Here is a 225,739-nt window from a genome sequence, read left to right on the forward strand (position 1 = left end):
AGGGGTGGAGTTGACCGGTACTAATAGGCCGAGGGCTTGTCCTCAGTTGCTCGCGTCCACTGTGTTGTTCTGAAACAACGACCCGCCCGAATCTTGTCGGGTGTGCGGTTGACAGTTTCATAGTGTTTCGGTGGTCATAGCGTGAGGGAAACGCCCGGTTACATTCCGAACCCGGAAGCTAAGCCTTACAGCGCCGATGGTACTGCAGGGGGGACCCTGTGGGAGAGTAGGACGCCGCCGAACAATTCTTCTAGAGAAGCCCCCGCCGGGTGAACCGGTCGGGGGCTTCTCTGTTGTAGGGTCAACATGCAATTGTCGTCACACGGGACAGGAGGCCCCCCGGGTGGAGGTCCAGGAGACGCGGGTCCAGACCGATCGCGTCCTCACCATCCCCAATATGCTGAGCATGGGCCGGCTGGTCGGTGTTCCGCTCTTCCTCTGGCTCATCCTGTGGCCGGTCTTCGACGGGCCCAACAATGACGGTTGGGCACTGCTGATCCTGATGTTGAGCGGGATCAGCGACTACCTGGACGGGAAGCTCGCCCGCCGGTGGGGGCAGATCAGCCGGGTGGGGCAGCTGCTCGATCCGCTGGCCGACCGGCTGTACGTGCTGTCCACGCTGGTCGGGTTGACGTGGCGTGGGATTCTGCCGTGGTGGCTCACCGCGATCCTGTTGGCCCGTGAGGCATTCATCGCCGGCCTGCTGCCGATTCTGGCCCGGCGCGGTTACGGACCGCTCCAGACGAGTTTTCTGGGGAAGGCCGCGACCTTCAATCTGATGTACGCGTTTCCGCTTCTGCTGCTCGGCAGTGTCGACAGCTGGATCGCCCGGCCGGCCGAGGTGGTGAGCTGGGCGTTCATCTGGTGGGGGACGACCTTGTACTGGTGGGCCGCGATTCTTTACGCGGTCCAGGCGCGGCAGATCGTCCGGGGGAGCACCGCGGGCCCGGCGTCCACAGTCTGAGACGTGATCTGAGAGAAGCCCCACGCCTCCTCGGTGCGTCGGACGATACCTTCCGGGTAGAGAACCTTCTGGAACGCTTTGATGGACCTGCCGGTCCACCACCGCGAAGGAGGACGCACCCGTAATGAAAGCCGTTGTAATGGCAGGGGGCGAGGGCACCCGACTCCGCCCGATGACCTCCAGCATGCCGAAGCCGCTGCTTCCGGTCGCCAATAGGCCGATCATGGAGCACGTGCTTCGGCTGCTGAAGCGGCACGGCCTCTCCGACACCGTCGTCACCGTGCAGTTCCTGGCGTCGCTGGTCAAGAACTATTTCGGTGACGGCGAAGAGCTGGGCATGCATCTGACCTATGCCCACGAGGAGACGCCACTGGGCACTGCGGGGAGTGTCAAGAACGCCGAGGACGCGCTCAAGGACGATTCCTTTCTGGTGATCTCCGGTGACGCGTTGACCGACTTCAATCTCTCGGAATTGATCGACTTTCACCGCAGTAAGAACGCTCTGGTCACCGTCTGTCTCACGAGGGTGCCGAATCCACTGGAGTTCGGCATCACGATCACGGACGAGGAGGGGAGGGTCGAGCGGTTCCTGGAGAAGCCGACCTGGGGGCAGGTCTTCTCCGACACGGTGAACACCGGTATCTATGTGATGGAACCCGAGGTCTTCGACTACGTCGCGGCGGGCGAGTCCGTCGACTGGTCGAGTGACGTCTTCCCCCAGCTCCTGAAGGAGGGCAAGCGGGTCTACGGGTACGTCGCCGAGGGCTACTGGGAGGACGTGGGCACCCACGAGAGCTACGGCAAGGCCCAGGCGGACGTCCTGGAGGGCAAGGTCGACGTCGAGCTCGACGGGTTCGAGATCTCCCCGGGGGTCTGGGTCGCCGAGGGCGCCGAGGTGGACCCGGAGGCGGTGCTGCGCGGGCCGCTGTACATCGGGGACTACGCCAAGGTCGAGGCCGGCGTGGAGATCCGCGAGCACACCGTGCTGGGCAGCAACGTGGTCGTCAAGCGCGGCGCGTTCCTGCACAGGGCGGTGGTGCACGACAACGTGTACGTCGGGCCGCAGAGCAACCTGCGGGGCTGCGTGGTCGGCAAGAACACCGACGTGATGCGGGCCGCGCGGATCGAGGACGGCGCGGTGATCGGGGACGAGTGCCTGGTCGGCGAGGAGTCGATCATCGGGGCGAACGTCCGGGTCTACCCGTTCAAGACCATCGAGGCCGGCGCCGTCGTCAACACCTCGGTGATCTGGGAGTCGCGCGGCCAGGAGCACCTGTTCGGGGTCCGCGGCGTCTCGGGCATCCTGAACGTCGAGATCACCCCGGAGCTGGCCGTCCGGCTGGCGGGGGCGTACGCGACGACGCTGAAGAAGGGTGCCACCGTCACCATCGCGCGTGACCACTCGCGTGGTGCGCGTGCGCTCAAACGGGCGATGATCTCGGCGCTCCAGACCTCCGCGATCGACGTCCGCGACCTCGAGAACGTGCCCATGCCGGTGGCCCGGCAGCACACGGCGCGGGGGAGCGCGGGCGGGATCTTCCTGCGGACCACGCCGGGTGTGCCGGACTCGCTGGACATCCTCTTCTTCGACGAGCGCGGGGCGGACCTCTCGCAGGCCGGCCAGCGCAAGCTCGACCGCGTCTACGCGCGCCAGGAGTTCCGGCGGGCCTTCCCCGGTGAGATCGGGGACCTGACCTTCCCCTCCAGCGTCTTCGACTCCTACGCGGGAAACCTGCTGCGGACGGTGGACACGACCGGAGTCCGGGAGGCCGGGCTGAAGGTGGTCGTGGACACCGCGCACGGCAGCGCGGGCCTCGTCCTGCCGAGCATCCTGGGCCGACTCGGCGTCGAGGCGCTCACCGTCTCCAGCGGGCTGGACGAGGCGCGGCCGACCGAGGACGCGGAAACGCGGCGGGCCGGCCTGGCCAGGCTCGGTGAGCTGGTCGCCTCCTCGCGGGCGGCCTTCGGGGTGCGGTTCGATCCGGTGGGCGAGCGCGTCGCGTTCGTGGACGAGCTCGGGCGGGTGATCGACGACGACCGAGCCCTGCTGGTGCTGCTGGACCTGGTCGCCGCCGAGCGGCGCAGCGGGCAGGTGGCACTGCCGGTGACCACCACCCGGATCGCCGAGCAGGTCGCCGCGTACCACGGCACCCAGGTCATCTGGACCACGACGACGCCGGACGACCTCGCGAAGGCGGCCTCCGCCGAGGGCACGGTGTTCGGCGGGGACGGGCGCGGCGGCTTCGTGGTGCCCGAGTTCAGCGGGGTGCTGGACGGTGCCGCGGCGTTCGTCCGGCTGGTCGGCCTGGTGGCGCGGACCCAGCTCACGCTGAGCCAGATCGACGCCCGGATCCCGCAGGCGCACATCCGGCGCCGGGACATCGCGACGCCGTGGGCCGCCAAGGGCATGGTCATGCGCTCGGTGGTGGAGGCGGCCGGCAGCCGTCGGCTGGACACCACCGACGGCGTCCGGGTGGTCGAGGCGGACGGGCGCTGGACGCTGGTGCTCCCGGACCCGGCCGAGGCGGTCACCCACCTCTGGGCGGAGGGCCCCGATGACGAGGCCACCGAGGCGCTGCTGGACGAGTGGGCGGCCGTGGTCGACGGGGCGGGACGGTGACGAACCGGGACTGAGCAGGATCAGGAGCTGAGCTCGGAACCGCCTCGGACGGCGGGGCGCGCGGTGTGACCCGCGCGCCCCTCTGTCCGTTTTCACATCATTCGGAATACTCCGTCACATTCCGTCATGTGTGCAGCGTGTGTGCAGCTCAGGGGCCGTGCACGGGCCTCCTCGACGACATGGGACGATGGTCTCCATGCCAGCGACGCCGACGCCGAGTGCCCCGAACGGACGGTACAACCGCCCGGACGCCTCGATGTCCTTGCTGACCAACGTGATGGACCACAGCCTGGACGAGGGCTACGCGGAGGCGGCCGCCGCGCGCGGCGGTGCCCGCGACAGCCGGATACCCGGGACCCTGCCGGGGCTGCTGACGCTCGGGGCGGGGCTGGCGCTGGTCGGCGCGGTGGTGACGGTGGGCGCGGTGAACGCGCACAAGGCCGAGCCCTCGCTGGCCAAGGAACGGGACGCGCTGATCCACCGGATCAACGACAGCAACACCTCGGCCGACCGGTTGCAGAAGCAGGTGCAGGAGCTGCGGCTCAAGGTCGACAGCACGCAGCAGCAGGCGCTCGCCTCGGGCGACGCCGATCCCGGCGGGGTGAGCGGGGCCGTGGGCCTGGGCCAGGTCACCGGGCCGGGCGTGAAGCTGGTCCTGGAGGACGCCGCGGGCACGGGCAGCGGCGGCAACGTCGACCCGAGGGCCGGGCAGGGCTTCTCCAACAGCGGCCGGCTGCGGGACCGCGACCTGCAGCTGGTGGTGAACGGCCTCTGGGGATCCGGGGCCGAGGCGATCGCGATCAATGGCCAGCGGCTGACCGCGCTGTCCGCGATCCGGGCCGCGGGCGAGGCGGTGCTGGTGGACAACCGGCCGCTGGTGCCGCCGTACAACATCCAGGCGATCGGGGACGGCTCGAAGCTCCTCACCGCCTTCGAGAAGGACATGGCCGGGCAGTACCTGCGGCTGCTCCAGGAGCAGTACGGCATCAAGTCGACGCTCTCCGTGCAGAAGAACCTGACGCTGCCGGCGGCGGTGGGGGTGACGCTGCGGACCGCGCAGCCGGTGACGCCCGAGGCCTCGCCCCCGGCGACCGCGGGCGCAACGCCGCCGGCCGGAGCCGGAACCCAGGAGAGCCCCGGCGCGTCCGTCTCACCGTCGGCCTCGCCTTCCGCTTCCGCCTCGTCGGCCCCGACCAGCGGTGCTTCCACCGCCAAGCGGCGTCCGCCGACCGGAACCACCAAGACCACGACAGGGACAGGAGCAGCCAGACCGTGATTGCCGTACTGGGTCTTGTGATCGGGGTGGTCGTCGGCCTCTTCGTCCAACCCGAGGTGCCGGACGCCGTCGTGCCCTACCTGCCGATCGCGGTGGTGGCGGCGCTGGACGCCGTGTTCGGCGGCGTCCGGGCGATGCTCGACGGGATCTTCAACGACAAGGTGTTCATCGTCTCGTTCCTGTCGAACGTGGTGGTCGCGGCACTGATCGTCTTCCTCGGTGACCAGCTGGGCGTCGGCTCGCAGCTGTCCACCGGCGTGGTCGTCGTCCTCGGCATCCGCATCTTCTCCAACGCGGCCGCGATCCGGCGCCATGTCTTCCGTGCCTGAGCCGGGCCGCGAGCCCGCGGCGGAGGACGGGCGGGAGGCGGCGGTGGCCGGGCCGGCCGCCGGGAAACCGGCTGGAGAGCCGGGCGGGAAAGCGATCGAGAAGGCGGTTTCAAAGCCCGTCCGGGAGGTCGTGGACGCACCTCGGACGGACGGTGCGGCGGACGCGGACGAGGCTGCCGGGACGGCCGGGGAGACCGCCGAGGCCGTGGAGCCCGTCGTTGCCTCGGAGGAGAAGTCTGACGCTAAGGCTGAGCTTCAGGCCGGTTCGGTGCCCGAGCCGACGCTGCGGCTCACGAAGGTCACCGCGCCGGCCCCCGGGGCCGAGCCGAAGACCGAGCCGAAGACCGGGGCGAAGCCGGAGTCCGCGCCTGCCGCTGAGCCCGAGCCCACGCCCGAGCCCGTGCCGGCCCCGGAGCCCGCGGCGGAAGCGGAGTCCGAGCCGGAACCCGAGCCCGAGCCCGTCGCGGACCGGAGTGCCGGCCGGCGGCGCCTGAAGGCGGCGCTCTGGCCGCCGCGGCTGTCGCGCGGCCAGCTGGTGGTGGCGCTGCTGCTGTTCTCGCTCGGCCTGGGGCTGGCGATCCAGGTGCGGTCGACCAACGACCACCACAGTCAGCTCCGCGGGGCCCGCCAGGAGGACCTGGTGCGGATCCTCGATGAACTGGACAGCCGTCAGCAACGTCTTCAGCAGGAGAAGGCGGAGTTGGAGCAGTCCCTGGCGAAGTTGGAGAACAGCTCCAACCAGGCCAAGGAGGCCCAGGAGCAGACCAGGAAGAAGGCGACGGAGCTCGGCGTGCTCGCCGGTACCGTCAAAGCCACTGGTCCGGGCATCGTACTCACGGTCGATGATCCCCAAGGGCAGGTGAAGGCAGATATGCTGCTGGACACCCTGCAAGAACTTCGAGCGGCGGGGGCGGAGGCGATTCAGATCAACGATGTGCGCGTGGTGGTCAACACCTACTTCACCGACCTGTCGGCCGGTGGGGTGCAGATCGACGGGAAGAAGGTCTCGCAGCCCTACCGCTTCACGGTCGTGGGGAACCCGCAGGATCTGACACCCGCGCTGAACATCCCGGGAGGTGTCGTCCGCACGCTGGAGAGCCACCAGGCGCGGGCGACGATCGCCCAGCAGCAGAAGGTGGTCGTCGACGCCCTCGTGGACCCGAAGTCGCCGCAGTACGCCAAGCCGGCTTCGAAGTGACGGGGCGCCCGGCGAACGGCCCGTCAAGGGCGGGCGGCACCCGCTGCGGGGCGCCGCCGTCACATGGGCGAGACTGGTTCGCACCAGTACGCTCCGGAGCAACAACCGCAGTACCAACCGCCGGAGTACCACTCCAGCGGGCCCGAGCCGCAACGACCGGGCCCGCAGCATGTCCGAGGTTCTCACCCTGCCCCGCGGGCGGGTCTGTCACACGCAAGGGGATTCGCCCGTGAGTTTCTTCTCGAAGTTGTTCGGTCGTAACAAGGGCCGTGACGCCGCCGCCGTCGAGGCGCCCACCGCGCGTCACCGCCGACCGGAGGACGAGCCCGCAGTGCCGGGCATGCGTCCGGCCCCCGAGGCCGCGCCGTACGCAGGTCAGCAGCTGTACCGGGACGGCGGCGCCGCCCAGTACGCGGGGAATCAGGCGGGCTACGGCGCGTCGGTTGACCCCTCCGGCGAGCCGCGCATAGGTTTCCCGTCAGGACCCTCAACCTCTGGTGGAGGGTTTGCCCCGGATCCGTACGCCGGGCACAACCCGTCGGGTGTGCCGCGCCAGGAGGCTGTGAACATGGCTGGCCCCACTCCGTGCCCCAGGTGCGGCAACCGGAACCCGGCCGCGGCCCGGTTCTGTTCCAACTGCGGCACGGCGCTGCGCGGCGGCCTGCTCCCGGAGGGGGCGGCGGAGACCACGTCGACCATCTCCATCTCCGGCCTGGAGTCGTACGACCCCACCACCACGACCGGCACCGGCGCCACGCCGGCCCTGTCGGCCGAGGTGCTGTCGGCGATCGACGCGCTGCCGCCGGGCTCGGCCCTGCTGATCGTGCAGCGCGGTCCGAACTCCGGCAGCCGGTTCCTGCTGGACTCGGACGTCACCACGGCGGGTCGCCACCCGCAGGGTGACATCTTCCTCGACGACGTCACGGTCTCGCGCCGCCACGTGGAGTTCCGCCGCACCCCGGCCGGCTTCAGCGTCGCGGACGTGGGCAGCCTCAACGGCACCTACGTGAACCGGGAGCGGATCGACGAGGTGCCGCTGAACAACGGCGACGAGGTGCAGATCGGGAAGTACCGGCTGGTGTTCTTCGCCGGCCACAACCGGGGGTACTGAAAACGACGTCGGCAGGAGCCCGAGTGAATACGAATACCCCTTCCTCTTCTCTCGGGGCGGCCACCCCAACCCCGTCCGGTCCGCAGGCGGACCGCGGCGGGCGCGGGGTGGTCGCGGGCCCGCGGCAGCCGGTCCGGGCCGAGCGGCCCGCCGGCCGCCGGCGCGGCGGTGACGAGCTGCTGAGCATCGGCGCGGTGCTGGCCTTCCTGCGCGACGACTTCCCCGAGGTCACCATCTCCAAGATCCGCTTCCTGGAGGCGGAGGGACTGGTCGAGCCGCAGCGCACGCCCTCGGGGTACCGCAAGTTCAGCCCGGCCGACGTCGAGCGGCTGGCCTACGTCCTGCGCATGCAGCGGGACCACTACCTGCCGTTGCGGGTGATCCGGGAGCACCTGGACGCCATCGAGCGCGGTGAGAACCCGCCCGCGCTGCCCTCCGCCGCCGACACCCGGCCCGGGCCGCTGGAGGAGGCGGACCGGGAGCTGGTGGCCGGCGGAGAGGTGCCCTCCGGCGTCCGGCTGGGGCGCGCCGAACTGCTCGCGGCGGCCGAGGCCGGGGAGCCGGAGCTGGCCGAGTGGGAGTCCTACGGGCTCGTCGCCCCGGGACCGGACGGCGGCTACGACGGTGAGGCGCTCCAGGTGGCCCGGCTGGTCGCGGAGCTCGGCCGGTACGGGCTGGAGCCACGGCACCTGCGCGCCATGAAGGCCGCGGCGGACCGCGAGATCGCGCTGGTGGAACAGGTGGTGGCGCCGTTGCGCCGGCACCGGAACCCGCAGACCAGGGCGCACGCGGAGGCCACCGCCCGGGAGCTCGCGACGCTGTCCGTACGGCTGCACGCGGCCATGGTCCAGGCCGGGATGCGGACGCGCGGATAGCGCGTGCCGCCCGCGGCGCGCCCTGGCCGCACCGCGCTGACCAGCGGCGTCGGCCCTGCGCTTTCATATCCGGGAGCGGAGCCATAGGGTTGCCTGTGTGAATGAGCTCGACGTCGTGGGTGTCCGAGTGGAGATGCCTTCCAACCAGCCGATCGTGCTGCTGCGGGAGGTCGGGGGAGATCGCTATCTGCCGATCTGGATCGGCCCCGGCGAGGCGACCGCGATCGCCTTCGCCCAGCAGGGCATGACGCCGGTGCGCCCGCTGACGCACGACCTCTTCAAGGACGTCCTGGAGGCGCTCGGCCAGCAGCTCACCGAGGTCCGGATCACCGACCTGCGGGAGGGCGTGTTCTACGCCGAGCTGGTGTTCGCCGGCGGGGTCGAGGTGAGCGCGCGGCCGTCCGACGCCATAGCGCTGGCGCTGCGCACCGGCACGCCGATCTACGGGAGCGAGGAGGTGCTCGCCGAGGCGGGCATCGCGATCCCGGACGAGCAGGAGGACGAGGTCGAGAAGTTCCGCGAGTTCCTCGACCAGGTGTCGCCCGAGGACTTCGGCGGCAGCGGCCCGCAGTAGCGGGGCCCGACCGTGCGGCCTTTCGGCCCATCGTTTTGCCAAAATCCGTCCATCTACCCACACTAGGGGCACGAAAAACCACTCTCCTGAGTGATGTGGTTTGTCTGGCCCGGCGTGGCGATCGTTGACGGGTCATAGGGGACTGCCTACCGTCAGGAGTGGCTGTCCGGGTGGCCGATGCCCGCAGTCGGGTTGCCCGCAGCACAAGTGGACGGAGGCAGGCATGAGCAGCACCGGCGATGACGCGGCCGTGGGAGGCCGGTGCGCCGTGCACATGCCGCGCACCGCTCGCACCGTCACGGATTTCCCCCGGGTCGGCAGGTTCCCGGCCGTACAGGCGGGCCAGCCGGCCATCGAACGGCTGGCCCCGACGTCCGACCTGCTCGGCTTCCGGGGCCCGACGGCCTGCGCGGCGGCCGGCATCACCTACCGTCAGCTGGACTACTGGGCCCGCACCGGACTGCTGGAGCCCAGCGTCCGCACCGCGTACCCGTCGACCAGCCAGCGGCTCTACAGCTTCCGCGACATCCTGCTGCTGAAGATCGTGAAGCGGCTGCTCGACGCGGGTGTCTCGCTGCAGAACATCCGGGTGGCGGTCGCCCACCTCCAGGCCGCCGACCAGGCCGACCTGGCGGGGATGACGCTGATGTGCGACGGCGCGACGGTGTACGAGTGCACGACGCCGCAGCAGGTGGTCGATCTGCTGAAGGGCGGTCAGGGGGTCTTCGGCATCGCGGTCGGAGCGGTCTGGCAGGAGCTGGAGCTCACCCTCGGGCGGCTGCACGCCGAGCGCACCGACACCGGCGAGACGATGGTCGGGCACGACCCGGCCGACGAGCTGGCCCAGCGGCGCAACCGGGCGGTCTGAGCAGGCGTTCGACGGGGCCGCGGGCCCGGACGGGGAACCGTTCGGACCCGCGGCCCCGTCGTGTTCCCCGGTTGACGTGATCGAGGGAGGGCACGTGGGAGTCGGTACCGGTATATCGGGGCTGCTGCGGCGCAGGGCCGGACTGCTGGGGGCCCGGCTGCGGCAGCGGCGGACGCAGCGCAGGGTGTTCCAGGTCGGAACGGTGCTCTGCTCGCTGGCGCTGGCGCCGAGCGCCTGGGTGTGGTTCGCCGCGGGGGACCGGGTGGGCACCGTGGAGAGCGCGCCCGCCGCGCCGGTCGCGGTGGTCTTCGGGGCCGGTCTGTACCAGGGCAAGCCCTCCCCGTACCTGGAGCACCGGCTGGTCGCGGCGGTGGACCTGTACCGGGAGGGGAAGGTGCGGGCGATCCTGGTGACCGGGGACAACGGGCGGGTCGAGTACTCCGAGCCCGACGCGATGTACGACTACCTGACCCGGAACGGCGTTCCCGAGGACCGGGTGGTGCGGGACTACGCGGGCTTCGACACCTGGGACTCCTGCACCCGGGCGCGCCGGATCTTCGGGGTGGACCATGCGGTGCTGGTCAGCCAGGACTTCCACGTCCGCCGGGCGCTGGCGCTGTGCGAGGCGGCGGGGATCCGCTCGTACGCGGTCGGGGTGCCGGAACTGCACGACGCGACCTGGCTGTACGGCGGGCTGCGGGAGGTCGCCGGGGCGGGCAAGGCGGCGGCCAACGCCTGGCTGCGGCCGGACCCGGTGTTCCTCGGGCCCCGGGAGGACGGCATTCCGAAGGCGCTGGCGGAGGCCGCGAAGCAGTAGCGACGGGGGCCGGGAGCGGGGCCTCCGGCCCGGTTCGTACGCACTGTCGGACCCGTACGCGATGATCGGCGGGTGCGATCTCTGCCGAGCATCATCCACCTCGACATGGACGCCTTCTTCGCGGCGGTGGAGCAGGCGGCCAAGCCCAGCCTGCGCGGCAAGCCGGTGGTCGTCGGCGGGCTCGGCGGACGCGGGGTGGTCTCCACGGCCTCGTACGAGGCGCGCAGGTTCGGGGTGCACTCGGCGATGCCGATGGCGCAGGCGCGCCGGCTCTGCCCCAACGCGGCCTTCCTGGCGGGGCGGTTCGAGGCCTACCGGCAGAACAGCGAGATCGTGATGGGGCTGCTGCGGCAGCTGTCCCCGCTGGTGCAGCCGCTCAGCCTGGACGAGGCCTTCGTGGACCTGGAGGCAGGCCCGTACGGACCGGCACTGCTGGAGGCGGACCACGAGACCGGCGAACGGCTGGTCCTCGCGCTCGCGGAGGACCTGCGGGCGGACATCCAGCGGGCGACCGGGCTGACCGGCTCGGTCGGGGCGGCCGGGTCCAAGCTGATGGCCAAGATCGCCTCCGAGCAGGCCAAGCCGGACGGACTGGTCATGATCGAGCCCGGGCAGGAGCGGGCCGTGCTCGGCCCGATGCCGGTGCGGGCGCTGCCCGGGATCGGGCCGGCCACCGAACAGGTGCTGCGCCGGGCCGGGCTGAGCACGGTGGCCGACCTCGCGGAGGCGGGGGAGGCGGAGCTGGTGCAGCTGGTCGGGCGGGCGCACGGCGCCGGGATCTTCCAGATGTCCATAGGGCTGGACGAGCGGCCGGTGATCGCCGACCAGGACGCCAAGTCCGTGTCGGTGGAGGACACCTACGAGGTGGACCTGGCCGACCGGGAACGGGTGCTGCGCGAGGTGGAGGCCCTGGCCGGCCGGTGCGTACGGCGGCTGCGGGCGGCCGGGCGCTCGGGGCGGACGGTGGTGCTCAAGGTCCGGCGGTTCGACTTCTCGACGCTGACCCGCTCGGAGACGCTCGGCGGGCCCACCGACGACGAGGCGGTGATCACCGCGACCGCGCGCCGGCTGGCCGAGCAGGTGGAGATCACCGGCGGGGTCCGGCTGCTCGGCGTGGGCGTCGCCCAACTCGCCGACTACACCCAGGAGGACCTGTTCGCCCAGGCGCTGCGGGAGGAGGCCGCGGAGCACGCGGAGGCGGCGGCCGAGGCCGAGGAGGCCGAGGCGGAGCCGGAGGCCGTCGTGGTGCGGCGGTGGGTGCCCGGACAGGACGTCCGGCACGAGGAGTTCGGTCCGGGCTGGGTACAGGGCAGTGGCGTCGGGAGGGTCACCGTACGGTTCGAGACGCCGTGGGACGGGCCGGGGCGGGTACGGACCTTCGCGGTGGACGACCCGGCGCTCGAACCGTCCCGGCCGCTGCCGCTGCGCCGGGACGCGGGTGCGGACGAGGGGCCGGACGGTGCGTCGGAGGGGAACGGCGGGCCGGGGGAAGGAGCCTGAAACGCGAAGCGGCCCCACCCGGTGGGGGAGTACCGGGTGGGGCCGATCACCGTGCCGGACCCCGTGCGTTCGTGATGCCCTCACGATGTACGGGGACCGGGCCCCGCGCCCTGTCCCTGAGCGCGGGGGCCGGACGCCTCGTCAGGCGTCGGTCTTGACCAGCTCGGGGCTGGAGTCCTGCTGGGCCGAGCCGCCGACGACCGTCGCGGTGGCGGCCGACTTGGTGCCGCGGATCAGGAACGGGACGATGCCGGCGACGACGCAGACCACGGCCGCGGTCCAGAACGCGTGCTTGTAGGCGTCCAGGGTGGGCAGCGACAGCGGGATCTGCGGCGGCAGCTTCATGGTGTCGCCGGTCAGGATGGCGGCCATGACGGCGGTGCCGATCGCGCCACCGACCGTGCGCAGCACGGAGTTCATGCCGTTGGCGATACCGCTCTGCTCGACCGGGACGGCGCCGTTGATGTAGGCCGGCATCGCGGCGAAGGCGAGGCCGACACCGAGGCCGAAGATCGCCGAGGCGGTGTAGATGTCGCCCTCGTGCCCGTGGCGCACGGCCAGGTAGGCCATCGCGATGGCGCCGAGGACGCCACCGAGGACCAGCGGCAGGCGCGGGCCGCGACGGGCGATCAGCAGGGCGCCGACCGGGGCGGCGACCATCGAGCCGATCGCGGACGGCAGCAGCAGGAGGCCGGCGTGCAGCACGCTGGCGGTGAAGCCGTAGTGGGTCAGCTTCTCCGGGGTCTGGGCGAAGTTGCTGATGACCATGAAGGAGCCGTACATGCCGAAGCCGATGAGCAGGCCGGCCACGTTGGTGAAGGCGACGGCCGGACGGGCCATCATCTTCATGTCCACCAGCGGGTGCGCGACCTTGGTCTCGATGATCCCCCAGATCAGGGCGACCACGGCGGCGACGGCGAACAGGCCGAGCGTCTTGTTGGAGGTCCAGCCCCAGTGGTTGCCCTGGCTGACCGCGACCAGCAGCGCGGAGAGCCAGCCGGCCAGGGTGAGGGCACCCAGCGGGTCGGCGCCGCCCTCCTTGTCGGTCACCGGGTCGGTCGGGACGCGGAAGGCGACCAGGGCGATCGCGATCAGGCCGAAGACCAGGCCCATCCAGAAGATCGACTTGTAGTTCCAGTGCTCCAGCAGGAGACCGGTCGCGACCAGGCCGAGGCCGGAGCCGACGCCCATCGAGGCGCTGATGGCGGCGACGCCGCCGGTCACCTTCTGCTTGGGCAGCTCGTCACGGACGATGCTGATCGCCAGCGGCAGGACACCACCGCCGGCGCCCTGGAGGACACGGGCGACGACCAGCCAGGTGAAGGAGTGGGTGCTGACCGCCAGCGCCGAACCGGCGACCAGGCCGGCCAGCGAGATCAGCAGCATCGGCTTGCGGCCCCGGAGGTCGCCGAAGCGGCCCAGGAGGGGAGTCAGCACGGCTGCGGAGAGCAGGTTGGCGGTCATCAGCCAGGTGACGCTGGACGCGGAGACGTGCAGTTCCTTGGCCAGCGAGGGCAGGATCGGGACGACCGCGGTCTGCACCACGCTGAACGACAGCATCGCCAGGATGAGGGCCGGCAGGACCCGGGCGCTGCTCTGCTTCTCGGCCGCGGTGGTGGGCTGTGGTGCCTCACTCACGGTTGCTTCCTCCCGTACATAGTGAATGAACTGAAGTAACCATGCAGGGAGATACTTCAGAGTGTCAAATATCGAGTGGTTAAGTTTTGGCAAAGGTGAACGGTCGGGTACGTGACAAGGGCTGTGGCGGGGGGTGGGCGCAGGGAGGGGCGCCTGTGGTGGGTGTGCGAGAGGGGCCCCGGACGGTGTCCGGGGCCCCTCTTCGCGGGTGGTGTCAGACGAGCGGGCGCAGTGCGGCCGGGCGGGGTGAGTCGGCGGCGGGGGGTGAGGCGGGGGGCGGGGTCGAGCCGGCCGGGGAGGTGTTCTGGGTGGCGGTGGTGTCGTGGACCTCGACGTGCTCGCGGCGGAGCTCCTCCCGGACCACCTCCTCCGTCGTGTAGCGCTCGACGACCAGGCGGACCCGCTCGACGGGCGCGAGGTACTTGCGGACCACCGCGCGCTCCTCGCGGAGGGTGACCTCCTCGACGGCCTCGGCGATGTCCTTCTCGCTGAGCGTGGCGCGCTCGGCGTCGCTGACCGGCATCCGCTCGACCCGGACGCGCTCGTGGACCACGGGGATGCGGCGCTCGACCTGTTCGGTCGTCACGTACTTGCGCAGCTTCGCGGTGCCGAGGGTGTGCCACTCGGTGGTGACCTCCAGCCGCTCCTCGCGGCAGGTGATCTCGACCGGGCCGCTGGGGGCGGACGGGGCGCCGTCGGCGTGCGCGGCGCCGACGGTCGCCGCTGGGGCGGGCGTAGACGCGGGGGCGGGGGCGGGCTGCGACTGCGGCCTCGGCTCCACGGTGGGTGCGACGGGGGCGGCCGCCGGGGTGGCGGTGGTGGCCTCGGGGGTGCTGAGCATCCGCATGTCGGCCTCCGGGGCGGTTCTGGTGCTGTCGGCGACCGCGGCGGTGACGGCGGCGGTGGGCGGGGCGGTGGCGACGGGGGCTCTGGCCGGGGCGGGCTCGGGAACGGGCTCGGGGGAGCGCTCGGGGGTGTGGAAGGTGAGCGACTTCGCCGGGGCCGCCGCGGTCGTCGTGGCGGCGGCGGCCGCCGCCGTGGTGCCGAAGTCGAGGTCGGCCTGCTTGGGCCGGCTCCCGTTCTCGTGGCTCGGGCGGCCGTCCATCGGGGTGTCGAGCCCGTAGTAGCGGTACAGCTGGAGCTCCTGGGCGGGGGACAGGTGCTGGCCGACGCCGAAGTCCGGCGACTCCTTCACCAGCGACTTGTCGTACGGCACCCGGAGCTCGTCGCCGGCGAACTCGCTCGTGGTCAGCGGGACGAAGGCGTCCCGGCCGAAGATGCCGGTCCGGACCGCGGCCCACTCGGGCCGGCCGGTGGCGTCGTCCAGGTAGACCTCGTCGACCGTGCCGATCTTGTCTCCGTTGCGGTCGACGGCCTTGTGACCGATGAGGTCCCGGGGGTCGATGTCGGTCTGCACTCTTTCCTCCCGTGCGCTGAGCTTGCGGAACTCCCGCAGGAAGGCGGCCGGAGCACCCGTTCCGTCCGCCACTTCACACCAAAAGCCATGAATCGGACGGACGCGAGCGGGGTGCGCCGGACGGGCTGCGCGCTGGACCGTCCGGGGGACGCGCGTAGACCCCGAACGACCTGACGCACCCGTGATCGGGGGGCCTCCCGCTGGTACCCTGGGCGACGACCGCAGAGCCCGCTCGGGAGAGTCTCCGACTGCGAAAGCCGCTGGTCGGAGCGCCGAAGGAGCAACTCCTCCCCGGAATCTCTCAGGCATCCGTACCGTGTGGGGTAGGTCACTCTGGAAAGCAGGGCAGGAGCGTCGGCGCGGAAGCCGGCGATCACCACCCTCACCGACGGTGCAAGCCGACGGAGCGCCCACAGCGCCCCGTGCGGGTGAAGCTCTCAGGTCCCGATGACAGAGGGGGAGGCCTGTCGGGTCCGCCCGCCCAGGTTCGTCCGCTGTCCGCAGCGGCGAGGCCGGCCGGCGTGCGTACCCCCGCCGGTCCGTGACCAGGAGGCCTCGACCACCATGAACGCCCAGCCGAACGCGGGACGCCCCACCGGCGCCTCGACCCTCACCGAGCTTGAGCTGGCCAGCCCCTTCGAGAACCGCCACATCGGCCCCGACGCCGCCGCGCAGGAGAAGATGCTGGCGTCCGTCGGCTACGGCTCGCTGGACGAGCTCGCCGCCACCGCGGTGCCCGAGGCGATCCGCTCCATCACCGCCCTGGACCTGCCCGCGGGCCGGACCGAGGCCCAGGTCCTCGCCGAGCTGCGCGAGCTGGCCGGCCGCAACCAGGTGCTCCAGCCGATGATCGGCCTGGGCTACTACGGCACCTTCACCCCGCCGGTGATCCTGCGCAACGTCATGGAGAACCCGGCCTGGTACACCGCCTACACCCCGTACCAGCCGGAGATCTCGCAGGGCCGCCTGGAGGCGCTGCTCAACTTCCAGACCCTGGTCTCCGACCTGACCGGCCTGCCGACCTCCGGCTCCTCGCTGCTGGACGAGGGCACCGCGGCCGCCGAGGCGATGGCGCTGGCCCGCCGCGTCACCAAGGTCAAGGGCGGCGTCTTCCTGGTCGACGCCGAGACCCTGCCGCAGACCGTCGCGGTGATCAACACCCGTGCCGTGCCGACCGGTGTCGAGGTCGTCGTCGCCGACCTGTCCGAGGGCATCCCGGCCGAGATCGTCGAGCGCGGCGTCTTCGGTGTGCTGCTCCAGTACCCGGGCGCCACCGGTGTGGTCCGCGACCTCACCGCGGTGATCGAGCAGGCGCACGGCCTGGGCGCGATCGTCGCCGTCGCCGCCGACCTGCTCGCGCTGACCCTGCTCAAGTCCCCGGGTTCGCTGGGCGCCGACATCGCCTGCGGCACCTCGCAGCGCTTCGGCGTGCCGATGGGCTTCGGCGGTCCGCACGCCGGCTATCTGTCGGTGCGCGCCGAGTTCGCCCGCTCGCTGCCCGGCCGCCTGGTCGGCGTCTCCGTCGACGTCGACGGCAACCGCGCCTACCGCCTGGCGCTGCAGACCCGCGAGCAGCACATCCGCCGCGAGAAGGCCACCAGCAACATCTGCACCGCCCAGGTGCTGCTCGCCGTGATGGCCTCGATGTACGCCGTCTACCACGGCCCCGACGGCCTGGCCGACATCGCCCGCCGCACCCACCGCTACGCCGCCGCCCTCGCCGAGGGCCTGCGGGCCGGCGGCGTCGAGCTGCTGCACGGCGAGTTCTTCGACACCGTCACCGCCGTCGTCCCGGGCCGCGCCGCGGAGATCGCCGCCGCCGCCCGCGCCAACGGCATCAACGTCCACCAGGACGGCGCGGACCGGATCTCCGTCTCCACCGACGAGACCACCACCCGCGAGCACCTGGCCGGCGTCTGGGCCGCGTTCGGCGTCCCCGCCGTCGAGGTCGCCGAGGCCGCCGACGCGCTGCCCGCCGCGCTGCTGCGCGAGGACGAGTACCTGACCCACCCGGTCTTCCACAGCCACCGCTCGGAGACCGCCATGCTGCGCTACCTGCGCCGCCTGTCGGACCGGGACTACGCGCTGGACCGCGGCATGATCCCGCTGGGCTCCTGCACCATGAAGCTCAACGCGACCACCGAGATGGAGGCGGTGACCTGGCCGGAGTTCGGCCAGCTGCACCCCTTCGCGCCGATCGACCAGGCCCAGGGCTTCCTGACCCTGATCCGCCAGCTGGAGCAGCAGCTGGTCGAGGTGACCGGCTACGACGCCGTGTCGATCCAGCCGAACGCGGGCTCGCAGGGCGAGCTGGCCGGTCTGCTGGCCGTGCGCGCCTACCACCACGCCAACGGCGACACCCAGCGCGACGTCTGCCTGATCCCGTCCTCGGCGCACGGCACCAACGCGGCCTCCGCGGTGATGGCCGGCATGCGCGTGGTCGTGGTGAAGACCCTGGTCGACGGCGACGTGGACGTCGAGGACCTGAAGGCGAAGATCGAGCAGCACCGCGACAACCTCGCCGTGCTGATGGTCACCTACCCGTCCACCCACGGCGTGTACGAGACCCAGATCACCGACATCTGCGCCCTGGTGCACGAGGCCGGCGGCCAGGTGTACGTGGACGGCGCCAACCTGAACGCCCTGGTCGGCCTGGCCAAGCCGGGCAAGTTCGGCGCGGACGTCTCGCACCTGAACCTGCACAAGACCTTCTGCATCCCGCACGGCGGTGGCGGCCCGGGCGTCGGCCCGGTCGCGGTGCGCGCCCACCTGGCGCCGTACCTGCCGAACCACCCGCTGCAGCCGGAGGCCGGCCCGGCCACCGGCGTGGGCCCGATCTCGGCCGCGCCGTGGGGCTCGGCGGCCATCCTGCCGATCTCCTGGGCGTACGTCCGGCTGATGGGCGGCGAGGGCCTCAAGCACGCGACCCAGGTCGCGGTGCTGAACGCCAACTACATCGCCAAGCGCCTGGCGCCGCACTTCCCGGTGCTCTACACCGGCCCGGGCGGGCTGGTCGCGCACGAGTGCATCATCGACCTGCGCCCGCTGACCAAGGAGACGGGCGTGACGGTGGACGACATCGCCAAGCGCCTGATCGACTACGGCTTCCACGCGCCGACGATGTCCTTCCCGGTGGCCGGCACGCTGATGATCGAGCCGACCGAGTCCGAGGACCTGCACGAGATCGACCGCTTCTGCGACGCGATGATCACCATCCGGGCCGAGGTCGACAAGGTCGGCTCGGGCGAGTGGGCGGCCGACGACAACCCGCTGCGCAACGCCCCGCACACCGCCGCCACGCTGGCCGGCGACTGGGCGCACGGCTACTCGCGGCAGGAGGCGGTCTTCCCGGCGGGCGTGAACCCGGCGGACAAGTACTGGCCGCCGGTGAGCCGGATCGACGGCGCGTACGGCGACCGCAACCTGGTCTGCTCCTGCCCGCCGCTGGACGAGTACGGCGTCTGACCCGACCGGGCCCAGGTGGTCCGGGTCGGACGGCAGGGCCCCGGCGGAGTTCTCCGCCGGGGCCCTGCCCGTCTGCGCTGGTCGGCGGCTGCCCCCGCCGTACGGTCGGACCGGGTGGTCAGGCCGCGTGGGCGACGGGGCGGCGCGGGGCGATCACCCGGCCGTCGGGCAGCAGTTCGCCGGTGTCCTCGAACAGGACGACGCCGTTGCAGAGCAGGCTCCAGCCCTGCTCCGGGTGACGGGCCACCGATACGGCCGCCTCGCGGTCCTCGGACTCGGCCGTCGGGCACTCAGGACGGTGCTGGCACATGCGTACCCTCGCTTCGCTCTGCGATCCTCCCCGTGGTGCGGTCGCCGGAGGTGGTGCCGTCCGGGGCCGCCGCGGTGGTCGGATCCTGTCCGCGCGCCGGCCAAGTGTGGGCCGGCGCCCAAGTGGGTAGGACAGGGGGTCCTTCCACGCTGGTTCCCAGTGTCGGCATCCCGGGAGCCGCGCGCAGGGATTTCGTGACATGCGCCACAACTCCCGGGTAGAGATCACCCGTTCAGGTGGGGCCGACGGGAAAAGGCGCACCGGTGGGTCAGTCGGGACATGGCCCGTTGGGGCCATGCCGAATGGCCCGGACGGGTGGTCACCGTTCGGGTGAGGGTTTGGGAGCGGGCGCGCGGGCGCGGTCGAGGGCCGCCGGGCGGGTGGGCCCGGCGGCCCGTGGGGCGTCGGCGGGTCAGGAGGTGCCGAGCAGCAGCGGCCCGGCGAGCGGGGCGCGGGCGAGCAGCGGCAGCAGTTCGGCGGCGGGCCGGGCGCGGTGCGCGGCGACGCCGAGCGGGGCCGGGGCCAGGGGGATCAGCAGGTCGCCGTCCGGGTCGGCGTCGGGGTTGTGCAGCCAGAGCGCCGTGGCGTACTGGCCGGGGAAGGTCAGCAGCCGGGGCTGCCGGCGGGTCCGGGAGCCCTGGGCGAGCTGCCAGGCCTCGCGCAGCGCCCGGACCGTCGAGTCGAGGTAGGGGCCGGCGGTGAAGTGGGAGAAGCTGTGGCCCTCGGCGCTCTGCACCACCTCGGCGGCGGCGGCCACCTCGGCGCCGTCCTTGATCAGGAAGCGCCAGCCGGTGCGGCGGGCGGCCGGCAGCTCCGGGCGCGGGCCGTTCAGGACGTGCACCGCGAGCGGGTGGGCGGGGAGCAGTGGGCCGGTCGGATGGCGCAGTGCTGCGGCGGCGGGCTGGCGCAGCGCGGTCTCCGAGTCGAGCGCGCCCAGGACGGCGCGCAGGGCGCTCGGCGGGGGCTGGGGGGTTTGCAGAGTCATGGCGGGGTCCGCCTCTCCAAGCGAGATCGGCGTGCGAGTGCGGCATACCGGCGTGGCGGGGCGACGCGTCGTCGGTGACGGGGCCGGGCCGTGTCCGGTTGTGCAGGATCGCGGTGCCGGCGCGGTCGCCGCCTCGACGAGGGCTTTCGGGGCGAGGCGGACCGGCCGGAGCGCTGTGCGAATTCGAACAGGTGCGCAGGGTGATCTGTTTATCACAGGCTGTGGTGTCGGGCAAGTCCACAGTTCGTCTGATTTTCCGTCAGATGCCTTGCATTGCAAGCCAGTACGCACGTTCGGGTATCGATCTTCGCGGTGGGCATCATGCTTGCACGGTCGGTCGACCGGGTGCTCGACGGGGTGGCTCTGGAGGAGGGGACCGTGGGCGAGAAGGTCGTGGCGACTCGGGCGGAACTGGCGGACCGGCAGCTCTACCGGCGCAAGCTCCACACGTGTCTGGACGTGCTCGGACGGATGATCCGGGAGGACCGCTTCGACCGGCCGCGGGCGGTGATGGGCCTGGAGATCGAGCTCAACCTGGCCGACGAGCAGGGCCTGCCGGCCATGAACAACGCGCAGGTGCTGAGCGCGATCGGCTCCAGCGACTTCCAGACCGAACTGGGCCGCTTCAACATCGAGGTCAACATCACGCCGCACCGGCTCTGCGGGCACGTGTTCGAGGAGCTGCGCGAGGAGATCGACACCGGGCTGCGCTACGCCGACCGGCAGGCGGCCGAGGCGGGCGCCCGGATCGTCATGGTGGGCATCCTGCCGACGCTGGAGCACGCCCACACCGGGCTGGACGCGATGAGCCACAACCAGCGGTACAGCCTGCTCAGCGACCAGATCCTGGCCGCCCGCGGGGAGGACATCGCGCTGGACATCGAGGGCGTCGAGCACCTCCAGCTGGAGTCGATCACCATGGTGGCCGAGGCCGCCGCCACCTCGCTCCAACTGCACCTCCAGGTGACCCCGCAGCGGTTCTCCTCGGTGTGGAACGCGGCCCAGGCGATCTGCGGGCCGCAGCTCGCGCTCGGCGCCAACTCGCCCTTCCTGTTCGGGCGGGAGCTGTGGCGGGAGACCCGTCCGGTGCTCTTCCAACAGGCCTGTGACACCCGTACGGCGGAGCTCAAGGCCCAGGGCGTGCGCCCGATCACCTGGTTCGGCGAGCGCTGGGTGGACTCGGCGTACGACCTGTTCGAGGAGAACCTGCGGTACTTCCCCGCGCTGCTGCCGATCTGTGACGACGAGGACCCGATGAAGGTGCTGGCCTCCGGCGGCGCGCCCAGGCTCGCCGAGATGCGGCTGCACAACGGCACCATCTACCGCTGGAACCGCCCGGTGTACGACATCGCGGGCGGGGTGGCGCACCTGAGGGTGGAGAACCGGGCGCTGCCGGCCGGGCCGACGGTTGCCGACACGCTCGCCAACGCCGCCTTCTACTACGGACTGGTGCGGGTGCTGGCCGAGCAGCCCCGGCCGATCTGGACCCGGCTGCCGTTCGAGCGGGCGGACGAGAACTTCCAGCAGGGCGCCCGGTACGGCATCGACGCGGTGTTCCAGTGGCCGCGCTCGGGGCGGGCCGGGCGCGGCGGCGGGCTGCAGACCGTGTCCGCGGTCGACCTGGTGCTCAACGAGCTGCTGCCGATGGCCTACCAGGGGCTGGACGAGTGGGGCGTGGAGCCCGCCGACCGGGACCGCTACCTGGGCATCATCGAGCAGCGCTGCCTGCGCCGCACCAACGGCGCGTCCTGGCAGACCGCCACCTTCCACCGGCTGCGCGAGCAGTACGGGATGGACCGGCCGGCCGCGCTCGCGGCGATGACCAGGCGCTACGCCGAACTCATGCGCGGCGGCGAGCCGGTGCACACCTGGCCGGTGGGCTGAGCCCTCCCCGTCGGGGCGGTCCGGCGGCTGTGTCAGGATGATCGCTCCGGCGGTCGGCCGACGGCCGGAGCGACCGCCCGTCCGCTGGAGCCCCCGTGACCACCGTCCCGACCGCGCCGGAGACCGCGAAGCCCACCCGTCGGCTGTTCGGCGCGGAACTGCTGATCGTCCTCGGCCTCTCCCTCGGGGCCAGCGGGATCAGCGCGCTGATCAGCTTCACCGGCTCGCTCACCGAACCGCTCAAGCTCGGCCAGCAGGTCGCCACGCTGAACGGCTCGCGGGCGCCCGGGCGGCCCTGGCTGGACCTGGTGTGGCAGCTGTACTACATCGGGCGCGGGCTGATGCCGGTGGTGCTGGTCGGGTACCTGCTGGTGCGCGAGGGCGTCGCGCTGCGGGTACTGGGCTTCGACCTCGGGCAGAAGCTGCGCGACCTGGGCCGGGGCGCCGCCGTCGCGGCCGCGATCGGCGGGTCGGGGCTGGCGCTCTACCTGGCCTCGCAGGCGGCCGGGTACAACCTGACGGTGGCGCCGTCCGGGCTGCCGGACGTGTGGTGGCGGGTGCCGGTGCTGCTGCTGTCGGCCTGGCAGAACGCGATCCTGGAGGAGGTCGTCGTCCTCGGCTACCTGCTGCGCCGGGTGGGGCAGGTCGGGTGGTCCTGGCCGGCGGCGGTGGCCGCGAGTTCGGTGCTGCGCGGCTCGTACCACCTCTACCAGGGGGTCGGCGGGCTGGTCGGCAACATGGTGATGGGCGCGGTGTTCTGCCTGCTGTACCGGCGCTGGGGGCGGGTGATGCCGCTGGTGGTGGCGCACGCGCTGATCGACACGGTGGCCTTTGTCGGGTACGCGCTGCTGGCCGGGCACGTCAGCTGGCTGCCGACCCCTTGAGCGACCGCGCCCGGCCGCGCGGCGGACGGGCGAGCAGCCGGTCGACGTGCCGGCGCTCCAGGCCCTCGCCGGGGTCGACGGGCAGCAGCAGGCGGTCCCGGCGCAACTGGGAGCGGCGGACCAGCCGCGGCGGGATGACGTCGTCCACCCAGGCGAACGGCCGGCCGGCGGCGTAGCGCAGCAGCGGGGCCCACTTGGCGGCGGAGAACAGCTCCATCAGCGGGACGCGCGGGTCGCCGGGCTGCGGGACGTAGCCGGTGAAGGTGACCACCGGGAGCGGGTCCAGGCCGATCGCCGGGGCGATGTGGGTGTTCGCGTTCTCCTCCCACGTCGTCGCCCAGACCAGGTCGTACGTTCCGGCGAGCTCGCGCAGCCAGGCGCCGTGCCGGGCGGACAGCAGGACGGTGTAGCCGAAGAGGGTGTGGGTGTCGAACCCGGCGTCCGGGTGGGGGCGGACCGGGTTGAGGACGCCGTCGACGTCCAGGAACAGCAGTGGCTTCGGCACCGGTGGCCCCTCGGAGACGGTGGTGTTTCCTGACACTTCGGACGTCACCCGCGCACCGGCGGTTGCCCACGGGCGGGCGCACGCGGGGCGCACAGGGGGCTCACGGAGCGGGCGCGGGCTCGCTGACGGGCACCGGTGCGTCCGTCGTGCCCCGACGGCTCAGCCGGCGCACCTGCGGGTCCAGCAGGACGACCGCGCTGAGCACCAGACAGGCGGCGGCGCACGCCCAGAGCGCGCCCGACAGGCCGAGCGCCACGGCGGCGGGGCCGGCCAGCGCGGTGCCGACCGGGGCCAGCGAGTAGGAGCCGAGCTCGTCGTACGCGGTGACCCGGGAGAACATCTCCTCGGGTATCTCCTGCTGGAGCGCGACCATCCAGTTGACGCCGAAGACGGTGACGCCGACGCCGGACAGGAACATCGCGACGACCAGCAGTGGCAGCGGCACCTCGGCGGCGAGGGCCAGGGCGGGCACGCCGAACAGGAAGACCCCCCAGTTGCCGACCAGCAGGATCCGGCGCGGCCGCCAGCGCGTCATCAGCACGCCGGTGGCCACCAGGCCGACGCCGTAGGCGGCCATCGCCAGGCCCCAGGCGCCCGCCCCGCCGAGCCGCTCCTTGGCGGCGGTCGGCCCGTACACCGACTCCACCGCGTTGATGCAGGCGACCAGCACCGAGAACTGGAGCACGATCACCCAGAGCCAGCGGCGGGAGGCGAACTCCCGCCAGCCCTCGCGCAGGTCGCGCAGCATGCTGCTGCCGGAGGACGCGGGGGCCTTCTCCGGCTCCAGGAAGAAGCGGAGGGCGGCGGCGACCAGGAAGCACAGGGCGTCCAGCGCGAGCACCCAGCCCGGGCCGACGAGGGCGGTGAGCGCCCCGCCGAGGGCGGCGCCGCCGATCTGGGAGGCGTTGAGGCCCATCCGGAAGACCGCGAAGGCGCGGGCGGCGTGCTCCTGGGGGACGGCCTGCATGATCATGCCGCCGGAGGCGGGGGAGTAGAGGGCGTAGCCGGCCCCGCCGGCCGCGGAGAGCGCCAGCATCTGCCAGAGCCGGACGTCACCGGTCAGCACCAGGGCGGCCAGGACGGCCTGGGAGACCCCGCTGAACACGTTGGCGGCGACCATGATCAGGTGGCGCGGCAGCCGGTCGGCGAGGGTGCCGCCGACCACCATCAGCAGGACGGTGGGCACCAGCCGGGCGGCGGTGACGTAGCCGACCTCTGTCGTGGTGCCGCCGGTGCCGAGCACGGCGAAGGCGGTGGCGATGGGGGCGCCGGCGTTGCCGAGGCCGCTGACCACGGTGGCGGCGGTCTGGATGCGGAAGTTGCGGCTCGCCCAGGCGAAGCGGCGTGAGGGTGGGGTCGGCACCCGGAGACTATGCCGTGGGGGCGTACGGGTGTCCATCCGGTTGTCGTACCGGGGCGTCGGAAGGGTGGGGTTTCAGCCGAGCTAGCCCCGTCGGCCGAGTCCGCCCCGTCGGCCGAGATGGCCCCGAACGTCGAGGGCTGCCCCGCCGGCCGTTCCGGCCCCGTCAGCCGAGGTGGCCCCAGAGGAAGGTGACGGTGCGGCGCCAGGCGATCCGGGCCTGGAGCGGGTCGTAGGTGCCGATCAGGTTCTCGTCGTTCATGAAGGCGTGCCCGGCCGGGTAGAAGTGGATCTCCGGGCGGACGTCGGTGGCCTCGCCGATCCGGATCGCCGCCTCGTCCACGGCGGCCATCGGGATCGAGCCGTCCAGCTCGCCGAAGTGGCCGAGCACGTGGGCGGTCAGGCCGCGGTAGTCGAAGTCCGGGTCGGGCGGCAGGCCGTAGAACGGGACCACGGCGGCCACCCTGTCGCCGGCCCGGGCGGCCAGCAGCAGGGCGAAGCCGCCGCCCATGCAGAAGCCGACCACGCCGACCGCGTCGCCGACCACGCCGTCCAGCGCGAGCAGGTGGTCGACCGCCCCGGCCAGGTCCTCCACCGCCCGGTCGACCGGCAGCTCGCGCCGGAAGCGGGCCGCCTCGGTGCCGTCGTGGGTGGTGGCGCCGCCGAACAGGTCGGGGGCGAGGACGGTGAAGCCCTCGGCGGCGAAGCGGTCGGCCATGTCGGCGATGTGCGAGGTCAGGCCCCACCACTCCTGCACCACCACCAGGCCCGGTCCGACGCCCTGCGGCGGGCGGGCCAGGTAGCCGTGCGCGGTACGGCCGTTGCTCGGGAAGGTGACGTTCTGCCGGGAGCCGCCCTGGTCAGGCATGGCTTCCTCTCGGTGGGTCGGGCCGCGAGCGGCGGGAGTTCGGCGGGGCGGTCCGGGTCAGCCCATCTCCTCCAGGGCGCGTCCCTTGGTCTCCTTGATGCAGAAGGCCACGAACGGGATGGAGAGCAGCGCGAAGGCCGCGTAGATGACGTACGTCGCGGAGAGGTTCCAGTCGGCGAGGTCCGGGAAGCTGACGGTGATCGCCCAGTTGGCGATCCACTGCGCCGAGGCGGCGACGGACAGCGCCAGCGCGCGGATCCGGTTGGGGAACATCTCGCCGAGCAGGACCCAGACCACCACGCCCCAGGAGAAGGCGAAGCAGAGCACGAAGACGTGCGCGGCGACCAGGGCGACGGTGGCGTGGGTGTTGTCCAGGGTGGCGGTGTCGCCGGTGCCCTCCCGGTAGGAGAACGCCCAGGCGGCGGTGCCCAGCGCGGCCGCCATGCCGATCGAGCCGGCCAGGGCGAGCGGCTTGCGGCCGATCCGGTCCACCAGGGCCATCGCGATCACCGTGCCGATCACGTTGATGATCGAGGTGGAGAGGCTGATCAGCAGCGAGTTGGACTCGTTGATGCCGACCGACTGCCACAGCAGGGACGAGTAGTAGAAGATCACGTTGATGCCGACGAACTGCTGGAACACCGAGGCGCCGATGCCGACCCAGACGATCGGCAGCAGGCCGAAGCGGCCGCCCATCAGGTCCTTCATCCGGGGCTTGTGGCTGGACTCCAGCACCGAGCGGATCTCCGCGACCCGGGCGTCCAGGTCCACGCCCTCGCCCTCGACCTCGACCAGCACCTTGCGGGCCTGCTCCTCGCGGTGGTCGGCGATCAGGAAGCGCGGCGACTCCGGGATGGCGAGCGCCATCAGCCCGTACACCAGGGCCGGGATGGCCTCGACGCCGAGCATCCACTGCCAGGCCTGGATGCCGCCGAGGTGGTTGGTGGACTCGCCGCCGGCGGCCTGGTTGAGGGCCCAGTTGGCGAGCTGGGAGACGGTGATGCCGAGCACGATCGCCATCTGCTGGAAGGAGGCGAGCCGGCCGCGGTACGCGGTCGGGGCGACCTCGGCGATGTAGGTCGGGGCGATCACCGAGGCGATGCCGATCGCGATGCCGCCGACCACGCGCCAGGTGGCGAGGGTCTCGATGTTCGGCGGGAACATCGAGCCGATGCCGCTGGCCGCGAACAGGGCGGCGGCCAGCAGCATCGTGCGGACCCGGCCGAGGCGGTCGGCGAGCCGGCCGGCGATCACCGCGCCCACCGCCGAGCCGAGCAGCGCGATCGCCACCACGAAGGCGGTGGTGCCGTGGCCGACCCCGAAGTGCTTCTGGATGCCCGTCACGGCGCCGTTGATCACCGCGCTGTCGTAGCCGAACAGGAAGCCGCCCATGGCGGCGGCCGCCGAGATGAACACCACGTGGCCGAGGTGGGCCTCGCCGGCCGCCCGTTGGCTGTTGACTGAGGACACGCGCGCTCCCGGGGGTGGACGGGCCCGCTCTGACGCCGAGTGGGCAGGGCTCGTCTCACATTCGAGCAGCGCGGCGGCCGACCTGCCCGAGGGGGCGGCCGACCGGGTGATCCGGGGTCAGTCGGCGGCGCGCGGCCGCTCGGTGCGCCGGTCGACGGTGCGCGGGAGGTCGGCGCGCGGGGCGTCGCCCACGGGGCCGGCGGCGCCCCGCGGCTCGGCGGTGCGCCGCCGGTGACGGCGGAGCAACTGGGCCCGGGCGGCGGCGTACTGGTCGCGGCCGCGCCCCCGGCCGTCGGCGCGTTCGGCGAGCCGGTCGGCGATCGCGTACTGCGCCTCGGCGGGCTTCTTGTCGTCGTACTTGAACTTGGCCCGCACCTCGTCGACGGTCAGCCGGAGCCCGCGCAGGCCGGGCAGCTGCCGGGCCAGCTCGCCCTCGCCGGGCACCACCCGGACCTCCGGCGTCTCGGGCTGGAAGTGCGCCAGCTGGCGGTTGAGGATCTCGGCCTTGCCGGCCGCAGACTCCACCACCTCGGCGGTGCAGTGGAAGTGGACGGAGGCGTAGTAGCTGGTGGGCGTGCCCGGTGCGCCGCGCCAGTGGCCCGGGGCGAAGGCGTAGCCGTCGGTGACCGCGAGGGTGACCTTCGGGTCGGCCCGGACGGCGGCCAGCAGCGGGTTGGGCGCGGCGAGGTGGAGCAGGATCTCGCCGCGGTCGGCGTCCAGCAGGAAGTGCGTCGGGACCAGCACCGGCCCCTCGCCGGGGCCGCCGTTGGCGGCGAGCAGGCCGAAGTCGCGGCCCTCGGCCAGCCAGGCGCGCCACTCGGCCTCGTCGCCGCGGTCCCAGGATCTGATCAGCACGGGTGGGCCTCCCGTCAGCGGGGGTAGCCGCGCAGGTGCGCGGGGAGCGGGACGGCGGTGCCGGGGTGCGGCTCGGGGGTGCCGTGCACGGTGGTGACCGGGATCAGCCCGGACCAGTACAGCAGGCCGGTGTCCTCCGGGTCGTCGGCGGCGCCGTCCTCCCGGGTCTTGGCCGAGACCTCGTCCAGCTCCAGCCGGACGACGGCGGTGGCGGCGAGCTCCTTGGCGTTGGCCGGACGGACCTCGGCGGAGCGCCCCGGTATCGCGTGGTCGACCAGGGCGGCGAGCGCGACGTCCAGCTCCTCGGGGTCGGTGACCTGGTGCGCGGTGCCGTGGGCGACCACCGAGCGGAAGTTCACCGAGTGGTTGAACGCGGACTTGGTGAGCACCAGCGCGTCGACCTGGGTGACGGTGACGCACACCGGCATGCCCTGCTCGCCGGAGGCGTTGCGCATCGGGCGGCTTCCGGTGGAGCCGTGGACGTAGAGCCGGCTGCCGACCCGGGCGAAGATCGTCGGCAGGACCACGGGGGCGCCGTCGACGACGAAGCCGAGGTGGCAGATGTAGGCGCTGTCGAGGATGGCGTGGATCGCCTCCTGCTCCCAGGTGGCCCGGTCCCGGTAGCGGGTGGGGGTGGTCCTGGGGGTGCGGGAGTAGCTGGGCGAGTCTTCCGGGTTGGCCGACATGACATCCTCTATGTACTAGTGCATACTTAGCTTTGTGCTAGGAGACTATCCGCTGAAAGGGCGACGCGCCAGCGAAATCGCGGCCCACGTCGAGCAGGGCGTGAGCAGCGGGCAGCTCGCCCCGGGAACCGCGCTGCCCCCGCTGCGCGACCTCGCCGCCGAACTGGGCGTCAACCCCAACACCGTCGCCGCCGCCTACCGGCTGCTGCGCGACCGCGGCGTGATCGAGACGGCCGGCCGCAAGGGCAGCCGCATCCTGCCCAGACCCGCGCTCACCCCGCGCGACCAGATCCGCATCCCCGTCCCGCCGCACGCCCGCGACCTGTCCACCGGCAACCCCGACCCGGCCCTGCTGCCCGACCTCGCCCAGGCCCTCGCGGCCGCCGCCGAGGCCGCGCGCACCGACCCCGTGCTGTACGGGCACGCCGGCGTCGACCCGCGGCTGCTCGCGCTCGCCCGCGCCTCCTTCGAGGCCGACGGCCTGCCCGGCGGCCCGATCGCCGTCGCCTCCGGCTCGCTGGACACCGTCGAACGGATCCTCGGCGCCCGGCTGCGCCCCGGCGACGCGGTGGCCGTCGAGGACCCGGGCTGGGGCAGCCTGCTCGACCTGCTGCCCGCGCTGGGGCTGAAGCAGGTGCCCGTCCGGCTGGACGACGAGGGCCCGCTGCCGGGGTCGCTGGCCGCCGCGCTGGCCGAGGGCGTCCGGGCCGTGGTGGTCACCAGCCGGGCGCAGAACCCGACCGGTGCGGCGCTCACCGCGCGGCGGGCCGAGGCGCTCAAGGCCGTCCTGGCCGAGCACCCCGGGGTGCTGCTGATCGAGGATGACCACGGGCACGGCATGGTCGACCAGCCGTACCACCCGCTGGTCGGGGCGGGCACCCGGCACTGGGCGGTGGTGCGCTCGGCGGCCAAGGCGTACGGGCCGGACCTGCGGGTCTCGGTGGCGGTCGGGGACGAGGAGACGATCGGACGGGTGACCGGCCGGCTGCGGCTGGGCGCCGGCTGGGTCAGCCACCTGCTGCAGCGCACCGTCGCGGAGCTGTGGAGCGGCGACGCCGCGCCGGCCGACCGGGTGGCCGCCGCGTACCGGGCCCGGCGGGACTCGCTGCTGGACGAGCTGTCGGCGCGCGGGATCGCGGCGCACGGACGGAGCGGACTGAACGTCTGGGTGCCGGTGCCGGACGAGACCTCGGTGCTGGCGGCGCTGGTGCAGCGCGGCTGGGTCGCGGCGCCCGGCGTGCGGTACCGGATCCAGTCGCCGCCCGGGCTGCGGTTCACCACGGCGCGGCTGGAGGCGGCCCACGCGCGGGAGCTGGCGGAGGACCTGGCGGCGGTGCTGGGGGCGGGCGGGGGCGGGTCGCGGCTGGTGTGAGTCGTGGTCGGGCCCTGGGGTGCGGGGCGGGTGGGGCAGGTGTGGCGGGTGTGAACCGCGGGCGGCGTCCGGGCGTCGCCCGCCCGGTTGGTCTGAACCCGGCGGTAACAAAAGCGGAAACCTCCCGCAGACGCCTAGCGGTGGTGGGCGCGCGCATGTCATCTTCATCGCGCCACCGGCCGGCGGCCCACCCTCACCCAGGCGTCCTCCCGTTCCCCGTTTCCCCGGGAGGACCGAGCCGCAGGAGTTCCGCAGTGCCCGAGAACTGTTCGAGCAGCGCCCGCAGCACCCGCAGTGCCCGAAGCAGCAGCAGCGCCCCTCGCCCCGGCCGACGGCTGCTCGCCGCGGCCCTGGCCCTCCCGATCGCCGTCGCGGGCCTGGCCGTCGCCTCGCCGGCCTCCGCCGCTCCGTCCGCCCCGGCCGCACCGGCTGTCGTGCCGTCCGGGCCCACCGCCAGCGTCACCCTCGGCGACAGCTACATCTCCGGCGAGGCCGGCCGCTGGAAGGGCAACGCGGCCGGCACCGGCGGCGGCCGCAACGGCACCGACCGGGCCTGGACCGGCAGTTCGTACGACCCCTCGCGGGTCTACGGCGCCACCGCCGCGAGCGGGTGCGACCGCTCGGACGTCGCCGAGGTGCTCAGCGCCTCGACCGGGGCCCAGAACGAGATCGACCTGGCCTGCTCCGGCGCCGTCAGCGCCAACGTCTTCCGTGCCGCCAACGGCGGGCAGTCGCTCAAGGGCGAGGCCCCACAGGCCGACCAACTCGCCACCGTGGCACGGCAGAACAACGTCAAGCTGATCACCCTGTCGATCGGCGGCAACGACCTGGGCTTCTCGGACGTCATCTCCACCTGCGTGCAGGACTACCTGATCTGGTACTCCTACTGCCACGACTCCGCGCAGTCCGGGATCGACGCCAAGATGCCCGCCGCGATGGCCGGGGTCGGCAAGGCGATCGACGAGATCCGCGCGGTGATGGCCGGCGCCGGCTACGCGCAGTCGGACTACCGCCTGGTGCTGCAGTCCTACCCGTCGCCGATCCCGCGCGGCGCCGAGATGCGGTACCCGGAGAGCGGCTGGACCCGCTCCAACACCGGCGGCTGCCCGTTCTGGGACGGCGACGCCGACTGGGCCCGCGACTCGATGGTGCCGCAGATCTCCCAGGCGCTGGCGGGCGTCGCCGCCGCCAAGGGCGCGCAGTTCCTGGACCTGTCGGACATGCTGCAGGGCCGCGAGGTCTGCTCGACGGCCACCCGGCAGCCGACCGCGAGCTCCGGCCCGTCCGCGACCACCAGCGAGTGGGCGCGCTTCCTGGACGGCGGCCTCAACTCCACGCAGGGCGTGCTGCAGGAGTCGATGCACCCCAACTACTACGGCCAGCAGGCGGTCGGGCGCTGCCTGACGCTGCTGTGGGCGCGCCCGAGCGGTGACTACGCGTGCCGCAACACGGCCGGGCAGGACGCGAGCGGGATGTACCTCACCGCACGGTGAGCACACGGTCGGCGCCCCCGCGGCCTCGGCCGTGGGGGCGCCGAACCGCCGTTCCGCCGTGCTCAGCCCTTGGCGAGCAGGGACTGGGCGTGCGCGATGACCTGATCCTTCGTCAGGTACGCGTCGGTGTACTCGAAGTCCTGCAGCCGGGCGGGCTGGCGGGCGAGGAAGCCGGTCCGGACGAAGTCGTCGCCGGCGGTCGCGTTGAGCAGCCAGTTGGCGCCCACCCGGAACTTGGCCGCGTTGGTGCGCATCGCCATCAGGTGGTAGCCGCGCGCCACCAGCTGGGCGGGCACCCCGCGCAGCTCGATGCCGAGCGGCTTGGAGACCGCGTCCTTGCCGCCGAGGTCGACCACCAGGCCCAAGTCCTTGTGGTAGTACGGCTCCAGGGGCTGGTTGCGGAGCGAGGCGATCACGTTGTTCGCGACCGCGCGGCCCTGGCGGGCGGAGTGCTGGGCGGTCGGCGGGCAGACCGCGCCGTCGCCCTTGGCGAGGTCGGGGACGGCGGCGGCGTCGCCGAGCGCGAACACGCCCTCGAACTGCGGCACCCGCATCTCCGCCGTCACGGCGAGCCGGCCGCGGACCGTCTCGGCGTCCAGGGTGCCGATCAGCGGGCTCGCGGCCACCCCGGCCGTCCAGATCAGGGTGCGGCAGGGGAGCACCCGGCCGTCGGTGAACTTGACCGTCTCGGCGCCGACTTCGGCCACCGAGACGCCCAGCGACACCTCGATGCCGCGGTCGCGCAGCACCTCCAGGGCGGCCTCGCCGAGCGGGTCGCCGAGCTCCGGCATCAGCTTCGGGGCGATGTCGATCAGGTGCCACTTGATCTGCCGGGCGTCCAGACGCGGGTAGCGGTGGGCGGCGGCGGTGGTCAGGCGCTGGAGGCAGGCGGCCGTCTCGGTGCCCGCGTAGCCGCCGCCGACCACCACGAACTGGAGCCGGGACTCGCGCTCCTTCTGGTCCAAGGTGGCCGAGGCGAGGTCGAGTTGGGCGATCACGTGGTCGCGGACGTAGGCCGCCTCGGCGAGCGTCTTCATGCCGCGGGCGTAGTCGGTGAGGCCGGGGATGTCGAAGGTGCGGGTGACGCTGCCGGGGGCGAGCACCAGGACGTCGTACTTCTGCGCCACCACCTCGTCGGTGATCTTGCGGACGACGCACACCTTGGAGGCCGGGTCCACACCGATGGCGCCGCCGGGGACGATGTGGGTGCGGCGCAGCGTACGGCGCAGCGAGACGGCCACGGACTGCGGGGTGAGGACGCCGGCCGCGACATGGGGGAGGAGGGGGAGGTAGAGCTGGTAGCTGAACGGCGTGACCAGCGAGATCTCGGCCTCCGACGGTGACAGCTTGTGTTCGAGGCGGCGGGCGCACTCCAGGCCGGCGAAGCCACCGCCCACGATCAGGATCCGAGGTCGTTCCATCGCTCATCCCTTTGCCGTGAAGGTCCCCATTACTGTCCGCCACACTCGCACGGAGCAGCGGGGGCTGCCACCGGGGTGGGGCCGTGGGGGTGGGGTGGAGGAGGGCGGGGAGAAAAGGGAGAAGAGGGAGAACGGGGTGGCGGCGGGAGGGGGAGAGAGGAAAGGGCGGCGACACCGATAGGCTGTCGGCCGTGCTACCCGAGGTGACGGCGATCCGGTACGTGACGCCACTGCGAGAAGGCGGCTCGATGCCGGGCCTGGTCGAGGCCGACGATCGGCGGCTGTACGCGCTGAAATGGGTCGGTGCGGCGCAGGGCCGCAAGGCGTTGGTCGCGGAGGTGCTGGCCGGGGAGCTCGGCCGGCGGCTCGGGCTGCCGGTGCCGGAGCTGGTGACGGTCGACCTGGACCCGGTGCTCGCGCGCAGCGAGCCGGACCACCAGATCCAGGACCAGATGAGGGCCAGTGGCGGGACCAACCTCGGGATGGCCTTCGTCAGCGGTGCGCTCAACTTCGACCCGCTCTGCTTCGAGGTGGATCCGGAGCTCGCCGGGCAGGTGCTCTGGTTCGACGCGCTGATCGGCAACGTCGACCGCTCCTGGCGCAACCCCAACCTGCTGGTGGCGACCGGCGGGCTGCGGCTGATCGACCACGGCGCGAGCCTGATCTTCCACCACAACTGGCCGGGTGCCGCCGCCTGGATCCGCCGTCCGTACGACGCCTCCGACCACGCGCTGCTGGGGGCCCGGCCGGATCTGGCGGCGGCCGACAAGGCGCTCGCGCCGCTCGCCGAGGCGGCGATCGAGGCCGCGGTGGCGCAGATCCCCGAGGTCTGGCTGGTGGACGAGTTCGGCTTCGACTCGCCCGACGAGGTGCGCGCCGCGTACCGGACCCAGCTGACCGAGCGACTGGCCGGTCCGCGCGACTGGCTGCCGGAGGTGCCCGCATGACCGAGTTCACGCTGTCCGTGCTGCCGGCCGCCGTCGAGCTGCACGACTACGAGTACGCCGTGATCCGCGCGGTGCCGAGGGTCGAGCGCGGCGAGTGCGTCAACGTCGGGGTGCTGCTGTACTGCCGACAGGAATCGCACCTGGCCGCCCGGACCCACCTGGACCAGGCCCGGCTGTTGGCGCTGGACCCGGTGGCGGACGTGCAGGGCGTGCGGCGGGCGCTGCAGGGGATCGAGGCGGTCTGCCACGGCGGCCCGCAGGCCGGTCCGGCGGCGGGGGACAGCGCCGGGCAGCGGTTCCGCTGGCTGACCGCGCCGCGCAGCGCGATCGTCCAGCCGGGGCCGGTGCACACCGGGCTGACCGCGGACCCGGAGGCGGAGCTCCGGCGGCTGTTCGACCAGTTGGTGCTCTGACACCGGAGGGTTCCGGGGCGGCTCGCGGACGGTTGCCGTGGTCAAAGCTTGAGTTACTGAAGCACCTGGTCGTACTCTGGCCCCATGGGTTCGACAGCGACGACGACCGTACCGACCAACGCCGAGTTGATGGAGGCGCTGGCCTCCGTCGGTGCCGCGTACTTCCAGGACTTCGCGGCCGCCGCGGCCCGGCACGGGCTCTCCTCCTCGCAGGCCAAGGCGCTGGGCGCGGTGCAGGAGCCGGTGCCGATGCGCGCGCTGGCCGGGAGGCTCGGCTGCGACGCCTCGAACGTCACCGGGATCGTGGACCGGCTGGAGTCGCTGGGCCTGGCCAACCGGGAGGCGGCGGCCGGTGACCGCCGGGTGAAGATCGTGGTGATCACGGCCGAGGGCCGGGAGATCCTGAACCGCATCCGCGGCGAGATGGCCCGGACCCACCAGGCCTTCGAGGCGATGACCGACGAGCAGCGGATCGCCCTGCACTCGATCTGCTCCCAGGTGCTGCCGGTGCTGGCCGGTCGTACGGGCGGCGCGCAGTAGGACCCCGCGCCGCCCGCGCGCCGCCCGTGCTTCGTCCCGGTCAGAGCAGCCCGGCGAGTTCCGGTGGCAGCGGCCGGTGGTGGAGCAGGGTGAGTGAGCGGGTGGTCCGGGTCAGGGCGACGTAGAGGTCGCGCGGGGCGAGCGCGGCCGGCTCGACCACCACGACCGCGTCGAATTCCAGCCCCTTGGCGTCCGCGACCGTGAGCGCGTCCAGCTCCGTAGCCAGGGCGTCCGGTGCGATCACGCCGAGGGTGCCCGGGCCGACGGGCAGCCGGGCGAGCGCGGCGGCGAAGCCGCCCGCCGGGACGCGGACCGCGCGGGGCCGCTCGGTGCCCGGGCGGATGGACTCGGGCGGCCGGTGGCCGGGCACGGCGGTGCGCAGCACGGCGGCGGCGAGGGCCATGACGGGCTCCGGCGTGCGGTAGTTGACGGTGAGCCGTTCCTCGCGCCAGCGGCCGGGCAGGTGCGGGTCGAGCGTCTCGGCCCAGCTGCGGGCGCCGGCGGGCGAGCCGGTCTGGGCGAGGTCGCCGACGATGGTGAGCGAGGTGGTCGGGACGCGCCGCAGGACGGCGCGCCAGGCCATCGCGGACAGCTCCTGCGCCTCGTCCACGACGACGTGGCCGTACGCCCAGGTGCGGTCGGCGGCGGCGCGCTCGGCGGTGGAGCGGTACGGGCCGTCGTCGCGGAAGCGCTCGGCCAGGGCGGCGGAGTCCAGCAGGGCGTCGTCGGTCTGCCCGGTGATGGTCAACACGCCCTGGGCGAAGGCCAGTTCGTCCGGGTCTTGACCGGTGGGGGCCAAGGGCCCCTCGGCGCCCAGGAGTTCGGCGGCCTCGTCGAGCAGCGGGACGTCCTCGGCCGTCCACTCGGAGCCGGGCGGGCGGAGCAGGGCGGTCGCGTGCTCGGGGGCCGCCCCGGCGAGCAACTCCCAGTCGGTGAGCAGGCGTTCGATCAGCTGCTGCGGGGTGAGCCGGGGCCAGAGCGGGTCGAGCGCGGCGCGGACGTCCGGCCGCTCCCACAGCTCGCGCGGGGCGTAGTGCGCCTCCTCGTCGTCGTACGGTCGGCCGAGGCTGAGCGCCTGGCCGATCGCGAGGGCGTCGAGCAGGGTGCCCAGATAGAAGGCGCGGGCCCGGTTGTGCGGCAGTCGCAGGCCGCGGGCGGCGTCCCGGGCCTCGGCGCAGGCCCGGGCGGAGACCCGCAGCCCCTCGCCGAGGTCCAGGCCCTCGACGGGGGCCGTCTGGTGGGCGGCCACGGCGGCGCGGAGCACCCCGGCCATCCAGGGGCCGCCCTTGGCGAAGGCGGCGGCGGGGTCGTCGGTGCCGGTGGCGGCGAGGCCGGGGAGGAGTTCGGCGACGGTGCGGAGCACCACCTCGGTCTCGCCGAGGGCGGGCAGCACCTCCTCGATGTACCGCAGGAAGCCGGGGTTGGGGCCGATCACCAGGACGCCCCGGCGCTCCAGCGCGGCGCGGTGGGTGAACAGCAGGTAGGCGGCGCGGTGCAGGGCGGCCAGCGTCTTCCCGGTGCCGGGGCCGCCCTGGACGACCAGGGCGCCGCGCAGCGGGGAGCGGATCACCCGGTCCTGCTCGGCCTGGATGGTGGCGACGGCGGTGCCCATCCGGCCGGTGCGCTCGCGGTCGAGGGCGGCGAGCAGGGCGGCTTCGCCGACCAGGGTGCCGCGGCCGGACTCGTCCAGCCCGGCGAGGTCGAGCGCCTCGTCGTCGAGGCCGGTGACGGTGCGGCCCCGGGTGTGCAGGTGGCGGCGGCGCACCACCGGGCCGGGGTGGACGGGGGTCGCGGTGTAGAAGGGGCGGGCGGCCGGCGCGCGCCAGTCGAGCAGCAGCGGTTCGTACGTCTCGTCGGTCAGGCCGGTACGGCCGATGTAGTGGACGGTGCCGTCGCGCTCGTCGAGCCGGCCGAAGCAGAGGCCGCGCTCGACCGCCTCCAGCCGGGCGGCGTGGCGGGCGGCTTCGCGGGAGCGCACCTCGCGCTCCAGCCGGGCCTGGTGGGTGCCACCGGATCCGGCGCCGTCGTGGGCGCCGTCGGCGGTGCGGCGGGCCCGTTCGCGCTCGGTGTCCAGCCGGGCGTAGAGCCGGGCGAGGTGGGCCTGCTCGGTGCGCAGGGCCGCGGCGAGGGCGCTGGAGTCCCGCGCGGTCACTGGCGGTTCGCTCATCGGTGTGGTATCCTTGCGGTGAGAAGGCTGCGGTGCGTCATCTGAAAGGCGCTCAATTGACCCAGCCTACCCCACTCCGCCGACGTCCGGCGTGACCTCGGCTGTTACTCTTGCGAAGCGTGAGCGCGAAGCCCCAGATCCCCAATGTCCTGGCCTCCCGGTACGCCTCGGCGACCCTGGCCCAGCTGTGGTCCCCCGAGCACAAGGTGGTCCTCGAGCGCCACCTGTGGCTCGCCGTCCTGAAGGCCCAGCAGGACCTCGGCGTCGAGGTTCCGGCGACCGCCGTCGCCGACTACGAGCGGGTGATCGACCAGGTCGACCTCGGCTCGATCGCCGCCCGTGAGCGGGTCACCCGCCACGACGTGAAGGCCCGGATCGAGGAGTTCAGCGAGCTCGCCGGGCACGAGCAGATCCACAAGGGAATGACCTCCCGGGACCTGACCGAGAACGTCGAGCAGCTGCAGATCCGCCAGTCCCTGGAGCACGTGCGGGACCGCACGGTGGCCGTGCTGGTGCGCCTGGCCAAGCTGTCCGCCCAGCACGCCGAGCTGGTCATGGCCGGCCGCTCGCACAACGTGGCCGCGCAGGCCACCACCCTGGGCAAGCGGTTCGCGTCGATCACCGACGAGCTGCTGGTCGCCTTCCGCCGCCTGGAGGAGCTGATCGCCCGCTACCCGCTGCGCGGGATCAAGGGCCCGGTCGGCACCGCCCAGGACATGCTCGACCTCCTCGGTGGCGACACCGACAAGCTGGCCGAGCTGGAGCGCCGGGTCGCCGGGCACCTCGGCTTCGAGAACGTGCTGACCAGCGTCGGCCAGGTCTACCCGCGCTCGCTGGACTTCGAGGTGCTCACCGCCCTCGTCCAGCTGGCCGCCGCGCCCTCCAGCCTGGCCAAGACCATCCGCCTGATGGCCGGCCACGAGCTGGTCACGGAGGGCTTCAAGGAGGGCCAGGTCGGCTCCTCCGCGATGCCCCACAAGATGAACACCCGCTCCTGCGAGCGCGTCAACGGCTTGGCCGTCATCCTGCGCGGCTACGCCTCGATGACCGGCGAGCTGGCCGGCGACCAGTGGAACGAGGGCGACGTCTCCTGCTCGGTGGTGCGCCGGGTCGCGCTGCCGGACGCGTTCTTCGCCTTCGACGGCCTGCTGGAGACCTTCCTGACCGTCCTCGACGAGTTCGGCGCCTTCCCCGCCGTGATCGAGGCCGAGCTGGACCGCTACCTGCCGTTCCTCGCCACCACCAAGGTGCTGATGGGCGCGGTGCGCGCGGGCGTCGGCCGGGAGACCGGGCACGAGGTCATCAAGGAGCACGCCGTCGCCTCCGCGCTGGCGATGCGCGCGGGCGCCCGGGAGAACGAGCTGCTGGACCGGCTGGCCGCCGACGAGCGGATCCCGCTGGACCGGGCCGCGCTGGACGCGCTGCTCGCCGACCGGCTGTCCTTCACCGGCGCGGCCGGCGCCCAGGTCGCCGAGGTGGTCCGCCAGGTGGAGGCCGTCGCGGCCGCCTACCCGGAGGCCGCCAAGTACGCGCCCGGCGACATCCTCTGACGTCTCGTCAGCCCTGAGCCGAGGGCCCCGCCGCCGGACCGGTGGCGGGGCCCTCGCGCGTCGTGGGGACGTGGCCCGGGTCCAGCGGCGGGGTGGTGGTGCCGCACGGCCAGTCGCAGTTCGGCTCGGCCACCTGCTGGTCGTCGGCGGCGAGCACGTTGCCCCGTACGGTCGCGAGGGCGATCAGCCCGCCGGCGGCCAGCAGGCCCGCGCAGATCAGCATCGCGGTGTGGAAGGCGGAGTCGACCGAGGAGGGCACCCGGTAGGCGTCGCCGCTCAGCCCGGCCAGCGCCGGCAGGGCGGCGACCGCGAGCAGGCCGGCCGCGCGGGCGGCGGCGTTGTTGACCCCGCTGGCGATGCCCGCGTGCCGGACCTCGACGGCGGCCAGCACGGTCGCCGTCAGCGGTGCGACCAGCAGCGTCATGCCGCAGCCCATCACCGTGACGGAGGGCAGCACGTCCACCCAGTAGGAGGAGTCCGGGCCGACGCGCAGCATCAGCAGCACCCCGGCGGCGCACAGCAGGGGGCCGACGGTCAGCGGGATGCGCGGGCCGATCCGCTTGCCGAGGCGCCCGGCGCGCGCGGACAGCAGCAGCATCAGCACGGTGATCGGCACCAGCGCGAAGCCCGAGAGCAGCGGCGAGAAGCCGGACACGATCTGGAGCTGCACCACCAGCAGGAAGAAGACGCCGCTGAACGCCGCGTACACGCACAGGGTGACCAGGTTCACGGCGGTGAACAGCCGGGAGGAGAACAGTCCGAGCGGCAGCATCGGATCGGGCGCGCGGCGCTCGACCGCCACGAAGGCGACGCCGAGCGCCACTCCGAGCACCCCGCTGACCCAGACGGCGGGGGACAGGCCCTCGCCGGCCGCCGTCAGCGCGTAGGTGATCGCGCCGAGGGCGAGGGCGGCGAGCACGGCGCCGAGGACGTCGAAGCGGCCGGAGGCGCCCTCGTCCCGGCTCTCCGGCACCGACCGGGTGGTGACCGCGATCACGGCGGCGGCGAGCGGCAGGTTCAGCAGGAAGATCCAGCGCCAGCCGGGGCCGTCCACCAGCCAGCCGCCGAGGAAGGGGCCGACCGCCGCCGACACCCCGCCGAGGCCGGACCAGAGCCCGACCGCCGCCGAGCGGTCGTCAGGGTGGAAGACGGCCTGGAGCATGGCGAGCGAGCCGGGGGTGAGCAGTGCCCCGCCGATGCCCTGGACGGCGCGGGCGGCGATCAGCACGTGGATGTTCGGCGCGGCGGCGCAGGCCGCGGAGGCGACGGCGAACCAGACCACGCCGATCAGGAAGACCTTGCGCCGCCCGTAGCGGTCGCCGAGCGCGCCGCCGAGCAGGATCAGGCCCGCCAGGGTGAGCAGATAGGCGTTCAGGGTCCATTGCAGGGACGCGAGGGAGGCGCCGAGGTCGGCGCCGATCCGGGGCAGCGCGACGTTCACCACGGTGCCGTCCAGCATCGCCATGCTGGAGCCGAGCACCGTCGCCATTAGTACCCAGCGACCCTGCGCGGTGCCCAGGCGCAGGGTGCCGGCCTCGGAGGTGGCCACGGGCGAATCCTGCGCTGCCGAGGCGCACGTGACAAGGGTCACCGGTGGGTGTGTTGGCGGCTGGCGGTGCGTGAGCGGACGGGTGCGCGGCGTGGCCGATCTCGGCGCAGGGTCGTGGATCAGTGGCGGGGGGTGAATGGGTTGTGTACGCACCGTGGGTCCGGGCCTGCGGAGGGTCACTGGGACAGGGGGGATCGTTGCCGTTTCAAGAGATCGACATTGCTTCACCCGAACGGATGGGTTTTAGTTCAGCGACCGCCCGGCCAGTCCGGACGGATCCGCCGGGTGGAACGCCGAGTCCTGCCGCTGCCCGGTGGTTCGAAACGAACTCTGTACGGCAGGAGCGGGGGACCCACAGGTAAGTCGCCGGACCGGAGTTCGCGCCTCAGGGCGCGGGCGTCCAGGACCGGCTTGGGGTGAAGCCGCGCAAGCGGCCGGGCAACTCCAGCCCGAACCCGACAGCTCACCTCGCAGGCGTCGGAGAGGAAAATTCCATGCCTGCACAGGCTCGTCGTATCGCCCTGCCCCGCGCCGCCCGCATCGGCATCGCCACCGCCGTCACCGGTGTGTCCTTCGCCCTCCCGCTCGTCACCGCGATGAGCGCCCAGGCCCACACCCCGGCCGCTCCGGCCGCCGCCTCCACCGAGGCCAAGCAGGCCGCGAAGGCCGCCGCTCCGGCCGCCCAGGCCACGCAGGAGAGCTACCGCGTCGTCAGCGGTGACACCCTGTCCAAGATCGCCGACGCCAAGAACGTCGAGGGCGGCTGGCGCGCGCTGTACGAGCAGAACCGCTCGGTCGTCGGCGCCAACCCGAACCTGATCTTCCCGGGCCAGCAGCTCGCGCTGTCCGGCCACGCCGCCGCGCCGGCCGCCGACGCCGCCCCGGCGAAGCCCGCCGCTCCGGCCAAGCCCGCCAAGCCGTCCGCTCCGGCGACCCAGGCCGCCAAGCCGCAGGCCCAGGTCCAGGTGCAGACCGAGGCCGCCAAGCCGTCCGCGCAGCTCGAGACCCAGCTCCAGGTCGCCGTTCCGGCCCAGGCCGTGACCGCCACTCCGGTCGCCGCCGCCACCTCCGGCTTCGTCGCCCCGCTGGCCGGCCCGCGGCTCGGCACCGCCTACGGCGTGGCCGGCTCGATGTGGGCTTCCGGTCACCACACCGGCCAGGACTTCGTCGCCTCCACCGGCACCCCGCTGCGCGCCGTCGCCAACGGTGTCGTGGTCAAGGCCGGCAACGGCGGCGCCTACGGCAACGAGGTCGAGATCAGGCTCGCCGACGGCCACTACGCCGAGTACGCGCACCTCTCCTCGATCGGTGTGAGGATCGGTCAGACCGTCACCGCCGGCCAGCAGATCGGCCTCTCCGGCGCCACCGGCAACGTGACCGGCCCGCACCTGCACTTCGAGATCCGCAACGGCTCGGAGTACGGCTCGGACATCAACCCGGTCGCCTACCTGCGCGCGCACGGCGTCGCGCTCTGATCCAGAGATTCCAGGAACCACCGCCGCTGCGGGCGAACCGATCGCCCGGGATGGTCATGTCGGGTGACCGCTCGACCGGGTGATCGCCGCACGGCGGACATGGGCGCGGGACACGCCCAGGCCGGCCCGGCCGCATGAGGACCTCCTCGTGCGGCCGGGCCGGCCGCTTTCGTTCCCGGGGCCGCCCGGGGTGTTCGAGCGATCGAACGAAGCGTCAACTCCGGTGTCCCGCAGGGCGGTCGCCGGGATCTCCGGGCGCCTCCGGGGCGCCATGCTGGCGGACGGTCAGCGCCCGGCCGGTCCGGCGGTCGGGCGGGGCCGGGAGGCGAGGAGGCCGGATGGCGGTCCGCAGCGGGGGCGTGGCGGGGGAGACGGCCGGGCGGGAGCGGCCCGGGGCGGGCGGGGTCGACCGGCTGAAGGCGGACTCGGTCGGCCTGGTCGGCGTGGTGTTCATGGCGCTCGCCACCGCCGCCCCGATCACCGCGATGACCGGCAACCTGCCGATCATCGTCGGTCAGGGCAACGGCGCGGGCGCGCCCGCCGCGTACATCGTGGCGACCGTGGTGCTGACGGTGTTCTCGGTCGGCTACGTGGCGATGGCCCGGCACATCACCGCGGCCGGCGCGTTCTACGGCTACGTCTCGCACGGGCTGGGGCGGGTGGCGGGGATGGCCTCGGGGCTGCTCGCGGTGCTCGCGTACGTCGTCACCGAGGCCGCGGCCCTCGGCTTCTTCGCGTACTCGCTGCGCGGGCTGGTCCGTTCGCAGCTGGGGGTGGACGTCGGCTGGGGCTGGTACGCGCTGTTCGGGGCGGCGGTGATCGGGGTGATGGGCTGGTTCGACCTGCATCTGACGGCCAGGGTGCTCGGGGTCGCGCTGGTGCTGGAGATCGGCGTCCTGTCGGCGGTCTCACTGGCGGTGCTGCTCTCCGGCGGCGGGCCGGACGGGCTCGCGGCCGGGACCCTGAACCCGCTGAACGCGCTGAAGGGGGTGGGGAGTTCGGGCACCTCGGCGGCCGGGCTCGGACTGTTCTTCGCGTTCTGGTCCTGGGTGGGCTTCGAGTCCACCGCGATGTACGGCGAGGAGTCCCGCGACCCGAAGCGGGTGGTGCCGCGGGCCACGCTGATCTCCGTGATCGGGGTCGGGCTGCTCTACGTCTTCGTGTCCTGGATGATCGTGTCCGGCAACGGGGTCGAGCGGGCGGTCGCGGTGGCGGGCGGCGCGGTGCCGGGCAAGGACGGCAACAGCCTGTTCTTCGACCAGCTCGCCGCGCACCTGGGGGCCTGGGCGGTGAAGGTCTTCCAATGGCTGGTCGTCACCGGCTCGTTCGCCTGCGCGATGGCCTTCCACCAGTGCGCGGCCCGGTACCTGTACGCGATCGGGCGGGAGGGGCTGCTGCACCCGGCGCTCGGCCGCACCCATCCGCGGCACGGCTCGCCGCACGTCGCCTCGGTGACGCAGTCGGTCATCGCGGTGGGGCTGGTGGCGGGGTTCCTGGCGGCCGGCATGGACCCCTACGCGCACCTGTACACGCTGCTGGCGCTGCTCGGGACGATGGCGATCCTGGTCGTGCAGACGCTCTGCTCCTTCGCCGTGGTCGGGTACTTCCACGTGCGCGGACGGCACCCGGAGACGGCGCACTGGTTCCGGACGCTGGCCGCGCCGCTGGCGGGCGGGGTGGCGATGGCCGGGGTGGTGGTGCTGCTGGTGCTCAACCGGGACGCCGCGGCGGGGGAGGCGGCGCACACGCTGCTGTTCCGGCTGATCCCGTACCTGGTGATCGGGGTGTTCGCGGGCGGGATCGGGCTGGCGCTCGCGGTGCGCCGGTGGCGGCCCGGGCTGTACGCGCGGATCGGGCGGGTGGTGCTGGAGGACGCGGTCGAGCGGTGACCGGGCCGGGCCGCGGTGGCCGGCGGGCCCGGGCGTTCGCGCCGGGCGGGCCCGGGTTCAGCGCCGGTGGACCGGCAGGCCGTACTGGGCGGCGGCCAGCAGCTCGTGCATCCGGTGGCCGAAGTCGTCGGTGTCCCGGGCGGGTTCGGGGAAGACCAGGCGGACGTCGCGGTGGCCGTGCGAGTGGTCCAGGCGCAGCACCAGGCCGTGGCGGTCCAGGGCGAGCGGGCGGACCTCCGGGGCGTGGGCGAGCACGGCCGGGTCGAGCAGCCGGGTGAGGACGTCGAGCGCCTCGGCGTGGTCGTCGGCGAGGTGGGTGAGCAGCATGGCCTCGTACCGGGCCAGCGGGTCGGGGGTGGCCAGGGCGAGGTCGGCGCCGGTGATCGCGCCGGTGGCGTACGGGGTGGCGAGGACGGCGTGGGCGACGTCCACTCGCAGGTGCACGCCGAGGCCGTCGTCGGTGAGGTGGGCCGGTCGCAGTCGGCCGGCCAGGGTGAGGCGGGCGCGGACGCGGTCGCGGACGGCGACGGGGGCGATGTCGGTGACGTCGAGGACGACGGCGAGGCCCTCGGCGGCGCCGACGGCGGCCGTGGTCAGCGGGTCGTCCAGGGCGGCGCGCAGCCGCAGCCGGGAGCCGTGCACGGAGACCTGGGTGTCCAGGTGGTGGTGCTCGCCCAGGGCGCGGACGGTGAGCGAGGAGGTCGTGCTGAGCAGGCTGTGGATCCGGTCGGCGGTGCTGGGCTCGGGGACCTCGGTGTCGCCGGTGGGCAGGCTCATGGACGGACCTCCAGTTAGTTAGGTGAGCCTAACCTAATGTGCGGCTGGGGGTGTGGCAAGCAGGCGGTGGGGTGAGCAGGCGGGCCCGGGCAGGCGGAAGGGCCCGGACGCGCGGGTGGCGTCCGGGCCCTTCCGTCGGGCGGGGCCGGGTCAGCCGATGACGGCCTGGGCGTCGATCTCGACCAGCATCGGCTCCTGCGGCAGCTCGACGAAGACGGTGGTGCGGCACGGCTTCACGCCGCCGGGCTTGATGTTCTCGTCGATGAACTCGGCGTAGACCTCGTTCATCAGCGGGAAGTCGGCGCGCTTGGTGAGGTAGACGCGGAACATCACCACGTCCTCGATGGTGGCGCCGCCGGCCTCGACGATGGCCTTGACGTTCTCCAGGGTGCGGCGGGTCTGCGCCTTCACGTCGCCGTGGTGCAGGTACTCGCCGGTGGCCGGGTCCTGCGGGCCCTGGCCGGAGACCTGGAGGAACGGGCCCTTGCGGACGCCCTGGGAGAACATCCAGGCGGGGGCGGGGGCGCCGTCGGTGCGGATCTCGGTCTTCTCGAAGGTCTGGGGGTGCTCGGCGGACATCGGGTTCCTTACGTTGTGTGACGGTTCGTCAGTTGTGGTCGGGGCGGCCGCAGTCGGCCGAGACGGCGCGGGTGGTGGCGAGCAGCTGCGGGAGCAGGTCCAGCACCTGCTCGTACGGCAGGACGACGTCCGGGACGGAGATCGAGGCGGCGGCGACCACTCGCCCGCTGGCGTCCCGGACGGGCGCGGCCACGCAGTTGATGAAGGACTCGTGCTCGGCGTGGTCCTGCGCCCAGCCCTGGGCGGCGACCCTCTCCAGCTCGGCGAGCAGCGCCTCGGGGGAGGTCAGGGTGCGTTCGGTGTGCCGGACGAAGTCGATCCCGGCCACCACCCGGCGCCGCTCCGGCAGCGGCAGGTCGGCCAGCAGCACCTTGGAGACGGCGGCGCTGTGCAGGGCGGCGCGCAGGCCGATCCGGGAGTACATCCGCACCGGGTGGCGGGAGTCGAACTTGTCGATGTAGACCACCTCGCCGCCCTCGTACGCGGCCAGGTGCACGGTCTGGCCGGTGGCGGCGTTCAGCTCGGCCAGGTGCGGGGCGGCGATCCGGCGCACGCCGCGCTGCTCCAGGGCCAGGCCGGAGAGCGCGAAGAGGCCGGCGCCCAGGTGGTAGCGGTAGGCCGCGTCGCGATAGACGAACCGTTCCTCTTCGAGGCTCTGCAGCAGTCGGAGCACGGTCGTCTTGTGGACGCCGAGCACCTCGGCGAGCTGGTCGAGGGAGCGCTCGCCCTCGCCGAGCTCGGCGAGGATGCGCAGGGCGCGGGTGACGGTCTGACTCATCCTGCTCCGCTTCGAGGGCTGGGGTTCCCGCTCATTGTGCCCGGGCCTGGTCGGCGGACGACGACCGGTCGGCGCACGGCGTCCGGTCGGTCGGGCGTGCGACGCCGGCGGGCAGGGACGGGCCGGTGATGCCCTCCGGGGTGACCCGGGTGCCGGCCCACTGGGCGGGGGAGGCGTCGAGCAGGGCGGCCACCACGGCGGCGTCCGGCAGCTCGGCCTGGTCGCCGGGGGCGGTCAGCGCGCAGGCGGCGCTCAGGTGGCCGAGCCGCAGCCGGCGCCGCTGGTCCAGGCCCCGGACGGTGCCGGCCAGGTAGCCGGCCGCGAAGGCGTCGCCGGCGCCGGTGGCCTCGACCACCTCGACCGCGAGGGCCGGCTCGGTGACCGCCGTACCGTCCTGCTCCAGGGCGGTGACCTGCCGGGCCGCGTCCTTGACCACGACGGTGGCCGGGGCGGGGAAGCGGCGGCGGAGCTCGGCCGGGTCGCCGGTGCCGAAGGCGGCCTCGGCCTCGTCGGCGCCGAGCAGCAGCAGGTCGGCGGCGTCCAGCAGCGGCGGCAGGACGGCCGGGTCGCGGTCGAGCCAGAGCGAGGGGCGCCAGTTGAGGTCGAAGCTGACCAGGCGGCCCGGACGGCGGTCGGCGAGCAGGGCGCGCAGCAGGGCCAGGCAGTCGTCGGAGAGCGCGGCGGTGATGCCGGACAGGTGCAGCAGCCGGGCGCCGGCCAGCAGCGCGGCGGCGGCCGGGTCGGCGAGCAGGCCGGGGGAGAGCGCGGCGGCCGCGGAGCCGCGCCGGTGGTAGTGCAGCCGGCTGCGGCCGGGGCCGAGGTCGTGGCGGTCGCCGGTGGTGCCGCCGACCTCCTTCAGGTAGAGCCCGGTCGGGCGGTGCGGGTCGACCGTGACCGCCGAGACGTCCACGCCGCGGGCGGCGACCTCGGCGAGCAGCCGGCGGCCGAAGCCGTCGTCGCCGACCCGGCTGATCCAGGCGGTCGGCACGCCGTGCGCGGCCAGCGCGCCCGCCACGTTGGACTCCGCGCCGCCGACCGAGAGCCGGAAGTTCTCCACCGACTCGAGCGGGCCCGGGCGGTCCGGCAGCAGGACGGCCATCGACTCGCCCACGCACACGGCCGTCGGGGGAGCGCCGGGGCGGGTCGGGCCCTGGGTGTCCTGTCGCGGCATGTGCGGGGCTCCTCGTCTGCGGCCGTTCCGTCGAGAGCGGGCCCACCGGGCCGACTCCGTGGCGCGTGAACGCCGCGTTCGTCCGTGAGCACCGCGTTCTCCGCGAGCACCGCACGTGAGCCGACCCCGTCGACCGGGAGCCCGGTCCGTTGACCGTGATCCGGCGCCGATGCTAGAACCGTGTTGCCAGCATGTGCAACCCTCGTTGCGCATGTTGCAACCTGTGCGGATGGAGGAACACGGTGGAGCAGACCTTCGCAAGCAGCGGTACCGGGCCGGGGATCGCCCGGGGAGCGGTGGCGGCCCTGGCCGACGAACCGCTCGACTGGCGGTTCAAAGCCGCTCCGCCGCAGTCGTGGGGCCGCAGCACGCGGGAGTGGCTCGCCACCGGCCCCACCCTCTCCTCGCTCGGCACCCCGCTGCTCACCCTCGACGGCGCCGCCCTCGACCACAACGTCCGCACCATGGCCGACTGGTGCGCCAAGGCGGGCGTCGCGCTCGCCCCGCACGGCAAGACCACCATGGCGCCCGCCCTCTGGCAGGCGCAGCTCGACGCCGGAAGCCACGGCATCACCCTCGCCAACCTGCCGCAGGTGCGGATCGCCCGGGCCTTCGGGGTCCAGCGCATCCTGCTCGCCAACGCCCTGCTCGACCCGGCCGGACTGGCCTGGCTCGCCGACGAACTCGCCGCCGACCCGGACTTCGCCTTCCTCTCCTGGGTCGACTCCGTCGAGAGCGTGCGGCTGATGGACGAGGCGCTGCGCGCCGCCGGGGCCGAACGGCCGGTCGAGGTGCTGGTCGAGCTCGGCGGCCCCGGCGGGCGGACCGGCGCCCGCGGTGCGGACGCCGCCGTCGAGGTCGCCGCCGCGGTGCTGCGCGCCCCCACCCTGCGGCTGGCGGGCATCGGCGGCTACGAGGGCGCGATCGCGCACGACGCCTCGACCGAGGGACTGGCCGCCGTCCGCGGCTACCTGCGGGAGCTCGGCGAGCTGCACGGCCGGCTGGCGAGCGCCTACCCGGACGGCACCCCGCCGGTGGTCTCGGCCGGCGGCAGCGCCTACTTCGACCTGGTGGTCGAGGAGTTGGCGAACCTGCCGGAGTCGTTCACGGTGCTGCGCTCGGGCGCGTACATCGCCCACGACGACGGCTTCTACCGGGGCATCTCGCCGCTGGCCCGGGACGGCGGGCGGACGCCGTTCCGCGGCGCGCTGCACGGCTGGGCCCGGGTCGTCTCCCGGCCCGAGCCGCAGCTCGCGCTGCTGGACGCCGGCAAGCGCGACCTGCCCTTCGACGAGGGCCTGCCGGAGCCGCAACGGGTGCGCGGCGGCGCCGAGTTGACCGGAACGGCGGCCCGGATCACGGCACTCAACGACCAGCACGCCTTCCTGCGGGACGCGGGCGACCTCGCGCCGATCGGCGCCGTGCTGCGGCTGGGCGTCTCGCACCCCTGCACCGCCTTCGACAAGTGGACGGCGATCCCGGTGCTGGACTCCGCGGACGCGGCCGAGCCGAAGGTCACCGGCCTGGTCAGGACGTTCTTCTGATGCCCGGGGAGAGAGCGGCCCGCGGGGGCGCGACGGTCTTCCGGGGCGCCACCGTGGTGGACGGCACCGGCGCGGAGCGCTACCGGGCGGACGTCCGGATCGCCGACGGCCTGATCGTCGAGATCGCCAGGACCGGCGAGTCCGGTGAGGGCGGCGGGACCGGCGGGATCGGCAAGGGCCCCGGCACGGCCGAGGTGGTGGACGCCGACGGGCTGGTACTGGCCCCCGGCTTCATCGACATGCACGCCCACTCCGACCTCGCCCTGCTGCGCGAACCCGAGCACCCGGCCAAGGTCACCCAGGGCGTCACCTGCGAGGTCCTCGGCCAGGACGGCCTGTCCTACGCCCCGGTCGACGATGCCACGCTGCCCGCGCTGCGCCGCCAACTCGCGGGCTGGAACGGCGATCCGGACGGCTTCGACTGGGACTGGCGGGACGTCGCCGGCTACCTCGACCGGATCGACCGCAGCGGCGTCGCCGTCAACGCCTGCTACCTCGTCCCGCACGGCACGCTGCGGATGCTCGTCATGGGCTGGGCCAACCGTCCGCCCACCCCCGGCGAACTCGACCGGATGCGGCAGGTGCTGGCGAAGAGCCTGCTGGACGGCGCGGTCGGCATGTCCAGCGGCCTCAGCTACACCCCCGGGATGTACGCGGACACCGCCGAGCTGGTCGAGCTGTGCACCGTCGTCGCGGCCTACGGCGGCTTCCACGCCCCGCACCAACGCTCTTACGGCGAAGGGGCGTTGGAGGGCTACGCGGAGATGGTGGAGATCGCCCGGCGGAGCGGCTGCGCGCTGCACCTGACCCACGCCACGATGAACTTCGGGGTCAACCGGGGCCGGGCCGGCGAGCTGCTGGAGCTCCTCGACCGGGCGCTCGCCGACGGCGTGGACCTCACCCTGGACAGCTACCCCTACCTGCCCGGCTCCACCACCCTGGCCGCCCTGCTGCCGAGTTGGGCCACCGAGGGCGGCCCGGCCGCGACGCTGGCGCGGCTCGACGACCCCGCGCAGTGCGCGAGGATCCGGTACGAGGTGGAGGAGAAGGGCAGCGACGGCTGCCACGGAGTGGTCACCGACTGGGCGACGATCCAGATCTCCGGCGTCGGCTCGGCCCCGCTCGCCGGGACGGTCGGCCGCACCGTCGCCGAACTGGCCGTCGAGGAGCGGCGGACCGGCACCGAGGTCTTCCTGGACCTGCTGCGCCGGGACGGGCTGGCCACCACCATCCTCCAGCACGTCGGGCACGAGGAGAACGTCCGGGCGATCATGCGCCACCGCGCGCACACCGTCGGCAGCGACGGACTGCTGGTCGGCGCCCGGCCGCACCCGCGCGCCTGGGGCACCTTCCCGCGCTACCTCGGCCACTACAGCCGGGAGTTGGGAGTTCTCACGCTGGAGGAGACGATCGCCCGGATGACCGGCCGCCCCGCCGCCCGGCTGGGACTGGACCGGCGGGGCCGGATCGCCCCCGGCCACCACGCCGACCTGGTGCTCCTCGACCCCGGGAAGGTCCGGGACGCCGCCACCTTCGAGGACCCCCGGCTGCCCGCCGAGGGCATCGAGTACGTGTACGTCAACGGCAGCGCCGTCGTCCGGGAGGGCCGCACCACCGGCGCCCGACCCGGGCGTGCCCTGCGCCGAACCGACCGAGGAACCCTGGCCATATGACCGAGCCGTCCGCCCCGACCGACCCCACCTCCGACCCCTCCGTTCCGACCGGGCTTTCCGTCCTGCGCGACGAACCGGTGATCGCGGTGGTCCGCGCACCCCGGATCCCGGACGCCGCCGCGCTCTGCGCCGCCCTCGCCGAGGGCGGCGTCAACCTGACCGAATTCACCTACACCACACCGGATGTGACGGACCATCTGTTCCGGGCCTCGAAGGCCGGCTGGCGGGTCGGCGTCGGAACGGTGCTGACCGCCGAGCAGGCTCGGCGCGGGGTCGAGGCGGGGGCGTCCTTCCTGGTCACCCCCGGCTGCCGCCCCGAGGTCGCCGAGGCGGCGGCCACCGCCGGGGTGCCGGTGGTGCTCGGGGCGCTCACCCCGACCGAGGTGGCGCACGCGGTGGACCTCGGGGCCGCCGCCGTCAAGATCTTCCCGGCCCGGGCGTTCGGCCCCGGCTACTTCAAGGACCTGCGCGGCCCGTACCCCGACGTGCCGCTGGTGGCCTCCGGCGGGGTGAACGCGGGCAACGCCGCCGCGTTCCTGGCGCACGGCGCGCTCGCGGTCTGCGCGGGGACGGACGTGGTGCCGCCGGACGTGGTCGCGGCGGGGGACTGGGCGGAGATCACCCGGCGGGCCCGGGCGTTCACGGCGGCCTGCGCCGGGGCGGCGGGGGCGTAGCGGGCCGTCGACATCTGCGGTGGGGGCGCAGTCGGGCCGTCGGTGTTCGCGGCGGGGCATCGGCGTCTGCGGCGGGGCGAGGCGGGCTGTCGGGACGGCCGGGATTGGACGAGAATCGGGGGCACCCGGCTCGGCCCCGGCCGAGCCCGTCCCGGCCCAGCCCCTCCCCGCCCGGCCAGCCCCGGGCCCCGGACCCGGCAGGAGGAACCGCCCATGACCTCGACCCGCCCCGGCCCCGACTGGCTCGCCGACGCCGTGCTGTACCAGATCTACCCCCAGAGCTTCGCCGACTCCGACGGCGACGGCATCGGCGACTTCGCCGGCATCGCCGAGCACCTGGACCACCTCGCCTGGCTCGGCGTCGACACCGTCTGGCTCAACCCCTGCTTCGCCTCGCCGTTCCGCGACGCCGGGTACGACGTCGCCGACTACCTCACCCCGGCCCCGCGCTACGGCAGCACCGAGGACCTGGCCGCCCTGGTGGAGGCCGCCCGCGGCAAGGGCATCCGGGTCCTGCTGGACCTGGTGGCCGGGCACACCTCCGACCGCCACCCCTGGTTCCTGGCCTCCGCCGAGGACCCGTCCGACCACCGGTACATCTGGTCCGACCGCCCGGTGGACGGCTTCGTCGCCTCGCCCGGCAGCCGCCCCGGCTGGTACCTGCCGAACTTCTTCGACTGTCAGCCCGCGCTCAACTTCGGCTACGCACGCGGCAGTTCCGAGGAACCCTGGCGGCAGTCGGTGGACGCGGACGGCCCGCGCGCCAACCGGGCGGCGCTGCGCGCGATCATGGCGCACTGGCTCGGCCTCGGGGTGTCCGGCTTCCGGGTGGACATGGCCTACTCGCTGGTCAAGGACGACCCCGGCAAGGTGGAGACCGCCAAGCTCTGGACCGAGCTGCGCGACTGGCTGGACCGCGCCCACCCCGAGGCCGTCCTGCTCGCCGAGTGGGGAGACCCGGCCGCCGCCGTCACGGCCGGCTTCCACGCCGACTTCTTCCTGCACTTCGGCGGCGCGGACCACGGCCTGCCGCTGCGCTCGCTCTGGAACAACAACGGCGGGACGGTCGAGGAGTTCTGGCACCAGGAGGCCTGCTACTTCGAGGCCGAGGGCCGGGGCACCCCGCAGTCCTTCCTGGACGCCTGGCGCTCCGCCGCCGAACTCACCGAGGGCGGCGGGCAGATCGTGCTGCCCACCGCCAACCACGACTTCTCCCGGCTGGCCACCGGCCCGCGCACCGCGGAGCAGCTCGCCCCCGCCTTCGCCTTCCTGCTCACCTGGCCCACCCTCCCGGCGGTCTACTACGGCGACGAGATCGGCATGCGCTACCTGCCGGGCCTGCCCGACACCGAGGGCAGCGTCCTCGGGCCGCGGTTCAACCGGGCCGGCTCGCGCACCCCGATGCAGTGGATGCCCGGCCCCACCGCCGGCTTCTCCAGCGCCCCGCCCGAGCGGCTGTACCTGCCGGTGGACCCGGACCCGCACCGCCCGGACGTGCTCTCCCAGCGTGCCGACCCGACCTCGCTGCTGCACACCGTCCGGCGGCTGATCGCGCTGCGCCGGGCGCACCCGGGGCTGGGCGCGGCCGGCGGGGTGGAGGTCCGGCACACCGGCTACCCGCTGGTGTACACCCGGGCCGGGCGGTACCTGGTGGCGGTCAATCCGCGCCGGGAGCCGGCGTCCGTCCGGCTGCCGGGCCTGCCGGAGGGCGTCCCGTCGGCGCCGGGCGTCCGGCCGCTGGAGGTGCAGGGCGTGCGGGTGGCGGACGGGGAGCTGCGGGCGGACGGGTTCTCGTACGGGGTGTTCGAGCTGGGCTGAGCGCGGGCGGGGCGGTCGGGCCGAATGCGGCTGCGGTAGCCGGGCCGAGTGCGGCGGGGAGCCGGGTCCTGTTCGGGGCCCGGCTTCCGATCGGTGTCGGATAGTTGTAAGCTACATCGATAGATGGTTGCATTTACCACCCTCATTGGTTGCATTTGCCACCTTCATGATCAAGCTGACAGACACGCCACCGGAGGACGGTACGAACGCCATGAGCACACCCCGGAACCCCGCCGCAGCGCCCACCCTGGGGCACTCGCTCAAGCACCTGGCCGTCCACCTGATCACCCCGCTGCTGATGTGCCTGGGCATGGCGCTCGCCTACCAGGGCGCCTTCCACCAGCCCGAGCCCCACCACCTCAAGGTGGCGGTGGTCGGCACCACGCCGCAGGCGCAGGGCCTGGCGCAGGCCATCCAGGGCAAGGCCGGGAACGCGCTCGACGTCCGCACCGTGGACGACCGGGCCGCCGCCGAGCAGCAGCTGCGCGACCGGGACCTGGTGGGCGCCTTCGTGCCGGACGCCAAGAGCCCCGAGCTGATCGTCGCCAAGGGGAACTCGGACACCTCGGTGGTGGCCGCCACGGCGGTGTTCACCAACGTCACCGACCGGCAGGGCGTGCCGCTGCACGTCACCGACCTGACCACCCCGGCCGCGGGCGACCCGACCGGACAGGGCCTGTTCTTCCTGCTGGTCGCACTGAGCATCGGCTCCTACGCCAGCGTCGCGGTGATCGGCGCCGCCGGCGCGGGGCTGAGCATGGCGGTCCGGGCGCTGGTCGGGGTGGCGGTCTCGCTGGCGGTCAGCGTGATCGGCATCGTCACCGCCGGGCCGGTCTTCCACGTGGTCGACCACGACTACGCGGCGATCTGGGCGCTGGGCTGGCTCTACTCGGCGGGCATCGTGCTGATCGGCATCGGCCTGCACAGCTTCCTGAAGAAGTGGACCACGCTGGCCCTGATGGTGCTGTTCGTGATGCTGAACTTCACCTCCTCCGGCGGCATCTACCGGCCCGAGCTGCAGAACGGGTTCTTCGGCGGCCTGCACGGCTTCTGGACCGGCGCCGGCTTCCTGGAGGGCGCGCGCAGCATCATGTACTTCGACGGCGGCGCGGGCCTCGGCGGGCACGTCGTGACCCTGCTGGTCTGGCTGCTGCTCGGCGGGGCGGCGCTGGTGGCCGCGGCGATGTACGAGGGCCGCGGGCGCCGTCCGGTGGAGACGCCGGCGGAGGCCGAGGAGGAGATGGAGGAGGCGGTCGCGGTCTGACCACGCCCCTCGGAAGGCTTCACCGGGTGCCGCGGGCATCGGCACCGGGTGGGGATCGGCGGCCCGCGCCCGGCCCTGGACAAGCCGGACGCGGGCCTCGGCGTCCCCCCGTACGTGCCTGGCGGTACGCCGCCTGCCCGATGAGGGCCTGGCCGACCACCAGGGTGTGGATCTCGCCGGTGCCCGTCGGGGTCACCCTGGCGTGCGGGTGCGGTGCGGGGTGCTCATGGGCGGTCCTCGGGGTCCTTGTCGTACGGGTCGGTCGGGTAGGTCGGGGCGTCCTGGTCGTGCGGGGCGTCCAGCCAGGCGGTGAGCTCGGCGGTGTGCTCGCCGAGCCGGGGCGGGGGCAGGTGGTAGCGGGGCGGGGTGCGGGAGAGGCCGATCGGGTTGGCGACCAGCTCCAGCGGGCGGCCGTTCGGGCCGGGCAGCGGCGCCCGCGGGTGCAGGCCGAGCGAGTCGGCGAGGGCGAAGGCCCCGGCCAGGTCGTTGACCGGTCCGCAGGGCACGCCGAGCGGGGTGAGGACCGCGAACCACTCGGCGGCGGTGCGGCGTTCGAGCCGGGCGGTGAGCTCGCGGGCCAGCGCGCCCACGTGCGCGACCCGGTCGGCGTTGGTGGCGAAGCGCGGGTCGGCGGCCAGCTCGGGGGCGCCCACGCCCCGGCAGAGCGCGGCGAACTGCCGGTCGTTGCCGACCGCGACGACCAGCGGGCGGTCGGCGGAGGCGAACACCTCGTACGGGGCGATGGAGGGGTGGCGGTTGCCGAGGATGCCGGGCACGGCGCCGGCCAGGGTGTAGCCGGCGGACTGGTTGACCAGGCCGGAGAGCAGGGTGGAGAGCAGGTTCAGCTCCACCAGCTGGCCCCGGCCGGTGGCCTCGCGCTCGCGCAGCGCGGCCAGCACGCCGACCGCCGCGTGCAGTCCGGTCAGGACGTCCACCAGTGCGACGCCGGTCTTCACCGGCTCGCCGGGGGCCGGGCCGGTGACGGACATCAGGCCGCCGACGGCCTGCACCAGCAGGTCGTAGCCGGGCAGTCCAGCGCCCTCGCCGGAGCCGAAGCCGGTGATCGAGCAGTAGACCAGCCGCGGGTTGAGCTCCTCGGCGCGGTCCGGGCCGAGGCCGTGGCGGGCCATCGTGCCGGGGCGGAAGTTCTCCACCAGTACGTCGGCGCGGCGGACGAGTTCGACGGCGCGGGCGTGGTCGGCCGGGTCGCGCAGGTCGAGGGTGAGGGAGCGCTTGTTGCGGTTGACGGAGAGGAAGTAGGTGGCCTCGCCCTGGGCGTGCGGCGGGCCCCAGGCGCGGGTGTCGTCGCCGGTGCCGGGCTGCTCGACCTTGATCACGTCGGCGCCGAGGTCGGCCAGCAGCATGGTCAGGTAGGGCGCGGCGAGGACCCGGCCGAAGTCGGCGACCAGGACGCCGTCCAGCGGGAGCCCGGTCACGACCGCCCCCTGGCCGCCCCGGCCGCGGCCGTCGCGCCGCCGGTCGCCGGGCCACCGGCCGTCGCGTCGCCCGAGGGGGCGTCGCCGCGCAGGTGCGGGCGGGCCAGCAGGAGGTAGAGGCCGCCGGCCGCGAGCACGACCACCGCCGAGAGCAGCACCAGGTAGTTGTCGTACCAGGCGGCGTCCGGGGTGCGGCCCCAGCAGATGTTGACGATCGCGGCGACGCCGTAGACCAGCGCGCCGATGTTCACCGCCAGGCCCCAGCGGCCGAGCCGGAAGTCCCCGCTCGGGCGCCAGCCGCGCAGCCGGGCCCGCAGGGCGGCCAGCACCACCATCTGGAAAGCCAGGTAGATGCCGATGCTGGAGAAGGAGATGATCTTCGTGAGGGCGCCCTCGGAGAGCGCCGAGGCGCCCACGATGATCACGCCGGGCAGCGCCGCGGCGAGCAGCAGCGCGTACGGCGGCACCCGCAGCCGGCCCGAGACGGTGGCCAGCAGCCGGCTGCCCGCGATCATCCGGTCCCGGGCGAAGGAGTACGCGAGCCGGCTCGCCGCCGCCTGGAGGCTCAGCACGCAGGACAGGAAGGAGATCAGCACCACGCCGATCACCACCCGGGCGCCGGCCGCGCCGAAGGCGTCGTGCAGCACCTTGGCCACCGGGTCCTTGTCGTCGCCGGATGCCACCGCGCCGATGTCCTGGATCGACATCACCAGGGCCAGGCTGACCCCGATCGCCGCCGCGCCGCCGACGTAGATGGTGCGCCGCATCGACTTGGGGATCTGGCGACCCGGGTCGGCCACCTCCTCGGCGACGTCGCCGCAGGCCTCGAAGCCGAAGAACAGGAAGACCGCGATCAACCCGGCGGCCAGGAAGGCGTCGGCGTAGTTCCCGTCGCCGCCCGCGCCGAAGCGGTCGAAGACCACGCCGAGGCCGTGGTAGCGGTGCGTCAGCAGCAGCCAGGCGCCGACGGCCAGGGCGCCGAGCAGCTCGGCGGCGAAGCCGAACATGGCCGCCGCCGACAGGACTCGGGTGCCGCCGAGGTTGATCACGGTGGCGAGCGCCAGCAGGCCGAGCGCGCACCAGACGGTCGTCGCGGTGCTCGGCTCGACGCCCAGGAGGGCGGCCACGTACGGACCGGCGCCGTAGGAGACGGCCGCGATGGTGGACATCAGCGCCAGCAGGTAGACCCAGCCGGTCAACCAGCCCCAGGTGCGGCCCCAGAGCCGGCGCGCCCACGGGTACACCCCGCCGGCCACCGGGAACTGGGCGACCACCTCGCTGAACACCAGGGCCACCAGCAGCTGGCCGAGGCCCGCGATCAGGAAGCTCCAGACCATCGGCGGCCCGGCGGTCTGGAGCGAGGTGGCGAAGAGTGTGTACACGCCGACCACGGGGGAGAGATAGGTGAAGCCGAGCGAGAAGTTCGCCCAGAGGCTCATGTCGCGCTTGAACTCGGAGGTGTAGCCGAGGGCGGCCAGCCGTTCGGCGTCCGGGTCGGGGGAGTGGGCGGTGGCACGGGCACTGGCATCGGTCATGACCTGCTCCTGGGAACGTGTCGTGATGCGTCGTCAGGACGCGTCGTCGTGATGCGTCGTCGTGATGCGTCGTCGTGACGCGTCGTCGTGATGCGTGGGGGAGTGCTGCGGGGTGCTGTTCGGGCCGAGGCTGCGGGAGAACATACGAGATTGAGTTTCTAGCGGCAAGGGTGCGCGCTCGACCGGGAGGTACCCTGCGGGAAACATCCGGTCGGACGGTGATCCGGAGACGGCGGTTCGGAGTCGGCGGTTCGGAGACGCTCAGACGGCGGCGGGTGATCCGGCGGCGGGCGACCCGGCGACGGTGATCGAGGAGGGGGCGGTGTGACGACCATCGGCAGTGCGACCCCGCTGCTCAGCGCCGTCCTCGCGCCGCTCGCCGACCTCGGGCGCGCCGACGCGGTGGCCCGCCGGATCACCGAGGCGATCGCCCTCGGGCTGGTCGCGGACGGGGACCAACTGCCCAGCGAGAACGACCTCGCCGACCAGCTCGGCGTCGCCAACGGCACCGTCCGCGAGGCCCTCGCCCTGCTCCGCGAGGCCGGGCTGATCGAGACCCGGCGCGGCCGCAACGGCGGCAGCTTCGTCCGCACCCCCGCCGAGGGCTCCCAACACCTCCAGCTCGCCCGGCTGCGCGACCTCGCCACCGTCGACCTGCGCGACCTCGGCGACGAGGAGCTGGCCGTCTTCGGCACCGCCGCCCGGCTCGCCGCCGAACGCGCCCCGGCCGACCTCGGCCCCAGGCTCACCCGGCTGGTGCACGACCTGCGCGACGCCGCCGGGCCCGCCGAGCGGTGCCGCGCCGACGCCCGCTTCCACATCGAACTCGCCGTCGCCGCCCAGTCGGTGCGGCTCACCCAGCTCGCCGTCCGGCTCCAGGCCGAACTCGGGCCGCTGCTCTGGCTGCCCGCCCCGCACGGGCCGGACCAGGAGCGCTTCGCCGAGCAGCACCGGGAGATCCTGGTCGCGGTGCTGGCCGGCGACGCGGTCGGCGCCCGGGCCGCGGCGGAGGCGCACGCGGTGGCCTGCGTCCACCATCTGGTCCGGCGGCACCTGGAGTTGGCGGACGACGGCTGAGCCGGCGCCGGTTGCTCCCGGAACCCGTTGTTCCCGGAGCCGCCCCTCGCCGGAAGTCCGTTCCCGGAGCCGTCCCTCGCCGGAAGTCCGTTGCCGGAAGCCCGTTGCCGCCGGAACCCTCCCTCGCCGCCGGAGCCGTCATGACCAGCGCGTCCAGCCCCGCCCTGCCCGTTGCCCGAGCCCGCGGCGGGCCCGCCGCCGTCGAGCGCTGCGCCCGACGGGTCGCCGCCGCCGTCGACGAGGTGCTCGCCGAACTGGACGGCCTGCGGGCGGCCGCGGCCGACTGTTGGACCCGGGCGGCCGCCGAGGGCCGCCGGCCCGGGGCCGCCGAACTCGCCGCGGTGCGCGGGGCGGTGGGCGAACTGCTGGCGCGGCCCGGCTCGCGCTGGTTCGGCTGCGGAGCGGTCGTGGCACCCGGCGCGCTCGCCGACGCGGACCTGCACGCGGAGTGGTGGTACCGCGGCGCGCGCGGGGCCGGGGAGCGGCGGCTGCGCCTCGTGCTCGACCCGGCGGACGCCGAGTTCTACGACTACCGGGTGCTGCCCTGGTTCGCCCGGCCCCGGGACGAGGGGCGGGCCGTGGTGGCCGGGCCGCAGGTCGACCTGCTCTGTGCCGACCGGTACGTGCTGTGCTGCGCCCGGCCGGTGGTCGTCCCGGGCGCCGGCTTCGTCGGGGTGGCGGCCGGGGACGTCCCGCTGGCCGCGCTGGAACGGCTGCTGGTGCCGCCGCTGCGGGAGCTGGCCGGCGAGGCCGCGCTGCTCGACGGCGAGGGGCGGGTGCTGGCCGCCACCACCCCGGCCCTGCCGGTGGGTTCGCTGGCGCGCGGGCTGCTCGCGGACCCGGCGGCCGGGCGGGCCGGGGTGCCGTCGGCGGCGGTGGACTGGACGGTGGTGCGCGGCTGACGGGTGACCGGACGGTGCCGGCAAGCCGATATGACCTTCATTTGTGAAGGTATTAGCCGTTCCGCTTCCCGCGGCCGGGCGGCGTGCTGAAGCAGCAGTCCCCGCAGAGACCGGCGCCCGGGCCCAGCCGGTAGTAGAGGCAGCAGCTGTTCCGGCGGAACGCCGTACCGCGCGGCCCGGTGCGCAGGGTGCCCGACCCGGCCAGCGGCGGACGGTCCAGCAGCTCCGCCACCAACGCCCGTGCGGCGACCGGCGCATGGGCGTCCAGGATCCGCAGCGTCCCGGCCAGCGCGGAGGCGGCGTTGCCGAGCAGCAGGCGGCGGGAGAGCGGGGCGGCCGCCCGGACGGCCGTCGCCAGCGGCTCCAACTGGCCCAGCAGGACGGCCTCGTGCAACTGGTCGGCGAGCGACCCGGCGGCCTTCCCGGCGGTCGGCCCGGCGGCTGTCCCGGAGGACGGAACGGCGGGCGGCCGGACGGGCTCCGGCGGGGTCCACAGGTCGAGCGGGCCCTGGTCCGGGATCCGCACCCAGGCGTGTTCCAGGGTCGGGACCGTCCCCAGCAGGACGGCCGAGCCCAGGCCCACCGACCAGAAGCGGGCGGCCAGTCCCAGGTGCAGGATCGAGGCGGCGACCCGGGGCTCGTCGGTGCCGAGCCGCCGCGCCACCACCCGCAGCCGCGCCGCCAACGGCGCGTCCGGCCCGGTGCCGTACAGCTCGGCCAGCGGCCGGAAGCCCTCGGGCGGACGGTCGGCCGGTGCGGTGTCCAGCGCGAAGTACGGCCCGACGGCGGCGAGTCGGGCGTAGTCCGGCGGCCGAAGGCCGGGTGCGGGGTTCAACGGCCGTCCCCTGTGCGGTCGTTGAACCCCGCACCCGCCCGCGGCGGGGTGGTCGGATGGTCGAGGGGCATCGGGGCCTCCAGGTCTGTGGGTGCTCGGGCGACCATGCGCGTCGCCCCGGTCGGACCCGAGCGGCCCGGGCAGGCCTGGTCGGCCGGGTGTCAGCCGCGCACGGAGAAGTCACCACTGGTCGTGCGGATGAACGGTACCGTGCCCTGGCAGTCCGAGACCGGCTGGCCGAAGACGCCCCAGACCCAGCCCATCCGGTCCCCGCGCCGCCCGTTGTCCTCCACCGAGAGCGCGACCTTCTGACCGGTCAGCTCCAGGCCCGGGAACCACGGCGCCTCGCTCTTGGTGATCACCCCGGTGGCGATCGCCTCCCGGCCGCCGACGGCCAGGCAGGTGATGTCGCCCTCGAAGTCGGCGACCAGCCGGCCGTCGGTGTGCACGTGACGGACGTGGAAGTGGCCCGCGGTGCCGCGCGGATCGGTGTTGGTGGAAGTGCGGGCGTCCACCGAGATCTGCACCGGGTCGCCCTCGAAGCCCTGGAAGGCCGTGGTGAGGACGGTGTTGCCGGTGCCGCGCACGCTCACCGGTCCGAAGCCGCCCGCGGGGTCGGCCGGTTCCGTGGCGGACGCCTGTGCTGCGGACGCCTGTGCGGCGGGGAGCGGTGCGACGGTGGTGGTCGGTGCGGCGACGGCGGCCGGTGCGGCGGTGGCGGCCGTCGCGGTCAGCAGGAGGAGCGAGACGGCGGCGGTGGCGAGGCGGCGGTTCATGGGGGTGGGTTCTCCTTCGGGCTCGGTCGTTCCGGTGCCACTCAGCATGCTTCCGCCCGGCCGCGCGGGCCTCCCGCTGCGGAGGGGAGTTGACGGTGGGCCGCTCCTCCCCGGGAAGGAACCGGCCTCCCCCGGGAGAGCTGCCCCCTAGGCTCGGTGGGTGCGCACCGAAGCCCGAACCAGCTCCGCCCGACCCCGCTCCGCCCGGATCCGGCGGCCGCTCGCCGCCGTCTCCGCGCTCGCCCTGCTGGCGCCCGTCCTGCTGGCGCAACCGGACGCCCGGGCGGCGGCCGCGCTGCTCGCCCTGACGGCGGCGTTCGCCGCGGTGGTGGCGCTGCTGCCCTGGCCCGCCGGGCGGATCACGCTCGGTGCGGCGGTCGGGGCGGTGGCCGGGGCCTCGCTGCTGGTCGACCTGGTCTACCCGGGGCCGTACCGGCTGCCCGCGTTCTGGCTGCCGTTCGAGTGGCTCGCCCTGCTCGGGCTGCTCTTCCGGGCCGTCCGCGGGCTGTCCGACCGCCGGGTCGGCCCGGTCGGCGGGCTGCTCGGGCTCGCGGCGGTGCTGCTGCCGCTGCGGTTCTCCCTGCGGACGCCGCAGGGCGGTGCGGCCTGGTCGGTGGTCGGGGTGCTGCTCTCGCTGCTGCCGCTGCTCGGTGTCGCGGGGGCGGCCCTCTACCTGCGGGTCCTGGACGCCCGACGGGAGCGGGCGGTCGCCCGGGCCCGGCGCGAACAGCGGCTGGAGGTGGCCCGGGGGCTGCACGACTTCGTCGCCCACGAGATCACCGGCATCGTGCTGGAGGCCCAGGCCGGTCAACTCCCGGACCAGGAGCCGGGGGAGACCGCCGCACTGCTGCGGCGCCTGGAGGAGGCCGGGCTGCGGGCGCTGGACTCGATGGACGAGATGGTCGGCGCCCTGCGCGAGCCGGGCGGTGAGGGCGGCCGGGACGGCCGGTCCGATCCGCCGGGCCGGGAGGAGCGGGCCGACGGGGCGACCACGCGCCGGCTGGGCCTGGCCGACCTCCCCGAACTGGTCACCCGCTTCGGCGCCACCGGTGCCGGCGGCACCACCGGTGCCCCGCGCGCCACCGCCGAGCTGGCGCCCGAGACCGCCGGCCGGCTCTCCGCCGAGGCCGAGGCGACCGCGTACGCCGTCGTCCTGGAGGCCCTCACCAACATCCGTCGGCACGCGCCGCAGGCCACCGAGGTCACCGTCCGGGTGGCCCCTGGCACGGACGGCACGGTCGAGCTGACCGTCACCGACGACGGCGGCCCGTCCCGCAGGCCGCTGCTGCGCCGCCGCCCCGGCGCCGGCGGCACCGGCCTGGCCGGGCTCACCGCCCGCGCCGCCGCCCACGGGGGCTCGCTGACAGCCGGCCCGGGCACGCCCGGGGGCTGGCGGGTCAGCTGCTCCCTGCCGGGGCGCTGAGGCACGCGTCCTGCGGCGTCGGCCGGCGCCGTAGGGCTGCCCCCGCTTCCGGGTGCGTCGCGCTCAGTGGCCCCGGCCGCCGCCCCGGGTGCCGCGCGGGCGGGTCAGGGTGAAGCGGTCGACCGGGACGAGGTCCCCGTACGGCCCGCTGACGGAGTAGTAGGTGACGCCGATCGTGGTCTGCCCGTTGCGCCCGCCCGGGTCGACGTCGAAGGAGGCGAAGCCGTACGGGTTGTCGGCGTCCCGGAAGGCGGACCAGGGGGCGTCCTCGATCACGTACACCGGCGGGCGCTTGCCGGTGGCCGGGTCGACGGCGCCGACGCCGGTGATCACCCGGGCCTTGGCGGGGCTGAAGAAGAGCTGGTTGGACGGAGCCGAGGTGCCGCCGCCGCCGATGACCATGTGGACGGTGCCCTTGGTGGTGTCGATGGTCTCGGTACCGGTGGAGACCGGGATCGGCGTGCGGGTGTCGGTCGGCTGCTGGCCGCGGATCGGGTGCGAGCGCTCGTAGTGGTGCTCGTGGCCGCAGACCACCAGGTCCACGCCGTACTTGTCGAACAGCGGCACCCAGGCCTCGCGGACGCCGAGGTCGGCGCCGTTGAACTTGTCGGCGGTGGAGATCACCACCTGGTGCATGCAGACCACGATCCAGTCGATCCCCGGGTCCGCGTTGGCCGCGATCAACTCCCGTTCCAGCCAGCGCTGCTGGGCGCCGCCGGAGTAGCCGTGGACGTAGCTGCTGCCGCCGTCCTGGTAGGCCACGTCGTCGTTGTTGAGGCTGATCACCCGCACCGAGCCGGCCGTGAACGAGTACCACAGGCCGCGCGTCTCCGCGTCGGAGCGGGCGTCCGGCAGCTCGAAGTACGCCTGGTAGGCGCCGTAGCCGATCGGGCCGTTGCCCTTCTCGTTCTCGTGGTTGCCGGCCGCGGGCATCCAGGGGCGGTGGCGGGCCGAGCGGGTGTTGTTCTCGAACCAGTCGGACCAGGTGCGGACCCGGTCGGTGGCGATGTTCGCGTAGCAGAGGTCGCCGTTGAGCAGGTGGAACAGCGGGGCGATCCGCTCGACCCCGGCGGTGGTGTCGCCGGCGGCGGGGCTGCCGAGGTTGTCGTTCACGTAGCCGTTGGCGGTCTTCTTGCCGAGGGTCGGGGTGCCCTGGTCGCCGAAGCTGGTGAAGGTGAAGGCGGACCGGCCGCGCGGGGCGGTGCGGACGGTGCCGAGTTCGGGGGTGGTGCCGTCGTGGACGGCGGCGTAGACGTAGTCCGTGTCGGCGCGCAGGCCGGTCAGCCGGGCGTGGTGCGTCTGGACCTCGGTGCCGGACGCGGCGTCCCGGTAGGTGCGGGTCGCGGCCTGGACCGTCCGGCCGAAGCCGCCGTTCGAAGTCCCGTACACCACCCGGGGGTTGCCGACGGACCGGGTGGTGTGCCAGGAGACCACCACCTCGCGGGAGGCGTCCGAGCCGAACTGGAGGTGGAGGCCGGCCACCCGCGGCGCGCCGGAGCGGTCCGGCCGCTGCCAGAGCACCGGGGAGGCGGCGGCGGGGGCGGCCGAGACGCCGGAGAGGGACACGGCACCGCCGAGGCCGACGCCGGTCGCCCCGGCCAGGAGCCCGCGCCTGCTGACGGGGAGACGTCCACTGGAATCGTTCATGGCGGCCAGCCCACCGGACGAAGGTGAACCGCGCCGGGTCCGCCGCGTGAACTTTCCCGTCCGTCACCCGTGCGTCACACTGCTGGGCGTGACGAGGACGAACGGCGACGGCCCGCGGGTGATCCGCACCCTGATCGCGGACGACCAGGAGGCCGTACGGCGCGGTGTGCGGCGGATCCTGACGGCCCAGCCGGACATCGAGGTGGTGGGCGAGGCGGCGGACGGGCTCGCCGCACTGGAGCTGGCGGCCGAACTGCGGCCGGACGTCGCGCTGGTGGACATCCGGATGCCGCGGATGGACGGACTGGAGCTGACCCGGCGGCTGGCCGGGCCGGGGGTGGCGGAGCCGGTGCGGGTCGTGGTGCTGACCACCTTCGACCTGGACGAGTACGTGTACCCGGCCCTGCGGCACGGGGCGTCCGGCTTCCTGCTGAAGCGTTCCGGCCCGTCCCTGCTGGCCGAGGCGGTGCGGGCGGCGGCGGACGGGGAGAGCCTGATCAGCCCGTCGGTCACCGTCCGGCTGCTGCGGCACGTGACGGCGCCGCGCCGCCCGGAGCGGCGGCGGCCGGCGCCGGTGGTGCCGCTGACCGAGCGGGAGGTGGAGATCGCCGGGCACGTCGCGGCGGGCCGCACCAACGCGGACATCGCCGCGGAGCTGTTCATCTCGCCGGGGACGGTGAAGACCCACGTCGCCAGCGTCCAGCGCAAGCTCGGGGTGGCGAACCGGGTCGGGATCGCGGTGCACGCCTGGGAGATGGGCTGGGCGGCGCAGGAGCGGTAGCGGCGGTGCCGCGGAGACGGGTGCGCGCCCACGGGGCCGAGGGGATGCTCCGTGGACGCGCGGAACCTACGAGGTGGGGGTGGCCTCCGGACGTGAGTCCTCCGGCCGGTAGTTCGATCGTCGACCGAGGTAGTCATCCAGCGTCGGACCCTGATCCGTCTCGATCCGTCGCCACTGCCTCCTGCGGTCGAACTCCTTCAGCTACCTCGCAGGTCCATCTCCCATCATGCGCCTCCTGCGGGCTGTGCACCAGGGGTGAACGGTATGAATCCAACCAATTTTCGCAACTCGGGCAATCCGGGGTGGATCGGCTTGCGGGGCTGCCGGGCGACGGGGCTGCCGGGCACTGGGACTGCCGGACGACGAGACCTCCGTCAGGAGCGCGGCCAGCCGTCCACGAAGGTCAGCGTCCGCTGGTACGGCCCGTCGGGCCCGGTGCTGCGGTACTCCTCCGTGCTGCCGCCGGTCCGGACGGTGCGGTCCCCGTCGTGCCGCCGGGCGGTGGGGCGCAGGGTGTGGTCGACGGTGGAGCGCTCGGTGACGTGGCCGCCGGTCGCCGCGGTGGCCTCGCGGTGGTAGCCGAGCTCCATGGCGGTGGTCTGGTCGGTGTTCCCGGCCGCGTCGCGGCTCACCCGGTAGCTGACGTCCAGCGGTTCGCCCTCGTGCACGGTGGTGGTGCGGTGCGGGCCGCCGCCCCAGGTCGCGGTGGTGCGGGTGAGGTCGGTGCCGTTGTGCAGCGTCACGTCGTTGCCGCCGTCGCGCAGCCGCTGGGCGGAGCGGAAGGCGAGCTCGTCGCGTACCTCGGTGGTGATCCGGCCGTGCGAGGTCTGCACCCAGCCCCGGGCGAGGTCGTCGCGGGCGGCGGTGACCGTCCAGTCGCCGCTGCCGCCGCCGTGGTCGGCGAGGTCGGTGGCGACGGTGGCCTCCGGGGCGACCCGGTGGTCGGTGAGCTGTCCGGTGGTGCGGGCGGCGCCGTGGTCGGTCTCGGCGAAGAGGTTGACCTGGCCGGTCCAGACGTCGTTGCTCTGCGCCTCGGCGGTGTTCACGGTGACGCCCACGCTGTGCGGCCGGCCGTCCAGCAGCAGTCCGACGTACGGGGTGAGGTCGAGCCGGTAGGCGGGCAGGTCGAAGGCGAAGACGCCGGGCACGGGCCGCCAGAGCAGCGGGTCCCAGCCGCCGGTGTAGATCACCGGGTACGGCCAGACCGCGCCGGCCACCCGGCTGTCCACGGTGAGCCGCAGTTCGCGGAACGGGCCCTTGCCGCAGATGCCGCTGCCGGGGTTGGCGGCGGCGAAGGCGTCCGGTGCGGAGGCGTAGGCGAACTCCTCGCAGGCGCCGCCGCCCCGGGCGTAGACCTCGGCGGTGAGGCGTTCGAGGTTCTGCGGGAAGACGAGGTCGCGCCCGGCGGCGGGGGCGGCCTGGGTGAGCCCGAACGGGCCGGTGGTGAGCAGCCGGTCGGCGGAGCGGGCGGCCGGCCAGTGCGCGTCCGCGGTGTAGAAGGTCAGCTTCGCGCTGATCGTGAAGACGCCGGTGTAGGTGGCGTCGGTGACGTTGGCGAGGTCGAAGGAGAACTCCTGCGGGCCGCCCGCGAAGAGCGGGGCGTAGCGGGTGACGTCGCGCTCGACGTTCCAGGCGATGCCGTCCTTGGACGGCTCCGGGGTGGAGGAGAGCAGCACCTGGACGCCGCCGACGCGGACGCTGAAGATCCGGTCGAACTGCCGCCCGGCGACCTGCCCGTGGAGGTCCATGACCACCGCGGACCAGGGGCCGGCGCAGTCGGCGGGCGGGGTGAGGGTGGCGTTGTACGGGGTGTCCGGCGGGTTGCCGTACCCGTTGCGGAACTCGCGCTCGTGCATCACCTCGACGGTGCAGGAGCGGGTGTCGGGGCGGGTGAGCGGCTTGGTGGCGGTGACCGGGTCGTGGTAGTCGGTGCCGAAGTCGGCGTGGGCCGGGGCGGCGGCGGTGAGGGTGCCGGCCAGGGTGAGGACGGCGGCGCCGATCAGACCGGCGGTGCGGCGGAGCAACGGGCGCAGGGCCAAGGCGGGTTCCCGGGGTCGGGCGGCCCGCGGGCGGGTGCCGCGGGCCGGTCGGATGATCCGGGAATCCTTTCGGGGGTGGCATGCCAGCGTCAAGGATTCGCGCCGACCGGATCCGGGCCGGCGGGTGGGTCGGGTCGCGCCGGTCAGGGAGTGGGTCGGGCCGGGCCGGTCACGGAGTGCGTCGGGTCAGCGGTCCTCCAACTCCGCGGCCTCCTGCCGGATCAGGTCCCGCAGCGAGGCCAGCCGGGGCCGCCGGTCGTCCGTCCGCCACTGCATCTCCAGCGGCAGCGCGGCCCGCCCCTCCAGCCGTACGGTGGCCACGTCCTCGGTGAGGTGGCCGGTCATCGAGCCGGGCACCAGCGAGAAGGCGCGGTTGCGGGCGAGCAGGTAGAGCCGGGAGCCGACGATCCGGGGCGGGCTGACCAGCACCGGCGGGTCCACGCCGTGCTCCGCGCAGAGGCCGAGCACGTGGTCGTAGTAGCGGGGGTGCTGCTCGCGCGGCCACAACAGCAGGGGCAGGTCGCGCAGTTCGGCCAGGCGCAGGCTGCTCCGGCGGGCCAGTGGGTGGTCCCGGCCGAGCGCGACCAGCACCGGTTCGTCGGCGATCCGCTCCAGCCGGTAGCCGTCCACCTCGTCCAGGAAGCGGCCGAGCCCGATGTCGGCCAGCTCGGCGGCCAGGGTGGCGGAGACCTGCCCGGTGTCCACGGCCAGTTCGGCGGTGTCGAGCGCGGGCAGCTCCTGCTCGGCCCGGCTGACCACGGCGGGCAGCAGGCGGTTCACCACGCTCGGCGAGGCGACGATCCGGGCGGTGCCCAGCCGGGACTCCTCGTGCAGCCGCACCCGGGTCAGCAGCGTCTCGGCCTGCCGGAGCAGCAGAGTGCTCTCGGCGGCCATCACCTCGCCGGCCTCGGTGAGCGCGACCGAGCGGCGGCTGCGGTCGAACAGCTCGACGCCGACGGTCCGCTCCAGCCGGGCGACCTCCTGACTGACCGTCGGCTGCGAGATGTGCAGCCGCTCGGCGGCCCGCCCGAAGTGCAGCGTCTCGGCGACGGTCAGGAAGACCTGGAGCTGGCGCAAGGTGAAACCCATGGGTGACAGGGTAGACGAACCAATAGGTGATGGCCTATCAGAAACCTCAGTACTCATTCTGGATTCCGATGTGAACCGTCCATACGCTGAGCAGCACGTTGCCCCACCGCAGCGGCAGCCTCACAGAGAGTTCGCATCATGACCGGACTTCTTCCCCCCGCCGCTCCCGCCGTCCAGGTCTCCGAGGAGGTCGCCCGGGCGCTCGCCGACGGCCGGCCGGTGGTCGCCCTGGAGTCGACCATCTTCACCCACGGCCTGCCGCGGCCGCGCAACCTGGCCGTCGCGCTGGAGGCGGAGCGGCAGCTGCGGGCGGCGGGCGTCGTGCCCGCCACGATCGGGGTGCACGCCGGGGTGCCCACGGTCGGGCTGAGCACCGGACAGATCACCGAACTGTCCGCCGCCGACGGCCTGGACAAGGTGAGCCTGCGCGACCTCCCGGTGGTCGCCGCGCTCAGCCGGCACGGCGGCACCACCGTCGCCGCCACCGCCTTCCTCGCCCACCGCGCCGGCATCCGGGTCTTCTCCACCGGCGGCCTCGGCGGCGTGCACTTCGGCGCCTCGGAGAGCTTCGACGAGTCGGCCGACCTGACCGCCCTGGCCGCCACCCCGGTCACCGTGGTCAGCGCGGGCGTGAAGTCCATCCTCGACATCCGGGCCACCCTGGAACGCTTCGAGACGTACAACATCCCGGTCATCGGCTACCGCACCCGCAGGTACCCCGGCTTCTACGTCACCGACTCCGGCCACGAGATCAACTTCAGCGTGGAGTCGCCCGAGCAGGCCGCCGGGGTGATCGAGGCCCGCGACCGGCTCGGCCTGCCGCAGGCCGTCCTGATCGCCAACCCGGTTGACCCGGCCAAGCAGCTGCCGCCGGAGGAACTGGACGGCATCCTGGCCCGCGCCTGGGCCGAGGCCGAGCGGCAGGGCGTCACCGGGAACGCCGCCACGCCGTTCCTGCTCGACTTCATCCAGCGGGACACCGGCGGGCGCAGCCTGGACGTCAACGTCGAGGTGTACCGGGGCAACGTCCGGCTCGGCGGGGAGATCGCGACGGCGCTCGCCGGTGGTGCCTCCGGTGCCTCCGGTGCTGCTGCGGCGGGTGCTGCGGCCTCGGCGGGCGCCGTCGAGACCGGGGCCTGAGCCGTGCTGGGGGTGCTCGGGGACCTCGTCGAGGACATCGTGGTCTGGGCCGACGGCCCGCTGCGGCACGGCACCGACTCCGGCGCCCGGGTCTTCCGGCGGCGCGGCGGCAGCGCGGCCAACGTCGCCTGCTTCGCCGCCGGGCAGTACCCGGCCCGCTTCCTCGGCTGCGTCGGCGAGGACGCGGTCGGGGACGGCGTCGTCGCCGAACTGACCGGCCACGGCGTCGACGTACGGGTCTCCCGGCGCGGCCGGACCGGCAGCGTCGTGGTGCTGATCGACCAGGGCGGCGAGCGGACCATGCTGCCCGACCGGGGCGCCGCCACGCTGCTGGAGCGGGTCCCGGACGCCTGGCTGGCCGGACTGACCCACCTGCACGTGCCGGCCTACTCCTTCGACGGCGAGCCGGTCGGCGGTACGGCGGTGGACGCGCTCGCCCGGGTCCGGCGGGCGGGCGGCACCACCTCGGTGGACGCCTCCTCGACCGGGATGCTGGAGCGCTTCGGCCGGGAGCGCTTCCTGGTCCTGCTGGCCGGGCTGGCGCCGACCTTCGTGTTCGCCGACCGCTCCGAGTCGGCGTTCCTCGGACTGCTGGTCGGCGGCCTGCCGGGGCCGGAGCGGGCCCGGCTGGCGGCCACCACGGTGGTCACCAAGGCGGGCGCCGAGGCGACCGCCGTCGACGTCCCGGGCGAGCCGCTGGTCATGGTGCCGGTGCCGCCGGTGGCGGAGGTGCGCGACCTCACCGGGGCCGGGGACGCCTTCGCGGCGGGGTTCCTGGCCGGCTTCCTGGACACCGGGGACCTCGGGCGCGCGGCCGGCCTCGGGCACCGCAGCGCGGCCCGGGTGCTGGCCTCGCCGGGGGCCTCCTTCGGCGGGGAGTGACGGTTCGGCGGGTGCCCTTCGGCGGCGGGCTTGCCCGGGGCTACCTGGGCACCGCGTCCTTGCGGAGGAAGTGCTTCAGCTTCTGCCAGGTCCAGGTGTTGACCACGTCCTCGGCGGTGAGCCAGCCGCGCTGCGCCGTGCCGATGCCGTAGCGCGGGTAGCCGAGCTGGCCGGTGGCGTGCGCGTCGCTGTCGATCGCGAACCGCACGCCGTGCCGCCTCGCCCGCAGGACGTCCTCGTCGCGCAGGTCGAGCCGCTGCGGGGAGCTGTTGATCTCGATCGCGGTGCCGGTGCGCGCGGCGGCCTCGAACACGGCGTCCAGGTCGACGTCGATCGGTCCGCGCCGGCCGATCCGGCGGGTGGTGAGGTGTCCGATGACGTGCACGTACGGGTTCTCGCAGGCGCGGATCAGCCGACGGGTCTGGGCGGCCCGGTCCAGGGCGAAGTGCGAGTGCACGGAGGCCACGCAGACGTCGAAGCCGGCCAGGAACTCCGGTGGCCAGTCCACCCCGCCGTCCGGGCCGATGTTCAGCTCGGTGCCGTGCAGCAGGCGCAACTTCTTGTGCCGGTCGGCGAGTTGTCGCAGCTGTTCGCGCTGGGCGAGCATCTTCTCGTCCGTCATCCGCTGCATCACCAGGTCCGGGGCGTGGTCGGTGACGGCGAAGTAGGAGTAGCCGCGGGCGGCGGCGGTGTCGACCATCTCCTCCAGGGTGGCGAGCCCGTCGGTCAGGTCGGTGTGGGTGTGCAGGTCGCCGCGCAGGTCGGACTCCTGGACCAGGTCCGGGAGTCCGCCCTCCAGCGCGGCCTCGATCTCGCCCCGGTCCTCGCGCAGCGGCGGCGGGATCCACGGCAGGCCGAGCGCCGCGTACACCTCCTCCTCGGTCTCCGAGACCACCTTGGCGCCGCCGTCCACCTCGAACAGCCCGTACTCGGAGAGCTTCAGCCCGGCCCGGACGGCCATCGTGCGCAGCCGGATGTTGTGCGCCTTCGAGCCGGTGAAGTAGACCAGCGCCGCTCCCCAGTCCTCCTCCGGGAGGACCCGCAGGTCCACCTGTACGCCCTGGGTGGTACGGACCGAGGTCTTGGTGCCGCCGCTGCCGATCACCTCGGCGACGTAGGGGAGTTCGGTGAGCGCGGCCATCAGCGGGGCGGAGTCCGCCGCGGTCGCGAGCACGTCGATGTCGCCCACCGTCTCGCGCATCCGGCGCAGCGAGCCCGCGTACGCGCAGCGGGTGCAGCCGGGGACGGCGGAGAGCGCGGCGACCAGCTGCTCGGCCAGCTCGGTGGCGGTGTCCAGCAGGGTGCGGCCGCCGGACTGCCGCATCAGCTCGATGCCGTGCAGGATCCGCTCGCCGCTGCGCTCGCCGAAGCCGGGCAGGTCGGCGAGCCGCTCGGCCCGGGCGGCCGCGGCGAGTTCGTCCACCGAGGCGATCCCGAGGTCGCGGTAGAGGGCCAGGGCGCGCTTGGGCCCGACCCCGGGGACGGCCGTCATCTCCCGTACGCCGGACGGGACCTCGGCGCGCAGCGCCTCCAGGGCGGGGATGGTCCCGGTGGCGAGGTACCCGGCGATCTTCTCGGCGGTGGACCTGCCGACGCCGGGGATCTGCTGCAGGCCCTTGACGTCCAGGCCGGCCAGGTCCTCGGGGTGGCCGCCGACCGCGCGGGCGGCCTTCTCGTAGGCGCGGGCCCGGAAGGCGTCCCCGCCGGTGATGTTGATCAGGACGGCGTACTCCTGGAGCAGCTCCCTGACCTGGTCGTTGAGCCGGGGCATGGGGCAAGTCTAGGGTCGGTGGGGCGGGGGCGCCGGGTGTACTTCCTCGTGTACTCCGTCAGTCGTACGCGACGGTCAGCAGCAGGACCATGGTCAGCCCGCCGCCGGGGGTGGGCTCCACCGCGAGCCGGCCGCCCGCGGCCACCACCAGGCGGTGCAGGGCGGGCCCGACCGGGCCGTCCGCCCGCACGCCCGCGATCAGCCGCTCGCGCGCCTCGGTCGGCTCGTAGGCGCCCCGGTCGGAGACCCGGACCTCCACCCGGGCGCGGGTCGCCGCCGTCCGTCCGGGCGCCCGCAGCGCGGACGCGCCGCCCGCCACGTCGGCCCGGACCAGCACCCGGCCGCCCAGCGGGCTGCGCCGGATCGCGTGGTCGACCAGCCCGGCGAGGACGGCCTCCAGCCGGCGGGCGTCCCCGGCCACCACCGGGAGCCCGGGGGCCACCCGGACCGTGACGGCCGCCGCCCGCCCGCCGCCGCGCACCACCCGGCGGACCACGTCGGCCACCTGGACGTGCCGGGCCATCGGTTCGCAGCCGGCCTGCCGGCCGGTCCACCGCAGCCGCTCCAGCTCGGTGCGGTCGAGCGCCCTGGGCGCGGCCATCGCGCCGGGCGAGTACGGGCCGGGGCCCTCCTCGGCCCCGGCCGGCGCCGCCGCGCCCACGCGCCCGGACCCGCCCCGGCGCCCGGTGCCGACCGCGCCGACGGTGCCGCCGAGCGCGCCGAGCGCCTTGGCTCCCGTCGCGACGTAGCCCCAGAGCCTCCCGCGTGCCATCGCCCTGCCCCTCGTGCTCCCCGGCGGCCGTCATCGAATCCGCGGCCGACCGGGGTGGGCCGGCTTCCGGGCCCTTCCTGCCAGCGTGCGCCTCGGCCGCCCGGGTGACAATCCCGCTCCGGGTCGCGGTCCGCTCCGGGGCCCCCGCCGAGCGGCCGGCCGGGCACCCGCCGACCGGCGGGGCCCGGAGGCGTGGCCTACTGCGGATCGAGTAACCGCAAGGACTTCTTCGCAAAAGATCTTTCGCAAAAAACCCTTTGCAAAGAACTCTTTGGGGTTCTAGTCTCCTGCCATGACCGAAGAACGCGGCTGGAAGCACAGCGACGACCCGCACATCGCCATCACCGCCAAGAACATGCGGGCGATGGCGCATCCCGTGCGGATGCAGTTGGTCGGGCTCCTGCGCAAGCACGGCCCGTCCACGGCGACGAGGCTCGCCGAGCAGCTGGGGCTCAACTCCGGAGCCACCAGCTACCACCTGCGCCAGCTCGCCGCCGCGGGCTTCGTCGAGGAGGACGAGGAGCGCGGCAACGCCCGCGAGCGGTGGTGGCGTTCGGCCCACCCGCTCACCGTCTGGACGGTGGACGACATGGCGGACGACGAGCTCGACACGGCCGCCGGCTTCCTGCGGTCCGTCCTGGCCGCGCACACCCAGACGGCCCAGCGCACGCTGGACGCCTTCGAGACCATGCCGCGCGAGTGGCGCCGGGTGACGGACCTCAGTGACCGGGTCCTGCAGCTCACGCCCGCCGAGGCCGAGCGGCTGTCCGGCGAGCTGTTCGAGGTGGTCCGGCGCTACCGGCAGATCGACCACGGCGGGCCCGCGCCGGAGGGCACCGAGCAGGTGGCCGTCGTCGTCCACCTCCTGCCGGACGCGACCGCCACCGCCACCGCAAGCGAGGGGGAGACCGCATGACCACCGGCACCGCCGCCACCGCTGCTACCGCCACCGACGCGCCGGGGCGCAGCTTCCGCCCGCTGGCCGGGGTGCTGACGGCCATGGCCGTCTCCGTGACGGGCACGCGCGTCTCGGCCATCGCCCTGCCCTGGTTCGTCCTGGCCACCACCGGCAGCGCCACCATGACGGGCCTTGTCGCGTTCGCCGAGATGGCGCCGTACGTGGCGGTCAAGGCGCTGACGGGCCCGTTAGTCGACCGGCTCGGGCCGCGCGTGGTGTCCTGGACGACGGACGCGGTCAGCGCCGTCGCGGCCGGGCTGGTCCCGCTGCTGCACGCGCAGGGGCTGCTTCCGTTCTGGGTGCTGCTGGTGATGGTCGCGGTGATCGGGGCGATGCGCGGCCCGGGGGACTTGGCCAAGTCCGTCATGGTCCCGGAGGCGGCCGACCACGCCCGGGTGCCGATGGAGCGCGCCACCGGGCTGTCGGGCGTCACCGAGCGGCTGGCCTCCACCATCGGGCCGGCGGTCGGCGGCGGGCTGGTCGCCCTGATGGGCCCGCTGGCCGGGCTGGCGATCAACGCGGTCACCTTCGCGCTCGGGTCGCTGATCATCGCGGTCGCGCTCCCGCGCGGCATGGGGCGCCCGGCGGTGCCCGCCACGGCCGTGGATCCGTCCGCCGATCCGGCCGTTGACGCGTCCGGGGAGGAGCAGCCCGCGGGTTACTGGCGGATGTTCCGCGAGGGCTTCACGTTCCTGCGCTCGGAGCCGCTGCTGCTCACCGTGATCGTGATGATCGGGATCACCAACCTGATCGATGCCGGGTTCATCACCGTCCTCGTCCCGGTCTGGGCGCGGGAGTCCGGCAACGGACCGGCCGCCATCGGCCTGCAGGCCGCCTCCATGGGTGCCACCGCGGTCGTCGGCAGCCTGATAGCGGCGGCCGTCGCCTCCCGACTGCCCCGACGGACGGTCTTCTTCACCGGCTTCCTGCTGTGCGGCGCACCGCGCTTCATGGTGCTCGCCCTCGGCGCGCCGATGTGGCTGGTGATCACGGTCTTCGCGATCGGCGGCTTCGGCTCCGGCTTCCTCAACCCGATCCTCGGCGCGGTGCTCTTCGAGCGGGTGCCCCGCCACCTGCTGGGCCGCGTCCACGCCCTCGGCGACTCCCTCGCCTGGGCCGGCATCCCGCTCGGCGGCCTGGTCGCCGGTGCGGCGGTCGCCACGGTCGGCCTCATACCCAGCCTGATCGCGGCCGGCGCCCTGTACTTCGCGACCACCACGCTGGCCGGGCTGCGCCCCGAGTGGCGGGAGATGGACCGCCTCCGTGGCGGCTCGGGCCGAGCGGACAGCGTGGCCGGCGCGAGCGGTGTGGTCGGCGCGGGCGACGTGGGCGACGCGGCCGACGCGGCCGTCGAGCCGGAACCGGCGCGCAGCGCGTAAGCCGCCCCCCGGGCGTGGCTAGCGGGCCCGATCGGTGACCGGGCCGGGCTCATCCGCCGGGCGGTGCCCCGCCCAGTGGAGCAGCAACAGGCTGGCCAGGGCGGCGAGGGCGCACCAGGTGGAGACGAAGGCGAGGTGCCAGAGCAGGGCGCAGACGACGGCGCCCGCACCGGTGACGAGACCGAGACGGCGGAGCAGGCGGTCGCCGCTCACCAGGAGGGAGCCGACGGTGGCGAGGAGGTAACCGGCCAGCAGGAGGGCCGGGTACGGGATGCCGACCGCGTAGCCGAGGGTGTGGCCGTGCACGGCGGCCGTCACCGGATGGGAGCCGACGGCCACGGCCAGCGGGACGGCGACCGCCGCACCGAGCAGGGTGAGCGTGGCGAGCACCCGTCGGCGCGGTCCGACGGCGGCGCACCACACGGCGGCCGGGACCAGGACGGGCAGCAGCGGCAGGGCGACCACCGCCCAGGCGGTGCGGGCCGCTCCGGCGAGGCCGTCCGGCAGTCCGCCGTCCGTACCGAGCCAGACCAGCGCCTCGATCAGCTGGTGCACACCCAGCACCAGGGGGAGCGCGGCGAGCGGCAAACGCTCGGGACGGCCGGCCCGACGGGCACGGACCACACACGCCACGCCCGTGACCGCGACCAGCCCACCGGCCACGGCGTCCGCCTGCGCGTTCCAGCACATCGTGGCCTAGCCGGTGCTCCCGGGGCGGTCGTCCCCCTCGGGCCCCTGCTCCGCTCCGTCCCCGGCCTTGTCCTCCGGTTCGTCCCCGGGTTCTTCCCCGGCTTCTTCCCCGGGTTCGTCCTCCGGTGGCGCCCCGATGCTCTCCAGGGTGTCGCGTGCGGTCCCGGGCATCGCCGGATGGCGGCCGATCACGATCACCCCGATCACGATCGCCAACAGCCCGACCGACTGCCACGCCAACGCCCCCGGGGTCACCCGCAACCGGTCACCGAGGAAACCCACCGCGCAGGCGATCCCGGCCAGCGGCTGGGCGGCGGTCAGCGCCGGCAGGGACATCCGCAGCGGCGCGGCCTCGAAGGCGCTCTGCACCAGCAGCAGCCCGACCACCCCCGCCACCACCACCGCGTACGGCTGCCAGCTGCGCAGCACCGCGGCCAGGCCCTCGTGGTCGAGGCGCTGGGTGGTGGTCCGGGTCAGCGCGTCCTGGAGGCCGTAGAGCAGCCCGGCGGCGAGCGCCAGCAGGGTTGCCTCCTCGAACAGCGGCAGCCGACGGGCCAGCGAGACCAGCAGCACCACCAGCCCGACCACGGTGCCCACCACCAGCCAGTGCCGCAGCTCCCCGGCGGGCGGCCCCCCGCCGGTCGGCCGCCCGGCCACGATGAAGGCCGTCACCCCGAGGGCCAGCAGCGCCACCCCGGCCCAGCCGGAACGGCCCAGGGTCTGACGGGTCAGCACCCGGGCCAGGGCCATCGCGAAGATCAGATTGGTGGCCAGCAGCGGCTCGACCAGCGACACCTCGCCCTGGTTGAGCGCGAACGCCGAGAGGATCAGCCCGCTGACCATGAACCCGGTGCCGAGCAGCCACTGCGGCATCCGCATCAGGTCCAGCAGCAGCCGCCAGCGCAGCAGATCGGAGCGCGGGGCTTGCTGAGCCGCGTGCTGCTGGAGGACGAAGCCGAGCCCCAGACAGCAGGCCGCGCTGAGAGCGAGGAGGAAGACCGCCACGGAGGGACCACCAGGTTGTCGCTGCCCGCGCCGCGCCGACGAGTCCGAGAGGTGGGTCGGGCGTCGCGGCCGCTCCCGTCAGCCTACCGCCGGGCCGGTGCCCGGGCCGATCGCACGACACGCCCGCGGCGGGGCGGGCCACCAGGCCCTCCGGCAGCGCTTGCCGCCATCGGCAGGGCAGGCGCACGCTGGTGTGAGCGGCCGCCACGGGTCACCGTCCGTGCCGGTCCGGACAGGCGCGACGGGGGCCGCCGCCAGGAGGTGTGGCATGCACAACCAGTGGGACGTGGAGCTGAGGTTCGAGGAAGACGGCGTGCACACGGCGTGTGACGCCAGGCTGACCGGCGCCAGGGCGCCCGGCCTGAGCGCGCACGGCGAGTCCGTGAAGAGCGCGGACGACCGTCCGCTCGCCAGGATCGGCGAGGAGGTCGCGGCCTCCCGCGCCCTGGAGGAACTGTCCCGCAAGCTGCGGGCCCAGGCGACCGGGGAGATCGACGACGAAGGGCACCGCCCGGGCTACCTGATCTACTGAGCCCACCGGCCGCCCCGCCCCTCCCGGTCCGCAGCGGCTCCGGGCAGCCCGGCGGCCGCGCGCTCGACGTGGACGGCGCCCACGGAGGCGCGTTCCAGCGAAGGTACGCCATGGCCTCGGAGGGAGGAGGGCCATCATCGGACCGGCCTGTCCGGTCGTCGGCCCTACCGGCGCCACCACGGGGCGCGGAGGACGTCGTCCGGGTCGGTGGCGCAGTTGGTGCCGCTGACCACCTCGTGGGCGGGAACGTCCCAGCCGACGACGCCCGGAGCCTGACGGTCCAGCTCGACCAGCCGGGCGCGCTGCGGGCCGGCGCCGGTGTCGACGTCGCACATCAACACGCTCGTCCAGGACCGGCCGTCGAGGGCGGCGACGACCGAGAGCGCCGGAAGCACCACCAGGGAGAGCAGCAGCGCCGCGACCCGGACCGCCTCGACGGCCCGGGGCCCGAAGGCTACGGCGGTCCGGCCGGTGCGCCGGCCGGTGTCGGCCGAGCGCGCGCCCGTCCGGTACTCGGCCACCACGCCGAGTCGTAACAGGTAGCCCAGGACGCCCGCCGCCACACCCCACCACAGCCCGTTGAACGCCCCGACCACCACCCCGAGCGCCCCCGGCAGGATCGCCGCCCGCGCCGCCGTCTCCGCCAGGGCCCGCCCCTGGCGCCGGGCGGCCCCGCCGTGAGCGGCCCGGTAGGCGTAGCCGATGTAGGAGAGCACCGCGGCCAGCACGACCGCCAGCACCGGCTCGGCGAAGAACATCCCGATGACGACGTCCACCCAGTTCGCCGGCCCCATCGCCAGCAGCGCGTCCCGGGCCGCGTCCCCACCCCCGAGCGTCCACGCCAGCTTCAGCACCGGAATGGCGAACACCACCGCCGGCGCCATCACATGAGCCGCACTCACCTGCGCCGCGCCGCCGCCCCGCGTCCCTTCGGTCATCCGGCAACGCTACGCACGCCCCCCGCACCCCCACACCTCCGACACCCACCCCTGCACCTCGTGGCCTAACCCTCCACCGGCGGCGCCGGCCAGCTGTATCCGGTCCCTGCTCCCGGCCCCCTTCCGGAACGGGGTCCCACATCCTGCCGCCTGGCCGACTTCCTGCGCCGTTACTCAGGTTGATCCTTGACCAACGGGGTGGGGGCGTGCTCACCGGGGCGCTGATCGCTGTGGCCCGGTTCGGTCGCGTTCGATCAGCGTGGCGGGGAGCTTGACGGTTCTGCCCACGTCGCAGGGGGTGGCCTTCGTCCGGTTCGGGATGCCGGGTGGCCGGCCGGGGCCGGGCGTGCTGGGTTTGGGCGCACGGGCCGGACTGGGCAGGTGGGGGTCGGATGTTCCGGAACCCCCGGCGGACGCGGGTCGGCGTCAGCGCGACGCCGGGGCGGCTGGTCTTCTCCCAAGGGCGGCGCTGGTCGGCGGCGAGTGGGGCGGCGAGGCGGAGCTGGGTGTGGGCGACGATCACGAGCCAGGTCCAGCGGTCCGCGGCCTCCGGGGAGCGGAGCCTGGGGCGGGCCCAGCCGAGGGTCTGCTTGAACAGGCGGCAGGTGTGCTCCGGGTCGAATCTGCGCAGGTAGCCCGACCAGATGAAGTCGACGTCATCGGCGGTGGCGCCCGTCTTGGAGGACCGCAGCCAGACCGGTGGCGCGTCGCGGTCGCCGGGCAAGTGGTCGACCTTCAGCCGGATCAGAGTGCCCTCGACCAGCGGGAGTTCGCCGTCGTCGCCGATCCAGGCGGAGCGGTGGGTGAGGTAGGGGTGGACCGGTCCCACGCCGTCGTCTCGGCCTTGCCGTAGCGCGGGGTGTCGTTCCTGGTGGTCAGCGTGGGTTCGGGCCAGGCGGCGGGGTCGGCGAGTGGGAAGCGGGGCCCGCGCTTCGGGGGCCCCGCCCTTCGGGTCGTAGACGTAGGCGGGCTTCGCCAGTCGCAGGACGCGGTCCGAGCGCAGGCGGCCGACGACCTCGACGGGCAGGTCCCGCAGCACGTACGCGAGGCGCATCGGGTCGTAGCCCGCGTCCATCACGATCATGATGTCCGGGTCGCCGTCGCGCCACTGACCCGCGGCGACCAGGCGCCGGACCACCTGCCGCAGCTGGGCGGCGGTCACCAGCGCAGCATCGTCGGTCGGGCCGAGGCGGACCACGTCCAGGACCTGCGTCCACGAGGTCCGGTCCGGGGTGAGCGCGGTGACGAACGAGTAGGGCCAGCCCGGCACCACGTGGTTGGACGCCTGGCCAGCGCGGCCGTGGACCAGGCAGATCAGCCGCTCGGGCGAGCAGGCGGCGTCGGAGCGCAGCCACGGCGAGACGTCCACGGTGAGCACGATCCGGCCCGCGAAGCGGGGCAGTGGCAGCTCGGCCAGCAGGTCCCGCGGCAGCTCGGTGTCCAGACGGCCGTGGTCGAGCGCGCCGTACAGGGAGCCGTAGCTGCGGCGGTGCTCGGCGGTCAGTGACAGCTCCACCGGCGTACGGGTGGGCGCATCCGAGCACAGCAGCGCGTCGGTCGGCTCAAAGAACGCGTCCGCCCGCGCGGACAGGCTGGCGTAGTAGTCCTCCCGGAAGAGTGACAGTTCCACGAACATGTCTCGCCGGGTGGCAAGTCGGAGCACACTCGTCGGCACGGCCCTGTCGTCGATTCCTCGATCTCCTCGCAGAGTCAGGATCACGACCGGGCCGTCCCCATGTCCGCCGATCACCCGAACGAGTGAGCCATTGACGAGCACAATCAGGGCCCGATGCCAAGGAACAAGCTAAGTCAAACCGGGGAGGCCGGCTTGTCGGTGCTCGGACCTAGTATGCGGAGCATGACGCGATATATCGACGAGGATCTGCACAGTGCGGAGTTCCGCGAGTGCGATCTGACCGGGGCGCGCCTGATCGGCGTCGTCATGCAGGATGCCGTGATCGACGGGCACGTCACCAACCTCGTAGTGAACGGTGTCGAGGTCACCGAGTACGTCGAGGCAGAGCTCGACCGGCGTCATCCGGTGCGGGTGCTGATCCGCTCCGAGGACCCTGACGATCTGCGCGAGGCATCGCGTCAGCTCCATGCCGGCTGGGCCGCCACGATCGAGCGAATCCGCCGTACGCCCGGCATCGAGCGCCGCAGCGTGAACGACGAGTGGTCGGCGGTGCAGACGATGCGCCACCTGGTCTTCGTCCACGACTCGTGGTTCCGCCGCTGCTGCCTGGGCTCGACGGAGCTGTTCACGCCGATGGGCATTGGGCCGACCGTCGAGCCCTACCGTGGAGCGCACGGGCTTGACCTCTCGCTCGATCCGGCCCTCGACGAGATCGTGAGCGTGCGTGACGCGCAGGCCGCCGAGCTTGAGGCCTGGCTCGATGAGGTCACCGCCGTGCAGCTCGCAGCGCGAGCGCCGGTGCCCGACGACGATGTCTGGCCGCCGTACGCCCGGGGCCGCTTGGTGCGGCAGTGCCTCGGCACGGTGCTCAAGGAGACCTTCGAGCACCACACCTTCTGCGTTCGCGACCTCGACCTGATCGAGGCACAGGACGCCGAGTAGGGCCGACTACAGACAACGTGCACCCAAGCCGACCCGCCCGGGCCCAGGCCGGCCGCCCGGCGTCCCGAACCGGACCAAGCCCCCCGCTGCGACGTGGGCAAGACCGTCAAACGCCCCGCCACGCTGATCGAACGCGACCGAACCGGACCGGTCCGCTCACACCCGCCCCGCTAGCGAAACCGAGCCGCACCATAAGGAACAAGCTCAGGTTGAACCCGCCTCGCCGCAGAGGCTGAGAGCCGTCGATCCGCGGGTACGCCCTCGTCGTGCGATACGTGCGCGGCGTCGGTCCACCATCCAGGAGTAAGAACTCCTAACGAAATGATCTTCGATGGTCGGTTCCAGTCGCTGGGGTGCCATCGGGCAGCATGGGGGCGATGAACTCGGATGAGCCGGTGCCTCGGGAGTTGAAGGTCCTCGATACGACCTCGCTGGTCAGGCTGGAGGAGCGGGCATGCGAACTCGGCCTCAACCAGCGGTTGAACCCGGCATGGGTGCAGGCGAATGCGGCGCCCGATGGAACCCAGGCTCAGGAAGGCCTCGTGGATGTCATCGCGGATCTCCCAGCGGATGCGCAGGCGTCGGAACCAGTGCAGGTGGGCGAAGGCGCCTTCCACGACCCAGTGTTGAGCGCCGAGTCCGGAGCCGTGCTCGGTGCCTCGGCGGGTGATGAGCGGCTTCACGCCGAGGTTCCAGACCAGGCGGCGGTACTTGTCGTGGTCGTAGCCAGGGTCGCCGAGCACGGCGTCGGGCCGACGCCGGAGCCGGCCGCGCTTGCCGCGAACGGACGGCAGTGCCTGAAGCAGTGGAATGAGCCGGGTGACGTCATTGCGGTTCCCGCCGGTCAGGGGGCGGCGAGCGGGATACCGTTGGCGTCGGTGATCAGGTGGTGCTTACTGCCCGGCCGCAGTCGCTTGCTTCCCGGGCTGAGTGAGTGGCAATTTGCTTAAGTGGAGCGGGAGATGGAGCGAGGTCCGCTCCCGTCGACGGGTCTCGATCGTCACCCTGATCTGCTGCAAACCCGGCGAACAGTCCCGGTGGGACGACGGCCGGGGCAAGCGCAAGGCCTGCAAGAGCTCCGCCCGGACTGATCGCCTCCCTGTCCCGACCGGCCGCCTGTGAAGCGCCTGCTGCCTGGCGAGCGGGTGCGCGAGGGCTTGTCGCGAAAGTGGATCTCGGCGGTGAAACGATCACGCTCCGCGGGACCTGGAGATCTGACGAACAGTCAGTTGACGTGGTTTGAACCGTTGCTGCCGCAGGGCATCGAGCCGGGCCGACCGCAGGCGTGGACGCGGCGGAAACTGATAGGCGGCATGCGGTGGCGGATCCGGGCCGCGCCTCCTGGTGCGAGTGAGTGGGGGGACGTGAGAAGTCGGATGGGCCGACTTCTCATGCTGCGGGGGTACGTGGTCAGGGGTGGTGGGTGGGGGTGAGGAAGGTGGTGAGGCGGGGGTTGAGGTCGTGGGGGGCGGCCATGGGGAGGTTGTGGTGGGAGGTGGCCGGGATGATGGCGACTTCGGCTTGGGGGAGGGTGTGGCGGGCGGTTCGGGCGACGGCGTGGGGGTCGTGGGTGCGGCTGTGGGCGGCGAGGAGGGTGAGGACGGGGGTGGTGAGGGTGCGGAGGCGTTCGGGGGTGGGGCGGGGGCCGGTGACGACGGGGGAGGCGGGGAAGTCGGCGTAGCCGAGGGCGTAGAGCTCGCGCCAGGCGGGGTCGGGGCCGGGGGTGGTGCCGGTTTCCCAGTCGAGGTAGGCGCGGGCGCGGGCCGGGGTGCGGTGGGGGAGGAAGAGGGGGAGGGCGCGCAGCAGGTAGCCGGGGCGGAAGCCGGCGAAGCACTGGGTGGGGTCGAGCAGGGCGAGCCGGCCGACCCGGGTGGGGGCGTGCAGGGCGTACTCCAGGGCGATCCAGCCGCCGTACGAGTGGCCGCAGAGGTCGGCCTGTTGGACGCCGAGTCCGTCGAGGACGGCGTCCAGCCAGCCGAGCAGGCCGGGGACGCCGTCGAGGGCGGCGCCGTCGTGGACGCTGCGGCCCGGGTCGCCGATGAGGTCGACGGCGAGGACGCGGTGTCCTGCTTCGGCCAGGGCGCCGGCGTTGGCGAACCACAGGGTGGAGGTGGCGCCGCCGCCGTGGAGCAGGACGAGCGGGCGGCCGTCGGCGGGGCCGCAGGCGTTGATCCGGGTGGTGCCGTGGGCGGTGCGGACGGTGAGCGCTTCGACCGGGACGGGCCAGCGGGCGAGCAGGGCGTCGTAGGCGGCGAGGAAGGGGGTGAGGGAGGGGGCGGTGCGGGCGGACATGAGGGCCTCCGCGGGTGTGGTGTGATGGCGGCCGAGTCGGCTGGACCACTCGCCGGGCAAGTGTCGCGGTGAACGAGTATTACGCTGAACAGGTATCGCGATGAACAAGTATCTCGCTGAGCGAGAGAATAGTCGCACATGCCCTCCCCGAGGAAGGACGACAGGGTGTCCGAGGTTGCCGACCCGATGCGGCTGGTGCACCTGCTGCGTGGCCTGACGGTCGAACTCGACCTGTTCGGAGCCGAGTTCGCGGCCCGCAACGGTCTGCACCCGACCGATCTGCGGGCGCTGATCCACCTGCTGGACGCGGCCAGGGCCGGGGAGGTGGTCACCCCGGGCCGGCTCGGCGAGGCGCTGGGGCTGAACTCGGCGGGCACCACCGGTCTGGTGGACCGGCTGGAGCGGCTCGGGCTGATCCGGCGCGAGCGGGACCCGCGGGACCGGCGCCGGGTGCGGCTGCTGGTGGAGGAGCGGGCGATGGAGCTGGGGGAGGGCTTCTTCGGCGGGCTGATCGGCGATCTGGTCTCGGCGATGCGGCAGTTCGAGCCCGGGGAGCTGGACACGGCCCGGCGCTTCCTGGCGGCGATGACCGGGGTGGTGGCGGCCGCCCGGGAGGACTGAGCGTCCAGGGAGGGCCGGGGCTACGCGGGGCCGAGGGTCCAGCTGATCAGCGACAGCGTCGCCATCGACACCAGCGTCGACCAGAGCACCGCGTCCCGCGCGAGGGCGATGCCCTGCCGGTACTCGCGGGCGTAGGTGTACACGTTCTGGGCGGTGGGCAGCGCGGAGAACAGCACCACGGTGAGCAGTTGGTGCGCGGGCAGGTGGAGCAGCGGGCCGGCCACGGCGAGGGCCACCAGCGGCTGGACCAGGGTCTTGAGCGCGACGGTCAGCCCGACCTCGGTGCGGCGCGGACGGCCCTCCGCCGGCGGGCGGTTGTGCAGCGATATGCCGAGGGTGATCAGCGCGGTCGGGACGCCGGCGCCGCCGAGCAGTTCGCAGGAACGATTCAGCTCGGCGGGCAGGTGCAGTCCGGTCGCCGAGGCGAGGGCGCCCAGGGCGGTGGCCAGCAGGATCGGGTTGCGGACGGGCAGGGTGAGCAGCGCCCGCCGCCCGGCCGCGCCGCCGTCCAGGACGGCCAGGACGGCGGGGGTGACCACCAGGATCTGGAACAGCACCACGGGCGCCACGAAGGAGGCGTCGCCGAGGACCTGCATGGTCACGGGGATGCCGAGGTTGGCCGAGTTGACGTAGCCGGAGGCCATCGCGCCGACGGCCAGTTCGCCGGGTTTGCGGTGGAACAGCAGCCGCCCGACGAGCAGACCGAGGCCGATCGTGACCACCGTGCCCGCGGTGAAGGCGAGCATCGAGGCGTTGGCGAAGCGGTCCAGCGGGGTGCGGGCGATCATCAGGAACAGCGCGGCCGGCATCGCCACGTGGAAGACGAACCGGTTGAGCACCGTCTCGGCCTGCGGCCCGAGCAGCCCGGTGCGGCCGACGACGTAGCCGACGCCGGTGAGCGCCCAGATCGGCGCGAAGGCGGACAGCAGGGGGTGCAGGGCTGGCATGGTTCCTCGGATCGCTCGGGCGGATCTGCCGGTGCGACGGGGGTCTCCCGTCGGGGGCGCCGACTCCCGAGCGCGGTGACCCCCCGAAGCCCATGAACCCCCGGGGCAGTAAACCAGTGGCCGTCGGTGAGGTGATCAATGGGTCTGTCGGGGGCACGCCAGCCGGGTCGGGCCGTCGGCGAGATCGGCGGGCCAGGCACGAGGCCGACCGCCAAGGAACGCGGCCGACCGCCAGGAACGCGGTCGACCGCCCGGAGCGACGCCGACCGCCCGGGCCTACGATGAGCCGATGGAGGACCAGTACCTGAGCCTGTCCGAGGTGGAGGCGATCGCGCGCCGGGCCCACCGGGGGCAGGTGGACAAGAACGGCCACCCGTACGGCGAGCACATCGCGGCGGTCGCCCACGGGACGGCGGCGCGCGGCGGCAGCGCGGCGCAGGTCGCGGCGGGCTGGCTGCACGACACCGTCGAGGACGACCGGCTGAGCCGGGAGTGGCTGGCCGGGGCCGCGCTGCCGGAGGAGACCAAGGCGATCGTGGACGCGCTCACCCGGCGCCGGGACGAGCCGGTCGAGGAGTACACGGCTCGCATCCTGGCCACGCCGGGCGCGCTGCTGGTCAAGCGCGCGGACCTGGCGCACAACTCCGATCCGGCCCGCCTCGCCGTGCTGGACCCGGCGACCGCCGAGCGGCTGGCCGCCAAGTACGCGCGGATGCGCGAGCTGCTCGGACTCACCGGCGAGCTGTAGTCCGCGAGCTGTAGTCCCCGAGCCGGGGCCCAAGGAGCCGGGGCCCGAGGAGCCGGAGCCTGAGCACCTGCGGAGCCCGCCGCCCACGGGCGCCGGGGAACCACAAGAGGGCCCGGACCACGCGGATCGCGCGGGTCCGGGCCCTCTCGGGCACCCCAGTGGTCCCTGTCCGACCCCCGGGGTGAGGGGGAGTGGTCAGGTGACGGTCGGAGGCTGGTGGGCCGATGGGGTCGGCTTAGTACCAGTGGTTGGCCTGCCAGAAGTTCCAGGCGGCGTTCGGGCTGCCGTAGCGGGTGTTCATGTAGTCCAGCGCCCACTTGATCTGGGTGGCCGGGTTGGTCTTCCAGTCCGAGCCCGCCGAGGCCATCTTGGAGCCCGGCAGCGCCTGGGCCAGGCCGTACGCGCCGGAGCTCGCGTTGGTCGCGGACACGTTCCAGCTCGACTCGTGGGCGATGATCTGGCTGAAGGAAGCCAGCTGGTTGGCCGGGACGATCTGGGCGGCGATGGCCTGCGGGGAGGCGGTGGCGGCGTTCGCGGTGGCGGGCAGGACACCCGCGCCCAGGGCGGTCAGACCGGCGGCGCCGGCGAGGATCGCGGCGGAGGTACGCATACGGAGCTTGAAAGCGGGCATAAAGAGCAGGACCTCAATCGGGTTGGGCCGGGTCACTCCCCGCCGCGAACCTCGGCCGGACAGGGGCCGTAACGGTCGCGGGGTCGTGACCCGGCAGCAAGCCGTTCACCGGCGGGACAGGTGCCGGTGCGGCTGACGACTGAGCCATTGTTGGCAGACGGCATCGGCCCCCGCCAAGACCCCCTCGGTACGACCCACGGTCGTACGGAAGGGGCCGCCGTGGATTCGAAGGGGCGGTCGCGCGGAGCGTGCGGAGCGGGGGTGAGCTGCGCGAACGCGGGGGGTGCCGGGGTGGCGCGGGCGTTCCGGGGGTGTCTACTACCGCCCGTCGTGGGTGTTGATCACGTGTGAGCGCACTCACCGTGCGGGGCTGGGCGGGCGTCACTCGCCGGCCCGGTCGAAGCACGGTGGGTACAGACGATCAACCCCGCGCTGAGACCGGCGCCACACCCGAGTGGCGGGAGCGGCGCCACACCCGAGCGGCGGGATCGGCGCGACACCGCCACGCCGAGCGGCAGGAGGTGGGAGGCGGGTCCTAACGGAGGTCGCCCAGCCGTCGGTGCCGGACGGCCCGGGCCGCGAGCCGGTCCGCTTCGGTGGTCGCCGACAGGGCGCCGAGCGCCGCGCCGACCGCCTGCCCGAGCCGGGCGCAGAAGGCCGTCGGCTCCTCGGCGGCGTCCGGTAGCTCCGGGACCACCTCGTCGACCAGCCCGACCTCGGCCAGCCGGTGCGCCCCGATCCCCTGGGCGCGGGCCAGCTCGGCGGCGTGCGCGCCGTCCCGGTGGACGATCGCCGAGGCGCCCTCCGGCGGCAGTGGCGCCAGCCAGGCGTGCTCGGCGGCGATCACCCGGTCCGCCGGGAGCAGCGCGAGCGCCCCGCCGCCCGAGCCCTGGCCGAGCAGCACGGCCAGGACGGGGGTGCGCAGCGCGAGCAGGGTGGTCAGGCAGTGGGCGATCTCCACCGCGATGCCGTCCAGCTCGGCCCGGGCGGACAGCTCGGCGCCGGCCGTGTCCACCACGGTGACGAGCGGCAGTCCGAGCTGCTCGGCCAGGCGCGCGGTGCGCCGTACGGCCCGCAGGTCGGCGGCGGTGAAGGGGCGTTCGTGCCCGGGGGTCTGCCGCTGCTGGCCGACGACCAGGACGGGCCGGCCGCCGAGCAGGGCCAGCGCCCGGACCAGTGCGCCGCCGCGCCCGCCGGGGGCGTCCAGCAGCACCAGCTCCTCGGCGGTGTGCCGCAGCAGCTCGCGGGTGCCCGGGCGGTCGGGGCGCCGGGTGCGGAGGACGGAGTCCCAGGCGTCGGGGTGCCCATGAGTGCGGACGGGCACGGGGGTCGGAGAGGCGGTGGGGTCTGTAGTAGGGGACGGCGGTGCGGCGGCGAGGACGGCGAGGGTGCGGCGGAGCAGCTCGCGCAGCTCCTGCGGCGGTACGACGGCGTCCACCAGTCCCTGGCCGGCGAGGGTCTCGGCCCGCTGGACGTCCGGCGGCAGTTCCACGCCGCGCAGCTCCTCGTACACGCGCGGGCCGAGGAAGCCGAGCCGGGCGCCGGGCTCGGCGAGGACCAGCTGTCCGAGCGTGCCCCAGGAGGCGAAGACCCCGCCCATGGTGGGGTTGCGCAGGTAGGTGAGGTAGGGGAGGCCGGTGGCGCGGTGCGCCTGGACGGCGGCGGTGATCCGCAGCATGCAGAGGAAGGCCGCCGAGCCCTCCTGCATCCGCGTCCCGCCGGAGACCGGCAGGGCGAGCAGCGGCAGCCGCTCGGCGGTGGCGCGCTCGACGGCGCGGGTGATCCGCTCGGCGGTGGCGACGCCGATCGAGCCGCCGAGGAAGCCGAACTCGGAGGCGATGAGGGCGACCGGCCGGCCGTCGATCGAGCCGACGCCGGTGAGGACGGCCTCGTCCAGGCCGGTGTGCTCGCGGGCGCGGTCGAGGGAGGCGCGGTAGCCGGGGTCGGGCCGGTCGACGGCCGGTGGCTCGTCCCAGCCGCGGAAGCCGCCCGGATCCACCAGCAGGCCGATCAGCTGGTGGGCCGTCAGTGCCGTGCCCGAGCCCGTACCCATGCCCACCCCGTCAGAGTCGTTCCGGCGATCGTTCCGGTGATTGCTCCGGCGGTCGTTCCGGCGGTCGTCCCGGCCCCGCCGTGATCCGTCCGGCTAGGCGGCACTCTATGCGGCACGGTCCGGTCGGGACAGCTCCGACATGAGTTCGATGGCGGTCGACCCTTGCGCTGGACGGGCGGTTCGTGGGCGTTTCGCGGACGGCTCCGGGAGAGGGGCGCGGGGCTCGGCGTACGGCTCAAGTCCTCGTAGGTAAAGGGTAGTTACTCGCTGGTTAATAGTTTTTCTGAGGGCTTCCGGAGCTGACGGTGTCTCGTCAGACTGGTGGACATGACTCGCACTCTACGCGCGTGGAAGACCCGCGCCGCCGCCGTCACCGCCGTCGCCCTGATGACCCTCGCCCCGGTCGCCGTCGCCACCGAGGCGCACGCCGACGTGAGCGGCTCGGTCTGCCTCTCCGCCCTCCCGTCGCAGGCCACCGACACCCTCAACCTGATCGCCTCCGGCGGACCGTTCCCCTACTCCCAGGACGGGGTGGTCTTCCAGAACCGGGAGGGCGTCCTGCCCAGCGAGTCCTACGGCTACTACCACGAGTACACCGTCATCACCCCGGGCTCCCCGACCCGCGGCGCCCGCCGGATCGTGACCGGGCAGGCCAGCCAGGAGGACTACTACACCGGCGACCACTACGCCACGTTCTCGCTGATCGACCAGACCTGCTGACCGTCCGCTGATCACCCCGGGGCCGTCCCCGGACGCTCCGACACGACGGTGGCCTCGGCTGGCTTCCCCGCCGAGGTCACCGCCGTGCGGCCGTAACCGTAGCCGTAGTCGCTACGGCCGCCCCCGGGCTCAGAGCTCGGACGGCCCCCAGGCGCCCACCGCCAGCTCGTCCCCCACCCGCAGCGTGCCGGGCCGCAGCACCGCGAACTTGCTGCCGAACGCCACCCCGCCCGCCGCCGCCCGGCGGTACCGGGCCAGCGTGCGCAGCGGCTCCGGGCCCGCCTTGGTGCCGTGGGACTGGTCCACCATCGTCACCGCGCAGCGGATCGCGAGCTTGGCGTAGCCCAGTTCGGCCCCGCCCACCTCGATCCGGCGGGCCCGGTCCTCGGTGTGCGGTTCGGACCAGCCGTCCACCACCACGTTCGGGCGGAACCGGTCCATCGGCAGCGGCGGAGTGCCGGAGAGCTCGTTGAAGTACTCCAGCGAGGAGTGCGACACCAGGTGCACGGCGCAGCTGTCCGCGTAGCCCGAGGTGCCCGGGACCAGCCCGTCGGTCACCCGGTCGTGCTCCGGCGGCACCCGGACCAGCCGGCTGCGCGCGCCGAGCACCCCGGAGAGCCAGTCGGCGGCCTCCTCGCCCTGGTCGATGCCGAAGAACGGCGCGCCGAACAGCCGCACCTCGCGGCGCGGGCCCCCGGTGTCCACCGGGACCGACACCGGCTCCGTCCCCGGGGCGGCCAGGGTCAGCGAACGGCCGTCCTCCGCCACCGTCGGGCGGACGGTGGCCAGCACCGGGTCCCGGCGCTGGGAGCGGAACACGCCCTCCTCGTCCACCACCATGAACGCCCGGTCGTGGGCCAGCCCGGCCCGGGTGAGCTCCGCCTGCGCGGCCGCCACCCCCGCGCAGCCCTTCACCGGGTAGTACCGCAGTTCCGTCACCGTGGCCATCGTCCTGCTCCCCCTTCGCGCAGGCGTGCCGTGCTACGCCCGCGTACCGTCCATCTCGCGAACCCCACAGGGTAGTTGAGCGGGTCGGTGGGGGCGGAGGCGGGACGGGGTGGATCCGGCCGCCGCTTGCTAGGGTCGGGGGCATGGCACCACCGAGCAGCGCGAACCCCCCGGGGCGGCTCCGGCGTGACGCGCAGCGCAACCGCGACCTCCTGCTCGCCGCCGCCCGCGACATGTTCTCCCGGCACGGCCTGGACGTGCCGCTGGACCAGATCGCCAAGGAGGCGGGCGTCGGCAACGCCACCCTCTACCGGCACTTCCCGACCCGCGAGGCGCTGATCGGCGAGGTGTTCGCGGACGCCGGGGGCGGCCTGGCCGCCGCGGGCGAGGAGGCGCTCGCCGACGCGGACGCCTGGACCGGCCTCGAACGGTACTTCGGGCGGATCTTCGAACTGGTCGCCGCCGACCGGGGCATCAACGACCTGGTCACCCAGGCCATCCCGACCATCCCCGGGATGATCGAGATCAGCCGCGGGCACGCCACCACCGTCGGCGCCCTGATCGCCCGCGCCCAGGAACAGGGCACCATGCGCCGCGACGTCGTCACCATGGACCTGCTCTTCCTGCTCGGCCCGCTCTGCCGCGCCCTGCCGGCCGCCACCGAGCTGCGCCCCGACCTCTGGCGCCGCTACCTGGCCCTGCTGCTCGACGGCTTCCGCGCCCAGGCCACCCACCCGCTGCCGGTCCCGCCGATCGGGGAGGAGCACCTGGACCGGATGTTCGCGGACCTCTGGGAGGCGGAGCAGCCGGAGCCCTCCTGAGCCCGGGCCCTCCTGAGCCCGAGCCCGCCGCAAGCCTGAGCCAGCTTCCGCCCGTGCCGCATCAGGGACGCGTACGGAAGGGCGGGCTCCGCGTCAGAGCCGCGTCAACGGCCCGTGGCCGTACGGGCGCGGGCCGCTTTGCTGGGGTGGAATCGGCGCGGTCCGGTCCGGCCCGGTGCGAGGGCACCCGGGCGCGCGGGCGGACGGAGAGGCAGGGCGGGCCATGACGGACAGTGGTGCGGACGGGGGCCGGATCGTGGTCGGCATCAGTGGCTCGTTGGGCAGCCTCGCCGCGCTGCACCGCGCGGTGGCCGAGGCCCGTCGCTCGGACGTCGAGGTGCTCGCGGTGCTCTGCTGGACCCCGCCCGGTGACGAACTCGGCTACCGCCGAACCCCGTGCCCGCCGGTGATCGAGGCCGGCCGCGACGCCGCCGTGGCCCGGCTGCGGCAGGCCCTCGACGAGGCCTTCGCCGGACGCCACGCGGGTGTCCGGCTGCGTTGCCAGGCCGTCCGCGGCGACACCGGCCACACGCTGGTGCGGTGCGCGGACCGGCCCGGTGACCTGCTCGTCCTCGGCGCCGGACGGGAGCGCGGCCGCCTCGCCCGACTGGTGCACCCCTCGGTCACCGCCTACTGCGTCCGGCACGCCGCCTGCCCGGTCCTGGCTGTCCCGCGTCCGCCGCTGCAGCGCGAGCTGGAGGCCCTGGAGCGCGGTGGCGGGCTGCGGGAGCCGGCGGCGGGGAACTGAGGTCAGGCCGGCCCGGCCGCCTCGGCGAGGACGGCGGCGGTCCGCCGGCCGGCGGCCAGGGTGTCGGCGTCGGTGGCCGGGAGGCAGCGGCCGGCCTCGGGGTGGTAGGTGGTCATCACCACGCCGGCGTGGTCGGTGGGCAGTTCGAGGGTCCGTACCGCCGAGCGCTGCTTTGTCAGAGCAGCGCTCAACCGCCGGGTGTGCTCGATGTCCACGATCCCGTCCGCCGTGCCGTGGACCAGCCAGAGCGGGACGGGGGACGGGCCGGCGGCCAGGTGGTCGAGCGGGGCCTCGCCGGTCGTGACGGCCGTGGTCGAGTAGTGCGAGGCGATGCCGACGGCGGCGACAGGCCGTAGCTCGGCGGGGGTGTCTGGGTGGGTGGCCACGGCTATCGCCTCGCGGCCGCCCATCGACCAGCCGGCCAGCACGAAGCGGGCCGGGTCCCCGCCGTGCTCGGCGGCGATCCGGCGGGCCTGGGCCAGCGAGGCGAGCAGTTCGGCGCCGCCGCGGTCCGGCTGCTCGGAGCTCCAGTCCGGGACGAGCACCAGTAGCCCCAGCCCGGCGGCCTCCCGGGCCAGCGGCCGCAGCACGTCGCGCTCGTTCGGGCCGTTGCCGTGCCAGAGCAGCACGACGGGAGCCGGTCCGACGGTGCCGGCGGCGGGGAGGTGGACGTCCATCAGCCGCCCTTCCGCGTACGGAGCGGCAGTCGGGGCGGCAGGCGGACCGGCCTCGGGTCGAGCGCTCGTCATGCGGGGTTCCCCTCCGGTTCGGTGGATGATCACGGAGCTGGTACCGTACTTCTCGTCGCGAGGGAGGGATTCCTCGTCAGGCGTCAGTGGTGCTACCAGAGCACGTCCTACTTTCAGTAGGAAGAGTCCGTGCGACCCGGGCCTGGCGCTCCAGAGTCGGACAGGGTCCGGTGCCGTTCGTTCGGCGCCGGGCCCTGTCCGCGTTTCCGGGAACAGGGCGACCGCCGGACGACCGTTCAGGACGGGGCGTTCTCGGGGCGAGGCGTTCTCAGGACGGCTGGCGGTCGGAGCCCAGCTCGCGGGAGATCCGCAGGCCGACCTGGGCGACCACCGGGCCGAGGGCGCGGACCCGGGCGGCGGTCATCCGTGAGGTGAGGCCGGAGACGGACAGGGCGGCGGTCACCTCGCCGGTGTGGTCGAAGATCGGGGCGGCGACGCAGCGGACCTCGGGCTCGTTCTCGCGGTCGTCGATCGAGTAGCCGCGGGCGCGGATGCGGGCGAGGTCGGCGCGAAGCCGGGGCTCGTCGGCGATGGTCCAGGCGGTCACCGGGCGCAGTCCGGCCGCGACCACCTCGGCGACGGCCTCCTCGGGCAGCCAGGCGAGGATCGCCTTTCCGGTGGCGGTGCAGTAGGCGGGGGCCCGGCTGCCGACCCGGGAGGCCATCCGGACGTTGGTCTCGTCCTCGACCTTGTCCAGGTAGACGATCCCGGGGGCCTGCCAGACGGTCAGGTGGACGGTCTCGCCCGCCTCGCGCTGGAGCCGCCGCAGGTGTTCGGCGGCGACGCTGCGCAGGTCGAGGGTGGTCAGGTAGGCCTGGCCGAGCCGCAGGGAGCCGTGGCCGAGCCGGAACCAGCCGGTCTCGCGGTCCCGGTCGAGGAGGTGCTCGTCCAGCAGGGGGCCGGCCAGTCGCAGCACGGTGCTCTTGTTCAGGCCGAGCCCGTCGGCGAGCTGGGCGAGCGGCACGCCGCGCCCGTCGCCGTGGTCGCGGACGTAGCCGAGGACGGCGAGCGCGCGGCGCAGCGAGGAGGACTGGTTGCGTTCGGTCGCGGGTTTCTTGGGCGCCGTCTCCGTCATGGGTCCGTTCCCTGTGTCGTTCTGCCGGTGTTCCCCCGCAGGTCGGCGGCGGTTGTCAGAACGTACCCGGTCGTGACGGGATCGCCTCATCTTCGATACAACGTTGTGCAGTGCAAAACTTTCCCCAACTCCCTCTTGTTGGCGCCGATCGCCCCCGCCTAACGTCCCTGCCATCGAGCAGGCGACGTCGCCCCACCCGAGCGCTGCGCCCTGCCGTACCCCCACCACTTCACCCACCATCGGCCCCGGTCAGGGCCTGCTTCGACGTGCCCGTCCCCGCGGCGGACGTCTCGGCGGCAGCTGTCGGGAGGGGAGGTCTCCACCATGCGACTCATCGGACGGACCGCCGCAGCCGTCGTGCTCGCCGCCGGCTGCCTGGCCGCCACCGCCTGTGCCCCCGGCACCGCCTCGCCGGCGAGCGACAAGGCCGCCGACGACCGGACCGGCACGCTGCAGGTCTGGCTGTACAACGAGGCGGGCAACGCGGCCAAGGAGGCCGTGATCGCCAAGGCCGTGACCGACTTCCAGGCCTCCCACCAGGGCGTCACCGTCAACGTCAGCTACATCGACACCGACGCCTCGGCCCGCGCGGCCAAGATGAAGGGCGCGTTCAACGACCCGAACAGCGCCCCCGACCTGGTCGAGTTCGGCAACACCGACCTGCCCGGCTACGTCGCCGCCGGCGGCCTCGCCGACATCACCACCGAGCTGGACACGTGGCAGGACAAGGGCGACCTCGACCCGGCGATCGCCAAGACCGCCGTGGTGGACGGCAAGACCTACGGCCTGCCCTGGTGGGTCGGCGTGCGCGCGCTGTACTACCGCACCGACCTGTTCACCGAGGCCGGCCTCACCCCGCCGACCTCGTACGCCGAACTGGTCGCCGCCAACCAGAAGATCCACGCCGCCCACCCGGACACCTTCGGCATCGCCGTCGGCGGCAAGTACACCTTCGCCGCGCTGCCCTTCGTCTGGGACGCGGGCGGCGACATCGCCACCAAGGACGGCGCCGCGTTCAAGGCGGCGATCAACTCGCCCGCCTCGCAGGCCGGGATCAAGCGCTACACCGACCTCTTCGGCGCGGACGGCTGCCCCGCCCAGCAGTGCGCGGACCTGACCGGCGGCAAGACCGTCGACCTGTTCGCGGCCGGCAAGTCGGCGATGGCGGTGCTGCTCAACTCCAACCGCAGCAAGGTGGACGCGGGCGCGGTCAAGGGCAAGTACGGCGTGGTGCCGCTGCCCGGCGAGAAGCCCGGCTCGATCGCCCCGGCCTTCGCCGGCGGCAACAACCTGGGCGTGATGAAGGCGGCCAAGCACCGCACGCTGGCCGTCGAGTTCGCCGAACTGCTGGCGAGCCCCGCGTACCAGGAGCAGATGTACGACGCGATGGGCAACCTGCCGACGCTCAAGTCCGTCAGCGGCAAGGTCGCGGCGAAGGACGCGTTCCTGAAGCCCTTCACCGACACCATCGCGGCCGGCACCAGGTTCGTCCCGCTCGACCAGGCGTGGGCGCAGATCGACGCCCAGGCGGTGATCCCGACGATGCTCCAGCAGGTCGTCACCGGTAAGGCGGACGTGGCCAAGGCCTCGGGCGACGCGGCCGCGCAGGTCTCCTCGGCCTTCGCCGCGCACTGACGGCCGACCGCCGGCGGCGGGGGCGCGCCACGACCGCCGCCGCCGGCATGTGAGCCACCGCCACCGTCACCGCCGCCGGCAGCGAGTCACCGGCGCTGCCGGTACCGAGTCACCGCCGCCGGCACCGAGCCACCGGCGCCGCACCGCCGGCCCCCGGCCGCGTACGGACGGCCCCCCTCCCGGTTCGTCTCAGAGAGCAGGTCCCGCACGTGTCCGTATCCACCTCGACCGCCCCGGCGCCGCCTTCCCCGCAGAGGCGCCGTGGGGGAAGGGCGCCGGCCGCACCCCCGGGCGGCCGGCGCCGGCGGCCCCCGCTGCTGCTGCTCCTGCCGGCCGCGGTCATCCTGATCCCGCTGGTCGCCTACCCGATCTACCAGCTCGGCCTGCTGTCCGTACTGGACTTCGGGCAGGCCCAGGCCTCGGGCGGCGCCCCGACCTCCTTCGTCGGCTTCGGCAACTACTCGAAGATCCTCGAGGACGAGCAGTTCTGGACGGTGCTGTTCCAGACCATCGGCTTCGCGGCGTTCTGCGTGGTCGCCACCCTGGCCGTCGGCGCCACCCTCGCGGTGCTGCTCACCAAGGTCGGCCGGTGGCCCCGGCTGGTGCTGACCACCGCGGCGATGGCCGCCTGGGCGGCGCCGGCGATGACCGGTTCGACGGTGTGGAGCTTCCTGTTCGACACCAACCTCGGCCTGGTCAACCACACCCTGGAGGGGCTCGGACTCTCCGGTTTCCACGAGTTCAACTGGTTCTATGACAAGTGGACGGCGTTCCTGATCGTCGGCGCCGTGGTGGTGTGGCACTCCTACCCGTTCGTGATGGTCACCCTCTACGCGGGCATCCGGGCCATCCCGGAGGAGATCATGGAGGCGGCCGCCCTGGACGGCGCCAACACCTGGACCACCTTCCGCCGGATCACCGCACCGATGCTGCGCCCGATCCTGACCATCGTGGTGATCCAGTCGGTGATCTGGGACTTCAAGGTCTTCACCCAGATCTATGTGATGACCGAGGGCGGCGGCATCGCCGGCCAGAACCTCGTGCTCAACGTGTACGCGTACCAGAAGGCTTTCGCCTCCTCGCAGTACGGGCTGGGCGCGGCGATCGGCGTGATCATGCTGCTGATCCTGGTGATCCCGACGGTCCTGTTCATCCGCACCCTGCGACGGACGGGGAACGAACTGTGAGCCCGGCGAACTCCCCGGCGAACTCCCCGGCCGTGAAGCCGGCCCGGAACACCGGCGGCCCCCAGGACGGGAGCGGCCCCCGGAACACCGGCGGCCCCCGGAACACCCGGGGTCGGAACACCCGCGGCCGGTGGCGGCTGGCCGCCAACAGCGGCGCGATCGTACTGGCCGTGGTCACCGCCTTCCCGATCTTCTGGATGGTGCTCTCGGCCTTCAAGCCCAAGGGCGAGATCCAGTCGCTCGACCCCAGGCCGTGGACCGCCCACCCCACGCTGGAGAGCTTCCGTCAGGTGATCAGCGTGGACGGCTTCGCCCGCTACTTCGGGAACAGCCTGGTGGTCGCGCTGTCGGTGGTGGTGCTGTCGGCGATCGTGGTCTTCCTGGCGGCGGTGGCCGTGACCAGGTTCCGGTTCAAGTTCCGCACCACCATCATGGTGATGTTCCTGATCGCCCAGATGATCCCGGTCGAGGCGCTGACCATCCCGCTGTTCTTCATGTTCCGCGACGCCGGACGGTTCGCCCCGGGCATCGGGCTGAACACCCTGGCCTCGCTGGTCCTGGTGCAGCTGGCGTTCTCGCTGCCGTTCGGGATCTGGATGATGCGCGGCTTCGTCGCGGCCGTCCCGGTCTCGATCGAGGAGGCGGCGCAGATCGACGGGGCCGGCCGGACCCGCATCCTGTGGCGGATCCTGCTGCCGCTGGTGGCCCCGGGCCTCGCCGCGACCAGCGTGTTCTCCTTCATCGCGGCGTGGAACGACTTCGTCTTCGCCAAGACCTTCATCATCAGCGCCACCCAGAACCAGACGCTGCCCTCGGCGCTGCTGGTCTTCTTCAAGCCGGACGAGAACGACTGGGGCGGCATCATGGCGGCGTCCACGCTGATGACCGTGCCGGTGCTGATCTTCTTCATCGCGGTGCAGCGCAAGCTGGTCTCCGGGCTGGCCGGTGCGGTGAAGGACTGATCGCCCGCGCGTGCGGAGCGGCCGGGAGTCCCGTCGTCGTGCGGGACTCCCTGTCGTACGTGAGGGTGGGCGCTCCGGGCGTGGGCGCCGACACCGGCTCAGGAGACGAAGCCGACGATGTCGGTGCCCTTCCGGCTCCGTGCGATCCGCAGCCAGCCGACGACCTCCGCGACGGCCTCGGCCACCTCGCGCTCCGGCACCGGGGCGCGGCCCTCGCGCCCGGCCCGGTCGAACCGGTCCAGCGCCTGCCCGCAGTCCCCGGCCGACCAGGTGCCGCAGGACGGCACCGCGCAGAAGGGGAGTCCGGCAGGAAGGCCGCCGCCGTACTGGAAGTCCGCGACCGAGACGGCGGTGATCCCGTACGCCTTCAGACCGTCGTCGACCACCTCCAGCCAGTTGCCCCGGAACGGGCCGAAGGAGTCGACCTCCAGGGGCTGTCCGACCAGCCAGCACAGCCGCCGGTACGCGTAGCCGTACTGGAAGGCGTGGTCCTCGTTCCCGGAGAAGGGCCCGCCGTGCACCACGGCGCGCAGCGCCTCCAGGGCGGTCGGGGCGCCCTGCGCGATCTCGTCGGCGAAGTGCTCGTCGGACCTGTCCAGGGACGGGCCGAAGTACGCGAGGGCCTCGTCGACCGCTCCGTCGTCGCCGCTGCCGACGCGGGCACGGAGCTCCGCGGGGTCGACCAGGTACGCGCGCAGGAAGGAACTCATATCAGCACGGTAGCGGGCGCAACGGACAGCCGGGTCGGCGGGTCCGGTCGCCCTCGGGCGGTGGGCTCGCACTGAATCTTCTTGCCGTACAGGCAAGTTGACGGGACGGCAGCGGCCTCGCCGGCTCCCCGGGTGAGGGGCGGGAGCGTCGGCGGCCCGGGCTCAGGCCGCGGCCGCGGAGTCGCGGGCGGGGACGGCGACCAGCACGAACTCCGCGCCGGCGTCGTCCCGGACCAGCGCGGTGCGGCCGAACGGCCCCGGCGCCGGACCGGTGACGACGGTGCCGCCGAGGGCGCGCAGCCGGTCGGCCGCGCGGTCGGTGTCCTCGGTCGCGAAGTGGACCAGCCAGCGTGCGCCTCCCTCCGAACCGGCGCCCGGGCCGGAGGGGCTGGAGGGGTTGGAGGGGCCGATGCTGCACGCGGGCCGACCGGCCACCCGGGCGAGGGTGTGGCCCGCCCGCGGCCGGTCGTAGCTGTAGCCGACGACCCGGCGGTAGAAGGCCCGCGCGGCGTCGGGGTCGGGGGAGAGGTGCGCGTTCCAGGCGAACGCGCCCGGTTCGTCGACCAGTCCGGCGCCGTCGATGGTGCCGGCCCGCCAGAGCCCGAAGCGGGCACCGAGCGGGTCGACGGCGAGCGCGGCGCGGCCCTGCTCGGGCACCTCGTACGGTTCGCGGGCGAGGCGGCCGCCGGCGGCCCGGACGGCGGCGGCGGTGCGCGGCGGGTCGGGGCAGGCGAGGAAGGTGGTCCAGGCGGGCGGGTCGCTCGGCCGGGCCCGTTCGACGGCCGCGACCTGGGCGCCGTACCGGGTGGCCACCGCCTCGGCGGGGCCGGTCGGGACGAACTCCCAGTCGAACAGCGCGCCGTAGAAGGCCTGCGCCCGTGCGGTGTCCGGCGTGGTGAGCACGACCCAGCACGGGACCCCGGCGCGGTAGTTGCCCGGCTTCGGCATGCGGTCCTCCTGGCGGGCCCGGTGTCCGGCGCCCGGCGTCCGGTGCCCGGAGCAACGGCCCCACCCGCCAGCCTCCGCGCCCGGCGGGTGCGCGGCAAGCGGGCGTCCCCGACGACGATGCCTAGGACACCCCGTGCGGCCGGAACTGGACGCTGATCCGTGGGCCCACCGGGCGGGCCGTCTTGGGGACCGCGTGTTCCCAGGTGCGCTGGCAGGAGCCGCCCATCACCACCAGGTCCCCGTGGCCGAGCGGGTGGCGGACGACGGTCGTGCCGCCGGACCGGGGCCGCAGCGCCAGGGTGCGCGGCTCGCCGACGGAGAGGATCGCCACCATGGTGTCCTCGCGGGCGCCGCGCCCGATCCGGTCGCCGTGCCAGGCCACGCTGTCCCGGCCGTCCCGGTAGTAACAGAGTCCGAGGGTGCGGAACGGCTCGCCCAGCTCCCGGGCGTAGTGGTCGCTCAGGGCGGCCCGGGCCAGGCCGAGCACCGGGTGCGGCGGTTCGGCGTGCGCCGGGTAGGAGGCCAGCAGGCGCGGGACGTCGACCGTCCGCTCGTACATCTCGCGGCGTTCGGCGCGCCAGGGCACGGTGGCGGCCAGCTGTTCGAACAGCTCGTCGGCCCCGTGCAGCCAGCCCGGGAGCAGGTCGAGCCAGGCGCCGTCGCCGAGCGGCTGCCGTCGCAGGCCGTCGAGCGGGCCGAGGCGGACGCCGCCGCGGTCGGTGTCGTCGAACAGCGAGGGCTGGAGGTGGACGGTGCCGTGCATGGGGTCAGCGTACGCCTTTGTTCGAACAGGTGCTCGAATATTGCGCCCAGGGCATGGGTATACCGAGCGATGCACGGTGATATTCAGTTAATGCCTTCGATTTGCAGGCCAAATTGGGAGTGTGGCAACCTAATCGCAGACATTGAAGAGTTTTGACATCGGAAAGCGAAGGATCATGTCGGACGGCGCCCGCGTCATCGTCGGAGTCAGCGGCTCCCTGCACAGCCTGACCGCCCTGCACCGGGCGGCCGAGGAGGCCCGGGTCCGGCAGGCGGTGCTGGTGCCGGTGCTCGCCTGGACGCCGGTCGGCGGCGAGCGCAACTACCGGGCCCGGCCGTGCCCGCCGCTGCTGCGCGCCTGGCAGGAACTCGCCGAGGCGCGGATGGCGAGCGCGCTGGAGCAGGCCTTCGGCGGTCTGCCGATCGGCGTGCCGGTGCGGCCGCTGGTCGTGCGCGGCGATGCCGCCACGGTGCTGACCGGGCTCGCCGACCGTCCGGGCGACCTGCTCGTGGTCAGCACCGGCGAGCAGGGCGGCCTGCGGGTCAGGCTGCGCGGGCTGACGCGCCGCTCGGTCACCCGGCAGTGCCTGGCCCGGGCCCGGTGCGGGGTGCTCGCCGTTCCGCCGTCCACGCTGCACGAGGACCTGCGCGCGCTGCACCGCGGCATCGACCTGCGGGAGCTCGCGGCGGCCTGACGATCCATCAACTCCGGTGCGTGGTGCGGCCGTCGACCACCGTGCGGGTGGGGCGAAGGTCGCGCAGCGCGTCCACCGGGCAGTCCAGCGGATCGACCGGCCACACCGTGAGGTCGGCGAACGCCCCCGGCCGCAGGCTGCCGCGCACCGCGCTCTCGCCGGTCAGCCGGGCCGCGTTCACGGTGTGCAGGGCGACCGCCTCGGCCCGGCCGATCGCGTGCTCCGGGCCGACCACCCCGGCCGTGGTGCCCCGGGTGGTCATGCCCCAGACCGACACCATCGCGCCGTACGGGCCGACCGGGAAGTCCGAGCCCCCGGTGATCAGCGCGCCCTCGTCCAGCCACTCGCGCAGCGGGAAGAGCGCGGCGGTGCGCTCCTCGCCCCAGGCCCGCTGCTGGGTGAGCGCGCCGTCGTGCAGCAGCGGGTGCTGGACCGTCACCGGGATGCCGAGGGCGATCGCCCGGGCCCGCTGTCCGGGGCGGGCCAGGCCGCCGTGCTCGACCACCAGCGTGCCGGGCGGCAGGCCGGGGCGGCGCGCGGCCACCTGCTCGAAGACGTCCAGCAGCACCCGCAGCCCGCGGTCGCCCCAGGCGTGCACGCCGACCCGCCAGCCCCGCCCGACCACCCGGTCCACCGCCGCGAGCAGCTCGGCCGGCTCCCAGAGCAGCCGGCCGTGGTAGCACGGCTGCCCCTGGTAGGGCTCCTCCACGGCGCCCGCCTCGAAACCGCCGTCGATGCCGAACTTGACGCCCCACAGGCTCAGTCGGCCGTCGTCCCGGCCGGCGGAGCGCCAGGCGTCCATCCGCTCCAGCAGTGCGTCCACCTGCTCCGGCGTGCGGGCGGCGAAGCCGGAGACCAGCGCCCGGACCCGGACGGCCAGGGCGCCCCCGGCCCGCGCGGCGTCCAGCACCTCCAGGTCCTCGACCGGGACCAGGCAGTCGCGGACGGTGCCGATGCCGGTGGCGGCGAAGTCGGCGGAGGCGGCGCGCAGGCCCTCGATCCGCTCCGCGAGGGTGGGGCGCGGCAGCACTTGCTCGACCGGCTCGACCGCCCGGTCGACCAGCCGGCCGGTGAGCCGCCCGTGCCGGTCGCGCTCGATCACACCGCCGGGCGGTGCCTCGGTGGCCTCGGTGATCCCGGCCAGCCGCAGCGCGGCCGAGTTGAGCACCATGTTGTACGCGCCGCGGCGCACCAGCACCGGGTGGTCCGCGGTGACCGTGTCCAACTCCCCGGTGGTGGGCATCCGTTGCTCGGCCAGCAGCACCTCCTGCCAGTTGACCGTGGTCTGGATCCACTCCCCGGCGGGGGTGCGGGCGGCGCGCTCGCGGATCAGGGCGAGGAACCCGGCGAGGTCGTGGGCCCGGTGGACGGGCACGCCGTGGACGCTGTGCCCGGCCATGACCAGATGGGTGTGGGTGTCGTCGAAGGCGGGCAGCACCGTCGAGCCCGGGGCGTCCACCACCTCGGTGGCCGGGCCGACCAGGGCGTCCAGGCCGTCGGGCGCGGGGGACAGGGCGGTGATCCGGCCGCCGGTGACGGCGACCGCCCGGCGGGGCGGCTCGCCGGGCACCAGGGTGTGCACGGCGGCGGCCCGGATCAGCAGGTCGGCGGGGGCGGGGGCGGGGTCGGTCATTGCGGCTCCTGGATCGCCGGACGCACCGGGGGGCGGGACAGCCCGGTGACCTTCTCGACGTACCGAAGACTGGGCTCGGCGAGCAGTCCGTGCAACTCGGTGAACACCGCGCGGGCCGGCACCGCGTTCCAGTCGGCGGGCAGCAGCTGCGCGGGCAGCCCCGGGTCCAGGTACGGCAGGCGGCGCCACTGGGTGAGCATCGGCACGTAGGCGCGGAACGCCTCGGCCGGGTCGACCGGCGACCGGTCGCGCCGCTCCTCGGCGGCCGGGTGCCAGGCGTCGGCGAAGGCCGCGTACTGCGCCTCGATCGCCGGGAGGTCCCACCAACTCGCCACCGCCGTCCGGAGATCGGCGAAGCCGGCGTACTCGGCGGAGAGGAACAGGTGGACGTAGGCGCTCAGCCCGAGCCGGTCCAGCAGCCGGCGGGCGTCCGGCAGCAGCCGGGCGGGCGCCAGCCAGACCCCGGGGGCGGCGTTGCCGAAGCCGAGCCAGCTCAGCCGGGAGCGCAGCTGGTGGCGGTGGGCGCGGGCGGACTCAGGCACCGAGAAGACCGCCACCACCCAGCCGTCGGCGAGTGCGGCGGGCTCCAGGCTGTGGAAGATCCGCCGGTCGCCCTCCTCGAAGACCGGTTCCACCGCCGGGGCGAGCCGGTAGCCGGTTCCGCCGCGGCGCTCCTGGAGCAGGGTGCCGGCCTTCTTCAGCCGGGACGTCGCCGAGCGGACGGCCGGGCCGTCGACGTCCAGCTCGGCCAGCAGGGCGATCAGGTCGGCGATGGATATCCAGCCGCCGAGGCGGCGGACGAACTCGCCGTAGACGGTGTTGATCAGGGAGCTCGGCCGGGGTGCGTTCTCGGACATGCGCGGGCCCTCCTCCCCGGCGACTGGTGGCGATCATAACGAGGGTGCGGGACATCGGAAGGGTCTTGCCGATCTTTGCCGGATGCGCCGATCCGGCGGGAAGCGCACGGAACACCTGCTACGGGTGACGCCTCCTGCGCGTACCGCTACCGCCCGCTACGCGTAGGCGCCGGAGAGCAGGGTCCCGGCCCCGGGGGCGAAGGCGGGCAGGCCGAGGGCCCGCAGCAGCTGGTGGGTGGTGCAGACGGCGGCCGAGACCACGGGCTTGCCGAGCTGCTGCTCGGCCTCCTCGACGGCGGACAGCGAGGGCAGCTGCACGCAGGCCGAGAGCACCACGGCGTCCGCCCCGGCGTGGGCGAGCCCGCGGGCGATCGCGGGCAGTCGGGCCGGGTCGTGGGCGGCCACGTCGAGGTTGTCGGCGATCTCCAGGGCGGCGTGGTCGAGCACCTCGATGCCCTCCGCGGCGAGGTACTCGACCACCGTCCGGGCCAGCGGCCGCAGGTACGGGGTGACCATCGCGACCTTGGCGGCCCCGAGTTCGTGCAGCCCGGCGACCAGGGCGCCGGCGCTGGTGACCACGGGCGCGGGGGCGCCGTTCTGGATGGTGCGCAGGTGCAGCCGCCGCTCGGCCTCGCGGTGGTAGCCGTGGCCGGTGGCCATCACCGCGACCAGGCAGGCGTAGCCGAGCACGTCCACCCGGGCGTCCGAGAGCTCGGCGGCGCAGCGGTCGGACTCGGCGTCCATGGCGCGCAGTTGCTCGGGGGTGACCCTGGTCATCCGCATCCGGCTGGAGTGGAAGGTGAACCGCTCGGGGGCGACCGCCTCGCGGGCCCGCAGCAGGGCGGGGACCTCGGTCTCCATGGTGACGTTGGAACTCGGGACGATCTGGCCGATCCGGTAGGTGGTCATCGGGCGGACGGTCCTTTCCGGTCGGGGGCTGGTCAGCGGGCGTCGACCACGGGGTTGGCGAGCGTGCCGATCCGCTCGATGGTGGCCTCGACGAGGTCGCCGGGCTGGAGGAACCGCGGGGGCACCATCCCGGCGCCGACGCCGGAGGGGGAGCCGGTGGCGATCACGTCGCCCGGTTCCAGGGTGACGCCGGAGGAGATGTCGGCGATCAGCCGGGCGACGCCGAACAGCATGTGGCGGGTGTTGGAGTCCTGCCGCGGCTCGCCGTTGACCTTCAGCGAGAGGTCGAGCCGCTGCGGGTCGGGGATCTCGTCGGCGGTCACCACGACCGGGCCGAAGGGGGCGTAGCCGTCCTGGCCCTTGGAGAAGAACCACTGGCCGGAGCGGCGCTGGTCGCGGGCGCTGATGTCGTTGACGATGCTGTAGCCGAACACGTGCCGCAGCGCGTCCGCCTCGGCCACCCGGAAGGCCGGCGCGCCGATCACCACGGCGAGTTCGCACTCCCAGTCGAGCTGCTTGGTGAGGTCGGCGTTGTGCGGGATGGGCCCGCCCGGGCCGGTGACGGCGGTCGAGGGCTTGCCGAACAGCACCGGGCGGTCGGGGAGTTCGCGGTCGGTGTCCAGGGTGCGGTGCGACTCGGCCACGTGCTCCACGTAGTTGAGGCCGACGCCGACGATCTTGCCGGGGCGCAGCGGCGCGCACAGCGAGACCTCGGCGAGCGGCCTGGTGGCCGGGGAGCCGGCGAGCAGCTCGCGGACGACGGCCAGGGCCGGTTCCCCGGCGCGGATCAACCCGAGGAGGTCGGGCGGGAGTCGAACACCGGCGGCGGAGGCCAGGGAGGTCAGGTCGGCGACCCGGTCGCCGTCGAGCCGGGCGCCGAGGCGCGGGGCGGCTGCGGCTTCGGCGGTGGCAGCGGGGTCGGCGATTCGGAAGGTCAACAGGTGCATGGCGGTGGGGCTCCTGGTCAGGCGGTGGTGGGCTGCTGCCCGTCCGGGTGGGCCTCTTCGCGGTGGAGGCCGAGCGAGTGCATCACCGGGAAGTCGTTGAAGGAGAACAGGCAGGCGTCCTCGCCCTGGTCGAGGTTCGCGTGCTCGTGCCAGGCCCAGGACGGGACGACGAAGACGTCCCCCCGCTGCCACTCGAAGCGGTGGCCGGCGATCACCGAGACGCCCCGCCCCTTGGCCGCGGTGTACACCACCGAGCCGGTGTGCCGGTGGGCGCGGGTGGCCTGGCCCGGCCGCAGCAGTTGCAGGTGGGCGGACATGGTCGGCATCACCGGGCCGCCGGTGACGGGGTTGGTGTACTCCATGACCACGCCGTCGAAGGGCGATCCCTCGGTGGCGCGGGCGAGTCGGCAGAGCGCGTGGTAGCTGGGCTCCCAGGGCCAGCCGAACAGCGGCGAGTAGGGGCGGGTCCACTTCTCGACGCCGTACGGCAGCAGGTTGCCGCCGTAGCTGAGCAGCGAGGAGTCGGTGACCGGCCCGGGCCGCTGGTACAGCTCCGGGTGGACCTCGTAGAAGTTGGCGTCGAGGGTGTTGACCAGAGGGATGTCCAGGCCGTCCTGCCAGATCACCGGGGCGTCGTCGGCCTCGTTGCCGTGCTCGTGCCAGGTGTTGTTCGGGGTGATCGCGAAGTCGCGCGGGCCGACCTTGAGCTTCTGCCCGTCCACGACGGTCCAGGCGCCGGTGCCCTCGTGGACGAAGCGCAGTGCGGAGGCCTGGTGGCGGTGCGCCGTCATCGCCTCGCCGGGGCCCATGATCTGCAGCCCGGTGTACAACAGGCCTACGGCGGCGCTCAGTTCGCGGCGGCCGGGGTTCACCAGCATCACCACCCGGCGCCCGGCGTCGTCGGCCTTCACCAGGGGCAGGGCCTTGTGCACCAGTGGGCGGAGGTCGGCGTAGCGCCAGAGCACGGGGACGGACCTCGGCTGCGGGTACCAGGGTTCGATCTCGTTGGCGACCGTCCACAGGGCGCCGGCCTGGTACTTGGCCAACTCCTCGTAGTAGGCGAGCAGTTCCGGGCTGTCGGTGACCCTGGCCCGGCCGATCCGGTCGTCGTCGTGACTGTCGTAACGGTCCTGGTCGTCGTGACCGTCGTGGCCGGGGGTGCGTTCGGGACTGGTCATGCCTCCTCCTCGGGGAACACCAGCGGCCGCAGCGGGCGGTTGTCCACGTGCAGCCGGAAGACGTCGAAGCGGTTGTAGTGGCCGACGATGTCGTGCATCTGCCGGGGCTGGACGCAGCGGCCGAGGTCGATCTCGGCGTAGACGATGCCCTCCTCGTCCACCAGCGGTTCGGTGACGGCGCGGCCGTCCGGGCCGAAGATCCCGGACAGGGCGCTGTGCGGGCGGGCGAGCTGCTTGCGGAGCCGCGGGTCGTCCCCGGCGATCAGGTCCACGATCTCGGGGGAGACGGTGGAGCAGGAGACGACCGAGAACACCTTGCCCTCGAAGCAGTGCGCGGCGGTGCGCAGGGCGATGGAGTCCGCCATGTCGTAGTCCTCGGGGCCCACCGGCAGCGCGATGTAGCAGGCGGCGTGGACGAGTTCGCCCTGGGCCAGCAGGGTGAAGCGGGCCAGTGGGTTGGTGTTCTCGCCGCAGGCCAGCGCGCCGAGCGGGCCGATGGCGGTGGGGTGCACCGTGAGGGTGCTGCCGTCGCCCTGCCCCCAGGTCAGCTTCTCGGCCCAGGTCGGCACCAGTTTGCGGTGCACGCCGAGCAGTTCGCCGTCCGCGCCGATGATCAGCAGGGTGTTGTACAGCGGTCCGAGGCCGGGCCGGCCGCGTTCGTTGACCCCGATCACCAGCACCACGCCGGCCTGCCGGGCGGCGGCCCGCAGGGTGTCGACGTACGGGCCGGGGACGTCCACGGCGGCCCGGTACAGCCGGTCGTACCAGGGCGAGCCCTGCACCGGGTTCATCGTCCAGTTCCAGTACGGGTAGCCGGGCACGAAGACCTCGGGGAAGACCACCAGTTCGGCGCCGTGCCCGGCCGCCTCGTGGATCAGCGCGACGGCCTTGTCGACGGTGGCGGCCGGGTCCAGGTAGACCGGGGCGGCCTGGACGGCGGCGGCGGTGAAGCGGGGCAGGTCGGGCATGGTTCCTCGTCCCTCCTCGGGGGCTGCGGTGGGGAACGCGACGGCTTCTCGAGGGGCTCGGGGGCCGCTCACGGAGGGTCCGGTGACCAGCGGCGGTGGACGGGCGGGGGAGGCTCGCGCAGCAGCTGCAGGCGCGGGGCGACCCGGTCGGCGTTCGGCCCGGGCGGCTTCCGGCTGCCGGCCCGCCAGGGTTCGGGCCAGCGGGCGCCCGGCCCGGCGTGGTTCCGCTCGGCGGCGGCGTGCAGCGTCCAGAGCGGGTCGTACAGGTGGGCGCGGCCGACCGCGACCAGGTCGGCCCGCCCGGCCAGCAGGACGGAGTCCGCGTCGTCGAACCCGGAGATGGCGCCGACCGCGATGGTCGGCAGGCCGGTGGCGGCGCGGACCAGTTCGGCGAACGGCGTCTGGTAGCCGCGCCCGTACGGCGGCCGCTGGTGCGCCACCACCTCGCCGGTGGAGACGTCCAGCGCGTCCGCCCCGGCCCCGGCGAGCGCGCGGCCGATCGCCACGGCCTCCTCCTCGGTGGTGCCGCCGGGCGCCCAGTCGCTCGCCGAGATCCGCACCAGCAGCGGCCGCCCGGCCGGCCAGACGGCGCGCACCGCCGTCAGCACCTCCAGTGGCAGCCGCAGCCGGTGGGCGAGCGGACCGCCGTAGCGGTCGGTGCGGCGGTTGGTGAGCGGGGAGAGGAAGGAGGAGAGCAGGTGGCCGTGGCCGAACTGGAGCTCCAGCACGTCGAAGCCGGCCCGGGCGGCCCGCTCGGCGGCGGCCGCGAAGTCCGCGGTGACGGCGGTCAGTTGGATGTCGTTCGCCTCGTGCGGCACCGGGCTGCCGGTGTCCCAGGGGAGGGCCGAGGGGGCGATCAGCGGCCAGCCCTCGGCGAGCGGGCGCCCGACGCCGTCCGGTCCGGGGGCGGCGGTCGCGCCCCGGCGGCCGGCGTGGGTCAGCTGGATGCCGAGCGGGGTGTCGCTCACCGCCCGTACGGCGTCGACGAGTCGGCGCCAGGCGGCCTCCTGGTGGTCGGCCCACAGGCCCGGGCAGCGGTCGGTGGCCCGGCCCTCGGGGCTGACCGCGGTCATCCCGGCGATCACCAGCCCCGCGCCGCCGAGCGCGTGGCCGGTCAGCTGGGCGCGGTCGAAGCCGCTGGGCAGCGCGTCGGGGGAGGTGAAGGTGGCGAGCGGGGGCACCACGACGCGGTTGCGCAGTTCCAGCGCGCCCAGTTTCAGCGGCCGGAACATCGGCGGCACCCCGGGCGAGCCGCCGAAGGCGGTGTCCACGGCGTCCACGAAGGCGGGGTCGCGGGCCCGCAGGTTGCCGTAGGTGACCCGCCGGCTGCGGGTGAGCAGGTTGAAGGCGAACCGGTCGATCCCCTGCCCGGTGCGCCGCCCGATGGTCTCGAACCATTCCAGGCTGGCCTGCGCGGCGCGCTGGGTGGACTCCACCACCGGGCGCCGTTCGGCCTCGTACCCGGCCAACGCCGCGTCCAGGGTGGGCTGTTCGCTCAGCGCGGCGGCCAGGGCGAGGGCGTCCTCCAGGGCGAGCTTGGTGCCGGAGCCGATCGAGAAGTGCGCGGAGTGCGCGGCGTCGCCGAGCAGGACCACGTTGCGGTGGCGCCAGCTCGCGTTCCGGACCGTGGTGAAGCGGATCCAGCGGGAGGCGTTGGGGATCAGCCGGTGGCCGTCCAGGTGCCCGGCGAGCAGCTCGGCGCAGCGCCGCACGCTCGCCAGGTCGCTCTCTCCGCGCGCCGACTCCCGTGCGGCGAAGGCATCGAAGCCGGCGCGGTGCCAGGCGTCCGCGGCCGCCTCGACGATGAAGGTCGAGCGGGTGGCGCTGTACGGGTAGGCGTGCACCTGGAGGACGCCGAAGTCGTACCGCTCGACGATGAAGGTGAAGGCCTCGAAGACCTTGTCGGTGGCGAGCCACATGTAGCGGCAGTGGCGTTCGTCCAGGTCGGGGCGGAAGCTCTCGGGGTGGGCGGCCCGGGTGCCGGAGCGGATTCCGTCGGCGGCCACCACCAGGTCGTACTCGGCGGCCAGCCGGTCGACGGGCGGCGCCGGGGTGCGGTAGCGCACGTCCACCGCCAGCTCGGCGCAGCGCTGTCGGAGGACGGCGCGCAGCCGGTTGCGGTCCAGGGCGGCGAAGCCGTGGCCGCCGCTGGTGCGGACCTCGCCCGCGTAGCGGATGTCGATGTCGCTCCAGCGGGCGAACTCGGCGCTGATCGCGGCGAAGACGAGCGGGTCGGCCCGGGCGATGCCGTCCAGGGTCTCGTCGGAGAAGACCACGCCGAAGCCGAACTCGTCGTCCCGGCCGTCCCGTTCGAAGACGGTGATGTCCCGGTCGGGTGCCAGCTGCTTGGCCAGGGCGGCGAAGTAGAGCCCGCCGGGGCCGGCGCCGATCACCGCGATCCGGCGCACCGCCCGCGGAGCCGCGTCCGGTCGGCCCGCGCGGTCCGGTGCCGTGCTCATGCGAGCACCTCGGGCCGCTGCGGCCCCGCCTCGGCCAGCGTGCGGCGGACCTGCGCGGGCCACGGCTGGGAGCCCCCGTCCTGCGGCGCGGCGTGCACCACCGACATCCGCCCGCTCGCGGCCAGCCCGTGCGGGCCGTGCACCTCGAAGGCGTAGTGCAGGGAGGAGCCGCCGACCCGGACGACCCGCAGTTCGGTGCGGACGAGGTCGCCGAACCAGAGCCGTTCGCGGTAGTCGGCCTCGAAGTGCACCCGGGGTATCCGCCCGAACAGTTCGGCGAGCCCGAGCCGGCGCAGCAGGGCCGCCTCCGCCGCCTCGGCCCAGCGCTGTACGGCGGAGAAGTGGTAGTGCCCGGCGGCGTCGGTGTCGGACCACTCCACCCGGCGCTCGACGGTGACGCTGGCCGGGGTCAGGGCGGCCCGTCGGCGCAGCTCGGCGCGGTGCAGCTTGCCGGTCGCGGTGCGCGGCAGCTCGGGCACGAACTCGACCGCCCGCGGGTACTTGTAGGGCGCGATGGCGCGCTTGACGTGCTCCTGGAGCGCGCGGGCCGTCTCGGGCCCGGCCGGTACGCCCGCGCGCAGCACCACGTACGCCTTGACCACCGCGCCGCGCCGCTCGTCCGGCGCGCCGACCACCGCGCAGTCGGCCACGTCGGGGTGGGCGGCGAGCGCCTGTTCCACCTCGGGCCCGGCGATGTTGTAGCCGGAGGAGACGATCATGTCGTCGTTGCGGGCCCGGAACCAGAAGTAGCCGTCGCCGTCCCGGACGTAGGTGTCGCCGGTGAGGTTCCAGCCGCCGCGGACGTAGTCCAGCTGGCGCTCGTCGTCCAGGTAGCGGCAGCCGGTCGGGCCCTTGACGGCGAGCATCCCGGGCTCGCCGTCCGGCACCGGGCGGCCCTGCCCGTCCAGGACCGCGGCCCGGAAGCCGGGGACGGGCCGGCCGGTGGAGCCGGGGCGGATGTCCCGGCCGGCGGCCGAGACGAACACGTGCAGCAGCTCGGTGGCGCCGATGCCGTCGATCAGCCGCTGTCCGGTGGCCGTGTGGAAGGCCTGCCAGACGGCGGCGGGCAGCGGCTCGCCGGCCGAGACGCAGTGCCGCACCCCGGCCAGCCGGTCGGCCAGCCCGGCGGCCAGGATCGCCCGGTAGGCGGTCGGCGCGGTGAACAGCACGCTCACCCGGTGCCGGCGGACCTGTTCGGCGAGCTGCTCGGGGGTGGCCTGCTCCAGCAGCAGGCCGGCGGCGCCCGCCCGCAGCGGGAAGACCAGCAGGCCGCCGAGGCCGAAGGTGAAGCCGAGCGGCGGGGTGCCGGTGAAGAGGTCCTCGGGGGTGGGGTGGAGCAGGTGGCGGGAGAAGGTGTCGGCGATGGCGAGCACGTCGCGGTGGAAGTGCAGGGTGGCCTTGGGGCGGCCGGTGGTGCCGGAGGTGAAGGCGATCAGCGCGACGTCGTCGGCGGCGGTCGGGACGGCGGGGAAGCCGGCGGGCTTGGCGGCGCAGCGGGCGGTGAGGTCCTCGGGGCCGGGGCCGCCGTAGGGGAGAACCCGCAGCCCGGGAGTCCGGGCCCGGTCCAGCTCGTCGAGGAAGCGGTGGTCGCACAGGGCGAGGGCGGGCCGGGCGATGCCGGTGAGCTCGGTCAGCTCGGCGGCGCGCAGCAGTGGCATGGTGGTGACGGCCACCCCGCCGGCCTTCAGCACGCCGAGCCAACAGGCTGCCAGCCAGGGGGTGTTGGGGCCGCGCAGCAGGACCCGGTTGCCGGGGACGAGGCCGAGGTCCTCGGTCAGCAGGCGGGCGATCCGGTCGGTGTGGCCGCGCAGTTCGCCGTAGGTCCAGCTCCCGGTGGGGGTGAGCAGGCAGCGGCGGTCCGGGCCGAGGCGTTCGATGGTGTCGTCGAGTAGGGCGGCGGCGCAGTTCAGGCGGTCGGGGTAGGCCAACTCCGGGATTTCGAAGAGGAGTTCGGGCCACTGCTCGAAGGGCGGGAGGTGGTCTCGACAGAACGTGTCCACGTGCGCCGAGGGTGAGAGCTCCATGGGCGGGCACCTCGTTGTGCGAGCGGGGAGTGAGGCCAGTATGGCGCTTCGGTGACGCCAGTCAAGAGAGCGATACACGCATTCGGGCGACGGCCCTGGTGGCGCTCCCCCCGGCGCCTCCGGTGCTCCCTGGCTCCTGGTCCCCGTTGTCGCCCGGCTCCCCGCTCGGGTCCGCGGTCCGGGACGGGCGGCAACCGGCCGTCCCGGAGCGCCTCGACGGGACCGGACCGTCAGCTGCTCGCGCCGTCCGCGGCGGCATCGGGCGTGCGGCCCTCCTGCGCCTGCCGGGCACGCTCGGCGACCAGCTCGGCGAGGCCGGTGAACGCGGGCCCGGTGAGCTGGTCGCCCGACCCCTCCTCGCGCACGACGAGCAGCACGCTGCCGACCCTGGCCAGTGCCACCGCCGACGAGGAGCCCTGGACGCGGACGGCGCTCTGGTCGCCGATCCGCGGGACGGCCGCCGCCGGTTCGGTGCCGGCGGTCCGGTCGAGCGTGTGGTCGAAGGCGCGGGCGGCGGCCTCGGGGGAGGCGAAGGAGGCCACGCCGAACTCCACGGTCTGCGCCGAGGCCGAACCGAAGGTCACGGTGGCGGAGGCGAGTTGAAGGTCGCAGGAGTCCGGGAGCAGGCACGGCAGCCCGCCGCCCCGGGCGGTCCCCGCCGTCGGCTCCCGCCGCACCTGCCAGCCGCCCGGCAGCGCCCGCGCGTCGGGCAGCACCGCCCGGACCAGCGCCGGGTCGCCCAGCGGCGGTGCGGCGTGCGCCAGTCCGGGCCCGCCCGGCTTCAGCAGCGGACGCGAGCCCAGGTGGATGCCAATCGCGACCAGCGCGGCGATCAGCACCAGGGCGAGCGCCACCACGATGCCGGTGCCGCTCCGCCGGGCGGCGAGCGTCCGGGCGCGGGCGGCCCCCGGGTCGAGCCGCAGCTGGACGGTGGCCGGGCTCGCCGGCGGCGGCGTGGACGGTGGTCCGACCCGCAGTTGCACGGTGCCGGGCTCGCTCCGCAGCTGGACGGTCGGCGGGTCGGCCGGCTTCCCGAGCCCGGTGGTGGCGAGGTACCGCGCGAACGCCGGGTCCGCGGCCAGCAGGTGGTCGACGGCGGCGGTCAGCAGCACCCGTGCCCGCGCGTCCCCCGGGCTCGCCTCCGCCGCCGTCAGCGCCCGGGCCCCCTCCGGCACCGTCCGCAACCGCGCCCGGACGACCTCCGCCACCGCCCGGTGCGGCCCGTCGCCCAGCAGCGCCGCCACCGCATCCGGTGCCAAGCCCCGGCCGTCCCCCATGGCAACTCCCCTTGCCGCACGAGTGGTTGCCCCCACGATCCCGGACCGGGGCCCGGTTCGTACCCATGCCGAACCGAACGGAGACGCGACTGAGACGCGATCCGGACGTAGCCGGGCGCGGCCCGTCGGCCGACCCGGCCCGTGCCGGGGGTGTCAGCGCAGGTCGAAGACCAGGCGGGCGGAGACCTTGCCGCTCAGGACCTCGTCGAAGCAGGCGTTCACGTCCTCCAGCCGGCGGGTCTCGCGGATCACCCGGGTGCGGCCGAGGGCGTGCAGGCGGAAGACCTCGGCGAGGTCCTCGCGGGTGCCGACGATCGAGCCGATCACCTTGGTGCCGTTCAGCACCGTCTCGAAGACCGGGAGTTCGAGCCTGCCCTCGGCCGGGAGGGCGACCAGGACGAGGGTGCCGCCGCGGCGCAGGGCGCCGTAGGCCGCCTGGAAGGAGGCGTTGCTGACGGCGAGGGCGATCGAGGCGTGGGCGCCGCCCAGGGCCTGGACCTCGGCCGCGACGTCCTGGGTGCGGGCGTCCAGGACGTGGTCGGCGCCGAGCTCGCGGGCCAGGGCGAGCTTGTCGTCGGTGACGTCGACGGCGATGGTCTCGGCGCCGAAGATCCGGGCGTACTGGAGGGCCAGGTGGCCGAGCCCGCCGATGCCGGAGACCAGCACCCGGGTGCCGGGCCGGGCGTCAGAGACCTTGAGCGCCTTGTAGGTGGTGACGCCCGCGCAGGACAGCGGGGCGGCGTCCAGCGGGTCGATGCCGTCCGGGACGGGGACGACGTAGTCGCCGTGCGCGAGCGCGTACTCCGCGTAGGCGCCGTCCACCGAGTAGCCGCTGTTGTGCTGCTGGAGGCAGAGCGTCTCCCAGCCGGAGACGCAGTGGTCGCAGCGCCCGCAGGCGTCCGCGAGCCAGGGGATGGCGACCCGTTCGCCCACCCGGACGTGCCGGACCTGGTCGCCGGCCGCCTCGACGATGCCGACGCCCTCGTGCCCGGGGACGAACGGCGGGCTGGGCTTGACCGGCCAGTCGCCGTGGGCGGCGTGGATGTCGGTGTGGCAGAGGCCGGAGGCCTCGATCCGGACCCGGACCTGGTGCGCGGCGGGCTTCGGTAGGGGGCGGTCCTCGACGGCCAGCGGTGCGGTGAAGTCGTGGACGACGGCGGCCTTCATGCGCTTCTCCCTCGGGCGTACGGACGGGTGCTGCCGGCGGCCGCGCGCGCGGGCGCAGCCGCCACCAGCTTCACCCGATGGGGTGATCTTCGCCGTCCGGACTAGGCCAAAAGAGTGGGCATGGGGCCAGGTATCCCCGCAGGTCAGCGCACCGGCATCGACATGTAGACGGCGCGTCGCCCGTAGGACGCGGGGACCGCCACCTCCCGGTGCGCGCGGTAGCCGAGCAGCCGCAGCAGGATGTCCGCCCCGCGCACCGCGACCATCGAGATCCGCTCGAAGCCCAGCTCCTCCGCCCGCTCCCGGAAGTGCCGGATGAACCCCAGCGCGACCTCCCGGCCGCGCAGGTCCTCGGCGATCACCAGGTCGTGCACGTGCAGGTTGCCCGACTCGTGCACCGCGTCCTCCGCCCGGGCGAGGTCCGGGCAGCGCAGCGGCGGGTACGGCAGGCTCAGCAGGTAGCCGCGGACCGTGCCGCCCTGCTCCAGCACGAAGCAGGTCTCCGGCGAGCCGAGGGCGCGGGACTGCAGCGCCTCCCGGCCCTCCGACAGGCCGTCGGCCGCGTAGGCGTCGTACTCCAGCGCGACCACGGCGTCCCAGTCGCCGTCGGCCAGGAGCCGGATCCGGAGGTCCTCGCCCACTAGGCCGGAACCTCCGAGGCGCCGAGCCCCTCGGCGCGGGAGGCGGCCACCAGTGCCGCCCAGGCCTCCACCAGCACCGCCCAGCGCTCGGCGTCCGCCCGCGCCTCGTCCAGCAGCTGCTGCCGCCGCTCGGCCACCACGTCCGCGAGCTCGGCGTACTTGCCGCCCAGCTTGCGGTAGGAGCGGTCCAGGACGTCCAGGCAGTGCTCGTTCCCGGCCCGGTCCCAGTCGACGCTGCCGCGCACCAGGTCGAGGAGCGGCTCGACCTTCAGCCCGTGCCGCTCGTCCAGCAGCCCGCGGCCGAGGTCGATCATGCCGCCGTAGACCGGGTACAGGTACAGCATCGAGAGCAGGAACTTGACGAACCGCAGCTGGTAGTTGACGAAGCCGGAGCCGGTGCGGCGCTCGGGCGTGTAGTAGTTGACGATGTGCCGGTTGTGGACGACGCCGGGCAGCCGGGAGTGGACCATGGCGTGCAGCAGGGCGTAGTCGCTGCCGATCGTCTCGATCGAGGGCAGCAGCGGCAGCACCTCGTAGGCCCGGTGGTCCAGGGCGATGTTGCACATGTAGACGTCCCAGATGTCGGGCACGCCGAGGACGGACTCGTCGGTGGTGAACGGCTCGGAGCCGGCGCCCTTGAAGGAGACGTCCACCATCGCGTCCTGCTCCTCCTCCGACCACACCGGCGGGGTCCACAGGCGCACCACCTCGCGGTAGACGGCCGGGTCCAGCTCGTGGATCTCGCTGATGTCCACGTTGAGTTCGCCGATGAAGGAGCCGCTGACCAGCATCACAGGCTTGTCCGCGTCGGCCGGGTCGAGCTCGGAGCGGGACACGACGGCCGCCGCCTCGCCGGCCGGCCGGCCGATCGAGAGCAGCTCGTGGTGGATCGGGAAGACCTTCCGGCCGTCGACGACCTGGAAGTCGGCGTCGTCGTTGCGCAGGTGCGCCGAGGTGCAGCCCAGGGCGGCCGCGCCGAGGAAGAGCCGGTTGACGCAGGAGCCGTACGCGACGGCCGGCGGCAGCATCATGTCGAGCAGCAGTTCGGGGTCGGCGGCGCCGGAGCGCTCGGCCACCCGGCGCAGGAACTCCCGCTGCCGCGCCTCGCCGAGGTGGTGGACGACCACGCCGGGGGTGGGCTCCAGCGCGGCCACGGCGCCCGCGTTCTCCGCGAAGGCGACGGCGTCGGTGGTGTCGAGGACGAGCAGGTGCACCTCGACCCCGAAGGTCGCGACGGCGTAGGCCGCCTCCTCGGCGAGTTCCGCGATGGTGTCGGGGCAGGACCGCATGGTGGGCAGGGCGAGGCAGACTCTTTGCATGGTGCGGGTTTCTCCATCGGATCGTCAGATTCGGTGCAGTGATTGCCAGTTGAGCGCACAGGGGGACCCCGGACGGCGGCTCGGGCCGGTCTGCCGGACCACCGTGGACTAGACCACTTGTGAAGTCAACGATTGACAGCGGCGCCCCGACGGGGTGGAATGCGCCCCCTTCCGTACGACCGGCCGTCCCCGCACGGGCGCCCGAATCGCACGCGAGGACGAAGAGCCCTCGCTGAGTCGAACGGCCGGACGGGTGCGGGGGGTTCATTGCCGGGGTTTTGCGCCGTCGGGGTCAATCCGTGACCCCTGCCTGCCGATACCGGAGGTGATGCCCTCACGCCGTTCGGAGGAGCCCACGATGCCCGAACTGTGGCTGCCCGGTGCCGAGATCCACGACCTCGGCGACCACGCGCCGACCGATCAGCAGTACCCGCCGAAGGCCATCGCCCACATCACCTGGGACCGCAACGCGACCGCCGCCGCGCCGCAGGACTGGTGCTCCTACGAGGACCTGGTCGGCTACTTCACCGGCAGCGGCGCCGGCGACGCGCCGCACCTGGTCTGGGACCCGTTCAGCGGCCGCACGGCGCAGCTGTTCCCGGCCGACTCCCGCTCGAAGAGCCTGCTCAGCCCCAGCCAGAGCCCCACCCGCACCAACCGGGCCGGGCGGGTGGTGATCCAGATCGAGGCGGTGTTCTTCCCCTACTGCCGCTACCAGGGCGCCGTCTACCCGCGCCTGGTCGACACCCCGTGCGCGGGCTGGGACCGGATCCACGCCTGGATCTCCTCCTGGGGCGTGCCCGACATCTGGCCGATGGGCCGGCCGACCGACTTCTCCGGCCACCGCGACGAGCGGACCTGGGAGGCCCTCGGCGGCTGGTACGCGCACGCCCACGTGCCGTACAACGACCACACCGACCCCGGCTCCTGGCCCGACCTCACGGCCGGGCCCGGCTCCCCGGGCATCCCGCCCCAGCAGCAGCCGGTGCCCCCGGTCACGACCGCCCGCTACCAGGTCAGCATCAACGGCCTGCCGTACGGCTACGGCGCCCAGGGCTACCAGGTGACGGTGGTCGGGCGGGCGCTGGTCGCGCACGGTTTCGGCGACCACTACCGCTCCGGCCCCGGCCCGAACTGGACGGACGCGGACACCGAGAACTACGCGGACTACCAGGGGAGTCTGGGCTACGCCGGGCAGGCGGCGGACGGCGTCCCGGGGGAGAGCTCGCTGCGCCGGCTGCTCGGCTACCTGCCCGGGCAACGGACGGTCTCGGTGTCCCATGTGGTCGCGGCCGCCGGGACCGACCCGGGGGCCGCGCAGGGGCACCTGACGTACGGGTCCGAGGTGGCCATCGTGGAGCAGGCGCTCGCCGACGAGGGGCTGCTCGACCAGCGGTGGGTGGACGGCTCGTTCGGCACCCGGACGGTCTCCGCGTACGCGGCCTGGCAGCGGCGCTGCGGGTACCAGGCGGGGGCGGCGGACGGGATCCCCGGCCAGGCCTCGCTGCAGCAGCTGGGCGCGGCGCAGGGGTTCGCGGTGACCGACTGAGGCCGGCTCCGGGGGCACCGCGGTCGGGGCTGTTGCCCGCTGTCTCCGGCTGCTCCCCGCTGTTCCGTGCTGCTCCTCGGGGAGGAGCGCTCCGGCTGTCGCCCGGTGCGTGTACTCGCCGGGGAGTAGGCGAGGTTACTTCCACCGTCAGATGCCCGATGAGGATCGGACGGGAGAGCCTGGGGCCGTCCTCGTGGCCCCGACTCGAAGGAGGTACCCCGTGCGCTCGCCCACCGGCGCCGTCACGGCGTCCGAACCGGCGTCCGGTGTCAGGCGGCGGTCCGCGGGCCGCCGCCTGACACCGGCGGCGCGCAAACGCCTGGTCGTCCTGCACATCACCGCCTCGGTGAGCTGGCTGGCGCTGATGCTCTGCCTGCTCACCCTGGCGGTGACGGCGCTGACGGCCGTGGGCGCCGGCGACGCCGACCGGCTGCGCACCGCCTACCGGGCGATGGGCCTGCTCGGCGACGTGCTGATCCTGCCGCTGAGCCTGCTCACCTTCCTGAGCGGGGTGGCGCTCGGGCTCGGCACCTCCTGGGGGCTGTTCCGGTACTACTGGGTGAGTACCAAGTTCTGGCTGACGCTGGGGGCGATGGCGGCCTCCGTCTTCGCGCTCAGCGACCGGCTGCACGACGCGGTGCGGGTGGTGGACGCGCACCCGACCGGCCCGATCACGGCGGCGGACCTCGGCTTCGTCCGGTACAACACGGTGATCGTCCCGGCGGTGGCGCTGTCGCTCTACCTGTTCACCGTGGTCCTGTCGGTGTACAAGCCCTGGGGCCGCCGGAAGACCAAGGCCGGTGCCGCGGACGCGGACGCCCGCCGGGGCCGAATACCCGGGGCGGGCGCCTGACCGGTCGGCCGCCGGCCCCGGCCCGGCGCCGCCCGGGGAATGCCCGCGCGGAGGGAGGGCGTTGTGCACCGACGTGACCAGCGCCGCGTCCACGACCAGGATCTCCGTGCTCGACCGCTCCCGGACCAGACAGGGTGAGGAGCCGGCCCGGGCACTGCGGGACACGGTGGCCTTCGCCCGCGAGGCGGAGCGGCTCGGCTACCACCGGTTCTGGGTCTCCGAGCACCACGGCGTGCCGGGGGTGGCCGGGTCGGCGCCCACCGTGCTCGCCGCGGCGGTGGCGGCGGCCACTTCCCGGATCCGGGTCGGCACCGGCGGGGTGATGCTGCCCAACCATCAGCCGCTGGTGGTGGCCGAGCAGTTCGGGGTGCTGGCCGCGCTGTTCCCGGGGCGGATCGACATGGGGCTCGGGCGCTCGGTGGGCTTCACCGACGGCGTCCGGCGGGCGCTCGGGCGCGAGAAGGGCGCAGCGGACGAGTTCGGTGCCCAGCTGGCCGAACTGCTCGGCTACTTCGACGGCTCGCAGCAGGCGCACCGCGGGGTCCACGCCCGGCCGGCCGAGGGCCTGCACGTCCCGGCCTTCGTCCTGGCCACCGGTGCGGGCGCCGACCTGGCCGCCGACGCCGGGCTGCCGCTGGTGATCGCCGCCCCGCACGGGGAGGACCGGATGCTCGCGGCGATCGACCGCTACCGCGACCGGTTCCGCCCCTCGGCGCACGCCGCTGAGCCGTACGTGGTGGTCTCGGGCACGGTGGCGGTCGCCGAGACGGCCGAGCGGGCGCGCGAGCTGCTCGTCCCGGAGGCCTGGTCCGGCGCGTACTCCCGTACCCACGGCGAGTTCCCGCCCCTGGCCCCGGCGGCGGAGATCCTCGCCCGGGAGATGACCGTCCGGGAGCGGGCCGCGTACGAGCAGTCGCTCAAGGGGCACATCGCGGGCACCCCGGAGCAGGCCGCCGCCGAGCTGCTGGCGCTGGTGGAGCGCAGCGGGGCGGACGAGTTCCTGGTCACCACCAGTACCTACGACCGCGCCGCGCTGCTGGACTCCTACCGGCTCCTCGCCGAGGCCGTCGGCCGGGCCTGAGCGGGCCGGGCCTGAGCGGGCCCGGAGGAGGCGGAGCCGTCACCGGTCCGGGCCGGGCCTCGCCGGCTGCCCGGCGCTCGCTGCTCCCCTCCCGCTGCCCGGCGCTACCGCTCAGCCCGCGTCGACCTCGGTCGTCCCGAGCCGCGCGTACACCTCCGGCCGGCGGGCCCGCAGCCGCAGGGCGATCCCGACGCCGGTCAGGAACACCACCGGCACGATCGCGACCAGCGGCCAGTTGACCTCCGGGCCGGCGCCGGTGAACAGGTCGAGCCGCCACACCACCAGCGCGGTGGCCCCGCACAGCAGCACGGTGGCGGCCAGCGGCGCCACGACCGTACGGAACGCCCCGGCGCTCGCGGCGGCCGCCCGGTTGCGGCGGAAGAAGGCGAACACGGCCAGACCGGCCAGCGCCTGGAGCACCAGGATCCCGACCACCCCGGGGGAGTTCGCCCAGAGGAAGAACTGGTTGTACGGGTCCGCCCCGATCAGCGCGGCCACCCCGACGGCCACCGCCGCCACCACCGACTGCACGATGCCGCCGATCCACGGCGAACCGTGCCGCGGGTGGACCCGGCCCAGCACGGCCGGGGCTGCCTGCTCGGTGGCCAGCGCGTAGCCGTACCGGGTGATGGTGTTGTGGAAGGCGAGCAGCGCCGCGAGCAGGCTGGTGACGATCAGCACCCGCTGCACGTCCGTCGCCCAGCCGCCGACGTAGTCGGTCATCGCGGTGAAGAACATCCCGGCCGGGTCGGCGGTGGCGGTCGCGACGGCCCCGGTGTCGCCGAAGGCCTGCACGATCATCCAGGTGACGAAGGTGTAGAAGAGGCCGAGGAAGACGATCGCGGCGTAGGTCGCGCGCGGCACGGTCCGCTGCGGCTGCCGGGCCTCCTCACGGTAGATCGCGGTCGCCTCGAAGCCGATGAAGGCGGCGAAGGAGAGGCCGAGCACCCCGCCCATCCCGCCGGAGAACACGTGCTCCGGGGCGAACGAGGACAGGCTCAGCCCGTGCGCCCCGCCCTTGACCAGCACCGCCACCGCGAGCACCAGCAGGATGCCGGTCTCGGCGATCAGCAGCGCCCCGAGCACCTTGGCCCCGAGGTCTATCGAGCGGAAGCCGAGGAACCAGACCACCGCGACCCCGAGCAGCGCCCAGACCGGCCAGGGCAGGTCCAGCCCGAGCAGGTCCTCGGCCGTGGTGTGGGCGAAGAACCCGAAGGCGCCGAACATGCCGATCTGGATCGCGTTGTACGAGAGCACCGCGAGCAGTGCCGCGCCCAGCCCGGCCGCCCGGCCGAGGCCGCGGGTGACGTAGGCGTAGAAGGCGCCGGCGTTGCGGATGTGCGCGGTCATGGTGGTGAAGCCGACCGCGAAGAGCGCCAGCACCACGCCAGTGGCCAGGTAGGCGACCGGCGCGCCGATGCCGCTGAAGGAGATGGCGAACGGCGCCACGCCGGCCATCACGGTCAGCGGCGCGGCGGCGGCCACGACGAAGAAGACGATGTCGCCGGTGCCGAGCACCCCGCGCTCCAGCCCGCCAGCGGTGCCGGGGGAGGTGGGGGTGGAAGGGGCGCCGGGGTCGGGGGGACGGAGTGCGGCGGGGGAGGCCGCGTCGGAGGGCAGGGTCATGGGGGAGCTCTCCTGGGGTCGTGGGTACGAGGGTAGGGCGGTCGGCGGCGCGGACGCGTCGGCCGCCGACCGGGGAACGAGGCACGGACGCCGTGGGGGACGGCCGGAACCGGTCGGGACATCCGTCCGGGCGGGGCGGCGGGGCGGCCAGGACGTCTCAGCGCGTCGAGCCGCAGCCGGACAAGCCAGACAGGCCGGACAAGCCAAACAAGCCGGACCGGCCGCAGCCGGACAGCCGGACAGCCGGGGCGCGCCTCAGCGCGTCGAGCGGTCGCCGCCGGGCGGCCCACCGTGGGTGCGCCGTCCGCCGAGCCAGGTGCCGGCCACCTCGATCGAGGCCAGCTCACCGGCCGGCACCGCGTACGGATCGGTGGCCAGGTGCACCAGGTCGGCCCGCAGGCCCGGCCGCAGCACGCCCCACTCGGTCTCCTCGAAGGCCTGGTGCGCCACGCCCGCCGAGTACGCCGCCAGCGCCTCGGTGAGCCCGATCCGCTCCTCGGGCAGCCAGCCGCCGTCCGGCAGCCCGTCCGGCGTCTGCCGGGTGACGGCGGTGGCCAGCCCGGCGAGCGGCTCGTAGCGGGTGACCGGCCAGTCGCTGCCGAAGGAGACCCGGGTGCCGCCGCGCAGCAGGGCGGCGATCTGGTACTGCCGGGAGCCGCGGTCCGGGCCGATCCGGGGCAGGGTGAGCTCGGTCATCAGCGGGTCGGTCTGCGCCCACAGCGGTTCGAAGTTGGCGATCACCCCGAGTTCGGCGAACCGCGGCAGGTCGTCCGGGTGGACCAGCTGGACGTGTGCGATCACCGGCCGGCGGGCGCGCGGCCCGTTGCGGCGGGCGGCGGCCTCGACGGCGTCCAGCGCGATCCGTACGCCGTGGTCTCCGATCGCGTGGATGTGCGGCTGGAAGCCCAGCGCGTCCACGGCGGTGACGGCCTCCGCCAGCTCGGCGCCGGTCCAGTTGGCGACGCCGTGGGAGTGCGGGCAGTCGCTGTACGGCTCCAGCAGCGCGGCCGTGCCGGACTCGATGACGCCGTCGGCGAAGAACTTGACCGCCCGCGCGCTGAGCCGCCCGCGCCCGGCGGCCTCGACCCGGTCGCGGTCGGCGGCCAGGCGGGGGAGCCGCCCGCGCCAGCCGTCCGGTTCGAGCAGCAGGGCGAGTCCGGCCCGGACCGGCAGGTCCTGCTCGGCGACGGCCGCCAGCCAGGTGTCCACCTGCGCGGGTTCGACCCAGGCGTCCTGGAGCCAGGTGAGTCCGGCGGCGGCGAGCGCGGCGGTGGTCTCCCGCAGCGCGGCGACCTGTTCGGCCAGTGGCCGCGGCGGGACGAGCGCGAGGACGGGGTTCAGCGCACCGAACTCGCGCAGGGTGCCGAGCGGGCTGCCGTCCGGCCGTCGGACGATCTCGCCGCCGACCGGCTGGGGCGTGTCCGGCCCGTACCCGGCCCGGCGCAGCGCCTCGCTGTTGGCCCAGCCGGTGTGGTGGTCCATGGTGCGCAGCAGCACCGGCCGGTCCGGTACGGCGGCGTCGAGCAGCCGGGCGTCGAACAGCCCGCCCTCGGCCAGTGACGGATCCACGGCGTCGCCGGTGATCCACTCGGCCTCGGGGTGGCGCCGCGCCCAGTCGCGGACGGCCGCCACGACCTGCTCCACGCTGGTGCAGTCGCGGACGGGCACGCCGCGCAGGCCGATGGCGCCGAGCAGCGGGTGGACGTGGCCGTCGCCGAAGGAGGGCAGCAGGGCGCCGCCGTCGAGGTCGACGGTCTCGGTGCCTTCGTCGCGCAGGGCGAGGGCGGCGTCGCCGAGGGCGGCGATCCGCCCCGCGCTGACGGCGAGGGCGTGGGTGCGGGGGAGGGCGGGGTCTCCGGTGTGGATCCGGCCGCCGGTGAAGATCGTTTCGGCACGCATACGGGGGTGTGCGTCCTCTCCGGGGCAGGGCGGGCCGACGGGTGCGCGGCCTGCCTAACCGAATGGGGTTCGGTTACCGTAGGCGCGGCACCGGCGGGTGCGGAAGGGTTTTACTGAAAGCCGTTCAATAACGCTTGGATAACGACGATCTTGGTCTGTCGGGGGCCGACGGGCCGCCCGGCGGCCCCGAAGGTGAGGAACCGGGCATGCCCAGGCCGCGCACACCCCTGCTGGACCGGCAGCGCATCGTGGACACCGCGCTCCGGCTGGTCGACGAGGCGGGGGACCTCACCATCCCCGCGCTGGCCGGTGCGCTCAAGGTCAGCCCCTCCGCGCTCTACCACCACGTGGCCGGCCGGGCCGAGATCGTCGCTCTGATGCGCGCCGAGCTGGTGCGCACGATCGGCGAGCAGTCGATGTGGGACCAGCCCTGGGACGCCGCGCTGCGCACCTGGGCGCACGCCTACCGGGACGCCTTCGCCGAACACCCCGGCATCGTCCGGCTGCTCGCCACCGCGCCGCTTGCCGAATCGTTCATGCACGAGCTGTACGAGCGGGCCGTCGCCACCCTGGAGGACGCGGGCTTCGCCGCGCAGGACGTGATGGGCCTGATCACCGCCCTGGAGAGCTTCATCCTGGGCTCGGCGCTGGACCTGGTCGCCCCGGACGTCATGGTCGACGCCGTCGACCGCGCCGCCACCCCGAGGTTGGCCGACGCCCTGGACGCCGTCCCCGTCGGGCGCGAGCGCGCGGACCGGGCCTTCGAACTCGGGCTCACCGCCCTGATCGGGGGCTACCGGGCGCTGCTGGGCTGACCGGCACCGGCCGGCCCGGCAGTGCCTGGCGGCTCCCCGGCCGCGATTTCTGACCAGGCGTGATGGCCTGCTAGTGTTCTTCCCGTCGAGAGGAAGTGACCTTCCGGGAAACGAATCTCGAACAGGCGTCAGCGGTGCTACCAGAGCACGCCCTACTTTCAGTAGGGAGAGTCCGTGCGATCCGGGCCTGGCGCTCCCATCGAAGGGGCTCGTTCCGTCCAACGGAACGGGCCCCTTCGGCGTGTTCGCGCTCCATGGGCTCGTCCTCTTATCGCACTTTCGATGACGAAACCCTCCGGCACGGCCCGGTATCGGCCAAGGTCCCGTGCCAGGCGGCCGGTGAACGGCGCTCCAACCGCCCTGGCCCACCAGTGGCGTCACCTCCCCTCCCGGCCTGATGCATCGTCAATTCTTGGCCGGAACTGGCCGTTGCCGGTGTGAATATGCCATCGGAATGTTCGTCCGATGGAATCCGGCAGTAGCCTTCCGTGTCGAACTAGCCACTGCTGGTGGTGAACCGGTCGGCGCCGCGCTGCGTCCGGCCGCCCAGACCCCGCGAAGGAGCCGGTGTGCCCGGTATCGACGAATGCCTCTCCGGAGCGATGGCGATCCCCGGGGCCCGCGCCGCGAGCCTGGTCGACTGGAGCAGCGGGCTCGCCCTCGGCAGCCTCGGGGACAGCCCGACCGGAGAGCACGAAACCTCCGCCGCCGAGGCAACCGACCTGGTGCGGGCGGCCGTTGAGAGCCAGACCTTCACCGTGACGGAGGACCGGCGGGCCCCGCTGGAGGACATCATCGTCACCGCCGGCCGCAGCTACCACCTGATCCGCTTCATCGACACCGTCTTCGACAACAGGCTCGTGCTGCACCTCTGGCTGGACCGCGCGGAGGGCAACCTCGCCGCCGCCCGCTTCCGCCTCCAGGCGCTGACCGACGAACTGGTGCTGGGGTGAGCGCGTGACCGCCGCGACCGGCACCGCGCCGCCGCCCTGGGCGGGGGCCGCCACCCCGAGGACCCCGGGCGAGGCGCTCGCCCTGCTCGCCGACCGTCGCGCCACCGGCGCCCTGCACGGACCGCTCGGCAGCCTCCACCTGGTCGACGGGCGGGTGGCCGCCGCCCAGTCCTCCCGGGCCCCCGGCCTGGCCGACCTGCTCATCGGCTGCGGCCGGATCACCCCCGAGGGCTGGGCGGAGCTGCTCCGGATCCACGGACCTCGGTCGAGGGTCGGTGAGGCGCTCGTCGAACGGCGGCTGCTCACCCGGGGAGAGCTCGAACTCGGCCACCTGGGAACGCTGTTCGACGCCTCGTTCTTCGTCCTCGCCGACCCGGGCGGCGGAGTCTGGCGGTTCGAGGCCGACGCCCGGCACTGGCTCGGACCGGTCGCGGACGTCGACCCGGCCCGGATCCGTCGCGAGGTCGCACGCCGTCGGCAACTGCTCGACGGGATCTGGCCGTGGGGGCAGCTCGACACCGCGCCCGTCCGCCCGGTCGAGCACGTCCGCCGAGCCTCCCACCGCCCGCCCGGCCGTCGGCGCCGCGAGCTGCTGGACCACGCCGACGGCCGCAGGACCCCGGCCGACCTGGCCCGGCTGCTCGGCCGCTCCGGTTTCGGCGTGACGGCCGACGTCCGACGGCTCGCCGCCGCCGGGCTGCTGGACGCGCCGTTGCCAGCCGACGTACCGCGCCCGTTCGAGGTGCCGACGGCGGCCCAGGTGCCCGAGGTGTCGCCAACGGCCGTACCGGCAGCCGAAGTTCCCCCACCGGTCACGAGCGGACCGGCCGGAGGGCTGCACCGCAGGGTCCCCGGCGCCAGCCTCCGGGGTGCCGGACTCCCCGGAGCCCCGGTCGCGGCCGACCCCGCCGCAGCCCGTACCGGCACCCCCGCCGGCGGCACCCCCGCCGGGACCGACGCCGGGACCGACGCCCCCACGCGATCAGAACGCCCGCCCACCACGGCAGCGGCCCACCCGCTGACCGTCCCCGACCCGGACATCGCGCTGCTGACCCGGGTCCGAGACCTTCTGGAGGCCCGACTTTGACCCATTCCCCGCCCGCGACCCCGTCGTTCCGGCCATGAGGCGGGCACTCAAGCAGCGTGTCGGAAGGAGACAACTGATCGCCTTGGAGACCGAGTTGCTCGCCGAACTGCGCGCCGTCAAACACCGCGTCCCGCACCTCGCGGGTGGTCTGGTCGCCAGCGTGGACGGCCTGTTGATCGCGCACGACACCCACGGCACCGAGCCCTCGGGTCTGGCCGCGATGACGGCGGCCTCGCTCTCGCTGGCCCAGCGGCTCGCCGACACCACCGGCCAGGGCGAGTTCCGCGAGTCGCTGGTGCGCGGCGAGAACGGCTACGTCGCCACCTACGCGGCCGGCGGCAGCTGCGTGCTGACGCTGCTGGCGCACCCCGACGTCAACGTCGGCCGGCTGCACCTGGAGGCCCGCCGTAGCGCGCAGCGCATCGCCGAGCTGCTCAACGACGCCCTCGTGCCCAAGGACCCGCGCGACGCGGGCTGACCGCGCCACCAGACCACCGCACCGCCTGAAACCGCACCGCCTGAAACCGCACCACCCGCCACCGAACCACCCACCAAAGAACGGGAGTTACCCAGATGACCGACGCAGCCGGCGCGCTCAAGCAGGCCATGACCAGCATCGAGGGCGCCATCGGCGCGGCCCTGGTGGACTACAACAGCGGCATGGCGCTGGCCACCCTCGACGGCCCCGGCGGCCTGGACCTCAACGTCGCCGCCGCCGGCAACACCGACGTGGTCCGCGCCAAGATGCGCACCATGGACATGCTCGGCCTCCAGGACGGGATCGAGGACATCCTGATCACCCTGACCAGCCAGTACCACCTGATCCGCCCGCTCACCGGCCGTACCGGCAAGGGCCTGTTCCTCTACCTCGCGCTGGACAAGGCGCGCGCCAACCTCGCGATGGCCCGCCACCAGCTGGGCCGGATCGAGGCCGAGCTGGAGGTCTGACGCGGCGCCCCGAAGCGCCGCGCCGGCCCACCGCGCCCGACGTGCGAGGAAGCGGACGAGGCCCCGGCGGTGGCTCACGCCCCGCCGGGTTCCGTCCACCCGGCCTCACCCCTGCGGCAGGTCCGGCCCGACGCCCCGCCCGCGCACCAGCTCGACCGGTCCGCCCGACCGTTCCCGGGCGGCCAGCGCGGCGGCCGTACGGTCCCAGGACGGGCCGGTCAGCAGTGCCCGCGCCTCGGCCGGGTCGCAGAGCCGCCACTCGACCAGTTCGTCCTCCGGCAGCACGAGGGAGCCGAGCATCCGCTCCGTCACCGTGCCCCCGTCGAACACGTACACCAGGACGGCGGTGTCCCGGCCGGTCGCCGGGTCCGCCTCCGGGTCGGCCGCCGCCCCCGGCTGCCAGTCCAGCGCCAGCAGTGGCCCCGGTTCCACGTCCCAGCCGAGCTCCTCGCGGATTTCCCGCCGGGCGGCCGCCCGGGGCATCTCCCGGTCCGCCTCGACCCCGCCGCCCGGCAGCGTCCAGTGCGGCACCTGCCCGAGCGGCCCGTCCCACGGCCGCAGCCGCACCAGCAGCACCCGGCCGGCGGCGTCGGTGAACAGTGCCCGCGCCTTGGTCCGGATGCGCGGCCGGGTGGCGTAGTAGGTCGCCCGGTCCATCGGCGGCTGCGAGGGTTCCGGCGGCTCCTCGGCGGACGGCGTCAGCCCCGGTGCGGCGGCCAGCCCGGCGTACTCGGGCACCGGCGCGTCGGCGGGCAACCGCCCGAGCGTGTGGCCGACCGGCCGGCTGTCCTCCAGCTCCAGTGGCCCGGTGTCGCCCGGCGCCCGCAGACAGGCCGTCACCCGGCGGGACAGCCGTGGTGGCAGGGCGTGTCCGGCCTGCTCCGCCGTCAGCCAGGTCCAGCCGCCGACCTCCGCCGTGTCCGGCCGGAACGCCGCCACCTGCTCCGCCGTCAGCGGCTCGGCCCAGTAGAGGTACACGACGATCGGCCGGTCGCCCTCGCGCAGCAGCGCCCAGTCCACGCCGGCCAGCGGCCCCAGCCGGGGCGTGAAGCCCAGCTCCTCCCGGATCTCCCGCAGGGCGGTCTCCCTCGGCGACCGGTCCGTCGGCTCCCACCCGCCGCCCGGGATCGCCACCGGGTGCTTCCGGTCGTACGGCAGCCGCACCACCAGCAGCCGCCCCGCCCCGTCGGAGAACAGCACCCCCGCCGCCGCCATGACGTCCCGGCCCACCGCGCCCGAGCTCTCCACCCCGACTCCCTCCGTCACGCTCTCCCCGGACACGACAACCCGGGCCACCCCGATGGTTCCCGCCGAGCGGCCCCGCCGATCCCGGCCGTGACCGGCACCGTCCCCGGTCGTGGGGGAGCGGCGGTGTCAGCGGTGGCCCAGGACGTTGACCACACGGCCGTTGGGGTCGCGGACGAAGAACCGCCGTACGCCCCACTCCTCGTCCTGCAAGGGGTGGACGATCTCCGCACCGCCGGCCAGCACGGCCGCGTAGGCCGCGTCCACGTCGTCGACCTCGACGCTCAGGTCGGGGGTGACCGGCGCGGTCCTGTCGCCGGTCATGAAGCTGACCTGCGCCGCCGGACTGGACGGGGAGGCGAGCGTCATGATCCAGCCGTGGTTCATGACCTCCTCGAAGCCCAGCAGGCCGTAGAACTCCCGGCTCTCCTGCGCGGCCTCCGACCGGATGTTGGGCACGACACGGCGAACGGACATCGACGACTCCAGACAAGAACGGGAATGCCTCCGAGACCCTCCACAAGTACTACGCCACTCCCGCCGCCGCGCGCACTTCCGCAACAGTCCCCGGTTCCACCGCCTTCGCCGTCCCCGCCACCCCGGCGCGCTCCTCACCCCAGCGAGGCGAGGGCCTGCGCCGCGGCCCGGGCCATCTGCTCGTCGTGCCGCCGGCTCCCGCCGCGCAGGCGGGCGACGCCCTCCGCGGCGGCCAGTGCGAGCAGGCCCGGCAGGAGGTCGGTGCTGCGGGCGGCGAGCCAGCGGGTGCCCCGGGTGGCCATCCACCAGAGGTCGGCGGCCAGGCCCGGAGGTGGTTCGGCGGGAGCGGCGGTCGGGGGCGGGCCGAGGGGGTGGCCGGCCTCGGTGAGCAGGTCGTGGAAGCGCCGGGCGATCAGGTGGTGGCCCTCGGCGCTGGGGTGCAGGCGGTCGACGCTCAGCAGCCGGCGCTCCGTGAGCCACGGCAGCTCGGCGATGTGCAGGTGCACCGCCCGGTGGCGTTCGGTGAGGGCGTGCACCACGGTGTTGACCGCCCGCATCCGGCGCGCCAGGGGACGGGCGAGCGGCGCCGGGAGCCGGAGCAGGCTGCCCGGGTCGGGCAGGCAGGCGGTCAGCAGCCTGGCGCCGTGGCCGGACAGTTCCCCCATCGTGGCGTCCAGTTCCAGGGTGGCGCGCCGGATGTCGAAGCCCGAGCGCAGGGTGTCGTTGCCGCCGACCACCACCGCCGCGAGCTGCGGCCGCAGAGCCAGCGCGCCCGGTAACTGACGTGTCGTCAATTCCGTGGTGAGCGCCCCGCTGTACGCCAGGTTGGTGAACTCGACGTCCCGACCCTCGGGCGGCAGCGCGTGGGCGAGGACGGCGGCCCAGCCGCGCCAGCCCTCGCCGACCTGGTCCCCGACCCCCTCCGTGAGCGAGTCCCCGAGGGCGACGAAGCGCAGCAGCTCGCCGGCCGTGGGGCGTTCTTCCGCGGCCCGGCCACGCCCGGCCTCCAGCATGCTCATCCTGACCTCCGACCTCCGTCCACCGCCTCGTCGTCGCGTACACCGTGCGCCGCAAGGAACGCCGCCACCGCCGCCGGCCAGCCGTACCGCTCGGCCTGGGCCCGGGCGGAGGCCCGTCGCAGCTCCTCCGGCCGACCCAGCAACTGCCGTACGGCGGAGGCGAATCCGTCGCCGGTGTCGACGGCCGCCACCCCGGCGAGCCCGACCAGGCCGGGCAGCGCGGAGGAGCGGCTGACCACCACCGGGGTCCCGCAGGCCAGTGACTCCATCGCGGCCAGCCCGAAGGTCTCCACCGGGCCGGGCGCGAGCACCACGTCCGCACAGCCCAGCAGTCGGGCCAGCTCCGCCCGCCCGCCCAGGTGCCCGAGGAAGCGCACCGGCAGCCGCAGCCGCGCGGCCCGCGCCGCCAGCCGGTCCCGCAGCGGGCCGGTGCCGGCCACCACCAGCACCGCGGGCCGCCGCCGGGCCCGCAGGACGGCCAGCGCCTCGATCGCCCGCTCGGGCCGCTTCTCCGCCGAGAGCCGGGAGCAGAGCACCAGCAGCGTCTCGTCCGGAGCGGCGTACCGGGCCCGCTCGGCCGCCCGTGCGGTCGGCGGCAGCGGGCGCATCGCGTCGAGGTCCACCCCCAGCGGGGCCCGGACCAGGTTCGGGGTGCCGATCCGCCGGAACTCCGCCGCCGCCCAGTCGGTGGTGCAGAGCACCGAGTCGTAGGCGCGGGCGGTGGCCGCGTTGAACCGGTCGGCCGTCGCGCCCGCCAGCGGACCGGGCAGGCCCCAGGTGCGCAGCAGGCCGGCGGCGCTCTCGTGCGAGACCATCACCGAGCGCACGCCGTGCCGCCGCGCCCAGGCGCCGGTCCAGCGCAGCGTGGTGCGGTCGGACACCTCCAGCCGGTCGGGGGAGAACCTGGTCAGCTCGGCGGCGACGGCCCGCCGGTCGGTGAGCAGCCGGTAGCCGCCGCTGGCCGGCAGCACCGGGCCGGGCAGGGTGACCACCACGCCCTGCTCGGTCTCCTCCTCGGAGCGCCGCTCCCCGGGGACGATCAGCACCGGACGGTGCCCGGCCGCCCGGTACCCGGCACCGAGGTGGCGCAGCGCGGTGCGCAGACCGCCGGAGACCGGGGTGACGAAGTTGGCGAGCCGGACGATCGTCAGCGCCTCGCCGGCCATCGGAGCCTCACCGGCGATCGGCGAGGCGCCGGCCGTAGGCGCCCCGCCGTCGGGAACGGAGCTCATGCCGGCAGCTCCTCCGACAGGGCGGGCGCCACCGGCGCGGCCGACGCCGGGGCGGCGGACGGCAGCCGCACTCCGCGGTGCTCCGCCAGCACCTCGGCGTAGTGCCGCAGCAGCAGGTCCCCGACCGCCTCCCAGGTGCGCGCGGTCACCTCGGCGCGCCCGGCCTGCCCGTACCCGGCCCGCCGTGCCGGGTCGGCGGCCAGCTCGGCGACCGCCCGGGCCACCGCGGCGGCGTCCCGGGGCGGCACCAGCAGGCCGGTGCGGTGGTGGGCGACCAGGTCCAGCGGGCCGCCCGCCGCGGGGCCGATCACCGGCACGCCGCTGGCCATCGCCTCCTGGATGGTCTGACAGAAGGTCTCCAGCGGACCGGTGTGCACGAAGACGTCCAGGGTGGCGAAGCAGCGCGCGAGCTCGTCCCCGGTGCGCCGGCCGAGGAACACGGCGCCCGGCATCGAGGCCTTCAGCCCGGGCGCCGAGGGGCCGTCCCCGACGACCACCACCCGTACCCCGGGCAGCGCCGAGGCCGCCGCCAGCAGGTCGACCCGCTTCTCCGGCGCCAGCCGTCCGACGTACCCGACCAGCACCTCCCCGCCCGGGGCCAGCGCCCGGTGCAGCGCCTCGTCCCGGTGCCGGGGATGGAACCGCACCGAGTCCACTCCGCGCGGCCACAGCTGCACCCTCGGCACCCCGTGCGCGGTGAGGTCCTGGGCGGCGGGGGTGGAGGGCGCCAGGGTACGGGCGGCCGCGCGGTGCACGGCCCGGATCCGCCGCCAGGCGGCGGCCTCCCCGAGCCCCCGCCCGGCCCGGTAGGCGTGCGCGTACCCGGCCAGATCGGTCTGGTAGACGGCGACGGCGGGCACCCCGAGCCGCGCCGCGACCTGCATCCCGCGCGCGCCGAGCACGAACGGGCTGGCCAGGTGGACGAGGTCCGGCCGGTGTCCGGCGACGGCGGCCGCCAGCTGCCGACTGGGCAGGGCGATCCGTACCTGGGGGTATCCCGGCAGCGGCACCGACGGGATGCGCACCACGGGAATCTCCGGCGCCGCGCCGCCGCCGAAGGTCTCCGGCGGGCACTCGGCGCCCCGCGCCGGCGAGGGGGTGACGACAAGGGGCCGGTGGCCCCGGCGGACCAGGTGCTCGGCCGTCCGCAGCACGCTGTGGGCGACTCCGTTGACCTCGGGCGGGAAGGATTCGGTGACGATGACGACGCGCATGCCAGTGTTCTGTCCGCGTCCGGCGTGCACCCGGCCAAAGGGATCTGTCGTAGAGGCGAACGCGGGTCGGCGATTTGCACCGCCGACCCGCGCTCCGGAGCCGGGCCCGCCACGCCGTCCCGTGCGTCGGATCCCGGCCTGTCACACCGTCCCGCGTCCCGGCCCGTCACACCGTCCCGTGCGTCGGGGCCCGGACCGTCACACCGACCCGGCGGTCTCCTTGAGTTCCGCGTACGGCGCGAGCTTGCGGATCGACGCGATGCTCCTCAGGCAGTCGTCCTTGCTCTCCTGCGGGTCGCCGGTCACCACGATCGTCCCGTTGCTCGCCTTGAGCCGGAACCGGTGCATGCCGCCCTCGTCCACGTACAGTTCGAATTTCCCGGCCATGCCAGATACAGCCTTCCGCTCGGATGACCCCCTGGCACCGCAACCTAGGGCCCACCCCACCACGCCGCCCGCCGACCGGACCCGTTCGGGTCACACCGCCGCGCGGCGTCGCCGACCGGCCGCGCTCCCGGGCCCCGCCGGGCGACCGGGCGAGCAGGCGAACGGCCCACGCTGCGGACGCGACGGGCCGGTCCCGCCCCACCCGCGCGTGGAGTCTCCGGCCCGGGGTCCGCCGCCCGACCGGAGCCGTCCGCGTCGTCAAGTGTCTTTGACGACACCTCGGTTCTCCGTGTCCGTACCGTCGGGCGCACCGCTCCTCGGGAGCCGCCGACGGCGATGACGGTGATTCGTCAACAAGTCGGGCAGTCGATAAGGTGCGTAGTCAACTGCCGCGCCTCGCACCTGAGGCCCGGTCAGGATGCGCGCCCTGGTGGGGCGGAGCTCCGCCGTGCCCGTCCGTGAACCTGACCGGTCGAGCCGTCGGGCACGGGCGCGGTCTTCGCGGTCGGGCCGACCGGCGCCGCCCGCTCGGGATCAGGAGGAATGCATGGCACAGATCATCGCCGAGGTGTCGCGGACGTTCAACGAGTACCTGCTGCTCCCGAACCGGACTCGGACCGACTGCGGGCCCGCGGCTGTTGATCTCCGGACGCCCCTGGTGCGGCACCGGGTGGGCGAGGCCTCGGCGATCGAGCTGCACGCCCCGTTCGTGTCGGCGATCATGCAGGCGGTCAGCTCCCCGGAGCTCGCGATCGCGCTGGCCCGCAACGGCGGTCTGAGCTTCATCCACCACAACCAGCCGGTCGAGGAACAGGCGGCGGCCGTCCGGAAGGTGAAGAACTTCAAGGCCGGTTTCGTCACCAGCGACACCAACGTCCGGCCCGACGACACCCTCCGCGACCTGGTCGCGGTGATGCGCCGGACCGGCCACAGCACCGCCGCCGTCACCCACGACGGGACCGCGACCGGGCGCCTGCTCGGCCTGGTGACCTCGCGCGACTTCCACCCCCAGCGGCACGACCTCGACGGCCCCGTCAGCGGCCGGATGACCCCCCTCGGCGAGCTGCCCCACGCGGGCGGCGACGTCACCCTCTCCGAGGCGAACGCGAGGCTGTGGGAGGAGCGGCTGGACTGCCTCCCGGTGCTGGACGGAGAGGGACACCTCCAGCACCTGGTGTTCCGGTCCGACTACGCGGACAACAAGCGCTTCCCGAACCAGGTCGTGGACGGCGGCAAGCGCCTGCGCGTGGGCGCGGGCGTCAACACCCACGACTACCGCGAGCGGGTTCCGGCCCTGTTGGAGGCGGGCGCGGACGTCCTGTGCTTCGACTCGTCCGACGGCTATAGCGACTGGCAGGCGGAGGCGCTGACCTGGACGAAGAAGAACTACCCGGAGATCCCGATCGGCGGCGGCAACGTGGTGGACGGCGAGGCGTTCACGTTCCTCGCCGAGGCCGGCGCCGACTTCGTGAAGATCGGTGTGGGCGGCGGCTCCATCTGCATCACGCGCGACCAGAAGGGCATCGGCCGGGGCCAGGCCAGCGCCGTCCTCGACGTCGCCGCCGCCCGGGACGCCTTCCTGGAGCGCACCGGCGACTACGTGCCGCTCTGCTCCGACGGCGGCCTGGTGGAGGACTACCACGTGGCCCTGGCGCTGGCGATGGGCGCGGACTTCGTCATGATGGGGCGGTACTTCGCCCGCTTCGACCAGGCGCCCGGCGCGAAGGTCCCGACCAGGGACGGCTTCGTCAAGGAGTACTGGGGCGAGGGCTCCAACCGTGCCCGCAACTGGCAGCGCTACGGCCAGGGCGGTCAGGGACTGGTCTTCGAGGAGGGGGTCGACGGCTACGTTCCCTACGCCGGCGACCTCAACGAGGGCCTGGCCACCACCATGGCGAAGATCAAGTCCACCATGGTCTCCTGCGGTTCCGTGACGCTGCCGGAGTTCCAGTCCTCCGCGCGGCTGACCCTGGTGTCCGAGCAGAGCTTCCAGGAGAGCCACGCGAGCGTCACCCTGCGGGACACCTCCGGGACGGTCGCCTGAGCAACGGCGTGAGCGGTCGCGACGCGGCTCGGGAGGCGGAACCCCGCTGAAGGGCTCCGCGGGCGACCGGGCCCGTGCATGACCGGACCCGCGGGTGATCGAGAGCCGGAGGCTCGACCACCCGCGGGTCCGGTGCCGTCAGCCGGCGAGGTGGGCGTCGAGCCACCCCGGGAACTCGGTCAGGTCCTTCAGGACGACGTCGGCACCCGCCTCGCGCAGTTGGTCCGCGGTGAACGGCCCGGTGGCCACGGTCACCGCGAGGGCGCCGCCGGCCCGCGCCCCGGTGATGTCGCCGAGGTGGTCGCCGACGTAGACGGAGGCACCCTGCTCGCGCAGGACGGCGCCCTTGCGGTCGGCGAAGACCGAGCCGAAGACGTCGTCGACCTTGATGCCGAGCGCGGCGAGGTTCAGCCGGGCGTTGGGCTCGAACTTGCCGGTGACGACGATCGTCCGACCGCCGTGCCGGTGGACGGCGGCGATCGCCTCCAGCGCGCCGGGCAGCAACTCGCCCACCGGGGCGCCGTATTGGGGGAACAGCGCCCGGTACCGGTCGGCGGCCGCGTCCACCTCGTCGGCGGGGAACCAGTTGGCCAGCTCCTCCTCGATCGGCGGGCCGACGCGGGTGATCGCCAGGTCGCTGTCGATGGTGACCCCCGTCTCGGCCGCCACCATGTCCAGCACCGCCTTGATGCCCGGCCGGCCGTCGGCCAGCGTCATGTCGAGGTCGAACCCTATGGTCAGTGCGGGTGCGGGGGACGCGTTCTCGGTCGTGTTCATGGCAGTAATGATCCGACCAACCTTGTGGCGAAGCAAGTTTGAGACTTCGTCAGACCTGAGGGCCCGAGGCCTGTTGACAGGTCGGGTTCCCGGCGGGCGCATGGGGAGCCGCAGGCGACCGACTCCGGCAAACCGCCCGCAATCCGGCAGACCCGATGATTTCGACGCCAATGCCGGTGCGGCCAGGGCATTTTCGGCCTGACTTACCGTCAATTACTGTTTCCCTCTGGGTGAAAGACCAGGCGATCTTGCCGAGGGGTCGCCCGCGATGTAGCTTCGTCTGTAGCGTCATGAACACGCCAGCTAGCGGTGCGGAATCAACCGGGGGGCTGTGTTTGCCGATGAAGTTCTGGTGTTGACCAGTGATCCGACTGCCACGGGCTGCGTGAACGTGCCCAGGGGGCTCCCGGCTCTGGAAGAGCCCGCCGATGAGATTTCCGGCGTAGGAGAACCGTTTCCCCGGGCAGGCGCATCGGCCGCTTCGGCACGATGGCGGATCGTCCCCCTCACTCTGCAAATCCGGAACCACTTTCAGTAGCAGGCCTTTCCTGGCGTGCCCGCGTGCCCGCGTGCTCACGTGCTCACGTACCCGCGTGCTCACGTGCTCACGTGCTCACAGGCTCACGGGCTCGAGCGCTCGCCGGGACCTTTCACTGCCGTACGGCAGCAAGGAGGACTCATGAAGACCGGTCATCAGCGGGACGGCGAATCAACGGTTCCAGTGTTCAAGGACTTCCGGGCCGGCGTGGCGTTTCGCGACGTCATGCCCGTCCTGGCCAGCCGGGAGTCCTTCGGTGCGGCGATCGACGGCCTCACGGAGTGGTCGACTCCACTCGCCCCGGACTACGTCGCCGGCATAGACGCGCGCGGCTTCATCCTCGGTGGGGCCCTGGCGGACCGCCTGGGCTGCGGCTTCCTGGCCATTCGCAAAGAGGGGAAGCTGCCGGGCGAGACGGTGGGGCGGACGTTCTCCGGCGAATACTCGACCGACCGGATCGAGATTCGCAAGGACCTGGTGCCGCCCGGTGCCCGGGTCCTCATCCATGACGACATCGTCGCGACCGGGAACTCGGTGGCGGCCGCCGTGGAAATGCTCGAGGAGCTGGGCGCCACGGTGGTCGGAATCACGTGCTTGATCGAGAAGTCGTTCCTGAAGGGAAGGTCGCGCGTGAGCGTGCCTCTCTTCTCGGTCTATTCCTTCGACGCGTAAGGGAGTTGCTCGTGGCAGTGGAAACAGCACGGCAGACGTCGGTCCAGGAACGCCTCACACAATTATGGGCCGCCCGGCTGGAGATCTCGTCGATCGGCCTGGACGAGGACTTCTTCGAACTCGGCGGCGACTCGCTGACCGCCGCGGAACTGCAGGGGGACATCGACCGGGAATTCGGGGTGGAGGTGTCGGCCACGACCCTCTTCCTGTCGCCCACCATCGCGGAGTTGACCCAGGTGATCGAAGAGGCGGTGGCGGCGGCCCGGCCCGGGACGGCCGAGGCGTACCCGGGAGGCCGGCAGTGAGCACCGGCACGGCGGGAGACCTCACCGACCCCGCGCTCTACTCCCAGGGCGAACCGCACGAGGTCTGGCGCCGCCTCCGCGAACACGACCCGGTCCACTGGCAGCCGAACTCCGGCCGTGGCGGCGGCTACTGGGTCGTCACCCGGTACGCCGACGTCGAGCGGGTGCTGCACGACTACTCCGCCTTCACCTCCGAGCGGGGCACCCTGCTCAACCTGCTCGGCCGAGGCGACCCGGCGGCCGGGAAGCAGCTGGCGGCGACCGACCCGCCGCACCACGACCGGGCGCGGATCCCGCTCAAGCAGGCCCTCGCCGTCAAGCCGCTCGCCTCGTTCTCCGACCGGATCCAGGCCGGTATCCGTGACCTGCTCGCCCCCGGAGCCGACGGACAGCCCTTCGACTTCGCGGTCGCGATGGCCCGGCTGCCCCTGGTCGCCCTCAGCCCCATCCTCGGGCTGCCCGCCGAGGACCACGAGCGCCTCATCCGCCTGGCCATGATGTCGACGGCGGAGGAGGACCCGGAGTTCCAGCTGCCGGGCGGCGTGGAGCCGACCCTCAAGCGCGGCCACCGGGAGATCTTCGCCTACTTCTCGGACCTGGTCCGGGCCCGGCTGCGGGATCCCGGCGACGACCTGATCAGCGTGCTGGCCGAGACCGAGGTGGACGGCGAGCCCATCTCGACCGGCTCGGTGATCTCCAACTGCTACAGCATGCTGCTGGGTTCGGCCGGAACGCTGCCGCACGTCCCGATCGCCGCGATCGTCGAACTGGCCGGCAGCCCGCGGTACGAGGACTGGGCCTCGCACCCGGAGCTGCTGGACTCCGGCATCGAGGAGGCCCTGCGCTGGGCCACGCCGGCCAGCAACTTCATGCGTTACGCGCTCCAGCCGGTCGAACTCTCCGGCGTGCGGATCGCCGAGGGCGACGCCGTGGTCGCCTACCTCGCCTCGGCCAACCGGGACGCCGAGGTCTTCCCCGACCCCGACGTGTTCGACATCCGGCGCCGCCCCAACCGGCACCTCGCCTTCGGGGTCGGCCACCACTACTGCGTCGGCTCGCACCTCGCCCGGCTGGCCCTGCGCCTGCTGTTCACCGAGCTGTTCGCGACGTTCTCCTCGATCGAGGTGGTCGGCGGGATCGAGCGGATGCACTCGACGTTCCTGGCCGGCTTCAAGCGGGTGCCCGTCGCGGGCGTGCCCCGCAGGGCCACCGTGAAGGGCTGAGGCGGATGACCCACTGGGTACCGGACCTGCCGGTCGTGCCGCTCGACGCCCCGCCGCACATCCTCGACCTGGTCGAACCGTTCCGGGGCCGGGGCGCGGCGGTCGTGGACGCCGGGGGATCGCTCGACCACGCCGAGCTGGACGAGCGGTCCGCCGTGGTGGCCACCGCGCTGCGGGCCGCCGGGGTGGAGCCGGACAGCCCGGTCGTCGTGCACGCGCGGCTGTCCCGCTGGGCGGTCGTCGCCATGCTCGGGGTGCTGCGGGCCGGAGCGCGGTACGTCCCCGTGGACGCGGGGTTCCCGGTCGCCAGGCAGCGCTACATCGCGGAGGCCAGCGGCGCGCGGTTCGCGGTGTCGGAGCCCGGGCTGGACGTCCGGCTCGACGGCCTCCGCACGGTGCCGGCCGACACCGACGGCCCCCGGGGCGGGACCGTCCGCGGCACCCTGGCGTACACCTGCTTCACCAGCGGGTCGACCGGCCGGCCGAAGGGCGTCACGATCTCCGCCGCCGCGCTGGCGGCCTCGACCGCGGCCCGGCTCGCGTACTACCCGACGCCGGTCTCCACCTTCCTGCTCTGCTCGTCGATCTCCTTCGACAGCTCGGTCGCCGGCATCTACTGGACCCTGGCCTGCGGCGGCCGACTGGTCATCCCGAGCGACCGCCCGGCGGACCTGCTGGCGGTCGGCCGGGCCGCGCGGGACCACCGGGCGTCGCACCTGCTCATGCTCCCGTCGCTCTACGACATCGCCCTGCGCGGCGGCCTCGCCGAGCGGGCCGGCACGCTCTCCACGGTGGTCGTCGCCGGGGAGGCCTGCCCGCCCGACCTGGTCCGGCAGCACTTCGACGCGCTCCCGCGCACCCGGCTCTACAACGAGTACGGCCCGACGGAGTGCACGGTGTGGAGCGCGGTCCACGAGTGCACCCCGGCGGACGCGGACCTCCCGGACGTGCCGATCGGCGGCGCCGTCCCCGGGACCAGCCTCTACGTCCGCTCCGCCGACGGCGCCGCCGTGCCGCCCGGGGAGCCCGGGGAGCTCCACATCGGCGGACCGGGCCTCGCCGAGCCGGCCCGCGAGCTCTACCGCACGGGGGACATCGTGTCCGTCACCACCGGGGCCGAGCTGCGCTTCCACGGCCGGGCCGACCACCAGCTCAAACTCGGCGGGATGCGCGTCGACCGCTCCGAGATCGAACAGGCGCTGCGCACCCACCGGGACGTGGCGGCGGCCGCGGTCGGCGTCTGCACCGTCCAGGGGCGGAAGAAGGTGGTCGGCTTCGTCAGCCCGACCACCGGGGAGGTCGACCGGCGCAGCCTCCGGGCGCACCTCATCGAACGCCTGCCGGCCGTCGCCGTACCGAGCCGCATCGTGGCGCTGCCCCGGCTGCCCGTGCTGCCCAACGGCAAGGTCGACCACGGCGCGATCGACGAGCTGGCCCACGACACGCTGCTGCAGAAGAACTGACCGACGGAAGGAGGTGGGGACGACCGTGGCAGCACCCCGTTGGCTGATGTGCCGTCAGCGTCGCCCCGACGCCGCCCTGCGCCTCTACTGCTTCCCGCACAGCGGCGGTTCGCCCGGCGAGTACCTGCGCTGGGCGGACCGGCTCCCCGTCGAGGTCGAGGTGTGGGGGGTCCAACTCCCGGGCCGCGGGAGCAGGATGCGCGAGCCGGCCATGACCGACCTGCGGGAGCTGGTCGGCGCGTTGACGGAACAGGCCGAGTTCTCCGGCCCGTACGCCTTCCTCGGGCACAGCCTCGGCGCGATCGTCGCCTACGAGACGGCCGTCGCGCTGCGGGCGCTCGGACGCCCGGAGCCGGAGCGGCTCATCGTGTCCGTGAACGGCCCCCCGCACCTGCACCGCCCCGGACTGCCGCTCCACCTCCTCGACGGCGTCGACTTCGTCCCCCGGGTCGAGGAGCGGTACGGGCCGCTGCCGCCGGAACTCGGGAACGACCCGCGGATGCGCGAGCTGTACCTGGCCAACCTGCACGCGGACCTGACCGTCGTCGCGACCTACCGGCACGTCCCGACCGCCCCGTTGAGCTGCCCCGTCCTCGCGCTCGGCGCCACCGACGACTGGGAGGACGAGAGCAGGCTGCGCGAGTGGGGCCGGCACACCACCGGCCCGTCCGACGTCCGGATCCTTCCGGGCGGCCACTTCTACTTCCGGGACCACCCGGACCTCTTCTTCGACTGCCTGACGGACAGCCTCGGCGCCCTCACCGGGGCCCCGGCCGTCCGCCCGGCACCCGACCCCAAGGGAGCGCCGTGACCAGCCAGACCATCGACCTGCGGAGCGACACCGTCACCAGGCCCAGCGCGGCCATGCGAGCCGCCATGGCCGCCGCCGAGGTCGGTGACGACACCCTCGGCGACGACCCCACGGTGATCCGGCTGGAACGGATGCTCGCCGACGCCTTCGGGTTCACCGGCGCGCTGTTCCTGCCCAGCGGGGTCATGGCCAACCAGCTCGCGCTCCGGCTGCTGGTGCCGCCCGGGCAGGAGCTGCTGGCCGACGCCGGCGCGCACTTCCTGCTCTACGAGGACGGCGGAGTCGCCTGGCACGGCGGGATCCTGACCCGGACGACGGTCTCCGAGGACGGCCTGATCGACCCGGAGGTGCTCGCCCGGATGATCCGTCCCGCCACCGCCTACGGCAGCGGGACCCGGGCGGTGGCGGTGGAGAACACCCACAACGCCGCGGGCGGCGTGGTGTACCCGCTGGCCGCGCTGGAGGAGATCCGGCGGGTCACCCGCGAGGCCGGGGTCACGGTGCACTGCGACGGCGCCCGGATCTGGAACGCCCACGTCGCCAGCGGCGTCCCCTTCGAGGCCTACGGAGCCTGTTTCGACACGCTGTCCCTCTGCTTCTCCAAGGGGCTCGGCGCGCCCGCCGGCACCGTGCTGCTCCTGGACGCCGACCGCGTGGAGGAGGCCCGGGTCATGCGGCACCGGATGGGCGGCTCCATGCGGCAGACCGGGATCCTGGCCGCCGCCGCCATCCACGCCTTCGAGCACAACATCGGGCGGATGGCCGAGGACCACGCGAACGCGGCCCTGATCGCCGGTCTGCTGCGCGACGGCGGACTGGACGTCCGGGAGCCGCAGACCAACCTGGTGTTCGTGGAAGTGCCCGACGCGGCAGGGGTGCAGGAGCTCTGCGCGGCGTCCGGCGTTAGGGTCTCGGTGATGGGACCGCAAACGGTCCGCCTGGTGGCCCACTTGGACGTCGACAAGCAGCAGTGCGAGCGGGCGGCACTGACGGTCGCCGAGGCTGTCGCCCAACTGGCCACGGGCAACTGAGCACGTGTAGGAGCAGCTTGAGATGTCGTTCCGAGTGTGGCTGTCGGCCAGGTTCTTCCTGTTCTTCCTGACCTGGAGCTCGTACCTCTCCTACTGGGGGGTCTGGCTGCTCGCTTCCGGTTTCGGACCGACGGAGGTCACCGCGGTCATCACCGCCGGTCTGCTGTCGCGCTCGGTCTCCATCGCCGTCGTCTTCCCGGTGCTCTGCCGGACGGTCCCGCTCCGGAGACTGTCGCAGCTGCTCGCCTGGACGGCGACGGCGCTCAGCCCGCTCTACCTGACGCATCCTCAGTTCGCTTCCATGATGGTGGTGTCGGTGCTCGTCGGCGTCAGCTACCCGCTGCTGATGCCGTTGAGCGAGACCCTCGCGACCATCGGCGCGGCGAACGGGCAGGTCGACTACGGGAGCGTCCGCTACTTCGGTTCGGCGGGGTTCCTCTTCGGCCTGGGCGTGTCCGGCGTGGTCGGGCGGACGGTCGGCAGCGGCGCGCTGGTGGGGGTCTTCGTCGTCGGGTGCCTGCTGCTCGCGCTGGCGGACCTGGCGCACCCCGTCGGGTTCCCGACGGTGGCGACCGTGGCCGGCGGCGGCCGCGGCCGGCTGCTGCGCAACCGCGTCTACGCGCTCGGCCTGGGCAGTTCCGTGCTGCTCCAGGGCGCGCACGCGGCCTACTACGCCTTCGGCGTCGAGTACTTCGGCCGGCTCGGCGTGTCGAGCATCAACGTCAGCCTCATGCTGGCGCTGGCCGTGGGGTGCGAGCTGCTCCTGTTCAAGTACGCGGGGCCGATGCTCGGCCGCTACCCGGTCCCGGTCCTCTTCGCCGCCGCCGCGGTGCTCTCGGTGCTGCGCTGGGGCCTGCTCGCGGTGCCGATGCCGCTGGTGTGCGTCGTGCTCACCCAGACGCTCCACGCGGGCACCTTCGCGCTGACCCACGTCGCGCACGCGCGCTGCGTGCAGGGCCACGTCCCCGAGGACCTCTGGTCGGACGCCCAGGCGCTCTACGCCGGGTTGGCCATCGGCCTCGGTGTCGCCGCCGTCACCGCCGTCACCGGCCCGCTCTATGCGGCCTCCCCGCACTGGGCGTTCCTGGCGATGGCCGCGGTCTGCCTGCCCTGCTTCCTGCTGGTCCGGTGGCAGGTCAGGCTGCTGCGGGACGGGGCGGAGGTTCCCGAGCGGGTCGCGTGAGCGCGCCGTCCGGCTGCCGCCGCGCCGCTGTACCGGCGTACCCGGGCGGGGCGCGTACGGCACCGCGGCCCGGCGCGGGGTGAGCGCCGGGCCGCGGGGGCCGCGGGGTTCAGCAGTTGGCGAGGATGCCGGTGAGCGCGTTCTTCTCGGCGCTGTCCACGCTCAGGCCGTAGTACTGCTTCACCTGCACCCAGGCGCGGGCGTAGGTGCAGCGGTAGGAGGCCTGGGGGAGCCACTCGGCCGGGTCGCGGTCGCCCTTGGAGCGGTTGCTGCTCGCGGAGACCAGCAGCAGCTGGGGGCGGGTGACGTCGTTGGCGAAGGCCTGGCGCTGGGGGGTGGTCCAGGCCCAGGCGCCGGAGGCCCAGGCCTCGGAGAGCGGCACCAGGTGGTCGACGTCGAAGGAGGAGGCGTTGGTGGTGGTCGCGCCGTCGTACGGCGAGGACCAGTTGCCGCTGGTGGCCTTGCAGGAGGTGTCGGTGGCGACGTTGCTGCCGTCCCGCTTGACGACCCACTCGCGGGTGTCGCAGGTGCCGCTGACGGTGATCCAGGTCGGGAACAGCGTGCGGTCGTAGGTGTCGCCGTGGGTCTCCGCGGTGGCGGGCATCGCGGCGAGGTACGTGCGGGCGGTGGCCGCGGAGATCGGGGTCGGCAGGGCGGCCTGGGCGGGGGTGCCGGCCGTGACGACGGTCACGGCGGCGAGGACGGCGGCCACCGGTATGCAGGACAGGAACCGGCGTGCGGGTGCGCTGGGGGCCATGGCGGACGCTCCATCATCAGATCGGATGAACTGCTGAATTGCGTGCGCCAGTGTGGCGATTCGATGACCTACGCGGGTAGACCCGGGAAGTGAAATCCTCGTGCACATCGGACGTGCACCGGACAAGTCCGGCGCGCGCCACGGAGGTTCACGAGGATTTCAGGGGATGTGCCGGCTTCTCCGACTGCCGCCGGGAGTTCAGTCGCGGCGCCGGCCCGCCATCCAGACGTAGACCAGGATGCCCGCGAACAGGAACAGGACGCCCTGGTAGACGGCGGCGTAGCCGGCCCCGGCGAGCAGCCAGATCGAGAAGGCGAAGGCGCCCAGGCCGAGGACGGCGTCGCGCACCAGCCGCCCGCCGTCGACCTTCTCGCCGGCCCCGCGCACCAGCCAGTACAGCTGGGCGGCGGTGGAGAGCAGGTACGGCACCGTCGCGGTGAAGGTGGTGACCAGCACCAGCATGTCGAAGGCGCCCTTCGCGCCGCTGGCGAAGTTGAGCACGGTCAGCGCCGAGGCCAGCGCCACGCTGACCAGCACGCCGAAGGTCGGCACCCCGCGCCGCTCCTTGCCGAAGGCGGCCGGGAACAGGCCGTCCTTGGCGGCCGCGTACGGGGCCTGGGCGGAGAGCAGGGTCCAGCCGTTGAGGGCGCCGGTCATCGAGACCAGCGCGGCGACGGCGATCGCCGTGCCGCCCCAGGTGCCGCCGAACATCGCGTTCACGGCGTCCGAGAACGGCGCGGCGGAGTGGACGAGCTGCTGGTGCGCCACGGTGCCGAACACCGCGAGGGTGCCGAGCAGGTAGACCACCGCCGCACCGGCCGTCCCGAGCACACTGGCCCGGCCGACGTTGCGCTCCGGGTCGCGGACCTTGCCGGCGCTCATCGCCGCCGACTCCACGCCCAGGTAGCTGAACAGCAGGATCGCCGCGGCGGCGGACATCCCGCCGGCCCAGCCCTGGCCGCTGGCGTCGAAGGGCCCGAGGTTCTTCGGGTCGAAGAAGAACAGCCCGCCCACCGCGACCAGCAGCAGCGGGACGAACTTCAGCACGGTGGAGACGAGTTGGACCGCCCCGACGTAGCGCGTGCCGGCCAGGTTGGCCAGCGCCGGCAGCCACTGGAAGGCCAGCGCGGCGGTGATCTCCAGCGGGATGGAGTGGTGCAGCGGCACCAGCACGTCCAGGTACCCGACGGCGGCCACGGCGAGCGCGGCGTTGCTGACCCAGGTGGTGATCCAGTACGACCAGGCGGACAGGAAGCCGGCGAAGTCCCCGAAGGCCTCGCGGGCGTAGACGTACGGCCCGCCGGTGCGCGGGTTGCGGCGGGCCAGCTGCCCGAAGACCAGCGCCAGCGCGATCGCGCCCACGGTGAGCACCACGAAGGCGACCAGGCTGACCGTGCCGAACGGGGCCACGGCGGCCGGGATCATGAAGATGCCGCCGCCGATGATGTTGCCCATCACCAGGGCGGTGGCGGTCGTCAGCCCGAAGCGGCGGCCGCCCTTCCGCGGCGTCGGGCCGGTCGGTGCGGTGCCGGTGGGCGGGGAGTCGACCGGCCCCGGGGTCTCCGGGCCGCTCGGTCGGGTCGCCTGCCGGGGTGCGGCGGGACTGGTCTGCATGAGGGTGGTGCGCCTTTCGTGGTGCTGCTCCTGCCGCCGCCGGGTTGCGCGGCCGCGCTCGCTGCTGCTCCCGCCCGGTGGAGCGGTGGAGCGCCATGGAGCGACCGTTCATGCTCGGACCGGGCGGCACTGTGCACCAAATCGACGGGATTTGTTCAGTTCGTCGGGTCCATCACCGCAAGACTTGCGGTCGCGGGGCGGCCGGACGGGTACTCGTCCGGCGCCCTCCTCGCGGCTGTTCGACCGGATTCACGGACGTACGCCCGGATTCGTCCGGTCGGGGGAGTTGCCTCACCCGATTGCCTCAGCCCGGTTGCGGCGCGCGCCCGAAGCCGTGCGTTCGTGTGCCAACGTGGGCGCGGCGCCTCCCCGGTGGGGCGCGCCCAGCCCGTCGGGCGGCCGAACCGGCCGGTCGGGGGCGCGGGTTGAGGACCAGAGACGAACCAAAGGACAGCAGATGTCGCTTCGTGGGAAGATCCGCAAGCTCGCCGTGATCGTCGCCGTGGCCGGTGCCGTGGTGGCGGTCCCGACCTCGGCCATGGCGGGGGGCTTCGCTCCGACGCAGTCGGAGGGGCAGAGCCTGGAGTCCGGCTCCGCGGGCGTCGGCCTGTTCGGCCCGCACGCCACCTGGTTCAACTTCGCCGAGCACGGCGAGAGCGACTGCGGCTGCTGATCCCCTCCGCACCCCGAGCCCGGAGGCCGTCCGTCGGCCTCCGGGCTCACCGCTGTCCGGCGACGGGAGGCCCCGGACTCACGAGCGTCCGGCCCCGGGCCCCGGGCTCACGACCGTCCGTCGGCGTCGGCCCCCGGATTCACGGCCGCCCGGCGGCTGCGGCCTCCGGCAGCTTCGCGGCGCGGGCCCCGGTGCCCCGGACCGCCGCCCGCTCCCGCAGCTCCTTCAGCACCGCGATGTCCATCGCGTGCCCGGTGCCGTCCCCGCCGTGCTTGCGGTCCGGGGTCTCCACCACCAGCGGCACCCCGGCCGTCTCCGGGTGCTCGAACAGCTCGCGGAACGGCTCGGCGCCGATCATCCCGGCGCCGATGTTGGCGTGCCGGTCCTTGCGGGCGCCGACGACGTCCTCGGAGTCGTTGGCGTGGATCAGCCGCAGCCGGCCCGGCCCCGCGGCGGCGGCCAGGGCGTCCAGGGCGGCCGTCACCCCGCCCGGCTCCGCCAGGTCGTGCCCGGCGGCGAAGGCGTGGCAGGTGTCCAGGCAGACCCCCACCTTCGGGTGGTGGTCCAGCGCCTCCATGTACGCGGCCAGCTCCTCCAGCCGCGAGCAGAGCGAGCTGCCCTGCCCCGCCGTCGGCTCCAGCAGCAGCCAGGGCGCGTCGTCGCCGAGCCCGTCCAGCTCCTCCAGCAGCGGCCGGACGTCCGACCGGACCTGCGCCATCGCCTCGGCCCGGCGCGAGCCGCCGCCGGGCGCGCTGCCGACCGCCGAGCCGGTGTGCAGGACGACGCCGAGCGCGCCGATGGCGTGGCCGCGGCGCAGCGAGTGCCGCAGCGAGTCGGCCGAGCGCTCCCGGGTGGCCGGGTTGTCCGAGCCGAAGTTGATCAGGTACGGGGCGTGCACCCAGGCCGGGACGCCCCGCTCGGCGCAGGCGGTGCGGAACTCCTCGTCCTGCGCCGGGTTGCCCGGGGGAGTGGCCCAGCCGCGCGGGTTGGCCACGAACACCTGGACCGTCTCCGCACCGACCCGGCCCGCGTACGCCAGGCCGGTGCCGGCCAGCCCGCGACCGGCCACCGGGACGTGCGCGCCGATCGGGTTGCGGAGGGCGGCGACGGGCGGTACGGGTGCGGTGGTCATGGCCCCGAGCATGCCACGCGCCCGGCCCCGGTCGTCGGGCGGGCCGGTTCGGGAGGTCCGGCAGCCCGGCTCCCGGCGGCCCGAGGAAAAGGCTCTCTGTGCTCGATCGAGTGACCCCGGGCCCTGGGGAAGGCCCGCCGCCCGACCACCCGCTGCCGCGCCACGCCGGGCCCGTCCCACCCCTGGTCGACGCCCCGTCAGCCCCGCAGCCCAGCCCTGGTGGCGGGCCCACCGGGCCGCCCGTAGCGTCGACACGGCCGCATCCACCGGCCGTCACCGCCCGCGCACAGCGCGTCAGCCCCACCGCTGGACCGAGCGGAAGACCACCGCACCCGTACGAGCGCCGCGCGCGCCGAAAGGAAACAGGTCACCACTCATGCCCACGCGACGGGTCCACCACCTCGCCGCGGCCACCGCCGCCGCCACCGCCCTGACCACCGTCCTCACCTCGCTGGCCGCCGCCCCCGCGGCCCACGCCGCCCCCCGCTTCCCGCTGCACTTCGTCCAGCCCGGCGAATCGATTCAGCAGGCCGTCGACGCCGCCCGGCCCGGCGACACCGTCCAACTGCTCCCCGGCACCTACCAGGGCAGCGTCCGCATCACCACCCCCCGCCTCACCCTGCGCGGCTTCGGCGACGAGAGCGTGATCACCCCCGGGGACGGCGGCGAGAACGCCTGCGCCACCGCCGGGCACGGCATCTGCGTGGTCGGCACCGAGGAGGACCCGCTGTCCGACGTCAGGATCGACAGCCTCGCCGTCACCGGCTTCCGCAAGAACGGCATCGACGCCAGCGGCACCACCCGCCTGACCGTCCGCGGCACCTACGTCCACGACAACGGCCAGCAGGGCATCAGCCAGGAGATGTCCACCCGGGCCGTCATCCGCGGCAACCGCTCGGCCGACAACGGCCAGTCCGGCGTCTTCCTCGCCAACTACGCCTACCGCGAGGGCGGCTCGCCCGACACCGGCGGCACCGTGGTCGAGGGCAACGAGCTGACCGGCAACCGGGTCGGCGTCACCGTCCGCCGGCTGCGCGGGCTGGCCGTCCAGTCCAACGGGATCAGCGGCAACTGCGCCGGCGTCTTCGTGGTCGGCGACGAGGGCGTGCCCCGCGCCGGGGACCTCGACGTCCGGGACAACTCCGTCATCGGCAACAACAAGTTCTGCCCGGCCAACCCGCGCCTGGGCGCCATCCAGGGAGCCGGCATCGTCCTCACCGGCACCGAGGACACCCGGGTGACCGGCAACGAGGTGCGCGACAACACCGGCACCTCGGACTTCTCCGGCGGCATCGTCCTGTTCAAGAGCGTCGTCGGCGTCGCCAACGCCCGCGCCGTGATCGCCGACAACGAGCTGAGCGGCAACGGTCCGGCCGACCTCGCCGACCGCGACTCCGGCACCGACAACACCTTCGCCCGCAACACCTGCGGGCGCTCCGAGCCGGCCGGCCGCTGCTGAGCCCCGGTACCCCCTCGCCGCCCGCCGCCGCACCAGGAACTCCCTAGGACCCGAGGAAACCCAGCCATGACCACCGCACCCGTCCATACCAGCCCCCAGGCCGCGATGCGCCTGCGCGAGCTCGTCTTCGGCGCCGCCTGCGCCGCCGCCGTCCGCGCGGCCGCCCGGCTCGGCGTCGCCGACGTGCTCGGCGACACCCCGGCCACCGTGACCGACCTCGCCGTCGCCCTCGACACCGAGCCCCGCCAACTGCGCCGTCTGCTGCGCGCGCTCGCCTGCTACGGGCTCTTCGCGCAGAGCGGCGACGACCGCTTCGAGCACACCGAGATGTCCCGGCTGCTGCGCGAGGACGCCCCCAACTCGCTGCGCTACATCTCCCTCTGGTGCACCGAGCCGTGGACCTGGGAGGCCTGGCCGAAGCTGGACGAGGCGGTCCGCTCCGGCCGCAACGTCTTCCCCGACCTGTTCGGCAAGGAGTTCTTCGACTACCTGCACAGCGACGCGGGCGACTCGGCGAAGGTCTTCGACAAGGCGATGACCACCTCCAGCCGGCAGTCCGCCGAGGACTTCGCCGACTACCTGGACCTCACCGGCATCGACTCGGTGGCGGACATCGGCGGCGGCCAGGGCCACGTGCTGGCCAGCCTGCTGGAGAAGCACCCGGCGCTGCACGGCACCCTGCTCGACCTGCCCAAGGTGGTGGCCGGCGCCGACCCCCGGCTCCAGGACGGCGGCGCCTTCTCCGCCCGGGCCCGCCTCGTCCCGGGCGACTGCCGGACGGAGATCCCGGTCCGCGCCGACCTCTACATCATCAAGAACATCCTGGAGTGGGACGACGACAGCACCCGCCGCACCCTCGCCAACGTGGTGAAGGCGGCCGGCTCCGGCGCCCGCGTGGTGGTGGTGGAGAACCTGGTCGACAACAGCCCCTCGATGCGCTTCACCACCGCGATGGACCTGATGCTGATGCTCAACGTGGGCGGTGCCAAGCACTCCGAGGAGAGCATGGTCGGGCTGATGGCGGAGGCCGGACTGGTGGTCACCGCGGTCAACCCGGTCAACCCGTACCTGCACGCCTTCGAGGCCGTCGTGAGCGGCTGAGCCGACCCCTGCACGCCCCCGCACACCTCCGTACGACGAGAACGACCGTACGACGAGAACGACCGCCGGCCCCCGGACATCGGGGGCCGGCGGTCGTCGTGCGCGGGCCGGGTCAGGCCGGGTGCGAGGACTCCAGATGGGCGAAGACCACCACGTTGTCCAGGTAGTCCCGCCGCTTCTTGTCGTACGCGCCGCCGCAGGTGATCAGCCGGAGCTGGGCGTCGGGGGTCCTGCCGTAGACCCTGGCGTCGGGGAAGGCGTTCTTGGCGAAGGTCTCCACCGAGTCCACCGAGAACACCGCGACCGTCCCGTCCGCGCGGCTCACCTCGACCTTGTTGCCCGGCAGCAGGAAGCTCAGCAGCAGGAACACCGCCGGGCCCTTGGTGGTGTCCACGTGCCCGGCCAGCACCGCGCTGCCGCGCTCGCCCGGGGTGACGCCGTCCCGGTACCAGCCGACCAGGTTCTTGTCGTCCGGCGGCGGCGCGTCGAGCTGGCCCGCGGGGTTGAGGGCCAGCTCGGTGAACGGCGCGTCGACGGCGATCTGCGGGATCCGCAGCCGGGTCGGCTTGGCGCGTTCGAGCGCGGGCGTCCCCGGGGCGGCGGCCGGGGCCGCCGGGTCCGGGGCGCCGGCCCCCGCCGGCCCGGGGACGGCCGGCGCGGCGGCCGCCGGGGGAGCGGGCCTGCCGTCCTCCGCGCCCGCGTCCGACCGGGTGTCCACCGAGTTGTAGATCAGCAGCAGCCCGACCGCTGCCGTGCCCATCCCCGCACGCAGCAGCCGGGGCATTCCAGAGGCGGGACCGCCCGTCATTCCTCTCCTCCGCTCAACCGGTTCCGCGACGGCCCGCCGCCCCCGGTGCGCCCGCCCCGTGCGGGTGGGCGCCCGGAGGCGGCGGAAGCAGGGTGCCCGGCGTCAGGCGACCGCGCCGGAGGCACGGCGGCCGCGGCGCAGGGCGTACGCGCCCGCCCCGAGGCCGCCGAGCAGCAGCACCGCGCCGGAGGCGAGCCCGCCGCCGGACAGCGCCAGGCCGCCGCCACCGGTGTGCACGCCGCCGTGCGGGGACTTGTGGTCCTCGTCCCCCCTGGCCTCGCCGCCCTTGTGTTCGTCGCCGCCCTTGTGCTCGTCGGAACCCTTGTGTTCGTCGTCGCCCTTCCGCTCGTCGGAGCCCTTGTGCTCCTCGGAGGCGCCGCCCTTCCTGTCGTCGTTGCCCTTGGAGTTGTCGGAGGCCCTCTCGGTCTTCTCCTGCTTCTCCTGCCAGGTCAGGTTCTTGCCCTGGTCGGCACCGTCGGCGAAGGCGATGGGGGTACCGACGGTCAGGACGGCGGCGACGGCCGCCCCGGCGAGCAGCGTGCGTGCAGAACGCATGAGGATGATCCTTCCGGCGCGCAGGACCGCGACTGCCGACACGGTGCCGGACAAGGGGACTCGCGGGGGGTGCGCCTGATCCACCGTCATCCACCGTGCGGCCGCCTGCCACCGGAGTGTGGCAGCGCCGGTGCGCGGCGTGCGCCCTTCGGGTGGAGTCCCGGGTGTGTTCACCCGGCTGGCCGGGTGATCCGGGTGAATCCACCCGGGGGGCCGTCCGGCCGGACGCACGTGGGCCCGCCCCCGGCGCACGGCCGGGGGCGGGCCCATCGGGGGCTGGATCAGCGGGCCCGTCGGGTAGCCGCGGGGGCAGCGGCCCCGTCGGGGAGCCGCCGGGTCAGCGGTCCCAGCGGTAGAACTCCCGTGCCATGGCGTCCTTCGGCTCCCGCCAGGTGGCCGGGTCGTACGCCTGCACGTAGGCGGTCAGGCGGTCGCTGACGGTCCGGAACTCCGGGTGCCCGACGACCTTGGCGACGGCGGGGCCCGGCGGGCGGTCGGCCTCGATCAGGTGGAGGTAGACGTCGCCGAACTGGAAGAGGCTGCGGCCGGTGACGCCGATCAGGTGCGGCAGTTCGCCCTGGTCGGACTCGGCGAACACCTCGGCGATGTCCGGCGCGGCCTCGGGCTTCATCCGGGCGACGATCAGCGCCCGGTGCAGGCCGGTCACAGCTCCGCCGCCCGCTTCTCGACCTTCTCCCGGATCAGCTGCATCTGGATCTTCGAGTTGCGGTTGATGTGGCCGGTCATGCCCTCGTCGTCGACCGGGGCGGTCGGCTTCATGGCGAAGTCCTGGATCCAGCGCATCCTGGTGCCGGCCGGCGCCTCCGCGTACTCCCAGCGGATCTCCATGAACTCGAACGGGCCGGGCTCGACCCGGCGGGCGCGCACCGCGAGCGCGTCCCGGTCGGTCTCCCGCTCGGAGACCCAGCTCCACACCTGGCCGTTCTCGTCGGGGTGCATGGTGAGCCGGAACCGGACGAGCTCGCCCTGCCGGTCCAGCACCTCCACCGAGGCGTACTCGCTGAACAGCTGCGGCCAGTTCTCCAGGTCGTTGGTCATCTCCCAGACCAGGTCGAGCGGGGCGGCGATGACGATCTCGTTGTCGGTGTGTCCGGGCATCTCAGGCACCAGCCTTCGTGGCGAGGGAGGAGTTGACCAGTTCCAGGAACTCGGCCGGGGTCTTGGCCGACTCGGCGCCCGAGGTGACCTTGAGGCCGTGCCGGTTCTCCAGCTCGCCGACCACGCCGAGCAGGCCGAGCGAGTCGACGCCGAACGTGTCGAACTCCGCGCCCGGCCGCGCCAGGTCGCCCGGGTCGACGGTGACGCCGGCCCGGGACTGGAGCAGGACGGCGAGTTCCGGATAGCTGAGGGTGTTGCTCACGGGTGTCCCTTTCGGAGGTGTGACGGGGTGGTGCGGGGCGGTGGTCCGCGCGGCGGTTCAGGGCCGCCAGCGCCGGACCACCAGCGCGGAGTTGGAGCCCATCAGCCCGCGGCTGACCACCAGGGCGGTGTTCAGTTCGGCCGGGCGGGCGCGGCCGGTCACCAGGGCGAGGTCGTGGCAGACCTCGGTGACGTTGGGGGTGGGCGGCAGCACGCCGTCCTCCATGGCCAGCACGGCGGCGGTCACGTCGAGCATCGGGGCGCCGCAGTAGGCGCGCCCCGTACCGGTCTTGGGCGCGGTGACCGGGACGCGTTCGGCGGCCGGGCCGAGCGCGTCGGCGAGCGCCAGGGCCTCGGCCCGGTCGGCCTCCGGCACCCCCAGGGCGTCCGCGAAGACCACGTCGATCTCCTCGGGCGCGATGCGGGCCTCGTCCAGCGCGATCCGGATCGCGGCCGCCAGCCCCTCCCGGGACTCCGCCCAGCGGGAGGCCCCGGTGAAGGTGGCGCCGTGGCCGACCAGTCGGGCCCGGATGCGGGCGCCGCGCAGGAGGGCCGCCTGCTCGTCCTCCAGCAGCAGCATCGCGCCGCCCTCGGCGGGGGAGAAGCCGCAGGCCAGCGCGGTGAACGGCAGGTACGCCCGCTCGGCCCGCCCGGCCAGGCTGACCTCGGGGTAGCCGAGCTGGCAGACCATCGAGTACGGCGCCAGCGGGGCCTCGGCGGCGCCGACCACCACCGCGTCGGTGCCGCGCTCGATCGTGCGGGCGGCGTGCGCGAGGGCGTCCAGGCCGCCGGCCTCGTCGCTGGCTACCACCCCGCACGGGCCCTTGTAGCCGCCGCGGATCGAGATCTGACCGGTGCTGGCCGCGTAGAACCAGGCGATGGACTGGTACGGGCCGACGAACCGGGGCCCCTGGCCCCAGAGCTGCTGGAGCTCGCGCTGGCCGAACTCGCCGCCGCCGGAGCCGGCCGCGGTCACCACGCCGACCGCGAAGGGCTGTTCCGGGTCGGGCCGGAACCCGGCGTCCGCCACCGCCAGGTCGGCGGCGGCCATCGCGTAGTGCGTGAAGCGGTCGGTCTGCACCAGGAAGCGGTTGTCGATCGCCGACTGCGGATCGAAGCCGTTCACCTGGCCCGCGATCCGGAGCGGAAGCCCGGTGCAGCCCTCGCGGGATATCCGGTCGAGGACGCTCACGCCCTGCCTGGTGGCCTTCCAGAAGGCGTCGGCCCCGACCCCGTTCGGAGCCACCACGCCGAGCCCGGTGATCACCGCCCGGCGGCCCTGCTGACGTGACGTCATGGAACTCACCCCGTTCTGTTGAGCACGACGGCGGACTGGAATCCGCCGAATCCGCTGCCGACCGAGAGGATGCGGCTCAGCGGCAGCTCGCGCGCGGTGCGCGGCACGTAGTCGAGGTCGCACTCCGGGTCCGGAGTCTCGTAGTTGGCGGTCGGCGGCACGACCCCGTGGGCGAGCGCCAGGGTGCAGGCGACGACCTCGATGGCGCCGATCGCGCCGAGCGAGTGCCCGACCATCGACTTGATCGAGCTCATCGGGGTCCTGAAGGCGTGCGCGCCCAGCGAGCGCTTGACCGCGGCGGTCTCGTGCCGGTCGTTCTGCTTGGTGCCCGAGCCGTGCGCGTTGACGTAGTCCACCTCGGTGCGGTCCACCCGGGCGTGGGCGAGCGCGTGGTCGATCGCCCGGGACATCTCCAGCCCCTCCTTGGTGAGGCCGGTCATGTGGTAGGCGTTGCCGAAGGTGGCGAAGCCGCCGATCTCGCCGTAGACCCGGGCGCCGCGGCGTCGGGCGTGCTCCAGCTCCTCCAGGACCAGGACGGCGCCGCCCTCGCCGAGCACGAAGCCGTCCCGGTCGGCGTCGAAGGGGCGGGAGGCGTGCCGCGGGTCGTCGTTGCGCTCGCTGGTGGCCTTGATGGCGTCGAAGCAGGCGACGGTGATCGGCGAGATCGGGGAGTCGGAGGCGCCGGCTAGGCAGATGTCGGCGCGTCCCTCCTCGACCGCCTGGAAGCCGTAGCCGATCGCGTCCAGGCCGGAGGTGCAGCCGGTGGAGACGGTCTGCACGGGGCCGTGCGCGCCGGTCCGCTCGGCCACCGCGGAGGCCAGCGTGCTGGGCGCGAAGGCCCGGTGCAGCTGCGGTTCGGCCTGCCGGTGGTCCACGTCCCAGCGGGCGCCGGCCGCGCTCACCAGGGCGTAGTCGTGCTCCAGCCGGGTGGTGCCGCCGACGGCGGTGCCGAGCGAGACGGAGATCCGCCACGGGTCCTCGGCGGTCAGGTCCAGGCCGGCGTCGGCGATCGCCTCGTCGGCCGCGACCATCGCGAACTGCACGTAGCGGTCGGCCCGTTGGACGTCCTCCGGGCCCAGCCCGTGGGCCGCCGGGTCGAAGTCCACCTCGGCGGCGATCCGGGAGCGGAACCCGGTGGGGTCGAACAGCGTGATGCCCCGGGTCGCGGTGCGGCCGGAGGTCAGCAGCTCCCAGAACGCCGGGACGCCGACCCCGCCGGGGGCGACCACGCCGATCCCGGTGACGGCGACGCGCCGGGTCACGAGACCACCTTGGCGTGTTCCGGCGGGCCGGAGGCCGCGGTCCCCTCGGTGCTCACGTGGCCGAGGTCGGGGCGCGGGGCGAGCGGGCCGAGGTGGAAGACCATCCGGGCCTCGGTGTCGCCGACGTTGCGGAAGCGGTGGCGCATGTTGATCGGGATCATCAGGCCCTGGTCCGGCTTGAGCGGATGGGGCTTCCCGTCCAGGTCCACCTCCAGGTCGCCGCAGACGACGAACACGAACTCCTCGGAGTACGGGTGGTAGTGCTCGCCGATCCGCTCGCCGGGCCGGACGATCGCCAGGCCCATGAAGCCGCTGGTCGCGCCGCAGCTGGTCGGGGTGAGCATGGTGCGCAGCTCGGCGCCGTGGCGGCGGTTCTCCGGTGCCTCGTGGACGCTGACGATCCGTGGGGACTGCGTGGTCATGGAGATCTCCCGTGAGATGACGGAACGTCAGTTGTTGATCGGGTCGGCGGAACTGCGGTCGGTGACCGGGTTCATGGCGCGGGCCGCGAGGAAGGCGCCGAGCCCGGCGGCGGTGCGCAGGTCGCCCTGCGGGCCGAGGTCGAGCAGCCCGGCGAGCACGGCGGCCTGCCGGTCGTCGGCCACGCCGAGGGCGGCCGCCGGGTCGGCCTCGGCCGGCACCCGCAGGTCGACCAGGCGGACCACCACGTCCTCGCGGTGGAAGACGGTGGCCGCCGCGACCGGCCCGGTCGGGTCGGCGGTGGCGAGGTTGTCGTGCTCGGCCAGCAGCTCGGCCACCTCCTGCCCGCGGTCCGGGCGCACCGGGTAGAGCACGGCGTGCCGGTGCAGCCGGGCGGGGGCGGGGGAGCTGGCGATCGCCTGGTGCCGGGCGGGCAGCGCGGCCCTGGCGAAGAACGCCCGGGCGGCCTGCGGGTCGCCCAGTTGGCGGCTCTCCTCCAGGTGCGGGTTGAGCGCCTCCTCGACGGCCCGCACCTCGGGCTGCATCGCCACGTGGCGCAGCGCGTCGCCGAGGTTGCCGATCACCTCGACGGCGCGGACCACCCGGTTGCCGAGCATGAACAGCGAGGTGCGGCGCAGCCGGGTGTGCTCGTCCACCTCGGCCCGGGGGGAGGCGTAGCCGGAGAGGATGCGGGCCACCTCGGGCTCGCTGCCGGGCTTGACGGTGAAGGTCAGCGCGTGGCGCACCACCCCGTCCGGGCCGGGGTCGACCCTGGGCGGGCCGACGTGCCCGGCGGGAGTGGTGCGCGGCAGCCCGGGCGGCACCTCCATCGGGGCCCGGGTGCCGGTCGAGCCGGCCGCGGAGGTCTCGCGCAGCACGGCGTAGCGCAGCGAGCGGAAGTTGTCGCTGACGCAGCCGTGCATCGGCTTGACCATCTCCCGGTGGGCCGGGCTGTCCACCCACTCCAGGAAGGTCTCCTGGTCCTTCCACTCGCTGGTGATCAGCCACTGGCGCGGGTCGTTGATCGACTGGCACAGCTGGTCGCTGACGTGTCCGGGGACCGAGGCCACCTGGTGGCGCAGCTGCTCGTACACGTCGAGGAAGCGCTGCTGGGCGCCGTCCTGGATCTCCAGCATCAGCACGACCCGCAGCCGGGTGTCGGCCTCGTCGTGCTGCTTCGGCTGGGGTTCGGACAGAGTTGTCATGATCCACTTTCTGCTCTGGGCCGCACGCTGCGGGCCGTGTCGGCCGTGCCCGGCGGGTGCTCCCCGGCCTGGGAGGGCGGTGCGACGGCGGGTCGGCCGGGCGCGTCGGCGCCAGGCCTGAGGTCGATCGTGGGCGGCGCGGCGGGCGCGGCGCGAGATTTGCGGGCCATCCGGGCGAAGGGGCGCCACGGGCCCCCTCCGGCGGGGGATGGAAGAGCGGGGCCCCCGGTCGAGCGGGCCCGCCGAGGGCGGCGCCGAGCCCAGTCTCCGGGCCGCGGAATCCCCTGACAGGGTGGAGCAATTGATGAATCCGAAGGTTGACGACCGGGTGCCGGTCCTCATCGTGGGCGGCTCGCTGGTCGGGCTGTCGGCCTCGCTCTTCCTCGGGCGGCTCGGGGTCGGGCACCTGCTGGTCGAGAAGCACGCCGACACCTCGCACCACCCGCGGGGGCGCGGCAACAACGTCCGCACCATGGAGCTGTTCCGGGTGGCCGGGATCGAACCCGCGATCCGTGAGGCGGCCTCGATCCTGGCCCCCAACCACGGCATCCTCCAAGCGCCGTCGCTGACCGGCGCCGAGCAGGAGTGGCTGTTCCGGGAGATCGACCCGGGCGGCCGGCTGGCCCGGTTCAGCCCCAGCTCCTGGTGCCTGTGCAGCCAGAACGACCTGGAGCCGGTGCTGCGGCGGGCCGCCCGCGAACTCGGCGGCGACCTGCGGTTCAGCACCGAACTGGTCTCCTTCGAGCAGGACGCGGAGGGCGTCACCTCGGTGCTGCGCAGCCGGGAGAGCGGCGAGCGGCGGGTGGTGCGCTCGGAGTTCCTGATCGCCGCGGACGGCCCGCGCAGCCCGGTCCGCGAGCGGCTGGGCATCGGCCAGTCCGGCAAGGGCGAGCTGTTCCACAACGTCAGCATCACCTTCCGGGCCAAGCGCCTGGCCGAGGTGGTCGGCGACCGGCACTTCATCGCCTGCTACCTGACCAACCCGGAGGCGGACGGCGCGCTGCTGCCGGTGGACAACCAGGAGGAGTGGGTCTTCCACGCGCCCTGGCACCCCGAGCACGGCGAGCCGCTGGAGGCCTTCACCGACGAGCGCTGCGAACGGCACATCCGCACCGCCGTCGGCCTGCCGGAACTGGACGTCGAGGTCACCGGCCGGGCGCCCTGGCACGCCGCCGAGCGGGTGGCCGAGCGGTACGGCGCCGGGCGGGTCCTGCTCGCCGGGGACTCCGCCCACGAGATGTCCCCGACCGGGGCGTTCGGTTCCAACACCGGCATCCAGGACGCCCACAACCTGGCGTGGAAGATCTCCGCCGTGCTCTGCGGCTGGGCCGGGCCGGGGCTGCTGGAGACGTACGGGCAGGAGCGCCGCCCGGTCGCCCGGGTGACCGGCGAGCGGGCCTCGGCGCGGTCCGCCGAGCACAGCCACCCGGGCTACGCGGTGGTGCCCGGCGCGGGCCGGCAGGCCGGGGTGCTGGCGGTGGCGCTCGGCTACCGGTACCCGGTGGGCGCGGTGGTCGGTGCGGACCGGGACGGCCCGGTGGTCCCCGAGCAGTTCGAGTCGGCGGGCGAGCCGGGCAGCCGGGCCCCGCACCAGTGGCTGCTGCGGGCGGGGGTGAGGCTCTCCACGCTGGACCTGTACGAGCAGACGATGGTGCTGCTCACCGGCCCCGAGGGCGGTGCCTGGCAGGCGGGCGCCCGGCGCGCGGCCGACCGGCTGGCCGTCCCGCTGGACGGCTTCCGGATCGGCGACGGGGCCGAGGACGACCTGGCGCCGGAGCCCGGCGCGGACTTCGCCGCCCTGCACGGCATCGGCCCGCTGGGCGCGGTGCTGGTCCGCCCGGACGGCTTCGTCGCCTGGCGCTCGCCCGGCCCGCCGCGGGACGCGGAGGCCGAGTTCGCCGCGGCGCTGCGGACGGTGCTGAGCCTCTGACGGACGCGGACGGGCCCGCCGGTCGCACGGCCGGCGGGCCCGTCCTGTCGTTCGTCGTCGGTCAGTGGCCGCCCTCGTCGACCACCTCGACGTCGGCGACCTCCTGCTCGATCTCCTCGGCCGGCAGCGCCACCCGGATCGCCCAGTAGTAGATGGCCACCGAGAACACCGACACCAGGGCCATGTCGGTCCACAGCGGGATCCGGCCGATGCCGTCGCCGAAGCCGCCGAGCCAGGAGATCAGGCCGAGGCCGATCAGGTAGGGCGGCAGCCACTGGGCGGCCTTCCAGCTCAGTCGCGGCGCGTTCGGCAGGCCCTTCCTGATCGCGTACGCGGCGTAGCTCCCGAGCAGGACGTAGCCAAGCACGATCGCGATGCCCAGGCGGGAGAGGGTGTGCCAGCCGGACCAGTAGATGATCAGGCTGGAGACCACGAACGCGGCCGGGGAGATCACGCCGCCCGCCGGCAGCCGGTAGGGGCGCTCGCGGTCGGGCAGCCGGCGGCGCATCGCGCCGAAGGCCAGCGGGGCGCCGGCGTACATCAGCACGCTGGCGGAGGTGATGAAGCCGACCAGCTCCTGCCAGCTCGGGAAGGGCAGGAAGCAGATCACGCCGGTGACGAAGGCGATGACCAGGCCGAACCACGGCACGCCGTTCTTGTCCAGCTCCTCGAAGCGCTGCGGGGCGTAGCCGTTGCGGCTCAGGCCGTAGGAGATGCGCGAGGTCGAGGTGGTGTAGATCAGCCCGCTGCCGCCGGGGGAGATCACGGCGTCGGCGTACAGCACCCAGGCCAGCCAGCCGAGGCCGACGGTGGTGGCGAGGCCCGCGAAGGGGCCGTCGATGCCGGGGAAGTCGAGCTTGTCCCAGCCGTTGGCGAAGGAGCTGACCGGCAGCGCGCCGATGAAGACGACCTGGAGCAGGGTGTAGACCACGGCGCCGATGGCGACCGAGCCGAGGACGGCGCGGGGGATGTCGCGCTTGGGGTTGCGGCTCTCGCCGGCCAGCTGGATGGCCTGCTCGAAGCCGAGCAGGGCGAAGATGATGCCGCTGGTGCTGATCGCCGCGAGCACGCCCTGGGCGCCGAACGGGGCGAAGCCGTGCGAGGTGAAGTTGGAGCCGTGGAAGTTGGTCACGGCGAGCACGAAGATCGTGAACAGCGGGACGAAGATCTTCAGCCAGGTGGCGACGTTGTTGGTGCGGGCCAGGACGCGCACGCCCAGGAAGTTCACCGCGACGAACACCGCCATGAGGACGGTGGCGACGGCGAAGCCGCTGGCGGTGAGGGTGTTGTTGTCGTTGAGCAGGCCGCCCGCCCAGGGCCAGTGCCGGGCGTAGCCGATCATCGCCTCGACCTCGATCGGCGCGACGGTGGCCGCCTGGAGCCAGGAGAACCAGCCGAAGGACATCCCGGCGAGGCCGCCGAAGGCGTAGTGCGGGTACCGCGCGGTACCGCCCGAGACCGGGAACATGCTGCCGAGCTCGGCGTGCACGAGCGCGAGCAGCACGATCGCCACCGTGCCGATGCCCCAGGAGACGACGGCGGCCGGGCCGGCCGCCACGACGCCCTCCTTGGCGCCGAACAGCCAGCCGGAGCCGATGATCGAGCCGACCGAGGCCCACATGAGGCCGACGAGGCCGACGTGGCGGCGCAGTGACCGCTGGGCGGTGCCGGTTTCGGAACCGGTGCCCTGGCCGGGCGGCGAGATCTGGTTGAGGGAAGCCATGAACGATCTCTCTGTGTGTGGGGACTCCGGGGTGGGCGGAGCGATGAGAGTTGCCACACACTAGGACTTTTCAGCCCCCTCTGCACAGATTTCATTACTGAATGTTTACATTCTTTTCTGGACGTCCTTGCAGGTAGGGGGCGTTATGGCGCCCGGCATATTACGTATCCGATCGATCCGACCGAAATTCGGGCCGCGCAGTGCGGGGTCGCATGATAGGGGAAATTCCCGAGGATGGGAATAGTGGGCTCCGTATAGCGGAGCGGCGCTAGTCCACCAGATCGGACGGGTCGGTGTTGGCGCCGCAGAGCAGCACGGCGACGCGCTCGCCCTCGGCCCGGTCGACGGCGGCGAGCGCCGTGGCGGCCGCGTACTCGACGGCGATCCGGCGGTCCTCCCAGAGCTGCCGGCGGGCGCGCACGATGGCCTCGTCGTCGACCAGCACCGACCGGACGCCCTCGTGCGCGGCGGCGTCCACGGCGAGGGCGGTGGCCCGGCGGGCCCCGAGCGAGTCCTGGGCGACGGAGTCCACCGGGACGTCCACCGGGCGGCCCGCGGCCAGGGCGGCGTTCAGCGCGCGGCTGCCCGTCGGCTCCACGGCGAGCACCCGGATGCCGTGCTCGCGGGCCGCCACCGCCACCCCGGCGAACAGCCCGCCGCCGCCGACCGACACCACCACCGTGTCCAGCCCGGGCACCCCGGCGCGGATCTCCGACAGGACCGTCCCGGCGCCGGCGGCGATCAGCGGGTGGTCGTACGCGTGCGAGGACAGCGCCCCGCTGCCGGCCGCGAACTCCTCGCAGGCGGCCAGCGCCTCCGCGTACTCCCGGCCCGCCAGCCGTACCTCGGCGCCGTACGAGCGCAGCCGCGCCAGCTTCACCGGGGAGGCCGTCTCGGGCAGGAACACCGTTGCCCGGACGCCGAGTTCGCGGGCCGCCCAGGCGCAGGCAAGCCCGGCGTTGCCGCCCGAGGCGATGGTCACCCCGGCGTCCGGGAGGGTGCCCGCCTCGGCGTGCGCCAGCAGGAAGTTCTGCGCGCCGCGCGCCTTGAAGCTGCCGGTGTGCTGGAGGAACTCCAGCGCCAGCCAGGTCCGTCCGCCGTCGTCCCCCGGTGCCACCGCCACCGGGCGCACCCGCCCGGCGATCCGCTTCCCGGCGGCCTCGACCTCGTCGTACGTCAGCTGGTCCATCGTGTTCCGCTCCTTCGTCGAGGGGACGTGCCACCGGGAGTCCCGGCCAGGACGACCGTACGTCCCGTCCGTGGGCGAAGGAAAGATCACGAACGCCGGGGCCGGACCGCGCGTAGGCTGGCCCCGTGCGATTCGTGATCCTCCCCCCGCCGGCCCGCTAGCGGGCGGCCCACTCCACCTCCTCCGGCTCGACGGGACTGCCCGCAGCCGGGGCGATGACTGCCGCCCGCGTACCCAGCGGACCTGAACCGGCAACTCATCGTGGAGTACCGACGCATGACCTCGTACACCGCCGTGCCCTTCCGGCGCGGCCTCCTGTCCATCTCCGCCGCCGCCGTCGCCTGGGGCGTCGGCGGCGCCGTCTCCGCACTGCTGATGAGCACCAGCGGACTCGGCCCGGCGGGCGTCTCCTGCTGGCGCTTCGGCGTCGCCGCGCTCTGCCTGGCCCTGCTGCCGGGCCGCCGGCCGCGCGCCGGGCGGGGCGCCGCCGGGTGGCGCGCCGCCGCGCTGACCGGGCTCGGTCTGGCGGTCAGCCAGTGCGCCTACTTCGGCTCGGTGCGGTACGCGGGCCTCGGGCTGGGCACCCTGATCACCATCGGCGCCGGCCCGGTGTTCACCAGCCTCGGCGCCCACCTGCTGCTCGGCGAACGCCTGACCCGTCGAACGGCGGCCGCGGTCGCCCTGGCCCTGGCCGGCCTCGCCCTGCTGGTGGCCGCCCCGGCGGCGGGCCCGCGCCCGGCCCTCGGCGTCGCGCTGGCCGTCCTCGCGGGCGCCGGCCAGAGCGGCCTCACCCTCTGGGCCCGGGGCGGCGGCTCGGCCCGGGCCGGCACCGGCGCCTTCACCACCGGGCTGCTCTGCCTGCTTCCGCTCGTCGCCGTCCAGGGCGTCCAGGGCGTCCTGCCGGTCGACGGGGACCCGCTGGTGACCGCGGTGGCGCTGCTCTTCCTCGGCACCGTGCCCACCCTGTTCGCCTACCGCTGGTACTTCACCGGCCTGACCACCGTGCCCAGCACGACGGCCGCGGTGCTGGTCCTGCTGGAGCCCGCGACCGCGGCGGTGATCGGCGTGCTCTGCCTCGGCGAGCCGCTGACGGCGGGCCTGCTGGCGGGCTCGGCGCTGCTGCTCGCGGCCATCGCGGCGCTGGCGCGGGAGTAGCGGCTCCGGCGCGGGAGCGGCGGAGGGCGGGGGCCACCCGGGCGGGCGTCCTGTGGTCGCCGGGGGTCCGGTGGCGTGCTGTCGTGGTCCGCATGAACAGCTCACTGCCGGCCCGGGTGGCCGCCGCGACCGCCTCCGCCCTCCTGCTCCTCCCGCTCACCGCGGCCGGGACCGTGGCCGCCGCCGGTCCGGCGGCGGCGACCGGGCGCCGGGACGTCACCGCCGACCAGTGCCGGGGCGCGGGCGGGCACGTCGAGGGCAGCGGCTACTGCGTCGACGCGGATGGCGAGGACGCCTGGGGCGAGCCCATCGACGGCCAGGCGGTCAACCCGAACCCGCGGCCCGGGGAGGAGTGAGCGCCGTACGGGCCCCGCGCCCCGCTCCCGGGCAGGGGAGCGGGGCGCGAAGCCCGTACGGGGTCGGTCAGGGCACCGGGCGCAGGGTGACCGGGGCCGGGGTGAGGGCGCGCAGGACGAGGTCGACGCGCACCTTGGCGGCGCCCGCGCGGTACAGGGCGGTGGAGATCGTCCGTAACTCCTCGGGGCCGGTGCAGGCGAGGCGCAGTTCGAGGTCGGCCTCGCCGGCCAGGGCCAGGCCGCTCTGGACGGCGGGGAACTCCGCCGCGAGGCGGTCGAAGTCGAGCGGGACGGGGCCGTGGCTGATCCGGGCGATCGCGTGCAGCGCCCGGGCCGGGCGGGCCCGCCCCGCCGGGTCCGGCTCGTCCGGGACGAGCCGGAGCGGGGCGGTCACCGGTGCTGGAACTGGACGGTCGGGGCCGGGGCGGAGGGCGCCGCGACGGGGGCGCGGCCGGGCGGGGCGGTCCTGGACGGGGCGGTGGCGGAGGGAGTGGCGGCGGAGGGGGCCGCGACCGAGGGGGCGACCAGCCGCGGGTCCAGTACCAGGGTGTCGATCCCGAGCGGGGCGGTGAGGTCGCGGAGGGCGGGCTCGCCGAGCTCGGTGCGGGCCTGGCCGGGCCCGAGGAGGGCGGCGAGGGCCTCGGGGCTGGAGAATCCGACCGCACAGCGGCGGCCGTCGCGCAGGCGGAACAGGCGGAGTGCGGTGGTGCTTCCGGTGCCGGAGACGGTGACCGGAACGTGCCAGACGGCGCGGGCCATGCGAATGCTCCCGAGTGGGGTGGTGGTGCCTGCCGGAACTACTGCCTCGACGCTAGGTCGACCCGGCCCGGGAGGCTCCGGTCCTGACGCACCGTTGACCGAATGCGGTCGTGCGTTGACGCACTCCTGACGTTCGGCTCACCCGAGTGGACCAAACCACTGGTCGGGCGCTCCGCTTGCCGAGCGCCCCGACCCGGACGACCGTGGAACCCGTCCCCCGTTCTGTCCTCCACGCCGCCCGTCGGAACGCCCCTCCGGGAGGGCCGGGGCGCCCGCCGACCGGGCCGGTGCGCGCCCGGAAACGGGGGGAGGTGGAGTCGGAGGCCCGTGACGAGATATCTTGACGTCAAGACGTTGGAGACGTGAAGCGGAGTACCGATGACTGACTCGACCATCATCTATACGCACACCGACGAGGCTCCGGCCCTGGCGACCTACTCGTTCCTGCCCGTGGTGCAGGCGTACGCCTCGACCGCGGGTGTGCGCGTGGAGACCCGCGACATCTCCCTGGCCGGGCGGATCATCGCGAGCTTCCCGGAGCGTCTGACCGAGGCGCAGCGGATCGGCGACGCGCTGGCCGAGCTGGGTGAGCTGGCCAAGACCCCGGACGCCAACATCATCAAGCTGCCGAACATCTCGGCCTCGGTGCCGCAGCTCAAGGCCGCCGTCGCCGAGCTCCAGGCCCAGGGCTACGCCCTGCCGGACTACCCGGACGACCCGCAGACCGACGAGGACAAGGACGTCCGCGCCCGCTACGACAAGGTCAAGGGCAGCGCCGTCAACCCGGTCCTGCGCGAGGGCAACTCGGACCGCCGCGCCCCGCAGTCGGTCAAGAACTACGCCAAGACCCACCCGCACCGCATGGGTGCCTGGACGGCCGACTCCAAGACCAACGTCGCCACCATGGGTGAGAACGACTTCCGGTCGACCGAGAAGTCCGCCGTGATCGCCGGTGACGGTGCGCTGCGCATCGAGCTGCTCGGCGAGGACGGCACCACCACCGTGCTGCGCGAGAAGGTGCCGGTGCTGGCGGGCGAGGTCGTCGACGCCTCGGTGCTGCACGTCGCCGCCCTGAACGAGTTCCTGGCCGCGCAGATCGCCCGGGCCAAGGCCGAGGGCGTGCTGTTCTCGGTGCACCTCAAGGCCACCATGATGAAGGTCTCCGACCCGATCATCTTCGGCCACGTGGTCCGCGCCTTCTTCCCGAAGACCTTCGCCAAGTACGGCGAGGTGCTCGTCGCCGCCGGCCTGAACCCGAACAACGGCCTCGGCGGCATCCTGGCCGGCCTCGACAACGTGCCGCACCTGGGCGCCGAGATCAAGGCCTTCTTCGAGGCCGAGCTGGCCGAGGGCCCGGCCCTGGCCATGGTCGACTCCGACAAGGGCATCACCAACCTGCACGTGCCGAGCGACGTCATCGTCGACGCCTCGATGCCGGCCATGATCCGCACCTCCGGCCACATGTGGGGCCCGGACGGCAAGGAGGCCGACACCCTCGCCGTGCTGCCGGACAGCAGCTACTCCGGCGTGTACCAGGCCGTCATCGACGACTGCCGCGCCCACGGCGCCCTGGACCCGGCGACCATCGGCTCGGTGCCGAACGTCGGCCTGATGGCCCAGAAGGCCGAGGAGTACGGCTCGCACGACAAGACCTTCGAGATCGCCGCCGCGGGCACCGTCCGCCTGGTCGACGCCGAGGGCAACGTGGTGCTGGAGCAGGCCGTCCAGCCGGGCGACATCTTCCGCGCCTGCCAGACCAAGGACCTGCCGATCCAGGACTGGGTCAAGCTGGCCGTCACCCGCGCCCGCGCCACCGGCGTCCCGGCGGTGTTCTGGCTGGACGAGAACCGCGCCCACGACGCGGTGCTGATCGAGAAGGTCAAGAAGTACCTGCCGGAGCACGACACCACCGGCCTGCAGATCGAGATCAAGTCCCCGGTCGACGCCACCACGTTCTCGCTGGAGCGCATCCGCCGCGGCGAGGACACCATCTCGGTGACCGGCAACGTGCTGCGTGACTACCTGACCGACCTGTTCCCGATCCTGGAGCTGGGCACCAGCGCCAAGATGCTGTCGGTCGTCCCGCTGATGGCGGGCGGCGGCCTGTTCGAGACCGGCGCCGGCGGCTCCGCCCCGAAGCACGTCCAGCAGCTGGTCAAGGAGAACTACCTGCGCTGGGACAGCCTGGGCGAGTTCTTCGCGCTGGCCGCCAGCTTCGAGCACCTGGCCACCACCACGGACAACGCCCGCGCCCAGGTGCTGGCCGACACCCTGGACCGCGCCACCGGCACCTTCCTCAACGAGGACAAGTCGCCGAGCCGCCGCCTCGGTGGCATCGACAACCGCGGCAGCCACTTCTACCTGGCCACCTACTGGGCCCAGGAGCTGGCCAAGCAGACCGACGACGCCGAGCTGGCCCAGGCCTTCGCCGGCCTGGCCGCGACGCTGACCGAGCAGGAGTCGGCCATCGTGGACGAGCTGATCGCCGTCCAGGGCTCGCCGGTCGACCTCGGCGGCTACTACCAGCCGGACCCGGCCAAGGCCGCCGCCGTGATGCGCCCGTCGAAGACCTTCAACGAGGCGCTCGCCAACCTCGGCTGAATCCAGGCGAGTTGAGGCACCGGAGGCCCCCGGGTCGGTCCGTACGGACCAGCCCGGGGGCCTCCTCCGTGCTCAGGCGCCGGCCGGCCGACGGCGGCCGAGCAGGCCGGTCTCGTGCAGCAGGAGCGCCTGGCCGCCCCACACCAGCACGGTGCCGACCAGACAGGCGAGCGCGACCAGGATGCCCATGCCGATCCTGACCGGCCGGTGCTCGGCCACCTCGCCGGTCGAACCGTCCGCCCACACCTGTTCCCGATGGCCGTCCGGGTGGTCGCCGTCGTGGGAGCGGCGGACCTGCTCCCAGTCCTGCCCGGCCGCCGTCCAGCGGTAGGTGCAGCTGTAGACGTCGATCGAGCCGATCGGGCCGCGGTCGCTCTCCAGCGTCTCCGAACCGGAGACGTGGCAGCCGCTCAGGGTGGCCGTCACCGCCTTGTCGGTGCGCATCCAGCTCTGGATGTCGTCCGTGGCGGACGCCGCCATCAGGACGCCGACCAGCGGCGGCACGAGCAGGAACAGGCCGATGCCCACGACCGCGCCGGGGGAGACCTCGTACCGCAGGAACGGTCCCGAGGCCGCCGCGCCCGCCAGCAGGGCGGCCCCGAACACCCACCCGTGCCAGGACAGCCACCCCGGGTCGTCGAACACCCACTGCCAGGCGGCCAGCCCGCCCACCACCGCCGCGACCAGGGCGGCCGCCAGGGCCACCAGGACGCAGGCCCGCTGCAACGTGCTCCACTTGGACACGCTCGTGCCCCCTCCGCACTCGGCTCCGCCTCCATCCTGGCGGAGGGGTGCGACACGATCCAGAGCCCGGCCCCGGGACCGCTGTGCCCCGGGACCGCTCTGCCCCGGGACCGCGCTGCCCAGGGACCGTCCTCAGGACAGTCCGAGCAGCGCCCCGGCCCCGGCCGCCACCACCAGGAGCAGGGCGGCCCCGTACGGGCGCCACAGGGCGAGGGCGGTGCCGACGGCCTCGCGCAGCAGGAGGTACGGGCCGTGCGCCAGCGGGCCGTCCGCGCCGAGCACGGCGGCGGGGGCGCCGGCCCGGCGGGCGGCGAGGGCGGAGCGGACGGTGTGGAAGCCGTTGGTGACCACCGTGCAGCGGTAGCCGGGGCGCTCGGCGGCCATCAGGGCGGCGCTGAAACGCAGGTTCTCGGCGGTGTTCACGGCCCGCTCCTCGCGCCGGATCCGCTCGGCCGGGACGCCCCGGGCGACCAGGTAGCGGGCCATCGCGGCGGCCTCGGTGCAGTCCTCGTGCGGGCCCTTCCCGCCGGTCACCACGACCAGCGGGGCGTACCCGGCGGCCTCCTCGGCGGCGAAACGTTCCAGCGCGGCGTCCAACCGGGCCGCCAGCGGGGGCCCGGGCTCGCAGCCCTCCAGCGCGGCGCCCAGGACCACCAGGTAGTCGGAGCCGGCCGGCACGGGCCGGCGGCGGTGGTACAGCGCCAGGCCGAGGAAGCCGAGCAGCCAGAGCGGGACGGACCCGCAGAGCAGGACGGCGACGAACAGCAGGACGTGCATATACGTTCGAACGCCTGCGGCGGAACGACCGTTCCGGGGCGCTCCCGGAACGGCGGAACCCCCGTTCCGGAGGCGGAACGGGGGTTCCCGGGAACGATCGTTCCGCGGTGAGTGGTGGGGTGGCCTCAGCCGGCCTCGGCCGCCGGGGTGGCGCCCGCCACCGGGGCGACCGGGGCGGCCGGAGCCGAGCCGGGGCGCCGGTCGCGCTTGTGCAGCGAGGCCAGGTAGGCGTTGTACGCCTCCAGCTCGGCGTCGCCGGTGCGCTCCTCGGAGCGGTCGCGGCGGCGGGCCTGCCGCTGTTCGGAGCCCATCCACTGGTAGACCAGCGCGATCAGCACGATCGCGGTCGGGATCTCGCCGAACGCCCAGGTGATGCCGCCGGCCAGCTTCTGGTCCTCCAGGAGGTTCGTCCCCGGTGGTGCGCCCTCCACGGTGAAGGTGGTGACCAGCGGGTGGCCCGCCATCATCACCGCCACGCCGAAGAAGGCGTGGAACGGCATCCCCATGAACAGCTCGATGATCCGCATCACGTGGCCCGGGCGGTGCGGGCCCGGGTCCACGCCCATGATCGGCCAGAAGAAGGCCAGACCGGTGAGCAGGAAGTGCACCATCATGAAGATGTGCCCGAGGCGGTACTGCATCAGGAAGTCGAACAGCGGGGTGAAGTAGACCCCGTACAGGCTCGCGATGAACATCGGGATGGTGAACGCCGCGTGCGAGACGATCCGCATGTACCGGCTGTGCAGCAGCGCCACCAGCAGCTCGCGCGGCCCGCGCGGACGGCCCTTGCCGGCCGGGCGCAGGGCGCGCAGCGCCAGCGTGATCGGGGCGCCCAGCAGCAGCAGGATCGGCGTCAGCATGGAGAGCACCATGTGCTGGATCATGTGCGCGCTGAACAGCACCATGCCGTAGTCGTTCAGCCCGGTGCAGGTGACCAGCAGCATGGTGGCGACACCCGCCGCCCAGCCGACCGCCCGGCCGATCGGCCAGCGGTCGCCGCGCCGGTACAGCCGCACCACGCCCGCCGCGTACAGCCCCAGGAGGACCAGTCCGCCGAGCAGGAACACCCAGTCGGGGGACCAGGTCCAGACGTTGGACAAGCTGAACGGGCCTAGTTGGGTCATCCCGCCGTGGTGGTGCATTCCTGACATTCCGTCGCCCATCGGCGGGTCCTGCTTTCCGTCCTCGTGGTCCAAAATGCGGGTCCGGTTCGCCCGTTTTGCTTGACATACAGCCTAGGTGGGCCTTACCCCGGGCCATCCCCCCACCCCCTCCGTACGGGTGTCTCCCCACCGGAGCGCCTCCTGGCTAGACTGACCGGCCGGTCGGCGGAGAGGCTCGGGGCTCGGAGTCCGAGGGCTCGGGGATTCGGCAGGGAGGCTCGGAGATGGCGACGGAACACGGTCCCGCGGCGCCCACCACGGTCGCGCTGACCGGGGCGACCGGCTTCATCGGCTCCGGCGTGCTCGCGGCCCTCGCCGCGCGCGGCGTCCGGGTACGCGCCCTGGCCCGCACACCGCCCCAGGACGCCGTACCGGGCCCCGCCTGGGTCCCGGGCGACCTGGCCGACCCGGCGGCGCTCACGGAGCTCTGTACGGGCGCCGGGGCACTGGTGCACCTCGCCTCCCGGGTCGACGGCGGAGCCGAGGAGTGCGAGGCGGTCAACGACCGGGGCACCGCCGCCCTGATGGCGGCCGCCACCCGCGCCGGGGTGCGGCGGATCGTCCACCTCTCCACGGCCGCGGTCTACGGCGAGGGCCCGCACCAGGGCATCGAGGTGGACGAGGTGCCGCCTGCCCCGGTGTCCGAGGCCAGCCGCACCCGGCTGCTCGGCGAGCGCCACGCGCTGGCGGCCGGCGGGTGCGTGCTGCGCCCCGGACTGGTGACCGGCACCGGGGACCGCTGGGTGGTGCCCGCGCTGGCCGAGCTGGTCCGCCGGGTGCCGGTCCGCTGGGAGGGCGGCCGCACCCGGCTCTCGATGGTCGACCGCGCCGACCTGGCCCGGCTGATCACCGCGCTCGCCCTGGACGGGCAGGCCGCCCCGCCGGGCGTCCACCACGCCTCGCACCCCGACCCGGTCCGCGGCGGCGACCTGCTCACGGCCCTGGCCGCCCTCGGCCTGCTGCCCGCCCCGGACGGCCCGGACACCCCCTGGGAGGAGTGCCGCCGACTGCTGGCCGCCGCGCCCGGCCGGGTCTCCGAGCGGCAGTTCGGCCTGATCGCCCGCGACCACTGGTACCGCAGCGACCGGATCTGGCACCTCGCCGCCTGCCCGCCCGGCCCCGGCCCCCTGGCCCGCCTCCCCGAGGCCGCCCCCTGGTACCGCCAGGCGCTCGGCCGGCCCTGAGGGGTCGCCGGGAGGCGGGCGTCGCGGCCGGGGTCCTCCCGGTCCCGGTTCAGGAGGCCGCGTCGGCGAGCAGCGCGGTGGTCAGCTCGTGGAGGCGCCGCGCCGCCTCGGGGTCGAAGGCGGGGCCGGTGATCTCCAGTGGCTCGCCCGTCATGGAGGCGGAGAGGATCTCGGCGGGCGGCGCGTCGAGCGCCGCCAGGACCGGCACGATCCCCTCCTCCACCGGCCTGGCGTTCCGCCGCGCGGCTTCGATCTGCTCGGCCATGACCGGGTCGTACTCGCCCGAGAAGCTGGTGCGGACGCTGCCCGGGTTCAGCAGCACGTACCGCACCGGACCGGCCGGCCGCCGCTGGGCGAACCCGACGCCGAGCAGGTCGTTGAGGCGGCTGCCCTGCATCAGGGCGTCGATGCCGCTGTAGTCGCGCTCACGGCCCAGGTCGTCCCAGCGGATCTCGCCGAAGTCGACGCCCGGGCCGCAGACGTTGACCACGACGGGCGCCGGTGCGGCGGCCAGCAGGTCGGCCAGTTCGTGGCTGAGGACGAAGCGGCTGAGGTAGTACAGCGCGAAGGTGTGTTCGAAGCCCTCGGTCGTGACCAGGCGCGACGAGCGGAAGTGCTGGGCGCACAGGACCAGTCCGTCGATCCCGGCGAACCGGTCCCGGATCTCACCGATGGCCCTGCGGGTCTCGCTGACCAGGCTGAGGTCGGCGGCGATGAAGTGTGCGCGGTTCCCGGCGCCGATCCGCTCGGCCTCCGCGAGCACCTCGGCGCCCTTCTCGGCGTTGCGGCCGAGGACGACGACCTCGTCGCCGCGCCCCAGGTACGTCAGGGCAACGGCCTTGCCGATGCCGTCCGTACCACCCGAGACAACAATCGTTTTCACGCTGGGACCTCCACGGAACGGTGAACACGGGAGAACTCGCGGCGGGGAACGCCGGTGCGGCGGGAGCCGACCTGTGGGAAGGCGTGCGGATACGCGCGCCGCCAAGTCATCGATTGATGACTCGGTCGAAGCTAATCGCGCCGGGATACCATGTCAACAGCTGATGACTTGATGCCGCAGCACCTGTCGACACACCGGGAGAATGCCGTGACCGCACCGTCGAGCGGCCGGCCGCCGCGCCACAAGCGCGACCGGGAGGCCACCAGAGCCGCCCTGCTGGCGGCCGCCCGGGTCCACTTCGGCCGCGAGGGCTACGCCGGGGCGAACGTCCGCGGCATCGCCCAGGACGTGGGCGTGGACGCCTCGTTGGTGTTCCGGTACTTCGGTTCGAAGCGGAAGCTGTTCGAGGAGGCGTCGGCCGAGGACGCGCAGGAGGCCGGGGCCGTGCTGGCCGGCCCGCCCGGCCAACTCCCCTACAGGCTGCTGGAGATGATCCTCCGCGAGGAACGGCCGGAGTCGGTGGGCGACCACCCGTTCATCGCCATGCTGCGGTCGGCCGGCGACGAGACGATCCGCGGTCAGCTGCACGACCAGGTGTGCGACACCTACATCGCGGGCCTGCGCGCCCTGGTCGACGGGCCGGACGCGGATCTGCGGGCGGAGCTGTTCAGCGCCTGGCTGCTGGGCATCAGCGTGGTGCGGACCGTGGTGCGCAGCGAGGTGCTCGCCGCCGCGACCCTGCCCGAGGTGGCACCGTACTTCGACCAGGTGGCCGCCGCCCTGCTGGGCGGGGGCGGCTCCGCCGATGACCGACGAGGCGGGCCCGATCGTTGAGGGGCCGCCGGTGCCGGGGTGTTCCCGTTGCGGCGGCCGGCGGCCCCCATCGGGCGTGGGACCGTCAGGCCGTGGCCTGCCCGGCGCCGGGGCGCTGGTTCTTCGCGTCGACGACGGCCCGGGTGACGATGGTCGTGCGCTCCACGACGGTGCCGGGCTTGATGCCGTACTCCTCCCGGACCTGCACGCCACGGCTGCCGAGGTACTGGTGGCTCTCCCGATCGAAGATCCACTCCGATCGCTCGCCGGTCTGGGGGTCGAGCCGCGCCAACGCGATCCCGTCGCGGCCGGAGACGTCCTGCGCGTGCTCGACCACCACCACGCCCGGGATCTTGCCGGCGGCCTCGTAGAGCGCGGCGGCGAGGGCGGAGGGGACGAGCTGCTCGCGGATGATGGAGCCGATCTCGTTGAACGCCTGCTGGTCGTGGTCCCGGTCGCCGCTCACCGTCGAGTAGACGGACTTCAGCAGCGCGTCGGGGTCGGCGGGCTGGGCCGCGAGCCACTGGTAGGTCAGCTGCTCGCGGGGCTCCTTGGTGTCCAGCGTGATGCCGCCCTTCGACTGGTAGCCCGGCTCGTCCAGCCAGCCCTTGGTGCCGTCGGGGGACTTCCACACCTCGCGGTCGTGGAGCGGCTGGACCCAGGTGGCGGACTCCCCGGTGTCCGCGTTGTGACGGGTGGCCATGAAGGAGACCTGGCTCTTGACGTAGACGAACTGGCCCGGTCCGGGCTGGGGCGTGGTGCGCGCCGTCGCGGCGGCGGCGATCGCGTGGACCGTCGAGGCGAGCTGGACGGTGCTCCCCTCCTCGATCTGCACGACGGGTGCCCTGACCAGCCGTGGGGAGCCGAGGGTGTCGGCCGGGGTGTTCAGGGAGACGACCACGGCGAGGGCCGCGGCCGCGGCGACCGGCGCCGCGAAGAGGACGGTGCGGCGCAGCGGGCGCCGTACCGGGGCGGCCGCGGGGGCGGCCTGGTCGGGCCGGTGGATCTCGCTCATCAAGTGCTCCTCGAGCAGGTCCTGGCGGTCGGCCGCCAGGCGGGGATCGGCCGGCGCCGGCAGTAGACGGGCCAGTTCCGCGTGGTCGAGCGGTTCGGTGTGCCGCCGCGAGTTGCGGATCATCGGTGCGTCTCCTTGTGCGGCCGGGCCGCGGTGCTGCGGCTGCCCTGTACTTGTCCGGGGATCGGGAGCGGTTCCGTGTTCTGCTGCGCGGCGCGCAGTTCCTCGGCCGCGAGTCTGCGCAGTCGGGTGCGGGCGCGGGAGAGGCGCGAGCGTACGGTGCCGACGGGTATGCCGAGGGTGGCCGCCGCCTCCGCGTAGCCGAGCCCGGACCAGACGCAGAGCGCGAAGACCTCGCGTTCCGAGCGCCGCAGGCGCCCCAAGGCCTTGTGGGCGGCGGCGAGTTGCTCGGAGTCGGCGATGCGGCCGACGAGTTCGTCGGCGAAGTCGGGGACCGGGTCGGTCGCGGGCATGCGGGCCAGGGCCGCGCTGTGGCGGCGGGCGGCGCGCGTCGTGTTGCGCAGCACGTTGACGGCGATGCCCATGAGCCAGGGGCGTGGACTGTCGCCCTCGTCGCGGAGTTTCCCGCGCAGGCGCCAGGCCTCGAGGAAGGTCAGCGAGACCACGTCCTCGGCGAGTGCCCAGTTCCCGGTCACGCGCACGGCGTGGCGGTACACCAGGGAGGCGTGGTCCCGGAAGAGGTCGCGGAACGCTTCGGGGTTCCCGGCCCGGAGCCGGGAGTGTGGATGGTTCACGTCATGCCTTGTCCGGGCGGGAGGGCCGGTTCCCGTGATCCGGGTCACCATCCGCGGCGTCAGTTCCTGGGGACCAGGGTGTTCTCGTTGCGGCGGCCGGCGGCGTGGTCGTCGATGTTGCGGGCGGTGGCGTCGATGATCTGGCCGACGGCGGTGCGGGTGAAGTAGGCCTGGTGGCTGGTGACGAGGACCTGGGGGAAGGTGACGAGGCGGGCGAGGGTGTCGTCGGTGATGCCCTCGATGGAGCGGTCGGTGAAGAAGACGCCGGTCTCCTCCTCGTAGACGTCGAGGCCGACGCCGGAGAGGCGGCCGGCGCGCAGGGTCTCGACCAGGGCGGCACTGTCGACGAGGCCGCCGCGGCTGGAGTTGATGAGGATGGCGTCGTCCTTCATGCGGGCGAGGGCGGCGCCGTCGATGAGGTGGTGGGTGGCCGGGAGGAGGGGGACGTGGAGGCTCACCAGGTCGGCGCGGGAGAGGAGTTCGGGCAGTTCGGTGTAGTGCATGCCGAGGTCGAGGCAGGCCGGGTTCCGCGCGATGTCCCAGCCGAGGAGTTCGGTGCCGAAGCCGGCGGCGATGCGGGCGAAGCACTCGCCGATCTTGCCGGTGCCGATGACGCCGACGGTCATGCCGTGGATGTCGCGGCCGAGGAGCCCGTCGAGGCGGAAGTCGAACTCGCGGGAGCGGCTCGCGGCGCGGGTGAGGCGGCGGTTGACGGCCAGCGCGAGGGTCCAGGCGTGTTCGGCCACGGAGTACGGGCTGTAATGCGAGACCCGGGCGACGGTGAGGCCGAGCTCGGCGGCCGCGTCGAGGTCGATGTTGTTGAAGCCGGTGGAGCGCTGGGCGATCAGCTCGGTGCCGCCGGCGGCGAGGACGGCGAGGGTCTCGGCGTCCAGGACGGCGTTGACGCTGCTGCTGACGGCCGGGTAGCCGGCGGCCAGCGGGGCGGTGTCGCGGTTGAGGAACACGTCGAGGCAGCGCAGCCCGTGGCGGCCGGCGAAGGCCTGCTCCAGCAGCGGCCGCTCGTCGGCCTGCACTCCGTAGGCGAGGATCTCCATGCCGGACACGCTAGCGGCGGGGGCCGCCGGACGCCCGCCGGGTGCGGCAAGCGCCCCCGGGACGTACGGAGGCCTGGGACGTACGGAGGCCCCCGGGCCGCGCGGGGCGGGCCGGGGGCCTCCGGGGAGGGCGGGGGCGGTCAGAGGACCGTCTCGGCCTCCAGGTAGCGGTCCTGCGGCACGGTCTTCAGCTCGGCGACCGCCTCGGCCAGCGGCACCAGGTTGATGTTGGTGCCCTGCAGCGCGGTGATGTGCCCGAAGGCGCCCTTGTGGACGGCCTCGACGGCGTGCCAGCCGAAGCGGGTGGCGAGCACCCGGTCGTAGGCGGTCGGGGTGCCGCCGCGCTGGGTGTGGCCGAGGATCACCGGGCGGGCCTCCTTGCCGAGGCGGTGCTCCAGTTCGCGGGAGAGCTGGGTGGCGATGCCGGTGAACCGCTCGTGGCCGTAGATGTCCTTGGTGCCCTCCTCCCAGTGCATGGTGCCGGGCTCGGGCTTGGCGCCCTCGGCGCAGACCACGATGGCGAACTTCTTCTGGCGGTCGAAGCGCTCGCGGACGACCTCGGTGAGCTTGTCGATGTGGAACGGGCGCTCCGGGACGACGATGGCGTGCGCGCCGGCGGCCATGCCCGCGTTCAGCGCGATCCAGCCGGTGTGCCGGCCCATGACCTCGACGACCATGACGCGCTGGTGGGACTCGGCGGTGGTCTTCAGCCGGTCCAGCGCCTCGGTGGCGACCGAGACGGCGGTGTCGAAGCCGAAGGTCACGTCGGTGGCGGCGATGTCGTTGTCGATCGTCTTGGGCACGCCGACGATCGGCAGGCCCGCGTCGCTCATCAGCTTGGCGGCCTTCAGGGTGCCCTCGCCGCCGATCGGGATGACCGCGTCCAGGCCGAGGTCGGCGCAGTACTTCTTGGCCCGTTCGACGCCGTCCCGCAGGTGGCTCGGCTGGACCCGGGAGGAACCGAGGATGGTGCCGCCCTGGGCCAGGATGCCGCTCACCGAGTCCAGGGTCAGGGGGCGGTGGTGGCCCTCAAGGAAACCGCGCCACCCGTCCTCGAACCCGATGATCTCGTCGCCGTGGTCGACCACCCCCCGGTGGACCACGGAGCGGATCACCGCGTTCAGGCCGGGGCAGTCACCGCCGCTGGTCAGCACTCCGATACGCATTAGCTTTGCAACTCCCGAGCAGAACCGAGGAACGGCCGGACTACAGGCTGGGACGACGAGCCGTCACCGTAACGGGGCGCTCCCTCGCCGTGGTGGCGGGGAGGTGGCCGCGGGGTGAAGGACCGGCCGATCCGGACAGAACGCCCGAAAACGGCCGCGAAGTCGAGCATACGGCCCCTGGTCCGGCCGGGCAGGAGCCGACGCGGGAGCGGCGCCGTCGGCGCCCCCGCGCGGAATTGCAGCCTGCTGCCGAGGAGGGTGTGCAGTAGGCAGCCCCATTGTGGTACGTCCGGGGCCGCCCGCGGACCGGGTGACCGCATGGCGGGCACCCGGCCGGGGCGTACGGATGTACTACTGGGGACGCGTCGCGGCCGCGATGCGCTCGGCGCGCAGCGCGTCGTACCAGGTGGTGTCGGCCGGCGGCAGCGCGGCGACGTCCAGCGCCAGCTTGAGCAGCATGTCGGCCACGGCGGGGTTGCGGGCCAGCACCGGGCCGTGCAGGTAGGTGCCGAACACGGTGTCCCGCCAGGCGCCCTCGGTGCCGTCACCGGTGCCGTTGCCCCGGCCGACGCTGACGGTGGCGAAGGGCTGCACGCCCTGGCCGAGATGGGTGACGCCCTGGTGGTTCTCGAAGCCGGTCAGCTGCGGCAGGCCGAGCCGGGGGTCGACGTCGGCGAGCACGTCGCCGACGCAGCGGGCGCCCTCGCCGCGGGTGGTCCAGACGTCGAGCAGGCCCAGGCCCGGCTCGCGCTCGCCGAGGTCGTTGATGAACTCGTGGCCCATGATCTGGAAGCCGGCGCAGACACCGAAGATGATCGCGCCGTTCTCGGCGGCCCGCACCAGGCCGCTGTCGGCGCGCAGCCGCTCGGCGGCCAGGCGCTGCGGGCGGTCCTCGCCGCCGCCGATCAGGTAGATGTCGCCGCTGGTGGGGATCGCCTGGTCGGAGCGGACGTCGATCCGGGTCACGTTGAGGTGGCGCTGGCGGGCCCGGCGCTCCACGACCAGGGCGTTGCCCCGGTCGCCGTAGGTGCTGAGCAGGTCCGGGTAGACCCAGACCACGCGCAGGCTGCTCTCACTCATCCTCGAAGGCCTTCCGTCACGTAAAGACTGGTGTGCGGGCGCGGCATCAGCCGGCCACGACCTTCCGCAGCTGCTGGAAGGCGGTGTAGTTGGCGATGGCCTCGATCCGGCCGGGCGGGGCCATCCGGACGGCCTGCTCCAGCGTGTCGACCACGTGGAACTGGAGTCCGGCGACCTCCAGGCGGACGGCCAGGTCCAGCTTGCGCTGGCCCATCACGAAGACCGGGTGCCCGGCGAGGCGCTCGTAGTCGACGTCCCACAGCCAGGAGGTGTCGGTGCCGTCGGCGTCGAGGGCGTTGACGGAGAGGATCACCGGGGCGGGCGGGCCGTCGATCAGCGAGAAGGTCTCCAGCCAGCCGGCCGGGTTCTTGGCCAGCAGCAGGCGGATGTCCCGGCCCTGGTACTGGACCACGTCGTAGCGGCCGGCCACGGCGGCCACCGAGCGCATCCGCTCCAGGGCGACCTGCGGGGCGACGCCGAACACGGCGGCGACGGCGGCCGAGCTGGTGGCGTTGGCCAGGTTGGCCCGGCCCGGCAGCTGGAGCTGGATCGGCCAGGCGCCGCGCTGCGGGTCGATCACGTGGGTGCCCTGGAGCGCCCAGTGCGGGTTGGGCCGGCGGAAGCCGCAGTCCTGGCAGAACCAGTCGTCGCCGGGGCGCTGCATCACACCGCCGCAGGCGGGGCAGGACCAGGCGTCCTCCTTCCAGGCCTGTCCGGCGGCCACCCAGACCACCTTCTTGCAGGAGGAGGCGGCCCAGGTCACCAGCGGGTCGTCGGCGTTGGCGATGACCACGGCCTCGGTGTTCTGGAGGCCCTCGCGCCACTTCTCGGCCATCATCCGGGTCTCGGCGGCGCGGTCGAGCTGGTCGCGGGAGAGGTTGAGCAGGGCGATCGCCTTGGGGCGGGTGTCGCGGGCGACCATCGCCAGGTACTTCTCGTCGACCTCGATCACGCCGAAGCGGGCGTCGTTGCCGCCGGCCAGGGCGGAGGTGATGCCGGCGGGCATGTTGGCGCCCAGGGCGTTGGAGACCACCGGACCGGCGGCGCGCAGCGCCTCGGCGATCAGGCGGGTGGTGGTGGTCTTGCCGTTGGTCGCGCTGACCAGGACGACGTCGAGGTTCTCGGCGAGGGTGGCGAGCAGGTCGGGGTCGAGCTTGAGGGCGACCTTGCCGCCGATCACCGAGCCGCTCCCGCGCCCGGCCTTGCGCGACACGGCGGCGGCGACCCGGCCGGCGGTGACCGCGATCTTGGCGCGGGCCGGCAGCGAGGCGTCGCGTGCGCCTGTGGGCTCCGATTCGGTGCCTGCCATGCTCAGTGGTTCCTCCTTGCTGCGGCACCACCCGTGGCCGAATAACGGGCCGTCGGGCGGCGGGGACGGGGGTCAGCCTACCGACTCCGTCGCCCGACCGGACGATCCGGACCCCGTGCCGCCTGCTGCGACGCGCTCGCGGGTGCTGCTGACGGCCTGTCGGGGAGAGCGGTGTACGGAGCAGCCCCAAGGGTTCGGCTCCGAACCCCTACTGCTTTGACGACGCTCGACGACCACCGTCGGGTTCCCGACCTGCCCGGGTAAGGATCTGGTGAAGAAATGATCAGCGTCCCGGATGGTGGGCGCAGCCGGCCGGATCCCCGGCGGCCAGCGTGGCGGTGATCACCAGAGTGCCGTCCTCGGCCCGGAAGTCCAGCGGCGCGTCCAGCCGTCGCATCGCGGCGATCAGCCCGGTGTTGCCGCCCTGGGTCACCGCGTACACCGTGCGGACGCCGGCCGCCCGGGCCGTCGCCGACAGCCGCCGCAGCAGAGCCGCGCCCAACCCGTGCCGCTGCCAGTCGTCCTCGACCAGGACGGCCAGCTCGGCCTCGCCGTCGTCCCACATCAGGTGCCCGAGCGCGAGGATCCGCCCGTCCGGGGCGGCCACCGCGTAGCTGCGGCCGTGCCGCGGGTCCAGCAGGTGGTCCAGGTAGCGGCCGGCGTCGCGGACCGGGCCGTGGTAGCGCAGCCGCAGCGCGGCGGGGGAGCAGCGCCCGTGCATCGCCAGCGCCGCCGCCCGGTCGGCCGGCCCGGCCGGGCGCAGCAGCAGCCCGGTCCCATCCGGCAGGGACAGTCGGGACGGGGTCTCCGGCGCCGGACCGGCGGCGCGGACGGCGGGCGGGTGCGGCCGCACGGTCCGGTACGGGCCGCCGGTGAGCGCGGGCGGCCGGGTGGCCTGGCCCTCGGGCGCCGCGCACCTGCGGTCGGACCTGCGGAAGGGCCGGTGCCAGAGCCGTTCGGGGCGAGTGCGTGATGCCTTCATGCCGCCGACGCTACCGACGGTGCGCTTCCGTTCGGTTACGTGATCGTGAACGGGCGAATGCCCGGGTGCGCGGCCGGGCGGGGTGGGACAGGGCGGGCCCCCGCCCGGGACGGCGGCACGGGTGGCCGGGACGGCATCGGCGCAGGTCGCGACCGGTGCCTCAGGCGGGTGGGACAGCGGGCGGCCGACGGTGGAGGGCGTTCCCCGGTGCTCCTGGTGAGCAGGAGGCCACGCCCCGTACGGCCACACCCGTACGTCCACGCACCGAAGGCCGTTTCCATGCGCGACACCCCGTCCGTCCCCACCACCGACACCACCGCCACCACCGGCACCATTGGCACCACCGAGACCGCCGCCACCACCGGCGCCCCCGCCGTCCCGCGCGCCCGCCGGGCCCCGGTCGGCACCGCGCTCACCGGGCTGCTCGACCGGCAGGCGCAGACCCGGCCCGGCGCGCCGGCCGTCCTCGGCGAGGGCGGCGGCCTCACCTTCCAGGAGCTGGCCGGGACGGCCCGCCGGCTGGCCGCGCGGCTGCGCCGCCTGGGCGCCGTCCCGGACGGCTGCGTCGGCCTGTTCGTCGAGCCGTCCGTCGAGCTGGTCGCCGGGGCCTGGGGCGTGCTGTACGCCGGGGCCGGCTACCTGCCGCTGTCGCCCGAGTACCCCGAGGACCGGATCCGCTACATGGTCGAGGACAGCGGCACCCGGATCGTGCTGACCCAGGCGCACCTGCGCGAGCGGCTGGCCGCGCTGGTCCCGGCCGGGACCGCGGTCGTCACCTTCGAGGCCTGCGAGGACGCCGCTCCGCTGCCGGAGGCGGCGGCGGAGGAGGTACACGAGGAAGCGCCCGAGGCGGCCGCCGAGCCGGAGTCGCTGGCCTATGTGATCTACACCTCGGGCAGCACCGGCCGCCCCAAGGGCGTCATGATCGAGCACCGCTCGGTGGTCTCCCAGCTGCGCTGGATGCACTCCGCCGGGCACCTCGACCCCGGGACCACCGTGCTGCAGAAGACCCCGATGAGCTTCGACGCCGCGCAGTGGGAGATCCTCGCCCCGGCCGTCGGCGCCCGGGTGGCGGCCGGCACGCCCGGCCTCTACCGGGACCCGGAGGCGCTGGTCGCCGCCGTCCGGCGGCACGGGGTGACCGCGCTCCAGTGCGTGCCCACCCTGCTCCGGGCGCTGCTGGACACCGAGGGCTTCGCCGACTGCACCGGCCTGACCCGGGTGTTCTCCGGCGGTGAGGCGCTCTCCCGGCGGCTCGCCCGCGACCTGGGCCGCGCCCTCCCGGAGGCGGCGCTGGTCAACCTGTACGGCCCGACCGAGTGCACCATCAACGCCACCTGGCACCTGGTCGACCCGGCCGATCCGGCCGACGGCGCCGGCTCGGTGCCGATCGGCCGACCGGTGGCCGACACCCAGTGCCACGTCCTCGACGAGGAGCTGCGGCCGGTCGCCGCCGACGGCGTCGGCGAGCTGTACATCGGCGGCGTCCAGCTGGCCCGCGGCTACCTGAACCGGCCGGAGCTGACCGCGGAGCGGTTCGTCCGCTCCCCGTTCGCCCCCGGCGAGCGGCTGTACCGCACCGGCGACCTGGTGCGGTGGAACCCGGACGGCACCCTCCAGTTCGCCGGCCGGGTGGACAACCAGGTCAAGCTGCGCGGGTACCGGGTCGAGCTGGACGAGATCGCCCGCGCGATCGAGGAGCACACCTGGGTGCGTCGCTCGGCCGCGGTCGTCACCGGGGACGACCGCACCGGGCACCCGAACCTGGTCGCCTGTGTCGAGCTCAACCCGCGCGAGGCCGCCCTGATGGACCAGGGCAGCCACGGCGGCCACCACCAGTCCAAGGCCAGCAAGCTCCAGGTCAAGGCCCAGCTGTCCGACCCGGGCCTGCGCGACCGGGCCCGGCTGGCGGGCCGCGAGCGGGTCGGGCTGCCCGGCCGGAAGGAGACCGACGCCCAGCGCCGGGAGGCCTTCGCCCGCAAGAGCTACCGCTTCTACGACGGCGGCGCGGTCACCCGGGACGACCTCACCGCGCTGCTCGCCCATAGGGCCTGTCTTCGAACTCGCGTCTGCGGGGCGACGCCGGGGCACGCACCTCGCCGCGTTGTCGTCGGTCACCAATGCTCCGCAGTGGCTCCCTCCTCCGCCTTGCGATGCACGCACCCCAACGCCGCCCCGCCCGCCCTCCGGGCGGACGACGGGAGTTCGAAGACAGGCCCTGGCCCGGCCGGCACCTTCGGCCGCGACCTGGAACTGCTGAGCCTGCCCGAACTCGGCCGCGTCCTGCGGTGGTTCGGCCAGTTCCACAGCGAGGAGCGGCTGCTGCCCAAGTACGCCTACGCCTCGCCCGGCGCGCTGTACGCGACCCAGCTGTACCTGGAGACCGGCGGCCTGGACGGGCTCGCGGCCGGGCTGTACTACTACCACCCGGTCGAGCACGTCCTGGTCCGGATCGGCCCCGCCGGGGCGCGGCCGGGCCCGGATGGCGGGGCCTACCTGACGCTGCACTTCTCCGGGAAGCACGGCGCCATCGAGCCGGTCTACAAGAACAACATCCGGGAGGTGCTGGAGTTCGAGACCGGCCACATGCTGGGCGTCCTGGCGGAGGTGCTGCCCGAGTACGGGCTGGACGTGCGCCCGATCGGCCTCGACCCGGCGGCCAAGGACCGGCTGGACGTCGCCGAGGAGGACCACTACCTGGGCGCCTTCGCGGTCGTCCGGGCCGGCGGCCCGGCGCGGGACGAGGGCACCGAGCTGTACGTCCAGGCCCACGAGGGCCGGGTGGACGGCCTGCCGGGCGGCCTCTACCGGTACGCCGACGGCGAGTTGACGCACGTCTCGGAGGAGGTGGTGGAGTCCCGGCACGTGATCGCGATCAACCAGGCCGTCTACGCCCGGGCCTCGTTCGGCATCACGGCCGTCGCCCGTGCCGAGGAGGAGTGGCTGCGGTACATCGTGCTCGGCACGGAGCTGCACCGCCTCCAGCGCAACGGCTTGGGGCTGGGCCTCATGTCCTCCGGCTACAGCTCCAAGTCCGGCCACCCGCTGCCCGCTTCGCGCCGCATCGACGAGATCCTGGCCGGCCGCGGCATCACCCCGGGACCGTCCTACTTCTTCCTCGGCGGCAAGGTGAGCGAGGAGCAGATCCGCAGCGAGGGCATGCACGAGGACACCGTCCACATGAAGGGACCGGCCGAGCTGATCAAGGACCAACTGGCCACCCTGCTGCCCGACTACATGCTGCCCAACCGGGTGCTGGTGATGGACGCCCTGCCGCTCACCGCCAACGGCAAGGTGGACCTCAAGGCGCTGGCCGCCTCCGAGGCCGTCCGCACGGCCGGCGTGCGCGGCGCGTACGTCGCACCCGCCACCGGGTACGAGCGGCGGCTGGCCGAGGCCTGGGGGCGGGCGCTGGGGTGCCAGGAGGTGTCGGTGACGGACGAGTTCTTCGCCGTCGGCGGGAACTCGCTGATCGCCGTCGCCCTGGTCCACCGGATCAACCGCGAGTTCGGCGTCGCGCTGCCGCTCCAGGTGCTGTTCGAGTGCCCCCGGCTGGGCGACCTGGCCGCACGCGTCGAACGGGCCTGCGGCGAGGGCGGCGAGCGCGCGGGCGGGGGCACCGGCGGGAGCGCGGCCTCCCGGCTGGTGCCGCTGCACCCGGGGGCGGCCGACCGGGCCGTGTTCTGCTGGCCCGGACTGGGCGGCTACCCGATGAACCTGCGGCCGCTCGGCCGGGAGGCGAGTGCGGGCCGGGCCTTCTACGGTGTCCAGGCGCACGGCATCAACCCGGGCGAGACGCCGTACCCGACCATCCGGGAGATGGCCGCCGCCGACGTCGCCGAGCTGCGCCGGGTGCAGCCGCGGGGGCCGTACACGCTGTGGGGCTTCTCCTTCGGCGCCCGGGTCGCCTTCGAGGCGGCCTGGCAGCTGGAGCGGGCCGGGCAGCGGGTGGAGCGGCTGCTGCTGATCTGCCCCGGCAACCCGAAGGTGCGCCGGGACGATGCCCGGTCGTGGGGCCGTGAGGCCTCGTACGCCAACCCGGCGTACCTGACCATCCTGTTCGGGGTGTTCGCCGGCCGGATCAGCGGCCCCGACCTGGAGCGCTGCCTGGCCGAGACGGTGGACGAGGCGACCTTCGTCGCCTCCGTGCACCGGATGCTGCCGGAGCTGGACGAGGAGCTGATCCGGCGGATCACCGGGATCGTCGGCGAGACCTACGAGTTCGAGTACAGCTTCCGCGAGCTCGCCGAGCGGCGGTTGGAGGCGCCGGTGACCGTCTTCAAGGCCGCGGGTGACGACTACTCGTTCATCGAGGGCAGCACCGGCTACTCGGCGGCCCCGCCCACCGTGGTCGACCTGGCGGGCGACCACTACGGGGTGCTGCGGGAGCACGGGGTGGCCGAGCTGGCCGCCGCGATCCGGGAGGTGGAACGGACGGGCCCCGGGGAGCCCCTGGGCCGCTGATCGGATGATGTGGACACGCTCACGGATGGCTCAGGATCCGTGAGCGGGGGAGCCCCTTCGGATAGGGATGGCTCGGCTTTTCCGCCGATCCCGTCTCCTCCGAAGGGGCTTTCCGATGTCCGTGAAGAACTCCGCACTGGCCACCGCCTGTTGCGCCCTGCTGCTCGCCCTGCCGCTCGCCCTCGCCCAGTCGGCCGCCGCCGACAGCAACGGCCCCAAGACGCCCGAGGAGGCCGCCACCTGCCACCAGGTGCTCGGCGCCCTGCTCGGCGGCTTCGGGCCGATGCTCGGCGAGGCCGTCTGCGTCGTGCAGCCGGCCGACAAGGGCTGACGCCTCCCGGGAATCCGCCGGCGGTGGCCGCCCTCCTCGGGCCGCCGCCGGCGGAGCCGGATCCCGGGCCCGCGCCGGGTGCGGGGCCGCCGGAGGCCGGCTCCGGATTCGCCCGGCCGGCCCACCGGGCGCGGGCCGGTCGTGGCGGCGGTCGGGTGCCGGGCCGACGATGAGGGGGCGGGGGCGGGGCGGGGGGCGAGAAGGGAGCAGGACCGTGCAGGAGTTCCTGGTCGAGATCACCACCAGCGTCCCCGAGGGCACCGCCGAGGAGGAGGTCGACCGGCGGTGCGCCGCCGAGGCCGTCCGCGCCCGCGAGCTGGCCGCCACCGGCCACCTGGCCAGGCTGTGGCGCCCGGTCGGCGAACGGCGCAGCATCGGCGTCTGGCGGGCGGCCGACGAGGCCCGGCTGCGCGCGGAGGTGCTCGGCAGCCTCCCGCTGCGGCCGTGGATGACCGTTGTGGTGACCCCGCTCGAACCGCACCCCAACGACCCGGGCCCGGCCTGAGGCGACGGCTCAGGCGATGCGGGTCGGCGCGTCCTGGAGGGTGTGGCCGGTGGCGGTCAGCAGCGTCGTCAGGACGGCCGGGGTCACCGGGTGCTCGGTGCGGAGGTAGAGCTCGTCGGCGGCGGGGTGGGGGTGGACGGAGAGCAGGGTGATCCGGTGGTCGGCGAGCGTCGTGCGGGTGTGGGCGAGGGCCGTGGTGCGCACCCGCCAGAGCGCGACCGGGGGCGGGGCGTGCGGTGACCACCAGCTGTGGAGCAGGGCGGTGGCCAGCAGGGCGAGCGCGGAGGCGGCCACGACGACCGGGCCGTCCGGGCCGTGGACGACGATCTTGGCGATGAGGTCGGCCGCCGTGACGGAGAGGAAGACGGCGGCGAGTTCGACGGTGTCACGGCGCCAGCGGTGGGTGCGGCGGGCACCGGGGCCGGCGGGGGCACGGAGGGGAGAGGGCTTCGAATGCTCCATGCCACCACCGTGCCCGACCGGTGTTTCCCGGTCGGGCATCCGTCGTGACCGGCCGGTTACGGTCCGCGCCGGGGTGTTACGGGAGGAACGCGCGGGGCAAAGTCGGGAGGCCGGGCCGCCGGTGGTCTAGCCGAGCAGGTCGCGGGCCGCGGCCTTGACCTCGGCGAGCAGGAGGTGGAGGTCGGCCTCCGTCGTGGCGGCGTTGAGGAGGCAGGCGCGGAGCAGCTCGGCGCCGTCCAGGCGGGCGCCGGTGACGAAGACCCGGCCGCGACGCTGGACGGCGGCGGGGAGGTCGCGGTTGAGGGCGTCGCGGGCGGCCCCGTCCCGGCCGGGGGCGCGGTGGCGGAACGCCACGATCGAGGTCTGCACCTCGGCGAGCAGCTCCAACTCCTCGTCCGCTTCGACGAGTTCGCCGAGCCGGCGGGCCAGGGCGGTGCACCGGGCGATGTCCCGGGCGAGCCCGGCTCGGCCCTTGTGGGCGATGGTGGCCCAGACCTTGAGGGCCCGGAAGGGGCGGGTCTGCTCGGTGCCGTACTCGGAGAACCAGCCGAGGGCGCCGGCCGACTCGTCGCGCAGGTAGGACGGGACGAGGCTGAAGGTGCCGCGCAGTTCCTCGGTGTCGCGGACCAGCGCGCAGCCGCAGTCGACCGGGACGCCGAGCCACTTGTGCGGGTCCAGGGCGAGCGAGTCGGCGCGCTCCAGCCCGGCGTAGCGGTGGGCGATGGCCGGGTCGAGCCGGCCGAAGGCGCCGTACGCGCCGTCCACGTGCATCCAGAGGCCCTGCTCCTCGCAGTGGTCGGCGATCGGGCCGAACCCGTCCACCGCGCCGGCGCCGACGGTGCCGGCCGAGGCGACCACCAGGAAGGGCAGCAGGCCGGCCGCGCGGTCGCGCTCGACGGCCGCTCGCAGGTCGGCGGTGTCCAGCCGGCCGTCGGGGCCGGTGGCCACGGTGCGCAGCTGCCGGCTGCCGAGGCCGAGCAGCTCGGCGGCCTTGCGGACGCAGGAGTGGGTCTCGCCGGTGACGTAGCCGACCAGCGGCGGCAGGCCCGCCAGGCCCTCCTCGCGGACGTCCCGGCCGGCCCGCCGGGCGGCGCGGTTGCGGGCGGCGGCGAGGCAGACGATGGTCGCCATCGAGGTGCCGGAGGTGAGCAGGCCGCCGCCGGCCGGGTGCGGGAAGCCGACCAGTTCGGCTATCCAGCGGACCACGGCGCGCTCCAGGTGGACGTCGGCGTGGTCGCCGCCGGCCGAGCTGGGGTTCATCGCGGAGGCGGCGAGGGTGGCGAGCACCCCGGCGGGGGCGGGGGCGGAGTTGACCCAGCCGAAGAAGCGCGGGTTGCCGTTGCCCATCGGGTACGGCAGGACGTCCCGTCCGATGGCGCCGATCAGCTCGTCGAGCGGGCGGCCCTCGGTGGGCAGCGGGGCGTCGAGCAGGGCCCGGCGGGCGGTCTCGTCCATGGGCTGCCAGACCGGGCGTCCGGGCAGGTCGGCGAGGTAGTCGGAGACGAGGTCGGCGGTGGCGTGGGCGGCACGGCGGAAGTCGGCGTCGGTGACGTCGGTGCCGGTGAAGTCGGTGCCGGGGGAGTCCTCGGTGGTCATGGCGTGCTCCAGGGAGGCCGGGGGACGGGCTGGGCGAGGCGCGGCGTCCTTGGCGCACCCGGGTCAGGCGATGATCGGGTGATCCTACGCAAGCAGGCCCGCACCGTGCGGTGCGAGCCTGCTTGCTGAGACCCGGGGGCGTCGGTCCGGGGGACCGGGGGCATCAGTCCAGCGAGCTGGACAGGCCGCTCGCCGAGCGGCAGTAGCCCTGCATCTCCTTGTTGGTGATCTTGGCGCAGAGCCGTCCGGCCGCGCCCCCGTCGGTGTAGTTGACCGTGTAGTAGCTGACCAGGCCCTCGGCGCAGGCCTTGCGCTGCCAGCCGTCAGCGGCGGTCGCGCACTGCTCGGACGCCCAGTCCTCGCGGTCCAGGTTGTACTTCATGGTGCGCGAGCCGACACCGCGGCTGCAGTCCACCGCCCCGCCGCTGGCCTTGCCGTTGAGGCACCACTTGAGGGCCTCGGCGTAGACCTCGGGGTGGTTCGGGTAGTCGTGCGAGGAGAGGAAGAAGGTCGGGGCGTAGAAGAAGCAGGCCGACTGGAACAGCGACGGCTGGTCCTTGCACGGGTAGAGCGGGTCCTGGGCGAGCTTGTCGGCGGGCAGGTTGGCCTTGGCCTGCTCGTCCTCCTCGTCCGGGCCGAAGAGCTGCATGAACAGGCCCTCGGAGCAGCGGATCCGGTTCTGGTCGGAGGGGAACTTGTTGCACAGGTCGCGCGCCTTGGCGACGTCCTGCTTGGCGACGAACATGGTGCCGTGGCCGACGCCGTGGATGCAGGGCCCGGTGTTCTTGGGCGCGCAGAGCTTGAGCAGGTCCGTCTCGGGCTGGGTGGAGGCGTTGAGCATCTCCTCGACCGCGCCGTGCAGGTAGCCGGCCGCGCAGGTCTCGTGCGGGAAGGAGATGACCTTCTGGAAGTCGGCGTTGAAGCGCTTGACCGCCGCGTGGCCGAGCTCGTGCGCGATCGGGTGGCAGAAGCGCACGGTGTACGGCTTCTCCTTGGTGATCTTGTCGAGGTCGGCCAGGGCGACACCGGGGTCGGTGGCGTCCATCTCGGCCATCACCTTGTTGCGCAGCGTGGAGCGGGTCCACACGGCGGGGTCGCCGGTCGGGGTGGCGCTCGCGGGGCCAGCCGCGGCCGGCCGGGCGCCGGCGGCGGGGGCCCCGGGGGCGACGGCGGTCAGGGACGCGGTGGCCGCCGCGGGCGACCAGTCGGTGACGGCCACCGACCCCAGGCCCAGGACGCCCAGGAGCAGGGCGGTGAGAATCGCGAAGACTCGCGGCTGCATGACGGGATCCCCCGGCGGATCGAGGTGAACGTTTCGCTCCCATCCTGACGGCACGTGAGCGGTAAGCCGCGATTTCGCCCGCCATTCGGGAGGTGTCGGCGACGCTATCGCACCGTGGGACCTCCGGGCCCGGCGGGATGGTTCCGCACAATCACCCGGACGGAGTACGGGGGCGCGGGCGTCGCCGGGTGCGCCGTTCGGGTGGCGGCACCCGCGCCCCACACGCGTTCAGGCCCCGGCGGTCAGAGCTCCAGCGTCACCCGGTACTCCGTCAGCCAGGCGTCGAAGTCCAGCGCGAGGTCGACGGCCAGCCGGACGGACTGCGGGTCGGTGTCCGGGGCGAGCGCGTCGGCGAGGCGCCGCCGGTCGAGCAGGTCCAGGGCCGGGGAGGTGCGCTCGACGGCCAGCCGGGCCAGTTCGGCGCGCAGCTTCGCCGGGTAGTGCGGGTCGGTGGTGACCGGGTACGGGCTCTTCGCCCGCTCGGCGACCGCGGCCGGCAGCACGTCCCGGACGGCGGCGCGCAGCAGGCTCTTCTCCCGCCCGTCGAAGGACTTCATCGCCCACGGGGCGTTGAAGACGTACTGGACCAGCCGGTGGTCGCAGAACGGCACCCGCACCTCCAGGCCGTTGGCCATGCTCATCCGGTCCTTGCGGTCGAGCAGGATGCAGACGAAGCGGGTCAGGTTGAGGTACGAGATCTCGCGCATCCGTCGTTCGAGCGGATCCGCCTCCGGCAGGTGCGGGACCTCGGCGACCGCCTCGCGGTAGCGGGCCCTTCGGTAGCCGTCCAGGTCGAGCTTGCGGAGCAGTTCGGCGTCCAGGAGGTGCTCGCGCGGGGTGGCTCCGCCGCCGGCGATGCCGGTGAGGCCGAGCGCCCAGGGGAAGTCGTCGACGGCGATGGTGGCCGGGTCGTGGAACCAGCGGTAGCCGCCGAAGAGCTCGTCCGCCGACTCGCCGGACAGTGCGACGGTGGAGTGGCGGCGCACGCCCCGGAAGAGCAGCAGCAGCGAGGTGTCCATGTCGCCGACGCCGTTGGGCAGGTCACGGGCGCGCAGCACGACGGAGCGCCGGGCCGGGTCCGTCAGGTCGGCCGCGTCCAGCTCGACGACGCTGTGGTTGGCGCCGACGTGGTCGGCGAGCAGCCGGGCGAACGGGCCGTCCTGGGTCTGCCGGACGTCGTTGGCGTTGAAGGTCTCGCTCTGCCCGGCGAAGCCGACGGAGAAGGAGCGCACCGGGCCGGCCCCGGCCGCGCCCAGGGTCCGGGCGGCCAGGGCGGTGACGGCGCTGGAGTCCAGGCCGCCGGAGAGCAGCGAGCAGAGCGGGACGTCCGCCTCCAGCTGACGGTGCACGATGTCGTCCAGCAGGGCCCGGACGGTGGCGACCGTGGCCTCCAGGCTGTCGCGGTGCTCGCGCGCCTCCAGCGCCCAGTAGCGGCGGACCGAGAGGCCCTCGCGGCGCACCCGCACGACGTGCCCGGGCCGGACCTCGTGGATGTCCCGGTACGGGGTGAGCCCCGGGGTGCGGGCGTAGCCGAGCAGTTCGCGCAGCCCGTCCAGGTCCACCACCGGGCGGACGGCGGGGTGGGCGAACAGGGCCTTGACCTCGGAGCCGAAGACCACGCCGTCCGGGGTGCGGTGGTAGTACAGGGGTTTGACGCCCATCCGGTCGCGGACCAGCAGCAGCTCCTCGCGCCGGATGTCCCAGACCGCGAAGGCGAACATGCCGTTGAGCCGTTCGGCCAGGTGCTCGCCCCATTCCAGGTAGGCGCGCAGCACGACCTCGGTGTCGCTGCGGGTGCGGAAGCGGTGCCCGGCCGCCTCCAGTTCCGCGCGCAGTTCGCGGTGGTTGTAGACCTCGCCGCTGTAGGTGAGCACGGCCAGCGTCCGGCCGTCGTGCTCGACCGTCATCGGTTGGACGCCGCCCGCGATGTCGATCACCGCGAGCCGGCGGTGGCCGAGCACGGCGTGCGGCTCCAGGTGGACGCCGCCGGCGTCCGGGCCGCGGCGGGCCTGGGTGGCCGTCATCGCGTCGATGACCCCCCGTTCGGCGGTGAGGTCGCGCTCGAACGCGACCCATCCGGTGATCCCGCACATCAGCAAGCCTCCGGTCTTCCGCTTCGTGTTCAGGGGGTCACGCTACGTGCGGAGTTGGCGCCGCTTCAAGGGGCTTTCGGGAACAGGGGCGAACGGGTGGCCGTTCGACGGCCGAATGTGAAGGAGTCGTGGATGTGGTCTGAAAGTCGTAATGTCTGCCCGATTTCGGGCAGAAACTTTGGCTTCGGCGGCCGGCCCGACCTAGGCTCCACACTCGTGCCGAGCTCACCCCACCCCCACGAAGACCTCCTCGCCCACCTCACCCGGACCAGCCCGCTCGGGCCCCGGGAGGCGGCGCGGGTCGTGGCGGAGGTGCTGGCGTACTTCTCCGAGAGCACCGAGGAGTACGTGCGCCGCCGCCACACCGAGCTCCAGGCACGCGGTCTGACCAACGAGCGGATCTTCGCCCGGCTCACCGAGGAGCTGCCGCAGCGCCGGGTCTCGGCGCCGGAGCTCTCGGCCCGCCAGCTGCGGCGGATCGTCTACGGCTGAGGCGGCCGAGGCGGCCGAGCGCCCGTCGCCCTCACCGCGCTCACGGCCCTCATCGGGCTGACTGCCCTCACGGCCCTCATCGGGCTGACCGCCCTCGTTCCCGACCTTCCGAAGACTTCGAAGAGGAGACCACGCATGTGCGGAATCGTGGCCTACATCGGCCCCAAGGACGCGACCCCCTTCCTGCTGGAGGGGCTGGCGCGGCTGGAGTACCGCGGCTACGACTCGGCCGGTGTCGCCGTCACCGGGCGCAGCGGCGGGATCAAGCTCCGCAAGGTGAAGGGCCGGGTCGCCGACCTGGCCGCGGCCGTGCCGGCCCGGTTCAAGGGCACCACCGGCATCGGCCACACCCGCTGGGCCACCCACGGCGTCCCCAGTGACGCCAACGCGCACCCGCACCTGGACAACGCCGAGCGGATCGCCGTCGTCCACAACGGCATCATCGAGAACGCCGACGAGCTGCGCGCCAAGCTCGCCGCCGACGGCGCGGTGTTCCGCTCCGAGACCGACACCGAGGTGCTCGCCCACCTGATCGCCGCGAACGTGGCCGAGGGTGTCGAGCTGGAGGACGCGGTGCGGGCCGCGCTCGGCCGGGTGGTCGGCACCTACGGCATCGCGGTGCTCGACGCCGAGCGGCCGGACCGGATCGTCGTCGCCCGCAACGGCAGCCCGATCGTGCTGGGCATCGGCGAGAAGGAGATGTTCGCCGCCTCGGACGTCTCCGCGCTGGTCCGCTACACCCGCCAGGTCGTCCACCTGGAGGACGGCGAGCTGGCCACCGTCCGGGCCGACGGCTTCCGGACCTTCACCGAGGACGCCCGCACCACGCACCGCCAGCCGTCCACCGTGGACTGGGAGGTCGACTCCTACGACACCGGCGGCTTCGAGCACTTCCTGCTCAAGGAGATCCACGAGCAGCCCGGCTCGGTCGAGCGCACCCTGAGCGGCCGGCTCGACGAGCGCTTCGCCACCGCGCACCTCGGCGGCCTCAACCTGGACGCCCGGGAGCTGCGCGAGATCCGCCGGGTGAAGATCCTCGGCTGCGGATCGGCCTACTACGCGGGCGAGATGGGCGCGCAGCTGATCGAGGAGCTGGCCCGGATCCCCGCGCACAGCGAGCCGGCCTCCGAGTTCCGCTACCGGAACCCGGTGATCGAGGCGGACACCCTGTACGTCGCGGTCAGCCAGTCCGGCGAGACCTACGACACGCTGGCCGCCGTCCAGGAGGTCAAGCGCAAGGGCGGCCGGGTGCTCGGCGTCGTCAACACGGTGGGCAGTGCTATCGCCCGAGAGTGTGACGGCGGTATCTACCTGCACGCCGGTCCGGAGGTCTCGGTCGCCTCCACCAAGGCGTTCACCTCCACCGTGGTCGCCTTCGCGCTGCTCGCCCTGCACTTCGGGCGCATCCACGACCTGTCGCCCGCCGACGGGCGCCGGATCGTTTCCGCGCTCAAGGCGCTGCCCGACCAGATCCGCGAGGTGCTGGAGCAGAGCGAGGCCATCGCCGGACTCGCCGCCGAGTACGCCGACTCCGCGGGCATGATGTTCATCGGCCGGGTGCGCGGGTACCCGGTGGCCCGCGAGGGCGCGCAGAAGCTCAAGGAGATCTCCTACGTGCACGCCGAGGCCTACCCGGCGAGCGAGCTCAAGCACGGCCCGCTGGCGCTGATCAGCCCCGAACTGCCCACCGTGGCACTGGTTCCGGACGACGAGCTGCTGGACAAGAACCTCACCACGCTGGGCGAGATCAAGGCCCGCTCCGGGCGGGTCATCGCCGTCGGCCACCGGCGGCCCGAGGAGAAGCTCGCGGACCACTGCATCCTGGTGCCCAAGAGCGAGCCCGAGCTGGACCCGCTGCTGCTCAACATCCCGCTCCAGCTGCTCGCCTACCACGCCGCCGTCGCCCTGGGGCGGGACGTGGACAAGCCGCGCAACCTCGCGAAGAGCGTGACGGTGGAGTAGTCCCCCGGAGCCTCGGAGGAGGGCGTCCTCGGAGAGGAGGGCGCTCGTCACGGACCCGCGGGTCCCGGTCGCTGTGCGGACGGCCGGGGCCCGCGTTCCGCTGTCCGCGGGTCAGAACACCGAGCAGCCGGACAGGGTGGTCAGGGTGTCCAGGGCGGCGACCGCGGCGACGGAGTTGCCGGCCTGGTCCAGGCGCGGGCCCCAGGCGCACACGGCGGCGCGGCCGGGGAGTATCGCGAGGATGCCGCCGCCGACGCCGCTCTTGCCGGGCAGGCCCACACGGAACGCGAACTCGCCGGCGGCGTCGTAGGTGCCGCAGGTGAGCAGGACGGCGTTGATCCGCTTGGTCTCGCTGCGGGACATCAGCCGGGTGCCGTCGGCGCGCACGCCGTACCGGGCGAGGAAGGAGCCGGCCAGCACCAGGTCGCGGCAGCTGGTCGCGACGGCGCAGTGGGCGTAGTAGTGCTCCAGGACGGTCTCGACCGGGTTCTCCAGGTTGCCGTGGCTGGCGATGAAGTGGGCCAGCGCGGCGTTGCGGTGGCCGTGCTCGGCCTCCGAGGCGGCGACCGCCGGGTCGGTGTCCAGCAGCGGGTTGCCGGACTCGCGGCGCAGGAACTCCCGTACCGCGCCCGAGGCGTCGCCGGTCATGGTGTGGAGCCGGTCGGTGACCACCAGGGCGCCCGCGTTGATGAACGGGTTGCGCGGGATGCCGTGCTCGGTCTCCAGCTGCACCAGGGAGTTGAACGGGTTGCCGGACGGCTCGCGGCCGACGCCCTGCCAGAGGGTGTCACCGCCGTAGGCCACCGCGAGGGCGAGCGAGAACAGCTTCGAGACGCTCTGGACGGAGAACGGCCGCTGCCAGTCCCCGACACCGTGCAGCTCCCCCTCGACGGTGGCGACGGCCATGCCGAAGGCCTCCGGGTCGGCGGTGGCGAGGGCCGGGATGTAGTCGGCGACCCGGCCCCGGCCCGTGGTCGCCCGGGCGGCCGCCTCGGCGGCCTCCAGCAGGACCGGCCAGTCCAGGTACTCCCCGCCGGGCACACCGTTCAACGCTTCTCCTCCACCGGCACCGACTGGGAACACGACCGGGACCGGGCGCGCGGTGCGGGTGCGTCCGGTCCGACCAGGATTATCCGTGTTTCGGGCGGGTGGGTCGGGAGGGGGGTGGGTGGTTCGCCCCGTGCGGTGTCGTGAGGCCGTCGGTGCCGGGTTGTGCCGCTCGGCGGTGTGCGGCGGCGTGCGGGCCGGCTACGGGGCGTTGGTGGGGGCCTGGACGGGCGGGCCGGTGAGCAGGGTGCCGGTGTCCGAGTACGGCCAGCCGTTGGGGACGCAGCCGTGCAGCCCCTTGATCTGCTGCATCATCACCGGCGCCGGGGCGCCCGGGCCGGGGCAGTCGACGTGGCCGTTGCCGAGGATGTGGCCGACCTCGTGGTTGACGGCCAGCGCGTGGTACTGCTCGGGCCTGCCCTGGTAGAACTCGGACAACTCGGTCCAGCGGGTGAGGTTGACGACCACCTGGTGGGTGACGCCGCAGTTCACCCAGCCGCCGGTGTCCAGCCCGTACTGGCCGCAGATCCGGTCGGTGGACTTCGGGGTGGCCAGGTAGACGGTGAAGTCCACCGGGTCGGCGGGCATCCGCTGGAACGAGGCCGTGCCGCCGGCCGCCCAGCCGTGCCGGACGTCGCCGAGGACCGCGTCCACCTCGGCGGCGAACTGCGCCGGGCTCTCCGCGATCCCGTCCTCCACCCGCACCTTGTAGCGGTACAGGTGCTCGCCGGTGCCGAAGCGGGCGGAGCCGCCCGGCGCGGTGGTGAACGCCAGCCGGTCACCGTCCCCGCCGCTCCACGGCTGCCACCAGAGCAGCCCGGCGGTCAGCGCCGCGACCAGCGCGAGGGCGGGCAGAGCGTGCCGGGGCTTCCAGCGGCGCAACCGCGCGGGCGCCCTCACCGGCCCGCTCCCGCCGCGGCCAGATGGCCGTACACGCCGCGCAGGGCGGCGTGGGCCATCAGGAGGGCGGTGGTGTCCGGTCGGGCGTGGATCGGGGCCAGGGTGGACATGGCGGAAGTGCTCCAGGACGGGATCGGCGGGCCGGGGCGGCCGATCGGCGACCGGGCCGTCGCCCGGTCGTGCGAAAGGGTGGTACCTGGAGGAACGGGGCGGGGTGCGGCGGCGGTTCAGGGCGCCTTCGCGGTTCGGGCGGTGGCGTGCGCACGGTGCCGGCCCCTGTCGGACGGGAGGCCCGGGTGGTTCCCGGAACCGCTCGATGGTGTCACCCCGGCGGCGTGTCCCTGGGCGGCGCCGTCGGATTCGGGTGTCGTAGGGCGGGTCGATCCGTCCGGGTCGGCCCTGTCCCGAGCGAGCTGCCATCGGAGGCGCCGTCATGTCCACCACCGCTGTTTTCACCGTCGACGGCATGAGCTGCGGCCACTGCGAGAAGACGGTCAGCGCCGGGCTCGCCGTCCTGCCGGGCGTCACCGACGTCAGTGCCGACGCGCCGAGCGGCCGGGTCACCGTGGCCTCCGCGCAGCCGCTGGACGAGGCCCTGGTCCGCCGCGTCGTCGACGGGGCCGGGTTCACCTTCGTCGGGCAGGCCTGAGGGCGGTTCCGGGGAGGGGCGGTCCGGGGATGCGGTGCAGGGGGGCGCGGGGCCCGGCGACTGCTGTCGACGGGCCCCGTTGCCGTCCCGTCGGCCGGGCTCAGCCCATGCTCTTCGCGCCGTCCAGGGACTCGCGGATGATGTCGGCGTGACCGGCGTGCTGGGCCGTCTCGTTGGCGATGTGCAGCAGCACCCGGCGGGCCGACCACTCGGCGTCCGCCTCGAACCACGGGGCCTTCGGCAGCGGCTGGGTGGCGTCCAGGTCGGGGAGGGTGGCCACCAGCTCGTCGGTGCGCACGGCCACCTCGGCGTACGCCGCGAGGACACCGGCCAGCGTCTCGCCCGGCAGCATGCGGAACTCGTCCGCGCGGCGGGCGAAGTCCTCCTCGGTCCAGGCGGTGAAGTCGGGCATCGCGGACGGGCCCTGCACGATGAACTCCGCCCAGAGCCGCTCGACGCTGGTCACGTGCTTGATCAGGCCGCCCAGGCACAGCTCGCTCGCACAGGTCCGCAGGCCGACCTGCTCGTCGGTGAGGTCGCGGGTGGTGAAGCGCAGGAAGTGCCGCTGCTTCTCCAGGGCCGCCAGGAGGTCGGCGCGCTCGCCGGCGAGGTTCTGCGTGGCGGCGGGGGTGGTGGCGGCGGGGGTGGTGGTCGTGGTCATCGTCATGGCCTTTCGCTGGGTTCCTGCTACGGGTTCCTGCTCCCTCGGACAAGAACAACGCTACGGACCATTGCGGTCACTTCCTGTCCTGAATCCCAGGGAGAATCGACGCATGGCGAACACCAGCACGCGGACGCTGCGACTGCTCTCCCTGCTCCAGACCCACCGGTACTGGCCGGGCGACGAACTGGCCGACCGGCTCGGCGTCTCCGTCCGCACCCTGCGCCGCGACATCGACCGGCTGCGCGAACTCGGCTACCCCGTCGAGGCCCAGCGCGGCGTCGACGGCGGCTACCAGCTGGCGGCGGGCGCGGCGCTGCCGCCGCTGGTGATCGACGACGAGGAGGCGGTGGCCCTCGCGGTCGGCCTCCAGGCGGCGGCCGAGAGCCCGGTCGAGGGCGTCGCCGAGGCCTCGGCGCGGGTGCTGGCGAAGGTGGTCCAGGTGATGCCGGCCCGGCTGCGCCGCCGGGTCGAGGCGCTGCGCGCGGTCACCGTCCCGGTGGACTGGGGGACGCGGACGGGCACGGGCGTCGACCCGGACGTCCTGACGGTGGTGGCACTCGCCTGCCGGGACAGCGAGCGGGTGCGGTTCTCGTACACGGCCGCCGACGGGCGCGGTACCGACCGGCACGTCGAACCGCACCGGCTGGTCTGCCTGAACCGCCGCTGGTACCTCGTCGCGTACGACCTCGACCGGGCCGACTGGCGCAGCTTCCGCCTCGACCGCCTCACCGCCCCCACCGGCAGCGGCGCCCGCTTCGCCCCCCGGACCCTCCCGGCGGCCGACGCGGCGGAATTCGTCCGCGCGGGCCTCAACAGGATGCCCCGACCGCACCAGGTGGAGGCCCTGATCGAGGCACCGGCGGAGTTCGTCCGCGCCCGCGTCGGCCGCTGGGGCACCGTGGAACCCGTCACCCCGCACCGCTGCCGCCTACGGATGACCGCCGACTCGCTCGACTGGCCCGCCATGGCCCTCGGCTCCCTGGGCGCCGAATTCCAGGTACTCGCCCCGGACGCCCTCCGGACCCTGCTCACGGACTGGAGCACCCGCTTCGCCCGCGCAGCGGCGGAGGGGGAGTAGGCGTAGGAAGTCGGCCTGGCCGACTTCCGGCGTCGGGAAGGGGGTGTGGTGCACCGCTCCTGCGGCCGCTTCGTCGTGGTCTGCTGCTTCGGTGCTTGCCATGGGCGGACGACGGCCCGTTGTGGCGGAGTAGGAAGTCGACCAGGCCGACTTCTGACGGGTGGCCGTTGGGGCGTTAGCGCCTCGGCCCAGTGCAGGTGCAGGTGCTGGCGTCGGAAGTCGACGGGGCTGAGTGCCGGTGTGACCGGTGAGTGTGTCCCCTGCCAGCGAATGCCGAGTTTCTCCGGTCTGTGTAGCTGTGGCGGCAGCCCTCGGAGACCGCTATGGCTGGCTGGTGGTGGCGGAGTGGGAAGTCGGACCCGTAGACGTACGCGCGGGCGTGGGGGATCAAGTGGGGCTTGTCAGGTGGGGGTGGGGTGGGTCCTTGTGGGCGGGGTGGCGTGGGAAGTCGGCCTGGCCGACTTCTGGTGCGGTTGTGGTGAGAGCGGGTCGGGTGGGGCCTGATGTGCTGTCGGCGCTCGGTATGGCCGGGTTGTGGTGGCGGAGTGGGACGTCGGGGCTGTCGGCTTTTGGTGTGGGGGTCAGGGGGCGATGGCTTCGAGGGTGGTGCGGAGGTGGGTGAGGACGGTGGGGAGGGTGGGGAGTGGGGGTGTGGCGAGGGCGAGGCGGAGGGCGTTGGGGTGGTGGGTGGTGGTGGCGAAGGCGTCGGCGGTGGAGATCAGGATGCCTTCGGCGGCCAGGGCGGCGGCTGCGTGGTCGGGGCGCTGGTGGGGTTCGAGGGTGAGCCAGAGGATGTAGGAGGTGGGGTGGGCGGTGGTGGTCAGGCCGGTCAGGGCGGTGCGGGCGATGGACTGGCGGGCGGCGGCGTCGGTGCGGCGTTCCTGTTCCAGCCGGGCGACCGTGCCGTCGGTGAGCCAGCCGGTGGCGAGGGCGGTGATCAGGCCGGGGGCGCCCCAGGCCGCCGCGCGCAGGCTGGTGGTGGCGGCCCGGAGCAGGTGGTCGGGCAGGACGGCGAAGCCGAACCGCAGGCCCGGTGCCACGCTCTTGGAGAGGCCGGCCAGGTAGCAGGTGCGCTCGGGGGCGAGGGCGTGCAGGGGCGGGGGCGGGGCGGCCTCCAGGAAGGCGTAGGTGCCGTCCTCGATGAGGGTGAGGCCGTGGTCGGCGGCGAGCCGGACGAGGCGTTCGCGCTGTGCCGGGGCGAGCACCCAGCCGAGCGGGTTGTGGACGGTCGGCTGGGTGTACACCGCCCGTACCGGCCGGGTGCGGCAGAGCCGGTCGAGTGCGTCGAGGTCCGGGCCGTCGGCGGTGACCGGGACGGGCGCCAGGTCCAGTCCGTGGGCGGCGGCGAGCAGTTTGATGCCCGGGTAGCCGAGCGCGTCCACGGCGAGGACGTCCCCGGGGCGGGTGAGCGTGCGCAGGACGCAGTCCAGGGCCTGTTGCGCCCCGCTGGTGAGCAGGACGTTCTCGGGCGCGGTGTCGATCCCGCGGTCCAGCAGGTGGGTGGCCACCGCGGCCCGGTCGTGCCGGTGGCCGCCCGGCGGGTGCTGGCGCAGCAGGGCCTCGGCGTCGCCCGAGGAGGTGAGCGCGCGCAGGGCCTGCCGCAGCTGGTCGCCCTGCCCGGGGGAGAGCGGCTGGTTGAAGGAGAGGTCGGCCACCCGGGGCACCGGGAGCGCGCGGGAGGGTTCGAGGCCGTCGTAGCCGGAGCGCAGCCGGACGAAGGTGCCGCGGCCCTGCTCGCCCACCACCAGCCCGGCGGCGGCGAGTTCGGCGTACACCCGGGTGGCGGTGGCGAGGGCGATCCGCCGCTCGCGGGCGAGGGTGCGGTGGGTCGGCAGCCGGGTGCCGGCCGGGAGCGCGCCGGAGCGGATGGCGGTCGCGTACTCGTCGACGATGGCCTTGTAGGAGGGCGGTCGCATGGGTCACCTGCCCTTCCGGGGAGTGGACGGTCCGGGCACGGGCGTGCACGGGCGTGGACGGGTGCGTACCGGAGTGTATCCAGGACAATAAGTGGATTGTCCTGGGCCGGTGTTCCTAGCCTCGTCACATCCAGCAGCGAGGCCAGGAACGGAGCACGCGCCCATGACCATCCGCAGCGAGCGGGACCGGCACGTCGTCACCCTCACCATCGACCGGGAGAAGAAGCTCAACGCCCTCGACTACCCGACGATCGACGCGCTGCTCGCCGAGCTCGACCGGATCGACGCCGACGACACCGTCCGCGCCGTGATCCTCACCGGCGCCGGCGGGCGGGCGTTCAGCGCGGGTGCCGACATCCCGTCGCTGGCGGCCAGCATCGCGGGCGGGCCCGAGCGGGCGCTGCGCGAGTTCGTCCGGCGCGGGCACACCCTCACCCGGCGGATCGAGGAGTTCCCCAAGCCGGTCATCGTGGCCGTCAACGGCCTTGCCTTCGGCGGTGGTTGCGAGATCACCGAGGCCGCCCCGCTGGCCGTCGCGGCCGAGCACGCGACCTTCGCGAAGCCCGAGATCTCGCTCGGCTTCCCGCCGCCCTTCGGCGGCTCGCAGCGGCTGCCCCGGCACGTGGGCCGCAAGCGCGGTCTGGAGATGATCCTCACCGGTGACCCTGTCCCGGCCGCCCGCGCCGCCGAGATCGGCCTGGTCAACTCGGTCGTCCCGGCGGACGAACTGCTGGACACCGCACGGGATCTGGCCGAGCGGATCATCCGGCACGCGCCGACCGCCGTGGCCGCCTGCCTGCGGGCCGTGACCCGGGGCATCAACCTGCCGATCGACGAGGGGCTCGCGGTGGAGGCGACGGCCTTCGCGGCGACCGTGCCGACGGACGGTGTACGGGACGGGATCCGGCGCTTCCTGGACCGCTCGTCCTCCGGTGGCAGCTCGTCCTCCGGTGCGGAATCCTGAGGCGGTACCGGAAAGTTGTTGTCGGCGGGCGACCGGGGGCTGATCATGGCGGGATGTCGGATCTACTCGCCCGTGTGACCGCCTTCCGCGCCGCCTTCGCCCGCCGCCAGGCGGCGGAGACCGTCGAACTCCCGGAGTTCCCCGGGGTGTTCGCCGTCCGGGACGCGGCGTTCGGCCAATCGGAGGAGCACAACCAGCTGATCGTCGAGGGCCCGGGAACCGACCCGGCGGTGCTGCCCGAGCTGGCCGCCCGGTGGTTGGGGCGCCGCCACCGGTACCGCGTCACGGTGCTGGACCCGGAGTCGGGCGAGCGCGCCGCCCCGGTGCTGGCGGCGGCGGGATGGGAGCGGGAGGGCGTGGTGGTCCTGGCCCGGTCGACGCTCGGCTGCCGGCGGCCCGAACCGGCCGCGATCCCCGTCGAGTTGGCCGAGGTGCGGGCGGCGGTGCTGCGCCAACAGCGGGAGTGGATCGAGGACGAGGAGCTCGCCCGGCAGCTCACCGACCGCCGTTCCGCCCGGCTGCGCGGTGCCGAGCGGGTGCACTTCCTGGCCGCTCGGACGCCGGTCGGCGAGGTCGCGGCCTGGAGCGACCTCTATCTCGAACCGGCCGTCGGGCTGGGCCAGTTGGATGACCTGGTGACCGGTTCGCGGTACCGCGGTGCGGGGCACGGCGACACCCTGCTGGCGACCGGCCTGGCGCTGGCGGCCGAGGCCGGTGTCCCGCAGCTGTTCCTGCTCGCGGACGCGGTGGACTGGCCGCGTGAGTGGTACGGCCGCCGGGGTTTCGAGGAGATCGGGCGCGGTCACGCCTTCTACGGTCGGTGACGGTCGGGGTGCGGGGCGGTGGCACGGTCTGCTCCACTAGCCGGAGCTGCCAAGGTAGTTGCGCTGTGAGGTGGCGCTCGCCGTGCGGGCGGGGGCCGGGCGCGCGGCCTGCTGGACGTCCTGCCGGAGGACTTCGCCCCGCTGCGGACGGCGAGCTCCGGGTAACGGGCGGGGGCGGGGCACGACGGGGTCAGGCCGTCTCCGGATCGACGGCCGGCGGGGCTTCGCGGCCGCAGTGGGCGGCGACGGTGTCGGCGAAGGCGCGGGCGAGCGGGCCGAGGTTCTCCCAGTCCCGGACGGCCCACCCGGCGGTGAGGGCGGGCAGGTCGGGCAGCGGGAGCAGCCGCAGGCCGGGGTGGCCGGGGCCCTGCCACTGCGGGAGGGCCGGGACGACGGCGTGGCCGAGGCCGAGTTCGGCGAGCAGGATCGCGGTGTCCCAGTCCGCGACGCTGGTGTCGAAGACCGGCCGGATGCCCGACTTCCCCAGCCAGGACTCGACCTGGGAGCGGGAGACGGAGTTCTGCGGGAGTCCGATCAGCCGGGCGTCCTGGAGGTCGGCGGGGGAGATCCGGTCCCGGGCGGCGAGCGGGTCGCCCGCCGTGACGGCGAGCACCCAGGGCAGGTCGACCACCGGCTGCTGGTCGATGCCCCGGGCCGGGGCGCCGAGGGTGATCCAGGCGAGGTCGACCCGGCCGGCGTTGAGCGACTCCAGGCAGCTGCGGCTGGAGACCTCGGTCTGGAACTCCAGGCTGACCCGGGGGAAGCGCCGCCGGAAGTCCACCACGGCCGCGGACATGAAGTGCCGGATGCTGGTGGCCCCGGTGGTGATCCGGACGGATCCGCCCTCGCCGCGCGAGAGTTCGGCGATCCGGTGCAGCGCGTGGTCGATGCCGCCGAGGCCGGTGGCGACCGCCGTGCGCAGCAGGCTGCCCGCCGCGGTGGGGACGACCCCGCGCGGGTGGCGCTCGATCAGGGCGAGGCCGACCTCCCGTTCGAGCCGCTTCACGTGCTGGCTGACGGCGGACTGGGTGCAGTTCAGCTCGCGGGCGACGGCGCTGAGCGAGCCGGCCCGGCAGACCGCGGCGAAGACGCGGAGGTCGTCAATGGTCACGGAGACCCAAGGTATCGCTTGGAGGGGTCCCAGCAAATCGGCGGATTGACTTGGGTGTTGCGCGGGATCGATCATCGGACCAGGGCCCAGGGCGGCAACCCGCCCGCTGACCCGCCGGCGTTCCGGACGCTGTGGGCGGGAGCGGCGGGCGGGTGTCGACCCGCATCTGTTCGAGAGCAGTTCTCTACAAGAGCGGTGATGTACGACGGAGGGGCGGCGCGCCGATGCTCGGGGTGCGTCGTGCCGGGAGCGCTCGCTGTGGCGCGGGTGGAGCGGGTGTCCGTGCCGGGTGGAACGGATGACGGCCGGGTCATCCGATCGGATGACCCGGCCGTCGGCGTTCGGCGGGAGAGTGGAGAGCCGGTCAGTACGGCGCGGCCGTCACCAGGACACGGGGTAGCGGACCGGGTGCCCGCCGATCCGGCCGGGCAGCAGGCCGATCACGACCAGCAGCCCGGTGGCCAGGACGAGCAGCGGGAGGAAGGGCACGGGATGCGGCGCCTGCAGGACCACGATCACGGCGGTGGCCGCGGCCGGGGAGTGCGAGAGGTGGGTGAGCATCATCGCGCCGAGCGAGAGCCCGGCGGCGACGGCCGCGCCCCAGGTGGTGCTGCCGGTGACGGCGAGGACGGCGAAGCCGATCAGGGCCGACATCAGGTGCCCGCCGACCAGGTTGCGCGGCTGCGAGATCGGCAGCCCGGGCGCGCCGTGCACCAGCGCGGCGCTGGCGGCCAGTGGCGGGATCAGCAGTGGCTGGTCGAGCAGTACTCCCACCCCGACCAGCAGGAGCAGGGCGCCGATGGCGAAGACGGTGGCCCGCAGGGCGTGCAGCGGGTGCCGTCCGGGCGTGGCGGCGGGCGGTGGTGTGGACATGCGTGAGCTACTCCGGACGAGGGACGGGGACCCGGAGATGATAAACAGACTGTTGAATGAAAGGTAGGACGTTTTGCCTGTCGGGCACATTCCGTCCAGGGGGCAGGACCACCTGGGGATTCAGGGCGAGCCGGGGATTCAGAGCGAGCCGCGGAACCAGAGCGAGAGAGAGCAGCCCATGACCACGCCTTCCGTCACCGTCTTCCGGGACGTTCGCCCGTACGGTGCCGACCGGGCCGTCGACCTGATCGCCGTGGACGGCCTGTTGGCCGAGCGGGTGCCGGACGGGGCGGCGCCGGAGGTGGTCGAGGGCGGCGGCCGGATCGCGCTGCCCACCCTGGTGGACGCGCACATCCACCCGGACAAGACCGCCTGGGGCGAGCCCTGGTACAGCCGGCGCCCGGCCGGTTCGCTGCCCGAGTACGTCCAGGGCGACGTCGACCTCCACCGGCACCAGCGCACCCCGCTCGCCGAGCGGGCCCACCGGCTGCTGAGCCACGCCGTGACGCGCGGCACCCGCGCCGTGCGGGCCCACGTGGACGTGGCGCCCGCGTACGGGCTGGCCGGGGTGACCGGGCTCGCCGAGGCGCGCGAGCGGCTGGCCGGCGCGCTGGACGTCCAGCTGGTGGCCTTCCCGCAGCACGGGGTCCGGCGGACGCCCGGCGCGGGCGCGCTGCTCGCGGAGGCGGCGGCCAGCGGGCTGGTCGACGCCATCGGCGGCATCGACCCGGCCGGCTTCGACGCCGTCCCGGCCGAGGGCCCGGACGGCGAGGGGCCCGCCCAGCTGGAGCTGCTGTTCGGCCTGGCCGAACAGCACGGACTGCGCCTCGACATCCACCTGCACGACCGGGGCGAGCGCGGCCTCGGCCCGCTGCGCGAGATCGCCGCGCGGACCAGGGCGGCCGGACTGGCCGGGCGGGTGGTCGTCAGCCACGCCTTCTGCGTCCCGGAGCTGGCGGGCGCCCAGCTCGCCGACCTCGCCGCCGAGCTGGCCGAGTCCGGCGTCGGCCTCACCACCGTGGCGCCCTCGGCCCACCAGGTGCTGCCGTTCCGCGAGCTGCGGGCGCACGGGGTGCGGGTCGGGCTCGGCTCGGACGGCGTGCGCGACTCGTGGAGCCCGTACGGCAACGCCGACCCGCTGCACCGCGCGCACCTGCTCGGCTGGACCACCGACGCCCGCACCGACGAGCAGCTCGCCGACTGCTTCGCCCTGGCGGCCGACGGCGGCGCCGAACTGCTGGACCTGCCGGCCGTGACCCTGGAGCCGGGCTCGCCCGCCGACTTCATGCTGGTGACGGGCGAGTGCCTGCCGCAGGTGGTGATCGACCTGCCGGCGCGTGAGCTGGTGGTCCGCGCGGGCCGGGTGGTGGCGCGGGACGGGCGGTTCACGGGCTGACGGGCGTCCCGCGGCCGGCGAGGGCCTCCCCGTCGGTGGTGCGGTCGGCGGGCGCCTCCCCGTCGACCGTGCGGCCGCGCGTTGTGCGGCCCGTGCCGACGGAGAGGCGCGCAGGCGACGATGATCAGAGGGTGCGGGCCGCGCTGGTCTCGTGGAGGTGGACCAGCGCGTCGTAGGCGGTGCCGATCGCGAGGCGCGGCAGCGGGTCGCTGCGGAACTCCGTCCCGGCGTCGTAGGTCGGGCGGGCGGTGTTCAGCCAGGACCGGGTGGCCGGCGGGGCGGAGCGCAGGTCGACGTAGTAGTCGCGGTAGCGGACCCGGTCGAGGGGGTACTCGTTCATGTCCGCGGTGGCCGGCGGAACGGTGACCGGCTTCCAGGCGGCGGCGAACGGGTCGTCCTTGGTGAGGAAGGAGCCGCGGTCGAAGGTGAAGCCGACGGCGAGGTAGTCCGCGCCGAGGGCGTCGCGCAGGTACGAGCCCTGGGTCTTGGGGTAGAGCTCGGGGTCGCTGCTCTGGTAGCCGACGTGGCCGTTGTGCGCGGACAGCAGCACCTTCCCGCCGGTGCGGCGCTGCCACCAGAGGGTGTTGTCGGTCATGGCGCGGTCGCGGAGGTTCTGCATCGCGGCCACCTCGCTGTTGTCCTCGAGGTTCATGGCGGTGAAGGTGAAGGTCTGGGCGATGCTCCGGGCGTTCTGCACCGCCCAGTCGTACGCCTCGCCGCCCTCGCCCCTGGCCGCGGTGACCAGCTCCAGGGTCTGCTGCGCCACGGCGGCGTTCTGCCGCCGCTCGGCGAGAGGGCGTGTGGTGATGTAGCCGATGGCGTCGTCGAACGGGCGCAGCCCGGCGTACAGCTGCTCCAGGCGCGGCAGTGACGCGGGGGCGGCCTCGCGGACGTAGGAGGTCACCCGGTCGAAGAGCTGGTCGCCGATGGCGGGGAAGTCCAGGTCGTCGCCGACGAAGTGGACCGGGTGCTGCGGGTGTTCGCGGTTGTGGTCGCGCATCCAGTCGATCAGGTCGGCGAACTCCTGGCGCTCCCACGGGGACTTGCCCATCGTCTCCTTGACCAGCTGCCGGGCGTCGCCGCCGGTGCGGCCCTGCACGTAGTCGTCGATCCGCAGACCGGAGGACCAACTCGTCTCCAGGGCGAAGGCGGTGAAGCCCTTCTCCTCGACCAGGTAGCGCAGGACCCGCTGCTTCATGGTGAAGAACTCGTGGGCGCCGTGTGTGGCCTCGCCGAGCCCCACCACCTTGGCGTCGCCGATCATCGCGCCCAGCGGACGCAGGTCGGTGGTCCGGCCCCCGGGCTCGGTGGACCGCAACGGGTGGGCGAGACCGTTCAGTTCGCGGACCACGGTGGATATCTGACTGTTCGTCATCTTGTCGGTGCCGGGCTGGTCCGCGTGTGCCGCCGGGGCGAGCAGGGCGGTGGTCGCGACGGCCGCCGTGGCGGCCAGCAGGGCGCGTCGACCGATGGGCTTGCCGTGCATCTCGCTGCGTACGGTCACTTCGGGGGCTCCTCAAATTCGTCGAACCGTCAACCCGTCGGAACGGCCACGGTGGTTCGAGTGGTTCGCCGGCGAACGTGCCGGTCAATGAATAGTCGATCACCGGGGGCCTTCGGCGCGCTGAGGAGTGCCGCCGGATCGACCAGGGGGATAACCCCCGGGCGGCCCCGGCACACCCGTACGCGGGGGTATGCCGGGGCCGGTACCGGGTGAGGGTTCAGAGCGTGGCGGAGCGGTGGGTCGGTCGGCCGTCCAGGACGGTCAACAGGACGGGGAGGTCCGCCAGTTCGGTGGCCGGGGTGGTGAGCGGGTCGGCGGCGAACACGGTGAGGTCCGCGCGGTGGCCGACGGTGATCCGGCCCGCCAGCTGCTCCTCGCCGGCCGCGTGGGCGGCGTTGGCGGTCATCGCCAGCAGGGCCTCCAGGGCGGTGAGCGCCTGGCCGGGGTTGTGCGGGGCCTGGCTCAGGTCGCGGGTGGGACGGCGGTGGCGGGCGCCCGCCATGACGCCCAGCGGCGGGTAGGGGGCGATCGGCCAGTCCGAACCGAGGACGACCGTGGCGCCCGCGTCCCAGAGGTCCCGGCAGCGCCACGCGCGGTCGGCCCGCTCCTCGCCGAGGCGGCGGGACCAGTTGTCGGTGTGGTCGGCCCGGGTGAAGTCGCAGCAGTGGGTGGGCTGCATGGAGGCGACCACGCCCAGCTCGGCGAAGCGCCGGACCACCGCGTCCGGAACGGTCTCGATGTGCTCGATCCGGTGGCGGACGGGGGATGCCCCGTGCGTCGTCCCCCCGTCCGCCGCCGCCCCGATCGAGTCCAGGGCGTGCCGTACGGCGGCGTCGCCGATCGCGTGGGTGGCGGTCGGCACCCCGGCCTGGTGCAGCTCCCGGACGACGCGGGTGTAGTGCGCCGGGTCCGGCCAGAAGGCGTGGGTGGACTCGCCGTGGCAGTCCGGGCGCTCCAGCCAGGCCGTGCCGTTGTCGATCGTGCCGTCCATGAACAGCTTCACGCCGTCCACCCGCCAGAGCCGACCGCCCCGGCCCTGCTGCCCGATCAGCGCCCGCAGCCCGTCCGCGTCCACGCCGGGCTGGCACCAGGGGGCCACGCGCAGCCGAAGCGGCAACTCGCCGGCCTCGTCCAGCTCGGTGTAGAGGTCGAGGCTGTCGCCGTTGGCGTCCATCGCGTGGCCGCCGGTGAGGCCGGCGGCGGCCATGGCGCGCAGCGCGGCGGCCAGGCGGTCGCGGCGCTCGGCGCGGGTGGGCTGCGGCGCGGCGCGCTCGACCAGCTCGCAGGCGGCGTCCTCCAGCAGCAGGCCGGTGGGGCGGCCGTCGGCGTCGCAGACCACCTCGGCGGCCTGGTCGAAGCGGCGCGGGCCGTCCACGCCGGCCAGCTCCAGGGCGCGCGGGCTGGCGAGCATGGAGTGGGCGTCGAAGAGCTGGAGCAGCGCCGGGACGCCGTCCAGGACGGGCGCGAGGGCGGCGGACTCCACCGGGCGGTCACCGAAGACGTTCGGGTCCAGGCCCCAGGCGTGCAGCCAGGCGCCGGGGGCGAGGCGTCCGGCCTCGGCGGCGAGGGCGGCGCGGACGCCGGCCAGGTCGGTGCAGCCGGAGAGGTCCAGGCCCTGGGTGAGCTCGGCGCCGGTGACCGGGTGCAGGTGGCCGTCCACCAGGCCGGGGGTGACCACGGCGCCCTTGAGGTCGATCACCGTGGTCGCGGGGTCGGCGAGTTCGCGGACGGTGCGGTCGTCGCCGAGGGCGGCGATCCGGCCGTCCACGACGGCGAGGGCGGTCTGCGGGAGGAAGCCGCCGGAGGCGGGGTCGAGCAGACGGGCGGAGAGGAGGACCAGGGAGGTGCGCACTTCGACTCCAGTGGTGCTTCGGGGTGGGGGCGTGGTGTCTGCAGGGATTGAGGGGATTGAGGGGGCTGAGGGGGCTGGGGTGGTGGTCAGAGCTGCTCGGGGGCGGGGGTCTCGGGCGCGTCCGCCGGGTCCGTCGGGTCCGTGGGGTCGGCGAGGCCCGGGGAGGTCAGCGCGCCGTCGGTCAGGCCCAGTTCGCGTTCGGCGGTGGCGGCGGCGAGCCGGGTGGCGGCGTACGGGTCTTTGCGCAGGCCGGTGTTGGCGTGGACGGCCAGGCCGTCGATCACGACGAGGATGTGGACGGCCGTCAACACCGGGTCCGCGGTGCGGAATTCGCCCTGCTCGACCCCGGCGGCGATGACGTCGCCGAGCCGGCCGCGCCAGTCCGCCTCCTGGTCGAGCACGCGGTCGCGCAGGACGGGGCGGTAGCGGCTGAGGTGGCGGGCGTTGAGCCAGAGCCGGCTCACGTCGTCGTAGGACGGGCCGGTGGTGCGGGCGAAGAAGCGGGCCAGGTGCCGCAACGGGGACCCGTCCCGCGGGTCGGCGGGCAGCAGCGCCTCCAGTTCGGCGGTGGCGGCGCTGCCGAAGGCCTCGGCGACGAGGTCCTCCACGGCGGGGAAGTAGTGGCTGATCAGGCCGGGTCGGACGTCCAGTTGGTCGGCGATCCGGCGCAGGGTGATGCACTCCAGGCCCTCGGTGAGGGCGACCTCGGCCGCGGCGTCGACGATCTCCGCCCGGCGGTCCTCGGGGGACTTGCGAACCCTTTTGCGCTGAACGCTTGACGTCATGGGGCGGATGCTATTGAGTGTGCGACCAATAAGCAAGCAGGTGGGCACGACACCCCCACGGAGGGCCCCCGCATGACGTCCACGCTCCCGGACCACCCCCACACCTCGCCGGACCACCCGGACCACCCGGCGCACCCCGCCGTCCCGCCCCAGCGGGAACCGGGCGGCCGGGTCGAGGTCCACGGCATCGACCACATCCCCGAGACCGAGCGACGCGGTCGCGCCCGCGAACTCTTCCCCGTCTGGGCGGCCGCCAGCGTCAACTACCTCAACCTGGTGGTCGGCGGCGCCCTGGTCCTGAGCGGCCTCGGCCTCTGGCAGGCCTTCGCCGTGGTCGTCCTCGGCAACCTGTTCTGGCTGGGCACCGGCCTGCTCGCGGTCTCCGGACCGGCCGCCGGCGCGCCCAGCGAGGTGATCACCCGCGCCATGTACGGCATCCGGGGCAACCGGGTGAACAACGCGGTCACCGGCTGGATGATCTCCGTCTGCTACTTCGCGCTGAACCTCGCCGCGGCCGCCGTCGCCGCCTTCTCGCTCGCCGAGGAGGCGGGGATCACCCCGACCACCCCGATCAAGATCGCCATCGTGATCGTGATCGTCGTACTCACCCTCACCATCAGCGTCTACGGGCACGCCCTGATCGTCCGGCTGTACCTGCCGATCACCCTCGCCCTCACCGCCGCCTTCGCCGTGGTCGGCTACGCGATCGTCACCCACGCCGACCCCGGCTGGACCCAGCCCGAACCCCTCACCGGCGGCCGACTCTGGGCGGCCGTCCTGGCCGGCGTCACCCTGATCGCCTCCGGCCCGCTCTCCTACACCACCAGCGCGGACTTCTCCCGCTACCTGCCCGCGGCCACCGCCCCGCGCGCCGTCCTCGGCTGGACCGCCCTCGGCGGCTTCCTGCCCAGCGTGGTGGTCGGCGGCCTCGGCGTGCTCGGCGCCACCGCCGTCGACATGACCGACCCGCAGGCCGCCCTCCGGCAGATCCTGCCCGGCTGGTTCAACCCGGTCTTCCTGCTCTCCCTGGTGGTCGGCACCATCGCGGTCAACGCCCTCACCGCCTACAGCGCGGGCCTCGCCCTCCAAGCCGTCGGCATCCGCATCCGCCGCACCCGCAGCGTGCTGCTCGACGGCGCGGTCGCCGTCTCGCTCACGCTGTACGCCCTCCTGGTCTCCAACTTCCTCGACACCGTCAGCAACGTGCTCCAGCTGACCGTCGTCCTCCTCGGCCCCAGCACCGCCGTCTACGCCACCGACATCCTGCTCCGCCGCAACCGCTACGACGGCCGTGCCCTCGGCGACGAACGCCCCGGCAGCCCCTTCTGGTACCGCGCCGGCGTCAACCCGGCCGGCGCCATCGCCCTCACAGGCGGCGTCACAGCCGCAGCCCTCGGCGTGGACACCCTCTACACCGGCCCACTGGCCGCCCTAGCCGGGGCGGACGTCGCGCTGCCGGTCGGCATGGTGGTGGCGGCGGTCCTGTACGCCGTGCTGATGCCTCGCCGGCGGGGGTGACGCCGGTCCGGCCGCGTGCGCGCCGCAGGGCGGGTGGGCGTGCTTCCACCGCCCGGGCGGCCGGGCGCCCGGGCTGGCCGGGTTGGTGGGTGACCTGCCCGTGGCGGCCAGCTGTGGGCCGGGCGGTTGGTCGTGGGTCGGGCAGCCGATTCGGTGCCTGTCGCGGGCGGCGAGTGAGGTTCGCGCTGGGGTGTGGGCGGTTCTGTGGCTGGGCCGGGCGGGGAAGATCTCGCGCTTCCAGTAGGCGTGGTGGTGGCGGATCTGTACGCCGGGCCGCCGTTTCCGCGTCGGTTGGCCGACCGGCCAGGGTGGACCTCGCGCTGCGGGTGGGCATGGTGACGGCGGTGGTGGTTCAGCACGCCGTGCTGATGCGTCGTTGGTGGGTGTGACGCCGGTCGGGGCTGCTGGTCGTGGCCCGGCTGCGCTGCCGCGGGGCGGGTTGGGTGGTGATTCCGCCGGCTCGGGGGCCGGGGCTGCCCTGTTTGCGGTCGGCCCTGAGCCGGGCGGTTGGGGGCAGTCGGTTCGGTGCTGTCGCTGGCGGCGAGTGAGGTTCGCGCTGGGGCGTGGGTGGTTCTGTGGTCGCGCTGGTCGGGGCGGACCTGGTGCTGCTGGTGGGCACGGTGGCGGCGGCGGGTCGTACGCGGGGCCGCCGCTTTGCGCGACGGCCGACCGGCTGGGGGTCCGGCGTCTCCGGGACGGGGCCCGGGGCTGGGCGGCCCGGCTGAGGAGCCGCCAGGAACGCAGGCTCGTCCAGGACAGGCGTGTTGGGGTGGGCTGCCCTGGTCAGGAGGTCTGCTGTGGGCGCCTCGGCACGCCAGTGGGGAAGAGCTGGGTGTGTGTGGCTGGGGTGAGTTCCGGGGTCTTGGGGGGAGGGGTCCTGGGTGGGCGGGTCGAGTGTGGGGCCGTCTGGAACAGGCGTGTTGGGATGGGCTGACCGGGCAGGTGGCCCCTGTGCGGACGGCCCGGGCGTGTGAGGTCTGGGGAAGCGGCCGATGGCGGGGCCCGGAGTGGGTGCTTCGTGACGGTGACTGCGGTGGGTGTTCCGGAGTTGACACCACGGGGGGGGTATGCGGCCACGCGGTAGGGGGCGGTGGCTCGCAGCGGGCTGCTCGGTGGTGGTGGTTCGGAGTGAGCGGCGCGTGGTAGGCGGCGGGTTCCGGGTGGGGATTGCTCCGGTGTGGCCGGTTCGGGGGAGTGGGTGGGACCGGGCGGCCAAAGAAAAAGGCGAGGAGAGTGAATCCCCTTGCCACTTTCAAGCTATACCGTGCCCCGGGGCTTGCGGCAAGGCCCCCGGCATAGCGCAGAATCCCGGCCGTAAGGCCATGACCTGCGGAAACGGGAGTCGTGAAATGCGTGTGTTGATGACGACCTGGGGGTCGCGCGGGGATGTCGAGCCGCTGGCGGGGCTGGCGGTGGCGCTGCGGGGGTTCGGTGCGGAGGTGCGGGTGTGCGCGCCGCCGGACGAGGAGTTCGCGGCGGTGCTGGGGCGGGCGGGGGTGCCGCTGGTGCCGCTCGGTCCGTCGGTGCGGTCGGTGGTGGCCGGCCCGAAGCCGCCGACGGCGGAGGACGCGTTCCGGCTCGCCCGTGAGCTGGTCGCCGTGCGGTTCGAGACGCTGACCGCCGCGGCCGAGGGCTGTGACGTGGTGCTGGCGACCGGCCTGATGCCGGCCGGTGCGCGGGACGTCGCCGAGAAGCTCGGCCTGCCCTACGTGCTGGCCTGCTTCCACATCCTCGGACTGCCCTCGCGGCACTCCCGGCCGGGCCGGCGGCCGGGCACGCCGTCCCCGGACGACGAGACCGACTACCGGAAGCTCTGGGAGCAGGACGCCCAGCGGGTGAACGCGCTGTACGGGGACGCGCTCAACAGCCACCGGGCGGCGATCGGCCTGCCGCCGGTGGAGAACGTCCGCGACCACGTCCTCACCGGACGGCCGTGGCTGGCGGCGGACCCGACGCTGTGCCCGTCGGAGGGCAGGACGGAACTCGACGTGGTGCAGACCGGGGCGTGGATCCTGCCCGACGACCGGCCGCTCCCGGCCGACCTGGAGGCGTTCCTGGCCGCCGGTGAACCGCCCGTGTACGTCGGCTTCGGAAGCATGGCCGCGCACGCCCCGGAGGACATCGCGCGGGTGGCTGTCGAAGCGGGCCGCGCGCACGGCCGCCGGGTGCTCCTGGCCCACGGCTGGGCCGGGCTCGCCGCGGTCGACGAGCACGAGGACTGCCACGTCGTCGGCGAGGTGAACCAGCAGGCCCTGTTCCGCCGGGTGGCCGCCGTCGTCCACCACGGTGGTGCGGGCACCACGACGACCGCGGCCATGGCGGGCGTGCCCCAGGTGGTCGTGCCCCGGATCGCCGACCAGCCGTACTGGGCCGGCCGGGTGGCCGAGTTGGGCATCGGCGCGGCCCATCTCGACCGCACGCCGACCGTCGACTCGCTCTCCGCCGCGCTCGCCACGGCCCTGGCGCCCGAGACCCGGGTACGGGCGGAGGCCGTGGCCGGCGGCATCCGCACCGACGGGGCGACGGTGGCCGCGAAGCTGCTGTTCGAGGCGGTGGGCAAGAAGGTACCGGCCGCGTCCCGGTGAGTGGCGGGGGCGGGGCGTGTGCCGCCTCTTCCGGGTGAACGGCTAAGGGGGACGGGTGAGTTCGGCTTCGGATCGGTCTCCTTCCGATCGATCAGGGGTGGTTGGCGATCCGGGCGCGGCTGGTTCGGGCGGCGATCCGGCGACCGGCGGCCGGGTGTCGGCCGGGTCGGTTAGGGTGCCCACGGGCGCGCCCGGTCACCGCAGGCCGCGCGCGAGGGGAGGGCGGCATGACCGACGGCACGCACGGGGGAGTGGGGCAGGACGGCGACGGTATCCAGTGGCTCCTGGAGATCGGTCGGCCGAGCACCGGCCGACCGGGCACCAGCCGGTCGTCAATGGGTGGGCCCGGCACGGACGGTGAGGTCGGCGGCGTCGTCTTCGCCCGGGGGATCACGCCCGCGGAGCTCGCCCACCGGATGGGTGCCGACCCGGCCACCGCGACCGAGCCGATCAGTGACACCGAGATCCGGGACCTGGACATCGACGTCTACCGCCCCGGCGACGACGGCGACGGCGTGATCCGGGTCGGCGCGTGCGCCGGCTGGTCGTTCGCGATCGAGTACGGCGACTCCACCGGCGGTGAGCTGCTCACCGAGATAGCGCGCGACGGAGCCGAGGTGGTGCACTTCCGCCCGATGCCGGAGCGGCGGCCGGCCCTGCTGGACTACGCCCGGGACGGTGCCGTGCTGTGCGGCTTCGGCCTCGGCGAGGAGCGCTGGCGCTGGGGCCAGGAGCCGGACCTGCTGGTGCCGGACCTCGTCGCCGCCGGAGTCCTGGAGGCCGACGGCGTGACCTCCTGCGACCCCGGGCGGGAGCCCGACGGGGCCGCCCGCCGCCGCACCCTCGGCGCCGTCGAGCGGCGCTTCGGACTGAGCCTGCCCCGGGACGCCTTCGGCGGGCTGCGCCTGCCGGCGTACGCGGTGCGGGGAACCCCGGGCATGGCGTTGTCCTGAGGCGGTGCGCCGGCGAAACAGCAGGAAGAGGAAGAGGAAGGGCAGGAACGGGAACAGCGGGAACGGGAACAGCGGGGAAAGGGACGACAGAGTCAGGACGGTCACGGGAGGCTCCTTCCCGGGCCCCATCGGCGGGGCTCCGATGGCCGTCATCCTTGCGTGCCGCCGGTCCGTCGCACATGTGCCGATCGGGAGGTTCCTGCTGCGCCGGTCCTGTCTCGACCCTGCCGATCGGCAGGGTCGAGACAGGAACGGCGACAGGGCCCGGGGGCGGAGAGAGATGTGCCCCGCCGCCGAGGAGAGGCCCCGCAGCCGGGCCGAGCCCGTCAGTCCGAGCCCGTCGGCCCGTCAGCCGGAGCCCGTCGGCCCACCGGCCCGGCACCCGTTCGGCCGGTGGCAGTCGGTTCGGCGCACGCCCCCCGTCCGGGGGTCTCCGCAGGGCATCGGCGGTCCCCGGCCCCTAGGGTCTGTGGTGCGTCGGCGAACCGGGTGCCGCGCGCACGCAGGCCCGCCAGGCGTCGGCCGTCCCGCCGTGAGCCCTCCCGCCGTGCGCCGGGGTGTCCGGCAGGCCCGAGACCGCGCGCCGGGGTGCCCGGCCGACCGAGAGGTGGACTCGCCCCATGCACACCGTCGTCCGCGGCGCCGGAGCGCTCGGCCTGACCGTCCTGCTGCTCACCGCGGCCACCGGCTGCCAGGGCGACGGCTCCTCCGCCGCCGAGCCCGCGCCGACCTCCCCGACCTCCCCGACCACCGGGACGGCGGCAGCCACCGGCACCGCCACCGGACTGGCCGCCCAACAGCTGGACTGGCACGCCTGCCCCGCCCCCACCGGCGCCCAGGGCGACGGCACCGCGCCCGCCGCCGACTGGCAGTGCGCCACCCTCAAGACCCCGCTGGACCACGGCAAACCGGACGGCACGACGATCGGCCTCGCGCTGATCCGCAGCCGGGCCAAGGACGAGCAGCACCGGATCGGCTCGCTGCTGTTCAACTTCGGCGGCCCCGGCGCCTCCGGCGTGGCCACCCTGCCGGCCCTGGCCGCGACCTACTCCTCCCTCAACTCCCGCTACGACCTGGTGAGTTTCGACCCGCGCGGGGTCGGCGCCAGCGACGGGGTGACGTGCCTGGACGACCGGGCGATGGACGCCGCCACCGCCGCCGACAGCACCCCCGACACCCCCGACGCGGTGAAGGCCCTGGACGACGGCAACGCCCGCTTCGTCGCCGCCTGCGAGCACAACTCCGGCGCGGTGCTGCCGTACGTGGACACCGAGAGCGCCGCGCGCGACATGGACCTGATGCGGCAGGTGCTGGGCGACCCGAAGCTCTCCTACTTCGGCATCAGCTACGGCACCCAGCTCGGCGGCGTCTACGCGCACTTGTTCCCGCAGCAGGTCGGCCGGATGGTGCTGGACTCGGTGGTCGACCCCACCAAGGACCCGCAGCAGGCCGCGCTCGGCCAGGCCCAGGGCTTCCAACTCGCCCTCGACGACTTCATGAAGGCCTGCGCCGCCCAGGTCGGGGCCGCCTGCCCGACCGGCGCGGGCGGCGACGAGGGCACCGCGAAGGTCACCGCCCTGGTGCAGAAGCTGGCGCAGTCGCCGCTGCCGACCACCCAGGGGCGGCAGCTCACCGAGAGCCTGGCGATCACCGGCATCGCGGGCGCCCTGTACAGCCAGGAGACCTGGCCCGTGCTGGCCGCCGGGCTCACCCAGGCGATGGACCAGGGGACCGGCGACACGCTGCTCCAGCTCTCCGACGCGCTGAACGGGCGCGACGCGCAGGGGCACTACAGCAACCTGAACGCCGCGAACCGGGCGATCAGTTGCGTGGACGCCCGGCAGCGCTACTCGGACCAGGACGTGCAGCAGCAGCTGCCGCAGTTCCAGGCCGCCTCCCCGGTGTTCGGGTCCTACACCGCCTGGGGACTGACCGCCTGCACCGGTTGGCCCGTCCCCGGCAAGGCCGCCCATCCGGAGGTGTCCGCGCCGGGGGCCGCCCCGATCCTGGTGGTCGGCACCACCGGCGATCCGGCCACCCCGGTGGAGGGCGCCCGTACGATGGCGCAGCAGCTCGGCGCGGGCGTCGGCGTCACCGTAACGCTGCAGGGCGAGGGGCACGGCGGCTACAACACCGGCAACCCGTGCCTGAAGCAGACCGTGGACGCCTACCTGCTGGACGGGACGGTGCCGGCGGACGGGACGACCTGCGGCTGAGCGGTCGGCGGGGCGTGCGGGGCGTGCAGGGTGTGCGGGCCGTGCCGGGCGCGTAGGGCGTGCGGGGACGGACGGCCGGGAGTGAAAGTGGCCCACTGGAACGGCCATCGATTGGCCCTGGAGAGTGGGCCACTCTGTCACTAGTCTTCTCAGCGTGACCAACGACGTGACGAACACCGCGCCCGCCCAGCACCACCTCGACCAGCTCGCCGCCCGGCTTCCCGACCGGCACCCCGGCAACGGCCACCGGGCCGGCGACGACACCGTCAGGAACGACACCGTCAAGGTCGACTTCTACTTCGACCCCGTCTGCCCCTTCGCCTGGATAACCTCCCGGTGGATCCTGGAGGTCGAGAAGCAGCGCGAACTCGACCTGAACTTCCGGGTGATGAGCCTGTCCGTCCTCAACGAGGGCCGCACCGACCTGCCCGAGCGCTACCAGCGCCTGATGACCACCGGCTGGGGCCCCGTGCGGGTCTGCATCGCCGCCGCCGAGCAGCACGGCCCGCAGGTGCTGCGCGAGCTGTACACCGAGCTCGGCACCCGGCTGCACGACCAGGACAGGGCCGCCGACGACGCCGTCATCCGGGAGGCGCTGGCGGCGGCGGGCCTGCCGGAGGAGCTGGCCGAGGCGGCGAACAGCACGGAGTACGACGAGGCCCTGCGCAAGAGCCACCACGAGGGCATGGACCCGGTCGGCGAGGAGGTCGGGACGCCGACCATCCACGTGGACGGCGTCGCCTTCTTCGGTCCGGTGCTGAGCGCCATCCCGCGCGGCGAGGACGCCGTACGGGTCTTCGACGGTGTGCGGCTGCTGGCCGGGTACCCGAAGTTCTTCGAGCTCAAGCGGACCCGGACGGACGCGCTCGACTTCTCCTGACCCGCCCCGGCGGAGGCCGGGCCGAGCCCGCACTGAGCCCTCGCCGAGCCCGCCTCGGGCGGGCCCGCACGGAGGACTGCCGCGGGCCCGGCCTGCGGCCCGTCAGCCCCGGCGGCGCTGCTTGATCCTGATCGGCCCCGACCGGGGGTGGCCGATCACGGTCAGCACCGGGGCGCCCGGCTCCGCCTGCTCGGCCGCCTTGTTGACGATGTTTCCGGTGTTGGTGCTCGACGGGTCGATCCGTACGCCCCAGCCGCGCGGGACGATCAGCCGGATGTGGCCCATGCCGGTCGATGCCTCGACCATGATCTCCCGGTGGGGGCACACGGCCTCGGTGAAGTCGACCGTGAGCAGCGAGATCTTGGTCTCCGCGACGATCCGACGGGGCACGGACCAGCGGCCGCTCTGCACCATGTTGTTCATCCGGGGCCGGAGCGTGAGGACCTCCTCCGCCGCGGACGCCTCCCGGGCCTCCAGCCGGCCGCCGAGGTCGGCCACCAGGACGTCGAGTTCGCCGTACGTCCGCGCGGCGTAGGTGCGGTCGAGCCGCTCCTCCAATTCCCCGAGGTCGATGCGGCCGTCGCCGGCGGCGATCCGCAACTGCTCGGCCACCGCCTCCCGGTCGCTGTCCCCGGCCCGGGGTTCCACGGCGGCCCCGGGCGTCTTGTGCGGCGCTGGCAGTTCCTCGTTGACCATGCGGCTACTCTAGGTCGCGAATCGTTCTGGTGGGCGGCTCGATCGCCAACTCCGCACGGCCCGAGGATCCTTGAGCGCACCCGGAGGAGCGGTCGGAGGGGCAGCCGAGGGAGCGGCCGGACGACGGGCTTCGCCGGGTGCGCTGGAAGCGCCCGGCAGGCTTCCGCAAACCGTTCGCGACGGCCCGACCCCACGTACCGGACCGGCCTTCGGCCTGCCCGAGTCCGCCTCCCGTGTCCGACGCCGTGCCCGCCTCCCGTGTCCGATCCGGCGCCGCGGGCCGTGGCGCCGAGCGGGTCGTTCTCCCCCGAGTGGACCGCTGCCACCCCCTTCAGGCTCCCGTCCGGGCGCGGAGAGTCCGACCATGGAGGGACGGAGGCTGTCCGGCCCCCCCGAGAGGCGGTGAGCGTGGATGATCGCACGAATCCGGCTGCGCGCCGCCCGTCACCCCACGACCCCGCCGGGCTCCGGCCCCGACCCCGGCCCGAGGCAGGGCTGGGGCCAACCACGGGGCCCGGGCCCGGGCCCCGACCCGGGCCGGAACCAGCGCCCCGGCCCCGGCGGCCCGGCCAAGCCCCCGCCGCCCTCGTGGCGCCGCTGGCTGCTGCCCGTCGCCGTACTGGTGACGCTGCTCCTGCTGGTGCTCTTCTCCAACCCCGGCAAGCCCGGCACCCGCTACGGCTACACCGACTTCGTGAACCGGGTCGACGCCGGCCAGGTGCAGACCGTGGACGTCAGCGACACCGGCGCGGTGAGCGGCACGCTCAAGGACGGCACCCGCTTCACCAGCCAGATCCCGACCGCCCTGGACACCTCCCAGCTCAGCAGCGCGCTCTCCGACCACCACGTGACCGTCACCGGCAGCCGGAGCAGCGGCGGCGGCTCGATCTGGTCCTCCCTGCTGCTGTTCCTGCCGCTGCTGATCTTCGGCGGGCTCTTCCTCTGGTCCGGCCGGATGGCCGCCCGTTCGCTGGGCGGCGGTCTGAGTGCCATCGGACGGTCCCGGGCCAAGATCATCGAGGCGGAGCGGCCGGACACCGGGTTCGCCGACGTGGCGGGGTACGAGGGGGTGAAGCAGGAGGTCAGCGAGGTGGTCGACTTCCTGCGAAGCCCGGAGCGGTACGCCGCCGCCGGGGCCAAGGGGCCGCGCGGGGTGATCATGGTCGGGCCGCCCGGCACCGGCAAGACCCTGCTCGCCCGGGCGGTCGCCGGCGAGGCCTCGGTGCCCTTCCTCTCGGTGACCGGCTCCGGCTTCGTGGAGATGTTCGTCGGCGTCGGCGCCTCCCGGGTCCGCGACCTCTTCGACGAGGCCCGCAAGCGCGCGCCGTCGATCATCTTCATCGACGAGATCGACGCCGTCGGCGGTCGCCGGGCGGGCGGCACCCGGCTCGGCGGCAACGACGAGCGCGAGCAGACCCTGAACCAGCTGCTCGCCGAGATGGACGGCTTCGACCAGAGCACCGGCATCGTCGTCATCGCCGCCACCAACCGCCCGGACGCCCTCGACCCGGCCCTGCTGCGCCCCGGCCGCTTCGACCGGCAGGTCACCGTCCCGCTGCCCAACCAGGCCGAGCGGGCCGCCATCCTCGCCGTGCACGCCCGCGGCAAGACCCTGGCCCCGGACGTCGACCTCGGGCGGCTCGCCCGCGGCACCCCCGGCTTCTCCGGTGCCGACCTCGCCAACCTGGTCAACGAGGCCGCCATCAACGCCGTGCGCGCCGACCGGGCCACCCTCACCGCCGACGACCTCGACACCGCCCGCGACCGGGTGCTGCTCGGCCGCCGGGAGTCCTCCAACGCGCTGCTGCCCGACGAGCGGCACGCCGTCGCGGTGCACGAGTCCGGACACGCGCTGGTCGCCGCGCTGTGCGAGCACGCCGACCCGGTCGCCAAGGTGACGATCCTCCCGGCCGGCGTCGCCCTGGGCGCCACCGAGCAGCTGCCCGAGGCCGAACGGCACTTGTACAGCGAGGCCTACCTGGTCGACCTGATCACCGTCCAGCTCGGCGGCCGGGCGGCGGAGCTGGTGGTCTTCGGCGAGGGCTCCACCGGCGCCGCGAACGACCTCGCCAACGCCACCTCGGTCGCCACCCGGATGGTCCGCGAGTTCGGCCTCTCCCCGGAACTCGGCCCGGTCGGCTACTCCAGCGGCACCCCGCACTACCTCGGCGACAACCCCGAGGACCTGCTGCGCCGCCCGTACTCCGAGCAGACCCAGCGCGCGGTGGACGAGGCGGTGGCCCGCCTGCTGCGCGGCGCCGAGCGGCGGGCCGTCGCCCTGCTCACCGACCACCGGCACCACCTGGACGAGCTGGCGGCGCTGCTGGTCGCCCAGGAGACGGTGGACGGCCGGGTGGTGCTCGACATCCTGTCGCACCCGGCGCCGGGGCCGGAGCGGCCGGTCTCGCTGCGGAAGCCGGACGGGCCCGAAGGAGCGGCGGCGGCGGACGCGCGGCCGGCACCGGCGGACACGGACGCGCAGGCGGCACCGGCGGACACGGACGCGCAGGCGGAACCGGGGGAGGCCCCCCGCCCGTGACGGCCGCGTCGTGGGTGGTCGTATCCTCGTGATCGCGTCACGTACCCACCGTCCCGAGGAGTCGGAATGACCGAGCCCCTGCCCGCCGACGTCCAGCGGGAGATCGCCCGTGCCCTCGGGGTCGTCCCCGTGCCGGACCCCGCGAAGGAGTCCGAGCGGCGGGTGGAGTTCCTGGTCGGCCAGGTGCGGGCCACCGGCGCGCGCAGCCTGGTGCTCGGCATCAGCGGCGGCGTCGACTCCACCACCGCCGGGCGCCTGTGCCAGCTCGCCGTCGAGCGGCTGCGGGCCGAGGGGCACCAGGTGACCTTCACCGCCATGCGGCTGCCGTACGGCGTCCAGGCGGACGAGGCGGACGCCCAGCTCGCGCTCGGCTTCATCCGCGCCGACGAGGTGCTGACCGTCGACGTCAAGCCCGCCACCGACGGCGCGCTCGCCGCCCTGAAGGCGGCCGGCCTGACCTACGGCGACCACGGCCACGAGGACTTCGTCGGCGGCAACGTCAAGGCCCGCCAGCGGATGGTGGTCCAGTACGCGGCGGCGGGCGCCAAGGGCGGGCTGGTCGTCGGCACCGACCACGCGGCCGAGGCCGCGGTCGGCTTCTTCACCAAGTTCGGGGACGGCGCGGCCGACGTGATGCCGCTGTCCGGCCTCACCAAGCGCCAGGTGCGGGCGGTCGCCGAGGCGCTGGGCGCGCCCGCCGAGCTGGTCAAGAAGATCCCGACCGCCGACCTGGAGGACCTCGCCCCCGGCCGCCCCGACGAGGACGCCCTCGGCGTCAGCTACGACGCCCTGGACGACTTCCTGGAGGGCATGCCGGTCAGCGAGGAGGTCTTCCGCACCGTCCTCGGCCACTACCGCCGCACCGAGCACAAGCGCAACCTGCCGGTCGTCCCGCCGGTGGTCTGACCGGTCCGGACGAGCGCGCCGCCGGGGCCGAGGGGGCCGAGGGGGCGAAGGCCCTCGGCGGTCTGATCATGACGTGGACGACCAGGCCCCCGGTACCGCCAGGTGACCGTGGGGCTGCCGAACATCGCCCGGCGCGTACGGGCCGAAGCCCGAGGGGGGCGGAGTGACGACGGTGGAGCGGCTCGCGGTGGTGTCCGGCGGCGGGACCGGGATCGGCCGGGCGATCGCGGCGCGGCTGGTCCGGGACGGGCACCGGGTGGTGGTCCTCGGCCGCCGGGCGGCGGTGCTGGAGCAGGCCCGGGAGGAGATCGAGCGGACCGCCGGACCGGGGCGCGTCGTGCCGGTGGCGGCCGATCTGACCGACCCGGCGGCGGTCGAGGCGGCGGCGGCCCGGATCGCCGCGCTCGGGCCGGTGGACGTGCTGGTGAACAACGCGGGCGCGATCGTCACCCCGCCCGCCGATGACGGTCTGGCCGCGCTGGCCGCCGCCTGGCGGCGGGACCTGGACGGCAATCTGCTCACCGCCGTGCTGCTGACCACCGCGCTCCAGGACGCGCTGCGGCGGCCCGGCGGCCGGCTGGTGGTGATCAGTTCGGCCGCGGCCCAGCGCGGCGGCGCGGGCCCGCACTCGGCGGGCTCGTACGCCGCGGCCAAGGCCGCGCTGCACGGCTGGGCCTTCGGCCTGGCGCGGCAGTTGGGGCCGGACGGGATCACGGTGAACGTGCTCGCGCCCGGGTACGTCGAGTCCACCGAGATCTTCGGGGCAGGCTGGAGCGAGGAGTTCCACGCGCGGAAGGTGGCCGACACCCTGGTCGGCCGGGCGGGCACCCCGGCCGACGTGGCCGAGGCGGTCGCCTACCTGGCCTCGCCGGCCGCCGGGTACCTGACCGGTCAGGTGATCGGGCTCAACGGCGGTGCGGTGCTGGGCCGTTGAGCCCGGTCGAGTGACCGCTCCCCGGGTCGGAGGACCGCCGGCCTACTGCTCCGCGATCCAGTCCGTCACCAGCTCCTCCAGCACCCCCAGCGGCAGGCTGCCGTGCCCGATCAGCCGGTGGTGGAACTCCCGGACGTCGAACCGGGCGCCGAGCGCCGCCTCGGCCCGCTCGCGGTGCCGCACGATCTCCCGGCGGCCGATCAGGTAGGCGGTGGCCTGGCCCGGCCAGGCGATGTAGCGGTCGATCTCGTTGCGGACGTTGGCCTCGGGGGTCGCGGTGTTGGCCCGCATGTAGGCCTTCGCCCGCTCCCGGGACCAGCCGTAGTGGTGCATCCCGGTGTCCACCACCAGCCGGACCGCCCGCATCGCGTCCAGCGAGAGCATCCCGAACCGGGACAGCTCCGAGCCGTACAGCCCCATCTCGTCCGCGAGCCGCTCGGTGTACAGGCCCCAGCCCTCGACGTGGGCGGTCAGCTGGCCGCTCGGGTTCCGCCGGAACCGCGGCAGGTGGTGCAGGGTCTGCGCGACGGCGAGCTGGAGGTGGTGGCCGGGAACGCTCTCGTGGAAGGCGATCGCCTCGTACTCGTAGCTGAACCGGGTCTCCGGGCGCAGCGTGTTGATCCAGTGGGTGCCGGGCAGTCCGCCCGGGCCCGGCGGCTGGTAGTAGGCCAGCGGCGCGGTCTCCGCCTCGATCGGGTCGATCTCCCTGGTCACGCAGTCGGCGATCGGGTACGGGCGGAACCAGTCCGGGGCGGCGCGGCGGGCCCGGTCCAGCGCCCCGTCCGCCAGGGCGACGATCTCGGCCGCGCTGCCGAAGCGCAGCGAGCGGTCCTCGCGCAGCGCGGTCAGCACGGCGGCCGGGTCGGTGATGCCCAGCACCTTGCCGCCCAGCTCGGCGAACTCCTCGCGCAGCGCCGCGACGGCCTCCAGACCGATCCGGTGCACCTCCTCCGGGGTGAGCCCGGGCCGGGTGAAGCGGGCGACGGCGTCCGCGTAGCCCTCGGCGCCGCCCGGCACGTGGCAGACCCCGGGCTTGTCGTCCGGCCGGGCGCCCGGGGCCAGCCGCTGGGCCAGCCCGGCCAGGAAGCGGGCCACCGCGGGGCGGACGGCTTCGCGCACGATCGCCAGGGCGCGCTCGGACTCCGGGCGGCCGGCCAGCGGCCGCAGCAGCTTGTCCTCGGCCGGGGCGGTCGCCAGGTGGGCCTCCAGCTGGGCGACGGCGGCGTCGACCCCGCTGCGCAGCGGGTGGCGGCCCTCGGCGGCGGCGTCCAGGGTGCGGCGCAGGACGGCGTCGAAGTAGTCGGGCAGCGCGGCGAGGCGTTCCAGGTAGGCGTCGGCGCCCTCCTGGTCGATCGAGGTCATGGCGAGCGCGGTGAAGGCCTCGTTCTGCGGGGCGACGATGGTCGCCGAGACGCTGAACTCGGCCAGCCCGTGGGTGATCTGGCCGATGCCGTTGGCGAGCAGCCGGGCGAGCACCCGGTGGGTGATCCGGTCCTCGCCGGCCAGCGAGTCCAGCGGGATCGCGGCCAGCCGGGCGGTGAAGCCCAGCAGGGCCTCGCGGTGGCGGTGCGCGGCCGCGCGGGACGGGTCGGGCACCAGGTGGGCGTAGCCCTCGACCCCGCTGAGGGTCGCGTCGAACGGGTTGTGGGTGTTCTCGGCGTCGAAGAACTCGTCCGCGAGTGCGGCGAGTCCGGTGTGCTGAGGCTGTTCGATCACGGTCGCTCCCCCGATGCGGTGTACCGCGGCGCGGCGTACCGCCGTGCCCGGTCCCGCCGATTATTCGGAGCGACCGGCGGCCCGGTCAATACGCGCTGGTGGGACGGGGGTTCCGTCCCCTCCCGCCGGCGGTCGCCACGCACGAACCCGCGTACGGACCCGTGGACGGACCCACCTGCGAAGCCGCGTACGGACCCACCCGCGGACCCGCGTACGGACCCGCGCACACGACGGTGCCGGCGTCCGTCGGAACGGACGCCGGCACCGTCGTCGCGCGGGGGCCCGGCAACCGGCGCCGGGGCGCCGCCGTGCCGGGCGGGGGAGGACGGGTCAGCTGGCCTTGGCGGCCTTGCCCTCCTTGGCGGCCTGGGCGGCGGCCTCCTTCTCGTGCTTCTCCTTGATCCGGGCGGTCTCCTTGCGGACGTCCACCTGGTTGGCGCGCTCGTGCTGGAGCCAGAGCGGGTTCTCGGCCTTGACCGCCTCGATCTGCTCGGTGGTGAGCGCCTCGGTCACGCCGCCGCGGGCCAGGCCGGAGATGGAGATGCCGAGCTTGGCGGCGACCACCGGGCGCGGGTGCGGGCCGTTCTTGCGCAGGTCCTGGAGCCACTGCGGCGGCTCGGCCTGCAGCGCGCTGAGCTCCTCGCGGGAGACCACGCCCTCCTGGAAGCCGGTCGGCGCCGCGTCGAGGTAGATCCCCAGCTTCTTGGCCGCGGTGGCCGGCTTCATGGTCTGGCTGGTCTTCTGCTTGAGCGATGTCATGGTGACAAGGGTAAGGGAGTGCGCGGGCGCTCCCGGTCACGGTCGGTAGCCTTGCCTTGTGACAGACATGCAGGTGAACCCGTCCTTCCGGCTCGTGTACGTCCCGGGTGTGACCCCCGGCAAATGGGTCCGGGTCTGGAGCGAGCGGCTCCCGGACGTGCCGCTGGACCTCCTCGCGGTACCGTTCGGCGACGGCGAGCGCACGCTGCGCGAGGGCGGCGCGGACGCCGGGCTGGTCCGGCTGCCGGTCGACAAGGACGTGCTGAGCGCGATCCCGCTCTACAGCGAGACCACCGTCGTGGTCTTCCCCAAGGACCACTGGCTCGCCGCCGCCGAGGAGGTCGCGCTGGACGACCTGGCCGAGGAGGTGGTCTTCCACCCGCTCGACGACACCCTCGGCTTCACCGCCGACACCCTGCCCGGGCGGCCCGCCATCGCGCGTCCGGACAGCACGGAGGACGCGATCGAGCTGGTCGCGGCGAACGTCGGCGTGCTCCTGGTGCCGCAGTCGCTGGCCCGGCTGCACCACCGCCGGGACCTCACCTACCGGCCGGTGGTGGAGGCGCCGCAGTCCCAGGTGGCGCTGGCCTGGCCGCAGGAGCGGACGACGGACCTGGTGGAGGAGTTCATCGGGATCGTCCGCGGCCGTACGGTCAACAGCTCGCGCGGGCGCGGGGCCGGGCAGGCGGCGCCCGAGGCGCAGCCGAAGAAGGCGGCGGCCGGCCGGGGCAAGCCGCAGCCGCAGAAGTCCGGCGGGCAGAAGGGCGGCGCGCAGAAGGCGGGCGGGCAGAAGTCCGGCGGACAGCGCGCGGGGGCGCCGAAGGCCGGGGGTGCCAAGGCCGGCGGGCGGGGCGCGGCGGCCCGGCGCGGCAGGCCCAAGCGGTGACCGTGGCGTAGCGTCTGCCCCGTTCGCTTGCAGTCGAGGCGGGAGGAGCGGGGCAGTGTGGCACGACCTGATGGCCGTCCAGATTCCGATCGTGGAGAAGGTCCTCCGTACGGTCGCCGTCTACGTGCTGATCCTGGTGCTGTTCCGGCTGGCCGGGAAACGCGGGCTGGCGGGGCTGAACACCTTCGACATGGTGGTCGTCTTCCTGCTCTCCAACGTGGTGCAGAACGCCATCATCGGCAACGACAACAGCCTGCTTGGCGGCGCGATCGGGGCGGTCACGCTGGTCGCGGTGAACGCCGGCGTCACCCGCTGGCTCGCCCGCGACCCGAAGGCCGCCCGGCTTCTGGAGGGCAGGCCCACCACCGTGGTGAAGGACGGCAAGCTGGTCGAGGGCGCGCTGCACAGCCTGGCGCTGCGCCCGTCGGAGCTGGAGCACGCCATCCGGATCCAGAACGGCGACAAGGTCGGCGACGTCGCCCGCGCCCGGCTGGAGCCGGACGGGCAGCTGCTGGTGGCCCTCAAGCACGGCGAGCAGAGCGCCACCCGCGCCGACGTCGAGGACCTGCGGCGCCGGCTGGCGGAGATCGAGCGGCTGCTCACCGCGATCGCCGCCGACCGGCGCCCGCCGGGCTGACGCGGGCTCGCGCTCGGGCTCGGGTCCAGGCTCAGAGCCGGGCCCGGGCGCGGGTTCAGGCCCGGCTGCCGGCCCAGACCAGGCGCCCGGTCGACGCCGTGATGCGGTAGTCGGCCTCCGCACCGGGCCGGGCGTAGGCCTCGACCCGGCGGCACACCACGAAGGCCGGGTCCCGCTCCGACTCCAGGACCAGGTAGTAGTGCCCCACGCCGGAGAGCTCGCCCGGGCCGCCGTCGGAGAACTCCCGGATGCTCTTGCGCTCCTCGGGGGTGGCGGAACGGATCGTCAGCGTGGGGTAGTGGGTGTGGAGCTTCATCGCCCGCACCGTCTCGAAGACGATGTCGAGGGTCTCCGGCTCCTGCCCGCCCGCCTGGCTGCGCAGCACCAGTTCCTTGTGGCCGATGCCGTAGTGCCAGAGCTGGAAGGAGCGGGGGCTGTGGAAGGGGGTCTTCGCACTCCTGGTCATCCGGGCATGATCACCGGTCGGCCGGCGCCGGGGCAAGGGTTTCGGCGCGCCGGCGGCGGGCGGCGGTGAGGGCCACGGCGGCGGCCAGGGCGAAGCCGAGGGCGGCCGAGAGCAGGTGGCCGACGGTGGTGAAGGGCGGGAGGGGGCCGGGCCATTCGCCGTCGCCGGAGAGCGGCCAGGCGAGGACGAAGGCGGCCCAGGGCAGCCGGGCCCAGCGGGGCAGGGCGAGGACGGCGAGGGCGAGGACGGTCTGGGCGCCGTAGCTGATGCCGTAGTCCGAGGCCTGGCGCACGCTCTCCGGGTACCAGCCGTGCCGCAGGGCGAACACGATCACCGCGGCGGTGAGCAGGGTGGCGCCGATGTGCCCGCCGAGGAGGACGGCGGCGGCGCGCGGGCTGCCGAAGCGGCGCTCGGTCCAGGCGAGGCAGCAGCCGATGCCGAGGCCGAGGGTGATCAGGGTGCCGCCGAAGCCGGTGGAGAGGATCTCGGTGAGGGTGCCGTCGAACAGCAGCGCGCTGCCGAACAGGGCGGTGACCGGGTGGTCGTGGAGGTTGTCGAGGTTGGTGCTGATGTGGTCGCGGAGCGCGTCCGCCCGGTCCGGGGCGAGCAGGTTCCCGACCCAGACGTTCCCGAGCAGGAGCAGGAGGACGTAGCCGAAGGTCAGCGGCGAGCGGCGCGGGTACGTCCGGACGGCGCGGAGCAGCCCGGTCAGGAGCCCCGATGGGATGGGTGCGTTCATGGTCTGGTGGTGTCCCGGTCGAGCGGTGTGGTCCGCGGCCGGCGCCCGTGCGGCCGGCCCTGCCGGGACAGTACCGAAGCCCGGTGGGGCTCCGGTCAGCGGACCCGGCGGGTCAGCGTCGCGGTGAAGGGCCGGGGCACGAGGGAGGAGCCGCGGACGGGGCGGACGGGCCGGCCGGGGGTGGGGGCGATGGTCCAGCGGGCGGCGATGGTGGCGATGGCGAGGACGGCCTCGGTGGTGCCGAAGGCGTCGCCGATGCAGCGGCGGGCGCCGAGGCCGAAGGGCGCGTAGGTGCCGGGGGCGGGGCGGGCGGTGGTGAGCCAGCGGTCGGGGTCGAAGCGGTCGGGGCGGGGGAACAGGTCGGGCCGGCGGTGCAGCAGGTACGGGCTGTACAGCAGGGTGGCGCCGGCCGGGACGCGGTGGCCGCCGAGCTCGGTGTCGGTGGTGGCGGTGCGGCTGAGGATCCACGGCGGCGGGTAGAGCCGCAGGGTCTCGCTGACGATCCGGGCGGTGAGCGGCAGGGAGGGCAGGTCCTCGTGGCGGGCGGGCCGGCCGTCCAGGACGGTGTCGAGCTCGGCGTGCAGGCGGGTCCGGACGGCCGGGTTGGCGGCGAGCAGTGTCCAGGCCCAGGAGAGGGTGGCGGCGGTGGTCTCCATGCCGGCCAGCAGGAAGGTGACCACCTGCTCGTGGACTTCGGTGTCGGACAGGCCCCGGCCGTCCTCGTCCGTCGCGTCGAGGAGCGTGGAGAGCAGGTCGTGCCGGTCGGTGCCGGTGGCGCGGTGCTCGGCGATCAGCCGCCGGGTGATCTCCCGCAGGTCCTGCTGGGCGCGGCGGAAGCGGCGGTTGCCGGGGGTGGGGAGGCGGTCGGTGCCGGGCAGCGGCAGCATCAGCCGCCGGCCGACGCCGCGGGTCACCACGTCCATGCTCCGGTGCACCGGCAGCGAGCCGGCCCGCTCGTGCGCGGCGAACAGGCAGCGGGCGGTGACGGCGGTGGAGAGGCGGTACATCGCGGCGGGGACGTCGATCACGTCGCCATCGTGCCAGCGGGCGGTGGCGCCGGCGATCTCCTCGATCATCAGCGCGGCGTAGCCGGGCAGCCGGTCGCGGTGGAACGCGGGCTGGAGCATGCGCCGTTGGCGCCGGTGGGCGGCGGCGGGGCAGGTGGCGAGGCCGTTGCCGAAGACCTCCCGGGCCTTGTCGAGGAGGGGCCCGCCCTTGTCGAAGGTGTGGTCGTCGGTGAGCATCCGGCGGACCAGCTCGGGGTGGCAGACCACGTACGCGCGGAGCGGGCCGAGGCGCAGCCGGACGAGGTCGCCGTGGGCGGGCAGGCCGGCGACGAACTCGTGGGGGTGGTGGAGGAGGGCGGGGGCGTGGCCGAGCAGCGGGAGGCCGCCGGGGGCGGTGGCCGCGGTGAACCGGGTGGTCGGGAAGAACGGGGTCGGCACGGGCGTCACCT

At 74.0% G+C, this 225,739-nt stretch carries 197 protein-coding genes, 1 rRNA gene, 3 pseudogenes and 3 riboswitches; of the genes and pseudogenes, 92 read left to right on the plus strand and 109 right to left on the minus strand.

Annotated elements, in window-relative coordinates; all coding sequences use genetic code 11:
- Positions 1-126: 126 nt before the first annotated feature.
- The 12 genes from rrf (at position 127) to AMK13_RS26995 (ending at position 12,132) form a co-directional block, all read left to right on the plus strand.
- Positions 127-243 (plus strand): 5S ribosomal RNA (gene rrf / locus AMK13_RS26940).
- A gap of 100 nt (positions 244-343) precedes the next feature.
- Positions 344-964: a CDP-alcohol phosphatidyltransferase family protein gene (locus tag AMK13_RS26945; protein WP_049653270.1), complete on the plus strand. Its 621-nt coding sequence runs from the start codon at positions 344-346 to the stop codon at positions 962-964.
- 124 nt (positions 965-1,088) lie between these two features.
- A complete protein-coding gene (locus AMK13_RS26950; protein ID WP_049653268.1) occupies positions 1,089-3,584 on the plus strand; it encodes a mannose-1-phosphate guanyltransferase in 2,496 nt (831 codons plus the stop codon).
- 196 nt (positions 3,585-3,780) lie between these two features.
- Complete coding sequence (locus AMK13_RS26955) at positions 3,781-4,860, plus strand: DUF881 domain-containing protein (protein WP_049653280.1); 1,080 nt, start codon at positions 3,781-3,783, stop codon at positions 4,858-4,860.
- Positions 4,857-5,189: a small basic family protein gene (locus tag AMK13_RS26960; RefSeq protein ID WP_030062488.1), complete on the plus strand. Its 333-nt coding sequence runs from the start codon at positions 4,857-4,859 to the stop codon at positions 5,187-5,189. Before AMK13_RS26955 ends, AMK13_RS26960 begins: the two co-directional genes overlap by 4 nt.
- Before the next feature lie 283 nt (positions 5,190-5,472).
- Positions 5,473-6,387, plus strand: a complete 915-nt coding sequence (locus tag AMK13_RS26965) for a DUF881 domain-containing protein (protein ID WP_074004647.1) — start codon at positions 5,473-5,475, stop codon at positions 6,385-6,387.
- A gap of 568 nt (positions 6,388-6,955) precedes the next feature.
- Positions 6,956-7,498, plus strand: a complete 543-nt coding sequence (locus AMK13_RS46460) for an FHA domain-containing protein (RefSeq protein ID WP_049653265.1) — start codon at positions 6,956-6,958, stop codon at positions 7,496-7,498.
- A gap of 179 nt (positions 7,499-7,677) precedes the next feature.
- On the plus strand, positions 7,678-8,373 hold the full coding sequence (gene ftsR / locus AMK13_RS26975; RefSeq protein ID WP_198959445.1) for a transcriptional regulator FtsR: 696 nt from the start codon (positions 7,678-7,680) through the stop codon (positions 8,371-8,373).
- A 97-nt stretch (positions 8,374-8,470) separates the two neighbouring features.
- Positions 8,471-8,947 carry a bifunctional nuclease family protein gene (locus AMK13_RS26980; RefSeq protein ID WP_030303568.1) on the plus strand — a complete coding sequence of 159 codons (477 nt, stop codon included), beginning with the start codon at positions 8,471-8,473 and terminating at the stop codon, positions 8,945-8,947.
- 223 nt (positions 8,948-9,170) lie between these two features.
- Positions 9,171-9,815: a MerR family transcriptional regulator gene (locus AMK13_RS26985; RefSeq protein ID WP_049653260.1), complete on the plus strand. Its 645-nt coding sequence runs from the start codon at positions 9,171-9,173 to the stop codon at positions 9,813-9,815.
- A 94-nt stretch (positions 9,816-9,909) separates the two neighbouring features.
- Entirely contained in the window at positions 9,910-10,632 is a 723-nt protein-coding gene (locus AMK13_RS26990; RefSeq protein WP_241853050.1) for a SanA/YdcF family protein, read from the plus strand.
- 72 nt (positions 10,633-10,704) lie between these two features.
- Positions 10,705-12,132, plus strand: a complete 1,428-nt coding sequence (locus AMK13_RS26995) for a DNA polymerase IV (protein ID WP_074004465.1) — start codon at positions 10,705-10,707, stop codon at positions 12,130-12,132.
- A 141-nt stretch (positions 12,133-12,273) separates the two neighbouring features.
- Here the strand turns inward: AMK13_RS26995 and AMK13_RS27000 are convergent, their stop codons facing one another.
- Together AMK13_RS27000 and AMK13_RS41250 are read right to left on the minus strand one after the other, a co-directional pair.
- Complete coding sequence (locus AMK13_RS27000) at positions 12,274-13,770, minus strand: MFS transporter (RefSeq protein WP_074004466.1); 1,497 nt, start codon at positions 13,768-13,770, stop codon at positions 12,274-12,276.
- A 214-nt stretch (positions 13,771-13,984) separates the two neighbouring features.
- On the minus strand, positions 13,985-15,259 hold the full coding sequence (locus AMK13_RS41250; RefSeq protein ID WP_143204642.1) for a PRC and DUF2382 domain-containing protein: 1,275 nt from the start codon (positions 15,257-15,259) through the stop codon (positions 13,985-13,987).
- Positions 15,260-15,410: 151 nt separating this feature from the next.
- Positions 15,411-15,514: riboswitch (glycine riboswitch) on the plus strand.
- Position 15,515: 1 nt separating this feature from the next.
- A riboswitch (glycine riboswitch) is annotated at positions 15,516-15,648 on the plus strand.
- 103 nt (positions 15,649-15,751) lie between these two features.
- Here AMK13_RS41250 and gcvP point away from each other — a divergent pair.
- Positions 15,752-18,652 carry an aminomethyl-transferring glycine dehydrogenase gene (gene gcvP / locus AMK13_RS27015; RefSeq protein ID WP_074004467.1) on the plus strand — a complete coding sequence of 967 codons (2,901 nt, stop codon included), beginning with the start codon at positions 15,752-15,754 and terminating at the stop codon, positions 18,650-18,652.
- A gap of 118 nt (positions 18,653-18,770) precedes the next feature.
- Here the strand turns inward: gcvP and AMK13_RS27020 are convergent, their stop codons facing one another.
- Complete coding sequence (locus AMK13_RS27020) at positions 18,771-18,962, minus strand: DUF5999 family protein (protein WP_049659119.1); 192 nt, start codon at positions 18,960-18,962, stop codon at positions 18,771-18,773.
- Positions 18,963-19,374: 412 nt separating this feature from the next.
- The gene (locus tag AMK13_RS27025) at positions 19,375-19,947 is read right to left on the minus strand and encodes a hypothetical protein (RefSeq protein WP_074004468.1); all 573 of its coding nucleotides are present in this window, start codon (positions 19,945-19,947) and stop codon (positions 19,375-19,377) included.
- 378 nt (positions 19,948-20,325) lie between these two features.
- On the opposite strand from AMK13_RS27025, the gene AMK13_RS27030 reads away from it, so the two are divergent.
- On the plus strand, positions 20,326-21,831 hold the full coding sequence (locus AMK13_RS27030) for a glutamate--cysteine ligase (protein WP_049655516.1): 1,506 nt from the start codon (positions 20,326-20,328) through the stop codon (positions 21,829-21,831).
- A 95-nt stretch (positions 21,832-21,926) separates the two neighbouring features.
- Complete coding sequence (locus AMK13_RS27035) at positions 21,927-22,715, plus strand: CPBP family intramembrane glutamic endopeptidase (protein WP_049655508.1); 789 nt, start codon at positions 21,927-21,929, stop codon at positions 22,713-22,715.
- Here AMK13_RS27035 and AMK13_RS27040 read toward each other — a convergent pair.
- The 6 genes from AMK13_RS27040 to AMK13_RS27065 all read right to left on the minus strand — a co-directional run bounded on the left by AMK13_RS27040 (position 22,693) and on the right by AMK13_RS27065 (position 28,459).
- Entirely contained in the window at positions 22,693-23,220 is a 528-nt protein-coding gene (locus AMK13_RS27040; RefSeq protein WP_074004469.1) for an HAD domain-containing protein, read from the minus strand. The two genes, AMK13_RS27035 and AMK13_RS27040, sit on opposite strands and share 23 nt — an antisense overlap.
- A 100-nt stretch (positions 23,221-23,320) precedes the next feature.
- Positions 23,321-24,583: an MFS transporter gene (locus AMK13_RS27045; RefSeq protein ID WP_234348529.1), complete on the minus strand. Its 1,263-nt coding sequence runs from the start codon at positions 24,581-24,583 to the stop codon at positions 23,321-23,323.
- 163 nt (positions 24,584-24,746) lie between these two features.
- Positions 24,747-25,448, minus strand: coding sequence for a dienelactone hydrolase family protein (locus AMK13_RS27050; protein ID WP_049655503.1), 702 nt, complete (start codon positions 25,446-25,448; stop codon positions 24,747-24,749).
- Between the two features lie 57 nt (positions 25,449-25,505).
- Positions 25,506-26,918, minus strand: coding sequence for a sugar porter family MFS transporter (locus AMK13_RS27055; RefSeq protein ID WP_074004470.1), 1,413 nt, complete (start codon positions 26,916-26,918; stop codon positions 25,506-25,508).
- Between the two features lie 117 nt (positions 26,919-27,035).
- Positions 27,036-27,773 (minus strand): FMN-binding negative transcriptional regulator, encoded by a 738-nt coding sequence (locus AMK13_RS27060; RefSeq protein ID WP_074004471.1) that lies wholly within the window; start codon positions 27,771-27,773, stop codon positions 27,036-27,038.
- A 14-nt stretch (positions 27,774-27,787) separates the two neighbouring features.
- Positions 27,788-28,459, minus strand: a complete 672-nt coding sequence (locus AMK13_RS27065) for a pyridoxamine 5'-phosphate oxidase family protein (RefSeq protein ID WP_074004472.1) — start codon at positions 28,457-28,459, stop codon at positions 27,788-27,790.
- A gap of 34 nt (positions 28,460-28,493) precedes the next feature.
- Between AMK13_RS27065 and AMK13_RS27070 the strand changes: the two genes are divergently transcribed.
- Entirely contained in the window at positions 28,494-29,831 is a 1,338-nt protein-coding gene (locus AMK13_RS27070; protein WP_074004473.1) for an aminotransferase class I/II-fold pyridoxal phosphate-dependent enzyme, read from the plus strand.
- Between the two features lie 254 nt (positions 29,832-30,085).
- Positions 30,086-31,324 (plus strand): GDSL-type esterase/lipase family protein, encoded by a 1,239-nt coding sequence (locus AMK13_RS27075; protein WP_241853051.1) that lies wholly within the window; start codon positions 30,086-30,088, stop codon positions 31,322-31,324.
- Between the two features lie 62 nt (positions 31,325-31,386).
- On the opposite strand, the gene AMK13_RS27080 is transcribed toward AMK13_RS27075, so the two are convergent.
- Positions 31,387-32,745 (minus strand): NAD(P)/FAD-dependent oxidoreductase, encoded by a 1,359-nt coding sequence (locus tag AMK13_RS27080; RefSeq protein ID WP_049652402.1) that lies wholly within the window; start codon positions 32,743-32,745, stop codon positions 31,387-31,389.
- Between the two features lie 191 nt (positions 32,746-32,936).
- Between AMK13_RS27080 and AMK13_RS27085 the strand changes: the two genes are divergently transcribed.
- The 3 genes from AMK13_RS27085 to AMK13_RS27095 all read left to right on the plus strand — a co-directional run bounded on the left by AMK13_RS27085 (position 32,937) and on the right by AMK13_RS27095 (position 34,645).
- A complete protein-coding gene (locus tag AMK13_RS27085) occupies positions 32,937-33,692 on the plus strand; it encodes a HipA family kinase (protein WP_074004474.1) in 756 nt (251 codons plus the stop codon).
- The gene (locus AMK13_RS27090; RefSeq protein ID WP_074004475.1) at positions 33,689-34,105 is read left to right on the plus strand and encodes a DUF3037 domain-containing protein; all 417 of its coding nucleotides are present in this window, start codon (positions 33,689-33,691) and stop codon (positions 34,103-34,105) included. Before AMK13_RS27085 ends, AMK13_RS27090 begins: the two co-directional genes overlap by 4 nt.
- A gap of 84 nt (positions 34,106-34,189) precedes the next feature.
- Positions 34,190-34,645: a MarR family winged helix-turn-helix transcriptional regulator gene (locus AMK13_RS27095; RefSeq protein WP_049652396.1), complete on the plus strand. Its 456-nt coding sequence runs from the start codon at positions 34,190-34,192 to the stop codon at positions 34,643-34,645.
- A 40-nt stretch (positions 34,646-34,685) separates the two neighbouring features.
- On the opposite strand, the gene AMK13_RS27100 is transcribed toward AMK13_RS27095, so the two are convergent.
- Positions 34,686-36,812, minus strand: a complete 2,127-nt coding sequence (locus AMK13_RS27100; protein WP_074004476.1) for a HelD family protein — start codon at positions 36,810-36,812, stop codon at positions 34,686-34,688.
- A gap of 119 nt (positions 36,813-36,931) precedes the next feature.
- Between AMK13_RS27100 and purB the strand changes: the two genes are divergently transcribed.
- Positions 36,932-38,362, plus strand: a complete 1,431-nt coding sequence (gene purB, locus AMK13_RS27105) for an adenylosuccinate lyase (protein WP_049652391.1) — start codon at positions 36,932-36,934, stop codon at positions 38,360-38,362.
- A gap of 7 nt (positions 38,363-38,369) precedes the next feature.
- On the opposite strand, the gene AMK13_RS27110 is transcribed toward purB, so the two are convergent.
- The gene (locus tag AMK13_RS27110; protein ID WP_074004650.1) at positions 38,370-39,851 is read right to left on the minus strand and encodes an MFS transporter; all 1,482 of its coding nucleotides are present in this window, start codon (positions 39,849-39,851) and stop codon (positions 38,370-38,372) included.
- A gap of 414 nt (positions 39,852-40,265) precedes the next feature.
- Positions 40,266-40,403, plus strand: a riboswitch (cyclic di-AMP (ydaO/yuaA leader).
- A 2-nt stretch (positions 40,404-40,405) separates the two neighbouring features.
- On the opposite strand from AMK13_RS27110, the gene AMK13_RS46060 reads away from it, so the two are divergent.
- Complete coding sequence (locus AMK13_RS46060; RefSeq protein WP_074004477.1) at positions 40,406-41,386, plus strand: LysM peptidoglycan-binding domain-containing M23 family metallopeptidase; 981 nt, start codon at positions 40,406-40,408, stop codon at positions 41,384-41,386.
- A gap of 338 nt (positions 41,387-41,724) precedes the next feature.
- On the plus strand, positions 41,725-43,275 hold the full coding sequence (locus AMK13_RS27120) for an APC family permease (protein ID WP_079272506.1): 1,551 nt from the start codon (positions 41,725-41,727) through the stop codon (positions 43,273-43,275).
- Between the two features lie 57 nt (positions 43,276-43,332).
- Here the strand turns inward: AMK13_RS27120 and AMK13_RS27125 are convergent, their stop codons facing one another.
- The 4 genes from AMK13_RS27125 to AMK13_RS27140 all read right to left on the minus strand — a co-directional run bounded on the left by AMK13_RS27125 (position 43,333) and on the right by AMK13_RS27140 (position 46,580).
- On the minus strand, positions 43,333-44,052 hold the full coding sequence (locus tag AMK13_RS27125) for a DUF2470 domain-containing protein (protein ID WP_074004478.1): 720 nt from the start codon (positions 44,050-44,052) through the stop codon (positions 43,333-43,335).
- A 150-nt stretch (positions 44,053-44,202) separates the two neighbouring features.
- Complete coding sequence (locus AMK13_RS27130; protein ID WP_049652385.1) at positions 44,203-44,631, minus strand: RidA family protein; 429 nt, start codon at positions 44,629-44,631, stop codon at positions 44,203-44,205.
- A gap of 28 nt (positions 44,632-44,659) precedes the next feature.
- Positions 44,660-45,409, minus strand: a complete 750-nt coding sequence (locus tag AMK13_RS27135) for an IclR family transcriptional regulator (RefSeq protein ID WP_049652384.1) — start codon at positions 45,407-45,409, stop codon at positions 44,660-44,662.
- 31 nt (positions 45,410-45,440) lie between these two features.
- Positions 45,441-46,580: a sugar kinase gene (locus AMK13_RS27140; RefSeq protein WP_079272507.1), complete on the minus strand. Its 1,140-nt coding sequence runs from the start codon at positions 46,578-46,580 to the stop codon at positions 45,441-45,443.
- A 242-nt stretch (positions 46,581-46,822) separates the two neighbouring features.
- Between AMK13_RS27140 and AMK13_RS27145 the strand changes: the two genes are divergently transcribed.
- The 5 genes from AMK13_RS27145 (at position 46,823) to AMK13_RS27165 (ending at position 53,553) form a co-directional block, all read left to right on the plus strand.
- Positions 46,823-48,124: an alanine racemase gene (locus tag AMK13_RS27145; protein ID WP_241853052.1), complete on the plus strand. Its 1,302-nt coding sequence runs from the start codon at positions 46,823-46,825 to the stop codon at positions 48,122-48,124.
- On the plus strand, positions 48,124-49,797 hold the full coding sequence (locus tag AMK13_RS27150; RefSeq protein ID WP_074004479.1) for an N-acyl-D-amino-acid deacylase family protein: 1,674 nt from the start codon (positions 48,124-48,126) through the stop codon (positions 49,795-49,797). The genes AMK13_RS27145 and AMK13_RS27150 overlap by 1 nt, the downstream gene beginning before the upstream one ends.
- The gene (locus AMK13_RS27155; RefSeq protein WP_074004480.1) at positions 49,794-50,471 is read left to right on the plus strand and encodes a bifunctional 4-hydroxy-2-oxoglutarate aldolase/2-dehydro-3-deoxy-phosphogluconate aldolase; all 678 of its coding nucleotides are present in this window, start codon (positions 49,794-49,796) and stop codon (positions 50,469-50,471) included. Before AMK13_RS27150 ends, AMK13_RS27155 begins: the two co-directional genes overlap by 4 nt.
- A 213-nt stretch (positions 50,472-50,684) precedes the next feature.
- Positions 50,685-52,289: an alpha-amylase family glycosyl hydrolase gene (locus tag AMK13_RS27160; protein ID WP_074004481.1), complete on the plus strand. Its 1,605-nt coding sequence runs from the start codon at positions 50,685-50,687 to the stop codon at positions 52,287-52,289.
- A gap of 211 nt (positions 52,290-52,500) precedes the next feature.
- A complete protein-coding gene (locus AMK13_RS27165) occupies positions 52,501-53,553 on the plus strand; it encodes a hypothetical protein (RefSeq protein ID WP_074004482.1) in 1,053 nt (350 codons plus the stop codon).
- Between the two features lie 224 nt (positions 53,554-53,777).
- Here the strand turns inward: AMK13_RS27165 and AMK13_RS27170 are convergent, their stop codons facing one another.
- Both AMK13_RS27170 and AMK13_RS27175 read right to left on the minus strand, forming a co-directional pair.
- Complete coding sequence (locus AMK13_RS27170; protein ID WP_241853062.1) at positions 53,778-54,917, minus strand: CaiB/BaiF CoA transferase family protein; 1,140 nt, start codon at positions 54,915-54,917, stop codon at positions 53,778-53,780.
- A 68-nt stretch (positions 54,918-54,985) separates the two neighbouring features.
- Positions 54,986-56,524: an APC family permease gene (locus AMK13_RS27175; protein ID WP_074004483.1), complete on the minus strand. Its 1,539-nt coding sequence runs from the start codon at positions 56,522-56,524 to the stop codon at positions 54,986-54,988.
- Positions 56,525-56,848: 324 nt separating this feature from the next.
- On the opposite strand from AMK13_RS27175, the gene AMK13_RS27180 reads away from it, so the two are divergent.
- A complete protein-coding gene (locus AMK13_RS27180; protein WP_241853053.1) occupies positions 56,849-57,601 on the plus strand; it encodes a FadR/GntR family transcriptional regulator in 753 nt (250 codons plus the stop codon).
- Between the two features lie 140 nt (positions 57,602-57,741).
- The gene (locus AMK13_RS27185) at positions 57,742-58,503 is read left to right on the plus strand and encodes a cache domain-containing protein (RefSeq protein ID WP_074004653.1); all 762 of its coding nucleotides are present in this window, start codon (positions 57,742-57,744) and stop codon (positions 58,501-58,503) included.
- Positions 58,504-58,555: 52 nt separating this feature from the next.
- Here AMK13_RS27185 and AMK13_RS27190 read toward each other — a convergent pair whose 3' ends face one another.
- Both AMK13_RS27190 and AMK13_RS27195 read right to left on the minus strand, forming a co-directional pair.
- Positions 58,556-59,338, minus strand: coding sequence for a (2Fe-2S)-binding protein (locus tag AMK13_RS27190; RefSeq protein ID WP_074004484.1), 783 nt, complete (start codon positions 59,336-59,338; stop codon positions 58,556-58,558).
- A 161-nt stretch (positions 59,339-59,499) separates the two neighbouring features.
- Positions 59,500-60,114, minus strand: a complete 615-nt coding sequence (locus tag AMK13_RS27195; protein ID WP_079272511.1) for a hypothetical protein — start codon at positions 60,112-60,114, stop codon at positions 59,500-59,502.
- Between the two features lie 160 nt (positions 60,115-60,274).
- On the opposite strand from AMK13_RS27195, the gene AMK13_RS27200 reads away from it, so the two are divergent.
- Positions 60,275-61,537, plus strand: coding sequence for a sensor histidine kinase (locus AMK13_RS27200; protein WP_241853054.1), 1,263 nt, complete (start codon positions 60,275-60,277; stop codon positions 61,535-61,537).
- Positions 61,538-61,600: 63 nt separating this feature from the next.
- On the opposite strand, the gene AMK13_RS27205 is transcribed toward AMK13_RS27200, so the two are convergent.
- Positions 61,601-63,184: a purple acid phosphatase family protein gene (locus tag AMK13_RS27205; RefSeq protein WP_074004485.1), complete on the minus strand. Its 1,584-nt coding sequence runs from the start codon at positions 63,182-63,184 to the stop codon at positions 61,601-61,603.
- A gap of 88 nt (positions 63,185-63,272) precedes the next feature.
- Between AMK13_RS27205 and AMK13_RS27210 the strand changes: the two genes are divergently transcribed.
- Positions 63,273-63,965: a response regulator gene (locus AMK13_RS27210; RefSeq protein ID WP_274538703.1), complete on the plus strand. Its 693-nt coding sequence runs from the start codon at positions 63,273-63,275 to the stop codon at positions 63,963-63,965.
- Positions 63,966-64,339: 374 nt separating this feature from the next.
- Here AMK13_RS27210 and AMK13_RS27215 read toward each other — a convergent pair whose 3' ends face one another.
- Positions 64,340-66,004, minus strand: coding sequence for a peptide-N4-asparagine amidase (locus tag AMK13_RS27215; protein ID WP_079272513.1), 1,665 nt, complete (start codon positions 66,002-66,004; stop codon positions 64,340-64,342).
- 186 nt (positions 66,005-66,190) lie between these two features.
- Positions 66,191-67,093 carry a LysR family transcriptional regulator gene (locus tag AMK13_RS27220; RefSeq protein WP_049655825.1) on the minus strand — a complete coding sequence of 301 codons (903 nt, stop codon included), beginning with the start codon at positions 67,091-67,093 and terminating at the stop codon, positions 66,191-66,193.
- A 138-nt stretch (positions 67,094-67,231) separates the two neighbouring features.
- Here AMK13_RS27220 and AMK13_RS27225 point away from each other — a divergent pair, with 138 nt between their 5' ends.
- Together AMK13_RS27225 and AMK13_RS27230 are read left to right on the plus strand one after the other, a co-directional pair.
- The gene (locus AMK13_RS27225; protein WP_074004487.1) at positions 67,232-68,233 is read left to right on the plus strand and encodes a pseudouridine-5'-phosphate glycosidase; all 1,002 of its coding nucleotides are present in this window, start codon (positions 67,232-67,234) and stop codon (positions 68,231-68,233) included.
- A 3-nt stretch (positions 68,234-68,236) separates the two neighbouring features.
- The gene (locus AMK13_RS27230; protein WP_074004488.1) at positions 68,237-69,115 is read left to right on the plus strand and encodes a carbohydrate kinase family protein; all 879 of its coding nucleotides are present in this window, start codon (positions 68,237-68,239) and stop codon (positions 69,113-69,115) included.
- A gap of 40 nt (positions 69,116-69,155) precedes the next feature.
- Here AMK13_RS27230 and polX read toward each other — a convergent pair whose 3' ends face one another.
- Together polX and AMK13_RS27240 are read right to left on the minus strand one after the other, a co-directional pair.
- A complete protein-coding gene (gene polX, locus AMK13_RS27235; protein WP_074004489.1) occupies positions 69,156-70,886 on the minus strand; it encodes a DNA polymerase/3'-5' exonuclease PolX in 1,731 nt (576 codons plus the stop codon).
- A gap of 58 nt (positions 70,887-70,944) precedes the next feature.
- The gene (locus AMK13_RS27240; RefSeq protein ID WP_074004490.1) at positions 70,945-71,658 is read right to left on the minus strand and encodes an ATP-binding protein; all 714 of its coding nucleotides are present in this window, start codon (positions 71,656-71,658) and stop codon (positions 70,945-70,947) included.
- A 292-nt stretch (positions 71,659-71,950) separates the two neighbouring features.
- On the opposite strand from AMK13_RS27240, the gene AMK13_RS27245 reads away from it, so the two are divergent.
- Positions 71,951-72,574 (plus strand): ArsR/SmtB family transcription factor, encoded by a 624-nt coding sequence (locus AMK13_RS27245; protein WP_074004491.1) that lies wholly within the window; start codon positions 71,951-71,953, stop codon positions 72,572-72,574.
- A complete protein-coding gene (locus AMK13_RS27250; RefSeq protein ID WP_074004492.1) occupies positions 72,571-73,995 on the plus strand; it encodes an MFS transporter in 1,425 nt (474 codons plus the stop codon). Before AMK13_RS27245 ends, AMK13_RS27250 begins: the two co-directional genes overlap by 4 nt.
- Before the next feature lie 18 nt (positions 73,996-74,013).
- Here the strand turns inward: AMK13_RS27250 and AMK13_RS27255 are convergent, their stop codons facing one another.
- Both AMK13_RS27255 and AMK13_RS27260 read right to left on the minus strand, forming a co-directional pair.
- Positions 74,014-74,685 carry a DUF6629 family protein gene (locus AMK13_RS27255; RefSeq protein WP_049655926.1) on the minus strand — a complete coding sequence of 224 codons (672 nt, stop codon included), beginning with the start codon at positions 74,683-74,685 and terminating at the stop codon, positions 74,014-74,016.
- A gap of 6 nt (positions 74,686-74,691) precedes the next feature.
- Positions 74,692-75,690: a DMT family transporter gene (locus AMK13_RS27260; RefSeq protein ID WP_198959441.1), complete on the minus strand. Its 999-nt coding sequence runs from the start codon at positions 75,688-75,690 to the stop codon at positions 74,692-74,694.
- A gap of 268 nt (positions 75,691-75,958) precedes the next feature.
- On the opposite strand from AMK13_RS27260, the gene AMK13_RS27265 reads away from it, so the two are divergent.
- The gene (locus tag AMK13_RS27265; protein ID WP_049655929.1) at positions 75,959-76,222 is read left to right on the plus strand and encodes a dsRBD fold-containing protein; all 264 of its coding nucleotides are present in this window, start codon (positions 75,959-75,961) and stop codon (positions 76,220-76,222) included.
- 164 nt (positions 76,223-76,386) lie between these two features.
- Here AMK13_RS27265 and AMK13_RS43695 read toward each other — a convergent pair whose 3' ends face one another.
- On the minus strand, positions 76,387-77,160 hold the full coding sequence (locus AMK13_RS43695) for a hypothetical protein (RefSeq protein ID WP_063780277.1): 774 nt from the start codon (positions 77,158-77,160) through the stop codon (positions 76,387-76,389).
- Positions 77,161-78,073: 913 nt separating this feature from the next.
- A pseudogene (locus AMK13_RS46465) lies at positions 78,074-78,796 on the minus strand (transposase); the annotation flags it as partial.
- A gap of 222 nt (positions 78,797-79,018) precedes the next feature.
- Between AMK13_RS46465 and AMK13_RS27280 the strand changes: the two are divergent.
- A complete protein-coding gene (locus AMK13_RS27280; RefSeq protein WP_074004657.1) occupies positions 79,019-79,738 on the plus strand; it encodes a DinB family protein in 720 nt (239 codons plus the stop codon).
- Between the two features lie 524 nt (positions 79,739-80,262).
- Here the strand turns inward: AMK13_RS27280 and AMK13_RS27285 are convergent.
- Positions 80,263-80,651, minus strand: a pseudogene (locus AMK13_RS27285) (transposase); the annotation flags it as partial.
- 497 nt (positions 80,652-81,148) lie between these two features.
- The gene (locus AMK13_RS27295) at positions 81,149-82,030 is read right to left on the minus strand and encodes an alpha/beta fold hydrolase (RefSeq protein ID WP_074004494.1); all 882 of its coding nucleotides are present in this window, start codon (positions 82,028-82,030) and stop codon (positions 81,149-81,151) included.
- 186 nt (positions 82,031-82,216) lie between these two features.
- On the opposite strand from AMK13_RS27295, the gene AMK13_RS27300 reads away from it, so the two are divergent.
- On the plus strand, positions 82,217-82,651 hold the full coding sequence (locus tag AMK13_RS27300; RefSeq protein ID WP_074004658.1) for a MarR family transcriptional regulator: 435 nt from the start codon (positions 82,217-82,219) through the stop codon (positions 82,649-82,651).
- Positions 82,652-82,671: 20 nt separating this feature from the next.
- Here AMK13_RS27300 and AMK13_RS27305 read toward each other — a convergent pair whose 3' ends face one another.
- A complete protein-coding gene (locus tag AMK13_RS27305) occupies positions 82,672-83,598 on the minus strand; it encodes an AEC family transporter (RefSeq protein WP_074004495.1) in 927 nt (308 codons plus the stop codon).
- A 289-nt stretch (positions 83,599-83,887) separates the two neighbouring features.
- Between AMK13_RS27305 and AMK13_RS27310 the strand changes: the two genes are divergently transcribed.
- Positions 83,888-84,346, plus strand: coding sequence for an HD domain-containing protein (locus tag AMK13_RS27310; protein WP_049659345.1), 459 nt, complete (start codon positions 83,888-83,890; stop codon positions 84,344-84,346).
- Between the two features lie 235 nt (positions 84,347-84,581).
- Here AMK13_RS27310 and AMK13_RS27315 read toward each other — a convergent pair whose 3' ends face one another.
- Both AMK13_RS27315 and AMK13_RS27320 read right to left on the minus strand, forming a co-directional pair.
- Positions 84,582-84,956 carry a transglycosylase SLT domain-containing protein gene (locus tag AMK13_RS27315; protein ID WP_241853055.1) on the minus strand — a complete coding sequence of 125 codons (375 nt, stop codon included), beginning with the start codon at positions 84,954-84,956 and terminating at the stop codon, positions 84,582-84,584.
- Between the two features lie 556 nt (positions 84,957-85,512).
- Positions 85,513-87,030: a carboxyl transferase domain-containing protein gene (locus tag AMK13_RS27320; protein WP_074004496.1), complete on the minus strand. Its 1,518-nt coding sequence runs from the start codon at positions 87,028-87,030 to the stop codon at positions 85,513-85,515.
- Between the two features lie 387 nt (positions 87,031-87,417).
- Between AMK13_RS27320 and AMK13_RS27325 the strand changes: the two genes are divergently transcribed.
- Positions 87,418-87,750 (plus strand): ribonuclease, encoded by a 333-nt coding sequence (locus tag AMK13_RS27325; RefSeq protein ID WP_049650667.1) that lies wholly within the window; start codon positions 87,418-87,420, stop codon positions 87,748-87,750.
- A 129-nt stretch (positions 87,751-87,879) separates the two neighbouring features.
- Here AMK13_RS27325 and AMK13_RS27330 read toward each other — a convergent pair whose 3' ends face one another.
- The gene (locus tag AMK13_RS27330) at positions 87,880-88,698 is read right to left on the minus strand and encodes an MOSC domain-containing protein (protein ID WP_074004497.1); all 819 of its coding nucleotides are present in this window, start codon (positions 88,696-88,698) and stop codon (positions 87,880-87,882) included.
- Between the two features lie 143 nt (positions 88,699-88,841).
- Between AMK13_RS27330 and AMK13_RS27335 the strand changes: the two genes are divergently transcribed.
- Positions 88,842-89,519 carry a TetR/AcrR family transcriptional regulator gene (locus tag AMK13_RS27335; protein WP_074004498.1) on the plus strand — a complete coding sequence of 226 codons (678 nt, stop codon included), beginning with the start codon at positions 88,842-88,844 and terminating at the stop codon, positions 89,517-89,519.
- Positions 89,520-89,742: 223 nt separating this feature from the next.
- Positions 89,743-90,267 (plus strand): universal stress protein, encoded by a 525-nt coding sequence (locus AMK13_RS27340; RefSeq protein WP_074004499.1) that lies wholly within the window; start codon positions 89,743-89,745, stop codon positions 90,265-90,267.
- A gap of 2 nt (positions 90,268-90,269) precedes the next feature.
- Here AMK13_RS27340 and AMK13_RS27345 read toward each other — a convergent pair whose 3' ends face one another.
- Both AMK13_RS27345 and AMK13_RS27350 read right to left on the minus strand, forming a co-directional pair.
- A complete protein-coding gene (locus AMK13_RS27345; RefSeq protein ID WP_107418862.1) occupies positions 90,270-91,016 on the minus strand; it encodes an alpha/beta hydrolase family protein in 747 nt (248 codons plus the stop codon).
- Between the two features lie 268 nt (positions 91,017-91,284).
- Positions 91,285-92,091 carry an IclR family transcriptional regulator gene (locus AMK13_RS27350; protein WP_049650658.1) on the minus strand — a complete coding sequence of 269 codons (807 nt, stop codon included), beginning with the start codon at positions 92,089-92,091 and terminating at the stop codon, positions 91,285-91,287.
- A 324-nt stretch (positions 92,092-92,415) separates the two neighbouring features.
- Between AMK13_RS27350 and AMK13_RS27355 the strand changes: the two genes are divergently transcribed.
- From AMK13_RS27355 to AMK13_RS27365, 3 genes are all read left to right on the plus strand, one after another.
- The gene (locus AMK13_RS27355; protein WP_074004501.1) at positions 92,416-93,726 is read left to right on the plus strand and encodes an extracellular solute-binding protein; all 1,311 of its coding nucleotides are present in this window, start codon (positions 92,416-92,418) and stop codon (positions 93,724-93,726) included.
- A gap of 209 nt (positions 93,727-93,935) precedes the next feature.
- Entirely contained in the window at positions 93,936-94,913 is a 978-nt protein-coding gene (locus tag AMK13_RS27360) for a carbohydrate ABC transporter permease (RefSeq protein ID WP_074004502.1), read from the plus strand.
- Between the two features lie 137 nt (positions 94,914-95,050).
- On the plus strand, positions 95,051-95,875 hold the full coding sequence (locus AMK13_RS27365; protein ID WP_074004659.1) for a carbohydrate ABC transporter permease: 825 nt from the start codon (positions 95,051-95,053) through the stop codon (positions 95,873-95,875).
- A gap of 98 nt (positions 95,876-95,973) precedes the next feature.
- On the opposite strand, the gene AMK13_RS27370 is transcribed toward AMK13_RS27365, so the two are convergent.
- The 3 genes from AMK13_RS27370 to AMK13_RS27380 all read right to left on the minus strand — a co-directional run bounded on the left by AMK13_RS27370 (position 95,974) and on the right by AMK13_RS27380 (position 98,296).
- A complete protein-coding gene (locus tag AMK13_RS27370; protein WP_074004503.1) occupies positions 95,974-96,585 on the minus strand; it encodes a DUF7691 family protein in 612 nt (203 codons plus the stop codon).
- A 162-nt stretch (positions 96,586-96,747) separates the two neighbouring features.
- The gene (locus AMK13_RS27375; protein WP_074004504.1) at positions 96,748-97,533 is read right to left on the minus strand and encodes a VOC family protein; all 786 of its coding nucleotides are present in this window, start codon (positions 97,531-97,533) and stop codon (positions 96,748-96,750) included.
- Positions 97,534-97,654: 121 nt separating this feature from the next.
- Positions 97,655-98,296, minus strand: a complete 642-nt coding sequence (locus AMK13_RS27380; RefSeq protein ID WP_074004505.1) for an alpha-ketoglutarate-dependent dioxygenase AlkB — start codon at positions 98,294-98,296, stop codon at positions 97,655-97,657.
- 175 nt (positions 98,297-98,471) lie between these two features.
- Here AMK13_RS27380 and AMK13_RS27385 point away from each other — a divergent pair, with 175 nt between their 5' ends.
- Positions 98,472-98,990 carry a universal stress protein gene (locus AMK13_RS27385; protein ID WP_074004506.1) on the plus strand — a complete coding sequence of 173 codons (519 nt, stop codon included), beginning with the start codon at positions 98,472-98,474 and terminating at the stop codon, positions 98,988-98,990.
- 7 nt (positions 98,991-98,997) lie between these two features.
- On the opposite strand, the gene AMK13_RS27390 is transcribed toward AMK13_RS27385, so the two are convergent.
- From AMK13_RS27390 to AMK13_RS27445, 13 genes and pseudogenes are all read right to left on the minus strand, one after another.
- Entirely contained in the window at positions 98,998-100,623 is a 1,626-nt protein-coding gene (locus AMK13_RS27390; protein ID WP_074004507.1) for an amidohydrolase, read from the minus strand.
- Positions 100,620-101,480, minus strand: a complete 861-nt coding sequence (locus AMK13_RS27395) for a PaaX family transcriptional regulator (RefSeq protein ID WP_074004508.1) — start codon at positions 101,478-101,480, stop codon at positions 100,620-100,622. Before AMK13_RS27395 ends, AMK13_RS27390 begins: the two co-directional genes overlap by 4 nt.
- 156 nt (positions 101,481-101,636) lie before the next feature.
- On the minus strand, positions 101,637-102,389 hold the full coding sequence (locus tag AMK13_RS27400; protein ID WP_049650649.1) for a maleate cis-trans isomerase family protein: 753 nt from the start codon (positions 102,387-102,389) through the stop codon (positions 101,637-101,639).
- 32 nt (positions 102,390-102,421) lie between these two features.
- The gene (locus AMK13_RS27405; RefSeq protein WP_074004509.1) at positions 102,422-103,336 is read right to left on the minus strand and encodes a fumarylacetoacetate hydrolase family protein; all 915 of its coding nucleotides are present in this window, start codon (positions 103,334-103,336) and stop codon (positions 102,422-102,424) included.
- 17 nt (positions 103,337-103,353) lie between these two features.
- The gene (locus AMK13_RS27410; RefSeq protein ID WP_079272517.1) at positions 103,354-104,514 is read right to left on the minus strand and encodes a cupin domain-containing protein; all 1,161 of its coding nucleotides are present in this window, start codon (positions 104,512-104,514) and stop codon (positions 103,354-103,356) included.
- Positions 104,511-105,482, minus strand: coding sequence for a carbon-nitrogen hydrolase family protein (locus AMK13_RS27415; RefSeq protein ID WP_074004510.1), 972 nt, complete (start codon positions 105,480-105,482; stop codon positions 104,511-104,513). Before AMK13_RS27415 ends, AMK13_RS27410 begins: the two co-directional genes overlap by 4 nt.
- Before the next feature lie 68 nt (positions 105,483-105,550).
- Entirely contained in the window at positions 105,551-107,941 is a 2,391-nt protein-coding gene (locus tag AMK13_RS27420; protein WP_074004511.1) for an oxidoreductase, read from the minus strand.
- Complete coding sequence (locus tag AMK13_RS45215; protein ID WP_234348306.1) at positions 107,938-108,321, minus strand: acyl-CoA thioesterase; 384 nt, start codon at positions 108,319-108,321, stop codon at positions 107,938-107,940. The genes AMK13_RS27420 and AMK13_RS45215 overlap by 4 nt, the downstream gene beginning before the upstream one ends.
- Before the next feature lie 36 nt (positions 108,322-108,357).
- Positions 108,358-109,965: pseudogene (locus AMK13_RS27425) on the minus strand (AMP-binding protein); the annotation flags it as partial.
- 230 nt (positions 109,966-110,195) lie between these two features.
- Complete coding sequence (locus AMK13_RS27430) at positions 110,196-111,224, minus strand: hypothetical protein (protein WP_143204643.1); 1,029 nt, start codon at positions 111,222-111,224, stop codon at positions 110,196-110,198.
- Positions 111,225-111,395: 171 nt separating this feature from the next.
- Positions 111,396-112,409, minus strand: a complete 1,014-nt coding sequence (gene adhP / locus AMK13_RS27435; protein ID WP_074004513.1) for an alcohol dehydrogenase AdhP — start codon at positions 112,407-112,409, stop codon at positions 111,396-111,398.
- Between the two features lie 143 nt (positions 112,410-112,552).
- Positions 112,553-113,050, minus strand: a complete 498-nt coding sequence (locus AMK13_RS27440) for a GNAT family N-acetyltransferase (RefSeq protein ID WP_049652045.1) — start codon at positions 113,048-113,050, stop codon at positions 112,553-112,555.
- Positions 113,050-114,369 carry a DUF6271 family protein gene (locus AMK13_RS27445; protein ID WP_074004514.1) on the minus strand — a complete coding sequence of 440 codons (1,320 nt, stop codon included), beginning with the start codon at positions 114,367-114,369 and terminating at the stop codon, positions 113,050-113,052. The genes AMK13_RS27440 and AMK13_RS27445 overlap by 1 nt, the downstream gene beginning before the upstream one ends.
- A gap of 358 nt (positions 114,370-114,727) precedes the next feature.
- Between AMK13_RS27445 and AMK13_RS27450 the strand changes: the two genes are divergently transcribed.
- The 3 genes from AMK13_RS27450 (at position 114,728) to AMK13_RS27460 (ending at position 117,852) form a co-directional block, all read left to right on the plus strand.
- Positions 114,728-115,918, plus strand: a complete 1,191-nt coding sequence (locus AMK13_RS27450; protein WP_049652047.1) for a peptidoglycan-binding protein — start codon at positions 114,728-114,730, stop codon at positions 115,916-115,918.
- Between the two features lie 220 nt (positions 115,919-116,138).
- Positions 116,139-116,771: a DUF2269 domain-containing protein gene (locus tag AMK13_RS27455; protein ID WP_198959442.1), complete on the plus strand. Its 633-nt coding sequence runs from the start codon at positions 116,139-116,141 to the stop codon at positions 116,769-116,771.
- Positions 116,772-116,844: 73 nt separating this feature from the next.
- Entirely contained in the window at positions 116,845-117,852 is a 1,008-nt protein-coding gene (locus AMK13_RS27460) for an MsnO8 family LLM class oxidoreductase (protein WP_074004662.1), read from the plus strand.
- Between the two features lie 111 nt (positions 117,853-117,963).
- On the opposite strand, the gene AMK13_RS27465 is transcribed toward AMK13_RS27460, so the two are convergent.
- Positions 117,964-119,478 (minus strand): APC family permease, encoded by a 1,515-nt coding sequence (locus AMK13_RS27465; protein WP_079272519.1) that lies wholly within the window; start codon positions 119,476-119,478, stop codon positions 117,964-117,966.
- A 255-nt stretch (positions 119,479-119,733) separates the two neighbouring features.
- On the minus strand, positions 119,734-121,377 hold the full coding sequence (locus tag AMK13_RS27470) for an amidohydrolase (RefSeq protein ID WP_074004515.1): 1,644 nt from the start codon (positions 121,375-121,377) through the stop codon (positions 119,734-119,736).
- A 206-nt stretch (positions 121,378-121,583) separates the two neighbouring features.
- On the opposite strand from AMK13_RS27470, the gene AMK13_RS27475 reads away from it, so the two are divergent.
- The 5 genes from AMK13_RS27475 (at position 121,584) to AMK13_RS27495 (ending at position 125,180) form a co-directional block, all read left to right on the plus strand.
- A complete protein-coding gene (locus AMK13_RS27475; RefSeq protein WP_049652049.1) occupies positions 121,584-122,192 on the plus strand; it encodes a TetR/AcrR family transcriptional regulator C-terminal domain-containing protein in 609 nt (202 codons plus the stop codon).
- Positions 122,193-122,761: 569 nt separating this feature from the next.
- On the plus strand, positions 122,762-123,145 hold the full coding sequence (locus AMK13_RS27480; protein ID WP_074004516.1) for a hypothetical protein: 384 nt from the start codon (positions 122,762-122,764) through the stop codon (positions 123,143-123,145).
- A 4-nt stretch (positions 123,146-123,149) separates the two neighbouring features.
- A complete protein-coding gene (locus tag AMK13_RS27485) occupies positions 123,150-124,232 on the plus strand; it encodes a hypothetical protein (protein WP_074004517.1) in 1,083 nt (360 codons plus the stop codon).
- A gap of 82 nt (positions 124,233-124,314) precedes the next feature.
- Complete coding sequence (locus AMK13_RS27490) at positions 124,315-124,710, plus strand: roadblock/LC7 domain-containing protein (RefSeq protein WP_310593218.1); 396 nt, start codon at positions 124,315-124,317, stop codon at positions 124,708-124,710.
- Positions 124,711-124,805: 95 nt separating this feature from the next.
- Positions 124,806-125,180: a hypothetical protein gene (locus tag AMK13_RS27495; RefSeq protein ID WP_049652052.1), complete on the plus strand. Its 375-nt coding sequence runs from the start codon at positions 124,806-124,808 to the stop codon at positions 125,178-125,180.
- 105 nt (positions 125,181-125,285) lie between these two features.
- On the opposite strand, the gene AMK13_RS41255 is transcribed toward AMK13_RS27495, so the two are convergent.
- From AMK13_RS41255 to AMK13_RS27530, 6 genes are all read right to left on the minus strand, one after another.
- Positions 125,286-126,446, minus strand: a complete 1,161-nt coding sequence (locus tag AMK13_RS41255) for an NUDIX hydrolase (protein WP_143204644.1) — start codon at positions 126,444-126,446, stop codon at positions 125,286-125,288.
- 108 nt (positions 126,447-126,554) lie between these two features.
- The gene (locus tag AMK13_RS27510; protein WP_049652054.1) at positions 126,555-126,902 is read right to left on the minus strand and encodes a VOC family protein; all 348 of its coding nucleotides are present in this window, start codon (positions 126,900-126,902) and stop codon (positions 126,555-126,557) included.
- A gap of 134 nt (positions 126,903-127,036) precedes the next feature.
- Entirely contained in the window at positions 127,037-127,921 is an 885-nt protein-coding gene (locus AMK13_RS27515) for a GDSL-type esterase/lipase family protein (RefSeq protein ID WP_079272521.1), read from the minus strand.
- Positions 127,918-129,153, minus strand: a complete 1,236-nt coding sequence (locus tag AMK13_RS27520) for a glycosyltransferase (protein ID WP_380717561.1) — start codon at positions 129,151-129,153, stop codon at positions 127,918-127,920. The genes AMK13_RS27515 and AMK13_RS27520 overlap by 4 nt, the downstream gene beginning before the upstream one ends.
- Complete coding sequence (locus tag AMK13_RS27525) at positions 129,150-130,367, minus strand: glycosyltransferase family 4 protein (protein WP_079272522.1); 1,218 nt, start codon at positions 130,365-130,367, stop codon at positions 129,150-129,152. Before AMK13_RS27525 ends, AMK13_RS27520 begins: the two co-directional genes overlap by 4 nt.
- Positions 130,368-130,565: 198 nt before the next feature.
- Positions 130,566-130,754, minus strand: coding sequence for a YegP family protein (locus AMK13_RS27530; protein WP_049652112.1), 189 nt, complete (start codon positions 130,752-130,754; stop codon positions 130,566-130,568).
- Positions 130,755-131,301: 547 nt separating this feature from the next.
- Here AMK13_RS27530 and AMK13_RS27535 point away from each other — a divergent pair.
- Positions 131,302-132,798, plus strand: a complete 1,497-nt coding sequence (locus tag AMK13_RS27535; RefSeq protein ID WP_074004518.1) for an IMP dehydrogenase — start codon at positions 131,302-131,304, stop codon at positions 132,796-132,798.
- 138 nt (positions 132,799-132,936) lie between these two features.
- Here the strand turns inward: AMK13_RS27535 and AMK13_RS27540 are convergent, their stop codons facing one another.
- Positions 132,937-133,575, minus strand: a complete 639-nt coding sequence (locus AMK13_RS27540) for an HAD family hydrolase (protein ID WP_074004519.1) — start codon at positions 133,573-133,575, stop codon at positions 132,937-132,939.
- A 679-nt stretch (positions 133,576-134,254) separates the two neighbouring features.
- On the opposite strand from AMK13_RS27540, the gene AMK13_RS27545 reads away from it, so the two are divergent.
- Genes AMK13_RS27545 through AMK13_RS27575 form a run of 7 tightly spaced genes read left to right on the plus strand, consistent with a single transcriptional unit; the run spans position 134,255 to position 140,801 of the window.
- Entirely contained in the window at positions 134,255-134,785 is a 531-nt protein-coding gene (locus AMK13_RS27545) for an adenine phosphoribosyltransferase (RefSeq protein WP_049652115.1), read from the plus strand.
- Between the two features lie 11 nt (positions 134,786-134,796).
- Entirely contained in the window at positions 134,797-135,090 is a 294-nt protein-coding gene (locus AMK13_RS27550; RefSeq protein ID WP_074004520.1) for an acyl carrier protein, read from the plus strand.
- Positions 135,087-136,313 (plus strand): cytochrome P450, encoded by a 1,227-nt coding sequence (locus AMK13_RS27555; protein WP_074004521.1) that lies wholly within the window; start codon positions 135,087-135,089, stop codon positions 136,311-136,313. The genes AMK13_RS27550 and AMK13_RS27555 overlap by 4 nt, the downstream gene beginning before the upstream one ends.
- Before the next feature lie 5 nt (positions 136,314-136,318).
- Positions 136,319-137,776 (plus strand): amino acid adenylation domain-containing protein, encoded by a 1,458-nt coding sequence (locus AMK13_RS27560; protein WP_074004522.1) that lies wholly within the window; start codon positions 136,319-136,321, stop codon positions 137,774-137,776.
- A 25-nt stretch (positions 137,777-137,801) separates the two neighbouring features.
- Positions 137,802-138,587 carry a thioesterase II family protein gene (locus tag AMK13_RS27565; protein WP_143204645.1) on the plus strand — a complete coding sequence of 262 codons (786 nt, stop codon included), beginning with the start codon at positions 137,802-137,804 and terminating at the stop codon, positions 138,585-138,587.
- Positions 138,584-139,618 carry a threonine aldolase family protein gene (locus AMK13_RS27570; protein WP_074004524.1) on the plus strand — a complete coding sequence of 345 codons (1,035 nt, stop codon included), beginning with the start codon at positions 138,584-138,586 and terminating at the stop codon, positions 139,616-139,618. Before AMK13_RS27565 ends, AMK13_RS27570 begins: the two co-directional genes overlap by 4 nt.
- Before the next feature lie 22 nt (positions 139,619-139,640).
- Positions 139,641-140,801: an MFS transporter gene (locus AMK13_RS27575; RefSeq protein WP_079272524.1), complete on the plus strand. Its 1,161-nt coding sequence runs from the start codon at positions 139,641-139,643 to the stop codon at positions 140,799-140,801.
- Between the two features lie 109 nt (positions 140,802-140,910).
- On the opposite strand, the gene AMK13_RS27580 is transcribed toward AMK13_RS27575, so the two are convergent.
- Both AMK13_RS27580 and AMK13_RS27585 read right to left on the minus strand, forming a co-directional pair.
- Complete coding sequence (locus AMK13_RS27580) at positions 140,911-141,558, minus strand: HNH endonuclease family protein (RefSeq protein WP_049652121.1); 648 nt, start codon at positions 141,556-141,558, stop codon at positions 140,911-140,913.
- Positions 141,559-141,756: 198 nt separating this feature from the next.
- Positions 141,757-143,172 (minus strand): amino acid permease, encoded by a 1,416-nt coding sequence (locus AMK13_RS27585; RefSeq protein WP_074004525.1) that lies wholly within the window; start codon positions 143,170-143,172, stop codon positions 141,757-141,759.
- A 457-nt stretch (positions 143,173-143,629) separates the two neighbouring features.
- Between AMK13_RS27585 and AMK13_RS27590 the strand changes: the two genes are divergently transcribed.
- Positions 143,630-143,845, plus strand: coding sequence for a hypothetical protein (locus AMK13_RS27590; RefSeq protein ID WP_049652123.1), 216 nt, complete (start codon positions 143,630-143,632; stop codon positions 143,843-143,845).
- 139 nt (positions 143,846-143,984) lie between these two features.
- Here AMK13_RS27590 and AMK13_RS27595 read toward each other — a convergent pair whose 3' ends face one another.
- Positions 143,985-144,977, minus strand: a complete 993-nt coding sequence (locus AMK13_RS27595) for a deoxyribonuclease IV (RefSeq protein ID WP_079272549.1) — start codon at positions 144,975-144,977, stop codon at positions 143,985-143,987.
- Between the two features lie 376 nt (positions 144,978-145,353).
- Here AMK13_RS27595 and AMK13_RS27600 point away from each other — a divergent pair, with 376 nt between their 5' ends.
- Both AMK13_RS27600 and AMK13_RS27605 read left to right on the plus strand, forming a co-directional pair.
- Positions 145,354-146,436 carry a right-handed parallel beta-helix repeat-containing protein gene (locus AMK13_RS27600; protein ID WP_074004526.1) on the plus strand — a complete coding sequence of 361 codons (1,083 nt, stop codon included), beginning with the start codon at positions 145,354-145,356 and terminating at the stop codon, positions 146,434-146,436.
- Between the two features lie 66 nt (positions 146,437-146,502).
- The gene (locus AMK13_RS27605) at positions 146,503-147,537 is read left to right on the plus strand and encodes a methyltransferase (RefSeq protein ID WP_074004527.1); all 1,035 of its coding nucleotides are present in this window, start codon (positions 146,503-146,505) and stop codon (positions 147,535-147,537) included.
- Between the two features lie 112 nt (positions 147,538-147,649).
- On the opposite strand, the gene AMK13_RS27610 is transcribed toward AMK13_RS27605, so the two are convergent.
- The 9 genes from AMK13_RS27610 to AMK13_RS27650 all read right to left on the minus strand — a co-directional run bounded on the left by AMK13_RS27610 (position 147,650) and on the right by AMK13_RS27650 (position 154,464).
- Complete coding sequence (locus AMK13_RS27610; RefSeq protein ID WP_074004528.1) at positions 147,650-148,345, minus strand: class F sortase; 696 nt, start codon at positions 148,343-148,345, stop codon at positions 147,650-147,652.
- 102 nt (positions 148,346-148,447) lie between these two features.
- Complete coding sequence (locus tag AMK13_RS27615) at positions 148,448-148,900, minus strand: hypothetical protein (protein ID WP_074004529.1); 453 nt, start codon at positions 148,898-148,900, stop codon at positions 148,448-148,450.
- Between the two features lie 337 nt (positions 148,901-149,237).
- The gene (locus AMK13_RS27620) at positions 149,238-149,558 is read right to left on the minus strand and encodes a TcmI family type II polyketide cyclase (RefSeq protein ID WP_049659041.1); all 321 of its coding nucleotides are present in this window, start codon (positions 149,556-149,558) and stop codon (positions 149,238-149,240) included.
- A gap of 5 nt (positions 149,559-149,563) precedes the next feature.
- Positions 149,564-150,019: an SRPBCC family protein gene (locus AMK13_RS27625; RefSeq protein ID WP_049659036.1), complete on the minus strand. Its 456-nt coding sequence runs from the start codon at positions 150,017-150,019 to the stop codon at positions 149,564-149,566.
- Position 150,020: 1 nt separating this feature from the next.
- Entirely contained in the window at positions 150,021-150,281 is a 261-nt protein-coding gene (locus AMK13_RS27630; RefSeq protein WP_074004530.1) for an acyl carrier protein, read from the minus strand.
- A gap of 57 nt (positions 150,282-150,338) precedes the next feature.
- Positions 150,339-151,577: a beta-ketoacyl synthase N-terminal-like domain-containing protein gene (locus tag AMK13_RS27635; protein WP_049659038.1), complete on the minus strand. Its 1,239-nt coding sequence runs from the start codon at positions 151,575-151,577 to the stop codon at positions 150,339-150,341.
- Between the two features lie 5 nt (positions 151,578-151,582).
- Positions 151,583-152,839 (minus strand): beta-ketoacyl-[acyl-carrier-protein] synthase family protein, encoded by a 1,257-nt coding sequence (locus tag AMK13_RS27640; RefSeq protein WP_074004531.1) that lies wholly within the window; start codon positions 152,837-152,839, stop codon positions 151,583-151,585.
- Entirely contained in the window at positions 152,836-153,261 is a 426-nt protein-coding gene (locus AMK13_RS27645) for a cupin domain-containing protein (RefSeq protein ID WP_074004532.1), read from the minus strand. Before AMK13_RS27645 ends, AMK13_RS27640 begins: the two co-directional genes overlap by 4 nt.
- Before the next feature lie 27 nt (positions 153,262-153,288).
- Entirely contained in the window at positions 153,289-154,464 is a 1,176-nt protein-coding gene (locus AMK13_RS27650) for a SchA/CurD-like domain-containing protein (RefSeq protein ID WP_074004533.1), read from the minus strand.
- 208 nt (positions 154,465-154,672) lie between these two features.
- Here AMK13_RS27650 and AMK13_RS27655 point away from each other — a divergent pair, with 208 nt between their 5' ends.
- Positions 154,673-156,394: an FAD-dependent oxidoreductase gene (locus AMK13_RS27655; protein ID WP_380717571.1), complete on the plus strand. Its 1,722-nt coding sequence runs from the start codon at positions 154,673-154,675 to the stop codon at positions 156,392-156,394.
- A gap of 61 nt (positions 156,395-156,455) precedes the next feature.
- Here the strand turns inward: AMK13_RS27655 and AMK13_RS27660 are convergent, their stop codons facing one another.
- Both AMK13_RS27660 and AMK13_RS27665 read right to left on the minus strand, forming a co-directional pair.
- Positions 156,456-158,117, minus strand: a complete 1,662-nt coding sequence (locus AMK13_RS27660; protein ID WP_049658055.1) for an APC family permease — start codon at positions 158,115-158,117, stop codon at positions 156,456-156,458.
- A gap of 268 nt (positions 158,118-158,385) precedes the next feature.
- On the minus strand, positions 158,386-159,306 hold the full coding sequence (locus AMK13_RS27665; RefSeq protein ID WP_049658053.1) for a serine/threonine dehydratase: 921 nt from the start codon (positions 159,304-159,306) through the stop codon (positions 158,386-158,388).
- Between the two features lie 276 nt (positions 159,307-159,582).
- Between AMK13_RS27665 and AMK13_RS27670 the strand changes: the two genes are divergently transcribed.
- Positions 159,583-160,461, plus strand: a complete 879-nt coding sequence (locus AMK13_RS27670) for a DMT family transporter (protein WP_074004535.1) — start codon at positions 159,583-159,585, stop codon at positions 160,459-160,461.
- 92 nt (positions 160,462-160,553) lie between these two features.
- A complete protein-coding gene (locus AMK13_RS27675) occupies positions 160,554-160,817 on the plus strand; it encodes a hypothetical protein (protein WP_143204646.1) in 264 nt (87 codons plus the stop codon).
- A gap of 67 nt (positions 160,818-160,884) precedes the next feature.
- Here the strand turns inward: AMK13_RS27675 and AMK13_RS27680 are convergent, their stop codons facing one another.
- Positions 160,885-161,211, minus strand: coding sequence for a hypothetical protein (locus tag AMK13_RS27680; protein ID WP_049657428.1), 327 nt, complete (start codon positions 161,209-161,211; stop codon positions 160,885-160,887).
- Entirely contained in the window at positions 161,208-161,576 is a 369-nt protein-coding gene (locus tag AMK13_RS43700; RefSeq protein ID WP_074004537.1) for an SAV_915 family protein, read from the minus strand. The genes AMK13_RS27680 and AMK13_RS43700 overlap by 4 nt, the downstream gene beginning before the upstream one ends.
- Positions 161,577-161,954: 378 nt before the next feature.
- Here AMK13_RS43700 and AMK13_RS27690 point away from each other — a divergent pair, with 378 nt between their 5' ends.
- On the plus strand, positions 161,955-164,177 hold the full coding sequence (locus AMK13_RS27690) for an NADP-dependent isocitrate dehydrogenase (RefSeq protein WP_074004538.1): 2,223 nt from the start codon (positions 161,955-161,957) through the stop codon (positions 164,175-164,177).
- A gap of 72 nt (positions 164,178-164,249) precedes the next feature.
- Here the strand turns inward: AMK13_RS27690 and AMK13_RS27695 are convergent, their stop codons facing one another.
- The 3 genes from AMK13_RS27695 to AMK13_RS27705 form a co-directional block, all read right to left on the minus strand.
- On the minus strand, positions 164,250-164,921 hold the full coding sequence (locus tag AMK13_RS27695; protein WP_074004539.1) for a hypothetical protein: 672 nt from the start codon (positions 164,919-164,921) through the stop codon (positions 164,250-164,252).
- A gap of 132 nt (positions 164,922-165,053) precedes the next feature.
- Positions 165,054-165,698, minus strand: a complete 645-nt coding sequence (locus AMK13_RS27700; protein WP_074004540.1) for a YdcF family protein — start codon at positions 165,696-165,698, stop codon at positions 165,054-165,056.
- A 125-nt stretch (positions 165,699-165,823) separates the two neighbouring features.
- Positions 165,824-166,840: a cytochrome c oxidase assembly protein gene (locus tag AMK13_RS27705; RefSeq protein ID WP_079272526.1), complete on the minus strand. Its 1,017-nt coding sequence runs from the start codon at positions 166,838-166,840 to the stop codon at positions 165,824-165,826.
- Between the two features lie 245 nt (positions 166,841-167,085).
- Here AMK13_RS27705 and AMK13_RS27710 point away from each other — a divergent pair, with 245 nt between their 5' ends.
- Positions 167,086-168,045 carry an NAD-dependent epimerase/dehydratase family protein gene (locus tag AMK13_RS27710; RefSeq protein WP_074004541.1) on the plus strand — a complete coding sequence of 320 codons (960 nt, stop codon included), beginning with the start codon at positions 167,086-167,088 and terminating at the stop codon, positions 168,043-168,045.
- A 49-nt stretch (positions 168,046-168,094) separates the two neighbouring features.
- On the opposite strand, the gene AMK13_RS27715 is transcribed toward AMK13_RS27710, so the two are convergent.
- Positions 168,095-168,928 (minus strand): SDR family NAD(P)-dependent oxidoreductase, encoded by an 834-nt coding sequence (locus AMK13_RS27715; protein WP_074004542.1) that lies wholly within the window; start codon positions 168,926-168,928, stop codon positions 168,095-168,097.
- A gap of 207 nt (positions 168,929-169,135) precedes the next feature.
- Between AMK13_RS27715 and AMK13_RS27720 the strand changes: the two genes are divergently transcribed.
- Positions 169,136-169,762 (plus strand): TetR/AcrR family transcriptional regulator, encoded by a 627-nt coding sequence (locus AMK13_RS27720; RefSeq protein ID WP_049656217.1) that lies wholly within the window; start codon positions 169,136-169,138, stop codon positions 169,760-169,762.
- Positions 169,763-169,826: 64 nt separating this feature from the next.
- Here AMK13_RS27720 and AMK13_RS27725 read toward each other — a convergent pair whose 3' ends face one another.
- The 7 genes from AMK13_RS27725 to AMK13_RS27755 all read right to left on the minus strand — a co-directional run bounded on the left by AMK13_RS27725 (position 169,827) and on the right by AMK13_RS27755 (position 177,103).
- Complete coding sequence (locus AMK13_RS27725; RefSeq protein ID WP_074004543.1) at positions 169,827-170,879, minus strand: CU044_5270 family protein; 1,053 nt, start codon at positions 170,877-170,879, stop codon at positions 169,827-169,829.
- Positions 170,876-171,511: an RNA polymerase sigma factor gene (locus tag AMK13_RS27730; protein ID WP_074004544.1), complete on the minus strand. Its 636-nt coding sequence runs from the start codon at positions 171,509-171,511 to the stop codon at positions 170,876-170,878. Before AMK13_RS27730 ends, AMK13_RS27725 begins: the two co-directional genes overlap by 4 nt.
- A gap of 59 nt (positions 171,512-171,570) precedes the next feature.
- Positions 171,571-172,566, minus strand: a complete 996-nt coding sequence (locus tag AMK13_RS27735; protein WP_049656211.1) for a 2-hydroxyacid dehydrogenase — start codon at positions 172,564-172,566, stop codon at positions 171,571-171,573.
- Positions 172,567-172,706: 140 nt separating this feature from the next.
- Complete coding sequence (locus tag AMK13_RS27740; protein WP_074004545.1) at positions 172,707-173,732, minus strand: 6-phosphofructokinase; 1,026 nt, start codon at positions 173,730-173,732, stop codon at positions 172,707-172,709.
- 351 nt (positions 173,733-174,083) lie between these two features.
- The gene (locus tag AMK13_RS27745) at positions 174,084-174,812 is read right to left on the minus strand and encodes a type 1 glutamine amidotransferase (protein WP_074004546.1); all 729 of its coding nucleotides are present in this window, start codon (positions 174,810-174,812) and stop codon (positions 174,084-174,086) included.
- A 46-nt stretch (positions 174,813-174,858) separates the two neighbouring features.
- The gene (locus AMK13_RS27750) at positions 174,859-176,121 is read right to left on the minus strand and encodes a MurT ligase domain-containing protein (protein WP_049656207.1); all 1,263 of its coding nucleotides are present in this window, start codon (positions 176,119-176,121) and stop codon (positions 174,859-174,861) included.
- A gap of 283 nt (positions 176,122-176,404) precedes the next feature.
- Positions 176,405-177,103, minus strand: coding sequence for a GNAT family N-acetyltransferase (locus AMK13_RS27755; RefSeq protein WP_074004547.1), 699 nt, complete (start codon positions 177,101-177,103; stop codon positions 176,405-176,407).
- Between the two features lie 279 nt (positions 177,104-177,382).
- Here AMK13_RS27755 and AMK13_RS45220 point away from each other — a divergent pair, with 279 nt between their 5' ends.
- The 3 genes from AMK13_RS45220 to AMK13_RS27775 all read left to right on the plus strand — a co-directional run bounded on the left by AMK13_RS45220 (position 177,383) and on the right by AMK13_RS27775 (position 182,403).
- A complete protein-coding gene (locus AMK13_RS45220) occupies positions 177,383-181,567 on the plus strand; it encodes an amino acid adenylation domain-containing protein (protein ID WP_241853056.1) in 4,185 nt (1,394 codons plus the stop codon).
- Positions 181,568-181,682: 115 nt separating this feature from the next.
- Positions 181,683-181,898 (plus strand): hypothetical protein, encoded by a 216-nt coding sequence (locus AMK13_RS27770; protein WP_049658393.1) that lies wholly within the window; start codon positions 181,683-181,685, stop codon positions 181,896-181,898.
- 214 nt (positions 181,899-182,112) lie between these two features.
- The gene (locus tag AMK13_RS27775) at positions 182,113-182,403 is read left to right on the plus strand and encodes a muconolactone Delta-isomerase family protein (protein WP_074004548.1); all 291 of its coding nucleotides are present in this window, start codon (positions 182,113-182,115) and stop codon (positions 182,401-182,403) included.
- A gap of 9 nt (positions 182,404-182,412) precedes the next feature.
- On the opposite strand, the gene AMK13_RS27780 is transcribed toward AMK13_RS27775, so the two are convergent.
- The 4 genes from AMK13_RS27780 to asnB all read right to left on the minus strand — a co-directional run bounded on the left by AMK13_RS27780 (position 182,413) and on the right by asnB (position 187,836).
- A complete protein-coding gene (locus tag AMK13_RS27780) occupies positions 182,413-182,865 on the minus strand; it encodes a hypothetical protein (RefSeq protein ID WP_074004549.1) in 453 nt (150 codons plus the stop codon).
- Positions 182,866-182,991: 126 nt separating this feature from the next.
- Complete coding sequence (locus AMK13_RS27785) at positions 182,992-184,461, minus strand: pyridoxal phosphate-dependent decarboxylase family protein (protein WP_074004550.1); 1,470 nt, start codon at positions 184,459-184,461, stop codon at positions 182,992-182,994.
- 163 nt (positions 184,462-184,624) lie between these two features.
- Positions 184,625-185,743: a hypothetical protein gene (locus tag AMK13_RS27790; RefSeq protein ID WP_074004551.1), complete on the minus strand. Its 1,119-nt coding sequence runs from the start codon at positions 185,741-185,743 to the stop codon at positions 184,625-184,627.
- A 242-nt stretch (positions 185,744-185,985) separates the two neighbouring features.
- Positions 185,986-187,836, minus strand: a complete 1,851-nt coding sequence (gene asnB / locus AMK13_RS27795; protein WP_074004552.1) for an asparagine synthase (glutamine-hydrolyzing) — start codon at positions 187,834-187,836, stop codon at positions 185,986-185,988.
- Positions 187,837-188,052: 216 nt separating this feature from the next.
- Between asnB and AMK13_RS27800 the strand changes: the two genes are divergently transcribed.
- A complete protein-coding gene (locus AMK13_RS27800; RefSeq protein WP_049651654.1) occupies positions 188,053-188,328 on the plus strand; it encodes a hypothetical protein in 276 nt (91 codons plus the stop codon).
- Positions 188,329-188,463: 135 nt separating this feature from the next.
- The gene (gene glmS, locus AMK13_RS27805; protein ID WP_049651653.1) at positions 188,464-190,290 is read left to right on the plus strand and encodes a glutamine--fructose-6-phosphate transaminase (isomerizing); all 1,827 of its coding nucleotides are present in this window, start codon (positions 188,464-188,466) and stop codon (positions 190,288-190,290) included.
- A gap of 111 nt (positions 190,291-190,401) precedes the next feature.
- Here the strand turns inward: glmS and AMK13_RS27810 are convergent, their stop codons facing one another.
- The gene (locus tag AMK13_RS27810; protein ID WP_079272551.1) at positions 190,402-191,313 is read right to left on the minus strand and encodes a glutaminase; all 912 of its coding nucleotides are present in this window, start codon (positions 191,311-191,313) and stop codon (positions 190,402-190,404) included.
- Positions 191,314-191,538: 225 nt separating this feature from the next.
- Positions 191,539-192,237 (minus strand): DUF3152 domain-containing protein, encoded by a 699-nt coding sequence (locus AMK13_RS45225; RefSeq protein WP_107418866.1) that lies wholly within the window; start codon positions 192,235-192,237, stop codon positions 191,539-191,541.
- Between the two features lie 433 nt (positions 192,238-192,670).
- Between AMK13_RS45225 and AMK13_RS27820 the strand changes: the two genes are divergently transcribed.
- The gene (locus tag AMK13_RS27820) at positions 192,671-192,886 is read left to right on the plus strand and encodes a heavy-metal-associated domain-containing protein (RefSeq protein WP_049651651.1); all 216 of its coding nucleotides are present in this window, start codon (positions 192,671-192,673) and stop codon (positions 192,884-192,886) included.
- A 100-nt stretch (positions 192,887-192,986) separates the two neighbouring features.
- On the opposite strand, the gene AMK13_RS27825 is transcribed toward AMK13_RS27820, so the two are convergent.
- Positions 192,987-193,547 carry a DinB family protein gene (locus AMK13_RS27825; RefSeq protein ID WP_074004668.1) on the minus strand — a complete coding sequence of 187 codons (561 nt, stop codon included), beginning with the start codon at positions 193,545-193,547 and terminating at the stop codon, positions 192,987-192,989.
- A gap of 112 nt (positions 193,548-193,659) precedes the next feature.
- On the opposite strand from AMK13_RS27825, the gene AMK13_RS27830 reads away from it, so the two are divergent.
- Entirely contained in the window at positions 193,660-194,628 is a 969-nt protein-coding gene (locus AMK13_RS27830; protein WP_074004554.1) for a helix-turn-helix transcriptional regulator, read from the plus strand.
- 581 nt (positions 194,629-195,209) lie between these two features.
- Here the strand turns inward: AMK13_RS27830 and AMK13_RS27835 are convergent.
- Positions 195,210-196,544 (minus strand): aminotransferase-like domain-containing protein, encoded by a 1,335-nt coding sequence (locus AMK13_RS27835; RefSeq protein ID WP_074004555.1) that lies wholly within the window; start codon positions 196,542-196,544, stop codon positions 195,210-195,212.
- Positions 196,545-196,707: 163 nt separating this feature from the next.
- Between AMK13_RS27835 and AMK13_RS27840 the strand changes: the two genes are divergently transcribed.
- Complete coding sequence (locus tag AMK13_RS27840; RefSeq protein ID WP_074004556.1) at positions 196,708-197,508, plus strand: crotonase/enoyl-CoA hydratase family protein; 801 nt, start codon at positions 196,708-196,710, stop codon at positions 197,506-197,508.
- Between the two features lie 53 nt (positions 197,509-197,561).
- Complete coding sequence (locus tag AMK13_RS27845; protein WP_074004557.1) at positions 197,562-198,332, plus strand: GNAT family N-acetyltransferase; 771 nt, start codon at positions 197,562-197,564, stop codon at positions 198,330-198,332.
- A 190-nt stretch (positions 198,333-198,522) separates the two neighbouring features.
- On the opposite strand, the gene AMK13_RS27850 is transcribed toward AMK13_RS27845, so the two are convergent.
- Positions 198,523-199,443 (minus strand): LysR family transcriptional regulator, encoded by a 921-nt coding sequence (locus AMK13_RS27850; RefSeq protein WP_074004558.1) that lies wholly within the window; start codon positions 199,441-199,443, stop codon positions 198,523-198,525.
- Positions 199,444-199,824: 381 nt separating this feature from the next.
- On the minus strand, positions 199,825-200,316 hold the full coding sequence (locus AMK13_RS27855) for an HPP family protein (RefSeq protein WP_049651645.1): 492 nt from the start codon (positions 200,314-200,316) through the stop codon (positions 199,825-199,827).
- A gap of 178 nt (positions 200,317-200,494) precedes the next feature.
- On the opposite strand from AMK13_RS27855, the gene AMK13_RS27860 reads away from it, so the two are divergent.
- Positions 200,495-201,712 carry an amidohydrolase gene (locus AMK13_RS27860; RefSeq protein WP_074004559.1) on the plus strand — a complete coding sequence of 406 codons (1,218 nt, stop codon included), beginning with the start codon at positions 200,495-200,497 and terminating at the stop codon, positions 201,710-201,712.
- A 124-nt stretch (positions 201,713-201,836) separates the two neighbouring features.
- Here AMK13_RS27860 and AMK13_RS27865 read toward each other — a convergent pair whose 3' ends face one another.
- The 3 genes from AMK13_RS27865 to AMK13_RS27875 form a co-directional block, all read right to left on the minus strand.
- Positions 201,837-203,216: an erythromycin esterase family protein gene (locus AMK13_RS27865; RefSeq protein ID WP_241853057.1), complete on the minus strand. Its 1,380-nt coding sequence runs from the start codon at positions 203,214-203,216 to the stop codon at positions 201,837-201,839.
- 217 nt (positions 203,217-203,433) lie between these two features.
- Positions 203,434-205,068 carry an amidohydrolase gene (locus tag AMK13_RS27870; RefSeq protein WP_074004560.1) on the minus strand — a complete coding sequence of 545 codons (1,635 nt, stop codon included), beginning with the start codon at positions 205,066-205,068 and terminating at the stop codon, positions 203,434-203,436.
- An 86-nt stretch (positions 205,069-205,154) separates the two neighbouring features.
- The gene (locus AMK13_RS27875; protein ID WP_074004561.1) at positions 205,155-205,853 is read right to left on the minus strand and encodes a TetR/AcrR family transcriptional regulator; all 699 of its coding nucleotides are present in this window, start codon (positions 205,851-205,853) and stop codon (positions 205,155-205,157) included.
- Positions 205,854-205,925: 72 nt separating this feature from the next.
- Between AMK13_RS27875 and AMK13_RS27880 the strand changes: the two genes are divergently transcribed.
- From AMK13_RS27880 to AMK13_RS27900, 5 genes are all read left to right on the plus strand, one after another.
- Entirely contained in the window at positions 205,926-207,371 is a 1,446-nt protein-coding gene (locus AMK13_RS27880) for a purine-cytosine permease family protein (RefSeq protein ID WP_074004562.1), read from the plus strand.
- 1,349 nt (positions 207,372-208,720) lie between these two features.
- Positions 208,721-209,956, plus strand: a complete 1,236-nt coding sequence (locus tag AMK13_RS27885; RefSeq protein WP_074004563.1) for a glycosyltransferase — start codon at positions 208,721-208,723, stop codon at positions 209,954-209,956.
- A gap of 227 nt (positions 209,957-210,183) precedes the next feature.
- Positions 210,184-210,909, plus strand: a complete 726-nt coding sequence (locus tag AMK13_RS27890) for a DUF6461 domain-containing protein (RefSeq protein WP_241853058.1) — start codon at positions 210,184-210,186, stop codon at positions 210,907-210,909.
- Positions 210,910-211,529: 620 nt separating this feature from the next.
- Complete coding sequence (locus tag AMK13_RS27895) at positions 211,530-213,125, plus strand: alpha/beta hydrolase (RefSeq protein ID WP_074004564.1); 1,596 nt, start codon at positions 211,530-211,532, stop codon at positions 213,123-213,125.
- 154 nt (positions 213,126-213,279) lie between these two features.
- On the plus strand, positions 213,280-214,005 hold the full coding sequence (locus AMK13_RS27900) for a mycothiol-dependent nitroreductase Rv2466c family protein (RefSeq protein ID WP_274538704.1): 726 nt from the start codon (positions 213,280-213,282) through the stop codon (positions 214,003-214,005).
- 102 nt (positions 214,006-214,107) lie between these two features.
- Here the strand turns inward: AMK13_RS27900 and AMK13_RS27905 are convergent, their stop codons facing one another.
- Complete coding sequence (locus AMK13_RS27905; RefSeq protein ID WP_074004565.1) at positions 214,108-214,701, minus strand: DUF1707 SHOCT-like domain-containing protein; 594 nt, start codon at positions 214,699-214,701, stop codon at positions 214,108-214,110.
- Positions 214,702-215,113: 412 nt separating this feature from the next.
- Here AMK13_RS27905 and ftsH point away from each other — a divergent pair, with 412 nt between their 5' ends.
- The 3 genes from ftsH to AMK13_RS27920 all read left to right on the plus strand — a co-directional run bounded on the left by ftsH (position 215,114) and on the right by AMK13_RS27920 (position 219,080).
- Complete coding sequence (gene ftsH, locus AMK13_RS27910) at positions 215,114-217,240, plus strand: ATP-dependent zinc metalloprotease FtsH (RefSeq protein ID WP_079272531.1); 2,127 nt, start codon at positions 215,114-215,116, stop codon at positions 217,238-217,240.
- Between the two features lie 66 nt (positions 217,241-217,306).
- Positions 217,307-218,146: an ammonia-dependent NAD(+) synthetase gene (nadE, locus tag AMK13_RS27915; protein WP_074004566.1), complete on the plus strand. Its 840-nt coding sequence runs from the start codon at positions 217,307-217,309 to the stop codon at positions 218,144-218,146.
- A gap of 163 nt (positions 218,147-218,309) precedes the next feature.
- The gene (locus tag AMK13_RS27920) at positions 218,310-219,080 is read left to right on the plus strand and encodes an SDR family NAD(P)-dependent oxidoreductase (RefSeq protein WP_310593214.1); all 771 of its coding nucleotides are present in this window, start codon (positions 218,310-218,312) and stop codon (positions 219,078-219,080) included.
- Between the two features lie 42 nt (positions 219,081-219,122).
- Here the strand turns inward: AMK13_RS27920 and AMK13_RS27925 are convergent, their stop codons facing one another.
- Together AMK13_RS27925 and AMK13_RS27930 are read right to left on the minus strand one after the other, a co-directional pair.
- Positions 219,123-220,796, minus strand: a complete 1,674-nt coding sequence (locus AMK13_RS27925; RefSeq protein WP_158077748.1) for a DUF885 domain-containing protein — start codon at positions 220,794-220,796, stop codon at positions 219,123-219,125.
- A gap of 330 nt (positions 220,797-221,126) precedes the next feature.
- The gene (locus tag AMK13_RS27930; RefSeq protein ID WP_049657333.1) at positions 221,127-221,555 is read right to left on the minus strand and encodes a DUF5997 family protein; all 429 of its coding nucleotides are present in this window, start codon (positions 221,553-221,555) and stop codon (positions 221,127-221,129) included.
- Positions 221,556-221,613: 58 nt separating this feature from the next.
- On the opposite strand from AMK13_RS27930, the gene AMK13_RS27935 reads away from it, so the two are divergent.
- Both AMK13_RS27935 and AMK13_RS27940 read left to right on the plus strand, forming a co-directional pair.
- A complete protein-coding gene (locus tag AMK13_RS27935) occupies positions 221,614-222,441 on the plus strand; it encodes a LysR family substrate-binding domain-containing protein (protein WP_074004567.1) in 828 nt (275 codons plus the stop codon).
- Positions 222,442-222,496: 55 nt separating this feature from the next.
- Positions 222,497-223,078 carry a DUF421 domain-containing protein gene (locus tag AMK13_RS27940; protein WP_049657336.1) on the plus strand — a complete coding sequence of 194 codons (582 nt, stop codon included), beginning with the start codon at positions 222,497-222,499 and terminating at the stop codon, positions 223,076-223,078.
- Positions 223,079-223,133: 55 nt separating this feature from the next.
- Here AMK13_RS27940 and AMK13_RS43705 read toward each other — a convergent pair whose 3' ends face one another.
- The 3 genes from AMK13_RS43705 to AMK13_RS27955 form a co-directional block, all read right to left on the minus strand.
- A complete protein-coding gene (locus AMK13_RS43705) occupies positions 223,134-223,544 on the minus strand; it encodes a hypothetical protein (protein ID WP_074004568.1) in 411 nt (136 codons plus the stop codon).
- Between the two features lie 10 nt (positions 223,545-223,554).
- Positions 223,555-224,283, minus strand: a complete 729-nt coding sequence (locus AMK13_RS43710) for a rhomboid-like protein (protein ID WP_074004569.1) — start codon at positions 224,281-224,283, stop codon at positions 223,555-223,557.
- A gap of 95 nt (positions 224,284-224,378) precedes the next feature.
- Positions 224,379-225,728, minus strand: a complete 1,350-nt coding sequence (locus tag AMK13_RS27955; RefSeq protein ID WP_074004570.1) for a cytochrome P450 — start codon at positions 225,726-225,728, stop codon at positions 224,379-224,381.
- Positions 225,729-225,739 lie beyond the last annotated feature (11 nt).

This window comes from Streptomyces sp. CB02056 (assembly GCF_001905545.1).
Taxonomy (GTDB): domain Bacteria; phylum Actinomycetota; class Actinomycetes; order Streptomycetales; family Streptomycetaceae; genus Kitasatospora.

What these genes read in the sequence shown, in the direction of transcription:
- AMK13_RS27785 (WP_074004550.1), bottom strand. Translation starts at nt 184,461, where the DNA reads ATGACCACCGAGGACTCCCCCGGCACCGACTTCACCGGCACCGACGTC.
- AMK13_RS27205 (WP_074004485.1), bottom strand. Translation starts at nt 63,184, where the DNA reads ATGAACGATTCCAGTGGACGTCTCCCCGTCAGCAGGCGCGGGCTCCTG.
- AMK13_RS27335 (WP_074004498.1), top strand. Translation starts at nt 88,842, where the DNA reads ATGGCACCACCGAGCAGCGCGAACCCCCCGGGGCGGCTCCGGCGTGAC.
- AMK13_RS27300 (WP_074004658.1), top strand. Translation starts at nt 82,217, where the DNA reads ATGCGGCTGGTGCACCTGCTGCGTGGCCTGACGGTCGAACTCGACCTG.
- gcvP (WP_074004467.1), top strand. Translation starts at nt 15,752, where the DNA reads ATGAACGCCCAGCCGAACGCGGGACGCCCCACCGGCGCCTCGACCCTC.
- AMK13_RS27320 (WP_074004496.1), bottom strand. Translation starts at nt 87,030, where the DNA reads ATGGGTACGGGCTCGGGCACGGCACTGACGGCCCACCAGCTGATCGGC.
- ftsH (WP_079272531.1), top strand. Translation starts at nt 215,114, where the DNA reads ATGATCGCACGAATCCGGCTGCGCGCCGCCCGTCACCCCACGACCCCG.
- AMK13_RS27415 (WP_074004510.1), bottom strand. Translation starts at nt 105,482, where the DNA reads ATGCCCGACCTGCCCCGCTTCACCGCCGCCGCCGTCCAGGCCGCCCCG.
- AMK13_RS27100 (WP_074004476.1), bottom strand. Translation starts at nt 36,812, where the DNA reads ATGAGCGAACCGCCAGTGACCGCGCGGGACTCCAGCGCCCTCGCCGCG.
- AMK13_RS27690 (WP_074004538.1), top strand. Translation starts at nt 161,955, where the DNA reads ATGACTGACTCGACCATCATCTATACGCACACCGACGAGGCTCCGGCC.
- AMK13_RS43710 (WP_074004569.1), bottom strand. Translation starts at nt 224,283, where the DNA reads ATGAACGCACCCATCCCATCGGGGCTCCTGACCGGGCTGCTCCGCGCC.
- AMK13_RS27240 (WP_074004490.1), bottom strand. Translation starts at nt 71,658, where the DNA reads ATGGCACGCGGGAGGCTCTGGGGCTACGTCGCGACGGGAGCCAAGGCG.
- AMK13_RS27295 (WP_074004494.1), bottom strand. Translation starts at nt 82,030, where the DNA reads ATGTCCGCCCGCACCGCCCCCTCCCTCACCCCCTTCCTCGCCGCCTAC.
- AMK13_RS27845 (WP_074004557.1), top strand. Translation starts at nt 197,562, where the DNA reads ATGTCGGATCTACTCGCCCGTGTGACCGCCTTCCGCGCCGCCTTCGCC.
- AMK13_RS27095 (WP_049652396.1), top strand. Translation starts at nt 34,190, where the DNA reads ATGGGTTCGACAGCGACGACGACCGTACCGACCAACGCCGAGTTGATG.
- AMK13_RS27160 (WP_074004481.1), top strand. Translation starts at nt 50,685, where the DNA reads ATGACCTCGACCCGCCCCGGCCCCGACTGGCTCGCCGACGCCGTGCTG.
- AMK13_RS27530 (WP_049652112.1), bottom strand. Translation starts at nt 130,754, where the DNA reads ATGGCCGGGAAATTCGAACTGTACGTGGACGAGGGCGGCATGCACCGG.
- AMK13_RS27660 (WP_049658055.1), bottom strand. Translation starts at nt 158,117, where the DNA reads ATGGCTTCCCTCAACCAGATCTCGCCGCCCGGCCAGGGCACCGGTTCC.
- AMK13_RS27750 (WP_049656207.1), bottom strand. Translation starts at nt 176,121, where the DNA reads ATGGCAGGCACCGAATCGGAGCCCACAGGCGCACGCGACGCCTCGCTG.
- AMK13_RS27545 (WP_049652115.1), top strand. Translation starts at nt 134,255, where the DNA reads ATGAAGACCGGTCATCAGCGGGACGGCGAATCAACGGTTCCAGTGTTC.
- AMK13_RS27665 (WP_049658053.1), bottom strand. Translation starts at nt 159,306, where the DNA reads ATGGACCAGCTGACGTACGACGAGGTCGAGGCCGCCGGGAAGCGGATC.
- AMK13_RS27510 (WP_049652054.1), bottom strand. Translation starts at nt 126,902, where the DNA reads ATGTCCGTTCGCCGTGTCGTGCCCAACATCCGGTCGGAGGCCGCGCAG.
- AMK13_RS43700 (WP_074004537.1), bottom strand. Translation starts at nt 161,576, where the DNA reads ATGGCCCGCGCCGTCTGGCACGTTCCGGTCACCGTCTCCGGCACCGGA.
- AMK13_RS27735 (WP_049656211.1), bottom strand. Translation starts at nt 172,566, where the DNA reads ATGGAGATCCTCGCCTACGGAGTGCAGGCCGACGAGCGGCCGCTGCTG.
- AMK13_RS27220 (WP_049655825.1), bottom strand. Translation starts at nt 67,093, where the DNA reads ATGGGTTTCACCTTGCGCCAGCTCCAGGTCTTCCTGACCGTCGCCGAG.
- AMK13_RS27395 (WP_074004508.1), bottom strand. Translation starts at nt 101,480, where the DNA reads ATGTCCGAGAACGCACCCCGGCCGAGCTCCCTGATCAACACCGTCTAC.
- nadE (WP_074004566.1), top strand. Translation starts at nt 217,307, where the DNA reads ATGACCGAGCCCCTGCCCGCCGACGTCCAGCGGGAGATCGCCCGTGCC.
- AMK13_RS27580 (WP_049652121.1), bottom strand. Translation starts at nt 141,558, where the DNA reads ATGGCCCCCAGCGCACCCGCACGCCGGTTCCTGTCCTGCATACCGGTG.
- AMK13_RS27225 (WP_074004487.1), top strand. Translation starts at nt 67,232, where the DNA reads ATGACCGGACTTCTTCCCCCCGCCGCTCCCGCCGTCCAGGTCTCCGAG.
- AMK13_RS27705 (WP_079272526.1), bottom strand. Translation starts at nt 166,840, where the DNA reads ATGCACCACCACGGCGGGATGACCCAACTAGGCCCGTTCAGCTTGTCC.
- AMK13_RS27770 (WP_049658393.1), top strand. Translation starts at nt 181,683, where the DNA reads ATGTCCGTGAAGAACTCCGCACTGGCCACCGCCTGTTGCGCCCTGCTG.
- AMK13_RS27635 (WP_049659038.1), bottom strand. Translation starts at nt 151,577, where the DNA reads ATGACGTCACGTCAGCAGGGCCGCCGGGCGGTGATCACCGGGCTCGGC.
- AMK13_RS27605 (WP_074004527.1), top strand. Translation starts at nt 146,503, where the DNA reads ATGACCACCGCACCCGTCCATACCAGCCCCCAGGCCGCGATGCGCCTG.
- AMK13_RS46060 (WP_074004477.1), top strand. Translation starts at nt 40,406, where the DNA reads ATGCCTGCACAGGCTCGTCGTATCGCCCTGCCCCGCGCCGCCCGCATC.
- AMK13_RS27255 (WP_049655926.1), bottom strand. Translation starts at nt 74,685, where the DNA reads ATGTGCTGGAACGCGCAGGCGGACGCCGTGGCCGGTGGGCTGGTCGCG.
- AMK13_RS27280 (WP_074004657.1), top strand. Translation starts at nt 79,019, where the DNA reads ATGACGCGATATATCGACGAGGATCTGCACAGTGCGGAGTTCCGCGAG.
- AMK13_RS27175 (WP_074004483.1), bottom strand. Translation starts at nt 56,524, where the DNA reads ATGACCGATGCCAGTGCCCGTGCCACCGCCCACTCCCCCGACCCGGAC.
- AMK13_RS27890 (WP_241853058.1), top strand. Translation starts at nt 210,184, where the DNA reads ATGACCGACGGCACGCACGGGGGAGTGGGGCAGGACGGCGACGGTATC.
- AMK13_RS27475 (WP_049652049.1), top strand. Translation starts at nt 121,584, where the DNA reads ATGCCCAGGCCGCGCACACCCCTGCTGGACCGGCAGCGCATCGTGGAC.
- AMK13_RS27625 (WP_049659036.1), bottom strand. Translation starts at nt 150,019, where the DNA reads ATGCCCGGACACACCGACAACGAGATCGTCATCGCCGCCCCGCTCGAC.
- AMK13_RS27265 (WP_049655929.1), top strand. Translation starts at nt 75,959, where the DNA reads ATGCACAACCAGTGGGACGTGGAGCTGAGGTTCGAGGAAGACGGCGTG.
- AMK13_RS27185 (WP_074004653.1), top strand. Translation starts at nt 57,742, where the DNA reads ATGACCAGCGCGTCCAGCCCCGCCCTGCCCGTTGCCCGAGCCCGCGGC.
- AMK13_RS27790 (WP_074004551.1), bottom strand. Translation starts at nt 185,743, where the DNA reads ATGCAGCCGCGAGTCTTCGCGATTCTCACCGCCCTGCTCCTGGGCGTC.
- AMK13_RS27350 (WP_049650658.1), bottom strand. Translation starts at nt 92,091, where the DNA reads ATGACGGAGACGGCGCCCAAGAAACCCGCGACCGAACGCAACCAGTCC.
- AMK13_RS27340 (WP_074004499.1), top strand. Translation starts at nt 89,743, where the DNA reads ATGACGGACAGTGGTGCGGACGGGGGCCGGATCGTGGTCGGCATCAGT.
- AMK13_RS27515 (WP_079272521.1), bottom strand. Translation starts at nt 127,921, where the DNA reads ATGAGCATGCTGGAGGCCGGGCGTGGCCGGGCCGCGGAAGAACGCCCC.
- AMK13_RS27305 (WP_074004495.1), bottom strand. Translation starts at nt 83,598, where the DNA reads ATGCCAGCCCTGCACCCCCTGCTGTCCGCCTTCGCGCCGATCTGGGCG.
- AMK13_RS27420 (WP_074004511.1), bottom strand. Translation starts at nt 107,941, where the DNA reads ATGAGCACGGCACCGGACCGCGCGGGCCGACCGGACGCGGCTCCGCGG.
- AMK13_RS27400 (WP_049650649.1), bottom strand. Translation starts at nt 102,389, where the DNA reads ATGACCACCTACCGGATCGGCCAGATCGTCCCGAGTTCCAACGTCACC.
- AMK13_RS27330 (WP_074004497.1), bottom strand. Translation starts at nt 88,698, where the DNA reads ATGGCCACGGTGACGGAACTGCGGTACTACCCGGTGAAGGGCTGCGCG.
- AMK13_RS27450 (WP_049652047.1), top strand. Translation starts at nt 114,728, where the DNA reads ATGCCCGAACTGTGGCTGCCCGGTGCCGAGATCCACGACCTCGGCGAC.
- AMK13_RS27370 (WP_074004503.1), bottom strand. Translation starts at nt 96,585, where the DNA reads ATGAGTTCCTTCCTGCGCGCGTACCTGGTCGACCCCGCGGAGCTCCGT.
- AMK13_RS27445 (WP_074004514.1), bottom strand. Translation starts at nt 114,369, where the DNA reads ATGCAAAGAGTCTGCCTCGCCCTGCCCACCATGCGGTCCTGCCCCGAC.
- AMK13_RS27905 (WP_074004565.1), bottom strand. Translation starts at nt 214,701, where the DNA reads ATGGTCAACGAGGAACTGCCAGCGCCGCACAAGACGCCCGGGGCCGCC.
- AMK13_RS26955 (WP_049653280.1), top strand. Translation starts at nt 3,781, where the DNA reads ATGCCAGCGACGCCGACGCCGAGTGCCCCGAACGGACGGTACAACCGC.
- AMK13_RS27310 (WP_049659345.1), top strand. Translation starts at nt 83,888, where the DNA reads ATGGAGGACCAGTACCTGAGCCTGTCCGAGGTGGAGGCGATCGCGCGC.
- AMK13_RS27655 (WP_380717571.1), top strand. Translation starts at nt 154,673, where the DNA reads ATGGAAGAGCGGGGCCCCCGGTCGAGCGGGCCCGCCGAGGGCGGCGCC.
- AMK13_RS27535 (WP_074004518.1), top strand. Translation starts at nt 131,302, where the DNA reads ATGGCACAGATCATCGCCGAGGTGTCGCGGACGTTCAACGAGTACCTG.
- AMK13_RS27615 (WP_074004529.1), bottom strand. Translation starts at nt 148,900, where the DNA reads ATGCGTTCTGCACGCACGCTGCTCGCCGGGGCGGCCGTCGCCGCCGTC.
- AMK13_RS45220 (WP_241853056.1), top strand. Translation starts at nt 177,383, where the DNA reads ATGCGCGACACCCCGTCCGTCCCCACCACCGACACCACCGCCACCACC.
- AMK13_RS27860 (WP_074004559.1), top strand. Translation starts at nt 200,495, where the DNA reads ATGACCACGCCTTCCGTCACCGTCTTCCGGGACGTTCGCCCGTACGGT.
- AMK13_RS27525 (WP_079272522.1), bottom strand. Translation starts at nt 130,367, where the DNA reads ATGCGCGTCGTCATCGTCACCGAATCCTTCCCGCCCGAGGTCAACGGA.
- AMK13_RS27170 (WP_241853062.1), bottom strand. Translation starts at nt 54,917, where the DNA reads ATGCTGCTGGCCGACCTCGGCGCCGACGTGATCAAGGTCGAGCAGCCC.
- asnB (WP_074004552.1), bottom strand. Translation starts at nt 187,836, where the DNA reads ATGTGCGGGATCACCGGATGGGTCGCGTTCGAGCGCGACCTCACCGCC.
- AMK13_RS27560 (WP_074004522.1), top strand. Translation starts at nt 136,319, where the DNA reads ATGACCCACTGGGTACCGGACCTGCCGGTCGTGCCGCTCGACGCCCCG.
- AMK13_RS27670 (WP_074004535.1), top strand. Translation starts at nt 159,583, where the DNA reads ATGACCTCGTACACCGCCGTGCCCTTCCGGCGCGGCCTCCTGTCCATC.
- AMK13_RS27725 (WP_074004543.1), bottom strand. Translation starts at nt 170,879, where the DNA reads ATGATCCGCAACTCGCGGCGGCACACCGAACCGCTCGACCACGCGGAA.
- AMK13_RS27025 (WP_074004468.1), bottom strand. Translation starts at nt 19,947, where the DNA reads ATGACTCTGCAAACCCCCCAGCCCCCGCCGAGCGCCCTGCGCGCCGTC.
- AMK13_RS27540 (WP_074004519.1), bottom strand. Translation starts at nt 133,575, where the DNA reads ATGAACACGACCGAGAACGCGTCCCCCGCACCCGCACTGACCATAGGG.
- AMK13_RS26950 (WP_049653268.1), top strand. Translation starts at nt 1,089, where the DNA reads ATGAAAGCCGTTGTAATGGCAGGGGGCGAGGGCACCCGACTCCGCCCG.
- AMK13_RS27325 (WP_049650667.1), top strand. Translation starts at nt 87,418, where the DNA reads ATGACCCTCGCCCCGGTCGCCGTCGCCACCGAGGCGCACGCCGACGTG.
- AMK13_RS27090 (WP_074004475.1), top strand. Translation starts at nt 33,689, where the DNA reads ATGACCGAGTTCACGCTGTCCGTGCTGCCGGCCGCCGTCGAGCTGCAC.
- AMK13_RS27315 (WP_241853055.1), bottom strand. Translation starts at nt 84,956, where the DNA reads ATGCGTACCTCCGCCGCGATCCTCGCCGGCGCCGCCGGTCTGACCGCC.
- AMK13_RS27585 (WP_074004525.1), bottom strand. Translation starts at nt 143,172, where the DNA reads ATGCAGACCAGTCCCGCCGCACCCCGGCAGGCGACCCGACCGAGCGGC.
- AMK13_RS27875 (WP_074004561.1), bottom strand. Translation starts at nt 205,853, where the DNA reads ATGACGTCAAGCGTTCAGCGCAAAAGGGTTCGCAAGTCCCCCGAGGAC.
- AMK13_RS27575 (WP_079272524.1), top strand. Translation starts at nt 139,641, where the DNA reads ATGTCGTTCCGAGTGTGGCTGTCGGCCAGGTTCTTCCTGTTCTTCCTG.
- AMK13_RS27590 (WP_049652123.1), top strand. Translation starts at nt 143,630, where the DNA reads ATGTCGCTTCGTGGGAAGATCCGCAAGCTCGCCGTGATCGTCGCCGTG.
- AMK13_RS27495 (WP_049652052.1), top strand. Translation starts at nt 124,806, where the DNA reads ATGACCGACGCAGCCGGCGCGCTCAAGCAGGCCATGACCAGCATCGAG.
- AMK13_RS27700 (WP_074004540.1), bottom strand. Translation starts at nt 165,698, where the DNA reads ATGCACGTCCTGCTGTTCGTCGCCGTCCTGCTCTGCGGGTCCGTCCCG.
- AMK13_RS27825 (WP_074004668.1), bottom strand. Translation starts at nt 193,547, where the DNA reads ATGACCACGACCACCACCCCCGCCGCCACCACCCCCGCCGCCACGCAG.
- AMK13_RS27110 (WP_074004650.1), bottom strand. Translation starts at nt 39,851, where the DNA reads ATGGCGACGGTGCTCGGCTCCAGCATGGCGATGCTGGACGGCACCGTG.
- AMK13_RS27855 (WP_049651645.1), bottom strand. Translation starts at nt 200,316, where the DNA reads ATGTCCACACCACCGCCCGCCGCCACGCCCGGACGGCACCCGCTGCAC.
- AMK13_RS43695 (WP_063780277.1), bottom strand. Translation starts at nt 77,160, where the DNA reads ATGACCGAAGGGACGCGGGGCGGCGGCGCGGCGCAGGTGAGTGCGGCT.
- AMK13_RS27840 (WP_074004556.1), top strand. Translation starts at nt 196,708, where the DNA reads ATGACCATCCGCAGCGAGCGGGACCGGCACGTCGTCACCCTCACCATC.
- AMK13_RS27470 (WP_074004515.1), bottom strand. Translation starts at nt 121,377, where the DNA reads ATGCGTGCCGAAACGATCTTCACCGGCGGCCGGATCCACACCGGAGAC.
- AMK13_RS27130 (WP_049652385.1), bottom strand. Translation starts at nt 44,631, where the DNA reads ATGTCCGCCGAGCACCCCCAGACCTTCGAGAAGACCGAGATCCGCACC.
- AMK13_RS27895 (WP_074004564.1), top strand. Translation starts at nt 211,530, where the DNA reads ATGCACACCGTCGTCCGCGGCGCCGGAGCGCTCGGCCTGACCGTCCTG.
- AMK13_RS27250 (WP_074004492.1), top strand. Translation starts at nt 72,571, where the DNA reads ATGACCACCGGCACCGCCGCCACCGCTGCTACCGCCACCGACGCGCCG.
- AMK13_RS27140 (WP_079272507.1), bottom strand. Translation starts at nt 46,580, where the DNA reads ATGCCGCGACAGGACACCCAGGGCCCGACCCGCCCCGGCGCTCCCCCG.
- AMK13_RS27830 (WP_074004554.1), top strand. Translation starts at nt 193,660, where the DNA reads ATGGCGAACACCAGCACGCGGACGCTGCGACTGCTCTCCCTGCTCCAG.
- AMK13_RS27405 (WP_074004509.1), bottom strand. Translation starts at nt 103,336, where the DNA reads ATGCACCTGTTGACCTTCCGAATCGCCGACCCCGCTGCCACCGCCGAA.
- AMK13_RS27080 (WP_049652402.1), bottom strand. Translation starts at nt 32,745, where the DNA reads ATGGAACGACCTCGGATCCTGATCGTGGGCGGTGGCTTCGCCGGCCTG.
- AMK13_RS27885 (WP_074004563.1), top strand. Translation starts at nt 208,721, where the DNA reads ATGCGTGTGTTGATGACGACCTGGGGGTCGCGCGGGGATGTCGAGCCG.
- AMK13_RS27745 (WP_074004546.1), bottom strand. Translation starts at nt 174,812, where the DNA reads ATGAGTGAGAGCAGCCTGCGCGTGGTCTGGGTCTACCCGGACCTGCTC.
- AMK13_RS27650 (WP_074004533.1), bottom strand. Translation starts at nt 154,464, where the DNA reads ATGACAACTCTGTCCGAACCCCAGCCGAAGCAGCACGACGAGGCCGAC.
- AMK13_RS27880 (WP_074004562.1), top strand. Translation starts at nt 205,926, where the DNA reads ATGACGTCCACGCTCCCGGACCACCCCCACACCTCGCCGGACCACCCG.
- AMK13_RS27125 (WP_074004478.1), bottom strand. Translation starts at nt 44,052, where the DNA reads ATGAGCCTGCCCACCGGCGACACCGAGGTCCCCGAGCCCAGCACCGCC.
- AMK13_RS27375 (WP_074004504.1), bottom strand. Translation starts at nt 97,533, where the DNA reads ATGCCGAAGCCGGGCAACTACCGCGCCGGGGTCCCGTGCTGGGTCGTG.
- AMK13_RS46460 (WP_049653265.1), top strand. Translation starts at nt 6,956, where the DNA reads ATGGCTGGCCCCACTCCGTGCCCCAGGTGCGGCAACCGGAACCCGGCC.
- AMK13_RS27710 (WP_074004541.1), top strand. Translation starts at nt 167,086, where the DNA reads ATGGCGACGGAACACGGTCCCGCGGCGCCCACCACGGTCGCGCTGACC.
- AMK13_RS27675 (WP_143204646.1), top strand. Translation starts at nt 160,554, where the DNA reads ATGAACAGCTCACTGCCGGCCCGGGTGGCCGCCGCGACCGCCTCCGCC.
- AMK13_RS27245 (WP_074004491.1), top strand. Translation starts at nt 71,951, where the DNA reads ATGACCGAAGAACGCGGCTGGAAGCACAGCGACGACCCGCACATCGCC.
- AMK13_RS27195 (WP_079272511.1), bottom strand. Translation starts at nt 60,114, where the DNA reads ATGAACCGCCGCCTCGCCACCGCCGCCGTCTCGCTCCTCCTGCTGACC.
- AMK13_RS27595 (WP_079272549.1), bottom strand. Translation starts at nt 144,977, where the DNA reads ATGACCACCGCACCCGTACCGCCCGTCGCCGCCCTCCGCAACCCGATC.
- AMK13_RS27610 (WP_074004528.1), bottom strand. Translation starts at nt 148,345, where the DNA reads ATGACGGGCGGTCCCGCCTCTGGAATGCCCCGGCTGCTGCGTGCGGGG.
- AMK13_RS27835 (WP_074004555.1), bottom strand. Translation starts at nt 196,544, where the DNA reads ATGCGACCGCCCTCCTACAAGGCCATCGTCGACGAGTACGCGACCGCC.
- AMK13_RS27345 (WP_107418862.1), bottom strand. Translation starts at nt 91,016, where the DNA reads ATGACGAGCGCTCGACCCGAGGCCGGTCCGCCTGCCGCCCCGACTGCC.
- polX (WP_074004489.1), bottom strand. Translation starts at nt 70,886, where the DNA reads ATGCCCCGGCTCAACGACCAGGTCAGGGAGCTGCTCCAGGAGTACGCC.
- AMK13_RS27390 (WP_074004507.1), bottom strand. Translation starts at nt 100,623, where the DNA reads ATGACCGACCCCGCCCCCGCCCCCGCCGACCTGCTGATCCGGGCCGCC.
- AMK13_RS27155 (WP_074004480.1), top strand. Translation starts at nt 49,794, where the DNA reads ATGACCGAGCCGTCCGCCCCGACCGACCCCACCTCCGACCCCTCCGTT.
- AMK13_RS27355 (WP_074004501.1), top strand. Translation starts at nt 92,416, where the DNA reads ATGCGACTCATCGGACGGACCGCCGCAGCCGTCGTGCTCGCCGCCGGC.
- AMK13_RS27930 (WP_049657333.1), bottom strand. Translation starts at nt 221,555, where the DNA reads ATGACATCGCTCAAGCAGAAGACCAGCCAGACCATGAAGCCGGCCACC.
- AMK13_RS27050 (WP_049655503.1), bottom strand. Translation starts at nt 25,448, where the DNA reads ATGCCTGACCAGGGCGGCTCCCGGCAGAACGTCACCTTCCCGAGCAAC.
- AMK13_RS27120 (WP_079272506.1), top strand. Translation starts at nt 41,725, where the DNA reads ATGGCGGTCCGCAGCGGGGGCGTGGCGGGGGAGACGGCCGGGCGGGAG.
- adhP (WP_074004513.1), bottom strand. Translation starts at nt 112,409, where the DNA reads ATGAAGGCCGCCGTCGTCCACGACTTCACCGCACCGCTGGCCGTCGAG.
- AMK13_RS43705 (WP_074004568.1), bottom strand. Translation starts at nt 223,544, where the DNA reads ATGACCAGGAGTGCGAAGACCCCCTTCCACAGCCCCCGCTCCTTCCAG.
- AMK13_RS26985 (WP_049653260.1), top strand. Translation starts at nt 9,171, where the DNA reads ATGAGCAGCACCGGCGATGACGCGGCCGTGGGAGGCCGGTGCGCCGTG.
- AMK13_RS27600 (WP_074004526.1), top strand. Translation starts at nt 145,354, where the DNA reads ATGCCCACGCGACGGGTCCACCACCTCGCCGCGGCCACCGCCGCCGCC.
- AMK13_RS27780 (WP_074004549.1), bottom strand. Translation starts at nt 182,865, where the DNA reads ATGGAGCATTCGAAGCCCTCTCCCCTCCGTGCCCCCGCCGGCCCCGGT.
- AMK13_RS27165 (WP_074004482.1), top strand. Translation starts at nt 52,501, where the DNA reads ATGAGCACACCCCGGAACCCCGCCGCAGCGCCCACCCTGGGGCACTCG.
- AMK13_RS27380 (WP_074004505.1), bottom strand. Translation starts at nt 98,296, where the DNA reads ATGCACGGCACCGTCCACCTCCAGCCCTCGCTGTTCGACGACACCGAC.
- AMK13_RS27150 (WP_074004479.1), top strand. Translation starts at nt 48,124, where the DNA reads ATGCCCGGGGAGAGAGCGGCCCGCGGGGGCGCGACGGTCTTCCGGGGC.
- AMK13_RS27645 (WP_074004532.1), bottom strand. Translation starts at nt 153,261, where the DNA reads ATGACCACGCAGTCCCCACGGATCGTCAGCGTCCACGAGGCACCGGAG.
- AMK13_RS27740 (WP_074004545.1), bottom strand. Translation starts at nt 173,732, where the DNA reads ATGCGTATCGGAGTGCTGACCAGCGGCGGTGACTGCCCCGGCCTGAAC.
- AMK13_RS27020 (WP_049659119.1), bottom strand. Translation starts at nt 18,962, where the DNA reads ATGTGCCAGCACCGTCCTGAGTGCCCGACGGCCGAGTCCGAGGACCGC.
- glmS (WP_049651653.1), top strand. Translation starts at nt 188,464, where the DNA reads ATGTGCGGAATCGTGGCCTACATCGGCCCCAAGGACGCGACCCCCTTC.
- AMK13_RS27465 (WP_079272519.1), bottom strand. Translation starts at nt 119,478, where the DNA reads ATGACCCTGCCCTCCGACGCGGCCTCCCCCGCCGCACTCCGTCCCCCC.
- AMK13_RS27755 (WP_074004547.1), bottom strand. Translation starts at nt 177,103, where the DNA reads ATGAAGGCATCACGCACTCGCCCCGAACGGCTCTGGCACCGGCCCTTC.
- AMK13_RS27520 (WP_380717561.1), bottom strand. Translation starts at nt 129,153, where the DNA reads ATGAGCTCCGTTCCCGACGGCGGGGCGCCTACGGCCGGCGCCTCGCCG.
- AMK13_RS27065 (WP_074004472.1), bottom strand. Translation starts at nt 28,459, where the DNA reads ATGTCGGCCAACCCGGAAGACTCGCCCAGCTACTCCCGCACCCCCAGG.
- AMK13_RS27410 (WP_079272517.1), bottom strand. Translation starts at nt 104,514, where the DNA reads ATGACCAGTCCCGAACGCACCCCCGGCCACGACGGTCACGACGACCAG.
- AMK13_RS27820 (WP_049651651.1), top strand. Translation starts at nt 192,671, where the DNA reads ATGTCCACCACCGCTGTTTTCACCGTCGACGGCATGAGCTGCGGCCAC.
- AMK13_RS27385 (WP_074004506.1), top strand. Translation starts at nt 98,472, where the DNA reads ATGTCGGACGGCGCCCGCGTCATCGTCGGAGTCAGCGGCTCCCTGCAC.
- AMK13_RS27135 (WP_049652384.1), bottom strand. Translation starts at nt 45,409, where the DNA reads ATGAGTCAGACCGTCACCCGCGCCCTGCGCATCCTCGCCGAGCTCGGC.